This window comes from Thermoactinomyces vulgaris (assembly GCF_003688725.1).
In the GTDB taxonomy this organism is placed as follows: Bacteria; Bacillota; Bacilli; order Thermoactinomycetales; family Thermoactinomycetaceae; genus Thermoactinomyces; species Thermoactinomyces vulgaris.
Map to the genome: position 1 here is coordinate 1 of NZ_REFP01000008.1, position 228064 is coordinate 228064.

Sequence of the window (228064 nt, forward strand, 5' to 3'; positions counted from 1 at the left end):
TGTCTGGTGACCATAGCGGAGGGGATCCACCCGTTCCCATCCCGAACACGGAAGTTAAGCCCTCCAGCGCCGATGGTACTTGGGGATGACCCCTGGGAGAGTAGGTCGTTGCCAGGCAAACAATCCCCCCTGATTTCAGACAGGGGGAATTGTTTTCAAAAATTATTGCCCTGATCTTACAGTTTTGTTCCTCGTGGCATGTCCTGTTCCTTGGTGGAATGGGTTCAATCTTCTCGCCGGTTTTAAGGTGAGAGGGCAGAGTGGGGAGTTTTCAGAAAAAAACTAAAGTAAATTTTGTCTTGACATGAAGACAGGGGCTGTGTATCATATTATTTGTCAGCACGATAAACAATACGAAATAAGTAAGTAACTTATTTTCGAATGACTTGACACGGAGAGATGTCCGAGTGGTCGAAGGAGCACGATTGGAAATCGTGTAGGCGGGCAAACCCCGCCTCGAGGGTTCGAATCCCTCTCTCTCCGCCATTTTATGAGGCTCGGTAGCTCAGTCGGTAGAGCAGAGGACTGAAAATCCTCGTGTCGGCGGTTCGATTCCGTCCCGAGCCACCACTGGCTGGTGTGGCTCAATTGGTAGAGCAACTGACTTGTAATCAGTAGGTTGGGGGTTCAAGTCCCTCCACCAGCACCATCGTAGGGGCGTAGTTTAATGGTAGAACAGAGGTCTCCAAAACCTCCAGTGTGGGTTCGATTCCTACCGCCCCTGCCATCTTCAACTTACGGTTGCAAGTTTGGCTTCAATGGTTTGAATCACTTTTTCAGCCCGCTGAATCCATTTGTCATCAATGGGTTCATCTGCTGAAGGGACGGGTTTGGAAAATTGATTCACCAAAGAACTGACAAGTCCGATATCTCCGGATGGGTCATTTTTTGTCAGAAATTCATGTTTGATGATGAAAGGTTTACCGATTTTGACGATGGCGTTGCGTGATTCCAATTCTCCTTTAACCGTGTAAAGGGGAATACGCAAATAGTAACGGTAACCTTGATCAGATTCCCAATCCAAAGGCTTGTCGAGATAGCCGTGGTCGTAATCATAGCCACCACCCAGATGGAAGTCTTCAGGTTCCAGTTGTTCTTGAAGAATTCCGTAGGGAATCTGTAAACCTTCGATTTTTGACGAAATGGTAATCACCATTGTTTCCTCCTTTCAAAGTTATTGTTTGATGATCTGATTTATTTCATTCAACATGGCGGCATAGCCAAGTGGTAAGGCAGAGGTCTGCAAAACCTTTATCCCCGGTTCGAATCCGGGTGCCGCCTCCATGACGTGCGGACGTGGCGGAATTGGCAGACGCGCAAGATTCAGGTTCTTGTGGTCACTTCAGACCGTGGGGGTTCAAGTCCCTTCGTCCGCACCAATTAAATATGTGCCCTTAGCTCAGCTGGATAGAGCGTCTGACTACGGATCAGAAGGTCGGGAGTTCGAATCTTCCAGGGCACGCCATCAAAAAAGCAGCTAATTCAATTTGAATTAGCTGCTTTTTTGATGATTCCATTTTGTTTTTGTTTTTAAAAAGAACGGCTCTTTCTTCACAGGTTGGGTCTTTATTTTGCTGTGTAGATGCATGTCTTTCATTTCGAAAAGCAAGGCCTGCTTTTGAAACCGTTTGAAGTCTTGTTTGGGTTTTTCTTTGGTTGAAACGGTCTGCTTGTTTTGGCTCCGTCGATGGCTTTCTTGTTTTTTCACATCAGATGAATCAGATTGGTTGAGCCGCTTGGATTGTTTGTCATCTTCATCCTTGTGATGGGGGTTTAAATGAATCCATTTGAGATCGTTGTTTGTTTCTGGTTTTTTAATGATTGATTTTGTGCAGTCTTTGGACGGTTCAGGCTTGCAAGGAATCAAGTGGTCAAGGAAACCCGGTTGATTCCATTCAAACTTGGGTGGCGGAAACTTCGGTTTTTGATCGTTGGATGGTACCGGATCATCCTTTTCATAAACCGGCGTTTCTCCAACCGGATCGGCAATGGCCACAATATCCGACAAGTCATGATTTTTTGGTTCCTGTGTCGCCGGATCGTTTTTCGGAGAAGGGTTGGAAGCGGACGGTGCCGGGTCGTTTGGATTGGTGTCAGGCTGAATGGATGTGTTCGCAGTTTCCCCGTTGTTCTCCGTGGTGGCCGGTTGGTCGACATCCGCTAATGCCAGTTGCCTGGATTCGTTGACTGCATGTTCAGAGATATTTGACTTTTTCTTCGAAATCAATGGTTGTTCAAGCTTGGATGCTGTTGGATAAGTTTCTTCCATTCCGATCACATATGCGGAAAAAGTCATGATCAGGCAAGCAATGCCGGCACTGGTAAACACCAGGGCTTTTCGCTTGACTTGTAAGCCGAACTCATCGATGGAAAAATTCTCTTTGCGTTCCGGTTCACCGCGATATGTATTTTTCACGGAAATGAGTCCTCCTTTATGAAAACTCGTTTATATGCTACTCTATTTTCCAGTTTTTGAACAGCCGACCAAAGTTCTATTTTTATATAATATATAAAATGGTTTTTTTGGGTTAAATATAATTATTCAAGCAATTAAAAGGAAAACGGAGGCGGGGAGATCCCCGTCCCCGAGCTTTTTATGGGAGAAAGGTTAAAAAGTGTGATCGATAATGCCGCCGCCCAGACATTTTTCATCGCGATACATCACGATTGATTGTCCGGGGGTTACCGCGCGTTGCGGCTTTTCAAATTCGACGTGCAGGCATCCGTCAGCTTGAGGATGGACAAGCACTTTTTGGTCTTGTTGGCGGTAACGGAATTTGGCTGTGCATTCAAACGGACGGTCCGGCAATTTTCCTTCTCCCAGCCAGTTGACGTCTGTTGCCGACAAACCGTTGGAGTAGAGCGCTTCATGGTCATGCCCTTGGACCACATACAAAATATTGTTTTCCAAATCTTTTTTGGCAACAAACCAAGGCTCGCCGGTTCCGGAACCACCAATGCCCAATCCTTGGCGTTGACCCAATGTGTAATACATCAGGCCGTGATGCTCGCCGATTTCCCGGCCGTCCAGCGTGCAAATTTTGCCTGGTTGTGCCGGCAAATACTGACTGAGGAATTCACGGAAATTGCGTTCGCCGATAAAACAGATACCGGTGCTGTCTTTCTTTTTGGCGGTGGCCAGTCCCGCTTTTTCAGCCAGTGCACGCACTTCTTTCTTTTGCATGTGGCCAATCGGGAAGATGGCTTGCATCAATTGTTGTTTCGGAACTGCATATAAAAAGTAAGTCTGGTCTTTATTGGAATCAGCACCGCGAACCAAATATTTGGTGCCATTTTCATCTTTGATTTGTGCATAGTGTCCGGTGGCGATCAAGTCTGCTCCCAGTTGTTTGGCTTTTTTGTGGAAATCGCCAAACTTGATTTCCCGGTTACACATGACATCCGGATTGGGGGTGCGGCCTTTTCGGTATTCGTCCAGGAAATATTGGAACACTTTTTGGTAATATTCTTTCTCGAAGTTTACCGAATAATAAGGGATGCCAATTTGTGCGCACACTCTCCGCACATCTTCATAATCCTCTGTGGCGGTACAATGACCGAATTCATCGGTGTCATCCCAGTTTTTCATAAACAGGCCGATCACTTCATATCCTTGTTCTTTCAGTAACCAGGCTGTAACAGAAGAGTCCACGCCGCCGGACATGCCAACGACAACTCGAGGTTTTCTGGTCATAATGAATCCGTCCCATGCTAAAAATTGATGTATAATGCTATTTTACCCGATGATCTCATTATAACCAATCCAAAGACATTCAACAAATTTTACAAAAGGAAATGATGTCGTGTGTTGTACAAGAAAAACAAATCATTTCAAAAGAAAAGATTAAATCCGGCTCAAGTGCTTGCCATCGGTTTTGTGGTGGCGATTTTGGCCGGGAGCTTTCTCCTTTCCTTGCCTGTTGCCACCGAAAGCGGACAGCCGCTTCCATGGATTGATGCTTTATTTACGGCAACCTCTGCCGTTTGTGTGACCGGACTGGTGGTGGTGGATACGGCTCAAACGTTCAGCACATTTGGCGAAATGGTGATCCTCCTGCTCATTCAGACCGGCGGACTGGGGATCATGACTCTCACCACTTTGTTTGCCATGATTCTGGGGAGAAAAATCGGCGTGCAGGAGCGGCTGGTCTTGCGGGAAGCATTCAATCAATTGGAATTGCAAGGGGTGGTCAGCCTTGTTTTGAAAGTGTTTCTCATCACCCTGATTGTCGAGGGAACCGGGTTTGTCGCTTTGTGTTTTTGTTTCGTCCCGGATTGGGGGATCAAAAAAGGGTTGTATTATGCGCTTTTTCATGCGGTCTCCGCTTTTAACCAGGGAGGCTTTGACTTGTTTGGAGAGACCCGGGCATTTGCCGGGTTGACAGCTTATGTGCACGATCCGTGGGTCAATCTGATTGTCGGCTTCCTGGTGATTTTGGGTGGCATCGGTTTTATCGTGATCCTGGAGCTGATCCATTATCCAAAAACCAAGCGGCTCAGTTTACATACCAAATTGGTGTTGACCATGACCGGCCTGCTCCTTGGCATCGGAATGCTGGTCATTTTATTTACGGAATGGAACAATCCCCAAACCATGCAATCTTTTTCTTTGAAGGAAAAGCTGTTGGCTTCTTTTTTTCATGCGGTCACTCCCAGGTCCGGAGGATTTCAAACTCTGGACTTAAGCCACATGTATCCGGCGACATTGTTTTTCACCATCCTGCTGATGTTTGTGGGAGCGTCTCCCAGCTCCATCGGGGGAGGAATCAAAACCACCACGCTGGCTGTAATTTTGTTGGCCGTGTGGACCATGATGAGGGGACGTCAGGATGTGGTGGCTTACCGGCGCCGGATTCCCACGAAACATGTGTATAAAGCATTGACGATTACAGTGGCTTCCTTAACACTGGTGATCATCGTCACCATGCTCTTGGCGATCACGGAACAAACCGACATCCTGTCTGCCTTGTTTGAAGCGGTTTCCGCCGTGGGAACCGTGGGGTTGTCCACCGGACTGACCCCCCATTTGAGCGAGATGGGAAAAATTATTCTCATTTTCAGCATGTATGCCGGGCGTCTTGGTCCGATCACTCTGGCGTTGGCCATTGCCCGCGACATTGATCCGCCTCCTTTCCGGTATCCGGAAGAACGCCCTTTGATCGGATGAAATCTTTCCCGAGATTGTCGAATGAAGGCAGGCTGCACCTATTGCGAAATCAAAGTGCATCAAGTAAGCTAAAATCAAATTGGGATGTTTTTCTCTCAGGTTGGATATATATAGATCAATGAAGAGGATAGGATAAGGAGGGCTTATGCGTATCAGCAAAAGTCGAGTCCTGCTGACAGGCTTCCTGTTGTTGACGGTCGGGATGTCAAGTGGTTGCGCGTCAGTGATCCAAAAAATCCAGCAAACCACAGGCAATGAAATCGAGAAAGTGGACAAATTAACGCTTCAACAACAGGAACAAGCCAAAGAAGAGAATCCGGACGAAGAGGAAAAGGATCGAAGCATTCCCAAAAGCCCGGCTCCCCACACCGAGTTGCAGGCGATATTGAATGATGACGGGCAAGGAAGATACGCCGGGAAAAATTATGAGCGGAATGAAGTCATCAACGCTTTGCGGCAAATGCCGAAAGGCTTGTCGGATGACAAAGCTTATGCTTATTTGCTGGGGTTGGTTGGCGAAAATTATAAAGAGGATATCGAAGCGTTTGATGCACTCTCCCATCAAACCTATAAAGCCAAAAGCGAAGCATGGCGCAATGTGAAAGACCGCTGGCTGCAAGCGGAAGAGGCAGCGAAGAAATCGAAGACGGATCCGGAAAACAAAAAAATGAACTATGTGGTTTTACTGGATACGAGCGGGAGCATGGGAGGAAAATTGAAAGAACAACCGAAGATGGATGCGGTGAAAAAATCACTTCAACAATTGGCCAAACGCTTTCCTCAAAATACGGTGGATTTCCAGTTGCGCATTTACGGACATGAAGGGAGTCCGGAGTTGAAGGACCGGGCCCGGTCATGCAACAGCACCCAAAAAATTTATGCAGGTTCCCGGTATGACCAAAAGCAGTTGGAACAAGCTTTGAGCCGGGTTCAACCGACGGGCTACAATCCCCTGGCCCTGGCATTGTTTAAATCCCAACCGGATATGAAAAAAGGGGCACCCGGTCAGGTGGAAAACCATGTCATTCTGATCACGGACGGTTATGACAACTGTGACGGCAATCCGGAAAAAATGGCACAAGCCCTGCATTTGTCCGACACCGCAGCCAATGTTCATGTGATCGGTTTGGATGTGGAAGCGAAAACCGAACAGCAATTGCGAAACATAGCCGATCAAACCGGTGGGGATTATGCCACCGTCAAAAATGAACAGGAATTGGAAAAGGTATTGTCATCCGAAACGGAACGCTTGAAAGAATCCCGGCAACCGTGGGCGATCCGTGCAATCAATTCGGTGCAAAAAGCCCATCACTATGATGAAGAACGCCTGCAACAATATTATGCCGATATGCAAACCAAAGTGGACCAAGAATCGGATCGTCTGAAAAAAGCCAACCACTTTATCAAAGATGATCAAAAAATCGACCAGCGAACCTTTCAACAAATCCGTTCTTGGATTGAACAAAGAAATGAACAGCTGCAAAACTATGTGAGACAGCGTTTTGATGAGGTGGGCAACAAACTGGATGAAGATTACCGCAAAGAAGTGTCCGGTTTGCTCAAAGATTGGAAAGAAGCCGGAGGGGATCCGGATCAGATCGAGCTGAAAACGGAGCAATTGATCAAAGAGGATTTGCAAGATCAAGTGAAACGCAATATGCAGTTAAATACGGAAGAAAAGCCGCAACCCTAAAAAGGTGAAGGTGAAGATGATGACAAAACCCGCTTTTGAGCTTCGCTATGACCAAGAGTTGGAATTGATGCGGCCGGTTTTGCACGTTGATTATGAAAGTTTGTCCCCGGAGAAGAAGCAGGAATTTGAATGGGCTTGCCAACAAGTGTGTGCCAAAATTCCGGACCGGCTCCAACAACTTGAACAAGCTTATATGGAGCTTTATGAAAAATTGAAGGATACAGAAGATGAAGAGCTCTTTTTTAAAACCAACGAGGAAATGAACGAGCTGTCCAAGAAAATCAGTGAGATCAATTTGCTTTATTTACAAATTGAAGGAACCTATTTGCACAGCAATGTTCATATGTGACGCCTCGCCGGATTGGCTTTGAAGACACCTGCAAAGGGTGTCTTTTTTTATGCATTTATATAATCTTTTCATTTGGGAAATAGATAAAACAGAGTGCATTTCCGTCGTCGGGACAATTTTGCAAGATGAAAAGAAGATTCTTCCTTTAAGTCAGCTGTTTACTTCTGTGTTAAAATAAATGATTGGATCCGGTCCGTCCCTGAAAAAGCCCGTGGTGCCTGTTGTTCCTTTTCTTCCAATACCGCCAAACCGCATTGGATATCAAGATATGTCGTGTGTTTTTTATTTCCAATGTAAAGTTTTTGTTAAGTTTTTTTAAATCAGAGATAAATAATTGGTTAAGTCTCAGGCTGAGGTATTTCAAAACTTCTTTTTTAAGAATAAGATAATTTTTAGTTAAAAAATGGTTGATTGGGAGGAAACGATTGTGCTCTTTAACCGGTCAAAGGACAAGATTTTTTACCAAACCATGGTGGATGCAACCACCAACATCATCGAGGCCGTACAGCTGTTCCGCGAAAACGTGGAAACCCTGGAAGAAAAGGAACAATATGCGGAAAGATTGAAAGAACTGGAGCATAAGGGGGACGATTACACTCATCTTGTGATCCAGGAACTCAACAAGGCGTTTGTCACTCCTCTTGATCATGAAGACATCTTGAAATTGGTTTATTATCTGGATGATGTTTTGGACGGGATTGAAGCATGCGCCGCGCGGTTTGTTTATATGCATGTCAACAAAACGACGCCTTACCTGATCCAGTATGGAGAAATCCTGGAAAAATCGGCGCGACAGTTACAGGAAGCATTTGTCGCATTGGAAAAGCGGGATTATGATACCATTCGCCGGATTTCCGTCGAAATCAATTCGTTGGAAAACGAAGGCGACAAATTAATGCGGGAAAGCATCAGTGCGTTGTTTGAAGAGGCGATTGACCCGATTGAATTAATCAAAATGAAAGAGATTTATCAAAAACTGGAAGGCGTCACGGATTCCTTTGAAGATGTGATGGACGTGATGGAAAGTGTGGTAATGAAGTATGCTTGATCCGTTTTGGTTACTGGTTGCGGTTGTGGTATTGGCATTGATATTTGATTTTACAAACGGATGGCATGACACCGCCAACGCGATTGCAACGGTGGTGGGGACACGCACGCTATCCCCGTGGGCAGCCATTCTCATGGCCGCGGGATTAAACTTGGCCGGGGCCTTTTTTTCCACGGCGGTTGCAAAAGCGATCGGAAAGGATATTGTGGATCCGGAAAATGTGACATTGGTTTTGTTGATATCGGCTTTATTGGCAGTGATCATGTGGAATATCATCACCGTGTTGTTGGGACTTCCCACCAGTTCATCCCATGCCTTGATCGGCAGTTTGATCGGGGCGGTGATTGCATATAAAGGTTTTGGCGTTCTTAAAGTTCATGGAATTATTATGATTCTTGTAGCCATGTTGATTTCTCCCGTATTGGGAGCACTTTTCTCGGGAAGTCTGATCAAATTGATTCGGAAACTTTTCCAAACCATGCCCCGCTCCCGGGTGAAACGGATTTTTAAACCGTTGCAGATCGTTTCGTCAGCGTTTATGGCATTCAGCCACGGGGCGTCCGATGCGCAAAAAGCGATGGGGATTGTTGCCATGGCTTTGGTGGCGTACGGTTCATACAGTGAATTGACGGTGCCAAGCTGGGTCAAAGTGGCTGCAGGTTTGTCCATGGGATTGGGAACCGCAATGGGCGGACGAAAAATCATCCATACGATCGGTTCCCGGTTGAGCCGTTTGGAAACGCCGCAAGGTTTTGCCGCTGAGACCGGGTCGGCCATCTTGTTGACGACGGTGGCAAAAATTGGGATTCCGGTCAGTACGACACATACCATCACGGGTTCAATCATTGGCGTCGGTGCGGCTGAACGGGTCCGCAGCGTGCGTTGGAGTGTGGCCGGAAAAATCATTTATGCCTGGGTGCTGACCCTTCCGGGTACGGCTGTGATGGGCTTTCTCTTTTACCACGTCTTAAAATTTTTGGAAGGTTGATGGGACTTGTGGCAACACAAGTCTTTTCTTTTTTATTAAAATATATGAACAGTCTGGAAACGGGGGTGAAGCTTGCTTCATTTACTCTTTTTACCCAAACGTGGTATATTAATTAGAAATAAGTCATGCATCTAATAAATCCCATAAAAAGAGACTTATTCCATTTTAAGGAGAATATTCACGTTTGGCTCATCATCTCTGACTATACATAACGGAAAGGAGAAAAGGCATGAACGTGAAACAGGAGGAGTCGGTTATGAACCAAGTGGCATGGCAGGAAGAAGTGTTGAAACGGAAAGATGAATTGTTAGCGGAATTAAAAAGCTTATTGTCCATTGAAAGTGTTTTGGATGAATCCACGGCTTCCGCCCGGGCTCCGTTTGGGGAAAAAGTGGCGGAAGCACTTCATTATATGTTGGAATTGGGCAAAAAGGACGGCTTTCAAACCAAAAATGTGGACGGTTATGCCGGGCATATTGAATACGGCGATGGGGAGGAGATTATCGGAATTTTGTCCCATGTGGATGTGGTTCCGGCGGGAGATGGATGGACGAGTCCTCCGTTTCAACCCGAAATCCGCGATGGAAAATTGTATGCCCGTGGTGCCTTGGACGACAAGGGCCCGACCATGGCGGCTTATTTTGCTTTGAAGATCATCAGGGATCTGGGGCTCAATTTGTCCAAAAGGATCCGGCTGATTGTGGGAGGGGACGAAGAGTCCCGTTGGCGCTGCATGGCTCATTATTTCGAGAAAGAAGAGATGCCGGTGATGGGATTCAGCCCGGATGCCGATTTTCCGATCATTGCGGCCGAGAAAGGCTTTTTGGATATCCAGGCGGTAAAATCCGGCCAAAAACCGGCGAACAGGGATGGCGCATGGACATTGGAACGATTTGAATCCGGGGAACGCGTAAACATGGTTCCGGACGTGGCCACCGTCCGGCTGAGTGGAGACGGGGATGTCTTCGCATTGAAAGAAAAGGTTCAAGACTATCTGCTTACCCGCAGGATTCAGGGATACGCCGAAGAAAGCAACGAGGGTGTCACCATTGTGATGGAGGGGAAAGCCCATCATGGCATGGAACCGGACAAAGGAAAAAATGCGGCGTTGTTTATGGCCCGTTTCCTCGCGGAAGTTCCTTTGGATCCGGAAGGGGAAAATTATGTCCGCATGATCAATGATCTTTTTGTGGACAGTTTCTTCGGGGAGAAACTGGGCATTCAGGTGTCCGATGAATGGATGGGACCCCTTACCGTCAATGCCGGGGTTTTCCGCTTTGAAGCCGGGGAAAAACAAATGATCCGCATCAATATCCGCTATCCCAAAAACGGCGATGCCGGTCAGATTTTGCAAACGGCAGAGAAAAAATTGGCCGAATACGGTTTCCAAATTCCGGAGGCCGACCATAAGCCGGTTCATTTTGTGGAACCGGATCACCCCTTGATCCGGACGCTGACGAAAGTCTATGAAGAACAAACCGGAGAAAAAGCGTGGATTCTCGCCATTGGAGGAGGAACGTATGCTAGGGTCCTGGACACCGGCGTTGCCTTTGGGCCGTTGTTCCCGGGCAGTGCCGAAACCGCACACCAGCGTGATGAATATATCGATGTGGATGAATTGCTGAAGGCCACTGCGATTTATGCCCAAGCCATTTATGAATTGGCCAAATGATTGAAAACATCCCCTCACCCGGGTTGTCAGCCTGGGGAGGGGATGTTTTATTGCGAGTGAAAATGGAACATCTGATAAATGAATGAATCGGGGGAAACATCCGCAGGCAAGGGACGTTCAATCATCACCGGAACTTGTTTCCGAAGCAACGTGCGATGAATCGCCTTGAATTGGCTGGCATCATAAAGCGGTGAATTGTAACTGTTCAGGTTGTAGGCTGTTCCATCCTTAAAATGGATGTGATATTGAAGACGGAGTTTTTCTTTCATAAACGGAAGTTGTTCCGGCTTGTAGTCCAAAACCACGTGATTGATGTCTTGCCAGCGGTAAAAATGCATGTCTTCGATGCTGAAAAAGCGGCTGTAACCGAGACCTTGGGGAGTCACGAGCAAATAATTGTCAAAGCTTAAAATCACAAGCGGGCTGCTGACCAAATAGAAAAAAGCAAAAACAAAGAAACGCCTTTTTAATTTGGCGGGTTGGAACCGGTTTTTGAAAAAGGAAAAGATAAAACCGACAGAGATACATAAAAAGAAAAAGACAAACCCGTAGGCGACAGGGGTTCCCATTAAGTAAATCTGTTCCGGATCCCGATAATTCACTTGTTGCAAAAAGACAAACAAAATCCAAAACAAAACGGCAATCAGCAAACCGGACAATAACTTCAAGCATCCTTTGATATATTTTTGCAATGGAAACAGCCTCCAAGTATTAAGGTTTGTTTCGCAAGAAGGATCGCAAGTCTTCAAGAATTTCTTTTAAATGATCCACCAGTTGATGGATATCCGACTCGGTGGTTTCCCTGCCAAAGGTGATGCGAAGGCTTTGATAGGCTTGTTCTTCACTTTTGCCCATGGCCATCAGGACATGGGAAGGGGCATGTTTCCCTGCACTGCAAGCGGAACCGCTGGAAACAAAAATTTGTTTGCGGTTGAGTTCCAACAAAACGGCTTGTCCCTCGACCCCGTGAAAACTGAGATTCAGATTGTTGGGTAACCGGTTGCTTGGATGGCCGTTTAAATCCACTTGGCCGATTTCCTTTTGGATCCGCTTCAGGCACAGATCGCGCAACCGGGTCAACCGTTGCCGTTCTTGTTCCAATTCTTGGCTCATCAGATAAGCGGCTGCTCCGAGACCGATGATTCCGGGCGTGTTTTGGGTCGCGGGACGCAGGCCTCTTTCTTGGCCCCCGCCAAAGAGAACCGGTTCAATCCGGATTCCTTTTTTGATATACAAAGCGCCGATTCCTTTGGGACCGTAAATTTTGTGCCCGCTGACGGAAAGAAGGTCCACGCCCAGTTCCTGAACGGAAAAGGGGATTTTGCCGTAAAATTGCACCGCGTCGGTATGAAACAAAACCGGTGTGTCGCGAAGGAGCCGGCCAATTTCTTTGATCGGTTGCAGCGTTCCCACTTCATTGTTGGCGGCCATGACACTGACCAGAATGGTTTGCTCCGTCAGGGCATCTTTGACTTGTTCCACAGAAATTCGGCCGTATGGATCGACCGGCAGGTAAGTGACCTCAAACCCTTCTTTCTCCAATTGTTTGCATGCTTCCAGGACCGAAGGGTGCTCGATGGATGTCGTAATCACATGATTTCCCCGGTTCCGGTGTTTTCTGGCCGCTCCCAGGATGGCCAGGTTATTGGCTTCGGTGCCGCTTCCGGTAAAGATGATTTCCCGCGGGGATGAAGCGCCCAGCGAGTCAGCCACCTGTTTTCTTGCCAACTCGATCGCATCCCGGCTTCGTTGTCCGAAATCATGGATGCTGCCGGCATTGGCATATTCTTTTTGGAAGAAAGGAAGAAGGATTTCCATGACCTCCGGCCGTACGGGACTGGTGGCCCCATAATCCAAATAAATGGGTTTCATCGATTAAACCTCCGCATTTGTAAAGCTTTCTCCACCTATTATAGCGAAAAAAAAGAACGACAGACCTTTTTTCGTGAAGTGTTCAAAACATAAAAAGAAAAAATTTGCTATTGACATTCCTTTCGTTATTGAGAAAATGAATATGAACAAATTGTTAACGTTTTTTGAAAGGACCTTATCATGATGAGACAAGTCACTACCGATTATATTGTCGTAGGGAGCGGGATTTCCGGTTTAATGACAGCGCTTTTCTTATCCGAAACCGGAGAAGTGAAGGTTTTGACCAAAGCATGTGAAGATGAGAGCAATTCTTACCGGGCCCAAGGCGGGATTGCCGCGGCCGTCGGCGTTGCAGACTCTCCCAACCTGCATTGGCAGGACACATTGCGGGCGGGAGTGGATTTGTGTGATGAGGATACCGTGCGTTTGATGGTGAAGATGGCTCCCGACACGATCCGGTTGCTGGCAGATTGGGGAACGCCTTTTGATAAAAAGGGGAATACCTATTTGCTGGCCAAAGAAGGTGCCCACTCGGCTTCCCGGATTTTGCGGGTGCACGGGGATTCAACCGGAGCCGGGATCACTTCCACCTTACTGCGGCAAGCCAAGCGGCGAAAATCCATTCATATGCAAACGCATACAATGGTGGCCGATTTGTTGGTGGAAAACGAAACTTGCCGCGGAGTGATTGCACTGGATACCGGTCGGGAGCCGACGTGTTATCTGGCACGGAAAGGGGTGGTCTTGGCGACGGGAGGATGCGGTCAGGTCTTTAAGTATACGACCAATGACCTGGTGACCACCGGTGACGGTTTTGCAATGGCACATCGTGCCAACGTGCAATTGACGGACATGGAGTTTATTCAGTTTCATCCGACTGCACTGGCCGTCGATCAAAACCCGATGTTTCTCATTTCGGAAGCCGTGCGGGGCGAAGGCGCCGTTTTGGTGACGGAATCGGGAGACCGGTTCATGGAACGGTATCACGAATTAAAAGATCTGGCTCCCCGGGATGTGGTGTCCAGGGCCATCTACACCGAAATGCAGCAAGGGAACCAAGTGTATTTGGATGCAAGACATTTGAAAGGGAAATTTGCCCACCGGTTTCCTGCCATTTACAAGAAATGCCGCAAAGCCGGGATTGATCCGGAACGTGAATGGATTCCCGTCCGGCCGGCCGCGCACTTTATCATGGGAGGAATCAAAACCGATTCTTATGGACGGACTTCCCTCCCGCGGCTGTTTGCATGTGGGGAAGTGGCTTGCACGGGTGTCCACGGTGCCAACCGTCTGGCGAGCAATTCTTTGCTGGAAGGAACGGTTTTTGCGCAACGGGTGGCGGAAAAGCTGTCGTCTTATGAAGAGCAGTCCACAACGATGCAACTTCCTTCGCAATTTCCTCGTTTGTGCCAAGATAAACAAACGGAAGAAAAAATCAAAAAGGAAATCCGGCAGATCATGTGGGATCACGCAGGCATTGTCCGCACATCGGAAGGATTGGCTGAAGGGCTTTCCAAGCTGAAACGGTTGCAGGATTCGGGACGCGTTCTGCCGGGGATGTTTGAGTTGAGAAATATGTTAACGACTGCACAATTGGTGATGAAAGCTGCACGATGGCGCGAGGAGAGCAGAGGGGGGCATTACCGTCGTGATTTCCCGCAAACCATTCCTGAATGGGCGGAAAAACACAAAGTGATCCAAGGGGGGATTTCATCGTGAATTGGATAGCATTAAAGCAATGGATTCGTGAAGTATTGAACGAAGACATCGGTGCCGGCGATCTCACGACGGAAGCGCTGGTGCCGGCGGATCATCAAAGTTCTTGTTTGTTTATTGCCAAGCAAGACGGGGTGATTGCCGGTTTGCCGGTGGCGGAAGCCGTGTACCGGGAGTTGGATCCCGAAATAAGGTGGGAATGGCTGGTCCGGGAAGGGGACCGGGTGAAAAAAGGAACGGCGATTGCCCGGATCACCGGACCGACCCGAGCCATCTTGACGGGGGAAAGGGTAGCGCTGAACCTTTTGCAACGGATGTCAGGCATTGCCACGATGACCCGGCAGTTGGTGGACCGGTTGGAAGGGCTTTCGTGCCAGGTGTTGGACACAAGGAAAACGACACCGGGGTTGCGGCAGTTGGAGAAGTATGCCGTCCGTGTCGGCGGCGGCACCAATCACCGGTTTGGATTAAGCCACGGCGTGATGATTAAAGACAATCACATTGCGATGGCGGGGAGTCTGGCGGCGGCGATTGAACGGGCCCGCAAACATGTCGGGCACATGGTGAAAATTGAAGTGGAAGCGGATACCTTGGAACAAGTGAAAGAAATTTTAAAGCATGATGTGGATGCGATTTTGCTGGACAATATGGATCTTGACACACTGCGGGAAGCCGTTCGTTTGATCGACGGCCGGGTATGGACCGAGGCATCCGGAGGGATCACACCGGAAACGATCCGCCCGATTGCGGAGACCGGGGTGGATGCGGTATCGCTCGGTTGGCTGACGCATTCGGTTTCCGCTCTTGATATCAGTTTGGATTTTGGGGAGGAGGCATCTCGATGATGGATACCATGTTGAATTACTTGGATCAAGATTTGCCGGAGGTTTACCGTTCCATGTCCGGGCAGGAGCTGGACGAACGGATTCAAAAGGCAAAAAAAGCACTGGGGGACGATTTGGTGATCCTCGGCCATCACTACCAGCGGGATGATGTGATTCAATATGCCGATTTCCGCGGGGATTCCTTGCAATTGGCCAAGACGGGAGCGAAGCAGAAGAACGCCAAATATATCGTGTTTTGCGGGGTGCATTTTATGGCTGAGACGGCCGATACGTTGGCGTCCCCGGGGCAAACCGTGATTTTGCCGGACCTGCGCGCCGGTTGTTCCATGGCGGATATGGCGGACATTGAAGAAGTGGAAGAAGCTTGGGAAGTTTTGCAGGAAACATTTCAAGACACGGTGATTCCGGTCACTTATGTCAATTCCACGGCTGCGATCAAGGCTTTTGTCGGAAAGCACGGCGGAACCACCTGTACGTCTTCCAATGCGAAGCAGGTGTTAGACTGGGCATTCCGCCAAAAGAAGCGCGTGTTTTTCCTCCCCGATCAACACCTGGGGCGCAACACCGCTTATGATCAATTGGGCATTCCCTTGGAAGAAATGGTGGTTTGGAATCCTGCAGACGGAAAGTTTGAGGAGCAAAAAGGGCCGTTGGATCGGGTGCGCATGATCTTATGGAAAGGATATTGTTCCGTGCATCAAAAGTTCACTCCTGAACAAGTGCACCGCATTCGCAAGCGGGATCCGGAAATGAAAGTGATCGTCCATCCGGAATGTTCTTTTGATGTGGTGCAATTGGCCGATGATTCCGGTTCGACCAGCTATATCATCAAAGTGATCGAAGAAGCGCCGGCCGGAAGCCGCTGGGCCATCGGCACCGAAGTCAATTTGGTGCAACGGCTGGCCCAGGAACATCCCGACAAGCATATTGAACTGCTAAGCACGACGATGTGTCCCTGTCTGACCATGAACCGGATTGACCGCCCCCATTTATTATGGGCGCTGGAAAGTATCCTGGAGGGAAACCCGATTCATGTCATCAAAGTGGATGAGGAAACCAAACATTGGTCCAAGGTCGCGTTGGACCGGATGTTGACTGTTTGATAAAAAAAGGAAGGAGAAACCAATGTTTCTCCTTCCTTTTTATTGGGCAACACTGTGATGTATAAATCCGGTGCGCCCGTCTTTTAATTGGATGATGTGCCAATCACCGTTGTTTCCGATTTTTTTCAGTTCCGTTCCTTGAGCCACTCGCATGATAATGGTTGCATTTTCTGAAGGGGAATTACGAATGTTGGCAAGAAAGACCGTTACTTTGATCGTTTGGGCATCGGGTGTTTTGGCTTCTGTTTTTTCGGCGACACTTTTATGGACGTATGCGGTGTAACCGCTGGATAACCGGACCCGGTACCATTCCGCATTTTCTCCGGTCAGCACAAGTTGGGTGCCTTTGTTTACTTTTTGCACAATCGGAGCGGACAAAGACGGATTGGACCGGATGTTGGTCACGGAACCGGTGACTTTGATGGAACCGGTGGCATCGGTAAAGTTATTCTGATTGGAAGAACCGGTGTTTTTCGTCACGGTAGATGAATGGATAAACCCGGTTTTGCCGCCCGGTGTTTTGATTTGATACCAATCCTTGACAAAGCCGGTCATTTCCAGAACCGTCCCTGTTTCAGCCTGTTCCGTGACAAAGGCTCCCAGTGAAGGGCCTGTCCGGATATTGGCCAGGTTGACCGTCACTTTCAATTGGCCGCTTGTCGGTTGAACGGCAAAGGAAGGATCTCCGGCCCATTTCCCCGTCGATTTTCCGCTGTGAATCCACACGGGGGTGCCTTCAGGGACGATTTTGTACAATTCATTCACATCTTCATTTTTCATCCGTACACATCCGCTCGAAGCGTGGCTTCCGATGCTTTCCGGTTGATTGGTCCCGTGAATGCCGTAAGTACGTCCATTGTCTTCATTGACACTGATTCCCATCCATTTATCTCCCAACGGGTTCTTCGGGTCTCCTCCCGGGATGTTTTTCCAGCCGGGTTTGTTGATCTTGACCACCATGGTGAATGTTCCTTCGGGAGTCAATTCTTTCGTGCGGCCGGTCGCCACCCGGTATGTTTTTTCCAAGGTACCGTCTTTATATAAATAGAGTGTGTTCGTGGATTTATTGACCTCGATTTGGTAATTGGCCGCAGCGCCTGCGGTTCCAAAGTAAAAACCGAAGACCAGAACGATGGCCAAAATGGATGAGAAAATCCATTTTATATGTTTCAACGCTTCTTTTCCCTCCTACATGTTATTGTGAAAGCAGCAGGAGTTTAACCGGAATGAAGCCCGATCGGATCATGCAATCGTTTCCCCCTCCTTGCTTGCGAATCATCAACTGAAATTAACTATACCGGAAAAATTGGGGGAGAGAGCAGGAGGAATTTTACCATTATTTGAATTTCGCGCAGAAAAAATGCCTCGTCAGAGGCATGACACATCCGTTTACCGGCGGATGCAAATTTCGTGAATGTATGCGATCGATCCATCTTTCAGGCGCAGTTTGTAAAAATGCCCTTCTTTCCCGATGGCGGTCAAGACCATTCCTTTGGGAACGCGTTGAAGAATGGTTGCCGACAAAGAAGGCTGAGACCGGATATTGGCCAAAAAGACACCGACACGGATTGAATGTTGATTTCCGCCAGTGTTCCCTTGCACCCGGATATAGTTTTGATGGACATAAGCAGTGCGTCCGTCCGCCAGTTTCACTTGCACCCAATCCTTCGTTTTTCCCGTGGCCGAAAGACGGGCGCCTTTGTTTAATTTTCCGATGATCGCGGCGCTGAGGGAAGGGGCGGTCCGGATATGAACGTGGTTGCCCGTAATGGTGGCGGTTTGTAAAACGGGTTGTCCGTTCTGTTTCCCTTGTGGTTTTTGATTGCTTTTGCCGCTGTGAATCCAAACCGGTGTACCTGTCGGAACCAGCTTCGATAATTCGATGACGTCCTGGTTCCGCATGCGGATGCAGCCGTTGGAAACATATTTCCCGATCGACCCGGGTTGATTGGTGCCGTGGATGCCGTAAGTTCTGCCCTGGTCCCCGTTCACGCGGAGACCCAGCCAGCGTTCGCCCAGCGGGTTTTTCGGATCTCCTCCCGGGATGCCTTTCCAGCCGGGTTTGTTGATTTTGATGACCACGGGAAACGTGCCTTCCGGGGTCAACCCCGGCTGACGCCCGGTAGCCACCGGATATACTTTTTTCAATTGATTGCCTTGATACAGATAGAGACGGTTGGTGGCTTTGTTGACTTCTATTTTGTAACCGAAGGAAGCTGCATCAGAAACCGTCGGCCAAAATGAAAAAATGAGTGTGAAGGCAATGGTCGTGATCAAAAGAGAGGACCATTTGAAAAAACGCAATCGGCATGCCTCCTCGCCAGTAAATTTGTTTTTTCTGTCTATTTAGATAATAATGGATGTTAAATGATTTGTGAAGAAGAGAGTCTCATTTCAGGATGTTGCGCAAGAGATTTCATTCAAAGTCGCAAAAAGAAGAAGATTCCTTTCTTGCGAGACAAGGAGTGCTTTATTACAATGAAGCGAAAGGCAGAATGTGATGTTTTTCTCAAAAGGGGTGTTCCGATTGTATAAAACGGTTTTATTTGATGTGGATGGTGTGTTTTTAAGTGAAGAAAGATGTTTTGACGCTTCGGCGCTGTCCGTGTGGGAATTGCTCCATTCGCCGCAATATCTGGGGCTGGATGACCAAAAACATGTGGTCCGGCCTTCCGAAGAGCAGATCCGCCGGATCCGGAAAGAGGTTTTTGTAAACGATCAAGTTTTGGACTGGATGAAACAAAAGGGGCTCAATTCCAACTGGGATATGGTTTATCTCGTCTTTTCGGGACAGCTGATGCTCTTTTTGAAGGCATTGTATGAAGAAAAACCGGAGAGGGTAAAACAATTATTGAGTGAACCGGTGACGGTGGAGGTGCTCCAAGCGATCCAAAACGAGGCAAACGGCTTTCAACTGCGGTTTTCCGGCTTTATCTCTCTGTTTGACGGGAAAGAAAACCTGGACAAACATCAATTGTTGATTTATTTCAATGAACTGGCTTATGAATGGTTTGGTTTCGCGGTGGATGCGTTTTCCCGGAATTCTTCCTTGTGGAAATTGGCTTACTCGGTTTATCAGGAATGGTATTTGGGTGATCAAAGATTTGAGGAAACAGAGGGCAAACCGGCGAGACAAAAAGGGAAAAAAGGATTTCTTGAAAATGAAATTCCCCTTGCCGAACCGGAAAAGGTCAGGCAATTGCTGACAACGTTAAAAGAAAAGGGAATCAAAGCCGGAATCGGAACCGGGCGCTCCTTTTTGGAAACGGAAGTCCCTTTCCGCTCGTTCGGCTGGTTCACCTTGCTGGATGAGAACCATATTGCCACGGCAAGTGATGTGATGGAAGCGGAAAAAGCATATCCCCATCGCGCCCCGCTCGGAAAGCCCGAGCCATTTACCTATGTCCGGGCTTACTTGGGGAGGGAGGCAGACATCAGCGATTGTCTGGACCATCCGTTGCCGTTTGAAAACGGAAAAGAGATTTTGATTGTGGGCGATTCGGTGGCCGATTTGCTTGCGGCCCGGAAAATGGGCTGTGATTTTGCCGCAACTTTGACCGGTCTCACCGGGAAAGCAGCCCGGGCGAAGTTTGAAGAGCTGGGGGCGGATTATGTTTTGGAGGACATTACGCATTTCATTCCTCTCCTTCAACGTATCGGTTGACTAAATACTTAAATTTCAAGCATAATAAATATAGATGTTGGTTTTGTTTCCAATGTCCCAAAAAGCCATTCATTTTCATTACATAGGAGGTTAAAAACCATGGCCAAATACGAATTGCCGCCACTGCCATATGCAAAAGACGCTTTGGAACCGCATATTGATGCAACCACCATGGAAATTCACCATGACCGCCATCATGCGACCTATGTCAACAATTTGAACGCTGCGCTGGAAGGGCACGATGTTGGTGCCAAAAGCGTGGAAGAATTGATTTCGGACTTGAATGCTTTGCCGGAAAGCATCCGCACCGCTGTCCGCAACAACGGAGGCGGACATGCAAACCACAGCTTGTTCTGGCAAATTTTGAGCCCGAACGGAGGAGGCGCCCCGACGGGTGAAGTGGCAGAAGCCATTAATGCCGAATTTGGAAGCTTCGATGCCTTTAAAGAAGAATTCTCCAATGCAGCCAAAGGTCGTTTTGGAAGCGGCTGGGCATGGCTGGTTGTGAAAGACGGCAAGTTGGCCGTCACCAGCACGCCGAACCAAGACAGCCCGTTGATGGAAGGGGCGACCCCGATCCTGGGCTTGGATGTTTGGGAGCACGCTTACTATCTCAAATACCAAAACAAACGTCCGGAATACATTGAAGCGTTCTGGAACGTTGTTAATTGGGAAGAAGTAAACAAACGTTACCTCGCCGCTCGCGGTTAATCCCGGTAAAAAGACACAGCAAAAACGCTGTGTCTTTTTTTGTGTCTTTTGATTCCCAATAAATCACTATTGAGTCGTAAAATCCCTTCTCCTACAATAGCGATTGTGTAGCTCTGCCCGGTCAAAAAGGGGAGGGGATTGAATGAAGACAGCGAAAAATCTGGCGGCGGCCATTGCAATTCTTGCCATGGCTGTGATTGTTTTGTATAAAACCGCCCATCAAGGACATGCAAAAATGGCAGACCGGAAAATATTGAAGAAAACATCCGCAGCAGTGGATGACAGAGAATATATCCGCTTATGGAAAGAGAGGAATCAAGAAGCGTTGAGCGAGGGGATCGCTGTTTCCCATGTGAAACAAGATGCCCGGAAAACCAAGCCGGTTCGCTTGGCCGGGAAATCCATGCAAAAGAAAGAAACGGGCAACACCGCGCAACCCGGTAAAAATGAAATAAAAGGAAAAATGGCCGGCGATGGGCCGGGGAAAAAAAGATTTGATGTCACGCCTTCGGAAAAAAGGCTGTTGGCCAAAGCGGTTTACGGAGAAGCCCGCGGAGAATCGTTCAAGGGGCAGGTGGCCGTGGCCGCGGTGATTTTAAACCGGACGGAACATGCGGCTTTCCCGGACAGCATCCGTAGAGTGATTTATCAGAAAAATGCTTTTACGGCGGTCAGTGACGGACAAATTCAACTGGAGCCGGACGCCAAGGCGGTAAGAGCGGTGGAAATGGCGATCCAAGGGGAGGATCCGACACAAGGAGCCGTTTATTATTACAATCCGGAAATCGCCACCTCCGAATGGATGGAGAAAAAAGCGTCGAACAGCAAGAAAATGCGCATTGGTGAACACGTCTTTTTTAAATAGCATCCGTGTTTTTGCTCCCTGTTTCAAAAAAGTGTAGAATATAGAGATACAGCGGCCCTGTGTCATTTTTTCCGCTTCCCTGAAGTGAGGGAGAAGCGGGAGGATGAAGACTGGTTCAACGGGACATCCTTCATCGGGCGGGAAAGCATATTCGCCATCCGGATGACGTAAAGATGGAAGTAGCCAAGCCGTTTTTGTTCAATGGGAAGAGCCGGAGGTGTCGGACGGATCGTGCCGAAGGCGAAAGGAAACGGGGGAAACGGCCCGCAGCACGGCATCCAAAGAGTTGTCCGAGTGGTTGCTGCACTTTGCGTGTTTGGTTTCATTGCGAGATTACGGATTTAAATCCGGGCAGTTTTGGGAACAGTATATAGGGGTTAACGGGTTTGCAAAGGAGGGAAGCGCCATCGAACGCATATTACTGCTGACCATGGGCTTCGGTACCGGACATAATGCTGCCGCCAAGGCACTGAAGTGTCAATTTGAAAAAATGCCTGCAGTAACAGCGGAGGTGGTTGATTTACTGGATTTGATCCCTGGCACCTTCCATCCCCTGTTGCAATCTGGATATCACGGAATGTTGAACAAGTTTCCAACCCTTTATCATTATTTATATGACTGGACTCATCACAATAAAATGTTTCGTTATGTCTCAAGCGAACTCATTGAAAAGATGGGATGGTCCATTCGGAAGAAAATGGCGCAACTCTTTGAACAAGTGCAACCGACACGAATAGTTTCCACCCATCCTTTTGCGTTGCTTTTGTGTCCGACCCAATGGGAGGAAGTTCCGGCCGTCGGAGTGATTACCGATTATGAATTGCATCCCATCTGGCTGATGCGGTTGCCGCATGCGCTTTTTGTGCCCAAGCGTTTGCTGAATCAATGCCAGTTGGAACAAATTCAGTGGACAACAGGGCTTGAAATCCATGAAACAGGCATACCGGTCAATGAAGCTTTTTATGAAGAAATACCGAAGGAAGAAGCGCGCCGACAATTGAATTTAAAAAGCGACGAACCGGTGGTGTTGATCATGGGCGGAGGCACCGGTCTCGGACCGCTGGAGCAGTTGGTGGATGAAATCCGGCTTCTCCGTTCCATGCAATTTGTTGTGTTGACCGGGAAAAACAACCAGTTGTATCACCGGCTTCAAAAGAAAGTGAATCAACCACACATCCGGATTGAACCCTTTCGTTGCGACATCCCGCTGAGGATGGCGGCTGCCGACTTGTTGGTCACCAAACCCGGCGGATTGACCATCAGCGAGGCCATTGCCAAAAAATTGCCGATGTTTTTGTTTGAAGCTTTACCGGGACAGGAAAAAGCCAATCAACAATATTTGTTGCACCATCGTGTGGCCATGATCACCAGACCGCAGACGATCCGGTTGCAATTGGAAAAGTTTTTTTCGCCGGATTATAAAAGAGATCGCATGGTCGAACGGTTTACCGGGCTGATGTCGCCGAATGCGGGAGAGCGGATTGTTCACGAGACGCTTCGAATCCAGGCAAAGATGATGCAGACTTTATAGCTAACATGGAGCAGCTACAAAGTCTGTTTCTTTTATATAAAGGGGGATCTGCTTTTGAAACTGGTCACGTATTGCGTCAAAGCCGATGAATTGAACATCCAGACGGAAGAGATTGCCGGTGCCCGCCTGGGACTGGTGTCAGGGGCATGGATCATCGATGTGGGACTTGCCCAAAGATGGCTGGAAATTGAAAAACGTTTGGTTTTTTCTCATGAAATCGCAACGGAGATGGGGCAATGTCTGGCCAGAGGGGATGCGGAATTCAACGCCCTCAGAGAGATGGAAAGGCAGCTTGCGCAGGAGGACATCGGGACTTTGCAGATCGAAGGGGAGCCCGTTGCGATCCGCCTGAAGGAAGCCAGGCTGTTTGCGCCGGTTCCTGTGCCGAACAGTTTTCGCGATTTTTATGCGTTTGAGCAGCATGTCAAGACCTGCCGCCATAAGCGGGGACTTCCCATGGTGCCGGAGTGGTATGAAATTCCTGTTTTTTATTTTTCGAATCATCGGTCAATTGTCGGGCACGAGTCACGGGTCAAGAAGCCGGAATACACCAACGAGCTTGACTTTGAACTGGAAGTGGCCTGTGTCATCAAAAAGAAAGGAAAAAACATTCCGCACGAACGGGCGTTGGAATATATTGCCGGCTTTACGATTTTAAATGACTGGAGTGCAAGGGATGAGCAACGAAAAGAAATGGCGGTCGGGTTGGGGCCGGCCAAAGGGAAAGATTTCGCCACCTCGATGGGTCCTTATCTGGTGACGCCGGATGAATTGGAAGACCGCCGGTCCGGTGAGCACTGGGATTTAAAGATGCGGGCCAGAATCAACGGCAAAGAGGTTTCATCGGGAAATGTAAAATCGCTTTACTGGAGTTTTGCCCGGATGATCGAGCGGGCTTCGCGGGATTGTGAGCTTTTCCCGGGCGACGTGATCGGCTCCGGGACGGTCGGAACCGGCTGCATCCTGGAATTGGGCACTGATGTGCACCGCTATTTGGAACCGGGGGACGTGGTGGAACTGGAAGTCGAGCGGCTCGGCATCTTGAAAAACCTTATTATTTAAAAGAGCGGCCCTTGACAAAGAAGGAGTTGAACTTCATAATATACAGAAATATTTTTTGAATTGAATACAAAGCAGATTCATTCTTATCCAGAGTGGCGGAGGGACTGGCCCGATGAAGCCCGGCAACCTCGGTGATCAGCCAATCACCGGATGGTGCCAATTCCTGCAGCGGTTGAAACCGCTGAAAGATAAGAAGAACGTTCTTCGGATCTCAACCCTCTTCTTATCTTTATGGAAGGGGGTTTTTATTTTGGGAGGCAGAGGTGGAACAATGGAAAAAGTGAATGTTGCGTTGCTCGGTTTGGGAACCGTGGGAAGCGGAGTGTGGAAAATGCTCAAGGAAAACCAGGATGTGATTGCCCGCAAAACCGGGAAGTGGTATCAAGTCCATGCCATTTTAGTGAAAGATCCCGGGAAAAAGCGGGATCTGGAAATCACGGATGCACGGATCACCACGGATTTTTCCCAGGTTCTGACCGAAGAGACGGATGTGTTGGTGGAAGTGATGGGGGGAGTGGAACCGGCTTATTCGTATATCAAACAGGCGATAAAAAAAGGATGCCATGTGGTGACCGCCAACAAAGAGCTGATCGCCAAACACGGCATGGAATTGGAACAGCTGGCCAAACAATGCAAAGTCCAATTGCGGTATGAAGCCAGTGTCGGGGGAGGCATTCCGGTCATCAGCACCCTCCGCCATTTTCTGAAGGCCAACCGCATCGACCGGATCCAAGGCATTTTAAACGGAACGACCAATTATATTCTGACCCAAATGCAAGAAAAAGGTTGTTCGTTTGCGGAGGTTTTAAAAAAAGCCCAGGAAAAAGGGTATGCGGAAAGCGATCCTTCCTCCGATGTGGAAGGATTGGATGCGGTCTATAAATTGACGATTTTGATGCGGCTTGCTTTTCAGGCGCAGGTATCCGTTTCGGACATTTTTTATCAAGGAATTACCGATATGCTTCCGGGAGAGCTTCAATTGGCAGAGAGATTGGGGTATTCGGTCAAATTGTTGGCACAGGCCGAAAAATTTGGCGAGAACGGCCCGGTTTCCGGTTTGGTTTTTCCGACGCTGGTGCCCAAGGAACATCCGTTGGCCTCGGTCCGGGATGTTTATAATGCCGTGACGGTCGAAGGCGATTATGTTCAGGATTTGACATTGGTCGGACAAGGTGCGGGACAGAAACCGACAGCCAGTGCAGTGGTGGAAGACTTGCTGAACACAAACGGCTTTGCGGAACAAAACCCCCTTCCGGCAAACGAGCCATGGATGCTCTCCGGGGATGATTTGTTTCCCACCCGGTTTTTGTTGCTCAAAGTACGCGGGCAGATTTCCGAATCCATGCTTCCGCCGTCTTTCCCTGAAGAAGCTTCGTCCCTGGCTTTGCTTCCGGCGGAAGAACACACGTTTATCGGGTTGATTCTCCGGGGATGGACACAAGAGAAAACAGATACCCTGGTTTCCACATGGGATGGAAAAGTGGATGGCATTCGGATCCGTCCGGTGTTAAGCGGCGAAGCAACGGGCAGCAAACGTTCCCTTCCGCTTGCCCGGACGATGTGAAAGAAAGGCCGCCGGGCAAGGAGCAGGACTCCTTGTGCGGCGGCCGCTTGATTGCCGAAGGATTCAGGGCGGGATTAATATTTGCCGGAATACATCATCAAACCATGCTTGACACAATGGACATACAATTTCGCGCCTTTGACGGCCGGGAACCGGAAAGAAGGGTCTTGCTCGGGGTATAACCGGTTCAGGTAAACTTTGTCGCTTTTGACCAAGGCGGCAAAAGAAAGATAGTGTTCTTTGGTCATCGGGTGGTCCAACGTAAAGAAGTAATCCGTGTCCGTTTCTTCTGCCTTGATTTCTGTTTCGTGAAGGGCTTTCGCAGGCCGGAGCCGTTCCAGCTTTCTGCCGCAGCAGAAGACAGAGGCATTTCCGGTGCTGACCAACATATTTCCGCAGCTTGGACAAACATAAAAGCGTACTTTGTCCATATTCCCGGCGTCCGGTCGGTTGGGAATGATTTCCCCTTCCATCATTTGTGCGATATCCGCACCCAAAACGGCGGACAATTTCGGCCACAGGGACAAATCCGGACATCCGGCTCCGCATTCCCATTTTGAAACGGTTTTGCTTTGCACCCCTAACGCATCGGCAATATTTTTTTGGGTCAGGTTTTTTTCTTTGCGCAGTCTGGCAATCAACTTGCCGATTTTATCAGCATCCATATTCTTGCCTCCATCTTTTTATATTTATCTTATATTCATCGCCCGATTTTGGGTTGGTTGCAAAATTCCTGCAGTCGGCGTCCGGGATGCAGGTTGGTTGCCAATCAAAAATGGGCGCCTGTTTTGGAAAAATTGCCGGAGTGTTTTTTCTTGCTTGATCCATTGCCTCACCCCGGGTTTTATTATATCTCCCGGGGCTGCTGAAACGTCATCCACGCTCCGTGGAGTTTCGGACTCAGTCATTTTGTTTCGATCCTCCGGTTGTCTTTATTGAAGGTTTTGGGAGAATTATTTTATGATGTGGTAGAAAAGCAGATTATCAGAGCGTGTTTTTATTATGGGGTTGATCGGTTGGATTCCCGGACAGCGGAAAGCTTGGGGACGGATCCGGTTGTTTCACCGGCACCAGACGGAATGAAAAGAAGCGGGCCGGGAGAAAAAATGGCAACGGCGGCAGAAGGGACAGCCGTGAAATCCGGGGGATTTTTTAAATGGCGGAGATCCTCCGTTTACACAGGAGACAGATTTGTATAGCGGAAGAGCAAAAAGAGAAAGAAGGGGACGTTTGTGCAGAAGATTTATTGGAAACAGGGACTTCAGTCCGGTTGGAAAACTTCTTTGGAGCTGGCGAAAGTGGTTTTTCCGATTGCTTTTTTTGTGCATATCGCCAAACATACTTCACTTTTGGCGTGGTTTGCCAACCTCCTTGCTCCGTTTATGTCCTTGTTCGGATTGAACGGGGAAGCGGCCATTCCGTTGGTGCTTGGAAATGTGCTGAATCTGTATGCCGCTCTGGGAGCGATCGGAGCGTTGGATCTGACGGTGAAACAAGTGTTTATATTGGCGGTGATGTTGAGTTTTTCCCACAATATGTTCATTGAATCGGCCCTGTGCCGGAAAGTGGGGGTGGCGGTTTGGGTGCCTCTGGCGGTGCGCGGGGGGCTTGCCGCTTTATCGGGGATTTTGATCCATCTGTTCTGGCCGGGCGGAAACAGCAAAGCCTCTGTGAATTTGGCTTCTGGCGGGGAAACGGTTTATTCCGGATGGGATGAAATCATCGGATCGGCGTTTTGGACCGCCGCGACGGGGGTTCTTCAATTTGCCGCCATTTTGATTCCGTTGACGTTGTTTTTGCAGGCGCTGAAAGATTTAAAAGTGTTGGACAAGATTGCGGTTTGGATTTCTCCCTTCTTAAAGCCGTTCGGCATTGCCAAAGAAGGTTCCATCACCATGGCAAGCGGTTTGCTGGCTGGTTTGTTTCTCGGGGCCGGATTGATTATCCAGCAAGCACAGGAACACAATTTGTCAAAACGGGACATTACGCTCATCATCATTTTCCTGGTCGCTTGTCATGCCGTGATTGAAGATACCGTCATTTTTATTCCTTTGGGAATCCCGGTCCAATATTTGCTGTTGATCCGCTTTGGCGCCGCGGTCCTGTTGACTTTGGCGGTGGCCAGATTTTGGCGGCGGCCCGCTGCCCGTTATGCAACGAGCCATCACGGGTGACCGGATACTTTTTGGACGCTGTAAATGGCGGAAAAAGGGATGATCTCCTCATAGCGGCCATTGGCTATTTTCATCCGGCGCTCCTGCGGATTCAGTTTTTCGACAAATCCGCACAGTTGACAGGGGCGCCGGTTTTTCACATAGCGGACCAAGACAGGGAAATCGCCGTGCAATGCCTCCAGAAGAATTTGGTTGATTTCTTCGAGCGCGTCTTCCGCCAGTTCAGGCGGGCTCCATTCTTCTTGCTTTTTTCGCCGGGCCAACAAGGCTTCGCGATGCTCAGGCAGAAACATGCGGCTTCCTTCCCAAAGGAGATTTTTGCGGTTTAATACAGAGCTCATCGATCATGACCTCCAATCTTTTGTGCCCGGCTGAGCGCTTGCCCGGCATGCGTCAGGGAGACGGCGCGCAAGATGGCTGTCGGGCCGAAGCGTTCCTTGATTTCGTCCATCACATAGCCGAGCTCCGTTTTTTTGTTCCGGTCTTCGAAAAGGCTGAGTTGCAGGGCTTGATCGGTTTGGAACCGGCTTAAGCTGACCCCCAGCGAACGGATCGGCTGTCCTTCCCAAAAACGCAAAAACAGTTGCCAGGCCGATTGAAAAACTTCCATGGTCTGATTGGTTGCTTCCGGGAGTTTGCATTGGCGGTGAAATCCCGACGGATTTTGAAAATCTCCCCCCCGGCATCCGACGCTGACCGTTTGGCCGAGAAGATGGTGACACCGGGTTCGGCGGCAGACCTCTTCACACAGTTCCAACAGGACGACCCGGATTTCTTCGGCGGTCCGGTAATCGCGGGGCAAGGTCATCTGATGGCCGATCGCTTTTTGGTGTTCGAAGGTGTCGGGAGAAACCGGGGACAAATCATGTCCGTTGGCGGTCATCCACAATACTTGCCCGGGGATCCCCCACCGTTTTTGCAGGCGTTTCAGCGGAAAGCGGGCGAGATCCCCGATGGTGCGAATCCCCATCTTGTTCAGGTGATGCCCCATCCGTTTGCCCACCCCGAACATGTTTTGCACCGGCAGGGGCCATAAATCGGTTTTCAATTTTTTTCGATCCAGCCAATAAATGCCTTCCTTGTTTTTCTTGGCAAAATTGTCGCAGGCCATTTTGCTGAGCACCTTGTTCGGCCCGATCCCGATCTGGGCATACAGGTGAAGTTCATCCTGGATGGTCTTTTGGATCTTGCGGGCAATGGTTTCGGGAGGGCCGAACAGCTTTTCACTTCCGTGGATTGAGATAAACTGTTCATCCACGGAGTAAGGTTCGACCAAATCGCTGAAACGCTCCAGAATTTCTGTGATGCGCAGGGAAAATTCCAGATACAAACCCATGCGGGGACGGGCGACAACCAGATCCGGGCAACGTTTTTGCGCTTCTTGCAACGTGTCGGCATTTTGAATGCCATATTTTTTGGCAAGGGGACAAGCGGCCAAGATCACGCCGTGGCGCCGTTTGGGATCGCCGGAGACAACCACCGGGCGGTTGCGCCATTCGGGATGAAGTGATTTTTCGATATTTGCATAAAAGGATTGCATGTCAACGAGAAAGATCACTTTTTCCATGCTTTTACCTCCCCTCAAAACGCGAACAAACGATCGGGTTTGTTCTCATTATATGCGAACATGCATTCTTTTTATACCTCAAAATATTTCCAGCGCGTGTCCCGGTTCTTTACGACCGAATATTCAGACGCTATGATGGGAGTAAGCATGTTCCATTCATGAAACGGGGGAGAAGAAAGATGAAAGGGACGGTGATTTTTCACCATGGACACATTCGTCCGGCTACCGGCGCTTCCTCTGTGGAAGCCGTGGTGGTGCGGGACGGGCGGATTGCGGCCATCGGCGAAAATGATTCCATTCTTCTGGAGTACGGGCGTCCGGATGTGAAGAAGGTGGATCTGGAAGGCGGCTACATTTATCCGGGACTGGCCGACAGCCATGTGCATTTGTCGGGGGTCGGGCAAAAAAGGCGGTGGATGGATGTGAGTTTCTGCCGTTCCAAAGAAGAACTGTTGCAAGCCATCCGTACCCGGGCCGGGTCGTTAAAACCGCGGCAATGGATCTTGGGAATGGGATGGGATGAAAATCAAATGCAAGGCGAAATCCCGACATTGGAAGAGCTGGATGAAGCAAGCGGGGATCATCCCCTTTTTCTGATCCGCATCTGCCATCATGCCGGTCTGGTCAACCGCCTGGCTTACCAAATGGCCGGAATCCGGGAAGGGGAAAAAGATCCGGAGCAGGGAAAATGGGGACGGGATGAAAAGGGACGGTTGAACGGACGGGTTTATGAAAATGCCACCCGGTTTTTTTATGATGTCCAACCGAAACCGGATTACACGGAAAAAAAGGAAACCATCCGCCTGGCGATGCAAGAGGCGTTGGCTTGCGGGTTGACCGCCGTCCATACCGAAGATCTGCGTTATGTCGAAAGTTTGTCCGAGTTGATCCGGATATACCGGGAGCTTAGGGAAGAAGGCGTGTGGTTGCGGACTCATCAATTAATTTATCATCCTTATTTGGAAGAGCTGAAAGAAAGTTCGTGGAATGCCGGGGATGGGGACGAGTGGTTCCGGATCGGGGCGATGAAAATTTTTGCGGACGGATCGTTGGGAGGAAAGACGGCACTTCTTTCCAGACCGTACCGGGATGAACCGGATCATTACGGGCTTTTGATTCACGAACCGGGAGAATTGATCCGGTTGACGCAAACGGCAGCGGAACAACGGATGCCGGTGGCAGCTCACGCCATTGGCGATCAAGCCGCCGAATATGTGTTGAAGGCCATGCAGTCCTGTCCGGTGGTTCCCGGCAAAACAGGCCACACGCTTCGCCATCGGCTCATTCACGGACAATTTTTGCGGCCGGATCTCATTTCGAAACTGAAAACCATGCCGGTGGCTGTGGACATCCAGCCCCGGTTTGTGGCCAGCGATTTTCCCTGGGTGTTGGACCGCGTCGAAGAAGATTTGATGGCGTGTGCTTATGCCTGGAAAACATTGCTTCAATCCGGTGTTCACCTGGCAGGCGGAAGCGATGCGCCGATCGAGCCGCTTCATCCCGTGTGGGGACTTCATGCGGCGGTCACCCGGCGGTCACCGGAAGAAGATCATCCGGGCTATTTCCCCCGGCAGAAACTGAGCTTGACCGAAGCTTTAGCCTTATTTTCTAAAGGTAGTGCTTATGCAGCCGGGGAGGAAAAAGAGCGGGGACGCCTGCAGGTTGGTTATTATGCAGATATGACGGTTTATGACCGGGATTTGTTTGCCACAGATCCCGGGGAGTGGGGAAAGACGAAGACGCGAATGACCATTGTCAACGGGCAAGTGGCATACCGGCAAACCTGAACGGATGGCAAAGAAGAAGGCGGTGTCACCCATCTGCTGGTGACGCCGCCTTTTCGGCTCAGGAGGATTTCCGGTTGAAAACGTCTTTGAAGATCAGATTCAGATTTTGCGGGCGTTCGGCCAACCGGCGCATGTAATAGCCGAACCAGTCATGGCCAAAGGGCATGTAAGTGGTCATCCGGTATCCCTCTTTGGCCAAATCATATTGCATCTCTTGCCGGAATCCATAGAGCATTTGAAACTCAAACCGGTCCGTCGGGATCCCGTTTTCGGCGACGAACTTTTTCAGTTCGCCGATGATCCGGTGATCATGCGTGGCAATGGAAGTGAAAGCCGGTCCGGTCAGTCTTTTCTTGGCCAGTTTCAAAAAGTTCCGGTCAATATCCTCTTTGGATTGAAAGGCGACATCCGGACTTTCTTTATACGCTCCTTTGACGATCCGGAGGCGGACATCCCGGAGTTCATCCGTCACTTCTTCCGCGCATCGCAAATAGCTTTGGATCACGGTTCCCACATTGTTATAGTCTTTCAGCAATGTTTTTAAAACGTCGATGGTCGGTTGGAAGTGAATGTAGTCTTCCATGTCAATGTTGATGAAAATGTCGTATCGGGCGGCGATGTCCAGGATCTCTTTCATGTTTCCAATGCAAAAGTCCTGATCGATGTCCAGCCCCAACTGGGTCAATTTGACCGAGACATGGCAATCCAGATTTTCTTCATTGATTTTATTGAGCATCGCGATGATTTGGTTTTTGGCTTGGATGGATTCTTCTTTGTGAAAGACAAATTCCCCCAGGTTATCTACCGTACAGCTGATGCCTTGTTGATTCATCTTTTTGATGGTGCGTGTGACGCTTTCAATGTCCGTGCCGGCCACAAACCGTTCGGCCCCCAAGCGAAATCCCCATTTCCGGGCGCTTTGGTTTAAAAATTTATTGGTAGATAAACGGATGAAAAAATTACGCAACAATTTCTGCACAGCCCCCATCCCTTTCATCTGTTTCCGATCTGCGATCAATACGTTTCGGAAACCGTTTTTGCTTCCATGAATAATTTCAGGTGGTCAGGGCCTCCTGCTTTGGAATCGGTACCGGACATTTTGAATCCGCCGAAAGGCTGATAACCGACAATGGCCGCGGTGCATCCTCTGTTAAAGTAAAGGTTTCCGACATGGAATTCATATCTTGCCCGTTCCAGATGTTCCCGGTTATTCGAAATCACGGCTCCGGTCAAACCGTATTCCGTGTTGTTTGCGATTTCCAGCATTTCATCAAAATCACGGGCTTTGGTGAACGCAACCACCGGGCCGAAAATTTCTTCCTGCATGATGCGGGCTTTGGGATCCACATCTTTGAAGATTGTCGGGTGGACGAAATATCCTTTGGAATCATCCGTTTGTCCGCCGTAGACAAGGGTTCCTTCGGTTTTGCCGATTTCAATGTAGCTTTTGATTTTGTCAAATTGTTTTTGATTGATCACGGCACCCATGTACACATCTTCTTCCGCCGGATTTCCCACTGTCAACGCTTTGGTGCGCTGAACCGTTTTTTCGATCACTTCGTCGTAAACATCCTCATGAACCACGACCCGGGAGCAGGCGGAACATTTTTGTCCGGAGAATCCGAAGGCAGAATAGACGATGGCATCGGCAGCCAATTCCAAGTCTGCATCTTTGTCCACGATGATCGTGTCCTTGCCTCCCATTTCCGCAATCACCCGTTTCAGGTGGGTCTGACCTTCCTGCACCTTGGCAGCGCGTTCATAGATGCGGACACCGGTGGCTCTGGAACCGGTAAAGTTGATGAAGTGTGTGTCTTTATGGTCAACCAGATAGTCCCCGATTTCCGCGGGATCTCCCGGGACAAAGTTGAGCACGCCTTTGGGGAGACCGGCTTCTTCCAAAATTTCCACGACTTTGTAAGCGACGACGGGGGTGTTTTCCGACGGTTTCATCAGAACCGGGTTTCCGGCAACGATGGGGGCGACGGTCGTTCCGCATACAATGGCAAAGGCGAAGTTCCACGGCGGAATCGTGACGCCCGGTCCCATCGGCTGGTAAAACAAGGTGTTTTGTTCAATGGGACGGCTGTTTACTTTTTCCCCTTTGGCAATTTCCAGCATTTGTCTTCCGTAGTATTCCAAAAAGTCAATGCCTTCGGCCGTATCCGCATCGGCTTGATCCCAGGGTTTTCCGGCATCGTAGACGAGCCATGCGGAAATTTCATGCTTTTTGCGACGGGTGATGGCAGCGGCCTTAAAGAGCACGTTGGCGCGGGCTTCCGGGGACATTTTCCGCCAAATTTTAAAGGCTTCGTTCGCTGCTTCAAATGCCTGGTCAATGTGTTTTTTGGTTGCTTTTGAAACCTTTCCGATCACTTGATCTTTGTTGGCGGGGTTGACGGAAACCAATTTATCTTCGGTGTAAATCCGTTCGCCGTTGATGACCAGCGGATATTCTTTTCCAAGTTCACTGCGGACTTTTTGCAAAGCTTTTTCAAATGCCTCGCGATTAGCCGGATCCTTGAAATCGGTAAAAGGTTCATGTTTGTAAGGGACAACCATGAGAAAACCTCCTTTAAAAGATCAATGATTTTAAAAATGAATCAATGACTCAAGAAAAAATGCTTTGCCCTTTTTCTATGCAAGGAATGTGCCAACAAAATGAAACCGGTTTAATCATGTTGTTTTCATTTGTCTGGAAGCGATTTCATTTGCTGATAATCTTGTTAATGTGTAAAATATTATTAACAATATTGTAAACAGGGTTAACACCTGCTTACAGTCGGATTCATCCACATTGAGCCGAAAGGGGCGGGGAAAGTGACAAATCCTCATCACTTTTATTTGCAGGCGGTGTTGTCGACGGAAGATGATGCGATTACGATTGTGGATAAAAAGATGAATGTGATTTTTTGGAATGAAGCGGCGGAAGAGACTTACAACATTAAAAAAGAGGAGATCCTGGGCAAAAAAATCACGGATTTCTTTTTCCATGACGATTTAATGGTTTTGAAGGTCCTGAAAACAAAGAAAAAAGTGAAAAATAAATATCATCGCCCTCGCCATGACAAACATGTTGTCATCAATACCAGCCCCATTTTTGACGGGAACAGGGAATTGATTGGAGCGGTGTCGGTCGAACGGGACATCACCCAGTTGGTGAAATTGAATGAAAACCTGATCACGACATCCCGGGAGCTGCAGGAATTGAGGCAACGCGTTCACACGGATCAGGAGATCCTTCCCTTTTCCAAATTGATCGGAAAAAGCAAAGCCCTCCGAAAAACGATCGCAATTGCCAATAAAAGTGCCAAAGCGGACGCAACCACATTGATTCTGGGGGAAAGCGGAACCGGGAAAGAAATTTGCGCCCGGGCCATCCACGAAGCCAGCGCACGGAGAAAAGGGCCGTTTATCCCCGTGAATTGCGGGGCGATTCCACACGCTTTGTTTGAAAGTGAATTGTTCGGGTATGAAGGCGGTTCCTTCACCGGGGCACAGAAAAAAGGAAAACCCGGAAAAATTGAAATGGCCCACGGCGGCACCCTGTTTTTGGATGAAGTGGGAGAGCTTCCGTTGGAGATGCAGGTGAAGTTGCTCCGGGTGTTGCAAGAGCAAGTCCTTTACCGCATCGGGGATTCCAAGGGGAGAAAAGTGGATGTCCGGTTTATCGCCGCGACCAATCAGGATCTTAACAAGCTGATGGAAGAAAAAAAATTCCGTTCCGATTTGTATTACCGGTTAAACGTCATTCAGCTGACCATGCCTCCCTTAAGAGAGCGGGTGGAGGATATCCCCCTGTTGGCGCAATATTTTTTGGAGCAATTTGCCAGCCGGTATCAAGTGCCGGTTCCCGAAATCCAGCCGGATGCCATGCCGGTTTTGCTTCAGCATCCATGGCCGGGAAATGTGCGGGAACTGCGCAATCTGATGGAACGGGTCGTGATCCTGTCGGAAAAACCGGTGATCCAAAAAGAAGATTTGGTCAGCTTTTTTCAACATCCGGATGCCCCGTCTTTTTCGGAGCGTGGTGCGGAAAACCCCCGCAGCTTGTCCGGTGAAAAAGATCACATGGAGAAACAGTTGATTGAACAGGCATTAAAAGAGACGGCCGGCAACAAATCCCAAGCTGCCAGAAAATTAAGGATATCCCGGGTGACACTCTACAAAAAGCTGAAAAAATACCAGATCCGTCTGTAGAGCCGGCCGTCCCGGTCCCCGGTTCAAAAGATGACTTTGGTGGCCAAGGCGGTGATGATCGTAGCCATTGCCGTGCCGATGGCCCAAAGGATTGTAAAGCGCTGAAATTCCCCAAAGTCGACTTTTGACATCCCCACCAAAAGGTAAGTGGCGGGCACGAGCGGGCTTAACAAGTGAACCGGTTGCCCCAGCAATGATGCCCGGGCGATCTCGACGGCAGAATAACCGTAGGAAGCGGCGGCTTCAGCCAAAATGGGAACCACGCCGAAATAGTAAGCATCGTTGGACATGAAAAAGGTGAACGGAATGCTGGTCACCGCAATGATGAGATGAAAAGCCGGTCCCCAAGAGTCCGGAATGATGGAGATCAGGCTGGAAGCCATGGCGTCCACCATTTTGGTGCCCGAGAGGATCCCCGTGAAAATGCCGGCGGCAAAGACCAGGGAGACAACGGCAAGGGCGTTTCCGGCATGGGATGCGAGCCGTTCTTTTTGCTGTTCGGGATCGGGATAGTTGATCATGACGGCAAGGGAAAAGGCGAGCATAAACAACACCGGCAGCGGCATAATGCCTTTGATCAGGCCGATGAGCAAAAGAACGGTCAAGATGGCATTGGCCCACAGCAGTTTCGGGCGTTTCAAGGAAGTGTCCCCTTCAGGGGAGGATTCTTTTTGCAGGTTTTTGATGCCCTTTTCATCCAGGGGGATCACTCCCAGCCGCTTTCTTTCCCGGCGCCCCAACCAAAATGCGGTGAAGAGGATCCAAACGGCCCCGCCGATCATGGAAGGAATCAAAGGGACGAACACATCGCCGGCATCCACGCCCAATGCGGCGGCCGCACGGGCGGTGGGTCCTCCCCATGGCACCATATTGGTCAAACTGACCGACATTACGGTGATCCCCGGCAGGATCAGCGGATTCATGTTTAAACGCCGGTACAGCGGAAGAAAGGCGGAAACGGTGATCATGTAACTGGTGGTGCCGTCCCCGTCCAGGGAAACGACCAGTGCAAGGACGGCCGTCCCCATGACGATCTTTGCCGGATCTCCTTTCACCGCCTTTAAGATTCTGGTTACGATGGGGTCAAACAAGCCGGCATCAATCATGATGCCAAAATAAAGAATCGCAAACAAAAGCATGATCCCGGTCGGTGCCAAATCTTTGATTCCCTCCAAAGCCATATGGCCCATTTCGGAAGCATGTCCGGTGAATACGGCAAAAAGGACCGGGATGATCATCAGTGCAATGAGTGTGGGCATCTTTTTCGACATGATCAGGTACATAAACAAAAAGACCATCAGGTAACCCGTGAGTGCAAGCATCATTTGCCCCTCCTGTCAAGTGGTGACCGGAAAAAGGATTCCGGCGAGATAAACCACCAGCGTGACCGTCATTGTGCTGAGCAAGGTGGTGATCAAGACGGCCTGTGCAGCCAGATCGGGATGGTTGTTGTATTCCAAAGCCAAAATGGAGCTGTTTCGTGAAGTGGGGAAGGAACTGGCGATAAACAAGGATTGTGCGACCGTGCCGTCCAACCCCAGCAGGAAGATGATGCCGAGTGCGGCACCGGGCCCGATCACCAACCGGGAAAAAGTGCTCAGGTACAAAATCGGATGGAGTTTGCCGGGCCGGATGGTGGCGATTTGTGCGCCGAGCGTGATCAAAGCGACTGCCAGAAACGCGTTGGCCATGTTCCCGACCGGCCCCCACAGGATGGAGGGAATTTCGATCTGAAAACCGGAACAGATAAGACCGAGCAGGAGCGCATACAACATGGGGAGTTTTAACAGCTCTTTGATCACGGATTGCACTCCGCTTTTGGCGCTCACCAAGTTGAAAATCCCGTAGGTGAAGGTGAGCAGGTTTTGAAAAATCATCACAAACAATTGAATGGAAACTCCCAGCGGATTGGCATGGAAAACCATCTGGCTGACTGGAATCCCATAGTTGGCCGAATTCATCAAAACCACACTGTTCTTATAGGTGGCCGCCGTTTTCCGGTCCATCTTCGTGACCCGGCTGATGATTTCGGTAAAGGAGATGGAGAAAGTGGAAAACAACAGCAAAAACAAGATGATTTGCCCGAAAATCGCCAGCGGCATGCGGCTTTGGTAGACATTGACGAACGTGTTGGCCGGCAAGAGGCAATACGTTAACAGCTTGGAAAAGGATTTTAAATGCAAGGCGAAGATTTTTTGCAAAATCACACCAACAGCCAGCAGAATCAACAGCGGCAGAATGATCTGCAAAAATATCAGTGACAAAACGGCCATCTGTTCTCCTCCTGTTCCTTCCGTTGGAGCCTCCGATCATTGCATCCGATGAACGCCCCGGGCAGCTGCGGGAATGCGCAGAATCTTGTCCGGATCTGTAGAAGACACAGAAGGCGGGCTGGATGTTTTCCGGTTTCTTTTAACACGGCTAAAAATAAAAATTAATAATTAAGTTAATTATAACAATAAAAAATGGATTGAAAAATATTTAAAATTGATAAAAAATCAATTCGATGCGCAGGGTGAATGCAGAATTTGCAAGAGTGGCACCGCTGGTTACCATCGAGACCTGCATGGATGTGCCACGCCGCCATGGCAAGACGGTGATGGTTGATTTGTTGAACACCCCGGAAGATCAAGTAAGAGAGTTATTAAAATACGATGAGGCCGTTTTTTGCCTGCATGTGAGCAAGGATGAGCAGGAAGAAGGGGTGCGGCCTGAAAGGGAAAAGTGTGCGGCGATTCCGGTTCCGTCGGTGAGATGGGCGACAGCAGGCGGGATTACGCTAAGTTTCTTGGGGAAGTTGAGAAAGTCCTTCCATCCTTCGGTGGTGATTGTCGGCACCGCCATCACCAAAGCGGAGAATCCAAAAGAGGCGGCCAGACAGTTGAAACAGGCCATTGTAAAGGGGTAATAAGCCATGTCGACAGCTCAAGCCATTTTAAAAGAAGTGGACGCGGTGATCCGGCAGGTGAAAGAAGAAGAAATCAAAGAAATCGCCGTGGCATTGCAAAAGGCCGGGCGGATCTTTGTCGTGGGGGAAGGCCGCTCCGGATTCATGGCCAAATCGTTTGCCATGCGGCTGATGCACTTGGGTGCCAAGGTGTATGTGGCAGGCGAAACGATTATGCCGTCCATTGAAGCGGGGGACTGGCTGGTTGCCGTTTCGGGATCGGGCACCACCCGTCATGTGGTTTGGACAGCGGAGAAAGCCCAATCCATCGGGTGCAGGGTGATTGCCGTGACGACCGATGATGCGTCCCCCCCTTGCACAAACGGACGTGAAGATCCTCCGTGTTCCGGCGGCAACCAAGCACCGGCGCGCCAAGGAATTGAAAACCATTCAACCTCTGGGATCGCTGTTTGACCAAAGTGTCCATATTTTGCTGGATGCCGTATGCCTGGAATATGGAAGGATGAAAGAAGTGGCTCATGATAAAGCCGTCCGACGCCACAGCAATTTGGAATAAATCAAACGAATGATGAAAAACGTAAAAAAGAAGACATCATGCCAAAAGCCGATTGATTGTTCATGTCAACCGGCTTTTTTTCGGGCCTTTTACATTTTTACAGATTTCCGATGGATAAATACTTCGTCTCCAAATACGGTTCCATTCCTTCCAAGCCGCCTTCCCGGCCGATGCCGCTTTCTTTCATTCCGCCAAACGGGGCATGAGCAGCAGACGGTGCTCCATCGTTCCAGCCGATAATGCCGAAATCCAGATGTTCGTTCAAGTAAATGCCGGTGCGATAATCATTGGTGAAGAAATAAGCCGCCAGGCCGTAAGGGGTGCTGTTGGCAATCTCCACGGCTTCTTCCAGGCTTTTGAAGGACAGGATGGGAAGAACCGGTCCGAATGTTTCTTCCTGCATGATTTTCATGTCGGGCTTGGCATGGCCGAGGATGGTCGGATCGACAAAGAAATACCCTAGTTCGCGGTCGGCTCTGTAAGTGTTTCCGCACAGCACGCGCGCACCTTTTTGGACGGCATCTTCGATCTGTTCCTTGATTTTGTCAAAGCTTTTTTCGTTGATGACCGGACCGACGTCGGTCTCTTCATCCAGGCCGTTGCCGACTTTTAATTTCCGCACGCTGTCCGCTAATTTTTGGGAGAAGGCTTCGGCGATGCTTTCGTGAACCAGCAGGCGGTTGGCGCAAATGCAGGTTTGCCCGGCGTTTCGGAATTTGGAAAGGATGGTTTGCCGGACGGCAAGCTCGAGGTCGGCATCTTCGGCCACAATGACGGGAGCATGGCCGCCCAGCTCCATGGAAATGCGCTTGACGGTGGCGGCACTGTTTTTCATCAGCAACTTTCCGACCTCGGTGGAGCCGGTAAAGGAGATTTTTTGAATCCGGGGGCTGTCGGTAAAGAGTTTGCCGATGAAAGGCCCCAACCCGTTGACGTATTGGATGACCCCTTCCGGGATGCCGGCTTCATGCGCCAATTTGACCAGTTCCATGGTGGTCAACGGCGTTTCTTCTGCCGGTTTTACAATAAACGTACAGCCGGCTGCCAGAGCGGGTGCGGCTTTTCTGGTCATCATGGCCGCGGGAAAATTCCAAGGCGTGATGGCCGCCACCAGACCGACGGGTTGACGGGTGACGACAATCCGTTTCGATCCAGTGTGGGCGGGAATGGTCCGGCCATACAGCCGTTTGGCTTCTTCGGCGTACCAATCAATATAACTGACGGCATAGTCGACCTCCGCAAGAGATTCGGTCAGCGGTTTTCCGCTTTCCAGCGTCATGATTCGTGCGATGTTTTCCTTGTTTTTTTGAATGCGATCTGACCATGCCCGGAGCAAGCGGGAGCGTTCATGGGCATTGGTTTTGGACCAGGCGGAAAAACTTTCGTGTCCTTTCCGGATGGCCCCGGTAATTTCCTCTTCGGTATGGGCTTTCACTTTTTGGATCAATTCTCCGGTGGCTGGATTTTTTACTTCAATTATCTCGGGCATCTTTTTATTTTCCTCCTTTTTTGGGGCAGGTTCGGGAGTTCTTCTTCTATGATATCAGCCGGTGCAAGCTTGTCGATTTTTAAGAGGGTTCCGCCGTTTCAGCGGGAGGTTTATTTTTTTGCGCGAAGTTTTTCCCATTCGCTCCAATACATTTTCGGAAGACCCGGGGAAATGTCATCGGGGATGGTGCAGATCAGTTCCAGATTATGGCCGTCCAGATCTTCAAAATACAGAGAAGCGTTTCTTTGAAACGGGCGCACCACGGGCTCGACCGGTTCAAAACGCCCGTCTTTTACCGGTTCGATCCCTTTTTCCTTGAGCCAGCGGATGGCTTCGGGCATATCCTGAAAGTTGATGCGAAAGGCGATGTGTTTGGCGAATACATGGTTCCCGCCGGGCTTTTGCCAGAGGCCCAGCCAGCTTTTTTCGGGTTCAATCCACATAAAAGCGACAACATCATTTCTCCAGGCCGGAGTCAGCCCCAGTTTTTGATAAAATTCGACGGAACGGTCCAGATCTTCCACTTGAAAATGAACTTCATACAAGCCTTGAATCATGGAAGGTTCCCTCCTTGTGAAAAGCCGACCGGGCCCCTTTTTCCGCCCCCCGCGACCGGATGCGACCGCTTGTCATGTGAATTGCCCCGGGGATTTTCTTTTTTTCATGATATTTGTATATTCTGTAATTTCCCGGATGACTTGGTCCATTTCCCCGGACAGGCGGCGACGCGAAAAGCGCATCACTTTCCAGCCTTGCTTTCCCAAATCATGTTTTTTCGTTTGAAATCGGAGTTGTTTTTTGGGACGGATCACCGTGTCCCCGTCGCATTCCAAAGCCAGTTTGTATTTGGGAATGGCGATTGCCACCCGATGACGGTGAATGGGATAGCGGATTTTGACGTCACGCCCGAATTTGGAATAAAGCGCGTAATACAGTTTCCGTTCCCAAGGGTTGCAAGTGTGGAGAAGTTGGAAATGAATAAACGGGAAGAAACCCAGCCGGACTTGTTCGTAAATCCAGACGGGGATGAAAAAGGGGATCCACAGCCAGTGATGACGCCATTTGCGGCGTAACTTCCGAAACTTCCAGGAAAGTTGGCAACAGCGGTCGGTTCGGTTGTTGAACAGGGGAAGCAAGCCGGTCACCTCCTATATTCAGAATACACCAAAAGAAGTGTTCTTTCCAAAAGTTATTTCTATTTTCCGAAAGAATTGACCGGTTCTTTTTTGGGGCAGGGGGGCATATGTTGGTCTCAGGGGGGATGGTATGGCGGTTATTCAGGCCCCGGAATCACATGTCAAGCTGTTGGCCAGATTGATGCGGGCGGAAGCGGAAGGGGACGGGCAAATGGGGATGTTGCTGGTTGGCAATGTGGGTGTCAACCGGGTGATTGCCAACTGTCTCGATTTTGAGGGGATCCGTAACCTGCAACAGATGGTTTTCCAATCCCCAGGCGGTTTTGAAGCCGTGCAAATGCCGTATTTTTATCAACCGGCCCGCCAGCAGGATATTCGGTTGGCCCGAAAGGCCATTCAGGGACAGCGTTTTGATCCCGCCAAACGGGCCTTGTGGTTTTTCCGGCCAACGGGGGAATGTCCGGCAACCTGGTTTAATCAGACACATTCCGGGAGATACAAAAGCCATTGTTTTTATATTCCTGAAGCTTCGGATTGTCCGGCTGTTTATCAATTTTAAGAACTGGAGGGAAACAAATGGTGTATTGGTCTTATCCATATCATGCTCCGTATCCGTTTTATTCCGATGCGCAAGTCAGTCAAAGGCAACCGGAACAAGGACAGCCCCAAAGACAGGACCGCAGATTCTCGGAAGACTTGTTGCAAAGCAATATCGGAAAACGAGTGACGGCTTATATGACTTATGAAGGGAGCGAGGAATGGAGGAACCGGGTGTTCAGCGGGGTGTTGCGCCAAGTGGGCAGGGATTATTTTATTTTGCGGGATCAGGAGACCGGAAAAGATGTCATGCTGTTAAATATCAATCTGAATTTTATTGTGTTTGATGATACACCGGCCCGGCTGACCCGATCGTAACCCCCGGCGGAAAAAATGTGAAAAACCGTGAAAAGGGAGGCGGAAAACCGCCTCCCTTTCCTGTCTCATTCTTCAAAGATATAAGCCAGGGCATCCAGGGCCTGATCGACGGTTTCGACCGTCACTTGTGCCCGCTGGCTGATTTCTTTCAACGGATGGTGCAAGCTTTCCGGACGCACCAAAATCAGGGGCTTGTTTAAGGCAATTGCCAACGATGCATCCATTGCGGTGTTCCATTGCCGGTATTTTTCGCCAAACAAGGCGATGACGATGTCGGCTTTTTCCATCCAAACCCGGGTGCGCAAATTGTTCAGTTCCGAAGCGGCTTGATCCCGGTAAACCGCATTGGGCTGTTTTCCTTTGATCTGTTCGCCGATGTCATCCGAACGGCTGTGATTTTCCTGCGGCCCTTTAAAAATGACGGGCAGGCCCCGTTCTTCAGCTTTTTGGCGCAGTTTTGCCCTCCAGTCGTCATGAATTTGACCTGCAAGATAGACGACGATTTCCATGATCCGGTTTCCCCCTTTTTTTGAATCATCTCTTCTATTGTAATCAAAGTGCGTTTTTTGAAAAAGACGAACCGGGATGCATGCCTTAAACAGGCGGTTTCGCAGGCAGTCCAAAGCCTTGATTTTTCAAGACAAAAGGATTCTTCTGAAATGGTTGACAATAACGGGAGTAATTTGTTAATCTAATTTCAAGCAATTAAAACATAGTTATTTGATAGGTATTTATGGTTTAGGAATATCCTCATAAAGAGAGGCGGAGGGACTGGCCCGATGAACCCTCGGCAACCGGCCGCGCGGCTTGGTGCCAAATCCAGAGAACAGTCACTGTTCGAATATGAGGAGAAAAAGGCAAGTGGTATGGATCCCTTTTTCCCTCATGGAAAAGGGATTTTTTTATTTTCAAGGAGAACGAAGGAGTGGAAGCGGGGATGAAAAACCATTGGCCTTGGGCGAACAATCCGGAACAGTTGAATCCGTTCGAATTGCAAAAGTTGGAGCAGGATGGTTTAGACATTATCGACGAGATTATTCATATTTATTCTAAGAAGGGATTTGAATCGATTCCCGAGGAAAAATTTGCTTTGTTCAAGTGGGCGGGAGTCTATCAACAGCGCCCGAAAAAAGACGGCTATTTTATGATCCGCATCCGTGTTCCTTCCGGGATTTTAAACAGCCGGCAGGTGCGGGTGGTGGCCGGCTTGTCGAGGGAGTACGGTCGCGGGCTGATCGATGTGACGACACGCCAAGCGATTCAATATCATTGGATTCGAGTGGAAAATCTTCCGGATATCTTCCGTCGTTTGGAAGAAGTCGGTCTTTACACCTTTGAAGCTTGTGGCGATTGCCCCCGTAACATCACCGGCAACCCGCTGGCCGGAATCGATCCGCATGAGTTGGTGGACACCCGTCCCATCGTTGCCAAACTGAATGAAAAGTTGCTGTTAAATCGGGAATTTTCCAACTTGCCCAGAAAATACAAAATTTCTGTCTCATCCAGTGTCTACAATCCGGCTCATGCCCAGATCAACGATCTTTCGTTTACACCGGCATTGAAAATGTTGGATGGCAAAGAGACGGTCGGTTTCCATGTCTGGGTGGGGGGAGGGCTTTCCAACCGGCCGCATTTGGCTCAGCAGCTGGATCTTTTCGTCCGTCCCGAACAGGTTGTCGATGTGGCGGTCGGCGTGACAAAAGTGTTCCGCGATTACGGATACCGGAAAAAGCGGCATAAAGCGCGCCTGAAGTTTTTGGTTGCGGATTGGGGGCCGGAGCATTTTTTGGAAATCTTGAAAGAGTATATCGGTGAGTATCCGTCCCGGGGTGAAGATAAAATCGCCGGTTGGAACGCCGGTTACTTCACCGGGGTTCACCCGCAAAAACAGCCGGGGCTGAACTATGTCGGGTTAAACATTCCGTTGGGGCGCACGTCAGCAGATGAGTTTGACGGTTTGGCCGATCTGGCGGACCGTTACGGATCCGGCTCGTTGCGTACCGCCAACACGCAAAATGTGATTCTGACCGATGTGCCGGATGACAAAGTGGAGGACCTGTTGAAAGAGCCTCTCTTGAAAAGGCTGAGCCCGTTTCCAAAAACGTTTGAGGGGTATGCCGTTTCCTGCACGGGCATTGAGTTTTGCAATCTGGCGCTGACCGAAACCAAAGGGTTTTTGAAAGAAGTGGTCAACTTTCTGGACCAGGAGATCCGGTTGGACGAACCGATCCGGATTCATATCAACGGTTGTCCCAATTCCTGCGGGCAACAACAAATTGCCGACATCGGTCTCATGGGCGGGAAGGCGAAAACGGCCCAAGGAATGGTGGAAGCTTACACCATCTCGGTCGGCGGGCATTTATACGGACAAGGAAAGTTTAACACGCAGTTAAAGGGACGGGTCACCAAAGAATATGTGGCGCCTGTGTTAAAAGAAATCATTCTTTTCTACAAACGCGAACGGAAAGAAGGGGAGAAATTCGGCGACTTTGTGAAACGTGCCGGAATCGAAGCGATTCAGAAACAGTTTGATGAGATCCGCCAGCGGGTGGTGCCTGCTGTATGAGCCGGGAATTGTATCTGTACCGCTTGGTGGCGGAGAAAGAACCGGACGGTTCTTACAACGTCATCGTTCTGGCGCCGACGGAGGAAAAAGCTTTCGAATATGCGGAAAAAGAGTTGGAACGCTACACGATCAAAACGCCTGCGGTCAAAGAGTGGGTGATTGAAGAGAAAAAAAGGGTTCGCCAAGGAACCGGATATGTATTAAACGGATCCGAAAGAAAGGAGAACGACAAATGACCCGGGAACGGTATTGGCCGACATTGAGTGGAGAAGAAAGATGGAATCCGGAACAAATCAAAATCGTGGCAGAAGAGTTGAAAGACTTCCATCCTCAGGAAATCATCCGTTGGGGAGTGGAACAACTGGGGGTTTCCCGGTTGGTGTTGGCTTGCAGTTTCGGATATGAAGACGTGGCTTTGGTGGATATGGCATTCAAAGTCGATCCGGAATTGGACATTTTTTATCTCGACACCGGCCTGCACTTTCAGGAAACCTATGAAGTCCGGGACCGGCTGTCCGAGAAATACCAAAAAGAATTCATCCGCATTTCGCCCGAACTCACGTTGGAGGAACAAGCGGAGAAATACGGCGGCGAACTGTGGAAAAGAAATCCTGATTTATGTTGTAAGCTCCGCAAAGTTGAGCCTTTGAAAAAAGTGTTGAAAAACTACCAGGGATGGATCACCGGAATCCGGCGTGAACAAGCCCCCACCCGTGCCCATACGCAGGTGGTGGAGTGGGATCAAGGGTTTGGGTTGCTCAAGCTGAATCCCCTGGCTTTCTGGAACACCAAACAAGTCTGGACTTATATTCATGATCATCAAATTCCGTACAATTCGTTGCATGACAGGCAGTATCCGAGCATCGGTTGCCAGCCGTGCACACGCCCGGTCCGTCCCGGGGAAGATCCGCGAGCCGGACGCTGGTCGGGGACCAACAAAATTGAATGCGGGCTTCATAACAGTCCGGTCAATTGATTCACCATTTTTCCAAAAAGCACGCTCATCTCATTCCATTCCGCTTTGGCGCCGGGGGCGCTTGAATCGCGGGATCTTTTCAATCCGCATTGACCGGGAATCCCCCCGGGGAGAGGGCTCGATGAAAATGCTTGGAGAGGAGTATACATCATGGGAGATTTGATCGCACCACACGGAGGCGTGTTGGTAAACCGCGTTTTGACAGGAGAGGAAAAACAAGTTTGGTTGAGTCGGGCGGGGCATTTTCCGAAGCTCCCCGTTTCCAACCGCACCGTGTCGGATTTGCTTTGCATTGCCACCGGGGTTTTCTCACCTTTGACCGGTTTTTTAAAAGAAAAAGACTACCGGTCAGTCTGTGAAACCATGCGATTGTCGGACGGAACGGTCTGGAGCATTCCGGTGACCTTGCCTGTTCCAATAGAGCGGGAAAAAGAGATTGCCGGGGCGGAGTATGTTTCCTTGCTCGATAAAGAACAAAAAATCATTGCAGTTGTCCAGGTGGAAGAGCTTTACCGTGTCGATTTGCGCAAAGAAGCCCGGTTGGTTTACAAGACGGAAGAGGAAGCCCATCCGGGGGTGAAAAATCTGTTCCGTCAATCGCCGTTAAACCTGGGCGGGGACATCTGGTTGCTGGAACGCCCGAAATATCCGTTTGAAGACCGGCTGTTCGATCCGGCCGAAACGCGGGAGATTTTCCAAAAGCGCGGGTGGAAAAAGGTGGTCGGGTTTCAAACGAGAAATCCGGTGCACCGTGCCCATGAGTACATCCAAAAATCGGCTTTGGAGACGGTGGACGGACTGTTTCTGCATCCGTTGGTCGGACAAACGAAAGCCGATGATATTCCGGTGGATGTCCGCATGAAAAGCTATGAAGTGATTTTAAAACATTACTATCCGGAAAACCGGGTCTTCTTGGGAGGTTATCCGGCGGCCATGCGCTATGCCGGTCCCCGTGAAGCCGTCCTTCATGCTTTGGTGCGCAAAAACTACGGCTGTACTCATTTTATCGTGGGAAGGGACCATGCCGGGGTCGGCGATTATTACGGCACCTATGATGCGCAGAAAATTTTCTCCAATTTTACTGCAGAGGAACTGGGGATCAACCCGCTCTTTTTTGAACACAGCTTTTATTGTAAAAAGTGTGCCGGCATGGCTTCGTACAAAACTTGTCCGCATGATGGAGAACATCATGTCATTCTTTCCGGAACGAAAGTGAGAAAGATGTTGTCGGAAGGAATTGCGCCGCCTCCGGAATTTTCCCGTCCCGAAGTGGTGGAAGTATTAATTGAGGGGCTCCGGAATAAAGTGGGGGTGTAAAACATGTGGGCGGGAGCTTGCCTGATGCGGCGCTCCCCTTTCATCCGTTTCAAAAATGAATGCTTGTTTAAGGGGGGCATTTATGAAAAAACTCCTGGTTCTTGGCATTGTCGGTTTTTTCGCGCAGTTGATCGACGGGTCGCTGGGAATGGCTTACGGGGCAACTTCTGCCTCTTTGCTGTTGTTTTTCGGGGTGGCTCCTGCAGTGGCTTCGGCATCGATTCATCTGGCGGAAGTGGCGACGACCGCTGTCTCCGGCGCATCCCATTTATGGTTTGGAAATGTGGACAGAAAAATCCTCTTCAAACTGGCTGTTCCGGGAGGTGTCAGTGCTTTTGCGGGAGCCGCTTTTTTAAGCGGCATACCGGGAGACCGGATCAAACCTTTTATTTCTTTGTTTTTAATGCTGATGGGGATTTATATTGTTTGTCGGTATATCACGGTTTCCTCGTGGAAAGCCAAAAAAACGAATTTATCCAATACTTATTTGATTCCGCTCGGATTGGCGGGAGGATTTTTTGATGCGGTCGGAGGCGGGGGATGGGGACCGATTACAACCCCCATGTTGTTGGCAAGAGATGCTGTCACGCCCAGAAAAGTGATTGGCACGGTGGATACAAGTGAATTTATTGTGGCTGTTTCCGCCTCCTTGGGGTTTTTGCTCTTTCTCGGTTGGGAAACTTTTCACGTTTACTGGGTGGCAGCCATCGTGATTGGCGGAGTCGTGGCAGCGCCGATCGCGGCATGGCTGGTGCGGGTGATCCCGTCCCATTTGTTGGGCGTGTTGGTCGGCGGTTTCATTGTTCTGGTCAATGTGGGACCGGTGTTGAAATTTTTGAAGGTTCCCTCCACCGGACAATGGGGGGTTTACGCAATCATTTTGGTTTTGTGGACCGGTTCTGTGCTTTGGAATATGAAAAACAAAGGGAAAAAGGAGCAAACCCTCAGTGTTTGACTCTGGCATCATTGGGGCAAATAGCGCTTGATATGCGGGCGGATCTCTTCCATGGGAATGGCGAATCCGAGACATTGGGAGGGATAAATGATCAGTGTGTTCATCCCGATCACTTTTCCCTGGATGTTGATCAAAGGTCCGCCGCTGTTTCCCGGATTGATGGCAGCATCGGTTTGAATCACGTTTTTATAATAACGCCGCCCGACTTTAAGCGGCCGGTTTTTGCCGCTGATGATCCCCAATGTGACCGTGTGTTCCAAGCCAAAAGGGTTGCCGACCGCCAACACCCATTCCCCGATGTCGGCATCCCGGGATGTTCCCAGGGACAATGCGGGTAACGGACGCGGGGATTTGATTTTGAGGACGGCCAAATCGCGTTTGTCATCGGTCCAAACCGGCATCCCGGTAAACCGTTTTTGGAAATGATCCAACTTTACGTCAATGCGTGAAGCATTTTTGATGACATGGGCATTGGTCAAAATGTAGCCTTGCGGGTGAATGATAAACCCGGAGCCAAAATGGTTTTTGGGAGGGACCGGGGAATCGTTCAGTCCGGGGACAAACAGGTGAAGCAAATTTTTGGGAAGCGGAAGATAAGTCCCCGGGCTTTTTTCTTGGGTGATGATGGAAACCACCCCTCTCCGGACTCGGCGACAGACCGGCACAAAGATGTTTGCCGGATGTTGTGCAGGTGAAGCGGACGATACACGTTGTTTTTTTAACTTTCCATCAGGCATCCATTTCACTCCCCATCCGCGAAGCCAGGTTGTATATCATATGGCTGCAGCCGGGAGAGAGGAAGGGCGGATGACTCAAGTGCCGGTCAAAAGCCAAATGTAAACCATATCGATAATTGGAGTTGACAATAAAAGCAGGGATCGCTATTGTAAAGAGGAGAAATCATTTATCGAAATGGGGTTAGCTGATGCGTCGATCTGCTTTGAAGGTGCGGGATATGACATGGATGGCCATGTTTGTTGCCATGCTTGCGGTCAGCGGGGCATTTGCGGTTCATATCGGCCCGGCTCCGATTACCTTGCAAACCCTTGTGGTGATGCTGGCGGGATCCGTGCTGGGAGCCCGGCGGGGAATGATTTCCATGGTCGTCTTTATTGCCTTGGTCGTCGCCGGAGCGCCGGTTTTAAGCGGGGGAAAAAGCGGTATCGCCGCTCTGGCCGGTCCGACGGGAGGTTACATCATCAGCTGGGTGTTTGCCGCCGGATTGACCGGTTGGATGGTGGAAAGATGGATCCGAAAGGACACACTCAATGCTTGGAAACTCGGATTGGCCCATGTCGTCGGCGGAGTGATTTTGATTCATTTGATTGGTTTTCCGTGGCTGGTTACGGTGCTTGACCTTCCGCTGAACCAAACCACATGGATTTCCTCTCTGTTGGTTTTTCTGCCGGGAGATTTGATGAAAGCGATCCTGGCCGTGCCGGTGGTGATGGCGGTGAGAAAAGCGCTTCCCCAATTAAGCAGTGTGCAACAACAAAAAAGAGCCTGACAAAGGCTCTTTTTTTATGAAGGTAACATCGTCAAATTTGTATGTTTTTCCACATGTTTTAAGAAACGGTGGTTTAACGGTACGATCAAATCCGTTGCCCCGTTGGTGAACACACCGTTCCGGTTGATGACAAACAATTTGTGGACTGAGATTTTATAGTAACGGGATGGATTTTTCAAAGTTATCAATAAATCGTGATCCGGCTGTGGATGCAGTCCTTTCATCTCACAGGGAATGATGCCGATGACATCATTTAAAAGGATGTGATAGGATAAATGTGGTTTTTGGAAAATCAGTTCTTTGGTGGTCAGTGTGCTGGCCCAATGATTCCGTTTTTGGGATATGATCAAATGCCCGATCATTCGTTTGACGGGAATAAAGTTTGTATAAGGCAAAAAGAACACCTCTTTCAGTGAGGTCATATTCAGTATAACACAAGAGAAGAAAGGATACATCCGATGCGTGGCATGACCGAGGTACGTCAGTTGTTAAAACAATTTGGAACCATCATCTATACAGGGGATCAGCTGGGGGATGTGGAGTTGATGATGGAAGAGGTCCGGGAATTAAAGTCGATGGGCCTGATCGATCCACAAACGTTTCAGAAAGCGATGGCGGTGCTTCTTCAACAATCCGCCCGAATCCCGTGCCGGCAATCCGAAAAGTAAGGCATAGCGCCACCTGTAAAAGCGGCCTATGCCTTTTGCATGGATTATGATTTCACGCTGTAAAAAGAGGGAAGCTCATTTTCATATTGAGCGATTTGGTTTTCATATTGCAGCGTGATGCCGATGTCATCCAACCCGTTCATTAAACAGAAGCGGCGATAGGGATCGATTTCAAAGCGGAAGCAAAGCCCCGCATCGTCCCGCACTTCTTGTTTTTCCAAGTCGATGGTCAAGGTGTAACCGTCTTTTTTGAAGGTGTTTTGAAAGAGCCGGTCCACCTGTTCTTCCGAAAGCGAAACGGGAAGAATTCCGTTTTTAAAACAATTGTTGTAAAAAATATCCGCAAAACCGGGTGCGATAATCACACGAAATCCGTAATCCTGAAGAGCCCAGGGGGCATGCTCGCGGGAAGAGCCGCAGCCGAAGTTTTTCCGTGCCAATAACACACTGGCTTCCTTGTATTCCGGCTGGTTGAGGACAAAATCCGGATCCGGGTTTCCGTCACCGGTGAACCGCCAATCGTGAAACAGGAATTGGCCAAATCCGGTCCGTTCGATCCGTTTTAAAAACTGTTTGGGAATGATGGCATCTGTATCCACATTGGCCCGGTCCAACGGGCAAACGATTCCCTTATGTTGTTTAAGTGGTTGCATGGACTTTTCCCTCCTCATCCCGGTATTGCCAGTTGCGCACATCGACAAAATGACCGGCGACGGCTGCTGCTGCCGCCATGGCCGGGGAGACCAGGTGGGTTCTGCCACCGCGGCCTTGCCGGCCCTCGAAGTTCCGGTTGGAAGTGGAGGCGCATCGCTCACCGGGTTTCAAAATATCCGGATTCATTCCCAAACACATGCTGCAACCCGACTCGCGCCATTCGAACCCGGCTTCCAAAAATATTTTGTCCAATCCTTCCTTTTCCGCCTGCAGTTTCACTTGTTGGGAACCGGGAACCACCATGGCCTTCACTTGCGGGGCCACTTTGTATCCTCTGACCACTTTGGCCGCCGCCCGCAAATCTTCAATGCGTGAATTGGTACAGGAGCCGATGAATACTTGATCAATCTCGATTTCCGATATCGGCGTGCCCGGTTTCAATCCCATGTACTCCAACGCCCGCCGGGCCGCTTTGGCTTCGGTTTCTGTCGGGAAAGAGGAAGGGTCCGGCACGGTTTCGGTGATATCCGTCCCCATTCCAGGGCTGGTTCCCCAGGTTACCTGCGGTGCAATGGATGAGGCGTCGATTTCGATGTATGCATCATACATCGCGCCCGGATCGCTGGCCAGCTGCCGCCATTCCCGGACCGCTTTTTCAAAATCTTCCCCTTTGGGGGCGTAAGGGCGGTCTTTCAAATATTCAAAAGTGGTTTCATCCGGCGCGATCATGCCGGCGCGGGCACCCGCTTCAATGGACATGTTGCATACCGTCATCCGTTCTTCCATGGACATCTTTTCAATGGCTTTGCCGGTATATTCAATCACATAGCCGGTGGCTCCGTCCGTGCCGATTTGGCGGATCACGGCAAGAATGGCATCTTTGGCCGTGACTCCGGGGCGAAGGTCCCCGTTAAAGTGGATGCGCATCGTTTTGGGCTTGAGTTGTTGCAAGCATTGCGTGGCCAAGACGTGTTCCACTTCACTGGTTCCAATTCCGAATGCCAAGGCGCCGAATGCCCCGTGTGTGGAAGTGTGGCTGTCCCCGCATACGATGGTTTTCCCGGGCAGGGTGAGCCCGAGCTCGGGGCCGATGACGTGGACAATTCCTTGGTTTTGGTGATGCAGATCGAAAAGGGAAATGCCAAATTCTTTGCAGTTTTTCTCCAAGGTTTCCATTTGTTTTTTGGAAATCGGGTCTTTGACCGGCAGATGGCGGTCGGTGGTGGGAACATTATGATCCATGGTGGCGACGGTCAAGTCCGGCCGCCGGACTTTGCGTCCCTGAAGCCGTAGTCCTTCAAACGCTTGCGGGGAGGTGACTTCATGCACCAAATGCAAATCGATGTACAAGATGGCGGGTTTTCCTTTTTCCTGCTCAATAACATGGCAATCCCAAACCTTCTCAAACAATGTTCGTGGTCTCAATTTGCTCACCTCAACTTTAATCTCAGCTCGTCAAAGAAACGGGGAAATAAAGAAAGGGTAATTGAAGAATATTTTAACAAAAGAAATTTATCTTTCAACAATCAATTTTTTAACAACCGGTTCGTGCGGCTGTTTCATCTATAATATCCTTGAATGAAGTTACCTGTAGAAAGCGGGGGGAGACATTGATCAACGAGATTGAAAAGATTGAAATTCCGCCGTTGGACAAAGAAATGGCCGGCAAAATGAAACAACATGTCGACCAATTGACCAAACCGGTGGGCAGCTTGGGACAATTGGAAGAAATCATGATCCGCCTGGCCGCCATTACGGGGGAAATGTTCCCGGATTTGAGCCAAAAAGCAGTAGCCGTGTTTTGCGGGGATCACGGGGTGACCGAAGAAGGGGTCAGCCCGTATCCGAAAGAAGTGACCGGCCTGATGATGGAAACCTTCGACCGTGGAAAAGCGGCGGTGAACCTTTTGGCGGAAGCGGCCGGCGCCGGGCTGGTTGTGGTAGATGTCGGGAGTGAACGGGAAAAAATACCGAAATCCGTGATATCCGCCCGGGTGCGCAATGGCACTCGCAACTTTTTAAAAGAAAAGGCGATGACCCACCAAGAGGTGTTGGAAGCGATCCAAGTGGGGAGAGAGACCGTCCGGCGGTTGAGCGAAAGGAATGTCCGCTTGTTGGCTGTGGGGGAATTGGGAATCGGCAATACCACGGCAGGATCCGCGGTGGCGGCCGGGCTCACGGGAAAACCGGTTCCGTCGTTGACGGGAAAAGGCTCCGGGGTTTCTCCGGAGGCGTATGCGCGAAAATGCGAAGTGATCCAAAGGGCGATCGATTTTCACCGGCCCGATCCGGAGAAGCCGCTGGAGGTGTTGGAAAAAGTCGGCGGGCTGGAGATTGCAGCCATGGTGGGAGCTTATGTGGGGGCGGCCGAACACCGGATTCCCGTCATCATGGATGGATTGATTTCCACGGCGGCCGCTTTGGCGGCGGTGAAATGGAAACCGGAAGTCCGCCCCTGTTTGTTTGCTTCCCATCTGTCAGTGGAACCGGGACATGCCGTTTTGTTGGACGAGCTGGGTTTCAAACCGTTGATGCATGCAGAGATGCGTTTGGGGGAAGCCAGCGGGGCGGCACTTGTGATGCCATTGTTTGAGACGGCGGTGAAGTTGGCCCGGGGTATGGCCATATTTGCCGATTTGGGACTTGCTGCCCCGCAAAATGATGAGGTCTGACCAGAAAGGGAGAGGAAACATGGCAAATTTGGAGCGGTTCGGACACGGAGGGGATTTGCTGACGGCCAGCGAGCTTTTTGCGATAGACCAAGATGAATGGATTGATTTCAGTTCCAATATTTATCCTTACGGTCCGCCGGAAATCGTCAAAGAAGTGATCCAAGAGGTGATTGAAGAAAGAGAAATGCCGGTGTTATCCAGATATCCGGATCCGGCCTGCCGCAGGTTGAAACAGGCGATCGCCCGTTTTCACCAGATTTCCGCGGACATGGTGTTGCCGGGAAACGGAGCTGCCGAGTTAATTGATCTGTTGATCCAGTCCTTCCGGCCGTCCCGTGTGGGGGTGGTGGATCCTTCTTTTGTCGAATACAGGCAATGTGCCGCGAAGCGAAACATTCCCGTGGACCATCTGGTGACCAACTGGGAGCAGCAATTTTTGCCGTCTATGGAAGAGATGGACCGGATGTTGAGACGGGTGGACTTATTATTCATCGGTTATCCCAACAACCCCACCGGGCATTTGTATGACGCCGGCCGGATGTTGGAATGGCTCCGTCGGGCCGGACGGTATCAAACCATTTTGGTTGTGGATGAAGCTTTTATGGATTTTGTGGAACCCGAGGAAGACCGGTCGCTGATTTCGTGGGTGAAGGCGCATCCCCAACTGATTGTGGTTCGTTCCATGACGAAGTTTTTTTCGCTGCCCGGTTTGCGTTTGGGTTATCTTGTGGCGGATGAAGCGGTGATTTCCCGGATTCAGGCGTTGCAGGTTCCCTGGAGCGTGAACGGACTGGCGCAGGCGATCGGCTGTGCCGTCTTGCGGGATGAAGTTTACCGGCCGCACGCCCGAAAGGTGAGCGAGTGGCTTGAAACAGAGCGGGAAACGATGATCCGGGAATTGAACCGTCTGGATGGTTTTCAGGTCTTTCCGGGGGTGGCCAATTACTTGCTGGTCCGCATGTCGGTAAACGGAAAAGCCGTTTCGGACCTGCAATTTGATTTGGCCCGAAAAGGGTTGCTGATCCGGAGTTGTTCCAATTATGAAGGGCTGGAGGATGATTGTTTCCGGATCGCGGTAAGAAAACCGGAGCAGAATCTGCTGTTCAGGCAGGCGCTTGAAGAATGGAGCCGGAAGGAAGGCGGGATATCATGGGCATCAAGTTGATCACCGGCGGCGTCCGTTCCGGCAAAAGCCGCTTTGCCGAGTCATTGTGCATGGATGCCGAATATGTCACTTATGTGGCAACCGGAGTTGCTTCGGATGAAGAGATGAAAAAGAGGATCGAACGACACCGGAAAAGGCGTCCGGACCACTGGTGCTTGGTGGAAGAGCCGCACCGGTTGGCCCGGGCCTTTCAACAAATTCCGCATCACCATCTCGTGTTGGTGGACAGCCTGACCGCGTGGGTGAGCAATCAATTGATGTTGTACAAAGAAGAAGCGTGGGAAGAACATTTGAAACAAGACACCCGGGTTTGGCTGGAACGGTTAAAACCGTATGAGGCCATCCTGGTCACCGATGAAGTCGGTTTGGGCGGTGTGGCCATGCATCCGGTGAGCCGGGCGTTTCAAGACGGTTTGGGCTGGCTCAATCAGGAGGTTGCGCAAGTGGCGGATGAAGTGTGGATGGTGATTGCGGGTATTCCGTGGAGAGTGAAACCATGAATGCTTTTTTTCATGCCCTGGCTTTTTTGACCCGCTTCCCGGTACCGATCCGGCTGGGCAAGGAGGGGTTCCGGGAAAGTCCGGTGTGGTATCCGTTGGTCGGTTTTCTGTTGGGAGGCGTTCTTTTTTTATTTGATCAATTGATTGCCGGGTGGTTTCCGGCGCCGGTCCGGGTGTTGTTGGACCTTTCGGCATGGGTGTTTTTCACCGGCGGATTGCACTTGGACGGTTGGATGGATATGGCCGATGGATTCGGATCCCACCGCGATCCGGACAAAATCCGGGAAATCATGAAGGATTCCCGGGTCGGAGCCATGGGAGCGATTGCCGCCATTTTGCTGTTGATGTTAAAAGCGGGGTCCCTGTTTGTGCTTGCCGGCCATCCGGATGCTTCCTTTGCCCGGGTGTGGATCACGGCCTGCATCTGGGGGAGGATGGCCGCGGTGATCGGCATCCGTTTCTTCCCTTATGCCGGAAAAGACGGGTTGGGACAAGGCATGCGGGAGCGGTTCACCTGGCCGCGATTTTGTTTGGCTTTGGTTTGCACGGTGTTGCCGGTGGGGGTCGGTTTGGGAAGCATGGGTTTGGTGGTGGGGCTCTTTGCGGTTTGGGTTCCGCTGTGGATCGGTTGGAAGGGAACCCGGACCCTTGGCGGTTGCACCGGGGATTTGTACGGAGCCATGATTGAAGCGTCTGAATTAACCTGGCTTCTCTTTTTTACCATTCCGGGGGTGCTTTCATGATGCGGTTGATATGGATTCGCCATGGCGAAACCAAGGGAAATCAGATGAAACGGTACATCGGGCATTTGGACGAGCCGCTGGCTGAAACGGGAAAAGAACAGGCATTCCGGTTGGCGGAAGCACTTTCGCGCGAAAAGATTGACTTTGTGGTGACCAGCGATTTGAAAAGGGCCGTCCAGACCGCCCGTCCCTTTCTTCAAAAACATCCCGGGATTCCGGTGGCCGTCATGCCGGCTTTGAGAGAGTGTTCATTTGGGATTTGGGAAGGAAAAACGTATCAGGAAGCGGAGAAGTTGGCCAAAGAGGCTTGGTGGAACTGGATCCGTGATCCGGTCCGTTTTGCTCCCCCAAAGGGGGAAAGCCTCATGGATCTGCACCACCGCATGCAATGTTTCCTTCGCGAATTGGAACAAAACCGGCCCGGGGACACCGTGGCCGTTTTTACACATGGCGGCCCCATCCGCTGGTTTGTTGCTTATCATGTGTATCAGTGCCGGGACGACTTTTGGAAGCCGTCCATCGGGCACGGAGAGGGATGGGTTGCCGAAAAAAAGGAGGCTGAGTGGATCATCAGCCGTTCTTTGTTTCAGAAAGGAGACTTTTGATGGATTGGTTTCATCGAGCCAGTTGCCCGATTTCATGGACGGTTCACCCGGAAATGCTGATGATTGAGTCAAAACGGCCGTTGAAAGTTTTGACCAGTGCGGTTTACGGAAGTGACCGGTTCTCTTGCAAACGGATGATCAACCGGCATGTCGGACGCGATTATGCGGCGAAAGAGCCGGAAGAAGAGATCCGGGATTGGTTAACCCGGAAAAAGATTCCCCTTGACGAAACGGTCGTGCTGATGACAGCTGCCCGGGTGGACCGGGTTTGCCGCCGTTTTGTTGAGGAGAAAACCTTCAAGATGGCGGTGTTTGTCACAGCCGGTGTGGGAAATGCAGCCCGTGCCGGGGAATCATACCCGGTGTTTTGGAACGATCAGGAATACATGCCGCACACGATCAACACGGTGATTGTGATCGACGGACGGATGACACAGGCGGCAATGGTGAATGCCGTCATCACGGCAACCGAAGCCAAAGCGGCGGCACTGCAAGACTTGAAAGTAAAAGATGCCCGCGGAAACCCGGCCACCGGCACCACAACGGATGCGATTCTCATTGCTTCGACCCAGGATCCGGCAAGAAAGGATCTGCATGCCTATGCGGGATTGTCCAGCCCGTTGGGAAGCGCTTTGGGAAAAGCCGTCTATCAGGCGGTGAAAGAAGCCGTGCTGGCAGAAAGATACGGGGAGGAGCGCATATGACCACGGCCGCTGTTTTGATCCTGGCATTTCTTTTGGATTGTCTTTTTGCGGATCCCGCAAACCGTTATCATCCGGTGGTGGGGATGGGGAAAGCCATTGGGTGGCTGGACCGCCGCATCCGCTTTTTTGGCCGGAAAAGAGGGTGGAATGAAAAAGAAGAGGCGTGGAAGTGGCGCTGTGCCGGGATGATTTTGCCGCTGGTTGTGGTGGGTGGCGTTTGGCTTTTGACCTTTTTCGGGGTTCAAGGCATGAAGCAGCTGCATCCGGTGGCCGGCCTTTTGTTTGAAGCGGTGCTGGTTTGGCTGACGATGGCTCCGCGCAGTTTGGCTGAGTCGGGAAAAGACATTTATTCCGCTTTGGTGGAAAAAAAGATCGGTGAGGCGCGCCGTCGTTTGTCCATGGTGGTCGGAAGAGACACGGATTCGTTGGATGAAGCGGAAATTGTGAGAGGTGGTGTGGAAACCATTGCGGAAAATATTGTGGACGCGGTCATATCCCCTCTTTTTTATGCGGCATTGGGAGGAGCGCCGCTGGCCATGGCTTACCGTGCAGTCAATACCCTGGATTCCATGGTCGGATACAAAAACGAGACCTATTTGCACCTGGGCTGGGCTTCGGCGAGGATGGATGATCTGGCCAACTGGATTCCGGCCCGCGTTTTGATCCCGTTTATGTTGGCAGCCTTCGGTTTGTTGCGGCTGAGCCCGGGCCCGGCTTTTCAAGCGTGGAGGCGGGATGCCCGGCAACATCCCAGTCCCAACAGCGGCATTCCTGAGTCCCTGATGGCGGGCGGGCTTCAAATCCGGTTGGGGGGAGTCAATACTTATTTCGGCAAAAAATCGTTCCGTGCTTACATGGGAAAACCGGTTCAGGACAAAAAACCGGAACACCTGCTTAAGGCGATCCGGGTGATGTGGCTTGCTTCCGGATTGTATCTTTTGGCCCTTTCAGGGGTTTGCTGCGCGATTTTTTAAATAAAAATCAAGGGCATGTTCTTCTTGAAATCGGGTAAATACTGTAAGTGGGATATTATCGACAAGGGGCCAAGCCCATGAATCAGATCCGAAAGATTGAAGAAGCCATCGGGGAAATCATTTTCCACGCCCATCCGGAAAATGAACCGGTCACAATTGAGTATATTCCCCCCGCATTCAACCTGGTCGGTTACGGCACGGATGCAGTGGTCGTCAGCCATCCGGAATGCAAAGGCCGGGTTTTGAAGGTGTTTGCGGAGGGCCGTCTTCACAAAGTGGATCAAGAGTTTCAAGTTTACCAAAAGTTGAAGGGGTCCCCTTATTTTGCCCGTTGCTACGACAAAGGGGACAATTATTTGATTTTGAGTCATGAACAAGGGATGAACTTGTATCAGTGTTTGTGCGAAGGAGTTGAAATCCCGGAGCAGGTGATCATCGATGTGGAACACGCACGTCGTGAAGCGCGGTTCAAAGGGTTGAACCCGCGTGACATTCATTTGAAAAATGTCCTTCTGCAAAAAGGGCGCGGAAAACTGTTGGATGTTTCCGAATATATGAAACCCGGGAATGACCGGCGTTGGGATGCCCTGGTAGAGGCATATTACGAATTTTATCCGTTGATTAGGGGACGCAAAGTCCCTGTTTGGCTGCTGGAAAGCGTCAAAATGATGTATAACCGCAAAACTTCCTCCGCTTTTTCCGTCCGGGAGTTTGGCCGGAAGTTTGTCAAATGGTTGGGGGATACACAATCAGAGGGGAGTGCCGACGAAAATGTTTAAAAATCCTTCGGACGAAATCCGGAAAAAACTGCTCAAAGAGGCGAAAAATATTGCAGTGGTGGGTTGTTCCGACAATCCGGCCCGGACCAGTCACATGATTGCGGAAGCTTTGCAAAAGGCAAGCTATCGGATCTTTCCGGTGAATCCCAATTTAACCGGACCGGTGTTGGGGGAAAAACCATATGCCTCCTTGACCGAAATCAAAGAACCGATCGATATTGTCAATGTTTTCCGCCGCAGCGAACATGTTTTTCCGGTGGCCAAAGAAGCCGTGGAAGCCGGAGCGAAAGCGCTATGGCTGCAAGAAGGAGTGATCCATGAAGAAGCGGCGCGCTATGCCGGAGAAAATGGTCTGATTGTGGTGATGGACCGTTGCATCAAAGTGGATCATGCCATTTTAGTGGGAACAAACCGGTAATCAGGTGCAGGATTTAAGGAGTCCCGACCCGTCCGGGGCTCTTTTGATTTTGTCAATTCTCAAAAAAATTTGTCGAAAGATATCGTATTTTGATTCTATTTGTGTCATAATATAAAAAACAAGTTGTAAAAAACGGACGGGGTGATGCTCTCATGCAAACCATGAAGCTTTCGCAGTTAGTTCTTGTTGTGTCCCCTGAACTTTACGACTTATTGACGGAAACGGAGCGGAATGCGAGTATCATGGTTCACGGGAAGCTTTCAGACATTAACAAAGACGATATGAACCGGATTATCGCCCAAACCATTCAGTATCACCATGAATCTTCGGTTTACCATTGAGATAGATGTTTCGGATCAAAAAGGGATTCATCCCGTTGTGGATGAATCCCTTTTTGACTGCGGTTTTTATTCGATCGGCTCCATCTTTTGTTCATAAGCACGGATGCGATCTTTGACTTCCTCCGGAATCGGCTGGCTTTTACCGGTTTTGGGATCAATATAAACCACCGCGCCCCTTCCTGCGGCCGACAGCGTTTTGTTTTCGCCTGTCACCAATGCATATTCGAAGTCGGCACTGCTTTTTCCCAGACGGGAAATGCGGACACCGAGCGAAACTTTCTCCCCAAAATGAACTTGTTTTAAGTATTGGCATTCCAAGCTGGCGGTGACAATCACGCCTTGTGCGGAGCGTTGGGAAGCATCCAGCAGGCTCTTGGTCAAATCCAGCGCTTCCAGATAAGCGATCCTCCCGTATTCGAAATAACTGAAATAACTGACATTATTGATGTGTCCGAGTTGGTCCGTATCTGAAAAACGAACTTGGATCGGAGTAAAAAAGCGAAACTTTTCCAGCCATTGTTCCGGCGCTTGGTCCATCCAAGCAATTTTCATCTTCGGTTCCTCCTTGTCCGGAATCCAAAATAAGGAAATGAAAATAATGATGTAAAAAGGGATGAGGATAATAAAATGAGTATTTCTTCATTATAATAAAAATTTAGGCATAAATATATGAAATATTGATAGGATTATGTGAAAAATATTTAAATTAATTGCAGAAATAAAATAGTACTTATGATATACTAAACATGGAATTAATCGGATTATTTTGTTTGTTAGTGAACAAAGTGAACAGATTGCATGATGATTGTCATCTTTTCCATGAAATATTCTGCACCGGAAACGGCCAAGACTTTACCATCATAAAATGGCAGGATGGATATTTTTTTGGCATGCGTCAGGGAAGAATTCAGCATTCTTCATGAAAACCCTGGTTTTTCAGCCAATTTGGCCGGGGTTTGTTTTCTGTCATGAAGTGAATAACGATTCAGTGAGGGTTGATCATAGAACAGACTTCTTGGACTAAGGGGGAAACGAAAGTGGTTGGGCCGATGATTGATGTTGATTTTGTCTGTGAAAATGGAAAAAAGGGACGCTGGCTGGTCACGGGCAGTTACAGGAGAAACCGTTCACGGATCGAAAAAATGATTCAAGACAATCCGCGTGTGGAGGAATATTTGTTGTTGGCGGTTTTGGAAGCAAGAAAAGGTTATTGGAACCGTGCCCAAACCGCCGTGCAAAAGGCGTTGGAACTGGACGGGAATCACGCCGGGGCCAAACTTCTTTTGGCGCAAATTTTGGAAGCCAAAGGGGAACTGCGGGAAGCCGGTGTCATGTATCAGGAATGTTTTCACAGACACCGCCAATTCAGTAAAGGGGCCCGGGAGTATGCCCGTTATTTGATAACCCATACCGATTCGCTGACGCTTGCACAAAATGTTTTGTTCCACAGTCTGGAATGGAATCCGAAAGACGCGATTGCCCACACGTTGCTGGCTGAAATTTATTTGTTGCGCGGCAAAACGGGACAAGCGTTATTGCACCTCCGATTGGCGGCTCAGTATTATCAGGCGAATCCACTTTATCATCAGCGCAAAGCCAAAGTGTTCATGGAGATGAACCGTTATGAGGAAGCGGCCGAGCAATTGAAGCAGGCGCTTCGGATGGACCCCAAAAACAAAATCATCCGCTCCCAGTTTGATATGGTGAAAAAAGCGACGAAAACGCCCAAGATTTTCTTTTTTTGGAAAAAATGGGTGATCTGAAAAGCGGTTTAAAATTGAAACAGTTTGAAAACATCTCTCGACATGATATCGACAAAATTCGGGGAGCGTGTTAAAATGTTCGTGTAAGTAAGGTTGACCTTCTTGCTTACGCTACCACGCTTCTTTTAACTCCTTAATCTTGACCCTCTTTCATGTGACCAGGAATTGCCTGGTCTTTTTTCTTTTGCCATTCGTTATGATGATATTGACATAAAGAATATACCCTGAAACGAAGAGAGATGAACACCAAACCGAACGGAAGGATTGAAAAATTTATGACATATCCCCCGCTTTATCTTCAGTTTTTCCGCCATTACCACAACGAAGAGTATTGGGAAGCCCATGAAGTGTTGGAGGAGTTATGGCAAACCCAACGGCACAATGATTTTTATCACGGGTTGATTCAAATTGCGGCCATCATGCATCAGTTGAAGAGGGGAAAAGTACGCGGAGCCAGGAAACTTGCCATCAGTGCCCTCGGTTACCTGAAGCCGTTTGTCCCGCAAAAAGACGGCGTGGATGTGGCCGAAGTCGTCCGTTGGTTAAACGAATGTTTGCAAATTTTACCGGAAGGTGTGGAAAAAATCAGCCGGGAAGAGGTGAACCGGCTGGGCATTTTGCCGTGCAAGTTGCCGGGCGAACACGATTTTAACAACAACCGCTAAAAAAGATGTCGAAAAAAGGCTTGGGGAGTTGTCCGCTGAAACGGACAACTTCTTTGTTTATATAATTATCTTTTATAAATTAAACATAAAATTACTTGTTATTGACTAAATAATTACTAGGTGGCGTCTTCATCAACGAAACCGTCAGGAAAGGAGGATGGAGGAGTGAAGGGGAGACGATGGACTGAAGAAGAGGACCGGCTCTTAAAAGAGACGGTGTTGGAGGCCATCCGTCTTGGAGGAACGCAAATCGAAGCCTTTGAAAAAGTGGGGGAAAAGCTGAACCGGACTCCCGGATCCTGCGGGTTTCGCTGGAATGCAGTCGTCAAGCAACAAGATCCCCATTCATTTCTTGAGGCAAAGAGAGCGCGGGTTGCCAAGCAATTGAGGAAAAACAAAGAAGAACGATGTTCGTCGGTTGATGCGTTGATCCCGATGCTGAAAAAGCTGGAACAAGAAGAAAAGAGTCTGAAAGAACATTTGAATCATTTGAAGGATAAACGGAAAAAGCTCGACAAGCGTTACCGGATATTAAAAGAGGAAAATCGCGGACTGCGTGAAGACCGGGAATCTTATCAATGGTATCAGAAAGAAGTAAAAAACAAGTACCGGTATTTGTTGAATCTGTTGTCGGACATGGGGGCCAATCCCTTTTTTTCCGCAACTCTTCCTGCCGAAGATCACGCAGCGGTTCAAACGGAAGCCGAACACAAAAAAGAGACGACTTCATAAAATAATATGGCCAGATTTCAATGAAAAGAGGTGCAGCGTTTGTCCAGCCGTTCAAAGGAATCGCTTGATCAACAGTTGTCCAGTTTGGAAAACCGGTTGGAACAAATTCAGGCACAAGTGAAAGATTTGCTTCGGGAAAACCATAAACTGAAGACGGACTTGAAATTTTTCGAGCTCATGTTGCTGGAAGAGTATCATTTGTTGATTCAACTGTTGAACCGGGATCAAAATAAAATTTATATTCAATCCGCCCACGGACAAACGAAAAGGGACAAAAATTCAGAATAAACAAAAAGCGCCTTGGAAGAGGCGCTTTTTGTACTTTCATGCTGTCTGGAGAGGGCGGGATTATTTCTTTGGAAGGCATTCGGGTGATCAGTATTTTCCGCCACCAAAGCATCCGCCGACAAAGACGAAGATGGTGGCAATCACCAAGAGGTAGATCAAAAGTTGTCTCCAGCCGAAACCGCCGCAGTATCCTCCGCTCATTTGAATACCTCCTTTCAAGAAAAGGATTGCGACATCAGTGAATTAGCAATATCCGCCTTTTCCAAATCCTGATCCGACAAAGACGAAGATGGTGGCAATGACCAGGAGGAAGATCAAAAGTTGTCTCCAGCCGAAACCGCCGTAGTATCCGCTCATTTGAACACCTCCTTTCAAGGAAGATTCAAAGAATCAGCGGATCAGCAATATCCGCCTTTTCCAAATCCTGATCCGACAAAGACGAAGATCGTGGCGATGACCAAGAGGAAGATCAAAAGTTGTCTCCAGCCGAAACCACCGTAATATTCGCTCATCTAAAATCCTCCTTTGTGGATGGGGTTTACTGGTGAAATGGATGTTTTTTCACCAGTGCTGATTTACTTTATGCTCGGTGTTTTTCTTTTGTAAAGGCGAATATCTTTGCCGGGGAAATTGCCGGGGTCAAAGATTCAGATTCATGACAAACACAAAGATGACCGGAATGATCAGCAAGAAAAGAAGCAGATTGAGATATGGCGAATTTTGTCTGGATTTTGACGGGGAAAAGGACATGGCGGTTCTCCTTTCGAAAAGCGGCGTATCACTGATGTTTTTTACTATGAATTTATACAAAATTCGTCCAAAAGGTGTTGGGTGAACATCACGATTTTTGAAGATTGGACGTTTGGAGTGGGTCGCTTTGATAAGCAATTTGAATCAGGGGGGCATATAGTATATGGAGTTGCCTGTAAGGAGGAATGGAAATGACCGGAAAAGGACCATCCATGAAAGATCTTGCCCACATGATCAATGCCATTATGGGAAGATCGGTGTTGTCCGAAAGAAAAATGGAGCAGATCATGGAAGGGGCCAAACGCGCCCATGAGCGGGGTGGAATGGATGCGGTTTTGCAATACCTGATGAAAGTGACCCAGGCCGATGTCGATTTCGGGGAATTGAAAAGATTCGCCAACCAGGTGCAAAAAAATCCGCAAAAAGGACTGGACATTTTACAGGGAAAGAGAAGTTTGCCCCGCACAAAAAGGTAAATCTTTGCAAACACACCCGGTGAAAACCGGGTGTGTTTGCGTCTGGTTCAAAATCCTTGCAGGGTTGTCCATACTTCCAGTTTGGTTTGGACCTTGCTGATCACTTCATTGGTGAATTCCGTTGTGGTGGCGCTTCCACCCAAATCGGCGGTTCGGACTCCCTCCCGGACCGTTTCGATCACTGATTCATAGATGGCGCGGGAAGCGGCGCTGGCTTTGGGGTCATCCATATAGGTGAGCAAAGAGGCAGCGGCCAGGATCATGGCCATGGGATTGGCTACGTTTTTGCCGAACAGAGAAGGCGCCGTGCCATGTGGTGCTTCGGCCATGACCGTTTGGGTGTTGAAGGATTCGTCAAAGCTCATCAAGATCGATTCCGAACCGGCGATGGATCCAAACAATTGGAGAACCATATCGCTCAAACAATCTCCATCACGGTTTAATGCAGGAATGACAAGGGGATCGCCGGAGTTGTTGATGAGAAGGGCATAGGTCGCGTCAATCAGTTGGGGTTCGTAACGGACTTCCGGATAGCGCTTGCTCGCTTCGTCCATTTCTTCTTTTAACATGCCTTCATAGACAGGGCTCACGGTGTATTTCGGCCCGCCAAACACTTTGGCGTTCATTTTTTTTGCGTGGCGGAAGGCAAATTCGGCAACGGCGCGGCAGGTTTTGCGGTCAATTTGTTCCGTCCGGAAAGCGATTTCATCCAAGCCCTCACCTTCCCGCCATTCTTTGGCGCCGTAAGCGTCACCCACCGCCATGCGGATGACGGAAATCGGGGCAAAGGTTCCCGCAACGGGGCGAACTCCCGGGATTCTGCGACCGGTGCGGATGATCACTTTCCCGTCAATCTCTTTCCGCAAGATGGCATTGGGGCTTCCCACATCCCCTTTTTCTTCCGGAGTGATGGTGGCCGCTTTCAGGCCGAATCCCGTCCGTTTCATTGCTCGTGCCGCTTCATAAACGACCTCGTTGTTCGTATTTCTCCGGTTTTCAAGGCTCAAGTCAAACGTTTGAAATTCGAGACCCATTCCGATTACATTCGGATCCAAAACCCGCAATGCTTCATCCAACAGTTCTTGTCCGGTTTGGTCCCCTTTCATGACTACGATGGTTTTATGGCTCATGGATTAATCACCTCATTTAAATATTCCGTGTCTATTATACTCTTTCGAACTTTCAATAACTAGCAATAAATATTCTGACAAATTGAAAGGCAGGTGACATTCCTTTAAGTTCCGCCCGGGATTCAGTACAATGGAAGGGAGACAGGAAGAGGGAGAGATGGATTTGCGTCCGAAATATCTGAAATACATAAGTTTTTGTCTGGCGTTTTGTGTGGGAGCCGTTACGGCTTGTTCGCCCTCCTCTTCACCCGGATCCGGGGAAAAGCCGATGCCTGAGGCTTCCTCAAACTGGGTCGAGGAACAATTGAAAAACATGACCCTGGAGGAAAAGATCGGGCAAATGTTTATTGTCGGTTTCAAAGGAAAAGGCGACAGCGAACAAGCGCTCACCGTGAATGAACAAGCCAAAACATTGATTGAGGATTACCATGTGGGAGGCGTTATTTATTTTGACCGGAATGTAAAAAGTCCAAACCAGGTCGCAACGCTGAGCAATGATTTGCAAAAACTGGCACTTTCATCAGAAAGGAAAATTCCGTTGTTCATCACGGTGGATCAGGAAGGAGGAAAAGTGGCCCGGTTTAAGGAAGGGTTTACCGCTTTTCCGGGGAACATGGTTCTCGGAGCCACGCAAAATAAAGATTTGGCTTACCAAACCGGAAAACAAATGGGCAAAGAGTTGAGAGCCGTCGGTGTCAACTTGAATATGGCTCCGGTGTTGGATGTGAATAACAATCCGGAGAATCCGGTGATCGGTGTGCGTTCGTTTTCCGAAGATCCCGGGTTGACGGCTGAATTGGGAGCGGAATTGATCCGGGGATTTCATGACAGCGGCATCTACACGATTGCCAAGCATTTTCCCGGACACGGGGACACAGCGGTCGATTCCCATGTGGGACTGCCTGAAATTTCCCACTCCATGGAACGCTTGAACCAAGTGGAACTGGTTCCTTTTAAAGAAGCCATTTCGCAAGGGACGGATATGGTGATGAGCACGCATATCATCTTCCCTGCGATTGAAACGGAGCCGGGGATTCCCGCCACGCTGTCCGAAAAAGTGTTGACAGGGCTTTTGCGGAAACAATTGAATTACGACGGTGTCATCATCACCGATGACATGGAGATGGGAGCCATTGCGGAGAATTTCGGCACCCGCGAAGCCGTGGTGCGTGCCATCAAGGCCGGAGCGGACATTGTTTTGGTCTGCCATTCGCTTGAGCGGCAAACCCAATCCATCGATGCAGTGAAACAAGCCGTCGAAAAAGGGGAAATTGACGAGGCGCGGATTGATGAGTCGGTTCGTCGGATTCTCCGTTTAAAAGCAAAAGACTCTTTCTTGAAACAACCGTATGCTGATGTTGAGAAAGCCACGGAGCTTGCCAACCAGCCCGAAGCAGAAAAAGTGGCCCGGCAAACCGCCGAGCAAGGGGTGACGTTGGTGAAAGATCCGGCGCAACACATCCCGTTGAAGCCGGAAAATGCGAAAAAGCTGGCTGTGTTCACCGTGAATAAACCCCAGGCCATATCGGAGGTTTTAAAACAAAACGGATATGAAGCCGATGTGAACTATGTTGATTCCCTGAAACAACCGCAAGTTCAGTCCTTGGCGGCGAAAGCCGGGGACGCGGATGCGGCATTGGTCGTGATCAACCAAGTGAAGGAAAATCCGGCATGGATCGAATTGATTCAAACATTAAATGCCAAACGGATCCCGGTCATTGTCTGGGGAATGGATGTCCCGTACGGATTGGATCAATTGCCGGATGGCGTCACATCCATCGCTTTATATGGATCGTCCCGTCCGCTGTTGGAAGCCGGAGCCAAAATCATGACCGGCGGGGTCCAAAGCCAGGGGCGTTTGCCGGTCACCCTGTCGAAACAATATCCGTTCGGCTGGCCAGAACAAGAAAACGGCAACCAGGGAGGATAAAGGAGGTGCTGACGGAGTGATTCTTGAAATCAGTGTGGCAGTGATGGCAGTGGCAGTCGTCGTCTTGGTCGTTTTTGCCGTTCGTTTTTTGATAAAAATCACCCAAACCATTGAAACCGTGCAAACCACCTTGAATGAAGTCAAAGGTCAAGTGACGGCCACCATTGACGAAACGCATTTAACGGTCAGAGAAACCAGGGGCTTGGTGGAAGAGGTCCGCAAGAAGACGGAGAAAACCGAATCGTTATTTCATGCGCTGGATGAATGGGGAAAAACCATGGAGCAGATCTCTGTCCGGGTGGATCAGCAAATCAAAGCCCATCAATCCCGGTACGGAAATTTGATCAGTGTCATCGGAACGGGAATTGAACTGGCCAAGCGCTGGAAACAGGATCGAAAAACCGATCAAAGCAAAGGAGTGAAAATCCGTGGCGAAGTGTAAATACTTTGTTGCAGGAGCTTTTATTGGTGCCGTGGTCGGAGCGGCGGTTGCCGTGTTGACCACCCCGCGCAACGGAAAGGAAATGCGTGAGGAATTGGAAAAAAATCTGGAATTGACCAAGGAAAAAGGAAAGGAATTTTATTATTCCCTCGTAAATGAACCCGTCGATTCCGTTTACAAGGACACGGAAAAAGAAGATTCGTATGAAGGATGGATGGAACTGCCTGCCCCGAAAAAACAGGAAGAGACCAAAGAAGAGCAAAAGACCGGGGAAGTTTCTCCGTCATAAAACGATATGCATGAGCCAACAGAATCCGTTGTTGGCTCTCTTTTTTAAAAAGAAAAGAATCAAAGGAGGCCTTCACATTGGAACCTTATGTTTTGATTGAAAACCGGGGGCAATTGGAAGAGGTACTGGCCGGATATGACCGTTTATTGTTGTTTAAACACAGCACCCGGTGTCCTGTCAGTGCGCAAGCTTTTGATGAATTTCAACGGTTTTTGAAGAATACGGATGCGGACCGGCGGGTCCCGGCTGCAGTTGTACATGTGATTGAACAACGGGAGGTTTCCGATGCCGTTTCAGAAAGGTTTGGCATCCGGCATGAATCCCCGCAAGTGATGTGGATCAAAGACGGAAAAGTGTGTTGGCACACATCCCATTCAAATATTACAGCGGAAAAGATCGGCCAAGCGGTCAGTGAACCCCGGTAAATAGCGGGTTCCGCCGGGGAAACCATGTGGCAAGCCCGTCAAAAGCAGAAAAAATCATCGCTTTCGGGATCAAAAAAGCAAGAAAAGGCTTGAAACGGGCAATCGGCCGGTGGGCGGAAATTTGCCGGGGGCCTTTATCCCCCGCCATTTTTACGGAATGAGCGGTCAGGAAATGGACCGGGAACCGAATATTCCGGAAGAAACGGTGAAAACCCATTGGTTCCGGGCGCGGAAGGAAGTTGATCCGGTTTCAAATTAACGGGTGACAATTCAGGCATTTTTCGTTATAATATCAAAAATTATTTTTAGGATGAGAAGAGAGGAGACAGACGAGTGAGTGATCAACTGCAAGTGTTAAGGAAACAACTGGATGAAATCAATCTGAAATTATTGGACTTGTTAAGCGAGCGTGCCCAAATCGCCAAGCAAATTGGCGAGGTGAAGAAAAAACAAGGGATCAACAAGTTTGACCCCGAACGCGAAAAAAACATGCTGAACACCTTGGTGAAACAAAACCCCGGGCCTTTTTCGGATGACACCATCCGCTATCTGTTCAAGCAAATCTTTAAGGCATGTCTGGATTTGCAACAAGACAACCAGAAGAAAGAATTGTTGGTGAGCCGGAAAAGAAAAGGAACGGATACGGTGTTGGATTTTGGCGGGGTGACTGTCGGCGGCTCCAGACGGCAAGTGATCGCCGGACCTTGTTCCGTGGAGTCGGAGGAACAGGTTTTTGCCGTGGCCAAAGCTTTGAAAGAACAGGGCGTCAAATTGATGCGGGGAGGCGCTTTCAAACCCCGGACATCGCCTTACGACTTCCAGGGATTGGGCGAAGAAGGCTTGAAAATCTTAAGGCGCGCAGCGGATGAATACGGGTTGAAGGTGATCAGCGAAATCGTAAGTCCCGTGGACATTGAAATGGCAGAGCAATATGTGGACGTGATCCAAATCGGTGCACGCAATATGCAAAACTTTGAGCTTTTGAAAGCGGCTGGTTCGGTCAAAACCCCGGTGTTGTTGAAAAGGGGACTGTCCGCAACGATGGAGGAGTTTTTGTTTGCGGCAGAGTATATCGTTTCCCGTGGAAATGACCAGGTGATGCTGTGTGAACGGGGAATCCGGACCTATGAAAAATGGACACGAAACACATTGGATATTTCAGCTGTTCCGATTCTGAAAAATGAATCGCATTTGCCGGTGATTGTGGATGTCACTCACTCAACAGGAAGAAGGGACATTTTGGTTCCCTGTGCCAAAGCGGCTCTTGCTGCGGGGGCAGACGGTGTCATGCTGGAAGTGCACCCCAATCCGGATGTGGCGTTGTCGGATGCCAAACAGCAGATCAACATCCCTCAATTTGAATCGTTTATGGGCGAGCTTAAAAGTTCCGGATTGTTGGAAGGCCAGTTGGTTTCGGCAACATAAGCGGGACGGCGTAAAAAAAGCGGACCGGCTTCACAGTCTGTCCGCTTTTTTTCGTGCAAATTTTTGATATGATGATCATGGTGGTGAAAATGAACCTTTAAAAGACGAGGATGCTGATCAAATATGTTGGACCGGATCACATCCCTTATAATAAAGAAGAACTGTGTTACAGGGGGAGGAACGTTTGTTGGATGTGAGGGAATATTTGGTGAGAGTGGACAGGAATCAGATTGGTCTGGATGAACTGTTCCATTTGCTGGTGAAAAACTTGTCTGACTGGACGATTGTTTACCAGACGGTGGGATCGGAGAGAAATCCTTTATTGTCCAAGGGGAATCAAAACAGTGACTATATTGTAGCTTTTACGGATCCTGAATCGGCGGGAGTGATCCGGGTGGATCAGCCTCAGCATTTGCAGATTGTGAGAGAACCGGCGCTTACGTTTTTGTTGAAAGCCTACCGGTCGCAAGCGGACGGGGTGATTCTCAATCCGGGGCAGGATTCGCCTCTGTTTTTGATCAAGCCGCATGTGCAGAAGTTGATTTATGCATATGCGGTTGAACAGTTTAAAGAGATGCCGGGCCCCTGGGTGCCGACCATGGATGATCAACTGTTATTGGTGGAGTACCAAAAGGGGCAATATTCCGTGGCGGTTTATTTAAGTGAACAAGATGCGCAATATGTCACGCAAAGGTCGGGAGGACAGGCTGTACAGCATTCGTGGGAAAAAATTGAAGAGCGTTGCCGTGAATTGGGGGCGGCGGCTCCTTACTTCCATTTTGGTTTGCCGGAGCAGGGACTGTTATCGCCGGAACATGCCGCAGTGATTTTTTCCGGGCTCCGTCAGAAGTTGCTTGAACGAGACGAAACCGTTGAATCGCCCGAACGTTTGCCGGCGTCCAACCAACTGCCCGAACCACTGCCGCAGCCTCCCGAACCCGTCGGCAATCCGCCCCAAGAAACCGCTCCTTCCAATCAGGAGCCGGAGCGTGGGCAACCCCAACCCGTGAGTCCGGAGCCGGTTCCCCGGAAGCCGGTCGATCCGGATGTGGCGTTGGGCTTGAAAAAGTTGGAGAGAGCCACGATTGAAGGACAGGGAATGGGAAATGGCTGGGAAGTGTGCCGGGCGATGGCGGAGTTGCGCAGAATTTGGGTTGTGGTGGATCCGGACGGAAATATGGTGATTTTGGCCGGACAGGATCAAAGCCCGATTGTGGACTTTTTCACTTCGGCTGAACACGCCGAGCGCTTGATCAAAGAAGCCCGTGAAAAAAACCCGAATTTGCCGCCCATGGTTCCGAGATTGATTTCGACGAAAAAGCTGTACCGGGCTTTGGCGCCACGCCAGCCGATTGTCTGGATCAACCGGGGATCCCCGGAAGCATGGACAAGTATTATGGGAGACACCTTGCCATATGTGCTACAATTAATGTCACAGCTTCAGGATGGAAAGAAGCAACTTGGTAAAAACTAAAAAATGCTCGAGAAGAGATGGTTTGTGAACAAAAATTAAAAAATGGATGTGGAGTCGTATGGGTAAGAAAAAAGAGACGATCACGATTTATGACGTTGCTCATGAAGCGGGCGTTTCCATGGCGACCGTATCCCGTGTTGTCAATGGAAACCCCAATGTCAAACCGGCAACCAGAAAAAAAGTGTTGGATGTCATCCGCCGGCTCGGGTATCGGCCCAATGCGGTGGCGCGCGGGCTGGCAAGCAAAAGAACGACCACAGTCGGTGTGGTGATCCCGGATATTTCCAACGCTTTTTATGCCGAACTGACCCGGGGCATCGAAGATATTGCCACGATGTATCATTACAACATTATTTTGAGCAACTCGGATTTGCAAAAGGACAGGGAATTGCAGTTAATTGAAACATTGCTGGAAAAACAAGTCGACGGCCTGCTGTTCTTGGGCGGGGAAATCACCGAAGCACACCGGGAAATTTTTTCGGCCACACCGGTGCCCGTTGTCCTTGCGGCGAGCCGCGATGAGAAAAAAGAACTTCCCTATGTCACGATTGATCAGATTCAGGCATCCAAAGAGGCCACCCTGATCCTGGGGCATGAGGGACATAAACATGTCGGGTTTATCGGTGGCCCGCTGACGGATTCGGTCAACGGCTATCCGCGTTATCTCGGTTACAAAGAAGCCTTGAAAGAGATGGATATTGCCTTTGAGGAAGACCTGATCCGTTTGGGGGATTATCGCTACCGTTCCGGTTACAAAGCGATGAGAGAACTATTGGAAAGCCGTCCTGAAATCACCGCTGTCTTTGCGGCCAGCGATGAAATGGCTGTGGGTGCCCTTCATGCGGCATTGGACATGGGGCGTGACGTTCCGAATGATTTATCGGTCATCGGTTTTGAAAACATTCCGCTGGCTTCCCAAGTCCGCCCGCTTTTAAGCACCGTCGGGGTTCCGATGTATGACATCGGTGCGGTGGCCATGCGGTTGCTTACGAAATACATGAATGAAGAGCAAGTGGAGACAGGGCAGGTTTATTTGCCGTATCATATCCAATTGCGGGAGTCCACCCGGTTAAAAGAGTGGGAAGAAGAAAAAGAATAAGCGAGGAGAAACCGATGGAAAAAAAGATTGGAATTATCGGGGCAATGGACGAAGAAATCGCTTCTCTGCTCCGTTTGATGGAGGATGTACGGTCTCATACCCATTATCAAATCACTTATTATGAAGGCCGGCTCGAAGGCACCCCCGTGGTGCTTTGCAAATCAGGCGTCGGCAAAGTGAATGCCGCATTGTGCACGCAGGTTTTAATTGATCGTTTCCAAGTGCAGGCGATCGTGTTCACCGGCGTGGCCGGGGCTTTGGACCCCAAGTTGGAGATCGGGGATATTGTTGTTTCCACCGAATGCCAGGAGCATGATGTGGATGTTAGTGCTTTGGGATTTGCCAAAGGAATCATTCCCTATCAGGAAGTGTCGGTTTACCCGGCCGATTCCAAGTGGATCGGTTGGGCGGTCAAAGCCGGGGAAACGCTGGAAGGGGTTCAAGTCATACAAGGTAAAGTTTTGTCCGGTGACCAATTTATTTCTGATCTTGGAAAAGTCAAGGAATTGCGGGGACAGATGGAAGGAGCTTGTGTGGAAATGGAAGGGGCGGCGGTGGCCCATGTCTCCCATCTGGCCGGCATTCCATATGTGGTGATCCGTTCCATGTCCGACCGGGCGGACCATTCGGCCAATGTGAATTTCACGGAGTTTACGCAGTTGGCGGCCAAGCGCTCCAGTGAAATGGTTTGCCGCATGCTTTCCTTGCGCAACCGGAACCGCTTATGAAAAACGCCAGCCTGAAAAGGCGGGGCGTTTTTTCATGAATCTGACAGTGTAAAAAAGGGGAGCGTGAGAGAGAATAACGATAGAGCAAAGGAGGGAAGTGAAGATGGCACGAGATGTATTGTGTGAAGTGAAAAACTGTACCTTTTGGCAACAAGGAAACTTGTGCAGTGCCGAGGAAATTTATGTTGTGAGCCACAAAGGGGAAGAAGCGGAAGACACCAAAGAAACCGACTGCAAAACATTTAAGCCGGTACACTGATGAAAGGGGAAGAAGAGTTTTTACTCTTCTTCTTTTGTGTCTAAAATTTGAATTTGATTCGAATTATGTTATAATACTGAAAAGTGAAACCTTTATTTTAAAGGGGGCATCTCTTCTTATGAGACATGATGAGACCATTGCAGTGAAAACAACAGGGAATAATCTGCAAGATTATGAAAACACTTACAAGAGCTTCCGCTGGGAAGAAGTGGAACAACAGTTCACGTGGGCCAAAACGGGAAAAGTCAACGCAGGTTATGAAGCAATTGACCGCCATGTCGATGAGGGGAAAAAAGACAAAATCGCCTTGTATTATAGTGATGCCAAGCGGGACGAGAAATATACCTTTTACGAGTTGAAGCAAAAGTCAAACCAATTTGGCAATGTCCTGAAAAAGCTGGGCATTTCCAAGGGTGATCGTGTTTTTATTTTTATGCCCCGGACCCCCGAACTTTATGTCAGTTTCTTGGGAATTATCAAAATAGGCGCAATTGCCGGCCCTTTGTTTGAAGCGTTCATGGAAGATGCGGTGAAGGACCGCTTGGAAGACAGCGAAGCGGTGGCTCTGGTGACGACGAAAAGTCTTTTGGAACGTGTGCCGAGAGAAGAGTTGCCAAATTTAAAATATGTGATTTTGGTCGATGGGGAAGAAAACACCGCTGAAGGTGTGTATTCCTTTGAAAAAGAGATGTCGCAGGCATCGACGGAATTGGAAATTGAATGGGTTGATCGGGAAGATCCCATGCTGATGCATTATACTTCCGGGTCCACAGGAAAGCCCAAAGGGGTTCTCCATGTGCATAATGCCATGATTCAGCATTATCAAACCGGGAAGTGGGTTCTCGATCTTCAGGAAAATGACATATATTGGTGCACAGCGGATCCGGGTTGGGTGACCGGAACTTGTTACGGGATTTTTGCTCCCTGGTTGAACGGAGTGACAAATGTGATTCGCGGAGGACGGTTTTCGCCGGATGACTGGTACCAAACCCTTGAAAAATACAAAGTAACGGTTTGGTACAGCGCGCCGACCGCCTTCCGGATGTTGATGGGAGCAGGGGAAGAAGTGGCCAAACGGTATGATCTTTCTTCTGTCCGTCATATCCTGAGCGTGGGGGAACCGCTCAATCCGGAAGTGGTTCGCTGGGGCTTAAAAGTATATAACAAACGCATCCATGACAATTGGTGGATGACGGAAACCGGCGGGATCCTGATTGCAAACTTCCCGCAAATGGAGATTAAACCCGGATCGATGGGTAAACCGATCCCGGGAGTGAAAGCGGCCATTTTGGATGACGACGGAAATGAGTTGCCGCCTTATCAAATGGGGAATCTTTCCATTAAAACACCGTGGCCGTCCATGATGAGGCAGATCTGGAAAAACCCCGAAAAATACAAAGAATATTTCAAAATTCCCGGCTGGTATACATCGGGAGACACGGCATACAAGGACGAGGAAGGTTATTTCTGGTTTCAAGGCCGTTTGGATGATGTGATCAATACCTCCGGGGAACGCGTGGGGCCGTTTGAAGTGGAAAGCAAATTGGTCGAGCATCCGGCGGTGGCGGAAGCGGGGGTCATCGGGAAACCGGATCCGGTGCGGGGACAAATCATCAAAGCTTTTATCTCGCTTCGGGATGGATATGAACCTTCCGATGAGTTAAAAGAAGAGATCCGTTTGTTAGTGAAAAAGGGTTTGGCGGCTCATGCCGCACCGCGGGAAATTGAGTTTAAAGACAAGTTGCCCAAGACCCGCAGCGGGAAAATCATGCGCCGCGTTTTAAAAGCTTGGGAACTCGGATTGCCGACCGGCGATTTGTCCACCATGGAAGATTGATATAACACTAAAAAAGACGCCACTTTCAGGTGGCGTCTTTTTCTGGTGAAAAGTAACGCAGGAACGTACTGGCTTCTTGAGGCTGCTCCGCTCCCGGTTGGGGCTGTTCCGGCTGCTGCGGTTGTTGCGGAGGTGCCGGTTGCTGTCCCGGATTTCCCGGTTGCTGACCGGGTTGTGCCGGGTTCCCCGGTTGCTCCGGCTGTTGCGGTTGTTGCGGGACCTTATGGCATTCAAAGCATTGGTCCTTGACTTGTCCGCCCGGATTTTCAAACTGGCTTCCTTGTTTGATCAGATCCGGACTTGCTTGCTGAGCCGCTTTAAAGATTTTGACCCAAGCTGTTTTGGAAAGATCTTTGTCAGCCGGGCGATTTGCGTCCGAATAACCGGACCAGACCCCGAGGGAAATTTCCGGAGTATAGCCAATGAACCACAGGTCGTAATAATTGGATGTCGTTCCGGTCTTACCGGCAATCGTGAACCCTGGGAGACTGGAGCCGATATAGCGACCGGTTCCGTCCGTCACCACTTTCTGCAGCATTTTGGTTAATTCAAAGGAAACAGACGGTTTTAAAATGGTTTTTGGCTGATGATGTTTTTCAAACTCGTAAATCACATCCCCATTGGAATCGACGATTTTTTGAATCAAATGGGGTTTGTTATGTTTTCCGTTATTGGCAATCATGGCAAAGCCGGCTGTCATCTCGGCAACGGTGTACCCTGCACGCATGCCTCCCAACGCGGAAGCTTCGCCATCGTATTTGGTGGGCGGCATGTCCATCTTGCGTAAGTATTTAAAGCCTTTTTTGATTCCCAGTTCCCGGAAGATTTTCACGGCCGGGATGTTGAGCGAGTTTTGCAAGGCGACCGTGGCCGTCACCGGTCCGGAATATTTTCCGTTCGCATTGACATAGTTGTCAGAGCTTCCGGCTTTTTTGATCGGTTCGTCAATAATGATGGAGTTGGGCGAAATGATTCCTTCATTCATGGCCGGACCGTAAACCAGCAAAGGTTTGATGGTGGATCCCGGCTGGTTGGTAGCGCTCAGTGCATAGTTAATGTTGGATTTCTCAAAACTGGTGCCACCGACAAAGGCCAGAATGGCTCCGGTTTTGTTATCAATAATGGTTGCACCGATTTGTTCGCTGTGGCCGTTTTTTGAAGGAATGTGCATTTTGGAAACGGCGTCGTTCACAGCATCGTACATGTTTTTGTCAATCGTTGTGTAAATTTTGTATCCGCCTTGACGAACTTGATCGATGTAGTTTTTATCCGACTGAACTTTATTGCCTTTTTTCTGATCCAGTTCTTTTAAAACTTGCGCGGCTTCCCGTTCAATGGAAGTAATGATGTACGGGTATTCTGCGTACGCATTTGGAAAATCCGATGCATTGGCAAGATGGGCTTTAATGTCGTATTTGACGGCTTGATTGTATTCCGCTTGCGAGATTTTGCCGGTTTCAAGCATTTTCCCCAGTACATATTTCATCCGTTTTAACCCTTTTTGGAAATGCTTGTTTTGTTCTTGTTCGGTGTTTCCATAAAAGGGGTTGTAGTCGTAGGGACGTTGCACCATTCCTGCCAGATAAGCCGCTTCCGCAATGGACAATTCTTTGATGTCTTTATTAAAAAGCCCGCGTGCGGCGGAGGCAAAACCAACCATCCGGGTGCCGTGAGCACCGGGGCCGAATTCAACACTATTTAAATATTTTACAAAAATCTCATCTTTGCTGTAAAAACGTTCCAAACGCACGGCATTGATCATTTCCAAGGCTTTGCGCTCATAAGTTTTTTTGGTGTTGTCCAAAATCTCATTTTTCACCAATTGCTGGGTAAGCGTACTTCCCCCGGTTTCCACGCCGCTGTTACTGATTTGCTGCCAAATGGCGCGTAAGATCGAGCGGGGGACGATCCCGTTATGATTGTAGAAATCCCTGTCTTCGGTGGCGACCAAGGCATCCACAACATACGGGCTCACTTCATCCATGTTCTTGATCAGTTTCCGGTCCGTTTGTGCGATCATGCGACCGATCTGCTCTTCTGAACGGAAATAAGCGTAACTGGTTTGCGACCAGCCGGTCAATTCCTTTTCGTAAGCCTCTTTGGTCCGGATCGTTTCATTTTTGGCAAAAGCAGAAACAACGCCTGCTCCGGCCCCGAAGATTCCTACAGAGAGAATCAGGATGACTGATAAACAGCCGAGTAAAATACGCTTGATCTTGTTGTTCATATTTCTTCTTTCCCCACTTTTTGTTCGCTCTCGTCGGGATGGTTAGATGGTTTCATGATGATGCATCAATCCCCTCCCTCCATGTTGACGAGACCTATTATAACATAGGGCATTATCTTGCTAGTCATATATAATTTTTGACAATATTTTCATGGATTTTTGACCGCGAAAAATCCCCTGATCTTTTTGCCAGATCAGGGGATTTTTCAAACAGATGTTCAGTTTTCATCCCGTTGTCCCGGAGGGCGCCCGGGATGATCGGGCTGATTTCCGTGCTGATGATCCGGTTCCTCCCCGGGATCATCGGGAGGATTGGGGTCGTCTCCGCCACCGCCATCCGAAGGTTTGTCATCCGGCGGACGGACAATATCGGGCGGCTTCGTGCCATCATCCGGATTTCCTTGTGAAGGATCATCCGCAGGATTGCCATTGGGGTCTTTTTGTTTGTTTTCTTTCTCTTTGTCTTCCTGATGTTTGTTTATCCGGTCGCATTCCAGGCACGGAACGCCGTGGAAAAGACCGCCGGGGTTTTCAAAGCGCGCATTTTTGTCAAAGTATTGAGGCGCTGCTTGCTGAGCGGCTTTAAAAATATTGACCCAGGCTTGTTTGGAGAATTTGTCATTGTGGCTCATCGGGAAGTTGTAATCGTATCCGCTCCAAACCCCAAGGGTGATTTGCGGTGTGTAACCGATAAACCAAAGGTCCCGGTCTTCGGAAGTGGTTCCGGTTTTTCCGGCAATGTCAAAACCGTTAATGCGGCTTCCGATATATACACCGGTTCCTCCTTTGACGACCTCGCGAAGCATGTCCGTCACCTGATAGGCGGTTTGCGGAGAGAAGACCGTTTCCGGTTTGTTTTCGTGTTCATAGATGACTTCCCCGTCGGCATTGGTGATTTTTTCCACTATGTAGGGGTCATTGTATTTCCCTTGGTTTCCAAACGTTGCAAAAGCCGCCGTCATTCTGGCAACGGAGTAACCTTTGGTTTGCCCCCCGATGGCTGCTGATTCCCCGTCATTTGGATGCGGCGGGATTTTCAGCTTGCGCAGATACTCGAAGCCGGTGTCATGGCCCAAGTGGTTGAACACTTTGATGGCCGGAATGTTGTAGGACCATTTTAAAGCTTCCCGGATGGTAACCGGTCCGTGATATTTCTGGTTCGCATTTTGGTAATAGCCGGAACCGTCTCCCCGGGCCAGTTTTTCATCCAATACTTTGGTGTCGGGGGAAACCACTTTTTGTTCAATGGCCGGTCCGTAAACGATCAACGGCTTGATGGAGGAGCCGGGTTGGTTTAAAGCGTCAAAAGCATGGTCTTTTTGATTGCCCTCGCGGTTAGACGAGGAGACAAAGGAAAGAACGGCTCCCGTGCGGTTGTCCATGAGCACTGCACCCAATTGTTCATGGTCTTCAAACTCACCGTATTTGCGCGTGTGGAAGGTGAGATGTTTGGTGGCTTCCTTGTTGACGGCATCATACATGTTTTTGTCGATCGTGCTGTACACATGGTATCCCTGTGTCTGGATCCGCTCAATGTATTTTTGCAAGGTGGCGCGGTATTTGCCTTCCTGGCTCAGTTTTTCGATATCCAGACCGTCTTTTTTCATCAGGATTTCGGCCGCTTCTTTTTCAAGCGCATACATGATAAACGGATAATTGGCATACCCGTTGGCGTCCGGACTGGGCTTGGCCAGGGAACCCTTGATGTCAAACTTCAACGCTTCCTGATATTGTTCTTCCGTGATCTTTTTGTTCTCCAACATTTCCGACAGTACCAGTCGCATCCGGTCCAAACCGCGACGGAGATTATCCGGATCACCAAATGGATTGTATGCATTCGGGCGTTGAACCATCCCGGCAAGATAGGCGGCCTGGGCGAGATTCAGGTCTTTGACATCCACGCCGAAAATGCCGTTGGCTGCGGCCTGTACACCGTACAAGTTTTGATTGTTGGCGCCTTTGCCGAAATAGACGCTGTTCATGTAATAAACGAGAATCTGGTCTTTCTCCAACAAGGAGTCAAGCCGGATGGACAAAACGATTTCTTTGGATTTGCGCGCCAGGTCTTTTTCGAAATTCTCCAGGATGACCCGTCGCACCAATTGCTGGGTGATCGTGCTTCCGCCGGTTGTCACGTCCGCATGGGTGATCTGTTGGTAAGCCGCCCGCAAGATCGAGCGGGGGACAATCCCGTGATGTTTGTAAAAATCGCGGTCTTCGACGGAAATAAAAGCATCGATCAAGTAAGGGCTGACATCGTTTACTGACTTGATGAGTTTCCGGACATCCCCTTCATTCCGGAAGGCCCCGATGCGAATGGGATTTCCGCTGTCATCTTTGTTGGCAAAATAGGCATAACTGTTTTCAAACAAGCTGTTTAATGCTTTTTCAAAATCTTCTTTATCTCTCACCGGTTCATCTTTCACCATGGCGGATACAATGCCCGCACCAGTGCCGACCGCAAAAAAAGCGGCGATCAGCACGAAAGCAACAAGTCCGTAAAGGCCAGGTTTCACCGCATTGATCACCGGTTGATGCTTTCGTTTTTTTGTAAATCGGGCTGATCTACTTTTCATTCACTTGATACCCTCCTCATTCTAGGGTAATATTATAGCATAATCTGGTTATTATAACGTGTAAAAAGCTGTGAACAAGCGAGTAGTCGCCAGACCATTCCTTCCAGAGAGCCGGTGGTTGCTGCGAACCGGCAGGAACCTGGCGGTGAATTACACTTGGGAGCTTGCGTGTCATGCGCACGGACGACAGGGTCCGTTATCGAAATGAGTGGGAAACGTCCGGTTTCCAATGAGGGTGGTACCGCGGAATCAATCTCCGTCCCTTTTGATGAGGGATGGAGTTTTTTTATGACCTACTTTTATTTTACTTAAGGAGGGAACAGGTATGTCAGTAAAAAAAGAATGGTCCGCCGAAACCATGGAAAAAACTGAACAACAACTGAGAGTGATCCGGCGTGGAGCAGCCGAAATTTTGCCATTGGAAGATTTGCGGGAGAAATTGGCCCGCTCAATCGAAGAAAACCGCCCGCTGAAAATCAAACTGGGTTTGGACCCGACCGCCCCGGATCTGCATATCGGCCATACGGTCGTCTTTCATAAACTGCGCGAATTTCAGGAGTTGGGACATCAGGTTCAGCTGGTGATCGGGGATTTTACCGCACAAATCGGGGACCCGACCGGAAAATCGCAAACCCGGAAACAGTTGTCCGAAGAAGAAGTGAAAGAAAATGCGAAAACTTATACGGACCAATTGTTTAAAGTGTTGGACCGGGAAAAAACCGAAGTTTATTTCAACAGTCACTGGTTAAGCCCGCTGACTTTTGCCGATGTGACCCATCTCGCTTCGAAATGCACCGTGGCCCGCATGTTGGAACGGGATGATTTTTCCAAACGTTACGAAAGGGGTCAGGCCATCAGCATTCATGAGTTTTTCTATCCCCTGATGCAAGGGTACGATTCGGTGGTGCTCAAAAGTGACATTGAGATCGGGGGGACGGACCAGACATTTAACTTATTGATGGGGCGCCAGTTGCAAAAAGAATACGGTCTGGAAGAACAAGTGATTTTGACGATGCCGATCCTTGAAGGGATGGACGGCGTGAAGAAAATGAGCAAAAGCTTGGGCAACTACATCGGCGTCGATGAAGAGCCGAATAACATGTATGGAAAAACCATGTCCATTCCGGACGAGTTGATGCTCAAGTATTTTGAGTTGGTGACCGATCTGACGGTAGATGAGCTGGATGGGTTAAAACAAGCACTGGAGCAAGAAAAATTGCATCCCCGGGACGCGAAAATGCGGCTGGCGCATACCCTGGTGCGGATGTATCACGGAAAAGAAGCGGCGGATGAAGCCCAAAGGCATTTTCAGACCGTCTTCCAAAAGGGATCGTTGCCGGACGAGATTCCGGAAGTGATATTGGCCGAAGAAGATTTGGAACAAGGAAAGATTTGGGTGGTTGCCCTCTTGTCCAAGCTGGGTCTGGTGGCTAGCAACGGGGAAGGTCGCCGGATGATTCAACAGGGCGGTGTCCGGATCAACCAGGAAAAAGTCACTGACATCCAAGCGCAAATTCAAGTGGAAGACGGCATGGTCGTCCAAGTCGGAAAGCGGAAATTTGCAAAGGTGAAACGAAATTGAACCGACAGAGCAGGGGATGGCCTGCTCTGCCGGTTTTTTTAATATTCCACGATGAATGGATGTCTTTTTTCATGGAGGCAGTACATGATCTGTTGTTTGACAATGCGTTGGCTGATCATTCTCATGGCCGTGTCGACAGGGAAATAAGCGGCATCATCGACTTCTTCTCCGACCGCAATCCGTCCGCTGATGGGTTTGCCGATAAATAACAGTTCGCATTTATGTGAACGTAAGTCCTGGAAAACTCCGCAGTATTTGATCAATTTGATGTTCATCCCCGCTTTTTGCTTCACTTCGCGAATGGCGGCCAAGCGAATGGATTCTTTTTCTCTCACCCGTCCGCCGGGAATCTCCCAACCGCGTTTCGGGTGTTTGACAAGCAAAAGCTGTGAGTGGTAGTTAAAAACCAAAACACGGGAATACAATGAAAATTTCGGAGGTGCCATCATAACTCACCTCACCTTTTTGAAAATGAGGTCCAGGTGGTGAAAAGATTAGCAAAAAACAGAGGGGAAATAATCAGAGGATGATTGGTTCCTTTATATATATTTTAACAAAAATTAGCAAAGATTAACATATATATTGGTATAAAGTAATACGAAAATATGATTAAAATCGGTATATTTTATGCTTGAATTTTGCAACGGTTCAGGGCTTCCGCGGGGATGGTTGCGAGGAAGTCTGTGGGCACCCGGAAAAAATGAAAAGCCCGGAATGCTTGAAAAGAAAAGGGGCCGGGAAGTCGTGCAGAAGCAAACGGGAGCGGGGAATGCCGCTTGCGGGAGCGGGAAGGCAGATCAAAAATTTTGGATGATTCTTAATATTTGTCCATAATTTCAGAGAATTCAAACCGGGGAACCGGGGGAACACCCGGTTAAAAGATAAAGGAATGGATTCACGATTTCAAACCGCCGGCGAAATGATGTTCCAAAAACGTCAAGGGATCCATCTGCCCTGAAACCGGCATCTTCCTCCCACTTTTATTATACAACGGCGGAAAAAAGAATATCAGACTGTTTTTTCGGGGGGAAATGGTGCATCATGTTCCAGTGAGATCGTGTCCGGGAGGTTGGATGGTGCCCGCGGGCCATCCGCCTCCAGTGACGCCGTCAGGAGGAGGAATGAGATGAATCCGTATGTCCTTGAGTTTCAGGAAATCCAACCAACGCATCTCAGGCTTGTCGGGGGAAAAGGATATCATTTGGGAGAGCTCTCAAAGATTCAAGGCATCCACGTGCCGGAAGGATTTTGTGTGACCACAGCCGCTTTTGAAAAGGCCTTGGCATCAAATGAAACCTTTCATATGCTGTTGGACCGGCTCACCCGGCTGAAAGATGAGGATCTTGAACAAACGGGTGAAATCAGTGGGAAGATCCGGAAAGTGATCATGCAGTCCACCCTTCCCCAAGAGATGGTGAACGAGGTGGACCGCCTGCTTGAAAAGTTTGGAAGGGAAGAAGCATATGCTGTTCGTTCCAGCGCAACGGCCGAGGATTCGCCTGACCATTCTTTTGCGGGACAGCTGGTTTCCTGGCTCCATGTCAAGGGGACCCGGGAAATTTTCCGGTCGGTGAAACAATGCTGGGCTTCTCTGTTTACGGATCGGGCTGTGATTTACCGCATGAAAAACGGGAGGGATCATCGGGAGGTTTTGCCGGCTGTTGTGATTCAAAGGATGGTTTTTCCTGATGCTTCCGGTGTCATGTTCACCGCCGATCCCGTCACTTCCAACCGCAAGGTGCTGGCGGTGGATGCGTGCTTCGGATTGGGGGAGGCCTTGGTCTCCGGCGAAATTTCCGGCGACAGCTACAAAGTGCGGGAAGGAAAAATCACGGAGAAACGGATTGCCTGCAAAAAGTCGGCGGTTTATGCACGGAAAGAGGGCGGGACGGAGAAAAAGGGGATCCCGCCGGAGAAGCAAAACCGTCCCGTCCTTTCAGAAAAGCAAGTGTTGAAGTTGGAGCAAACCGGCAGGATGCTGGAAGCGCATTTCGGATGTCCCCAAGACATCGAATGGTGTCTGGCCGACGGCACCGTTTATATTGTTCAGAGCCGCCCCGTCACCACTTTGTTTCCTGTTCCAAAGCAGGGGGAAGCCCGGGGAAAACGCGTTTACGTGTCGGTCGGGCATCAACAAATGATGACGGATGCCATGAAACCGTTGGGATTGTCTTTTTTCCTGTTAACGACGCCCGCGCCCATGCGGACCGCAGGGGGAAGGTTGTTTGTCGATGTCACGCCGATGCTGGCTTCGCCTGAAAGCCGAAACCATTTGATCCAATCCCTCGGACAAAACGATCCGCTGATCAAAGACGCGCTGATGACCATTGTCAAACGGGAGAATTTTTTTGAGGATTTTACCCGATCTTGTCCGGATAGCAAAGGACGCAATCCCGGACCGGGACGCCAAGCGCTGCCGTCTCCGCCTGATCCGGCCTCCATTCCAAGCGATCCGTCTGTCGTTTTGGAACGAATGAGAAAAGCTCAGGCATCCGTCGAACAGTGTAAACAAGAGATCCGACAGAAAGCCGGACCGGCGTTGTTTGATTACATCCGGCATGATCTGAAACGACTGAGGAAGGAGTTATCTTCCCATATCGATTTGATTCAGGCGGCGATGGACGCTGCGATGTGGATCAATGAAAAGATGGAACAGTGGCTGGGGGAAAAACACGCAGCCGACCAATTGACGCAATCAGTGCCGAACAACATCACGTCGGAAATGGGAATGGAGCTTTTGGAGGTGGCCGATGCGATCCGCCCTTATCCGCAAGTTGTGGATTATTTGCAACAAGTGAAAAAGGATTCTTTTTTGGATGACATGATCCGGTTGGAGGGCGGCAAAGAAGCCCGTGCCAAAATCGATGCTTTTCTTGAAAAGCATGGAATGCGTTGTCCCGGGGAAATTGATATCACCCGGACCCGTTGGAGCGAAAAGCCCGTCACATTGGTTCCCGTCATTTTGCACCACGTCAAAAACTTTGGGCCGGGTGCCGGCAGACGCAAGTTCGAGCAAGGAAAGCAAAAAGCATTGAAAAAAGAAAAGGAATTATTGGAACGGTTGAAAGAACTGCCGGATGGCGGGCAAAAAGCAAGGGAAACCAAGCGGATGATCCAGCGGCTGAGAAACCTCGCCGGCTTCAGGGAATATCCCAAGTACTGTATCATTCAACGTTACTTTATCTATAAGCAGTCCTTGCTGAAAGAAGCGGAAAAGCTTGTGCAAAAGGGGATTTTGCGGGATAAAGAAGAGGTTTTTTACCTCACTTTTGATGAATTTTGCGAAGCGGTGCGCACCGGCAGGCTGGATAAACGCATCATCCGCCGGCGAAAGAGAGAATACCAATTCTATGAAAAACTGTTCCCTCCGCGTGTGATCACATCCGATGGCGAAATCATCCAAGGCCGGTACCGACGGGAAAACCTCCCGGACAACGCAATTTTGGGGCTGCCGGTTTCTTCCGGCATTGTCGAGGGACGGGCCCGTGTTCTTTTAAACATGGAGGACGCGGTTCCGGAAGACGGGGGTATTTTGGTGACAAGATTTACCGACCCCGGTTGGACTCCCTTTTTTGTCTCGGTGAAAGGATTGGTTACCGAAGTGGGAGGGTTGATGACCCATGGCGCTGTCATTGCCCGGGAATACGGCTTGCCGGCTGTGGTCGGGGTGGAGAATGCGACCAAGCGGATCAAGGACGGACAAAGGATCCGGGTGAATGGCACGGAGGGTTATATCGAAATTTTGGAGTGAGCCGAAAAAACCAAAAAACCCTGAAAGCCTGGATCCAGGCTTTCAGGGTTTTTTCGTCGCATATGCCGTTTTGCCGGATTAACGGGAGTAGAACTCGACGATCATGGTCTCGTTAATCTCAGACGGCAATTCCGAGCGCTCCGGAAGACGGGTGTAGGTACCTTCCATTTTGTTTTCATCAAAGGTGAGATATTCCGGAAGGTATTGGCGTTCTTCCAAAGCTTCTTTGATGATTTGCAGGTTGCGGCTTTTTTCGCGTACGCCGATGACATCGCCCGGTTTTACTTGGTAAGACGGACGGTCCACTTTTTTCCCGTTGACCAGGATGTGGCCGTGTACCACCAATTGGCGTGCTTGTGCACGGGTACGGGCAAGTCCGAGACGATACACGAGGTTGTCCAAACGGGATTCCAACAGCTTCATGAAGTTTTCCCCGTGGACCCCTTTCATTTTCCCTGCGCGTTTGAACAGATTACGGAATTGCTTTTCATTAACGCCGTACATCAGACGGAGTTTTTGTTTTTCCTGCAATTGCATTCCGTATTCGGAAAGCTTTCTGCGTTGGTTCGGGCCGTGTTGTCCGGGAGCGTACGGGCGTTTTGCCAACTCTTTTCCGGTTCCGGAAAGAGAAATTCCCAGACGACGGCTTAATTTCCAAGTAGGTCCTGTGTAACGTGCCATACTTTTTGGCTCCTTTCATCATTTGCTGGTTTTTCGCAAATGACAGGGTGCTGATTCGCGAATTACCCGCACTTTCCGGATAGCGGCGAAAAGCCGGATACCCACCGGTTCCCGGTGAGGCGAATCAGTGAGGGTGATCCCTTCACCTATCGTTTGCTTGCTATCCTCAAAACCCTTTTTCAGGAACTTTGAGCCATACAAGGAATTATTATAGCCGGTTCCATACAAAAGTCAATAACAGAAGGGAAAATGGAGGAATGGGACGATCAGACGGGTTTGACACGAATGTAGTGGATCGGCAGGCCGCGGGCGACAAATTTTTCTTCGTATTCAGTGGTGATATTGTCCGCCTGAAAGGGGCTGTTGTGCAGATCCCGCGTCATTTCGACCGTTTCCCAGCCGTATTCGGCAAATTCCTCCAATGAAAAGTCAAACAGGCTGACACTGTCGGTTTTTAAAATCAAGTCACCGCCGGGAGCCAATACTTTCCGGTAACGTTCCAAAAAGCGATGATGAGTCAAGCGCCTTTTGGTATGCCGCTTTTTAGGCCATGGATCGCTGAAGTGAAGGTACAGGCGGTTGATTTCCCCGTTGCCGAAGACCTCATTTAACCATTCCACATCCATCCAGATGTAATGAAGGTTTTGGTTTTCGGTTTCTTCTCCTTTTCGGACGGCTTTTAACAAAGGCTCCTGAATTTTTTCGACGCCGATCCAGTTTATATCGGGATATTGGGTGGAAGCTTTGGCTAAAAATTGGCCCTTTCCGGTCCCGAGTTCCACGTAAAGGGGGTTGTCGGGATGGGGAAAGCGCGTACGCCACTTGCCTTGCCACTCATTTTTGTTTTCTTCCGTGACCCGGAAAACCATCGGGTGATTGGAAAGAATTTTCGGTGCTTCTGGGTTTCTTCTCAGTCGCATGGTTCTCTCTGATCCTCCATTTAAAATTCCTTTCTATTATAACGATTGACAAGCGGGAAAACAAAGGGTTTCCCTTTTGATGCCCGGTTTTTTGCCGGGTGGGTGTATACATAAACGAAGCGGTTTGGATTGGAATAGATAGAAAATAGATCTTCAATGAAGGGAGAAGGATGGATGTATCATTATCCGTATGGATGGATGGGAAATGAAGGATATATTGAGCAGAGAAGGCCTGAACCCCCGGGAAGGCCGGGGAGCCCCGGTCAGCAGCAACCCCCGCAACAACGTCCCTTCGTCGCTCCTCAAACGTTGCGCCAATATGTCGGTCAGGTGATCCGTGTGGTGGTTCGTGATGTATTCCGTTATCCCACCTACGTTTATGTCGCCGATGTGAACCGTTGGGGAGATGCCACCTTGGTTGCTTGTGTTCAAGGGGTCCCCCGGCCGATTGTTGTTTCCTCCAGACAAGTCAGCATCGTGTAACAGGAAAGATCCGTTTTTCCGGGCTTGTGAAGGTGTCGTCCTTCCGGCCCGGATTTTGTTGATATAAATAAAAACATTTAATATGCTAAGATTAAAGCCGGTACCGTGCAAGTTGGGGCGACACTTGGTTGGCATGGATCCGGAGGTCTGTCCGTTTGATTTTGCTATACAATGGGAACAAGGATGGATGATTTTTCGGACTGGTTCGGGGTGTTGATGTGTCAAAAAGATATTTTCTGCTCTTGATGGTTTTCATGGCTTTTGCCTGTGTGGCTTGCCAGGGGTTTCTCTTCGGCATTCAACAAGACCCCACGGATCACTGGGGTTTTTATGAAAAATTGTATCAAGAGGTTCCAAAAATCAAAGATTTGCTTTTGGATGCGGGTGTGCAAACTTACTTGCAAAATCAACCCTATATTTACGGCGGAAGTGATGATGGCCGGTATTTGTCCGTTTTAACTTACATAAAGGAAAAACAAGTGTTTCGGATGGATTTTTACCAATTGGACAGCGGCCGGTGTGTCCAAACCCTTTATTTGCCGGAAAAAAGCAAGCTGGAAACCAAAATGCATTCCAAAGACGGCGATGAGATGGTGGAATATCTGGAAATTGTACAAGAAACGATCGACAAAGGATACCGGATCAACAAGCCGGTGAAACCAGTTTTGTTAGTGACCGGCAACCGGTATATCCTGCAGAAAGAAGCCGGATGGTATGCACGGGCGTATAAGCAGGAAGGCGATTTGTATTTGACGGTTGAAAATGAAAAGGACCAGCGTTGGACGGTTTTCCGGAAAGATTTAAAAGGAATCAAAGAAAATGAAATTTATCCTTATTTGGTGCCTTTGGATGAGAATCATTCCGACTGGGCTTTTGCGGTTGTGCTGAAAGGGGACCGGGCGGAAGAAAACATGATCCGCCGTTTTGATGCCGGCACTTTCCGGCCCTGAACCCCGCACAACCCGCGGATTTGGCACCGACTGGACGGGAGGAAGAGGGATGGAGACCAAAATTCTTTTGATTCGTCATGGGGAAACCTTGTGGAACCGGGAATTTCGCAAGCAAGGGCAACGGGATGTCCCGTTGAGTGATTTGGGCAGGGAGCAGGCTGCCAAGCTGGCCGGCTATCTGAAGGATGAAACGTTCAGTGCCATTTATGCCAGCGACCTGTCCCGCGCCAAAGAGACGGCACAACTGGTGGCCAAACCGCACCGGTTGCCGGTCACGGTCTTTCCGGAATTCAGGGAAAGAAATTTTGGTGAGTGGGAAGGGTTGATGGATGAGGAAGTGAAACGGAAATATCCCGACTGGAAAGAAGTGACTTTAAACGGGGGAAAATACGGTGTGGAAACCGTGAAAGCCATGCAAAAACGATTTTCTGAAAAATGCGAGGAATTGGCCAGGGAACATTTTGGAGGGCAAATTGCGATTGTGGCCCATGGTTTGTGCATCCATATGTTTTTGCATGCGGTGACTGGCGGGGAGTACGGCCCGCAAAGAGAAAAATTGAAAAATACCAGCATGACCCGGCTGATTTATCACCAAAACGGCCGGTGGACGGTGGAAAGTTATAATGAAGTGCCGCATCTTCAATGAGATTATCCGCTAATGGAGGTTGTCCGGCTGTGGAAGCAGAATGCAACGATTTTCAAGAGCTCAGAAAGGAGCTTTTCCGGTTGCGGGAAAGGCAGCAGCTGATTGAAGCGGCTTTTGAGAGCGCCTATGAGGGGATTGTTCTTGTGGATCCCGACGGGAAAATTGTCATGCTGAACGACACGTATGCCAGATTTTTGCAGGTGGATGCCCGGGAAGTTATCGGGCGGCATGTGACCGAAGTGATTGAAAACATACGGATGCACATTGTCGTCCGCACCGGCCGGCCGGAGCTGGCGCAAGTCCAACGGATCCGCGGCGGAGACATGTTGGTTCATCGCATTCCCATCCGTAAAAACAACCGGGTGGTTTCCGCAGTTGGCAAAGTTTTGTTTCAAGATGTGAACAAACTGCACGCCTTGTCCCGCCGGGTCATGCAGTTGAGCAAAGAATTGGACTATTACAGGGGAGAATATTTTAAAAAATTGGGAATCCGATACCGTTTTGATGATATTGCGGGAAAAAGCGAAGCCATGCTCCGGGTAAGGAAATGGCGCGGAAAGTGGCTTGGAGTGATTCCACGGTTTTCATCGGGGGCGAAAGCGGAACCGGAAAAGAAATGTTTGCCCATGCCATCCATTTTGAAAGCCCGAGACGGGGAAAGCCGTTTATTAAAGTCAATTGTGCCGCCATTCCGGAAAGCCTGGTGGAATCGATTTTGTTCGGGTATGAAGAGGGGGCGTTACCGGAGCTTCCCCGGGAGGCAGAAAGGGAAAGTTTCTCCTCGCGGAGGGTGGCATGATTTTTTTGGATGAGATCGGGGAACTTCCTCTCACCATGCAGGCAAAACTGTTGCGCGTGTTGCAGGAAAAAGAAGTGGAGCCGGTGGGATCGGCTCATCCGGTTCCGGTCAATGTCCGGGTGTTGGCAGCCAGCAACCGGGATTTGGAAGAGATGGTCAGGGAAAAGCGGTTCCGGTTGGATTTATTTTACAGGCTTCATGTGATTTCCTTACAGATTCCCCCGTTGCGCAAGCGGAAAGAAGACATCCCGGACCTGGCACAGATCCTGCTCAGGGAATTATCGGCGGATCTGGGGATTTACGCAAGCCGGATCACGCCGGGAGCCATGGGATGCCTGTTGAATTATGACTGGCCCGGAAACGTCCGGGAATTGCGAAATGTCTTGGAGCGGTCGATGCATCTGATGGATGGGGACACATTGGATGTGAAACACTTGCCGTATCACCTGCAGAAAAAACAAGGATGCCATGACGGGAAATTTTCCTTGAAGTCCGCCGTGGCCCGGGCGGAAAAAGAAGCGATCCGGCAAGCATTGAAAGCTGCGAACGGAAACCGGAATTTGGCCATTGGCGATCATGAATACAGCCTCGGAAGTGGGGTTTGGAAATGTGATTGCCGGCTTGCCGGAGTTTCAGTCGATTACCCGTGCCCTGTTGTCGATGGACGTGAATCCCCTTTTTTCCGAGGCATTGTCCATCAACATTCTGGCCGGCATCACCGGGTCCGCATCCGGCGGGATGAGCATTGCCCTTGACATCATGGGGCAAAAGTATCTGGAGCTGGCCGCAAGCATCGGGACGGATCCCGAAGTGTTGCACCGGATCGCTTCCATGTCGGCCGGCGGCATGGACACATTGCCCCATAACGGGGCGGTCATCACCCTTCTGGCGATCTGCGGATTGACGCATCGGGAAGCGTATCCGGACATTTTTGCGATCACGGTGATCAAGACGTTGGTTGTTCCGCTTATGATCTTGTTGACCATCGCGACGGGAATTTATTAAAAATTTTTTCAAGAGGAGGATACCGGATGGCGGAAAGAACGGTGATTGTGACAGGCGCTGCCGGAACGATCGGGCGGGCCATTGCCCGGGCGTTTGCCGGAGAAGGAGACTTTGTGGCGGTCTGGGATGTAAAGAAAGAAGCGGCTGAATCGGTGGCGGAAGACATCCAAAATGAAACGGCCGGATCGGCCAAAGGCTATGCGGTGGATGTGACCAGCGAAGAGCAAATCAAGCAAAACACCAAGTTGCTTGTGGATGAACGGGGCAGCATCGATGTGATTGTCAATAATGCCGGATTGCAACATATTGATCCGGTGGAGCATTTCCCACTCGAAAAGTGGAATCATTTGTTGGATGTGATGTTGACCGGTCCGTTTTTGTTGATCAAACATGTGTTGCCGGTGATGAAAAAACAGAAGTACGAGCGGATCATCAATATTTCGTCCGTGCACGGAAAGACCGCTTCCCCCTTTAAAGCGGCCTATATTTCAGCCAAACACGGATTGGTGGGGCTGACCAAAACGGTTGCTTTGGAAACCGCCGATTACGGCATTACCGCCAATGCGATCATGCCCGGCGCCGTGGATACCCCGCTGGTGCAAAATCAACTGGAGAAATTGGCCTCGGAAGAAGGGATCACAAAACAGGAGGCTTTGATGAAACATTTGTTGAACAAACAAGCCGTCAAACGGTTTATCCGCCCGGAAGAAGTGGCTGCTTGTGCGGTTTATCTTGCTTCGGATCCGGCCGGGGCGGTGACCGGAGAGACCATTTCCGTATCGGGCGGATGGTGACAAAATTTCCCCGTCTTAAAAAGGCGGGGATTCTTGCGTCCTGCGGGTGGTTTCGTTAAGATAATAGAAGAAAAATCAAGATATGAACCGAGGAGCAACGATGACGTTAGAAACTTTATACCAAGAACTGCAGGATTTAAATCCCGGTGAAATTGAAACCATACATAAACTGGTTCAAGCTTTGAAACGCACAAGGGTCAGCCCGCTGGCATATATTGAGGAAGTCATGAACTTTCAAGCGACGGGCTACGATGAACAGAAAAATGCGTACATTCACCGCATGTGCATCACAGATGAATTGAAAAACCGCTACAAAATCTTGCATGGCGGCATCACCGCCACTTTTATCGACACGGCCATGGGATCCACCATTTTTCAAATGGAAGGGAAAGATGCCCGGGTCGTGACCCTGGACTTGAATGTTCATTTTTTGGCACCAGGCCAGGAAGGCTGGCTGACTTCCGAAACGCAAGTGATCAAAAAGGGAAAAACGACCATTATTTTGGAAACCAAAGTGTTCGATGAGCGGGAAAAGATGATTGCCACAGCTTCCTCAACCTTTTTCCGTTTGAAGTAGGCGGGGATTTTTATGACAAAACCTTACAAAATCGTGGCAAAAGCGATTATTTTTCATGAAGGCCATGTGCTAATTTTGCGCAAGTCGCTGGAAGAACGCCTGGCCAAAGACACTCACGGTTGGGACTTTCCGGGAGGCGGTTTGGAACCGTGCGAACCGATCATGGATGCGTTGGCCCGGGAAGTGAAGGAAGAAACCGGTTTGGAAGTGAAAGTGGTGGCACCGGCATATATATACGATGAGATCCAGGAAGAAAAGCATTTGATCATTGTTAAATTTGCCTGTGACCAACCCACGGGAGATCTGACTTTAAGTGCAGAGCATGACCTTTACCGTTGGGTTTATCTGGACGAACTGGACGAGGGAGAATATCCGGAATGGATGAAAGAAGAGATCCGCCGGGCTTATCGGATTTACACCGATTTTCGCGGTCTTTGAATCTTGGAACAAGAACAGAGAAGTCCTCTGGTTGTGAAACCGGGGGATTTTTTTGGGATGGGAGGAAACGGACATGCTTCGTGTCAATCTTCGTTTGGCCATGTTTTTTGTGTTCTGTGGCGTTTGTGGCGTGTTGTTGGCAGGATGCGCGGATCAGCCGGAAATGGGAACGGGCACGGTGGTTGGAAACGAAAAGAAAGTGATGATGCTGGAAGAAACCCATCTGCTCGAACTCCGGGAAGATGAACAAAAGATTTATGATCAGTATAAGAGCAAACCGGTGGAAGATTTGAAACAGATCGATCCCATTGTTGCGGCCAAGCTGTATCTCCACGCCGTTTTGAACCATGATGAAGAGATGGAGGAATTGTTGTCTGTCAATAAAAAGCCCGGGGACCACCAGAAACTGATCCAAAAGGTGAACAGTATGAAACGGGTGTTGACCGGAGTGACAAAAGTGAAGTTTGTCCAACTTGATGACCATACGGGTTACGTCGAGTATCCGCTGATGGGCGAAGATGCCAGCCGGTTTCAAATGGTGAAAAATGAACAGGGAATATGGAAAGTGGATACAAGCAGTTTGATTGAATCCTCTTGATTTGTTCCCGGAATCTTGCAGCCACCCTGCGTTACGGGTGGTTTTTTTATTGATCTTTATGAAATCTAACATTATAAATATAAAGTTTTATGGTTTAAAAATGCAATAGAACGGGAAATACATAACGCATATCGGGAATAAGGTTTGGATTTTTTATCTGTTGTATTGAAAAAAGGAGGTTTTTGTGATCCGTTTCCGTTGGTTTTCTTTTTTGGGCATGGTTTTTTGTTTTCTGTTTTTCACTGCTTGTGTGCCGGACCGCCCCGAAGGCCGGTTTACTTTGGAAGAAGGAACGTTTACCTTTGCGATGAGCGGTCTGTATAAACCGTTCAACTATCATGACACCCGACAGGGAGGAGAATTGACCGGATTTGATGTGGAGATCGGGAAGGCATTGGCCAAAGAAATGGGATTGAAACCCAATCCGGTTGCCACGCCTTGGGAAACCATCATTGCCGGTTTGCAAATGAGAAAATATGATGCCATCATCGGCAGCATGGGGATTACCGAGAAGCGAAAACAAGCTGTTGATTTTACGATCCCTTATTACCGTTCGGGTGCGCAAATATTTGTGTCCGCTGAGAACACGTCCATTCGTTCGGCGGATGATTTGAAAGGAAAAATCATCGGGGTGATGAAGGCGTCCACTTTTAAAGAGGTGGCATCCGGCTACAGTTCCGATCTCGTGGAATACACCAGCGACATCACCGCTTTGCAGGATTTGCCGACCGGGCGTCTGGATGCCGTCATTACCGATCAGGCCGTCGGGTTGTATGCGATGAACCGGATGAATTTCCCGATCAAAGATGTCGGTGAGCCGCTGACACAAGACGAGATGGCCATTGCCGTGCATAAAGGGGATAAAGAATTGCAGCAAAAGTTAAATCAGGCTCTTGAAAAGATCATCCGGGACGGGACGTATGACCGGATCAGTCACAAGTATTTTAATCGGAATCTTCTGGAAAATGAATGAAATAGATGTGAAGGGGTGACTTTCAACAGAAACATGGAGATCATGGAAATTTTCCAAGTGACGTTTGCTGGCTTTACCAAAGCCGCTTGGCAAACCGTTCAGTTAACGTTTTGGTCCTTGCTTTTGGGAACGGCGATTGGCTTGGTGTTTGCATTTTTCAAAATTTCCCGCAATGCCGTTTTAAATGGAATTGCAACGGTTTATATCACGGTGATTCGCGGGACGCCGCTGATTGTGCAGATTTTTGCCATTTACTTCGGCTTGGCGCAACTCGTGGTGTTGGATTCGTTCACGGCCGGGGTGTATGCGCTGGCCATCCATGCCGGAGCCTATATTGCGGAAATTTTCCGCGGCGCGATTCAATCCATCGACAAAGGACAGATGGAAGCGTCCCGTTCCCTTGGCATGACTTATCCGATGGCCATGCGCCGGATTATTTTGCCGCAGGCTTTTCGCCGTTCCATTCCTTCCTTGGGGAACCAGTTTATCATCGGGTTGAAAGATTCTTCCCTGGTGGCTTATATCGGCGGAACCGAGTTGTGGGCCACGGCTTTGGGAGCGGCGGCGGATAATTTTAAGCAGTTTGAGACTTATTTGATTAACGGGTTTTATTATTTGGCATTGGTTTTGATTTTTACATTTCTGCTGCAGTGGGTGGAGAAGCATTTGGATGTGGAACAAAGGAGTGTCCGTGCTTGATTCAGGTGAAAAAGTTGAACAAGTCGTTCGGAGGAGTGCAGGTGTTGAAGGATGTCAATTTTAAAGTGGAAGAAAGCGAGGTGGTTGTTTTCATCGGGGCCAGTGGTTCGGGAAAGAGCACATTGCTCCGTTGCCTGAATTTTTTGGAGAAACCGGACGGAGGCGAAATTTGGTTCAAGGGAAAAAAAGTGGAGCCGAAAAAAAAGAATCTGAACCGGATTCGCCAGGAAGTCGGCATGGTTTTTCAGCATTTTCACCTTTTCCCGCATCGGACAGTTCTTCAAAATCTGATGGAGGCCCCGGTTCATGTGAAAAAAGTTCCCAAAGAAGAGGCCGAGCGTTTGGGACTGAAAATGTTGGACAAAGTCGGGTTGCGCGAAAAAGCCCATGTCTATCCTTACGCTTTATCCGGCGGACAAAAACAGCGGGTGGCGATTGCGCGGGCCTTGGCGATGCAGCCGAAAGTCATGCTGTTTGACGAACCGACTTCCGCCCTGGATCCCGAATTGGTGGGGGAAGTGTTGACCGTGATGAAAGAACTGGCTCAAGACGGGATGACGATGGTGATTGTCACCCATGAAATGGGATTTGCGCGTGAAGTGGCCGATCAGGTGATGTTCTTGGATCAAGGGGTGATTGTGGAATCGGGACCGCCGGAACAAATTTTTGAATCCCCGAAAGAAGAAAGGACCCGGCAGTTTTTAAGCCAGGTTTACAATTGAACGGGAAAGGTTTGAAAACCCCGGGTTGGAGACAACACCGGGGTTTTTCAGTTTGCAAGGAGCGGACTCCAGTCCGTTTTTTGGATTATGATTTCGGCGTACTTTTCCAGCTGGGCCAGATCTTCCTCATCAAAACGGGCTTCCTTCGGGCTGTCAATATCCAAGACGCCGATGATTTTTCCGTTTACCGACAAAGGGATGACGATTTCGGAACGGCTGTCGGCGTCACAAGCGATATGTCCGGCAAACTCCAGGACGTTTTTCACCAGTTGCGGCCGCTCCTCTTTGACAGCGGTTCCGCATACGCCTTTTCCGACGGGGATCCGGACACAAGCCGGTTTGCCCATGAAAGGACCCAAGACCAATTCGCCGTCTTTCATCAGGTAAAAGCCGGCCCAGTTAATGTCAGACAAGGAATGAAATAAATGTGAGGCGGCATTGGATAAATTCGGAAGCCAGAAGGTTTCTCCTTCCAACAGGGCGGACAGTTGTTGTTGCATGGATTCATAACGCGTGGTTTTGTCTCCTTTCACTTCTTCAAAAGCAAACATTGAATGCCCTCCATTTCTCCGGTCGTGATCGGTGAGACCGGGTGATTTCATGTTTTCGCAGGTATGGTTCCCATTGTACACCGGACCGGCGGGGATGAAAAGATTGTACGCTTTGGGCAAAGAAGTGTTAGAATATAAAAATGACAAGAAACAGATGCAACACAATCGACATTGAACCATAAAGGGGATGAAGAAATGCGTGATTCACGTGTTTTGAAATTGGCCGAAATTTTGGTGAACCATTCTTGCAAAGTCCAACCGGGGGAAAAAGTCCTGATTGATGTATTCGGCAATGAACGGGAACTGGCCCGTGCATTGATTGAGGAGGTTTATAAAGCGGGCGGGCATCCGTACGTGCAGCTCAACGACCAGATGATCACCCGTGCGCTTTTAATGGGAACTTCTGAAGAACATATGGAAACGTTAACATACCATGCGCTCGAACAGATGAAATCCATGGATTGTTACATTGGGATCCGGGGCAATGACAATGTGAGTGAGCTGAGTGATGTTCCCGAAGAAAAAATGAGATTGTACATGAGCCTGTTTAATCACCGGGTACATAGCGAGCAACGGGTGAAACACACGAAATGGGTGGTTCTCCGTTATCCCAACGCGTCCATGGCACAGCTGGCCAACATGAGTACGGAGGCTTTTGAGGATTACTATTTCCGTGTATGCAATGTGGATTATGAACAAATGTCCAAAGCCATGGATCCGCTGGTGAAACGAATGGAGCAAACGGACGAAGTGCGGATTGTGGGCCCGGGAACGGACCTCACCTTCTCCATCAAAGGAATTCCGGTGGTCAAATGTGCAGGGGAAATGAATATTCCCGACGGGGAAGTGTTCACCGCTCCGGTCCGCGATTCGATCAATGGCGTGATTACGTTCAACACCCCGTCGGTATATCAGGGAGTCACCTTTGAAAACATTTCCTTTGAGCTCAAAGACGGTAAAATTGTGAAAGCGACCGCCAATGACACCGAGCGGTTAAACCAAATTTTGGACACCGATGAAGGAGCCCGCTATGCCGGGGAATGGAGTTTGGGTTTGAATCCGCATATCCATCATCCGATGAAGGACACCTTGTTTGACGAAAAAATCAACGGAAGTTTCCATTTTACTCCGGGACGGGCTTACGATGAAGCGGATAACGGCAACCGCTCGGCCATTCACTGGGATCTTGTTTTGATTCAACGGCCGGAATACGGCGGCGGAGAAATTTATTTTGACGGCGAACTGATTCGCAAAGACGGGCTCTTTGTAGTGGACGATTTGATTCCGCTCAATCCGGAAAATCTAAAATAAACAAAATGGATCAAAGAGAGGGGCAAAAAAATGTTCTTTTGGAAGAAAAAAAAGAAAAGCATTGAAGTTTATTCCCCGATGAACGGACGGTTTGTATCATTGGATGAAGTGCCGGACCAAGTTTTTTCCCAAGGAATGATGGGAGAAGGATTTGCGGTGGATCCGGTTGGCGGGGAAGTGGTTTCCCCGGTCGATGGCAAAGTAATTCATGTTTTCCCGACAAAGCATGCCATCGGTTTAAAAACAGCGGATGGCCTGGAAATTCTGGTCCACATCGGCATTGACACAGTGGAGTTGAACGGTGAAGGATTTGAAACCTTTGTCAGCGAAGGCGATTCGGTCAAAGTTGGGCAAAAATTGTTAAAGGTGGATGTGGATTTCTTGAAGGGGAAAGGAAAATCGCCGGTTTCGCCGGTGGTTTTTCCTCAGTCAGCCGAATGGAAGATTGAATTTAAAGAGCAAGAAGATTTAAAAGCAGGAGAAACCCATGTTGCAAGCGTAGAAAAAAAATAAAGAGAATCAGCGGCCAAGAGGAAGAGGCTTCCTTCTCATTTAGTCAGATGGAAGGGGAAGCCTCTTTTTTCTAAAAGCTCAAGGGGGAATGAATCATGAATTTTCCGGAAGAACAAGTTTTAACCACCCTGGTGGAATTGATGCAAATTCAAAGTCCTTCCGGCCATACCGACCATGCGATTGAATATGTCACCCGCCGGTTGACCAAGGCGGGAATGCAGCCGGTGTTCACCAACAAAGGAGGGGTGTTTGTCACCATCAAGGGAGAAAACGACACCCAACACCGGTTTGTGACAGCCCATGTGGACACGTTGGGTGCCATGGTGAAAGAGATCAAGGAAGACGGGCGCTTAAAATTGAGCAAAATCGGCGGGTTTGGTTGGTTTTCCGTGGACGGGGCCTATTGCTTTGTGGAGACGAGAAAAGGAAAGGTGTTTACCGGAACCATCCTCGCTTCCCATACGTCGGTTCATGTTTATCATGATGCCGAAAAACAAGAACGCTCCGATGAGAACATGGAAGTCCGGCTGGATGTGCGGGCCGGCTCCCGGGAAGAGATTGAGGCGCTTGGCATCCGGGTGGGGGACTTTGTTTCATTTGACCCGTCCGTTGTCCAAACGGATACCGGTTTTGTCAAAGCCCGCCATCTGGATGACAAAGCCAGTGTGGCCGTCATGCTGGAGCTTTTAAAACATTTGAAAGAATCCGGGGCGAAACTGCCTTATACCACCCATTTTTATTTCAGCAACTTCGAAGAAGTGGGCTTTGGGGCGAATGCCGGGATCCCGGTCCCTGTTTGCGAATACGTGTCGGTTGACATGGGGGCGACCGGGGAAGGGCAGGCATCGGATGAATTTAGCGTGTCCATTTGTGCCAAAGACGGTTCGGGCCCTTATCATTACGGGTTGACCAATCATTTGATCCGGCTGGCCGAGGAGCATCACATTGCTTATCAAGTGGACATTTATCCGCATTATGCTTCTGATGCCAGTGCCGCCGTCCGGGCAGGGTATGATGTGAAGCATGCCTTGATCGGCCCGGGGGTGGATGCTTCTCATGCTTATGAACGGACGCATCGGGATGCTTTGGAAAACACATATCTGCTTTTGTATCATTATTTGCTTTCAAACATGGCGTGAACCGGGTTTGTGAGCCGTGGGCCGTGCGGTTTTCTCAGGACAGCTTGTTTTTGAAACGGGATCATATTTGCAAGTAAAGGAGAGAGAAAAGGTGGATCTCAGGAAGGAACTGGACAGGATTCTCCGGGACGGCAACGATGAGGAAAGGGAAATTTTATCTTTGGCTGTACAGGCCATCCGGCAAAAAAGGGATCGTGACAGTGCCTATTTGTCCGGTTTTATGGGGTTGAAGGGTGAATTCATCGGTGAGGATGAGTATCAGTTTTCCGTTCCGATCACTCCGTTCATGTTGAATAAAGCCGGCATTGTCCATGGAGGCATCACGGCTACACTGGCCGATTCAACGATGGGATCATTGATCAACCGGCGGCTGTCGGACAAATACCAGGGAGCCGTGACGGCCGAAATGAAAATCAATTATTTGTCGCCGGGAACGGGCGAACGGATCATTTCCAGAGCCAAATTGCTGAAGATGGGAAGCCATTTGGCAACCGCCACTTGTGAGATCAAGAATGAGAAAAATCAATTGATCGCGCATGCATCGGGAACCTTTTTCATGATTCGAAAATAAGAAGAAACTTTTTGGCGGTACGGAAGAGGGATGGACGACGGCGGATGTTTAAAAGAGCCATACCGCCATTTCCGGTGATGTGATAAAACAGAAGAACGAGGGGGCCGAAAAAAGGCCTCCTCGTTCGTTTTCCTGAGGGAATTGAGCGGGCGGGTCATTCCACCACTTCGAGATGCGTCAGATAATCGACCGGCTGATCCTTGTTGCTGCCGTCTGCCAAATACAGAAGCGCCGGACCTCCTTCCCGGATTGGTTTGTTGTCTTTGGCAAAGCACAAATAAGCTTTTTTCGCTTCTTCCATGGAAATGACAACATCTTCGCCCTGACGGCGGCGACAAATCAACTTGGTGGCTTTTTCGGAAGGCTCGGCATTGGCCAGAAACGGGGCCAATTCGACAGCCAGCCCGCTCACTCCGTCCAGACGCTCCTCAAGAGGGAAACGGCGCTCATCAAAAATCCAAATGGTTGGATCCAGATGAATGGTATATTTTACATCTCCGGTTACTTGAATGACGGAATTCATCATGATCACCCAAACGAATTGAATTTTATAACGTTTTCATTATATCGAAGATGAAGCGGAGAATAAAATAACAAATGCTGAATCGGACATGATAATTCATAAAAGAACTTCGGAAAGAAGGAAGCCGATATGCAAAAATTACTGGAGCGTTTGATTGAAAAACATCTGCCCACAACCCGGTATGGCAAGTGTGCCGAATATATTCCCGTATTGGCCGGGCAGGATCCGTCCCAGCTGGGGATCACCGTTGTCACAAAGGACCAAAAAGTGTATCAGGCCGGACGGTTTCCGAAACGCTTCACGCTGCAAAGCATCTCCAAGGTGATTGCATTGATGCTCGCGGTAATGGATAACGGGGACCGCAAAGTTTTTTCCAAAGTGGGAATGGAGCCCACCGGCGATCCTTTTAATTCCATATATAACATGGAAATGATGAAGTTGAAAAAGCCGTTAAATCCGATGATCAATGCCGGGGCGTTGGTGGTGACCTCCCTGATCAAAGGGAGAACGGCACGGGAAAAGACGGGGCGGATCATCCGGCTGATCGAGGAAATGACAGGAAGCAAAGGAATTGAAGTGGATGAAGAAGTTTTTCGTTCCGAATATGAATCGGCGCACAGGAACCGGGCACTGGCCCACTTGTTGAAAGAACTCAACCTGATCGACCGGGTGGAGGAAACATTGGAAGCCTATTTGCTTCAATGCTCGATTCAGGTTACCTGTGAAGACCTGGCCAAAATCGGATTATGCCTGGCCCGGTACGGACAAACCTTTGACAACCGGATGGTGGTTCCGGTCTATGTTTCCCGAATGGCGAAAACCTTTATGGTGACATGCGGCATGTACAATGAGTCCGGGGAATTTGCCATCAAAGTGGGAATACCGGCAAAAAGCGGGGTCTCGGGAGGCATTATGGCTTCCGTGCCGATGGAAATGGGAATCGGAGTGTTCGGTCCGGCCCTGAACGAAAAGGGAAACAGCATCGGGGGGGTTGCGTTATTGGAAGATCTTTCGAGGGAATTGGATTTAAGTATTTTCTAATAACGGGATTCGGTATTTTACAAACGGAGGGGGTCATGATACACTAACTTTAACGCAGGGAATACGGGCCGTTTTAAGCAAACCAATTGCAATGACGGCGGTCGATGGAGGGGTTTGCTTTGACCATACCAACACAGACCGATTTGAGTTACAAGGCTCTGCAATTACTCAGAGAAGATGCAGATAAAATCGCTCAACTTATTTCCGTACAGCTTGACAATCTCACCTTGCCAAAATGTCCTTTATATGAGGAAGTTCTAGATACACAAATGTTTGGTTTATCAAGGGAAATTGATTTTGCCGTCCGGGCAGGATTAATCGAAAAAGAGCAAGGGCAACAAATCATTCATGATCTGGAACGGAAATTAGCTGATTTTTATTCGAAAGTTTTGCCTAAGTCTAATGATAATAAGTCATAGATGAATAGACTCCTTTGAAAAAGAGGAGTCTTTTTTCTTTTTGGATTCAGGCGACAAAAAAGACCGCGCCCAAGATGAAATAGACAATCAGCAGCAAAACCCCTTCATACCAGTTGGTCGCCCCGTCCCGGGAAATGGATGCGGTGATCAATGCAGAGACGGCAATGGCCGCAATTTCATGATGGGTGAAGAGGATGTCCATGGGATTTTGAAACAACCGGCTCACAAAGATTAAGACGGGGGCCACAAAGAGACTGATTTGCAGGCTGCTTCCGATGGCAATTTCCACGGCCGCCCCCATCCGGTTTTTCATGGCCAGAAAGATGGCTGCGCTGTGTTCGGCTGCATTTCCGATGATCGCAATCAGAAAAGCGCCGACAAATAATTGGGACCATCCGAGGGTGTGAGCGACGGCTTCGACGCTGTGCACAAGCCATTCACTTTGAATTGCCACAAAAACCGTGGAAATGAAAAGAAGGAGGAGGGAAATTTTCCCGGACCAAACCGGTTCCTCTTTTTCTTCTTCCCGGTCCGGCAGACCATCCACGGCGTCCCCCAATTCATCTTTGTGCGTGACAAGAGAGAAATAAAGCCACAAAAAATAGCCGGCAATCAGGAGAAAAGCAATGACCATGCTGATAATCCCGACCTCCCGCTCCCCGAGAGATTGGATAAAGGCGGCCGGGATAAACAGGGCGATCACGGAAAGCATCATCAGGGATGCATTATGGCCGGCAAGTTCGGAATTAAAGCGCTGGGTTTTATGTTTCATCCCTCCGAAAAGGACACTCAGTCCCAGCACCAACAGCAAGTTTCCGATCACCGAACCGGTGATGCTTGCTTTGACCATGTCGAAGTATCCTTCTTTCACCAGAAAAATAGCGATGATCAATTCAGCCGCATTGCCGAAGGTGGCATTTAACAGTCCCCCCAACCGTTCCCCGGCATAATGGGCCACATTTTCCGTTGCTTTTCCCAACAACGCAGCCCACAGCAAAAGAGAGAAGGAAGCTGCAACAAATTGGATGAATTGGTTGCCCCAAAAGTAATGAGCCCCTGCGCTGAGCAAGGTGGAAAGAATCAATAAAGGATAAAACCATTTGTTATTCAATCCTGCGCACCCCTCATTCCATAAGATGTGAGTTTATGTTGAACAAAAAACGATTTTGTCATACGGAAACGCAAAAAAATGTCAAATCCTATCAAAGTATCTGTAAGACGATTTCGAAAGTTTATGGCAGGAAATCTCTGTAAAAAATCGAAATAATTGAACATACTCCATTTTATGAAGGGAGGGACGTTCGATGACTCCCGTGTCCAAGGACATAGCGATATTTATTGATCTGGAAAATGTGTATTACGGACTCAAAAAGTATCATATGGACCCGGATCACCCGGATGAGACTCATAATTTATTTTTGCGTCTGCAAGAACATTACGGACGGGATGCCATCCGCCTCATGGAAGCATATGCGGATTTTGAGCAATTGGATTTGTCCATGATGAGCCTGCAAAAAAAACGGGTTCACATCCATCAGGTGTACGGGAACGGGCGAAACGGCCGGGAACGGAAAAATGCGGCGGACATTCAGTTGTGTTTGGATGCCATGGAAGTGTTATATGAAATTCCCGAAATCAACACGTTTGTAATCGTCAGTGCGGATCAGGACATGATCCCGCTTTTGGACCGCTTGTGGTCGAGAGGAAAGCAGGTTGAACTTTTTTGCCTTTGTGATGAAAGTTTATCCCGAACCGCTCAGTTGCATGAGTTTTGTGACCAAACCCACAATCTCTTTGAATTTTTGAATATTAACGAATTTCAGAATCTGACGCGGCTGGATCGCCTGATTCATAATGCGGTGGTGCAAATTTATGAATGGTATCATGATCCCAACAATATTGGAAAGAGTTATGGAAGCACGTGGATCAAAAATGATTTTATGCGTAAATTCCACTTGGACGAAATGGAAGCGAACCAATTGTTTACGAAGCTTTTAAAAGGGAAATTTATTGTTCCTGTAGAAATTGAGATGGAAGATAAAACATATTATGGTTATAAGGTGAATCTCAACCATTCTCAGGTGCAAACCATGGTGAAAATCGCCGGGTATAAGGTAAGTTGACCGGATTTCCGCCGGACGGTTGTGCTAAACTATAACCGGGGGCCATTCTGACGACAAGGGGGGATGATGCGTGGCTGAAGAAACCAATCAAGGGTCGATCCGGATTGCCGACGACGTGGTTGCCGTGATTGCTGGACTGGCGGCAGGCAAAACCCATGGAATTGCCAGCATGTCAGGCGGGATGGCTGAAGGGTTCGCCAAACGGGTGAGCGGGAAGAACATCACCAAAGGCGTGCAAGTCGAAGTGGGCAATTTGGAAGCGGCCATTGATTTAAGAGTCATCGTGGACTATGGCCAACCCATTCACAAAGTATGCCGGGAACTCCAACAAAATGTGAAAGAAGCCGTGGAAACGATGACGGGCTTACATGTGGTTGAAGTCAATGTCAAAGTGGACGGCGTCCATATAAAGGAAACGGCTGTCCAAGCCGGTAACGGGGAGTTGCGTTGAAAAAGAGGGTGAAGCCAAAGCACCCTCTTCTTTTGTCCAAATCTTTATTTTTTCTCTTCCAGCAAAGCTTTTTCCAAATCATTCAGCAGTTGTTGGACTTCTTCTTTTAATTCTTCCGGGACTTCGGCAGTGTCATCCAGGCCGTGCGGGAAGAAGTGACGGGAAAATACGGGAGTGCCCAGCTCCAGCAATGCTTTCGGGTGTTCCAAACGTTTATCGTTCACGACATCTCCGCTCAGACGCAGGTAGTAACTCACGCCATTGGCTGACAATTTGTAATCGTACGTGACCCGTTCATAATCCCAGGACCAGCGGACAAATCCCAATTTTTTCATTAATTTTTCCATTTCGCCGAATTCTTTTTTGATCCCTTTGGTTTTACTGTCATAAAAAATCATTCATGTGCGCCTCCTTTGTATTGGCACCGTATTCAATCCTTTTTTATCATAGTACGAACGCTTTGACAAAGCAACCGGACAAAGGGGCATAAAGGAGGAGCGAAAAAGGGAAGAGAGGAGTGCCGAGAGGACAGATGAAAGAACGATTGGACCGTCTTTTTCCCCTCATGAAAAAGTGGCGCCGGCATTTTCATCAATATCCTGAACGTTCTTTTCAAGAGCGGGAAACATCCGAAAAGGTGGCTGGCTATCTGAAAAGTTTAAATCTGGAGGTCAAAACGGGAGTCGGCGGGTACGGCGTGACCGGTTTCCTCAAAGGAAAAGGAGAAGGGCCCACGGTCGCATTGCGCGCGGATATGGATGCTTTGCCGATTCAGGATGAGAAAACGTGCGAATACCGCTCGACCGTTCCGGGAGTGATGCATGCTTGCGGGCATGACGGGCACATGGCCATGTTGATGGGAGCAGCCGCTTTGTTGTCAGAGTTGCGTGAAGAGTTGCGCGGAAATGTTTTGTTTCTTTTTCAACCGGCTGAAGAGTTGGTTCCCGGAGGAGCCAAAGCCATGATTGAAGCCGGGGTGTTGGAAGGAGTGGATGTGATTTACGGGGCCCATTTGTGGACGCCTCTTCCCCTCGGCACGGTCGGGTCCCGCCCGGGAGTGTTGATGGCGGCGGCGGATGCGTTCCGGATTGAGATCAAAGGGCGGGGCGGCCATGCCGGATTGCCGCATGAATCCGTTGATGCGGTGCAAATTGCCGCTCACTTGGTGGTTCATTTGCAATCCATTATCAGCAGGGAAGTCAATCCCTTGGAACCGGCAGTGATTTCAGTGGGAATGATCCAGGCGGGGCAAACTTTCAATGTGATTGCGGAACATTGCCGGTTGGAGGGCACCGTGCGCACATTCAATGAAGAAGTCCGCCGGTTGATTGTGCGCCGGATGAAAGAAGTCACTGAGTCCACTTGCCGCATGTATGGGGCCGATTGCGAATTTTACTATGAGTGGGGGTATCCCGCCGTTTCCAACGAGTCCCGGCCCGCACGGGAATTAATGGACGAAGCGCGAAAGATTGACGGAGTTTCCTGCGTGAAGGAAATGGAACCTTTAATGGCTGGTGAAGATTTCAGTTATTACCTGAAGGAACGTCCCGGCGCCTTTTGCTTTATCGGGGCGGGAAATGATCAGGATTTTCGGTATCCGCACCATCATCCGATGTTTGATTTTGATGAAAGGGCCATGAAAATCGGGGCCGAATTATTGACCCGGACGGCCTTGAGGGAAATGGGGCTGGAATTGGAGGAAATAGGGAAAATTCCCGGGCAGTGTCAGGAATGAGTTGTCCCTCCCTGGCAAAGGATATAACCCAAGGGGGGATTCTGATGCATACTTTACGCGAAGTCATGTCGACCAACGTTGAAGCTGTGTCGCCGCAGGACAATGTGTATGAAGTGGCAAACAAAATGCGCGGTTCCAATGTCGGGATGATACCGGTTGTGGAAAACGGAGAGTTAAAAGGCGTGATTACAGACCGGGACCTTGTAACACGGGGAATTGCAGACAAGAAGCCGAATTCCAGTTCCGTCAGCGACATTATGTCCACCAATCTTGTTTATGGTACACCGGATATGACGGTGGATGAAGCCGCTGAATTGATGGCAAGAGCGCAAGTGAGACGTTTGCCTGTGGTGGAAAACAATCGTGTGGTCGGAGTTGTTTCGATCGGGGATCTGGCGGTTCAGCCGGAGTTCCAGGATGAGGCCAGCCAGGCTTTGAACGAAATCTCCGAAACGCACAATCCAAATGCATCCAATGACCTCCAGTGAGTTTGTGCCATGTTGCCGGTGAAACGCCGGCGGCATGGTTTTTTGCATGCTTTTTACATGGGAATCCGGGTGCATAAAGTGGGCGAAAAGGCCGCAATCTAAAAGAAGATACTGGTTGAAAAAGGAGCGAAGAAAACGTGAGCGAAAAGATTTCGTCAGCCAATGTGGATAAAAAATCCCAAAAAGCGTATCAAAAACTGGCAAAAAAACATCAACCGCGGCCCAATGTGCTGAAAAACTGTGTGAAAGCATTTGTGGTCGGAGGAGCCATTTGCATGCTGGGCCAAGGGCTGTCGCAAATGTATGTCAAGTGGTTTGGGTTTCCGCCGGAGAAAGCCGGAAATCCAACAGTGGCCACATTGGTTTTTATTTCCTGTTTGTTGACGGGGTTGGGAGTATATGACCGGATCGGTCAATGGGCAGGAGCGGGAACGGCCGTACCGGTGACCGGCTTTGCCAATTCCATTGCTTCAGCCGCCTTGGAGCACCGTTCCGAAGGGTTTGTGCTGGGAGTCGGCGGAAACATGTTCAAACTGGCCGGTTCGGTGATTGTCTTTGGAACCGTTGCGGCGTTTTTCATCGGCATCATTCACTACTTTTTCTTTCATTGGATCAAATGATCGGGGGAGATGGAATTGAAACAAAGTAAATTAATCGGACAGAGTACATGGAGCTTTTCCGAAGACCTGTGTGTGCTTTCCAGTGCAGCTACGGCAGGCCCCATGGAAGGCGAAGGGCTGTTGAAGGATCGTTATGACAAGGTGTATTCCGATTTATACATGGGAGAAGAGACATGGGAAAAAGCCGAGCGCAAAATGTTGGAAGACGCAGTGCAAATCGCCATTGAAAAAGCAAACCTGACCCCGGAGCAAATCAATTTCTATGTGGCAGGCGATTTGTTAAACCAAAACATTTCTGCTTCCTTTTCCGCCAAAACAAACCAAATTCCCCTGCTGGGAGTGTACGGCGCCTGTTCCACTTCCATGCTTTCGTTGTCATTGGCTGCTGCTTTGGTGGACGGGGGATATGCCGATTATGCCGTGGCCGGTGTCAGCAGCCATAACTGCACGGCCGAAAGGCAATACCGTTATCCGACGGAATACGGAGGCCAAAAACCGGATACGGCTCAATGGACGGTCACCGGCGCCGGAGCTTGTGTTGTCGGGAAAGGAAAGGGAACAATCGGGATTCGCTATGCGACCATTGGCAAGGTGACGGATTTGGGTGTGAAAAATCCGTTTGACATGGGATCAGCCATGGCCCCGGCCGCGGCCAAAACGATTCAAACCCATTTTAAAGACACAGGCCGGACGGCGGATGATTATGATTTGATCGTCACCGGGGATCTGGCCAGTGTGGGATTACCCATAGCCAGGGAACTGTTGGAGAATGACGGTTACAACATGGGAGCCAAATTCAAAGACTGCGGTTTGATGATTTATACCCAGGATCAGCAAACCTTTGCCGGGGGAAGCGGGTGTGCCAGCAGTGCGGTGGTGACTTACGGTCATTTATTGAAGGCGATGGAAGAAGGAGTGTATGACCGGATCCTGGTGGTGGCGACCGGAGCCTTGCTCAGTCCGGTTTCTTATCAGCAAGGCGAAGCGATTCCTTGCATTGCCCATGCCGTTTCATTTGAAAGGCGAAATGAGAAGGGAGGGTCTTGATGCATAATGAACCACCAGCCGCCGTTTCTTATTTGGCCATCGGGGATTCGTTGACGGAAGGAATCGGGGCAAACAGTCCCCAACAACATTTCGTGGCCCAGCTTTTCCGTTATTTAAGGCATTCCGATCACTGCCACTTCCGTAATTGGGGGATTTCGGGAATGACTTCCACCGAGTTGTTGCAGCTGGTGCAACATTCGGCTTTCCAACGACTCCTCCCGCGTTTGACCCACTTGACTGTGACCACGGGGGGATGCGATTTTATCGAGCTGTTTGAAAAAGGAAAGCTGACCGTCGGGGAAATCCTGAAATCTTCCCGCATGGTGCAAAGAAATGTCCGGCAAATCCTTTCATTGATCCGGCGGCAAAATCCTCGGTTGACCGTTTATCTGTTGGGATTTTACATTCCGTTGCCGGCATATGAGATGGGGATCGAGCAGGCGCAGCTCTTTGTCCAGATGTTGAACCGGGCGTATTCGGGTTTGTGCAAGCGGTTCCGAGTGAATATGGTGGATCCGTATCCATCGTTTTTAAACCGCAAAGAGTATTTTGCCGATGAAGTGCATCCCAACCAAACGGGTTATGATGAGTTGGCCCGGTTATTCATCCAGTCGGCCAAGCAAAGTCCTCTTCAGAATCCTGGGGAAATGAGCAAAACCATCTCTTAAAAAGGGGGGGTTTTTTATTTATCATAATGATATCATTTAGATAACAAATCAATTTCGAGGTGAAGGTATGAATCAATCACGGGAAGTTGTTACCTGGAAAGTGAATGGATTTTTGATGCTTTTGGTTCACTTGGTATTACTGGTTGCCGGAGCAGTGTTGGTTTTGGCAGGCCATTTGCTTGGTGTCATTTTGTTGATTCTGTTTTTCGTCACTTTGCCGGGGTACACCCTCATTCAGCCGAACGAAGCGCGTGTCTTGCTGTTTTTTGGGAAATATGTGGGCAGTGTCCGGGAAGACGGGTTTTTCTGGCTCAATCCGTTTGCTGCCAAAAAAAAGATCTCTTTACGCGTCCGGAATTTCCAAAGCGATAAGTTAAAAGTGAATGATGCCGACGGAAATCCGATTTTGATCGGAGCGGTGATTGTCTGGCGGGTCGTCGATTCAGCCAAAGCATTGTTGGATGTGGAAGATTTCGATTCTTTTGTTGCGGTGCAAAGTGAAACGGCCATCCGGGCCATTGCCAGCCGTTATCCGTATGACCGCCAAGACGATGCGGAAATCTCTCTGCGTACGGCCACCGACGATGTGACAGAGAATTTGCGGGAGGAATTGGGGAAACGTTTGGCGATTGCCGGGGTGGAAGTATTGGAAGCGCGGATCAGCCATTTGGCATATGCCCCGGAAATCGCCCAGTCCATGTTGCGCCGCCAGCAAGCGCAGGCAGTCATTGCTGCACGCAAGCAAATTGTTGAAGGGGCCATGAGTATGGTTGAAATGACGCTGTCCCATTTGGAAAAACAGGGTGTGGTTCAACTGGATGAAGAAAGAAAAGCGGCCATGGCCAATAATCTGATGGTGGCGCTGGTTTCGGAGAGTGAATCCCAGCCTGTGATCAATACAGGCACCCTGTACTCATGAGCAAAGAAAAAAAGCGTTTCCTTCTCCGGCTCGACCATGCACTTTATTCGGCTTTGGAAAAATGGGCAGCGGATGAGTTTCGCAGTGTGAATGCACAGATCGAGTTTATTTTAAAACAAGCCGCGAAAAAAGCAGGCCGGTTTCCTCCGGAACCAAAGACCGGGAAGAAGGAAAATAAACTATAACGCTATGAATCTCGTCTATACCAAATCACCCCTCGATTCATAACTAGAATCAAAGGGGTGATTTTTTATGAGTGCCAACTATCACTTGTTGCTACGCTCTCCTGCCCATTTGAAAAAAATCAAAGCCGCGGGAGGAAACATCCTGTTTGTTGGAAAATACACGCCGGCGGTGATTGTGTCATTCAAACATCCCGACCAGGCCCGGAAAATTGCCAATAGTCCGGAATTGATCGGCATTGCCAAAGATCAGTTGTTAACCCTCCCGTATTATAAGGTCAACAAGGTGATCAAAGCATCGGCCGTGCCTTATCCCGAACACAAGATGATGAATCAACAGGTGTTGACGTGGAATATCGCCCGCGTGATCGGAAAACGCCGTTTAAACAGCGGATCGGGCGTCCGGGTCGGTGTCATTGACACGGGGATTGATTTTCATCATCCCGATCTGGCTTCCAATGTGAAAGGAGGAGTCAACATTCTGTCTCCTTCTCTGCCGCCGATGGATGAAAACGGTCACGGAACACACATTGCCGGCATCATCGGTGCATTGAACAATCATTACGGTGTGGTGGGAGTGGCTCCGAAGGTTTCGCTTTATGCCATCAAAGTACTCAATGCATCGGGAAAAGGGACGATTTCCAATTTGATTCGCGGTGTGGAATGGGCGATTGCCAACCGCATGCATATTTTAAACATCAGTATCAGCGGGGGAAAGTTGACCACGCCTCTGTTGGATTATGTTCTTCAAGCGGCGGTCAAACGCGGGATTCTGGTGGTGGCTGCAGCCGGAAACACCGGAACGCCGGCGGGGACGGGCGACACCGTTTCGGTTCCGGCGCGGTTGGCCCCGGTGATTTCGGTGGCGGCATTGAACCGGAATAACGGGCGCGAACCTTACTCCGCGACGGGAAAGGTGGATTTGGCCGCACCGGGATCGCAAATATTGAGTACCTACTCGTTACGCCGGTTTGCGATCTTAAGCGGGACATCCATGGCCGCCGCCCATGTCAGCGGGGTTTTGGCCATTTACCGGGCGGCTTATCCGCGGATGGATGCGAACGAGCTCAAAAAAATGGTTTTTCAGCGAGCCATTGATTTGCCGCCGGCAGGTCCGGATCCCTGGACCGGAAGAGGATTGGTCCGCGCATTGTGAGATCACATGAGGTATTGCAGAAAAAGGGTGGCGAACCCGAAGTAAATCATCAGGGAAAAGACATCGTTTAAGGTGGTGATCAAAGGGCCGGAAGCGGTTGTCGGGTCTATGCCGAATTTCTCCAAAATCAGGGGGACGAAGGTGCCGACCATGGTTCCCAAGATCAGGGTGAAGAAAAGGGAAAGCCCGACGACCAACCCCAGCTGAAAACTTTTCCAAATTCCGATCGCCAAGGTGATAAAAACACTGCATATCAAGCCGATGATCACACCGGCAATCCCTTCCTGACGGATGAATTTCCGGAAGTGATCCGGGGCGGGTTGATCCTTGGACAGGGCCCGGATGGTCAAAGCCAGCGATTGCGTCGCTGCATTTCCGGTCATCCCGGCGACCATCGGCATAAAGAGCGTCAAAACGGGAAGGACTTCAATGGTGCTTTCAAACAAGCCGATTAGATTGGCGGTGAGGATGCCGATTCCGAGTAAGATGATCAGCCAGGGAATCCGCTTGCGGGCGGAATCAAAGGGATCTACAAAGTCCGTCGGTTGGACGGCTGACAGTTGTTCCAAATCTTCCCGGGCTTCTTCGATCAGGACGTCGATAATATCATCCACGGTGACAATGCCCACCAGTTTTTTGTTTTGATCCACCACGGGCAGGGCCAGAAAATCATATCGGCTCAGGATCCGCGCCACTTCTTCCTGATCCATGTCAACTGGAACTGAAATGACCCGTTCATTCATGATCCGGTCGATTTTTTCGTGGGGTTCACGGATCAAAAGGTCCCGCAAGGAAAGAACGCCGATCAGCCGGTGGCGGACATCGGTCACATACAAATAATAAATCGTTTCGGCAGCAGGGGCGATTTCCCGCAAAAAACGCAATGTTTCTTCCACTGTATAGTGGGAGAAGATTTGGACGTATGCATTGGTCATCAATCCTCCGGCCGTGTCTTCCGGATAATGCAGCAATGCCCGAACCTGATCGGCTTCCACTGTTTTCATCTCTTTTAAAAGCAAAGTGGATTGGGACAATTCCAGTTCGCTGAGCAGATCGGCGGCATCGTCGTTGGGCATGTGGTCGAGTACTTGCGCAGCTTTTTTTTGACCCAATGCGGCAAGGACTTCCTTTTGTTCCTGAAGGTCCAATTCTTCCATGAGAAGGGCGATTTCTTCCGGCTGCAACAGGGTGAGCAGGCGCCTTTGATAAATATTGCTCAATTGGAAAAACAGGCGGGCCAGATCATACGAATGCAATTTTTGGATCATGGCCCGAAAACCCGTTTGATCCAGGTTTTGCAAGTAAGTCAACAGTTGCTTTAAATCTTTTTGTCCGATTGGTTGATGATCCATGATGGATTTCCCCTTGTCATAAGCCAAGCTTGTGTTTACATAAATTGAAACTGACGTGACAAAAAAGGAGGAAGTTCAATATGTACCCTATGTTTTACCCTCCGTTCAGACATGGTTATGGCAGTCCCTATTACCCGTTCCCGGTTTATCCCCCGGGCACCGGTTGCGGCTGCGGAGGAGGCCGTTACGGCGGATATATGCCGGGTTACTCATACCCCTCCAACCCTCCGTATGGAGGAGCTTATGGTCCGCCTCCTCAATCCGGGATGTCATATCCTATGTTTCCACCAGATGACCAAGGATATCAGTGGCAATGGCAAAGGCCGCGCCGGAACAACCCCCGGGCCTGGGAATCGCCCGAATCCCCGGAATCCCCTTGGTTCCGGGCTTATCAGAATCAGGAAAAAAACGAGAAGGAAGAAAAGTGACCCGACCGGGTTTTCCCTTTGTTTTATGCAAAGGGAATTTTTTTTGGAAAAAACAAGATCATTGAAAACCAAACGATACGGACACACTACGGACAGAAGGAGGGAATGGAAATCATGAGAATGCCGGATGTGATTCGCGAACCGGAAATTGCTCAGCCCCGACAACCGGAAATCATGACGCCCCGGGATCCGGAACCCGAAAGAAGAGAAGAACCGCACGCTCCCGACCGGAGTCCGGAACGGGTCAAAGAACCGAAACAATAAGAAAAAACGGAGCTTGTCAAAATGATTTGACAGGCTCCGTTTGATTTAAAGCCAATGAACTTCGGCGTGTTCCACATGATTTTTGGGTTCTGTGACAATAATAACGGCAGGATAAGTGATCACCTGCGCTTGGAAAGAATCCTTGGACGGTTCGTGTTTTTGCGCATGAACCACCAGTTTGTTGCCCTTTTGCTCCACTTTTTTCACGTCAATTTTATAGCCCGCCGTCGGCTTTTCTCCCAAACCTAAAATGACATATTTTTTGGAGTCGGCTGAAAGCAGACGGATGGATTCCCCGGGGGATTGCAGCGATTCTTGAGCTTGGTTTTGAAGTTGAGACGGCACCTGTTCCAAAGAGACGACTTGAAAAGGGATTTCTTCCATGACCGTTCCTCCCGTGTCAGATTCTTGACCGAAGGTTGAGCAACCGGCCAGCAAACAAAAAATAAAAACGGAGACAATGGATTTGAAAGTGTGCATTGGTTTTTCACCCCACAATTGCTTTTATGGGATAGACGTTTTTTTATGACCGGGAGTTTCAACATTCTTTCAACCGGTCACCAATTCGGGGACAGGAGGTGAAAAGGGTTGGCTTTCAAACCATTGATCGTCAGGGACAATGGGATCATTCTCGCAGAAAAACGGGCTCCGGGAATTCAGGATGTGATTCAAAAACTGGATCAGTTTGCCCGGTGTGTCAAAGAAACGGATGTTTTGTACACGTACCGTTGGGATGAATGCTCCCTGTGGCAAGCCGCCGCCGACGGATCCGATCCGGACAGCCTCGTGATGTGGCTTCGACAACATGCCAAATTTCCGCTTTCTTCCGGACTGGTGCAAAAAATAAAAACGGAAATGAAACGTTTTGGTTTGATCCGGTTTGAGAAAGACAGCAAAGAGACGTTTCTTTTGATGTGCCCGGAAGAAAAGATCATTCGACGCATCAAACAATTGTCGGAGATTATGAAATGTATTCTTCAAAAGAACAAAAATACCCTTGTGATTCCGATGGAATATCGGGGATTGCTGAAAAAGAAATGTGTTGATTGGGGTTATCCGCCTTTGGATGCCATCGGCTCTTCCGAAGGAGCACAGCTTTCCCTGCGCTTGAAAACCCACCCTTCTTTTCCCGGATTGCGTCAATACCAACAACAAGCGGTGGATGCTTTTTGCCATCCGGAGCAAAGCTGGCGGACAAGCGGGGTGATCCTGTTGCCGTGCGGCTCGGGAAAAACCGTGGTGGGCCTTGGCATTATGGAAAAGATTCAAAAAGAGACGCTGATTCTGACCCCGAATGTCACCTCCTGCCGACAATGGATCCGCGAATTGAAAGAGAAAACCGACTTGCCGGAAGAATGGATCGGAGAGTATACATCTTTAACGAAAAACATCGCCCCGGTCACGGTCACCACGTACCAAATGTTGACCAAAAGAGACGGAAAAACGGGTGCATTTTTGCATATGCACCTTTTTTCGAAAAGAGATTGGGGACTGATCATTTATGATGAAGTGCATTTGTTGCCGGCACCGGTTTTTCGGGTCACCGCCGGCTTGCAAGCCAAAAGGAGGCTCGGGTTGACAGCGGCATTGATCCGGGAAGACGGTCGGGAAAAGGATGTATTTTCGCTCATCGGGCCGGTGATTTATGCTTCCCGGTGGAAAGAGATGGAGGAAGGGGGATGGATCTCGGAAGCGGTTTGCCATGAGGTGCGTGTTCCGCTTTCCGACTCACTGAAAGAGGTTTACCAAACCGCCGAAAAACGCCACCGGTACCGCCTGGCCGCGGAAAATCCGCTGAAACAGGAGGTCTTGCAAGAGATCTTAAAAAAACATCAGGGCGAGCAAATTTTGGTGATCGGCCAGTATGTGGATCAACTGAAAGCTTTGGCGGAGCGTTTTGACGCCCCGCTCATCACCGGTTCCACCCCGCAACCGGAACGGGAAGAGTGGTACAGGAAGTTTCGGAAAAAGGAAATCTCTGTTTTATTTGTTTCCAAGGTGGCGAATATGGCGATCGACCTGCCGGATGCGAAAGTGGCCGTTCAAGTGTCCGGAACGTTTGGTTCCCGCCAGGAAGAGGCCCAACGTTTGGGGCGGATTTTACGGCCGAAAGCAAACGGACAAAAAGCTTATTTTTATCAGCTGGTCACCCAGGACACCGTGGATCAGGAATATGCATGGCAACGCCAAACCTTTTTGCGGGAAAAAGGGTACAACTATTTCGTCGTAAAGTGGGGGGGAACATAATGATGCGGGTGAGAGAGCTCCGGTATTGTTTGACTTCCTTATCCGACGCGGAACGAAAACAGATTGCAAACGCGCTGGATCTTCAAGAAGAGTCATTGGCTGCGATGGAACAGAAACTGACCGATCCCGCTTATTATCAGGATTGCCTGCAAAAGATGGACCGAAAAACGTACCGGTGGTTTTGGTCGGTCTTTTTGAAGAAGGGAAAAATAAAAAAACAAGCCCTGCATCAGGAAAAAAACCTGCCACTTTCCAAAGTGGAATATCAGCATCTGCTGGATGCGGCTTGCGGGCGGGGATGGATTTATTGCCTGCGGAACCGGCATATGGAGCGGATGTATTATGTGCCTTGGGAGATCCGGGTGGCCTGGGCCCGGTCCATTTCTGTCGCTCAGTCTCTTCGCCCATTGGATGAAGAACGCGTCATTCCTGTCCAATCCAATCCTTTGAAAGCAAGCCAGGCCTTTTTTCACTTTTTGACATCGTTAAGCCATGAACCTTGGCTGTTGAATCGGACCGGCCATCTCTCCAAAAAAGATCTGAAAAAAATGGATGTCGAGTTGGATTTGGACGACGTTCATGCATCCTGGCCCGGCTGGTCCGGTTTTCTGCTGGAAACCGCCCGTTTGCTCGGATTGGTCACAGAGACCAAAAAACATGTTGCCGTTCATCAAACAAGGTGGAAAAGCTGGCTTTCCACCCCTTGGCCAAAAAGTGTCGGCCAATTGTATGATGCCGTTCGCCATGTCCTTTTGAAAGATCACCCGGAGCTGGACGGATTCTGCTTGATTTTGGAACAATTGCCGGCCGGAACGTGGTGGGGATTGGAACAATTCTGGCGCCGTCTTAAAACGGAGGTGCCGCTGAAGATGCCGTTTCAATTCATCAAACGGTTGCAAGAGGGGTTTATCACCCCGATGGCTTGCATGGGCTGGTTGGAGTCGGGCAGGACGGAAAAAGGAGAAACTTGTTTCCGATGGATGTCTTATCCCCCCAGGGAGTGGGTGGATCCAGGCGAAATGCCGGTCTATGTCGATCCAGCACCGGAAGTTTATGTCCCGTTTCATTTTCCGTGGGAAAAGCGTCATGAACTTTCCTTGTGGGCGGATTTTATGGGCGGGGATTACATGCTTGTGTACGAGATCAACGAAAGGTCATTGGTCAGAGGGCTCCAATACGGACGGACGGTGGACAAGATTCTGGAAAAACTGGAAGCATGGGCGGGGGAAGTTCCGTCTTCTGTTACGGAAAGGCTCCTTGATCTCAAAAAAAGAATCGGTGCCGTCACCCTGTCAACATGGACGTGCCTGAAAATCGAAAACGATGACGTGGCAAAAGATTGGCCGGAGCGGTTGGAAGAGGCCGGCTGGGAAGTCAAAAAACTGAACGGGTCCGAGTATTTTATCAAAGAAACACCAGGGAAAGTCAGGGCCTGGCTGAAACAGCAGAACCGGGAAGCCATCATGGAAAAAAAGGAATGGTCTGGTAAAGCCGAAAACCTGGAAACCGATTTTGAGGGCATCCGGGATTGCCGGGTCGAAGTTCCGAAACCGGAGCCTGTTCCTTTGCCCAAGGCTTGGTTTTCCGGGCTCAGACCATATGGAATCAACATGGCCAGGGAAATGGTCCGGCAAAGCATTTCTCACGGATTGCCGCTTTTCATGGAGCATCAGGGGCGAAAAATGGAAGTGTACCCGGAACATTTGCGTTATGAAAATGGCAAATGGATGATGGAGGCGCTGGTTGGAACCGAGCGAAAAAACATTCATTTGGGTGAAGTGGAAGCTTTCCAGATGTTGCCCTCTCCTTCTGTATCGCGGGAAAATCCATTACAATAAAAAGGAGGAGGGGTGTTCATGGAAACACTGGACATGGCGACCATACTGCTTGAAGCATATCAATTGGCGGATAAAATCAACGAATCGCCGGAAGTCGAAGAGTACCTGCGGACCAAACGACGGCTGAGTGAAGATCAGGAAGCGCAAAAATTGATCCGGGAATTCCACAAAGTGAAGGATCAGTTTGAAGAAGCCCAGCGGTTTGGCATCTTTCATCCCAATTATCACGAGGCCAAGGAAAAGGCGGTGAAGTGGCAGGAGAAATTACGGAAACACCCGGCCATCCATTCGTATTTGTTGGCCGAGGAACAACTGGACCGGCTGTTGCATGAAGTCTCCAGGACCATCGCACATGCCGTGTCCGAATCCGTGAAGGTGCCGGGCAATGATCCGGTTTTCCCAATCGGGGCCAAAGGTTGCGGCGGATGTGCAAGCCACTCTTCCTCTTGATTTTATCCCTTGTTGAAATAGAACGAGCCGGCAGAGAAAGCGCCTTTGGGTTTTTCTCTGCCTTGTTTATATTTGGTGTATTTCGCGCATTGAATAATTGTTAACAGAGTGTTAACATGATATTAGGCTGTTTTTTTATCCAAACAATGGCGCCCTCCGGACACGTTCCGAAGAAAAGGAGTTACCAAGCATGAATATTGCGGAAAGATTAGGTTTGGCTGTTTGGGTCAATGATCTGAAGTCAGCCCGTTCGTTGGGTCGCATGGGAAACATTCATTACATTTCCAAACGATTAAAGTACGTTTACCTTTACATTGATGAAAAATCTGCGGATCAGGTCATCCACCGCATTGAGCAATTACCGTTTGTAAAACGCGTTGAAAGATCGCAAAGAAGGAACATTTGCCTTGACTTTCATAAATCATGATGTCCATACTTTCATTTCTGTCACATCCAGTGACAGTTTTTTTGTTGTCTGTTATTTCGTATTTCGAAATTTACCATGTCGGAAGGAGTAAGAGAAGATGCCGGTCTGGAAGCGAAACATGTATATTTTGATGGTGTCGCAGTTTTTGGTTTTAGGATCGATGACCATGATCATGCCATTTCTTCCGCTTTATTTGAAAGAACTGGGCATGACGGATCCCAAGCAAGTCCAATTATGGGCTGGCTTGATTTTTGGGATCAACTTTTTGTCCCAGATTATTGTCCAGCCGATCTGGGGGAATCTGGCTGACCGGTACGGCAGAAAAATGATGATCTTGCGTTCCGGGTTTGGCATGTCGGTTGCCATCTTTCTCATGAGTCTGGCCACATCCCATTGGCAGCTTTTTTTCCTTCGCCTCTTAAACGGGATGGTTTCCGGGTTTATTCCGGCCTCGATTTCATTGATGGCGACCAACTCCCCGAAAGAAAAAAGCGGTTATGTGTTGGGGATGTTGCAAGCCGGGGCAACCGCAGGATCCATCATCGGTCCCTTTATGGGCGGGGTTTTGGCCGAGTTGGTCGGATACCGGAATAACTTCATTCTCACGTCTGCCATGTTGCTGACTGCGTCGTTGGTGGTTTTGTTTGCGGTCAAGGAAGAGAAAAAACCGGATCCTTCCGTCCAGCCGAAACAATCGGTTTTGAAGGACGGTCTTTTTGTGCTGAATCAGCGCACGTTGCTGCTTCTTTTCGGAGTCGGTTTGTTGTTGCAATTTGCCAATGTCGGCCCGACACCGCTGATGTCTTTGTTTGTGGATGAATTGGGAGCGCACGGGCACGTCGCCTTTTTTGCCGGATTGGTGACGGCGATGACAGGCGTTTCCAACATGCTGTCTTCCCCGATATTGGGCAGAACCGCCGACCGTTACGGGTCAGACCGTGTTCTTTTTATGGCTTTGATTGCTTCCGGACTGCTGTTTATCCCGCATATGGCGGTCACCAACATTTGGCAGCTGTTGATTCTCCGTTTCTTGTTGGGGCTTTGCGTCGGAGGATTGTTGCCTTCGCTGAACACATTGATCCGCCGTTTTTCGCCCCCGGGAAAAGAAAGCACCGCATACGGTTTTTACACCAGTGCCAACAGCATCGGCAATTTGCTCGGTCCCATCTGCTACGGCGCCATGTCAGGATGGTTTGGTATCCGTGGCGTTTTTCCGGTGACCGGCCTCATTTTGATCCTGAATGCTTTTTGGTTTAATGCGGTGATGCGCAAGAAAGTCCGGGATCCCCATTCCCGCAAGGCGGCCAAATCGGCCTGACAAAAAAACGAATTTGGAGGTTTTGGCTTGTTTCTTTCCGCCTCTCTTCCATACAATAGATAAAGCAATGATGATTTTTTGTGAGGAGAGATTCTGTTGAACTTTTTTCAGGATTTGAAGGAAAAACTGGAGAAAAGTGTGGAGACGGCCGGCCAAAAATCTCAAAAAATGTTGGAGATGAGTCGCTTAACACTTCGGATAAAAGGGAAAAAAGAAGATATCGAACACGAGGTCAGCAAACTGGGATGGCAAGTCTATCGCCACTGGGAGGAACATGGGAATCTCGAATTGACGGACAGCATTGTCCTTTCTTTGGAATCGATCCGGGATCAGCAAAAACGGCTCGAAGCGTTGACCAAAGAGCTGGAAGAGTTAAAGAAAAAGGAGATTGTTTCCCGCAAGGAAGCCGAACGGGTTCCTTTGGATTTGGCATCGGACGAGGCGGAGGGGGGGAAACCGGAAGCATTGGTGTCTTCCGTAATTTACATCTGCCCTTTTTGTGCCCGCCAAATCGCTCCCGATGACCAAAGCTGCCCCCATTGCCAAAAACGCTTCTATTGAGGAGAGGAGCATCCATGAAGCAAAAAAATAAAATCATCGCCATGCTTCAGGTGTTAAAAAAAGAAGCAATGACAAAAGAGGGAGAAAAAAAGATCATTGACCAGTTCAACCGCAAAGTGGAAAGTGTCGGCGGAATTCAGGCATTGATTCACAAGTTGAAGGTCATGTACCATTATTTCCGCGATCCCGGCGTCAGTATGAAGAAAAAAGGGTTGGTGGGAGCGGCCCTTCTTTATTTCATCCTGCCGACCGATGTGATCTTTGACTGGTTGCCGATGGTGGGATATATCGATGACATGGCGGCCGTCTTGTTTGTTTGGCGTTTTTTATCAAAGGAACTCGAACGGTTTGAACAGGGAAAAGAACTGAATTAGCCAACTGATTCCAAAAGTAGGAAATCGGCAGAGACATTTTTTGCCAAGAAGCTGATTTCTTACTTTTTTTATTCTTACAGTTTTGCTACAATAAATGGAGAATATTGTAGATCCGGTGGCATTGACAGACTTTCTTCGACAAAAAAAGGATCGGATTGGTTCGATAATTTTAATGGATAGAAAAGGATAAGTGGGGAGAAAAGTTGAAGCGGAGTACATATGAGGGCGAGAAAGGGGAATCGATGATGAACCACAGGTCTGTGGCGATTACAGTGACAAGCGGCAAAGGAGGCGTCGGCAAGTCGACGACCGTTGCTTCACTGGGATTGGGTTTGGCTCAGTTGGGTTATAAAGTTTGCCTGGTGGATACCGATATCGGATTGCGCAAGCTGGACTTGATGCTGGGTTTGGAAAACCGGATCGTCTATGATCTGGTCGATGTGATCGAAGGGGTAAGCAAATTGCGCCAGTCCCTGGTTCGCCATAAAGAGTACAATCAGCTCGCGTTGTTGCCCGCGGCGCAAACCAGGTACAAGGAAGAGGTTTCACCTGAACAGGTTCAAGCGCTTGTGAATGAGTTGCGGAACGAATTTGACTATATTTTGATCGACTCACCGGCAGGGATCGAAGGAGGATTCCGCAACGCGATCGCTTCCGCGGACCGGGCCATTCTTGTTGTCAATCCGGAGATTCCATCTGTCAGGGATTCGGACCGGGTCATTGGTTTGTTGGAGTCGGCGAACATCCGGCAAATCGACTTGATCGTGAACCGGGTGCAACCCGGAATGGTCAGAGACGGGGACATGTTGAGCGTGGAACGGGTACAAAGCCATCTCGCCATCAATCTTTTGGGCATTGTTCCGGAGGACAAACGCATCATCCGTTCTTCCAACACCGGGGAGCCGGTTATTTTGGATCACAAATCGTTGGCCGGGAAAGCGTTTGCCAACATTGCCCGCCGGTTGATCGGAGAAGAAGTGCCGTTTTTGGAATTGGAGTCTTCCACGATTATCACCAGGATCAAGAGGTTGTTTCATATCGCTTAATGAAATTTGAGGTGACAAGGATGGCTTTTTTGAACATGTTTAATCGGGATAAGGATGAACCAACGGCCATGACGGCAGATGATCGGTTGTCATTGGTGCTCAGCTATCAACGATCGGACATCAACGAACAAAAGCTCAAAGAGTTTCGCGCACGGCTGATCGAGTTATGCGATGATTTTGGTTACGATGTGGTCGGACAAGTGGTGGTGGTTCCGCAATCCAAAGAACGAACGACCATCATCAATGCAAGCATTCCGGTGAAATTGAAAGGCCAGGTATAAGTAAAAGCACGGACCGGTGCGGGTTCGTGCTTTTTCTTTTTACAAGAACTTGTGATTGATCAGGTGTTTTTCCAAAAACTCGATAATATGGCTGGGAAAAGCTTTGTCTTCCGTCAAGGTGAACATGGCCACCGAAACCCGGGTGGTCCCGTATGTACGCATGAGAGAGAGTAATTTGGATTTCGCTTCATTGTTGGGGCGCCCGTATTTTTTTTCAAAAGCTTTTAAGACCAGCTCTTCTTCTGGTGTCAGAGATGATGCATGATCCGTCCTGTCATCGGAAGGAGTGATTAAAGATTGTTGATATGTATGCATTTGATGAAAAGCAGATGTCAATTGTTGATTGGTTCCGGAAAGATCCTTGGATGGGACGGGAAAGGACTGGTTCACCTGTTGCAGTGACGGATGAAACGGCCAATCATGCAATTGCCGGCGGCGCCGGGGTCTTTGCACGGGAAGGTGTTTGAATTTTTCGGGATGTTTTCGCCTTAAGGTATAAATCCGTTGGTAGATGGCTCCCTGGGTACGGGAAAGTTTCTTTTCCAGTTCGCTGATCGCGGCAGAGAGGGACTTTCCTTCTTCCAAATATTCATTGACGGTTTCAATGACCAATTCTTCTTCTTCTTTTTCCCAGCTGTTCAGGCGGTTCCCGCCGTCCGGCGAATTTTCTAAAGAGTGAAAACGATCTGGATATTCCGACCTCAGCTTTCTTACGTGTGACATCACTCCGGAATATCCGCGTTTTAATTGTTCAGACAGTTCTTTTAGAATTTCCCGTTCTTTTTTACCTTCTTTTAAACCTTTATTCATTGTTTTTATAATCAACTCGTTTTCTTCTTCGGTATATTTCCCTTTTTTTGTTTCAAAAAACATTCGGTGCAAACTCCTTCCGAAGATAATTTTCCTTAAAATCTTTACTTATAAATATAACAGAAAAGCCGTAATCTTTTCCACTGCCCATTTTATAAGCAAGGGTAATTATTAATGTTTAACAAGGAACCGGGCTTGTTTTTTCGTTCACAGACCAGAAAATTTAAGGAAATCCATCTGAAATTATATAATAAAATCATTTTCTTGGCGACGGAGGTATGAAAACTGGGAATTTTGCCCATAACCCTTATTAAGAGAGAAAAAGAATAGGTTGATATGAACGATGAAAGGGGCGGAGTAATGACACTGTTGTCGATTCAAGAAATCAGTTCTCTTTTATTTTCACGTCATAGAATCAAAACCCAACGAGATTTAAGCGACCAGGAACTCCCCCATCGCCATTGGAATGAAACCGAACGTGCCGCATTGGTGATTTTTTGGGGGTTATTGATTTACCCGAAGCTGGATCCGGATTTAAGAGAAGAAAATGAGTCAGACGCGGTACATATCAAACGGTTTATCAATATATTTGAAAACTATTTGGGAAGTGCCGGACGGTGCCGTGAAGTGTTGGAAAAACTGAAGGAACATGATTATATCCGCTTTCGCGATGAAGAATGGGTGGTTCCCGGAACCGGATTGTTTTCCGCTGTCGATGCGGCCAAAATGTACCGGTATTTTCGTTCATCGGTTTTGTCCCGCAAGATCTTCCAACTTCTTTATCCGGATCAACATGTTTGAACAGACAATTCCAAAAAATGACCCCAGTAATTACTTTTCAAAGTAATAGCTGGGGTCATTCTTGTTTTAAAGATTCAAGAAACAAACGCAAGGTTTTTCGCTGATCGGGTGATAATTCCAAAGCAACACGAATAAGATGTTGAATGTCGTCGGGCAGATGGTGGATAAACGGTTGTTCTTGCCCGAGTTGATTAATGAGTTGCTCGATTAAATTGCGCGATTCGTTAATGTGCTTGTAGGTTTCGATCAACAGCTTCTCTGTTGGCTGGCTCATTGCAATCCATCCTACTCTTTGACGGAATGAAGGATCTCATCAATTTCTTTTTTGATATAGATCAATTCTTCATGGCTCAATTTATGCAGGTCACGAATCATCATCTCGAGCTTCATGGAGCGGAATTCTTCCAGAAAAGACGGCATATATTGTGGTTGCATGGACATACCCGTTTACTCCCTTCGGTTTATCAATCTGTGATGGGTCAGGTTTTCATTCTATCAAAAATTCGACGCAGGTCAACATCGGTTTTTGACCTTGTCCTCTGTTTTTTGTCAGCTTTTTGCCGGGATGTTTCCTTTTTTTCTTTCAATCAGACAAACCCTTTGGTAATTTAGACAAAATTTTGGGTTTAATATATTGAATAACGGGTAATAATTTGTTGACTCTCGTCAAACCAAATGAAAAGAATTGAGGTGCTTCGCATGATCGAACAGTTAAAAGCACTGGAAGAGCGTCTCTATTCCGTTCAACAAGAATACTTGCTGGCAAAAGAAAGACATGAATTTTTGGCACAATATGATCTTTACGAAGAGTGGAAACAATTGAAAAAACAACAGAGCGAACTGAAGTCACAGTTAGGGCTCAATTAAATGATAAATGGCAGAAAACAGCCGGCGAATCCAGCCGGCTGTTTTCCATATTTTTTAAGCATCCAATCAATTGACAAACAAAGGATTGCGTATTATGATGTCAAAAGATCATTCATGACATCGAAATCCAACACCCGATCTTCTTATCCAGAGAGGTGGAGGGACTGGCCCGATGAAACCTCGGCAACGGGCTCTTCGGAGTACTGTGCCAATTCCAGCAAGCGTTTTGAAGCTTGGAAGATAAGAAGAGGTTTTCAATAACATGGAGACAGAAGACCTCTTCGTATGCATCGAAGAGGTCTTTTCTTTTAATAAAGGGGAGAGACGATTGGAAAACAGAGAAAATCCATGGGCTTTATTGCCTTTTGCCGTGTTTTTGATCTTGTTTATTGGTGTGGGGGCTTATACCGGTGATTTCACCAAAATGCCGGCCATCATTGCCGTGATGATTGCATCGGTGTTGGCCTTGTGCATGCACCGCAAAGAGTCGTTGGCATCGAAATTGCAACACTATTTTCGTGGAGCCGGCCATCCGGATATCATCATGATGATCTTGATCTTTTTGTTGTCCGGTGCCTTTTCGGCAGTGGCCAAAGGCATGGGCGCCGTGGATTCCACGGTCAACATGGCCCTGAACCTTTTGCCGGCCAATTGGTTGATGGTCGGACTGTTCGTGATCGCCTGCTTCATTTCGTTGGCGATGGGAACATCGATGGGAACGATCGTGGCACTCGCGCCGATCGGGGTCGGAATCAGCCAACAGGCGGACATTGCACCGGCCTTGTCCATGGCGGTGGTGATCGGGGGAGCCATGTTCGGGGATAACTTGTCCTTTATCTCCGACACCACGATTGCAGCGGTCAGTACCCAAAAGATCCGGATGAAAGACAAATTTAAAGCCAACTTTTTGATTGTGTTGCCCGCCGCCATCTTGACCGCAGCGATTCTCTTCTTTTTCACGGGGGGCGGACAAGGCAGTGTGGCCGGCGGTCAAGACTTCTCCATTCTCCAGACACTGCCTTATATCGCCGTGTTGATTACGGCCTTGCTCGGGGTTCATGTATTGATCGTTTTGATCTTGGGCATTGTTTTTGCTGGAGCCATCGGACTGTTTGAGGGAAGCTACACATGGCTTTCCTTGGTGAAACATGCCGAAGAAGGGATCACCGGCATGCAATCCTTGTCGATCCTGGTGCTGTTGATCGGCGGGATGGTGGAATTGATCCGGCATTACGGGGGCATTCAGTTTTTGTTAAATTTGTTGACGAGCAAAGTGCGGACGAAAACAGGGGCGCAGTTCGGCATTGCCGGTCTGGTGAGTTTGACCAACCTGTGCGTGGCCAACAACACCATCTCCATCATCATGACCGGACCGCTCGCCAAAGAGATTTCGGACCAATACGGAATTGACGGACGGAAATCGGCCAGCTTGTTGGACATCTTTTCCTGCAGTGTACAGGGACTGATCCCGTACGGGCCGCAAATGTTGCTTGCTGCAGGGATTGCTTCCATCTCGCCGGTCAGCATCTTGGCTTATTCCTATTATCCGGCTTTGATCGCCGTTTGCGCCGTATTGTCCATCCTGTTCCGCTTTCCGCGCTTAAAAGCCGTGCCGGTCAGCCATCAGGAAGCAAAAGCAAGTTGAAATCAGAGAATGAAACCAGGGGAAAACGCCCCTGGTTTTTTATTTTTTGCTCCATATTATATATGAAACTGACCAGCCGGCTGGCTGTCGGTTTGGGCAACCCGCATCCGACAGAAAATGGATTCACCTTTTATCACATATATCATCAATGTCCTTTAGGGTGATTACTACCGAAAGGGTGTTGATCCGATCGATTCTTATTCCTAATGAAAACCGGCGCATACAGGGTTTGCGGCTCGGGCTCGGGCCAAAACTTCCAATGGTTATGGCCGGTTTGTTGAAAATCCCGTTTACGATCAGGACAGGGGTTCCAACATGCCAAAGCCTTGATTGGTATAACTCCCGATTCCCGCTTCCATTGCCACTTCCTGAATACGGGGGGATGCATGGATTTGCAGAGGCATTTGGTATCCTTTGGTCTTTTTTCCTTTGATGTCGATCAAAGTGGCAGCTTGTTCAAGGCGAAAGTGTCCGGGATTCAGCAAACGGATGCGAATGGGAGCCGGGTTGGAGTCATCCACTCCCCATTTCAATTTGGCCCAACGATGGAGGGATGTTCGAATTTGGTCATAAAAATCGCTTTCCAGCGGATGGCAAAACACCAACTTCCCTTCTTTGCGGACAGGAAACACCACTGGCCCCAAACAACGATAATTCATGACAGATTCGAAACGGGGCCGTTCCTCAAAATGAATCGAGTGCAAAGGAAAACGGTGTGAAAACAGTTGTAAATGGTTGAGTGCTTGGATGCCTTGGCAGAGTGCTTGCAACAAGGGAGGATGAATCGAATCCACTTTCCATGTCGCTTTTCCCTGTACCCGCATTTGTCCGGGGGATTTCCGGCAATGGTCAAAAGCGAGGGGGGAAAAAACGAACGGCTTGTATTTTCGTCCTTCATAGGGGATGCCTTCCTGATGCAACCACTCAGCCAGATCCGGATCCGCCATCCTGACGGCGTGGTAAAAGTAACTCATCAGGGCATATGGATAATGGTAAGGAAGTGATGTTTCCGCCGGGATCTCAAACACAAATCGAATTCGCATCAAATCGCTCCTTTAATAGTCTTCTTTCACTCTAGCAAAGGAGGAACAGGGCGAACAAGACAAGATGAAGTTGGGTCATAACCATCCGAAACCGGAGCCGGATGAAACGCTGCAAAAAGTGGTTAATCGGCTGAAAGAAAAGGATGATTGAAGTGAATATTCTAAAATGAAAGAAAAAACTAATTGACTGAAAAGAGACTGAAAGTTTATACTTAATTTTAGAGCAACGTTTTTATAACGTTATATTAAATTATGTTATATGGAGAATAACCCAAAACATTAAGGGGAGTGAAAATTCAAAATGGTAAAATTAATTGCGATTTACCGTCAGCCGGAAGACAAGGAGAAATTTGACGAGCATTATTACAATGTCCATGCTCCGTTGGCTGAAAAGATGCCGGGGCTTATCAAACTGGAAGTGAATAAAATTTACGGTTCTCCGGCCGGGAAGAGTGACCTGTATTTGATGGCCGAAATGTATTTTGAAACCAAAGAGGCGTTGAATGCGGCACTGGCATCCCCGGAAGGAAAAGCGGCTGGCAAAGATTTGATGACGTTTGCCGGCAAACTGGTGCAAATGCATTTTGCCGAGGTGGTGTAACAGGCGGCATGATGTCAACCGTGTGTGCATGCGGTTGGCGTCCCTCCAACATGAATTCATAGTATTCAGATCGGTTCGTGTATCGTTGTTTGAAAGCGCTACCGAAATGATGCGGACAGGTGGTTTGAGATGAAAAATGTAAGTGAGCATTCCACAAACGAAACGGTGATCAATCGTTTTAACCATGCCCTTGGCATTGAGATCGAGCAGTTGGATGAAGAAGGATGCACGGCATCTTTAAAAATCCGCCCGGAATTTTACAACAGCATGGAGGGCGTGGTGCATGGCGGCGTGACGGCCACGTTGGCTGATGTCGCTATGGGGCACGGGGCGGCTCCGCCTGTCAACGGTTTGCAACAATGCGTCACGGTGGAAAGCAAAATCAATTACCTTGCACCGGCAAGAGGCGACCGTTTGATTGCCGAGGCCAAGGTGATCAAAAGGGGATTGAAGATCATCGTGATGGAAGCCCGGGTCAGGACCGGTGACAGAAAGCTGGTGGCGGTCGCGGTTGGCACGTATGCCCGCATCCAGCCCAAACATGAATGAAAATTTTCACTCAAGGAGCCATGCATGATGGGAAAAGAAACGGTATTGCTGGAGAAAGAAGGCTATTTGGGGATCATCCGGCTGAACCGCCCGGACCGGATGAATGCCTTGGATTACTCCACCTTGGTTCGGCTCGGGGAAGTGATTGGCGAACTGGAACAGGATCTCAAAGAAACCCGGGCCGTCATCGTGACCGGAGAAGGAAAAGCGTTTTGCGCCGGAGCGGATTTGAAAGAGCGGAGAACCCTGAATGAACAGCAAGTCCGCCGCAATGTGAAAAAAATCCGGGAGGTGTTTTCGGCACTGGAGAGGCTTCCGCAACCCACCATTGCCGCCATCAACGGACATGCTTTTGGCGGAGGGTTTGAGTTGGCACTGGCATGTGATTTCCGGTTTGCCGTACAGGAAGCCAGGATGGGACTGACCGAGGTCAGTCTGGGGATCATTCCGGGAGCCGGCGGAACACAGCGGCTGACGCGGTTGACCGGCCTGGCCAGGGCCAAGGAACTGATCTTGACCGCCCGGAAAATCACGGCAAACGATGCGGAGGAATATGGCATATTAAACGGGGTTGCCGAAAACCGCGATCATCTGTTTAAGCTGTGCCGTTCCTTGGCCGGTGAGATGCTTTCCAACGCCCCGCTGGCGGTGTATCAGGCGAAATATGCCATCGACCGGGGAGTCGGGTTGGATCTGCAAAGCGGATTGGATCTGGAGTCCAAAGCGTATGAGGTGTTGATCCCCACCAAAGACCGGGTGGAAGCGTTGGAAGCATTTCGTGAAAAAAGGAAGCCGGTGTTTCGGGGAGAGTAACCGTCGGCCTGGCCGAAAGGGAGGGACATTCTGGTGATATTCAATCAAGCGATGGAAACCGCATCACGGGAGGACATGCAAAAACTTCAGCTGGCTCGTCTGAAAGAAACGGTAAAGCGTTGCTATGATAACGTTCCTTTCCACCGGGAAAATTTCGACCGTGCCGGGGTGAAACCGGAAGACATCCGGTGCTTGGAAGACATCCGGCGTTTGCCGTTCATGAAAAAGACAGACTTGCGCGAAAACTATCCGTTTAAACTTTTTGCGGTGGATCTCAGCAAAGTGATTCGCATTCACGGCTCTTCCGGAACCAAAGGAAAGCCGACGGTGGTCGGTTATACGAGAAAGGATATCGAAAATTGGGCAGAGATTGTCGCCAGGGCGATTTGCTGTGCCGGCGGCCGTCCGGGTGATATTTTTCATAATGCATATGGATATGGTTTATTCACCGGTGGCCTCGGATTGCACTATGGAATGGAATACCTCGGTATGACGGCCGTTCCGGTTTCGGGAGGGAACACGCCCCGTCAGGTTACGCTGATTGAAGATTTCAAACCCCGCGGCATTTCCGGAACGCCTTCTTATATCCTGAACCTCGTGGAAGAAATGGAAAGGCGGGGAATGGATCCCCGGGAAACCAGCCTGGAATACGGCATTTTTGGGGCGGAGCCATGGTCAGAGGAAATGCGCCGGCAGTTGGAAGAAAAGCTCTGCATCAAAGCAGTGGACATTTACGGATTGAGCGAAGTGATGGGGCCGGGTGTGGCGATTGAATGCCACGAAGCGCAGGACGGACTCCACATTGCGGAAGACCATTTTCTGGCGGAGGTGATTGACCCTGAAACCGGGGAAGTGCTTCCCGATGGTGCTGAAGGAGAGTTGGTCTTCACTTCGTTGACCAAAGAAGCGTTTCCGGTGATCCGCTACCGGACGGGCGACATTGCATCCCTTCATCCGGAAAAATGCAAATGCGGACGCACAACCCTCCGGATGTCGCGGATCAAAGGGCGCGTGGATGACATGCTGATCATCCGCGGTGTCAATGTTTTTCCGACCGAGATCGAATCGGTGCTTTTGAGTTTTCCGCAACTGGCACCCCATTATCAGGCGGTGGTGGAACGGGAAGGGGCGTTGGACCGGATTGAAGTGCACTGCGAAGTCACCCCGGAATTTATGGAGCAGGGCGGGGATATAGAAAACAGTCCGGAAATGGAAAAGCTGTCCAAAGAGATCGGGCATGCCATGAAAAGCACGCTGGGGGTTTCCATCTTGTTGAAGGTTTGCAAACCGCACACCATCCCGCGCAGTGAGGGGAAAGCGATCCGGGTGGTGGACAACCGGAACAATGCAACTGCAGGCTGAAGCATCGGCGGAAGAGGAATGGAAGGGAAACCAAAACCGGACAAGGAGGGGAGTTTGTGACCGGATATCAGATTGGCGTCGTCGGGGCAGGCACGATGGGATCGGGGATTGCCCTGGTTTGCGCCAAAAAAGGGCACCGGGTCTTATTGCTGGATGTGGATCCGACGATGCTGGAAAAAGCCAAAGCTTATTTTCAATCGGTTTTATCGAGAGACGTCAAGAAAGGACGAATCAGCGAAGAGGGAAAAGCGTCGGTTTTCCGGTCCGTCCAATTTGTACAAGACCTGAAGAAGTTGGCGGACTCGGACATTGTGATCGAAGCGGTCTCGGAACGGATGGACCTGAAAAAATCAATTTTCCGGTCGTTAAGTGAAATTTGCCGGCCCGATGCCTTGCTTTTGACAAATACTTCTTCGCTTTCCATTACCGAAATTGCCGGCGGCCTGAGGAACCCGGAGCGGATTCTGGGGATGCACTTTTTCAATCCGGCTCCTGTCATGCCGCTGGTGGAAGTGGTCCGGGGGAAGAAATCGGGCGAAAAGCAGGCAAAGTTTGTTTATGAATTTGCGCAAAATCTGGGAAAAGTGCCGGTGTATGCCAATGATACGCCGGGATTCATCGTCAATCGCGTGGCCCGGCCTTACTACAATGAAGCGCTCCGCATCTTGGAAGACCGGGTGGCCGGCGTCGAGCAAATCGACCGCATTCTCACCGAAGCCGGCGGATTTAAAATGGGGCCGTTTGAACTCCAGGATCTGATCGGCATCGATGTGAATTTTGCGGTGACCGAGTCGGTTTACTCCGGTTTTTTCCATGAACGCCGGTTTCAGCCGAGCCGCATTCAACAAAAGATGGTTCAGGCGGGAACCATCGGCCGGAAGTCAGGTGAGGGATATTATGACTACGACAAGTAACACCGTTTTGCTGACGGGCGAGAGTGTGCTGCTTCCTGAATTGAAGGAACTTTTTACGGACAAGAATTATGAAGTGGTGACAGAAAAAACCGTTGAAAACGATGCACAGAAGATTGGGCTCGCCGTTGAAGTTTCCAATCTCGACTTGGAATTGAAAAAAGCCGTGATCCAAAAGCTGGACCGGGAGCTTCCGCCGGATGTTCCCATTCTCACGACTTCATTGGGAGTGTCGGCCACCGAAGTGGCGTCGTGGACCCGGAATCCGGAAAGAGTTTGCGGTTTTGGCACCTTCCGTCCGTTGTCGGAACGGAAATTGCTGGAGCTGGCTCCCGGTCTCAGGACATCTATGGAAACGTTGAAACGGGCGGAGGCGTTTTTTCAGTCGCTGGGCAAAAATACCGCTGTGGTGCAAGATGAGACCGGACTGGTCTTTCCGAGGGTTTTGTCACTCATCATCAATGAAGCCGTTTTTGCCGTGATGGAGGGGACCGCAACCCCCAAAGACATCGATATTGCCATGAAAAAAGGGACGAATTATCCATACGGACCGCTGGAATGGGCTGACCAAATCGGCTTGGACGAGGTTTACGCGGTGATTCGCGGACTGCATCGGGATTTGGCGGAAGAACGGTACCGGCCGGCTCCCTTGCTCCGGAAAATGGTGCTGGCCGGGATGCTTGGCGTCCGAAGCGGCGAGGGATTTTATACTTATTCCGGGGAAGCGGCCCGGCCATCGACAAGGGGGGACGAACGATGAGAATTCCGGTGATCGTGGATGCCGTACGGACAGCCATCGGAAGATACGGCGGCGCATTGAAAGAGGTCCGTCCCGATGACTTGGGAGCCGTGGTGATCCGCTATCTGATGGAACGAAACGACATCCCTTTGGAACGGATTGACGACGTGATCTTGGGGTGTGCCAATCAAGCCGGTGAAGACAACCGGAATGTGGCGAGAATGTCTTTGTTGCTGGCGGGCCTTCCGGTGACGGTGCCGGGAGTGACGGTAAACCGTTTGTGCGGCTCGGGACTGGAAGCGGTGAATCAGTGTGCCAATGCCATTGAAGCGGGGCGCGGAGAAGTTTATGTTGCCGGCGGAACGGAAAGCATGACAAGGGCTCCGTATGTGATGCCAAAACCCGAAAAGGGTTTTGCGCGCGGAGAGCAAAAACTGTATGACACCACGCTCGGTTGGCGGTTTGTGAATGAAAAGCTTGCCGAAATGTATTATCCGTACAGCATGGGGGAAACCGCGGAAAATGTGGCGGAACAATACGGCATCAGCCGGGAAGAACAGGACCGCTTTGCGTTGGAAAGCCAGCGAAAATACGCCAAAGCCCGGGAGGAAGGCAAGTTCAAAAGCGAGATTGTCCCGGTGGAAATCCCCGGGCATAAAGGGCAGGTCACCCTTTTTGCCGAGGATGAGCATCCCCGTCCGGATACGACCCTTGAACAGTTGTCCCGGTTGAAACCGGTTTTCCGCCAAGGCGGGACGGTCACGGCCGGCAATTCTTCCGGCATCAATGACGGGGCCGCCGCCTTGTTGCTGATGGAAATGGAAACGGCCGTGAAGCTCGGCTTGAAGCCAAGGGCCCGTGTGGTGGCTTCGGCTGTGGCCGGTGTGGATCCGTCCGTCATGGGAACCGGGCCGGTCCCGGCCACGAAAAAAGCGTTGAAACAGGCCGGTCTCACCATCGATGAGATCGATTTGATCGAATTGAATGAAGCGTTTGCCGCCCAATCCCTGGCCTGCATCCGCGAGTTGGGGATGAATCCCGCCCGGGTGAATGTCAACGGGGGAGCCATTGCCATCGGCCATCCCTTGGGATGCAGCGGGGCACGCATTCTGACCACCTTGCTGTATGAAATGGAGCGGAGGGGTGTGCGCTACGGGTTGGCGACGATGTGCATCGGGGTCGGACAGGGCATTGCCACGATAATAGAAAGGTTATAACCAAGAGCCCGATAACAGTCACAGAAGAAAGTTGACAAACTCCGTTCAACATTTGAAATATTTTTTTGTTATAATAGGCGAATAGGTTTGAGATGGAGAAAAACAGGCAACGGTTGAATGGAGTTGAAAGAGATTGAAGCCTCAATCGATGATTTTTACGATATATGGCGAATATGTCCGCCATTTTGGCGGGGAAATCTGGGTGGGCAGTTTGACCCGGTTATTGGGGCAATTCGGCATGTCCGAACAAGCCGTGCGCGTCGCCATATCCCGCATTGCCAGCCAGGGATGGCTGAAAGCGCGCAAAGTCGGCAACCGCTCCTACTACTCTTTGACGCCCCGCGGAAAAAAGCGGATGAATGAAGCCAGTGCCCGGATTTATAAGCAATCCCCGGGCCGGTGGGACGGAAAATGGTGCATCATTCATTACAACATTCCGGAAAAGCAGAGGGCCAAACGGGATCAATTGCGAAAAGAATTGTCTTGGATGGGCTTTGGCATGCTGGCCAACAGCGTGTGGATCAGCCCGAATGACTTGGCCGACCGGGTCAAAGAAATTGCCGAATCTTATGATGCCAGCGAATATATTGAAGTCTTCCGGTCCGAACATCTCGGCGTCAGCACGGATAAGCAGTTGGTGGAAAAATGCTGGAATCTGGATGAAATCAACAAGGCCTACGAAGAATTCATCAGCCACTATCAACCGCAATATGAAAGATTGAAAGAACAAGTGAAAAACCAGGAAGACATATCGGATGCAAAATGCTTTGTGGAGAAAACCAAACTGGTGCACGAATATCGCAAATTTTTGTTTATTGATCCGAGCCTGCCGGAAGAGTTGTTGCCCGATTTTTGGACGGGACGGGAGGCGGACCGGATATTCCGCCATTATTATGAGCTGTTGCATCCCGGTGCGGTCCGGTTTTTCCTGAGTGTTTTCAAAAGTGCTCCGGAGTAGAATCCAAGAGTGGACGCTAAACAAAGAGGGGGAGATTCTCCCTTCTTTTTTTGTGTTAATTTATTCTGACAATAAATATATTAATGAATTTTGTGCATTGAAAAACATGTTACAATATGTTAATATATCGTTAAACAAACGTTATATAAAAAGGTTGTGATGTGGATGCATATCTATGACCGGAGACTGTTGGAAGATCAGGAACATGGCAACGGGCATCCCGATGACGAAAAACGGCAAGAATTTCTTGCCCGGATTGAGCGCGGCGAAAAAATTGAAGCGGATGACTGGATGCCGGATGATTACCGCCGGCAGTTGATTAAATTGATCGCGATGCACGGGATCAGCGAAGTCATGGGGGCGTTGCCGGAGAAAGAATGGGTTCCCAAAGCACCAACGTTACGGCGCAAGCTGGCGATCATGGCCAAAGTTCAGGATGAGATGGGGCACGGACAATTGTTGCTGAGGGTGGCGGAAGATTTGCTGGCCCCGATTGGAAAAACCCGGGAAGACCTGATGAACGACTTATTTGTCGGAAAATTAAAATTTCATAATGTATTCCACATGGAGGCACCGACCTGGGCTGATGCCGGCGTGATCGGATGGTTGGTGGACGGGGCGGCGATCATCACGCAAACGATGTCGCTTAGCACCTCGTATGCGCCTTATGCCCGGGCGCTGCAACGGATTTGTGCCGAAGAAAAATTTCACATGCAACACGGCGAAAGCATCGTGTTGAGCCTGGCGGAAGGAACCCCCCGACAGCGCCGGATGTTGCAGGAAGCGGTCAACCGCTGGTGGCCGGCACTGCTCATGTTCTTCGGGCCGCCGGAAGACGGGGGGATTTCCAGCAACCAACGCCTGAACCTCCGGTATAAAATCCGTTCCAAAACCAATGAAGAGTTGAGGCAGGAGTTTTTCCACAAGTATGTTCCGCGGATTTTCCATCTCGGGTTGACCTTGCCGGATGAAACCATTCATTACGACGAAAAAGAAGGACGTTGGCATTACCGGCAACCGGACTGGAATGAATTCAAACAGATCATCAAAGGAAACGGGCCCCGATCCAAAGAGCGGCTGAGATTGAGAAAAGTTTCTTATGAAGAAGGAAAATGGGTGCGTGATGCCCTGCTCGCCAAGCAACGAAACGCGGTTCGGGGGGGAAGCGTATGACAATCGGGGACAAGGAAAAGAAAGACTTTTTCGTGTTTGAAGTTTTCAGCCAAAAAAGCCCGAATGCCCATTTTGTCCACCAGTTCAGCTTGCTGGCCCCGAATCACGAGGTGGCCATGTCCATGGCGCGTGAAAACTTCCTCCGGCGTGAACCGTGCGTCAATTTGTGGGTGGTCAAACGGGACGATATCTGGGTTTTGCCTCCGGAACAGCGCCGGTACTTGGAAAAGCTGGACAACAAGAGTTACCGGGAAACGAAAGGGTACGGCGATTTGCAATCGAAATGGCGCCGGCACAAAGAGCGGTACGAGAAGAAAAATGCTTCGGGAAAGTAAAAGGAGGGTCAGCATGTGAGCAATTTCCGTGTCGAATCGGCAGAGCAAGCCAAGCAGAATCCGGAATATTTATCGGCTTTGAAGGACTTGCTGCTTCAAATCGCCGATGATGATTTCATTATGGCTTTCCGGGGATCGGAATGGCTGGGACTTGCCCCCCATATTGAAGAAGATGTCGCTTTTTCCTCCATTTCACAAGACATGATGGGACATGCCGTGCTCTTTTATGAAATGTTGGAAGCATTGGGGGCCGGAAGAGCCGATGATCTGGCACAACTCCGCAAGCCGGAAGACTTCCGTAATGCCGTCCTGGTGGAGCGGGTGAACGGCCCCGGCCTTTATCTGGAAGAACCCCGCTATGATTGGGCTTATGCCATTGTGCGTTCGTATTTTTACAGTGTGTTCAAGCAAATCCGGTTTGAATCTTTGTCCCATGCTTCCTACCTTCCGCTGAAGCAGTCGGCGCGTAAAATCCTGACGGAACACCATTACCATCTGTTTCACTGGCGGGTGTGGATGAAACAATTGGCCGACAGTACGGAGGAAGCCCGGTCCCGTCTGAAGGAGGCGACGGAAAGGGCGTGGGAGGATGCAGGCGGATTGTTTCAGTTGGGGCCTGAAGCTTCCGCCATGGTCCGATACGGATTGATTGAAGGAGAAGAGCCGTTGACGAAGCGGTGGTTGGAGCAAGTGAACAAAGATTTTGAGGACTATGGCTTGCCTCCGGCCGGCGGGCTGAAAGCGCCCGGATGGAACGGACGGGCCGGGGAGCACACACCGGATCTCGCCGCGGCACTAAATACTTTGTCAGAAGTTTACCGGCTGGATCCCACAGCCCGTTGGTAAAGGAGAGGATCTGGGTGGCAGGGAAGGAAGAGATTTTTTTGGAACTGCTGCAAGAAGTGAAGGATCCGGAAATCCCGACGGTCAGCATGGTGGAAATGGGCATGATCCATCAGGTTCGTGTCGAGGATGATGTGGTGTCCGTGGATGTTTTGCCCACTTTTGCCGGTTGCCCCGCTTTGGACATCATGAAAAAAGCGATTGAAAAGAAACTGGGCGCGGTGGAAGGGGTCCGGGAGGTCCGGGTGAAATTTTTGCTCGAACCGGCGTGGTCCTCCGACCGCATCAGTGATGAGGGAAGGGAAAAGCTGAAAAAAATGGGCATCATGCCGCCGCCACGCAAGGATGAGCAAAAGGAAACCTGGGAAGTGAAATGTCCGTATTGCGGTTCTTCATACACCGCTCTGGAGAACTTGTTCGGGCCGGCCGCATGCCGGAGCATTTTATATTGCAAAAACTGCAAAAATCCGTTTGAAGCGTTGAAAATGATTTAAATCCAAATGGAGAAAGGGTGGCCAATCCATGAGTGAGATCAAAAAAATGTATATCCGGGGAGAATGGGTGGAAGCAGAAAGCGGAGAAACACTGGAAGTATTCAATCCGGCCACGGGAGAATGTGTGGGAGTGGTCAGTTACGGGGATGAACGGGATGCGAAAAAAGCCATTGATGCGGCGCATGAAGCGTTCAGAGACTGGTCCCGGTTGCCCGGACGCCAAAGATCCAAATATCTCACCAAATTGTACGAGCTGGTGATGAAACACCGCAATGAGCTCGCCGAACTGATGTCGGCGGAGATGGGAAAGCCTTTCGGGGAAGCCAAATTTGAAGCCGTGGGCAGTGCGGACAATTTCTTGTGGTATGCCGAGGAAGCCAAGCGGATTTACGGGGAAACCATCCCGTCCTATGACGGCAGTAAACGGTTGATGGCCATCAAACAGCCGGTGGGTGTCGTGGCCGCCATCACTCCCTGGAACTTCCCGGTCAACATGGTGGCGAGAAAAATTGCCCCGGCACTTGCCGCCGGGTGTACCGTCGTTTTAAAACCCGCGATGGAAAGCCCGTTGAGCGCGGTCCGGCTGTTTGAGCTGATGGAAGAAGCCGGGTTCCCCAAAGGCGTGGTCAATCTGGTGCTGGCCAAGGCGGAAAAGTTTGGCGACGAAGTGTTGCAAAACCGGAAAGTGGCGAAGATCACCTTCACCGGTTCGACCGCCGTCGGCAAGCATTTGATGGAAGGTGCGGCCAAGCAGGTGAAACGGATCAGCATGGAGCTTGGCGGACACGCTCCCTTCATTGTGTTTGAAGACGCCGATCTCGATGCGGCGGTTGCCGGTTTCTTTGAAAGCAAATTCCGCAACTCCGGGCAAATGTGCATTAGCACCAACCGTTTGTATGTCCATGAGTCCGTGGTTGATGCGTTTACGGAAAAACTGGTCGCACGGTTGAAAAAAACCAAGGTGGGTGACGGGCGCCAAAAAGGCGTGGAGATCGGGCCGCTGGTGGATGAAGAAGCATTAAACGGGGTGATGGAACACATCCGTGATGCCAAAGAAAAAGGAGGCCGCGTGATCTTTGGCGGAAACAGGCTGACAGAAGGGGAATACAGCAAAGGATTTTTCCTGGAACCGACTGTCATCACCCATGTCACCCCGGATATGAAAATTACTTATGAAGAAACATTTGGTCCCGTCGTGCCGATTATTCCCTTTAAAGAGGAAGAGGCCGTGTTGGAGATGGCAAACGACACCCGCTACGGATTGGCCGCCTACTGCTATACAAAGGACAACAGCCGCTGCTTCCGGGTGGCGGAGGCCTTGGAATATGGCATCATCGGCGTCAATGACGGCACCCCGACCCAGACCCAGGCACCTTTCGGCGGGTTGAAGGAAAGCGGCTTGGGCCGTGAAGGAGGTCGCTATGCGATGGAAAGCTTCCTGGAAACCAAGTTTATTTCCATGTCCATTTAGCCATTACTTCGAATTCTTTCCTTGCTTTTATTTTTAAACACTGAATTTGGATGGTGTCTGCAGAAGAGCTGAACCCTTGCGGATTCAGCTCTTTTCATTAGTTGTCCCGGTTATGGGCTTAATGCTCGCCGGCCAGTTGCGACAAACATTGATCAACTTGGGTCATGATTCTTTGCATCAGTTCTTCGACCTGTTCAAAACGGCTGAGGGCAGCGGCTTGGCCGGCCCACAAAGCCATGTAGTCCTTGTTTCCTTTTTTGGAGGCTGCTTGGCGCAGGTGCTTGGTCAAGGCGTTTTGGACCGGGTATGGGGGAAGGGGATGGGGATAGTTCTCCATTTCCCGGATAAATTCGTTTTGGATGGCTCGTGCCGGCTTTCCGGAAAAGACGGTTGTCATGACGGTGCTTTCATCGGTGCTTTGCAGGACGGCTTCTTTGTGTTTGTCATGGGCGCTGCTTTCCAAGGTGGGTAAAAAGGCCGAGCCCATTTGAACCCCGTCCGCCCCCAGAGCCAGGCTGGCCAGAACCCCGCGACCGTCCATGACCCCGCCGGCGGCAACGACCGGAATCCGGACATGATCCACCACTTGAGGGATCAGGGCCATCGTTCCGACATATGGAAATTCGGCGGAGAGAAAGGTTCCCCGGTGGCCTCCCGCTTCACTTCCTTGGGCTACGACGGCATCCATCCCGCTCTTTTCCACTTCGACAGCTTCCCGCACCGAAGTGGCTGTCCCGATGACCACCGTGTGACGGGCATGCAGTTCCTGGATGACGGCGGGGGACGGAATTCCAAAAGTGAAGCATGCGACAGGGACCTTTTCTTCCAGAATGACGTGAATTTGTTCTTCAAAGGAAATGGCGGCATGGCTTGTGGTTTCTTGGCCGGAGGCACCGGCGGCTTCTTCAAACCGCTTGAGATGATTTTTCATCAGGCGTTCTTGTTCCGCATTGGTTTCATAAGGCGCGGGAACCATCAAGTTGACGGCAAACGGACGGTCGGTTTGCTTCCGGATTTCCCGGATGGCTTGGCGGATGTCTTCGGGAGACATATAGCCCGCTCCCAGTGATCCCAGACCGCCGGCATTGGATACCGCCGCAACGAGCCGGGGACTTGTGATCCCGCCGGCCATTCCTGCCTGGATAATGGGGCGGGAGATTTGCAATAATTCGGTTAACCGGGTTTGATACCAAGGCATGTGAATCCCTCCCTGATCATGTTGTAAAATCCATCCGGGATCGTTTCTTTTGCACGGAATGCGATTTGAAGGTGGATTTTCAACAACCTAAATAAAACCTTAACTTTATTCTATGAAATTTACGGAATGATTTGAATTATCGTGTCAGACGATCTCTTGATAAATGCATTCGATTTATACAGTTCCTGTCCAAAATTCTCACAGGAACGCCTCTTTATAAGGAAGAATGATCATGCAAAAAAGAAGATAAATTTTTAAGCTGGTGAAGATGATTTGATTCATTTTAGAGAGGGAATCGGATGAACATTGAAAAAGAAAGCAGTAAACCTCTTGACAAAAAAATTAATTTGTGCTATAATTTAAAATTAATTCTATATTATATATAATGGGATTCCCGGACGTGGGGGATCCCATTTTTTTTAAAGGGGTGTATGGACGTGAAAAAAGGGGAATCCAGTTTAACCGCGCTGATTTCCGCATTTGGCAGGGCTTATCACAGCCAATTTGATACACCAAAGATTTTCGACGATTTTCTCGCCAAACAATTGATGACACAAGAAGAATATGATGCCATTAAAACCCATATGGTTCAAGGAATTTCGTTTTTCAACCCGGAAATGGCCGAGCAACATCGGGACAATCCGGATGAAATATTGAAATGGATCACCCAAGTTCAGTTATCGCCAACGCCTTTGGCACGGGCGGACTATTGCGAAGCGGTATTGCAAAAGGAAATCGAATCAGGGGTCAGGCAATATGTCATTCTCGGTGCAGGCATGGACACGTTTGCCCAGCGGTATCCGGAACTGAAAAACAGATTGGAAATCTTCGAATTGGATCACCCTTTCACCCAAACGTTTAAATTGCAAAGATTGCAGGAGGCGGGTTTGGAAATACCGGATCATCTTCATTTCATTGCTTGTGATTTTACAAAGCCGTTTTCTTACGAAAAACTGTATGAAAAAGGCTTTGGCGATCAAAAAACCTTTTTCAGTTTGCTGGGCGTTTCTTATTATTTAAGCAAAGAGGAGTTGGCCGATTTGCTCCGGCATTTGTTTGCGAACGTTCCGGCGGGAAGTTCCATTGTTTTCGATTTTGCCGATGAACGACTTTTTGAAGAAAAAGGGTTCTGCAACCGGGTGGAGAACATGGTGAAAATGGCCGCGGCTGCCGGAGAGCCGATGAAATCTTGCTTTTCATTGCCGGAAATGGAGAACATGTTGGAGAAACCGGGCTTGCGGATCGTTGAACATTTATCGCCGGTCGATATTCAGGAGCGGTATTTTCGCAATCGGAATGATCATTTGTCTGCCTGCGAAACGATCCATTTTCTTCATGCCGTAAAAAGGGAAGAACTTTGATAAGATTCTTTCTTTCAAAGAGAGGATGAAGGATGATTCTGGAAACAGAAAGATTGTACTTGAGGGAATTGAAACAGGAGGATCTGGACCGTCTTCATGCCATCTTCTCCGATGAAGAGACCATGCGGTTTTACCCGGCGCCTTTCACCCGGGAACAAACCGGGCAATGGATCCAAAAAAATCAAGAACGATACCGGAAAGACGGGTTCGGACTGTGGGGGGTGTGCCTGAAAGAAACAGATGAACTCATTGGTGATTGCGGACTGGTTCGCCAGACCGTGGACGGCCGCACGGAAATTGAAATCGGGTATCATATCCATAAAAAGTATTGGTCCAGGGGATTTGCCACGGAAGCGGCCAAAGCATGCAAAGCATATGGCTTTCATCAATTGCATTTCAATAAATTGATCTGTCTCATCGATCCGAAAAATATTCCTTCCATCCGGGTGGCGGAAAAAATCGGTTTTACCAAAGAAAAAGAGGTTTTTATATTTGGCAAAAACCATGCGGTTTATTCGGGGGATAAGGAATAAGCTTACCGGGGATCCATCGGGTCTTGTATAAATCATCATCAGAAGCACTTGCCCTGTGTATTTGCAGGCAAGTGCTTCATTGGCAATTAAAGATTGTTTTTTAATTTTTCCGGATCATGCTGAGGGTTTTTTATCATTCATCCAACTCTCCTCCGGGAAGAGCCGTAATCACGTGATCTTATGATTGATTAAACCACGTGGTTCATGAGCCATTCTTTGGCTTTATCGCCTTCAAGCATTATTGGATTTTCAGGTGTACCGATATTAATGCTTTTTATATATGCATTATCAATACCTCTGATGTCTGTTAATTTTGCCCCTTTAATCAAAACATCTTCAAAAACGGAGACACTTACATCCACATGTTTCAAAGTAGCCTCACGAAAGTCAGCCTCCACAAAAAGACTGTTCACTAACTTGGCATGTGTCAGGTCTGTTTTGTAAAAGATGGTTTCAAAGCACTCACATTTAACAAACCTTGCATTTTTGGCATTAGCATGAGAGAAATTCACATAAGATAAATTTGCTTTCGTAAAATCAGCATGGGCCAAATTGGTATATTGAAATGTGGAGGAACACAGATGTGATGCAAACCAATCTTTACTTTTTAAGTTCATTCCATCAAATACACAATCTGTTAAAAAAGATTGATCCAAGGGATATTCCATTAAATTCATTTCACGAAAATCGATTGCGTCCAATTTTAATTTTTCGCCTTTTTTGCCAATCGTTTTAATCCATATTTTATGGGCTTCCAGACAATTCAATATTTTTTCTTGCATTTTGAAAACCTCTTTCTATGGATACCATATGATTCGGTCCTCAACCCCATTCTTTTTAATTGCATCTTCTAACTCTTTGACATGTTGAGGAATTAAATCTCTTTTATCAATAATTACATTATGACCTCTGCGAAACTCCGCATTAATCTTTTTCATTGCTTTTTCAACAGTAAAAGCGCCCTTTCTTGGAGAAGTGTGACCATTTGGATAGGAAACAAAACTTTTTATGTCCCATTTTATACCTGTGGTGGTATCAATAAATTCTGCGCCCCCGTCAGACTGTGGATCACGAATGATTTTTCCCAGCTTTCCTTGACTTTCAAGCGCTAAACCTATTTCTCTTTCTTTAATCCCCTGTTCTGTAATTTGTCCGCCATGAGAAGGGTCTCTTGCTAAATCGTCATATTCCTCTTGGGTTCTTTTGACAGGATGATTTTTCTGATTTTTTCCACCCCCGTTTGTGCCTTCAATCCGATTCACCTCAGGTCTCCGGGGAATGTCCGGGGGTCCGCCGGCAGGCTGCAGTTTGGGACCGAATCCGAATCGTTCAGCCAGATCATCAATATAGACACCAAATTTCTTTAATAATTTCTTTCCGCCATTAAATATTCCTTTCAGGATCACCCCTGCTTTTTTGCCGGGGCCGGAAGCAATGCCGATGGCTGAGATCACTTTATCGACCGGGCTCAGTTTGTCCCCGGAGATGGAATCTTTTCCGGTAAAGAGGTCCTTCAAATTTTTGATGTTGGAGATGACCGGAATACAGTCGACAACGCTGCTTAACGCCCGGTCTGCCTCTTTTTTCCTTTCGCCTTGCAATGGATCGCCTGTGTATAGATCATATCCCAACAAACTTTCGACTGATTTTTTGAAGAAGCCGTCCAAAAATTCGTCATTTGCCTGCTTGCTTAATTTCTCCAAGTCTTTTTTATCCTTGGCGGCACCGATCCAGATAAGAAAATCGCCCAGCCAGGTGTTTTCGTCTTTTTTCTGTTGCGCACCTTGATTCGGTTTGACTTTGGTAAAGTCCTCATTCACTTCGGGAACCTCAAAACCTCCCGATGGATCGGCATAGCATGTTCCCGCCGACATGAAAAGAACAGCGAAACAAACAACAAGCCTGAACAAGGTCATGCAGAATCTTTTGATCATGATGATCACCCTGTTTAAAAAATCATAAGAATTATGGCAATCAAAAGGTTAACCAATACAACCAACAGCAGGGAAATGAGCATGGCGAAAAATCCCCTGAGTTTGGAAAAAGAGTGGATTTCTCCCAATGCAACGGCCATAAAGACGGCCCACCAAATTAAGATGGCCAGATCAAGCAGATGGAGGAAAATAAATAAGATTGATAAAAATGTACTGTTTTCCACGGTGGGTTGAACGGTTTGAAAAATTTCGTTTCCCAGGATCAGGATTTCCAAAAATCGGATGATCAGCGAAGCGGCAAAAAAGATCCCTGACCATGCGACGACGGGTTTGATTTCTTTGGTTGATCCTGTGCCTCCCAACCATTGTCCGGTAATGGAAAACAAATAGGTGGAAATCCAGACAAACAGGTAACCGGTCACCGGACTAAAGATGATTGCAATCAGCAAGATGGCGGACAAGCTCAAGGTATCCCCTGTGGAGTTGAAATAAGAATTGTCCAGATTCATGGAAAGGCCGGTCAGCAATATCAGCATAACGGGTATTTTCTTGTTGTTTAAAATCCGCTGGACCGTGTCCCCGGGGTTTAACCATATGGACAACCATGGAATGTTGAATTTGTTTTTCAATGGAGACAACCTCCCGTAAAAATGTAATGTTCCGTACGGATCTCATGGATCAATCACCAAACCGGCGCAAGGTGACAGTCCTATTGGCCGGATTTAACGATGTGAAACAAGAAGTTGTTTTTATTATAGAATATATAAAATATTTTAAAAACAATGAACTCAAAAGATTTGTAGATTATTTCCATCGGGGCTGAGGCTGTCCCTTGCGCCAAAACACAAAAACCGCCCCTTGAAATGGTGGCGGCTTTTTTATCTGAGACGGGATGACGTCGCTCGTTTAAAAATACTTCTTCTGCCCCTGATACTCTTTCAGGATTTCCACCGCTTCACGGAAACGCTGTGCATGCACCACTTCCCGTTCACGCAAGAATTTCAACGCATCATTGATGTCCGGGTCATCGGACATGTCAATCAGCCATTGGTATGTGGCCCGTGCCTTTTCTTCGGCGGCGATGTCTTCATACAGATCGGCAATGGGATCTCCTTTGGCCTGGATATAGGTGGCCGTAAATGGAACACCGGCGGCATTATGGTAAAACAGGGCTTTGTCATGATCTGCAAAATGGGCGCCCAGTCCCGCTTCTTTCAGCTGTTCCGGCGTTGCATCTTTGGTCAATTTGTACACCATGGTGGCGATCATTTCCAAGTGGGCAAATTCTTCCGTGCCGATATCCGTCAAAAGGGCTTTGACCTTGTCCGGCAACGTGTAGCGCTGGTTTAAGTAGCGCAGGGCTGCGGCCAGTTCCCCGTCAGCGCCCCCGTATTGTTCAATCAGAAATTTGGCCAGTCTCGGGTTGCATTGGCTGACCCGGACCGGGTATTGCAATTTTTTTTCATAAATCCACACCGAATCTTTCCCCCTTTATATTTCCCAAGGCCAGGGACCTTCATTCCATCCGTCGGGATACTGGTTAAAACTGTGTCCGAAATGCATCAGGGGACCGAACTGTTTTTCATATCGGCGGCGGAGTTTGTCGCGTTCTTTGGCGTACCAGTTGTATTGGTCAATGGCGGACAGATCATCCGGATGGGTATCCAAATAAAGGTTCAATTCAGTCAACACAAAATCCACTTCCTGTAACTGCTTGAGCATTTGGAAGCGTTTGGCGTGATCCGGATACGTATCCATTATCTTTCCTCCCTTGGCGTTTTTTTCGGAGGATAAGGGCTGTATAAAATAGGCCACAGTGTTCCGCGGCGCAGGGCTTTGTGCGGCGGATATTGGGGGAGGCCGGGCGGTTGAAAACCAAGGAATTGGTTGGGTGCAACGACGTAAGTTTTGACTCTTTGCGGAGGGCAGGGATCCAAAGGGCTGATGTACGGATACCAAACCCGCTGTTGATAACGGTACGGGTCGGGCGTATTGCGGTCGCGGCAGTCTTTCACTCCAATCACCCTTCCTGTGAAAAATAAAATGGGAGGCATAATAACGATATGTATAAAAAAAGCATTTTAGAATGAAAAACATATTTTCCGTTTACAAAAAAACGGTGATGATGCAAGAAAACTACTGATGACGGAAAACGGCTCGAATACCAAATTTTCCTATGCATTGGCTGATTTGATCCGACACAAGCTATAGACAACAAAGCCAAGGAGGTGAAAAACACATGGCACAACAAGATCGCACTCGCAGTTCTAATCAATTGCTGGTGGCTGGTGCTGCTCAAGCAATCGATCAAATGAAATATGAGATTGCTCAAGAGTTTGGCGTTCAATTGGGAGCTGACACCACTTCCCGCGCAAACGGTTCTGTCGGGGGAGAAATCACGAAACGTCTGGTTTCCATGGCTCAACAACAGCTTGGAGGAAGCAACTTCTAATTCAGGACAATGAAATAGCATGGTCATTGGGTGGCGGCTGTGGAAGCCGCCACTTTCAATGGAAAGAAATACATCCATCCGGGATGTTCCATTATTCATAATTTGTTTTATTCAAATTCTCTACTTTTTGGCGAAAAGGGTTTATTTTATAAACAATAGTTGCAATTATGAGAGATTGGGAGGGGATTTGGATGGCGAAACTTTACAATTTGACACAAGATATTGACCGCCATGCCCAAAGCGGCAAGGAAGCGATCCGCTGGGTCAACGCAGAGGGGAAAAGACGTTCGTTTTCTTATTCTGAATTAAAAGAGAGATCAGATCGTTTGGCCAAAGGGATGGTGGAGCTCGGACTGGACAAGGGAGACCGGGTCATGATTTTATTGCCGCGAATCCCTGAGGCTTACCTATCATACATAGCGTGCTTAAAAGCCGGATTGGTGGTGATTCCGGGATCGGAAATGTTAAGGGCCAGCGACATTGCCTACCGGCTTCGCCATTCCGGTGCGAAAGCGGTGATTGCCCATGCTTCACTTGCGGAACGGGTGGAAGAGGCGGAAAAACAATCTCAATCATTGCACAGCCGGCTGATTCACGGAGAGGAACGGGATGGCTGGAAACCTCTTTTATCCTTAAATGGAAGCGCTTTAACGGAACTCCCGGAAACCACCGAAGAGGATATGGCCTTTTTGTCTTACACATCGGGAACCACCGGCAATCCCAAAGGTGTGATCCATCACCACAGTTGGGCGATTGCCCATCAAAAGACGGCGACCGAAGCCTGGCTGGACATACAGACGGATGATGTGGTCTGGGCCACTGCCAGCCCGGGATGGGCCAAATGGATTTGGAGCCCGTTTGTATCCACTTTGGGAGCCGGGGCGACGGCGTTTGTATATCACGGGACGTTTGATGCCAAAACGTATCTGGAGCTCCTGCAGGATGAAAAAATCAATGTGCTTTGCTGTACCCCCACCGAGTATCGCATGATGGCGAAACTGGACAACTTAAAGGATTATCAGTTGTACTTGAGAAGCGCAGTCAGCGCCGGGGAACCCTTAAACCGGGAAGTGATTCAGGTCTTCCAAACCCATTTCGGGATCCGGGTGCGGGACGGTTACGGTCAGACCGAAAACACACTGTTGGTGGCCACCATGAAAGATATGGAAACCAAACAAGGTTCCATGGGCAAACCGACTCCCGGCAACAAGGTGGCCATTATCAACGACGAAGGAAAAGAAGTCCCGGCAGGGGAAGTGGGGCATATTGCGGTTCATCGTTCCTCACCGGCTTTGTTTAAAGGGTATTATCAGGATCCGGAAAGAACCCGGCAAGCATTTATTGGTGATTGGTACCTGACCGGAGACCGGGCAAGAAAAGATGAAGACGGATATTTCTGGTTTGAAGGCCGGGCGGATGATATTATTATCAGCTCTGGATACACCATCGGCCCCTTTGAGGTGGAGGACGCCTTGGTCAAGCACCCTGCCGTGAAAGAGTGTGCGGTGGTGGCCAGTCCGCATGAAGTGAGGGGGTCGATTGTCAAAGCGTTTGTGGTTTTGAAAGAAGGATTTTCCCCATCCGAAGAGCTGATCCAAAAGTTGCAAGATCATGTCAAAAAGATAACGGCTCCTTACAAATATCCGCGGGAAATCGAGTTTGTCGGCCACTTGCCCAAAACAGCCAGCGGAAAAATCCGCCGGGTCGAACTTCGGAATTTGGAAAAGCAAAGAAAACAGGCATCGTCTTGAAAGGATCAAAGCGCTTTCGGTATAATGAATGGGACTTGAATGGAAAAGGAGTCCATGAAATGAAGGTATTTGCGCATGGTTGCAATATCAACTTCCAGGAATCCGTCCGGGAAATGGTGATTTCCGATTGGAAGCGGCTTTTGGATAAAATGCTCGATCAGCAGGAAAAAACGCTTTTTGGGAAAATCGATCTTGAAGCAAAAGAAGTCAGGGTTTACGGCCGCTTGGAAAGCTTTGATTATGATGAGGAAGGGAACCGGTGCACGTTTTCTTTCCAATGCATGGATGAACCGAAGCAAGAGGAAGAGAACCGGAAGCTGGAAGATGTGTATTTGAGCCACGAAGCCAGCTTTGATATTGTGGATGAACAAGCTGGTCCCGTTCATTACCGGGTTTTATATATCACGTTTATGGATGAAGAGACGGGAGATGAAACCACTTATTTCTTTGCGGATGAAGATGGCGTCTTGGAACCGTTGGCTTGTGTGGCGGAATTTTGGCAGCAGGTATGGGAGTTGGGACGGGACATCGATTTTGAAATGTTTGGATGTTCGGTTTATGACATCAATCGCAAACCATGCGGTTGTGAATGAAATCACGGGATAAAGGGCAGAAGTCTTTGGACTTCTGCCCTTTTTTCGTTTTTTAGGTATATAACGTGTGACTTTGAACGGCTGTTTCATACAACTAAATCAACCGGAAAAAGCCATCGTTCACCATTTTCGCTTGTTTTTGAAGACCTCTTTAAACACGTTGCTGATGGCCGGAGTGTTCATGAGCTGAACCAGAAATTCATCAGAGCCGCTGCTTTCAGCGGATTGTTTGGAAACGGTTTTTTCTTTTTGGGGTTTGGTTTGGACTTGGTTCAACTTTGCGAGGGCAGAGATGAGTTCTTTTAAAACTTCTTTATCTGTCACCGCCAAGTTGACCGATTGCATAGCTTTCACGATGTCATCGAATTGTTTGATCCGTTTGGACAACAAGCCGGACCAGTTTTGGATTTCTTTCCAATAATCAAGAGAATCTTCCGGCTTTTTTTCCATCGTCGTACGCACCGCCTTTCAGGAGAAGGATTCGATGGAAATATATTCACAAAATTGTGAATCAGTGAAACCGGGGAGTGAAAATCATGGAATACACCAATGGTCTGCTCCCTTCTTCGGCAGAGAAGTGGAATGCGCGGCCGCCGCAAGGCATCCGGAAAATTTTTTACCTCCGCAGCGGCCATTCTTTGGACCGTTGTTTGAAGGGAATGAGATATTCAGGGGTCCGGCCGATTCGTTACTTGTCCCATTTGGGGATGATCATCGGGGAATACACCCGGCCTTCCCGCTCGCATAAACTGGAAGGAATCGAGTACTGGGAAAGCGACATCCGGATAACGATCACCGAACCTTATGTCGGAACATTGAGCACTCCTGTCAAGCAGGAAAATTTGCCTTGGGGAATTGAAAGAATCAAGGCACACAAGGCTTGGAAATGGAGTAAAGGAAGAGGGATACGGGTCGCTGTGATCGACACGGGCATTGCGGATGATCATCCGGCGATCCGTGACAATTACCGGGGTGGGATCAATATTCTCTCTCCTTACCATACCCCGAGGGATTATAACGGCCACGGCACGCATGTCGCAGGGATTATTGCCGGACGGACGGCAGAGGCCGGGATTGTGGGGGTTGCCCCGGAGACGCATATTTACGGGGTGAAGGCGTTTAACCGCAAAGGAAGTGCCAACCTTTCCGACTTATTGAGTGCGATCAACTGGTGCATCGAAAATAAAATGCATGTCATCAACATGAGCTTTGGCATGGACAAAGTCAGCGAATCCCTTCGCCATGCCATCCAGATTGCTCACCGGAAAGGGATTTTGATGGTTGCGGCGGCAGGGAATCAAGGAATGTCTTCCCGGATTGATTTTCCGGCCCGCTATCCGGAAACCATCGCGGTGACATCGATTTCGAAAAACGGGGAATTGTCGGTGTTTAGCAATATCAGCAAAGGAGTGGACATTGCCGCCCCGGGGGACCGGATCCTGTCTGCCTGGCTGAATCATTCCAAACGGGAGATGAGCGGGACTTCCATGGCGGTTCCCCATGTGACCGGAACCATTTCGCTCTTGTTGCATCTCAATCCGTATCTCAATCCGGAGCAAGTCCGTTACATTCTCACACAATCGGCGGAAAAGCACGATCACCTCAAGGAGATCGGCGCGTTGAATGCCTACGAGGTACTGCGGTTTTATCACAAGATCTACCGATATTAGGCCGGGTTTCCATTCAAAGAAAGGTTGGAAAAGAAAGATCGATTCCGGTGATTTTATGTTAAACTTATTATCGTGGTCAAAAGCGACAGCACCATATTGAAAAAGGATTGATCAAGGCGATGAAGAAGTCAAAGCAAAAAACAGGGGGCGCAGGGCTGGTTACCCAGCGTTTGCACATCCTGTGGTTCATTGTTGTTCTGCTCTTTGTCGCTGTGATATTGCGATTGGGTTGGATCCAGCTGGGCTCGGGAGAAAAATATCAACTGTTGGCCGAACAAAACAACTTCAAAAAAATCCCGATCGTTGCCTCAAGGGGGCAAATTTTTGACCGGAACGGTACGGAGCTTGTCGGGAATCAATCGCTGTTTGCCGCAATGTATATTGAACCGGATATCAGCAAAGAACAAAAATTGCAGACGGCAAAGAATCTGGCAAACACATTGGGGATGACCGTGAGCGAAGTCCTTGAAGCCATGGATGTCGGATTGGATGAAAAAGGAAACACCGTGATGCGCAAACAGCCCCCCTATTACCCGAAGAGCATCAAAGACCAATTGAGTGAGAAGGAAATTGTCAAAATCTCTGAAAACCCTGATCTTTTTCCCGGCGTGAATATTTTTTCCCAGCCGCTTCGCAAATACCGGACGGATACATTTGCCGTTCAAACCATCGGCTATGTCCGTCCGTTTGCCGGAGCAAAATCCTCGCTTTCCAGGTATAAAGATGCGGCGGAAAAAAAGGACCAAGGCGGTTACCTGGACTGGGAGCAAGTCGGAATTGACGGATTGGAATACACCTATCAGGATGAGCTCCGGGGAAAAAACGGTTATCGGCTGGTCCGGGTGAACTCCAGGGGAAAACTGGTTGAGGTGTTGAAAGAAGTTTATCCGAAATCGGGAAATCACTTGTATTTGACCCTGGATGAAAAAATGCAGCTGGATGCCGAAACATTTATCGAGCAACATTTGCGCCACTTGCGCACCACTTCCGGAAAAGACCGGGCACCGTATGCCAAAAATGCCTATGCCGTCGCCATGGAAGTCAAAACCGGAAAAATCCGGGCGATGGTCAGTTATCCGGACTATGATCCGGGGATTTGGAATCAAAAAGTGTCCCAAAAAGATTATCAAAATCTGAGTTATGTGATGAGAAACGGAACCATCACCGAAGCTCCTTATGATGCAAGGGGTGCGGCGAACCCGGAAAAAGAGATGCAAAAACATCCGCTGTCCGTTTTGCCGCCCGGATCCACTTTTAAGCCGCTCATGGTTTGGATGGGGTTGGAGAAAGGATTGATTTCGCCGAACACACACTGGGCCGATCCGGGAAAATATTATTATGCGAAAGCCACTCCCCCGGTGCGGAATTCCGGCGGGCACAATTACGGGATGTTAACTCCGGAAAAAGCGTTGCAAAAGTCTTCCAACACGTTTATGGCCTGGCTCGGTACCCGTTGGTATTGGAAAGAGAAGACGGAGGCGGTCCGCGAATTCCGTGAACTCACGCACCGCTTTGGTTTGGGGGTGAAAACGGGGGTTCCTTTAAAAGGAGAACAGGATGGATCGGAAGATTATCTTGTCACCGCCGAGAAATTCTCAGGTTTGGGCGCAATGGCTCTTTCTTCTTTTGGCCAAGCCCAACGGTACACCACGATGCAGTTGACCCAATATGCGGCGACGCTGGCGAACAAGGGGAAACGAATGAAGCCGCAACTGGTGGAAAAAGTGGTCAATCCCCATACGCGTGAAACCAAAGAGACCAAACCGGAAGTGTTAAACCAAACGGACATCAAGCCGGAACATTGGCAAACCGTTGTCAACGGCATGGTGAAAGTGACCAAGTCCGGCGGAACCGCCAGCGGACTGTTTGGCCATTTGCCCTTTGACGTTGCGGCAAAAACGGGTACGTCCGAACAAGACATTCCCGGCAGAGGCCGTGTGGAAAATTCCGTGTTTATTGCCTTTGCCCCGGCCGACGATCCGGAAATTGCGGTGGCTGTCGTTGTACCGGAAGGCGGATATGGTGCAGTGGCTGCCGGCCCGATTGCGGAGCGGTTGATCACTTCCTATTATGAGCAGTTTATGGCAAAGTGATCTGAAGCCGGCGGCGAGCCTGGCGGATAATTCCGTTTTCCGGTTCGTTTTGGGTAAAAGGATGGGTCGACCCTGAAACGGGTGATGTCAAGAAGAAAGAAAATCCCATCTACATCGCCGGTAGATGGGATTTCATCTTCTGATGAGGCCAATTATTGTTGTTGTTGGCCTTTTTTGGCTTGAGATTGCTGATTTTGTTGACGAACTTGTTGTGCATTGGTTTCGGAAGCAAACTCAGTTCCGAATTTACCAGCTTGTTGCCCTTGGCGTTGAGCTTGGCGAGCTTGTTGTTGCTGTTGTTGTTGTTGAGCTGCACCAGCTTGAGAAGCAAACTCGGTACCATATTTACCGGTTTGACGTTGAGCGGATTGCTGATTTTGCTGACGAACTTGTTGTGCATTGGTTTTGGATTCTTGCGGTCCAAAGTTTTTGTTGTTCATCATTCGTTCACCTCCCGTTAACTATGGTGTCCCCTTATGGAGCAATTATGTTTACCGTTTTTTTCCTGTTCGTTTGAAATTGAATGAACCCATAGGAGGCGCACATGAAACAGAGATATTTACAATGGGTTTTGAAATATCTTCCGAAAAGAACCATATCCCGGTGGATGGGGAAGCTTGCCCGGCAGCCGTGGAGCCGCAGGTTGATTCCCATCTACATCCGGTATTTTCGAGTCGATCTCACACCTGTAAAAAAGCCTGTTCACGAATTTGAAAATCTGCTTGCCTTTTTTATCCGGGAATTGCGGCCGGATATGCGGCCGGTTGCCCGAGAAGATGATTTGATCATCAGTCCCGTGGATGGTACGATTTCGCAGGTTGGTGAGATAACAGAAGGAAAGTTGTTTCAGGCCAAAGGAATCACTTATTCTTTGGAAGAGTTGCTGGGACATCAGAAAAAATATGTCAAGTCTTTTTTTGGCGGTCGTTTTATGACCATTTATCTGAGTCCGAGCGATTACCATCGCTTTCATATGCCGTTGGACGGCAAAATTCACGCTTGTACTCATTTGCCCGGCGAATTGTATCCGGTGAATCCGATGGTGGTAAATTGTATGAAAGGCATTTTTGTTATAAATGAGCGTTTGATTTCTTACATTGATTCCATGGATTGCGGAAAAGTGGCGATGGTCAAAGTTGGCGCAACCAACGTGGGGAGCATCAAAGTTTCCTACGACCGGAATATTGCCACCAACCAGAAGGCGAAAAAGGAATCTTTCCAAACGTACGATCCGGCTTTTTCCTTTAAAAAAGGCGAGGAATTGGGTTGGTTTGAATTCGGATCCACCGTCATCCTGTTGTTTGAACCCAATCAGATCGACTGGATGAATCATTGTGTCCCGGGTGCAAAAGTCCAAATGGGACAAGCCGTGGCACGGATTATAAAAAACGGAGGGGAGGCCATTGAACCATAGACGCGTCATCATCCCCTTGCATCAGTTTCCGCGTATGTTTCCAGTGGTGACCAGCATTTTAATCATTCAAGCCATCGTGTTTTTCTTTTTTTTGATATCGGGCCATCAGCATCACCCGATGCAATGGGTTCAGTTTGGAGCCATTGTGCAATGGCGTGTGGAAGAAGGGGAATTTTGGCGATTGCTTTTTTCTTTGTTTTTGCATGTGAACCTTTTCCAATGGCTGATGGTGTCTTTTACCATTTATTTGTTGGCTCCGCAGTTGGAATGGCTGTTTGGAAGAAGTGTTTTTTTGCTTCTCTTTTTGGTGACCGGCATGATCGGCAACTGGGGAATTTGCTGGATGGATTTCCAAGGGATTTATACAGGTGCGACGGAAGCTGTTTTTGGCTTGATGGGGGTTTACTTATATCTGCTTTTGCGTGGCATCATTCATCCCTTATTCGGAAGAGCCATGATCTTGTTGATTGTTTTGAGCCTGGCTTTGGGCCATGCATTTTTGTTTGCGCATATTTTGGCTTTGCTTGCGGGATTTGTCATGGCCATGGTGATTATTCAAATCAAACAATTCACAGCACGAAACAAGAGTGGTTTTTAAGGATTTCGGGACAGGCGGAAAAAGTCTGTCCTTTTTTGTTTTGTGGTAAAAAATCCGGGCTTGGATAAGCTAATACCGGTGATGGGTGATGCAAATCTTAAACATGGACCGGATGGACCGGGAAGCATGGCTTCTTTTGTTGACCAGCACCCTTTTTTTTATGGCCACTTCTCTGTCCAGCACTTTTGTGAATGTATACCTCTTTAAAATGGAAGAAGATTGGGTTTTCATCAGCATGTTTAATCTCATCCAGTACTTGACGACTGCGGTCACTTTTGCGCTGGGAGGCTGGCTGATCAAAAAACGGGACCGGGTGATGGCGATCCGGTTGGGGGTTGCGGTTCTGTCCTTTTTTTATCTCAGTGTATGGTGGTTGGGCGCCCGGTCGGTTGACTGGTTCGCCGCGCTCGGTGTCATCTTGGGGATGGGTTCCGGTTTTTATTGGCTGGCTTTCCATGTAATGTATTTCGAGATCACGGAAAAGGAGAACCGGGATATTTTTAACGGCCTTCACGGTTTCTGCACATCCGTGGGAGGAATCGTGGCCCCTTTTGTATCCGGGTTCCTGATCAGTCAGATGGGGGAGCTGAAGGGATACCGGCTGATTTTTGGCATTTCGTTGATCATCTTTTTATGCGCCGTTTTGGCCAGCTTTTTTTTCCGTTCCCGAAAAGCCCGGGGAAACTATCAATTGCACTCGGTTTTAGCTTTGGCACGGGATCGGGATACGGATTGGTTTTGGGTGAATTTGGCCATGATCGGCCAGGGGTTTCGCGAAGGGGTTTTTGCTTTTTTGCTTGGTTTGCTCTTTTTTGTCATTGTGAAGAGTGAATTGGCGCTGGGAAGTTTCTACACGGTTTCCTCCGCGATGTCCTGTCTTTCCTTCTTTATTGTCAGTCGCTATCTGAGGCCGGATTTGCGAAACCGTTACATGCTGGTCGGCGCCTGGATGATGGGATTGGCTGCGGTGCCGTTTGTTTTTCAAACCAATGAATGGACGATCTGGATCCTGGGGGTGATCGTTTCCCTGTTTTATCCTTTATACCTGTCCCCGATGACTTCCGTTGTCTTTGATGTGATCGGTCAATCCAGGGAAACCGCCAAGTACCGGGTGGAATATGTGGTTTCCAGGGAAATGGCATTAAATTTGGGACGCATGGCCGGTGTTTTGTTGTTTGTGGGATGGGTTCAATATTCGACGTCCCTTTCGTCGATCCGGTGGTTTGTTTTGGCCATCAGCTTTGTCCCGATTTTTGCATGGTGGGCGATGCGAAAGATTCCGGTACCAAAGCGCGTGGAAAACCACGCCCGGAGGATGTGAAAGACAGGACATCCTCAATGGATTTAACATTTCTGAATATATCAATTATTTTTGATTTGATACAATAAAAGAAAGCAAGGGAGGGGGGGCCGGATTGATCCTTTACTTTGCTTACGGTTCGTGCATGGATGAATTGAGTTTTAAGCGGACAGTGGGCGAAAACGGGTATAAACTCATGGGCAGAGCCGTTTTGCCGGATTTTCGGTTGGCTTTTACCTTGTACAGCCCGAACCGGAAAGGAGGGGTTGCGGATATTCTTTGGTCTCCGGGTGAAACAGTGGAAGGGATCCTGTATCAGTTGAACCCGAAGGCACTGCCGGATCTGGATGAACGGGAAGGGGTGAGCCGCGGGCGATACAAGCGGATCCAAGTGAATGTCTGCCATCAGGGGAAAAAGAAGATGGCGATGACTTACACGGTGGTGAAGAAAGAAAGCAAAGAGGTTTGCCCGCATCCGTCATACTTGAAAGAAATCATGCGGGGAGCCGGAAGGTTGAGTCGGGAATATCAGGAGCAATTGCGAAAGGCATGCAAGGAACGGTTTGGCATTTTCGTGTAACCGGAAAAAAGGGAGGGGAAACGGATGGATTTGTCCGGATTGGTCCGGAGGCAAAAAGCTTTTTTTTACAGTGGGAAAACCAGGGAGCTTTCGTTTCGGTTGAACAACTTGCAAAAACTGCTGGATGCGGTGAAAAGGTATGAGCCGGATATCCTGACGGCATTGAAAAGAGATTTAAACAAGTCGGAGTATGAAGCCTATGTGATGGAAATTATGGTGATCAAAGAAGAAATCAAATGGATGAAAAAGAATTTGCGCAAGTGGGCAAAGCGGCGCAGGGTCAAAACTCCGCTGGTTTTATTCGGCGCCCGGAGTTATGTTTATCCGGAACCTTATGGCGTCAATTTGATTATTGGTCCGTGGAATTATCCGGTTCAATTGATTTTGTGCCCGTTGACGGGTGCCGTTGCGGCCGGGAATTGTGCCGTGATCAAACCGTCGGAATATACCCCGCATACCTCCAAAGTATTAAAGCAAATGATTGAAGGAATATTTGATCCGGAATATGTGGCTGTGGTCGAAGGGGAGGCGGAAACAGCCCAAGCATTGATCCGGGAGCCTTTTGACCATATTTTCTTCACGGGGAGTGTGGCCGTCGGCCGATCTGTCATGGAGAGTGCAGCCAAATCATTGACCCCGGTGACCTTGGAGCTGGGCGGCAAAAGCCCGGTGATTGTCAGTCCAGACTGTAATCTGGAGTTGACTGCCCGCCGGATTGTCTGGGGCAAGTTTACCAATGCCGGGCAAACTTGTGTGGCGCCGGACTATGTGTATGTTCCGGAAGAGATCAAAGAGGCCCTTTTGAATCGGATGAAAGAGGAGATCAAGCGTTTTTACGGGGAGAATCCGCTGGAAAATCCGGATTATACACGGATTGTGTCCGAAAAGCATTTCCATCGGTTGCAGTCCTTTCTGGCACCGGACCGTATTGTCGTTGGCGGCAAAAGCGATCCAAAGTCGCTTAAGATTGAACCGACCATCCTGGATCCCGTTTCTTGGGAAGATCCCGTCATGCAGGAAGAAATTTTCGGCCCGGTCTTGCCGGTGTTGACCTATTGCAAGCTGGATGAAGTGATCCAAACCATCCGGCAGAAACCGAAACCGCTTGCACTCTATGTGTTTGCAGAAAACAAAAACGTGCAGGAAAAAGTGATTGCTTCCTTGCCTTTCGGCGGGGGATGCGTCAATGACACGCTGATGCATGTCGGAACCCCGCATCTGCCCTTCGGGGGAGTGGGCCCCAGCGGGATCGGAAGGTATCACGGTAAATACAGTTTTGATTGTTTCTCCCACCAGAAGGGAATGATAAAACAAACCACGCGGTTTGATATGGCTTTGCGTTATCCTTATGTGAGAAGCGGTTTGAAATGGATCCGGAGATTGACAAGATAAAAACCGCGGAGCGGGGAAGAGGGTTCCCTGCTTCTGCGGTTTTTTTGTCGGTCGCCTACGTTTACAAATCAATCCGCCGGCCTTCCCGGTGGCTTTGGATGACGGCTTCAATGATGCGGATGGTTTCACGGGCTTCTTCGGCGGTCACGGGCGGCCGGGAGCCGGTGCGGATGGCTTCGGCCAGCTTTTGATAATACATTTCATAGCAGCCGGCAAGAGAAGGAATGGTCGCCGAAATTTCCAATCCGTCCTTTTCGTAAACCGCTTTTAAATAGTGTTCCGGACGTTCTTTGCCCCATTCGGGGGCATGGGGGGTCAGGCCGTTTTTCAATTGCTCTTCTTGCGGATCCATCCCGTATTTAATCAAAGTTCCCTGCCTTCCGTGTATTTCGTAACGGGGACCCGGCGATTTCACCAGACAGCCGGCTTCCAGCCGGACCCTCAAACCGGATTCATAGCCGAGAACCAGGTGAAAGGCGTCCGTGGTTTGCGCCTGCGGGCGTTGTTTGAACAACTCCGCGGACACGAATTGAGGCAACCCGAATAAGACCAATGCCTGATCGACCAAATGGGAACCCAAGTCATAGAGCAATCCGGAGCCGGGAAGATCCCATTCGCGCCACCGGTCTTTGACTTGCGGGCGGAACCGGTGAAAATGGGCATGATAAGTGTGAACCGTTCCGATCAATTCTTGACTCAGGCATTTTTGGACGGTCAAAAAATCGCTGTCAAAACGACGGTTTTGGTAGACGCTTAAGATGCGGTTTTGCTTTCGGGCGAGTTGAATCAGTTCATCGGCTTCTTCGGTGCGAATGACAAAAGGTTTTTCCACCACCACATGTTTGCCGGCCGCCAGCGCTTCTTTGGCATAGGGATAATGGGTTTCATTGGGGGATGTGATGATGACCAGTTCCAATTCGGGATCGTTGAGCATCTCCTCCAATGTTCCGGTAATTTCTGCTTCCGGGAGCGATTGTTTGACCACTTCGGGTTTGGAAGAAAGGACTTTGGTCAATTTCAGGGCCGGTACGGCCTGAATGACCGGCGCATGAAAAGTGGACCCGGAAAAACCAAAGCCGATCAGTCCCGTCTGAATGGGTTTCATATGAAAACACTTCCTTTGCTGCTTAAGAATCATAGTGTGTGGCCCGACGATAGCCTCGAAAACGGGTTTCCAGCTCCGTACCCAGCCGGAACAAAGCATCTTCCTGTCCAGGGATGGTCACCAGCTGATAAGCAACTGGCAGGTGTTCTTCACTTTCCCCGATGGGAATGGTGAGGGAACACAGTCCGTATGTGTTGGCATACGTGATAAACTGCAGGTATTTAAAAATCGTTTTCCGGATGGAAAAGAGTTCGCGGTAAAGTTCACCATGCTTCAGGGCCGGGCTGTGATAAACAGGCAAAACCAAGATGCGTTGTTTTAGAAAATCATACACTTCCATTTTCGTTTTTTTCCACCGGATGAGCAAGTCTTTCCATTCCCGGGGGGAGGGTTTGAGAAATTCAGCGGCCAAAAGAGCCCAGGTCAAATAGTGGTGATAACGGGGCTTGAGGCCGGTTTTGGATTTGAGCCAATCCCAAAACACTTGTCCGATATGGTCAAACTCGGTCTGCTGGAGAAAGGATCGGGCGCCGTCAAAAGTCATGATCCAAAACCACGTTTGTGTCGAGTCCGAAAAGTGAGGCGGGAGGGTCCGGTCGATGGGGAAATCTTGTTTTAAAAAGGAATGGATTTGGTCATACAGTTGCCTGGTTGTAGTGTTGACAGGAGTGAAAAAACAAAGATCAGGCACCGACAGGGTGTACTCGGAGAGATTTTGGCTTGGAGACGGTTTTCCGGCGATAATTTCATGGATCAATTGGGCATCGGCGACGGATTTGGAAAGGGCGCCGATTCCCAGCATATTTTGCTGCAAGGGATGAGCCAGCTTTGGAAACAATCCTTCATCCGGCACTTGATTCATACCGGACTTGAAACCGATCACTCCATTGAAATGGGCCGGAAACCGGATGGATCCCCCGATGTCGGCTCCGATGCCGACCGCAGCTCCGCCCGCGGCAATCAGTGCACCTTCCCCTCCGCTGGATCCCCCGCATGACCTGGACAAATTCCACGGGTTATTGGTGCGGCCATAAAGAAGATTATCGGTTTCTTGGCAGAAGCAGAGTGAAGGTGTGTTGGTTTTGGTAAGGATAATGGCTCCCTCTTTTTTCAAACGCCGGACAACTTCGGCATCGCACGGCCGGGGAGCGGAAGCATGGTGGGGAAGGCCTCCTGAGGTGACCGTTCCTTTGACGAAAAAAGATTCTTTCATGCTGACCGGGACACCGGCCAACCGCCCTTTCAAACCTTGACTCTTGATTTCCCGGGCTTCTTTCAACGCGTCATCCCACCGGGTTTCAACAACGGCATTCAAATGCGGATTGATTTTTTGAATGTGGTGATAATAAGTTCGCAAAACCTCTTCCACATCCCAGGTTCCCTTTTTTAATTCCCTGGACAAGATCGTTGCATCCATGTTCAGGATTTCTTTCATTGAATTCCCCCTGTATGGAGTCAGAGTATTCTGTTATTATTATATCATTGTTGCTCACAGGGAGGGTGTGGGCGCATGGAAGAAAACGGAAAATATTTCGGGGATTCTTGGAAAGATTAGCAGGGAAAAAAGGTTTATTGGTCGAATATTATAGAGATTGAAAATGCAGTTATGGTACCTTTGCATGATGAACAGGAGGAAGATCATTGGGTCACCGTGTTTTTGTTACAAGTTTGATCAACCAACATTATTTATCCAAATTAAAAGAGCATATGGAAGTGGAACTGAATCCGATGAACCGGCAATTGACACAGTCGGAAATCATGCAATTCGCCAAGGATAAAGATGCCCTTTTATGTACGGTGTCCGATGAAATTAATTCAGAGGTGATGGATGCTTGCCCCCGGTTAAAAATCATCAGCAACTATGGGGTTGGATACAACAATATTGATTTGGAAGCTGCGACATCGTCCGGGGTCATCGTGACGAACACGCCGGGTGTGTTGACCGATGCAACCGCGGATTTGACGTGGGCACTGTTGCTTGATGTGGCCCGCCGTGTGTCGGAAGGAGACCGGTTGGTCCGGTTCGGGGAATGGAAGGGATGGGAACCCGGGTTTTTGCTGGGGACGGAGGTGACCGGAAAAACCCTGGGAATCATCGGTATGGGGCGAATCGGCCAAGCCGTGGCATATCGGGCGCGGGCTTTTCATATGAATGTGATCTATCACTCGCGCACACGCTTGTCTTCTGAAGAAGAGCAGAAGCTGGGGGTCCGGTGGAGTTCATTTTTTGATCTGCTGGAAGAAGCCGATTTCGTTTCGCTGCACGCCCCTTACACTCCGGAGACGCACCGCTTGATCGGGCGACAGGCGCTGAAAAAAATGAAAAAAAGTGCGTATCTCATTAATACCGCACGAGGTTCTCTGGTGGATGAACGGGCATTGGCCGAAGCGTTGCGGAATCAAGAAATTGCCGGAGCGGCGCTGGATGTTTACGAAAGGGAACCGGAAGTTCCGGCAGAGCTCAAAGAAATGGAAAACGTTGTGCTGGCTCCCCATATGGGAAGTGCCACCGTCGAAACGAGAGAAGCGATGGCCCGCTTGGCCGTGGAAAACTTGATCTGCTTCTTTAAAGGGAAGCGTCCGCCGCATGTTGTCAACACCCGGGTCTGGGAAGAGCTTTACGGGTAATTTTGACAAGGTGGTGGCTAAAAGAAAAAAGTTTGGTTCTTTACTTGGAGGAAGAAATAAAATGTGTTAATATATTCCTCAGTTTAATTTCGTGGTTTGATTCTTGGCTTCGGCCAATCAAGTTCAGCGTTGAATCGCAAGGTGAAATCGCTTACAACCACCGTTTGACGGGATTGAAACTTCATAAAATGCTTGTGAATAAGAGAATGGGATCAGAAGACTGGCGGTGGATCGCCGGGGAACACAAGCGATGAGAAGAGCTTGTGTTGTATTAAAGGAGGATGAGTTAGCATGTCGCAAAATAAAGAAGTTTATTTGACAGAAGAAGGGCTCGAAAAGGTAAAAGAAGAGCTGGAATATTTAAGAACGGAAAAGCGCCAACAAGTCGCCCAACGGTTAAAAGAAGCCATTGCCCAAGGGGACCTGAGCGAAAACTCCGAATATGACGCAGCCAAAGAAGAACAAGCTTTTGTGGAGTCCCGTATCATTACGCTTGAAAACATGATCCGCAACGCAAAAATCATTGATGCGGCCAATCAGGATAAAAACGTGGTGAACGTGGGAAGCAAAGTGACGATTGAAGAACAGCCGGACGGGGATCGCGAGACCTATACGATTGTGGGAAGCGCCGAATCCGACCCTGCTTCTTTCAAAATTTCCAATGAATCCCCGATCGGGAAAGAGTTGATCGGCAAAAAAGTGGGCGAAATCGTCAATGTTTCCACTCCGTCCGGAACCATTCAGTTTAAAATCATTGAAATTGAATAAGAGGATTCTTAACATAAATAACAGGGAAGCGGCCGGTGCCGCTTCCCTGTTATTTATTAATGATATGTGGCTTTACACTGCGCAGAAATGCCTCGATTTTGGCGATATCACCCAGACCCACATTGTATTTCCTCAGCGAACTGTTTAAATGTTTGATGGCGATTTCATATTCTTCCGAGGTGATGTTCAAACCGGTATGGGCTTCTCTCAGGGTTGCTTTGTCGTAGAGCGGGGTCCCGCTTATGGCATAGCTCATGAAGTTGGTGATTTGTTTCTGCCGCAATTGTTCGATGTTGACACCGATAAAATGATGGTTGACCCGGTCATCCTGCATCATCCGGTTGAAAAATTCCGCAATCACTGCTGCAATGGCCTGTTCTCCGCCCAGGCGTTCATAGAGAGTGCTTTTGGTACTTCTTAACATAAAACATCCTCCGTTCGTAGGGGAGAAAAGTAAAAATTAACAAAAAATTTCATCGAATATATTTCCAGTGAAGCAATCCGTGCGATTAAACAAGATACATATAGGAAAAAATGGAATATATTTGCCGATTGGTTTCATAAGAAAAGTTTATTCGATTTTGAATGGGAGTGCAAATAAAAATAAAAATCTAAAAAAGCCCCATGAAAATGCATGGGGCTTTCTGAGCGGACCCGGTTACTTGGTGCGTTCGACATCCTCTGGTCCGGATTGGCTGTACATTTCCTGGATGGCACTCATGACTTTCCGGGTGGATTCATCCTCAAAAAACTCGGATGCAAATTCGGTTTGTTCCTGATCGCGCCGGGCTTTTGGTTTTTTCATTTTGTCTTGTTTCATTGGTTCTTCTTTCATTTGCTCACCTCCATATGGTAACAGATAATCTTAACCTGTCATTTTCAACGGATTTTATTCGGGAACCTGATTTCAACTGATGGAATTGCAGGAAACAGGAGATTGCATTATTATTGTTAAAAGATTATGTTTGAATTTTTTTATTAAGGAGAGAGGACGCGCGTGGAATCATTTCAGGAAGGATTCACATCATTTATCACGGGATTTTCGATCATATTGTTGATCGCAGTAGTGATTTGGATGATTGGGCTCGTTGTTTTGTTGTTTCGTGAGTTATTTTCACCGACCCGGTTGGATCTGCGTGATTATCTGTATAAAGTGTTGCGTATGCTGATTGTGAGCGTGGAGTGCACCATCTATGGCACTGTGGTCATCGCGCCCATCATGATGTATGTGACAGAAGAATATTTGCGGTACGGGATGATTACGGTCGCCGCTGTCATTTTGACCGTCATCAGTTTATATATCCGCAGCCAGACCGGAGGATGGGGCCGGTCCGGGATGTTCCGGATCCGCCGGCATAAATAAACCGATTGGGATCACCGATCGGTTTATTTCCTATATCTGCATTTCCCTTTACTTTCAAAGACCATTGAGTGATAATAGAAGGAAAACTTATTTTTTGTACGGATGTGAGAGGAATGCCGATCGATGCATTAGTCGACATTGCAGAATCGTATTTATCGAAAGAAGATGTGATGTGCCTGAAGGCGGCTTATGAATTTGCCGCCAAAGCGCATGAGAGACAAACCCGGAAATCCGGAGAGCCTTATATTCATCATCCGGTGGAAGTGGCCATCATTTTGGCGGAACTGAAGATGGATTTAACGACACTGATCGCCGCCCTGCTGCATGATGTGGTGGAAGACACCAGTGTCACCTTGGAAGAAGTGGAAGAAAAATTCGGGCCTGCTGTCGGGAAACTGGTGGATGGTCTGACCAAGTTGCGCAAACGCATGAAATTCAAGTCGAATCAGGAGCATCAAGCTGAAAACCACCGGAAAATGTTTGTGGCCATGGCCAAAGACATTCGCGTGATTTTGATCAAGTTGGCAGACCGTCTCCATAACATGAGAACGTTAAAATACATGCCCGAAAAGAAACAAAGGGAAAAGTCCAGGGAAACGCTGGAAATTTACGCCCCGCTTGCTCACCGGCTCGGGATTTCCAAGATCAAATGGGAATTGGAGGACACCGCTCTCCGTTATTTGAACCCGCAACAATATTACCGGATCGTGCATCTGATGAAGAAAAAAAGGGCGGAACGCGAACAATATCTGGATGAAATCATTTCGACGTTGTCCGAACGCCTGGAAGGTTCGGATGTCCCGGTGCTGGATATTTCCGGGCGCCCGAAGCATATATACAGCATTTATCGCAAGATGGTGACGCAAAACAAAGAATTCAATGAGATATATGATTTGATGGCGGTGCGGGTCATCGTCAACACGGTTCGGGATTGTTACACGGTGTTGGGAATCATTCATACGATTTGGAAGCCGATGCCCGGCCGTTTCAAAGATTACATTGCCATGCCGAAAGCCAATATGTATCAATCGTTGCACACGACGGTGATTGGTCCCAAAGGAGAGCCGATCGAGGTGCAAATCCGCACCATGAAAATGCATCGGACGGCTGAATACGGGATTGCGGCCCATTGGGCTTATAAAGAGGGAAGCACCATTGAGAACAGCAAGTTTGAAGAAAAGCTCAAATGGTTCCGTGAAATGATGGAGCTTCAGCAAGAAACGAAAGATGCGCTGGAGTTTGTGGAAAGCCTGAAGGTGGATTGGTTTTCGGATTCGGTCTTTGTGTTTACCCCCAAAGGGGATGTGATTGAGTTGCCGCAAGGCTCGGTTCCGCTCGATTTTGCCTACCGGATTCATACGGATATCGGCAATATGTGCATCGGGGCAAAGGTGAACGGAAAGATTGTCCCCTTGGATTATCAGCTTCACACGGGAGACATTGTCGAGATCCTTACTTCCAAGCACAGTTACGGCCCCAGCCAGGATTGGCTCAAAATCGTCAAATCCTCCAATGCACGCAATAAAATCCGCAGCTGGTTCAAAAAGCAAAGACGGGAAGAGAGCATTGCCAAAGGCCGCGAGATGGTGGAAGCGCTGCTGAAAAAACATGATTTTAAAGTGAGCGAAGTATTAACCAATGAACGCATTCAAGAAGTGACCCGGAAATTTAATTTTCAGGATCCGGATGACTTGTTTGCGGCCGTCGGATACGGGGGGATCACCACCGCACAGGTTGTGAACCGGTTAACAGACGGTCTCAAAGAGGAAGAACAACCGGTTATTCTGCCGGACGTGAAAACGATGCGTCACCGAAACCATAAGGCGGATCAGGGAGTCCGGGTCAAGGGTGTCGACAATCTGCTTATTCGCTTGTCCCGATGTTGCAATCCCGTTCCCGGGGACGATATTGCCGGATATGTGACACAAGGGCGCGGGGTCACGGTCCACCGGGCCGATTGCCCCAACCTGAATAATGTCCCGAAAGAGCGTAGAATCGAAGTGGAATGGGACAGCCAAACTTCCCAACATTATCAGGTCGACATCGAGGTCTCCGGATTTGACCGGCAAGGATTGTTGAATGAAGTGCTCCAGGTCATCAGCGACACCCAGACCAGTTTGTCGGCCGTCAGTGCCAAGGGGGACCGGCGCGGCATCGCTTCCATCCACATCCGGGTGGGAATCCAAAACATCAATCACTTGAAATCCGTGGTGGAACGGGTCAAAGGAGTTCGCGACATTTACAGCGTTCGTCGGATTATTCAATGAAAGCAAAGGACGGTGTCAGGCATGAAGGTGGTTTTGCAGCGGGTGAAAAATGCCAGTGTGACCGTGGATGGAGAGGTGACGGGAGCCATTGATCACGGGCTCCTGCTCCTTGTCGGCTTTAAAGAAGGGGATACGGAAGAGGATTTGCGCTATTTGGCCGACAAGGCGGTCCATCTCCGGATTTTTGAGGACGAGAGCGGGAAAATGAATCACTCATTGCTGGATGTGAAGGGTGCTATCCTTTCGGTATCCCAGTTTACATTGTACGGGGACTGCCGGAAGGGCCGGCGCCCCAATTTCATGCGCTCGGCCAAACCGGAAGTGGCAGAACCGTTGTACCGGCGCTTTAATGAAATTTTGAGAAGTTACGGGGTGCCGGTCGAAACCGGCGTTTTTGGCGCGATGATGGAAGTTTCTTTCACCAACGACGGGCCGGTCACTTTTATTTTGGAGAGCAAAGAAGCATCCTAAAAGAGACAGATATGTTATAATACCCGCTGAGTAATCAGTCAGATGAAAAAGGAGGATACATAGTGTCCAACGTGGATCAATTAGCTGTTAACACCATTCGTATGTTGTCGATTGATCAAATTGAAGAAGCAAATTCAGGACATCCGGGATTGCCGATGGGAGCAGCCCCGATGGCCTACGAACTTTGGGCAAAATATATGAAACACAATCCGAAAAATCCGAAATGGTTCAACCGCGACCGGTTTGTGTTGTCTGCCGGTCATGGCAGTGCCTTGCTGTACAGTCTCCTGCATTTGTTCGGATATCCGCTTTCCATCGATGATCTGAAAAATTTCCGCCAGTGGGGAAGTTTAACGCCGGGACATCCGGAAGCCAATTACACCCCCGGGGTGGAAGCGACCACAGGTCCGCTCGGACAAGGGATTTCCACGGCGGTCGGGATGGCGATGGCGGAAGCGCATTTGGCCGCACGTTTCAACCGTGACGGTTTGAATGTCGTGGACCATTACACCTATGTATTATGCAGCGACGGCGATCTGATGGAAGGGGTTTCGGCGGAAGCTGCATCGCTGGCGGGACATTTGCGTTTGGGCAAATTGATCGCCCTGTATGACTCCAACGATATTTCCCTGGATGGAGAATTGGCCCACGCCTTTACCGAAAGTGTGAAAAAACGCTATGAATCTTACGGCTGGCATTATCTCCTGGTGGAAGACGGAAATGATCTGGATGCCATCGGCAAAGCGATTGAAGAAGCGCAAAAAGTGACCGACCGCCCGACTTTGATTGAAGTGCGCACGATCATCGGGTATGGAAGCCCCAACCGGGCCGGCACTTCCGAAGTCCATGGAAAACCACTCGGCAAAGACGAAGTGGAGGCGGTGAAAAAAGAATACGGCTGGCCTTATGAAGAACCTTTTACGGTTCCGGCGGAAGTGCGGAAATACTTTGATGATCTCGCTTCCAAACTTGGTGAATCGGAAGCGGCATGGCAAGACTTGTTGAAACAGTATGAAGCCAAACACCCGGAACTGGCACGGGAGTTCCACCGGGTGATGAGAGGGGAACTGCCGGCAGATTGGGAACAACAATTGCCGAAGTTTACCACAGAGGACAAGCCGCTCGCCACCCGGGCCGCCTCCGGTCAAACGTTGCAGGCCCTGGCCAAAGCGGTTCCGGAATTGATCGGCGGATCAGCGGATCTGGCTTCGTCCAACAATACCATGATGAAAGAAGAGGGCGTGTTCCATGCCGAAGATTACTCGGGAAGAAACATTTGGTTCGGTGTGCGCGAACATGCCATGGGTGCGGCTTTAAACGGAATGCTGCTCCACGGCGGGGTTCGGGCGTATGGCGGAACCTTCCTGGTCTTCTCCGATTATTTGCGGCCGTCCATCCGTCTTGCCGCTTTGTCCAAACTGCCTGTTGTTTATGTCTTTACGCATGACAGCATTGCAGTCGGGGAAGACGGACCGACACATGAACCGGTGGAACATGTTCCGTCTTTGCGTCTGATTCCGGGACTCAAGGTGATCCGTCCGGCGGATGCGAATGAAACGGTTGCCGCTTGGGCATATGCATTGAGCCAAAAAGAACATCCTGTTGCGCTTGTTTTGACGCGGCAAGGATTGCCGGTTCTGGAAGGAACAGTGGACAAAGACCGCACGGTGATTGAACGAGGGGCTTATGTCCTGTCCGAAGCCCAAGGCGGGAAACCGGAAGGCATCATCCTGGCCACCGGTTCTGAAGTGAGCCTGGCGGTTGAGGCACAACAAAAACTGGCTGAAAAAGGAATCCATGTCCGTGTTGTCAGCATGCCTTGCCGTGAATTGTTTGACGCACAGCCCGAGGATTACCGCGAATCGGTGTTGCCTTCCAACATCAAGGCACGCCTTGCGGTGGAAGCCGCTCATCCGATGGGATGGGATCATTATGTCGGCGACAACGGCGCAGTGATCGGCATCGATCGCTTCGGTGCATCGGCGCCTGGATCCCGGGTGATGAAAGAGTATGGTTTCCATGTGGATAATGTGGTCTCGCATATGGAAAATCTGTTGCGGGGCTGAACAAAAAATCCCTGTCACTGTCCTCAGTGGCAGGGATTTTTTTGGAACGTGTCCTTATTCGATGGCCATTTTGGCGGTGGCAACGGCAACCAAGATCCATCCGACAATGAAACAGACACCGCCAATCGGTGTAATCATGCCGAATTTGCTTACATTGGTCAAGACCAGCGTATACAAACTTCCGGAAAAGATGACGATGCCGGCAAACAAGAGCCAGCCGCCGATGTTCATTAATGACGAAGCTTGGCCTGCTTTGCTCATCAACAGGCCGACGGCAATCAATGCAAGGGCATGAATGATGTGATAATGAGCGCCTGTTTCCCAAGTTTGAAGCATTTTATCCGTTACCCTTGGAGCCAGTCCGTGAGCGCCAAAAGCCCCGATGGCCACCGCAAGAGCCATGTTGATGCTTCCCAGGATGACGAACACTTTCATGATGATCCCTCCTGTCCATCATTACCATACCATGATTCACGATTTCATCACACAGTGCAAAAGAAAAAAGATGGATCTTTTTCTTGACAAATGCAATCTCCCTCATTAAAATCTTAAGATAAATCAACTTGAAATGGATATTTGCACGATGATGGGAAAAGTAACTGTCTGGCGAGCAACCAGAGAGGGGAATCCTGAGGCTGGAAGATTCCCTTTGTGACGGGGCAGTGAAAGACACCCGGAGTATCTAACCGAACGCCAATGTTGGCCAGTAGACTTAGACGTATCTCGGCGATAACGAGTATGAAAGCGGGAAACTCAAAGTTTCCAACTAGGGTGGCACCACGGGAATCGTTAAACCAATCTCTCGTCCCTGACAATAAGTCAGTGGCGGGAGATTTTTTAATTTGTAAATACGGAAAACGGGTGTTTAGGAGGGAATGCGTTCATGAAATATCAAGCATCGCCGAAATATTTTGTTCCGCGCGGAACGGACGATCTTCTGCCGGGTGAAGTGGAGAAATGGCAATGGATGGAAGAAACGGCGCGCAAGATTTGCCGCCTTTACGGTTTTCGGGAAATCCGCACTCCTTTGTTTGAACACACGGAGATTTATCAACGCGGGGTGGGGGAAGCGACCGATATCGTTGAAAAAGAAATGTACAGTTTTTATGACCGCGGCGAACGGGCGTTAACGCTTCGTCCGGAAGGAACGGCCGGAGTGGTCCGGTCTTTTGTGGAGAAGAAAGTGTTTGCCGATCCGCAACCGACGAAATGGTATTATATCGGGCCGATGTTCCGGTATGAAAATCCCCAGGCCGGAAGGAGACGCCAGTTTCACCAGTTCGGGGTGGAAGTGTTTGGAAGCGCGGATCCGGCGTTGGACGCGGAAGTGATTGCGCTCGGGATGCATTTTTATCAAGCGTTGGGACTGAAAGATGTCCGGGTTGAAATCAACAGCGTGGGTGATCAGGAAACGCGGGAACGGTACCGGAGGCGCCTGATCGATTATTTTGAGCCGGTAAAGGAATCGTTATCAAAAGAAGCCAGGGAACGCTTGTATAAAAACCCTCTGCGTATTTTGGACAGCAAAGATCCGAAAACCAAAGAGATTGCGATGGAGGCGCCGTCGATTTTGGACGATCTGAGTGAGCCGGCCCGGCAGCATTTTGAGCAAGTCAAGTCGTATTTGGATGTTTTAAAAATCCCGTATGTGATCAATGACCGTCTGGTGCGTGGCCTGGACTATTACACACACACCGCATTTGAGTTTATGGTGGATGTGCCGGGGGCGCAAGCGGGAACCATCGGCGGAGGCGGCCGGTATAACGGGCTGGTTGAAGAATTCGGCGGGCCGGAAATGCCCGGTTTTGGTTTTGGCATCGGGCTGGAGCGGGTGCTTCTTGCTTTGGAGGAGCAAAAGGTGGAAATACCCGTCGAAGACGGCATCGATTGTTATTTGATCACCATTGGGGAAAAAGCAAAAACAGCCGGTGCGAAATGGCTGAAAGCATTGAGGGAAGCCGGAATCGCCGCTGATCAGGACTATTTGGGCCGGAAAATGAAGGCGCAATTCAAAGCAGCGGACCGGAGCAATGCCCGCTTTGCCGTCATCTTGGGCGAAGACGAAATGGAGCAAGGCAGAATCAACGTCAAACACCTGGACTCCGGAGAACAGGAAACGATTGAGCTTGAACAATTGATTCCATATATCAAAGCAAACATCAGGAGGAGATAAGCGTGGAACAGGTTTACCGTACTCATTATGTTTCCGAATGCACCAAAGAACTGACCGGAAAAATGATTGTGTTAAATGGATGGGTTCAAAAGCGCCGGGACTTGGGCGGTCTCATTTTTATCGACTTGCGCGATCGCACCGGGCTGGTGCAGGTTGTGTTTAATCCGGAGATTTCGGCGGAAGCGGCGGCGGTTGCCGACCAAATCCGAAGCGAGTATGTTTTGGCGGTGCGCGGGGAAGTGGTCAAACGCGACCCGGAAAATGTCAATCCCAACATGGAAACCGGTGAAATCGAGGTACTCGCAAAAGAGGTGCACGTGTTTAATGCTGCCAAAACCCCGCCTTTCATGATTGCCGATGATGAAGAAGTGGATGAATCCATCCGCTTAAAATACCGTTATCTGGATCTCCGCCGCCCGGGCATGCAAACCACCATGCAAATTCGCCATAAAGCGATGCAAGTGGTTCGCCGCTTTTTGGACCGGCACCACTTTATGGAATTGGAGACCCCGATGCTCACACGTAGCACACCGGAGGGGGCACGCGATTATTTGGTGCCGAGCCGTTTGCACGAAGGGGAATTTTATGCCCTTCCCCAATCGCCTCAATTGTTTAAACAGTTGTTCATGGTGGCGGGCATGGACCGGTATTTCCAATTTGCCCGTTGTTTCCGGGATGAGGATCTGCGTGCAGACCGGCAACCGGAATTTACCCAAATCGACATTGAAGCTTCCTTCTTGCCGGCCGAAGAACTGCAGTCGATGATGGAGCAAATGATGGCCGAATTGTTCCAAGAGACCATCGGGGTCAAGGTGGAAACCCCTTTCCCGCGCCTCACTTATCTGGAAGCCATGGAACGCTACGGATCGGATAAACCGGATTTGCGTTTTGGCATGGAGCTGAACGATCTGTCGGAAGCCTTGAAAAAAACTTCTTTCCAAGTCTTTGCCAAAACCATCCAAAACGGCGGGCAAGTCAAAGCGATTTGTGCCAAAGGGTGTGCCGGCTGGAGCCGGAAAATAATCGACGGTTGGAGCACCAAGGCCCAGGAACTGGGGGCAAAAGGATTGGCATGGTTGGCATTTAAAGAGTCCGGCGTGAAAGGATCGGTGGTCAAGTTTTTAACGGAGGAAGAGATTGCCCGGATTCAGGAAATCACCGGTGCCGGGACGGGAGATTTGTTGTTCTTTGTCGCAGACCGGCCCTCCGTGGTGGCTCATGTGCTGGGGCAATTGCGGTTGCTGCTGGGACAGGAGCTGGGCTTGATCGACCCGGATGTATACCGGTTCGCCTGGATTGTCGATTTCCCTCTGCTTGAGTATTCGGAAGAAGACGGACGCTATTATGCGATGCATCATCCGTTTACGATGCCAGTGGAAGAAGACATCGATCTGTTGGAAACCGAACCGGGCAAAGTGCGGGCCAAAGCCTATGACATGGTTTTAAACGGTTATGAAATCGGCGGGGGAAGCCAACGGATTTATCAACGTGAAATTCAGGAAAAAATGTTTAAAGCGTTGGGCATCACCGAAGAAGAAAGCAAAGAAAAATTCGGCTTTTTGCTGAGAGCTTTCGAGTACGGGGCTCCGCCGCACGGAGGAATTGCTTTCGGGTTTGACCGGATTGTCATGTTGCTGGCCAAACGGAGCAATCTCAGGGAATGCATCGCCTTCCCGAAAACCGCGCAAGCCAGTTGCTTGTTGACCGAAGCGCCATCTCCGGTTGAAGAAAGCCAGTTGGATGAACTGCACATCCAAATCAAACCAAAGAAGAAGGCAGAAGACGTTCTGGCTTGATGCATCTATAAATTTTTGGTAATATAGAAGCAACCAAACGAGTCCTGCGATGTACGTGTCCGCCGGGATGTTTTGAGCCAACACCCACGAAAAGGGAGTCTGCGTCATCCATGCTAGGGGAAGCCACGCAATGTGAGTGGACCTTCGAACATGGATGCAGGACACCCACCTGCGAGAGAGCAGGTTCAAAACAAACGGAGCACGGCATAACGGGACTCTTTTTTATTATGTGTGGATGGCAGAGGAAGGCGAAAAACATGATTATTGGTGTGGATATCGATAATACCATCAAAGATACTCACCGTGCCGCTGTGGAAATTTACAACCGGAAATTGAATCAACAAGTCAAAGTGGAAGATGTGCAAGACTTCTATTTGGATAAAGCGTATGGCTTGACACCGAAAGAAGGGCAAAAACTGTGGCGTTCTCTGGAAGAAGAAATTTACCAACTGGGTGTTCCGTTAAATCATGCTGTGGAAGTATTAAATGATTTGGCTGACCAAGGACACCAGATTTATTTTATCACCGCACGACCCGGTTTGAAAAATATTGAAAGCGTTACCAGGAAGTGGCTGAAAGAACATGGCTTTCCCTATAACGGAAAAAATCTGATCATGAATTCGCAAGATAAAGGAAAAGTTGCCAAGGAATTGGGAGTGGAGCTGTTTTTCGAAGATGCTCCCGATCATTTGGAAAAACTGGTGAAAAGCCAGGTGCCCACGGTGATCGTCGATGCCGTCTACAATCGCGACTTTCCGGTGCCTTTAAAACGGATCACCAACTGGCGGCAAGTGTATTCATTGGTTGAAGAAATGGAACGTTCCAAACAAAAAAAGGACACTGATGAACCGTAAAGCGCCCCACCGATGCTTTGCGGCTTTTGTTTTGCAAAAAATGCAAACCGCCCCTTTGAAAGGAGCGGTTTTCCCGTTTATTGCACCGGTGCCTGGGGGGAAGAGGACATCGTGGCATTGGACGGTTGGTAAGATTGGATCATTTGTTGCATGACATTGGCCGGGAGCTGAGGCACCTGATAGTACCCTTTTTTGTTTTGATACAGGAAGATTTCGTACGCCATTTCCAGGCAGTTGGCCACGCTGTCTTGAACGACGCGGCGTACCACGGGATTGGTGATTTCGCAGGCAGCTCTTGCTTTCTCGGTGGCAGAGGTTTTCATCAGCCCCATCATTTGTTGGGAAATGTTCTCGTTGTTCCATTCATTGGCGGATTGGATCGGCTTCTTGGGCGTACCGGCTTCCAAGCCGTAAATCACATTGTTTCCTTGCTTCATTTCATACTTTCCGGTGGGTTGTTGAGGCGGGGTACCGGTGGAGAAACATTCAAGCAATGTATTATATTCTTGTGTCATGAAGTCATGTTGCCGCCGGATGATATCGCGAAGCTCTTGGCAAGTGCATTGCTGTTCCATCATGGTATATTGGTTCAATGTGTTGATGCCAAAAGATAAAAGTTCATGCACATCCATTATTTCATGAGCACCATGGTTCAGTGAAGGGGGAACCGAGGGGTTCATGGTTTGATTTTCCTGTTGATGTTGAAATTGATTCATAATTTCTTCCTCCTTTCTGAGTCAACATTAGGTAATATGACCAAATAGATAAATGATACTCTTGTTTTTTTTAGTAAATAGTTGGTAAAGTAAAGGGTTCATTTAAACGATGTCGAAGATTCCATATTTATGATCTAAATTCTCTACATAAGGAGGATTTTTCATTGAAAATCAAAGTGGTTACACGGAAGGTGTCGGGATCGACCTTGCCGCCGCTTCCTTCCTCCAGAAAGAAACAACGCATCCCCAACAAGCTGGTGTGGACGTGTGTGATTTTGCTGGCTGTGGGACTGGGTGCCGGACGTTTGATGGATAATGAAGATCAAAGAGAGGCTGTCCACGGGTTGTCTGCGGAAAGGGTCGTGGTGCGGCATGTTCCTGAGATTCCCGAGATCACCCGGACGTTCCATGCACCGGAGCCCGCGGCTCAAGCGTCGGAAGAAGACACCGATACCCAAACATTCGAAGCCGACATTCATGAGGAAAGAACCAGAGAAGTGGAAAAAACCCCCGAACCGGTTCAGGTGCCAAAGGTGAACCCGGTCGACAAAGATGAACCGGAAACCACGAGTCCGGACCCCAAAGAAGAGGAAAGACCCGTTGAACCTTGGCAAGCCGACCGGGTTTATCAACCGGGAGATTATGTCCGGTATGAAGACAGGGTTTATGTGGCGGAAAGAGAGAATCAGGGGATTCAACCGGGGACCGGGTTAAACGGCGATGAGGAAAACCCTTGGAAACAGGTGGAACGGTAGATATCCCTTCCATGAAGGGATCACTTTTGTAAGAATTTGAAATCATCTTGACAGAAATTCAATCTTTTTGTATGAATTAGATGACTTGGAATCTTTACATAACAATCGATAATATCTGGAAAAAAAGGAGCCGGGGAATGAAGATCAAACATTTTGGGATCATGATGCTCGTGATCGCGGTGATTTATGCTTTGGTTGAGATTTTGACCTATGACGGGGGATTTAACTTTTTTGTGCCCTTTGCTTTGGTACTGGCCGGGATCGCTGCTCTGAAACGAAAAGACCGGGAAGAAAAAATATTTAAAAAGAAAGAAAGCTGACGGGGAAAGATTGAATCAGGTACGAGCCGTACCTGATTTTATTTTTGGGATTCCCCGGGCGTTTCCTTCATCCAGTTCATAAACAGTTGCAATTTTTTCTCATAACCGTGTGTTGTCGGATGGTAAAAGGTTTTCCCGCGATGTTCCGCCGGTAAATAATCTTGCCGCACATAACCGCGGGGATAGTCGTGCGGATACAAATATCCTTTTCCTCTGCCTTGTTCTTTGGCGCCGTGGAAGTGCGCATCGCGCAAATGCGGGGGAACGGATCCGTCTTTTTCGTTCTCGACAGCTTGCATGGCTTCTTGAATTCCCCTCACCACGGCATTGCTTTTCGGGGCGGTGGCGATGTAAATCACCGCTTGTGCCATGGGGATTTGTGCTTCAGGCAGGCCCACCAGGTCCACCGAGTGTGCAGCGGCTGAGGCGATCAACAGTGCGCGCGGATCGGCCATTCCGACATCTTCGGCCGCATGGATCAAAATCCGGCGGGCGATGAAACGGGGATCTTCCCCGGCCTTTAACATTTTCGCCAGGTAATAAAGCGCGGCATCCGGATCCGAACCGCGCATGCTTTTGATAAAGGCGGAAATGGTATCATAATGGTTGTCGCCGCTTTTATCGTAACGCACCACTTTTTTCTGAATGGATTCTTCGGCAATGTCCAACGTGATGTGGCGGACCCCGTCTTGGTCAGGGGGAGTGGTCATGACAGCGAGTTCCAACGCGTTTAAAGCGTTGCGGCTGTCTCCGCCGGCCACGCGGACGAAATGCTGAAGCGCTTCTTCATCCAAGCGGATGTTTTCCTTGCCGTATCCCCGATCCGGGTCCTGTAAAGCTTGGAGCAGAATTTGCCGGATTTCGGAATCCTTCAGCGGTTCCAACATAAACATGCGGGAACGGGAAAGCAGCGCGGCATTCACTTCAAAAGACGGGTTTTCGGTCGTTGCGCCGATCAGGATGATGGTTCCGTTCTCCACGTGCGGGAGCAGGGCATCCTGCTGTGAGCGGTTGAAGCGGTGGATTTCGTCAATGAAGAGGACGGAACGCCGGCCGTGCATGGTTAACCGTTCTTTGGCTTCCGAGATGACTTGGCGTAAATCTTTGACGCCGGCGGTCACTGCATTCAGTTGTTCAAAGTAAGCTTGCGTGTGGTTGGCGATCACATGCGCCAGGGTCGTTTTTCCCGTGCCGGGCGGTCCGTATAGAATAATGGAAGACAGGCGATCGGCTTCGATCATCCTCCGGAGCAGTTTTCCCGGTCCGATGATATGTTGTTGTCCGATCACTTCATCGATGTGGCGGGGACGCATCCGGGCTGCCAGTGGTTCGCTTTCCTTTTTGGTTTGTTGGTATCCATATTCAAACAAGTCCATATGGTTCCGCCTTTCCTGATCAATCATCTACGTTTTATTTTTATGATAAATTCAGGAAAAGTAAAGGGAAACAGAACGTTTTCCAAGCGGAATGTAACAAAAAGTACAGGAAAAAAGATTGCTAAAAGAGAATGAAGCTATGATACACTGACAATGAACTGTCGATCCATTCTTGCGATTGGCACACGGGCATCGGAAATTTTTGTATCCGGTTAAAAGAAAAAACGTCGGGAAGCCGGAAACGGCATATGAAAACCATAAAATGTTTGATTAAGTAAGTTAAAGGAGTGGCAATCTTGAAAATTTCAACCAAGGGTCGATATGGTTTAACCATTATGATGGATCTGGCCAAACGGTTTGGACAAGGGCCGGTTCCTTTAAAAAGCGTGGCTGAACGCCACGGGTTATCGGAGCATTATTTGGAACAGCTGATCGCCCCGCTGCGCAATGCCGGTCTGGTGCGGAGTGTACGCGGAGCTTACGGCGGATATAAACTGGCAAAAGATCCCGAAGAGATCACCGCCGGAGACATCATCCGGGTTTTGGAAGGCCCCATTAACCTGGTGGAATACACCGAAGAAGATGATCCTGCCAGGCGGAACTTGTGGAAACGCGTCCGGGATGCCATTGTCAAAGAATTGGACAGCACCACGCTGGCCTCATTGATCAATGATTCCGATGACGGAAATCATGACGGTTATATGTTTTATATCTGAAGAAACTTTTAAAAAGAAGCGAAAAGGCGTATCTTTTTATTATAGATTTTTAAAGAGTTCAGCAGGTAAGGTGAAAATCAATGCCAATTTATTTAGACCATGCAGCGACAACACCGATCCATCCAAAAGTGAAAGAAGCCATGTTGCCTTTTTTGGATCATGCGTTTGGGAACCCCTCCAGTATCCACCAATACGGCAGGGAAGTGAGAAGCGCGCTGGATCGGGCACGTGATCAAATCGCACAAAGCTTGAATGCCGACAGCAGCCGGATTGTCTTTACCAGCGGCGGAACTGAAGCAGATAACCTGGCCTTGTTCGGGGTCATGGAGGCAGAACGCAAAAAAGGCAGAAATCATTTGATCACATCTCAAATTGAACACCATGCGGTTTTGGATACATGCCATTATTTGGAACGAAACGGGTTTGAAGTCACTTATCTTCCGGTGGATTCCAAAGGGCTTGTGGATTTGGAAGCTTTGAAAGAGGCGACCCGGCCGGATACGGCTCTTGTTTCCATCATGTATGGAAACAATGAAGTGGGCACCCTTCAGCCTGTCCGGGAAATCGGCGAATGGGCCCGGGAACGGGGGATTTTTTTTCATACCGATGCGGTGCAGGCATTCGGGGTGGAAGAAATCGATGTAAAAACATTACCCGTGGATTTGGTTACCATCTCCAGCCATAAGATCAACGGTCCCAAAGGGGCGGGTGCCCTTTATTTCGCACCGGAGGTTCCGCTGATTCCCCGCTTTTTTGGCGGTGCCCAGGAAAGAAGGCGCCGTGCCGGAACGGAAAACGTTTTGGGAATCGTCGGATTTGGAAAAGCAGCTGAAATCGCCGGCCAAAAACGCCGGGAGCACAGGGCAAAAATGGAAGGGTTGCGGAAACTCTTTTTGAAAGAGCTGCAAAAACGCGGGACCCGTCACGTGATTAACGGCGATCCCGACCGGAGCCTTCCCCACATTGTCAATGTTAGTTTTCCCGGTACGGATTCCGAAACGTTACTGATGAATTTCGATTTGGAAGGAATTGCGTGTGCGAGCGGTTCGGCATGTACATCCGGAACGCTGGAAGTGTCGCATGTCTTGAAAGCGATGAATTTGCCGGATGAAGTGACAAAATCGGCCATTCGCTTCAGTTTCGGCTGGGAAAATACCGAAGAAGAAGTGAGACAGGCGGCGCAAATCACAGCGTCGGTTGTGGAGAGATTGACTTCGGTGTAAAAACCGGCAAAAGCAGGAATGGACAAGGGTGGAGATCGAAACAAATGGAAAAAGAAAGGGAGGGAGACCATTGAATTTGCATGCCCTTGATCAAATGGAAGATTGGGAAAAGGAATTGGACAACATTGACTGGAAAACCATGCTTGCCGACATTGACCGTGCATTGATGGATAATTTGGCCGCCGAGTTGGGTTTTCCTTCCTACCAACGTTTGGAACAAGCTTCGGAGCGGGTGGTGGAAGACTTTTACGTCGCCCACCTTTCCGACGGCCGGTGGGTGTGGTGGAATCCGACCACGTATGCCAAAGAAGATCCGTTGTATTTTGAGAATAAACAACAAATTATGGAGTTTATTGCCAAAGTATTAAAGTTGGAAAAAAAACATTTAAGACGCTTGGAACAGGGGCTGGATCAAGTAGTGCAAACCAAGCGCTGCCGTTGTTGCGAACACGAATACAATCCGTTTGACCCGTCCCGCATCGATTGGGATGCGGAGCAGGAGCAAGCGGAATTTTGCTCCCCCGAATGTGCGATGGAATATGTGATGGATGAAATGAAAGAAGATTTTACGGGATAATTCTTAAAAGCGACCTCAGATGTTTGTTTGAGGTCCTTTTCTTTAAGGCATGAATCAGGGTGAGTGTCATGAATACACAGTTGGATCTGTTTCAAGAAAGCTATGTCAAAGGCGTTTTCAAACAGGAAATTTTTTATAACGAGGAAACCGGATATGGCGTGTTTATATTGAAGGTGACGGATGCTTCCGAGGAAGTGGAGGAAGAGGAGATCACCGTGGTCGGCAATATGTTGCGCCCGTATCAGGAAGAAGTTTATTGTTGCTACGGAGAGTGGAGAAACCATCCCAAGTTTGGCCGGCAATGGTATGCCCATCGCGTGCAAAAAGAGATTCCGCGCTCCAGAGACGCCATCATCCGTTATCTTTCCAGCGGGCTGTTCTCCGGCGTGGGGCAAAAGACGGCAGAAAAAATCGTTGATTTTTTGGGGACGGAGGCGCTCGACAAAATTGCAAACGATCCCCGTTGTTTGGAGGAAATCAAAGGGATTTCGGCCGCAAAAGCCCGGAAAATCGCTGAGCAACTTCATGACCATCAGGGACTGGAGCAAGCGTTGGTTTATTTGTATCAATTCGGAATCGGCCCGGCCTTGGCCTTGCGGATCGTTCAAACATATAAACATGAGACCATCTCCATTCTGAAAGAAAACCCCTACCGGATGATTGAAGAAATTGACGGAATCGGGTTTCGGCGGGCCGATGAAATTGCCAAAGCACAAGGGCTCAGCGAAGATGCTCCGGAGCGTTTTCAAGCCGCGTTGCTGTATGTGATCAAGGAAGCCTCTCTGTCCCGGGGACATGTTTACGTCACTTGGGAACAGTTGAACGAAGCGGTCAATGATCTGTTGGGGGAAGAGGCGGTCCGATGGTTTCCGGAAGAGAAACGGACGCTTTATATTGAGCATCTGTTGGATGATGACCGGTTGATATTAGAAGACGGCCGCTATTATCTGCCTTCGTTGTATTACGCGGAATACGGGCTTGCCATGCGGGTCAAGCAATTGCTGGAGGAGCCGTTTGAGCCGGATTACTCGGTGGCGGACATTTACGGAAAAATCGGGGAGATTGAAGAAGAGTTGTCAGTCAGTTATGCCGAAAAGCAGAGAGATGCCTTGATCACGGCGATGTCGTCTTCCTTGATGATCTTGACCGGTGGGCCGGGAACGGGGAAGACCACCGTGATCCAAGGGATTTGTCAGCTGTTTTCCCGCCTGAATGAAATTTCCATCAATCCCGAGGATTACAAAGGAACGGAGAAGCCGTTTCCCATCCGGCTGGTTGCGCCCACCGGGCGGGCCGCCAAGCGGATGTCTGAAACCACGGGGCTTCCGGCAATGACGATTCACCGGTTGTTGGGATGGAAAGGAGAATTTTTTGAGCATCATGCTGATCATCCGATTGAAGGAAGTTTGTTAATTGTGGACGAGGTTTCGATGCTCGACATCTGGCTGGCCAATTCACTTTTCCGGGCGATTCCAAAGGGGATGCAGGTGATTTTGGTCGGGGATCAAGAACAGCTTCCTTCCGTGGGACCCGGCCAGGTTTTGCATCATCTCTTGCAGGTGAAAGAAATTCCTCGTGCCGAGTTGACGGAAATTTTCCGGCAACAGGAAGGCTCTTCGATCATTGAGCTGGCGCATGCCGTGAAAAACGGTGAGGTTCCGGATGATTTGTTGTTGCCCCGGCCCGACCGCCGTTTTTTTTCGTGCAAAAAAGAACAAGCGCTGTCCGTCATAGTGCAAACCGTCGTCAATGCCGTCAAAAAAGGGTACACGTTGTTTGACATCCAGGTTCTGGCCCCGATTTACAAAGGCCCCGTCGGGGTGAACCGCATCAACGAAGAGATTCAAGCCGTTTTAAATCCCCCGGGCCCGCAAAAAAAAGAAATTGCTTGGGGAGACACGGTGTTTCGGTTGGGAGACAAAGTGTTGCAGCTTGTCAATCACACGGAACATCCGGTTTATAACGGGGATATGGGCATCATCACCTCCATTGACGAAACGGCTTCCGGGGATCAGCCGGTGTTGTGGGTGCGGTACGACCGGTTGGAAGTTCCTTATAAAAAGACGCAATTGGGCCAAATTTCCCTGGCATATGCCTGTTCCGTCCATAAGGCGCAAGGATCCGAATTTCCGATTGTGGTGTTTCCGGTATTATTTGCTTTTCGCCGGATGCTGGAGCGGAATCTGATTTATACGGGGATTACCCGGAGCAAATCGTATCTGATCATGTGCGGGGAAAAGGAAGCCTTGGTCGAGGGATTGAAAAACCAACGGGGTGAGGAACGAAACAGCCGGCTTCAAGATTTGATTGAGGAAGACTGGTAACAAGTCCCCCGCATTTCCGACGGTGATCCGCCAATACTAAGGGTAGCGGGGGAGGCTGATATCCTTGCGCAAATCCCAGGAAGTGATCGGGCTTTCCATCATCCATCTTGAAACAGGCAAGAAGTTGGGAACCGTCTGTGATCTTCTGTTTGATGAAGAGCAACAGTTCAGGGGTATTTTGATGGAAGACGGCGGTTTGTTTAAAAGGCGAAAGTTTATTTCGACGGACCATATCGTTTCCATCGGAAATGATGCCGTCGTAGTGGACAACGAGCATCCATTTTCCGCCAACCCGAAAAACAAGAATTGGATGAGCATTTGTTCGGGAGACAAGAAATTAAAAGGACGCACCATTTTAACCAGCAGCGGATATGAAATGGGTTTGGTGGAAAATGTCTATTTTCTGGAAGAAATGGGGACGCTGATAGGGTACGAACTCTCTGACGGCATCTTAAATGACATTCGGGACGGCAGAAAGTGGTTGAAAACGAAAAAACCGCTGATTTGGGGAGAAGATGTGTTGATTGCCCCCGCCGACCAAATTGAAGTCAAAGATGCCAATTCTTGAAGGAAGGAAATCAGTATGCTTCGTTGTCCGAATTGCAATTCTCACGACCTGGGAAAAGTGGGAACCAATCAGCTGTATTGCTGGCACTGCTTTGTGGAAATCACCACAGAAGAAGATCAAATTACCTCGGTGTATCAAGTGGAAGAAGACGGAACCCTGACTTCCCTCAATGACCTGTTTTTGGAGGAAAGCTCTCACCTTTCGTATTTGGACTGACCTCACCCACAAGGAGGGAGCTTCGTCATGCGCCGGACACTTTACACCCTTATCGCAGGCGGATTGATTTTATTCGGCTTCAGACGGATGATGCACATGCGGCAAAAAAGCAAGATGCAGTACTATTTGCAGTCCATGATGCGTGCCATGCAAAAAAACAAATGGTTGCGCAAAATCATGATGGAAGGGCTCATGAAAGGGCTTCGTCGCTTCCAAATCGCAAGATAACCAAACCCCGCGAAAATCCCCGGGCCCAAAATAAGCCCGGGGATTTTTTGCTTCTCATAAAATGAGACAGGTTTTCGTATCTTATAAGTAAGATTGGTTTTTCGGGAGGTGCCGTCCGTGGAGCAATGGAAAATGCCGCAATATTTGCATCGGGCTCTTTTTGTCCTTGTTCTGCTCGGCATCTTGTATTTTCTTATGCAACTCGGACCGTGGATATCGGGCATTTTTCGTTTTTTAAAGGCGGTTTTCGGCCCTTTTTTAATTGCCATGATCATTTCCTATTTATTAAATCCGGTGGTCAATTTGTTGAGCCAGAAGTTTCTGCCGCGCAGTCTGGCGGTGTTGCTCATATACAGTTTGTTTATCCTGTCTCTGGTGATTTTGGCGATGAACACCATTCCGCTTTTGCAACATCAATTCAAAGAGTTGGCTGAGCATCTTCCGGAATGGAATGAGCGGATCCAGCTCATGATCAAAGAATACAATGATCACAGCAAAGAGTTGTTGCCTTTTGGGGTCAAAGAAGGCATCGAGCAAGCATTGTCAAAATTGGAGCATAAGATGACCGGTTATGTGGGAAACATGATGAGCGGGATCGGCAGCACCATCAACCAGTTGTTTCTCGTTTTGATCATTCCTTTTTTGGCTTTTTACATGTTAAAGGACATTCAATCCATTGAACGGACATTGCTTACTTTGTTGCCCAAAAAACAGCGCAAGCCGATTCTCCGTTTGTTGAGGGATGTGGACGATGCACTGGGCAATTACATTCGCGGGCAGTTTCTGGTTTGCGTGGTTGTCGGGGTGCTGGCATATATCGGTTATCTCATTGTGGGGTTGCCCTATGCACTCTTGATGGCGGCTTTGGTTGCCGTCTTTAATGTCATTCCGTATCTGGGCCCCATATTTGGCCTCATTCCGTCATTGTTTGTGGCACTGACCGTTTCTCCCAAAACGGCCGTCGGCGTTGTGATCGTCAATCTCTTTGTCCAGATGCTGGAAGGGAATGTGATTTCGCCACAGATTGTCGGGCGAAGCCTGCATATGCATCCGTTGTTTATTATCTTGGCCTTATTGGTCGGTGGGGAAATCGGGGGGGTTTTGGGATTGCTTTTGGCTGTTCCCGTTTTTGCGATGGGAAAAGTGACGGTGGAGCATATTTTGCAACATTTTATTGAACGAAGGGTTTGAAACCCGGCAAAACAGATTGTATAATAAAAAAACCAAAGAGCATCTGGAATATGTGAAACATGATGAAGGAACCGAGTGGATTGAATCCCCGCCAGAGAGAAAAGCCCGTGGGCTGAGAGGCTTTTCCGGAACCGATCGATCCACGGCCAGTTCCGGAATGCAGCTAATCCCTGCCGGCAGAATCTGCCGTTATCCTTTAATGAGGTGACCGTGTTACATACCCGGCTTCCAAAGGACCGGGATTTGACGGTAATAAGGGTGGTACCGCGAGAACAGCCTTCTCGTCCCTGATCGAGGACGGGGAGGTTTTTTATTGGAAAAAGGAGGTAAGAGTTGATGAAAGCAAGTGAAATTCGCCGGAAATATCTTGAATTCTTTGCGGAAAAAGGGCACAAAATCGAACCCAGTGCATCGCTTGTCCCTGTGGATGATCCTTCTCTGTTGTGGATCAACAGCGGGGTGGCCACATTGAAAAAGTATTTTGACGGCCGGGTGAAACCGGAAAATCCACGGATCGTCAATTCGCAAAAAGCGATCCGTACCAATGATATTGAAAATGTCGGATACACGGCCCGCCATCATACGTTTTTTGAGATGTTGGGAAACTTTTCGGTCGGGGATTACTTTAAAGAAGAAGCGATCGAGTGGGCTTGGGAATTCCTGACCGATCCCAAATGGATGGGGCTGGATCCGGAAAAATTGTCCGTAACCATTCACCCGGAAGATGAGGAAGCTTACCGGCTGTGGAAAGAGAAAATCGGCTTGCCCGATGAGCGGATCATCCGCCTGGAAGAAAATTTCTGGGATATCGGCGAGGGACCGAGCGGCCCCAATACCGAAATTTTCTATGACCGCGGGGCCCATCTTTGTGATCCCTCGGATCCGGAGTGTTACCCCGGCGGTGAAAACGAACGGTATCTGGAAATCTGGAACCTCGTGTTTTCCCAATACAACCACAATCCGGACGGGACTTACACGCCCCTGCCGAAAAAGAACATTGATACCGGCATGGGGTTGGAACGGATGGCTTCGGTGATGCAGGATGTTCCGACCAACTATGACACGGATTTGTTCCAGCCGATCATCCAGGCAACCTGTGAGAAAGCGGGAGTGGCCTACGGGGAAAAAGAGGAAACCGATGTCGCGTTGAAAGTGATTGCTGATCATGTGCGGACCATTGTTTTTGCCGTGGGGGATGGAGCGCTTCCTTCCAATGAGGGCCGCGGCTATGTTTTGCGCCGCTTGTTGCGCCGGGCCGTTCGGTACGGACGGAAGCTGGGGATCAAACGGCCGTTCCTTTATGAATTGACCCCGATCGTGGCGGAGATCATGAAAGATTACTATCCGGAGCCGGTGCAAAAACAAGATTTCATCCAACGGGTCATCCGGGGTGAAGAAGAAAAATTCCTGGAAACATTGACCGAAGGCTTGCATATTCTTGAAAAGGTCTTGGATAAAGCAAAAACCGAAGGAAAACAAGAAATCTCCGGAAAAGAAGCATTCAAATTGTATGACACCTATGGTTTTCCTTTTGATTTAACCGAAGAAATTGCCCGCGAGCAAGGGGTTTCCGTCGACCGTCAGGGATTCGAAGAAGAAATGAAAAAACAACGGGAACGGGCCCGTTCCGCGAGGGAAGATGCGGACAGCATGCAGGTGCAAGGCGGTGTTCTCTCTGAATTGCAAGTGGACACGGAGTTTGTCGGTTATGAAAAAACCGAATGCCAGACCACCGTTTCCGTGTTGATTCATGAAGAGGAACGGGTTCGGGAATTGACGGAAGGACAAAAAGGGTTTTTGATCCTGAAAGAAACCCCGTTTTATGCGGAAAGCGGCGGGCAGGTCGCCGACCGGGGCGTCATTTTGTCCGGCCAGGCGGAACTGACCGTGCTGGATGTGCAAAAAGGACCGCGTGGTGAGCATGTCCACAACATTCAGGTTGAAAAAGGGACGATCCGCGAAGGAGAAACGGTCAAAGCCGCCATCCATCGCGATTTGCGCCAGGACACGGTGAAAAACCATACGGCCACTCACTTGTTGCACCAAGCCTTAAAAGATGTCTTGGGCGAACATGTGAACCAAGCCGGTTCTTTGGTTGCGCCGGATCGCCTCCGCTTTGATTTCACACACATCGGCGCGATGTCCGAAGAGGAAATCAAAGAAGTGGAACGGCGTGTAAACGAACAGATTTGGGCTAATAATAAGGTGGAAGTCATGATCAAGCCGCTGGACGAGGCCAAAGCGATGGGAGCCATGGCTTTGTTTGGCGAAAAATATGGCAGCATCGTGCGGGTCGTGAAAATTGACGACTACAGCTTGGAGCTTTGCGGCGGAACCCATGTGAAATTCACCGGTGAGATTGGTCTTTTCAAAATTACCGGGGAAAGCGGAATCGGTTCCGGAACCCGCCGGATCGAAGCAGTGACCGGGCGCCATGCTTATGCGTTCGTTGAAGAGCAGATCGGATGGCTCAACCAGGCTGCCCGGCAGTTGAAAAGCAAAGCGCAAGATGTTCCGGAACGGATTGAACAATTGCAAAACCGCCAGAAAGAGTTGGAAAGGGAAAACGAATCCCTCACGGCCAAGTTAAACCAGGCTCAGGTTGCCAAATTGCTGAATCAGGTGCAGGAAGTGTCCGGAGTCCCGGTGCTCGCCACACAAGTGCAAGCCGGCGGCATGGAACCGTTGCGCTCGTTAATGGACGATTTGCGTAAGCACCTCGAAGAAGGAGTCATCGTGCTGGGCGCGGCTTCAAACGGAAAAGTGTCCATTGTGGCTTCGGTCTCCCCCAAATACGTAAAGGAAGGGTTGCACGCCGGAAAATTGGTGAAAGAAGTGGCTGTCCAATGCGGTGGCGGCGGTGGCGGCCGTCCGGATATGGCGCAAGCCGGAGGCAAGAAACCGGAACAATTGCCGGCTGCTTTGGCCGGAGTCAGTGAGTGGATCCGCCGGCAAATGTCCTGTTAAAAACAAAGGATAATCCATTGCAAAAGGCGAAGGATTAAAGTGCGGATCTTCATAAGAGAGGGGTGTGAGATCATCCATGGATGAAACGATGAAGTTTAATTTCCGAGGTGGAAATGAGATCGACCCTAAAGATTTGTTGTTCCACGTTTATGAGGCCTTGAAGGAAAAAGGTTACAATCCGATCAGCCAAATTGTGGGCTACCTTATTTCAGGAGATCCGGCTTATATTCCGCGCCATAAAAATGCCCGTGCCATGATCCGGAAAATGGAACGGGATGAAATTATCGAAGAACTCGTCAAGCACTACTTGGGTGTGGAAAGGCAGAATCAATAAGAAAGGTATTGGAAAATGGATTTGGATGAACTCTCTTCAAAGCATATAGATGATTTCCCCCGGATTCTGGGACTGGATGCAGGAGACCGGAGAATTGGCGTGGCGGTCAGCGATGCATTAGGGCTGACCGCTCAGGGCGTCAAAGTCATTGACCGCAAAAACAGTAACTGGTTGAAAGAATTGGACCAACTTGTGGAACAATATCAAATAAAAGAGCTGGTTGTCGGCTTCCCCCGCAACATGAACGGGACCATCGGTCCCCGCGGGGAGTTGAGCCGGCAACTGGCCGAAGAATTAAAAAAGCGATATGGATATCCTGTGCACTTGTGGGATGAACGCTTGTCAACAGCAGCGGCAGAGCGCACCTTGATTGATGCCGATCTTTCCCGCCGCAAACGGAAAAAGGTGGTTGACCAACTGGCTGCGACATGGATTTTGCAAGGATATCTGGATGCAAAGAGGAGGCAATTTTAATGGCACATAATCATGAACCGGAATACTTGATCATTCCGACGGAAAACGGGAAAGAGGAAAAGTTTGAGATCTTATATACGTTTGATCATGATGAAACAGGCAAAAGCTATATGTTTGTCACGCCGGTCGACGGGGAACAAGGCGGGGAACCGGACGAACAGGAGCCTTACCAAGAAGTGATGGCTTTTCGCTATACCGAAGAGGATGGCAATTTGAATCTGGAAATGATTGAAGAAGAGAATGAAGAAGAATGGGATATGGTGGAAGAAGTGTTTAACACACTGGTGAGTGAATTGGAAGAGGAAAGTGAGGAAAATGAACAATAACAACCTGTCGGTTCACGGAGCAAGAGAAGTGAATATCTTGCGTCAGCAATATCCGGATCACATGGTTTCCAATGTCGAACCGGCCGGCACTCCTTACCGGATTGTCCATGAAGTTGAAGTGAACGGACAACACTATGCTTTGTTGCAAAAAGACGGCGATCATCCGGATGATCTGCACTTGTTTCATGTCAATCAAGGGCGCATCGAAGAAATTGAGGATGAGCAAGAGTGGGAAAATATTGCCGATGCCGTTGACGAAATGTTATATTTTCATGACTTTCAGTAAAAACGGGGGGAACCCCGTTTTCTTTTTGATAAACTGTGCTAACATAGAGAAGGGTTTCTTGTAATAAAGAAGAGATTTAATCAGAAAAAGGAGTCCACGTCTCATGAAATGGTTTTGGCGCATCTTCTTTACCATTGCGCTACTGGCCGGTTGGGGGATTCTGGGTTACTTCTTTATGGATTTCACTTTGGGCTCATCGGAACGAACCGAACCAGTGGCGGTGGAAATCCCTAAAAATACATCATTGAAGCAAGTCGGCAAGATTTTGGAGGAAAAGCAAATCATTCGCCGGTCCTATTGTTTCGGTCTTTATGTTTTTCTCAAGCAAAAGACCAACCTGCAAGCCGGGAATTACCTGATTGAGCCTGATGAAGACATCGATCGAATATTAGAAAAATTTTCTAAAGGCGAAGAAAACGTTGTTACGGTGACCATTCCCGAAGGATGGGATGCCATGAAAATCGCCAATCGCCTTGAAAAGGAAAAAGAGGATTTTGACAAAGAAAAGTTTCTAGATTTATTGAATAGTAAAAAACCAAAATATAATTTTGAGGTGAACATTCCCCAAAATCCCGACCGACCGTTTAAATTGGAAGGATATTTGTTCCCCAGCACCTATGACTTTCCAAAAACGGCTTCGGAAGAGGAAATCATCAACATCATGCTGGGCCAGTTTGCACAGCGTGTCGAAAAACTGAAAATTCGTGACCGGCTCAATCAAAATGAACCGGAAAAAGGCATGACGTTGGATAAGCTGGTGACAATTGCGTCGCTGGTGGAAAGGGAAGGAAAGGCAAAGCAGGAATATCCGCGCATTTCCGGTGTGATTTATAACCGGCTGCACAGCACCGATAATCAGAAACTGGGAATCGACGCCACTTTTTTGTATGTGACGCAGTTGAAGGAGGAATGGAAGGATATTCCTTTTCATCAGTTGAAATACAAACAGCACCCGTATAATACATATCAAGTCAAAGGTTTGCCGCCGGGGCCGATCGCCAATCCGGGGGAAGAAGCGTTGCGCGCCGCTTTGGAACCGGAACAGCATTCTTACCAGTATTATGTCACCAAGGGAGATGGCAGCGGCGAACATTACTTTGCCGAGACGTATGAGCAGCATAATCAGTACATCAAAATGAGTAATGCCAATCAAGCACAAAGAGAACAGAAAAATTAACAGGAGAAAGCTCTTGCAAAAATGCAAGAGCTTTTTTGGGCAAAAAAAAAGGGATTTTCTGAAAAAATGCTGAACAGAAAGAACATCGCGCTGAATAAATAATGGTTTATTTTCTTTTTTGGTATGAAAGACTGCTTTGATATAAGAAGTATACCCCGCTTTCATCCTGTCGAAGCTGATGAAAGAAGTGGGGTGTCATCATGAAACGAAATTGGCGAAGCATCACAGTCAGCTTGTTGATTTTGTCCATGTTTGCAGTGATTTTGGTTCGGTTGTACATGATTCAGATCGCCTCGGCGCGGTCTTTTGAAATTGTGAATAAACAAGTTGATTTGGTCACCATGGCACAAACGCGGCAAAACAAAGAAATTGTGATTCAAAGCGGTCGCGGGGACATTTTGGATCGCCATCAAGAAACGCTGGTTGGAGGGAACGATTGGCATTTGCTGATCTTTCCGCAAAGTGAAGAGCAGCTCAAGCTGCGCGAGGAGCAATTCAAACAGATTGCCGAATGGATCCATTATCCGTATGAGGCATTCCGACGCCAGTTGTTGCATCTGAAGTCTCCCGCGATCTTGTCAGGCATTCGCGGGGAAGAAATCACCCTGTCCCCCTTGGAGCGGGAGAGGATCGAAGCGATGAACATCCCGGGGGTGATGGTGGTTCAATCGGACCAGCGCATGACATTAAACCAAGTGGCGGAACAAGTGATCGGACAGATTGCCCGCAGTCCGCTCCTTTTGAAAAACCGGTATCAGGAGCAAGCCCAAAACGGAAATTGGCATCCCGAATCATTCATTGGAATCTCCGGGCTTGAACAAGCTTTTGAACCATTTTTGCACGGAGAAGAAGAGCATCTTTTAATTTATACCAAGGCACGGACGGGAAAACCGTTAAACGGGGTGCAGATGAAACGAAAAGATATTCAACGCGGATCCGGAGACCGGCCCAAGACCCTTGTCACCACATTGGACAAAGAGATTCAGCAAATGGCGGAAAACCTGTTGCAAGAAGAAAGTGTGGATGACGGTGCAGTGGTGATTCAGGAGATCTCTTCCGGGGATATCCTGGCGATGGCCAGCCGGCCGAAAGGAAATTCGGAAAAGGAAGGGGAAAATCATTGGGAAAACCGGGCGGTGATGGAGGCAACACCCGGCTCGATCTTTAAGACTGTGGTTGCGGTGGCGGCTTTGGATCAGGGATTGGTCCGCCCGGACACCACTTTCCATTGCAAAGGAAAATTGGATCAATATCATTTGCGGGACAATGATCCCGAAGGGCACGGAAAAATTACGTTTGCCGAAGCTTATGCCAAGTCCTGCAATATTGTTTTTGGCACCGTGGCCAAAACACTCGGCCCTGAAAAACTGGAAGAGTATGCGAAGCGGTTGGGGCTCGGGCAAAAAGTGATCTGGAACGGCAAAGTGTTTCACGACCCGTCGTTTGCGCAGTTGGCTGAAGAGCAAACGGGACTGATTTTTGCAGATTCCACGAATAAAAAAGATGAAGGGGTTTTGGTGCAAACCGGGATCGGACAGCGCGATGTCCGGATGACCCCGGTTCAGGCAACCAATATGATCACTTCGGTCTTCCATCAGGGAAAAACCATGGAACCGCGTCTGGTGAAGGAAATCAAAGATGCTGAAGGGCGCATGTTATTTCGCTTTCGGGAGCAGACAATCGAAGGGGCCAAACCGCTCAAGCCGGAAACCGCCGCATCCGTCAAAGCGCTGATGCGTCAAGTCGTCACAGATGGCACGGCTTCATCGCTTAAAAATGCAACCTGGTCCCTGGCGGGGAAGACGGGAACGGCTCAGATCGGGGTGGACAAAGACCGGTACAACAAATGGATGATCGGTTTCGGCCCCGTGGAAACGCCGCGTTATTCGGTGGCCGTGTTGTTGCGTTCGGTGGATGATGCCGGTGATCAAAGAGCGATAAAAATCTTTGAAAAAGTGATGAACAATTTGGCTGATTTGGAAAAAAAGCGGGCAAAAGAGTGAAGGAATCCATAAAAATGCGGAAAAAAGAATAATTATTTCCGCGGGCGATGTGAAAGTTATTGGTTTCACAAGATGTTCTTCTGGTTGTTTTGTGATTCCTATCCGATTATGATATTAGTAGTATTGTAGGTTTTAAATAAAGGAGTAGAAATCATGAAAATCACCGTTAATTTATCAAAGGCCGAACTTGATTTAATTGAAGAAGCTCTTTTGCAATATCAAAATCTTTTGCTCAAATCAAAAGATCAAGATGAAATGGTCAATGACGAGTTAAAATTGGTGCGCCGCGTTTTGGAAGAGTTTGGGATGGAAGATTTGGAGGAGAATTCTCAGGATCAACCACAGTCCCAGCAAAAGGCATTGCCGATGCCTCCGGGCGGAAACCAATATCAGCCGCCGCAGGGCCAGTACGCTTCTCCCAATCAATACCATGGTCCCAATACCTTTGTAGCTCCCAATCAATATCCATTTTCTCGTTAAATGGATTCAGTAAATCAGCGCCTCTGATTTTCATACTCTTCAGATGGCGCTTTTATATTGGATGCCGGATCATGTTATGATGTACATGAACAAAGATGATTGGTGCATATGCCAAAGGGAGAAAGATGATGAAGGAACAAGAAGTGAAAAATATTTTAAAAAACTTGAAAGTCGGGGAATCGACTTATTTTTCGACGTCGAAGGATGAACATAAGATTGAAGTGGAAAGAGTGTTCAAAGGTTTGGACGAAGGTTGGATGGTGATTTATCAGGGAGAGCGCAAGGTTTTTAGTGATTTGGATGAAGCGGCCCGCTTTTTGTCCCAACATTGGGAAGTGAATATCAAAAAGCGTATGCAAAACCAATATCAGGAAATGAATGATTTGATTGATTTGGGAGAATACTGATCTTGAGAGGATTGGGGAAACAGATTCCTCAATCCTTTTTTTTATTCTCTTTGAAAAAACACGGTTTAAAAATCGAAAAACCGGGGAATATATCTTAATTATGAAACCGGAGCATTTTTACCAGTCTGTAAATAGGAAGGATTGAAGCATGAAAAAATTTACCAACGTCTTCATTATTTCAGTGATTATTTCCTTTGTCTTTATTTTGTGGGGGGGTGTCGCCCCAAAACATATTCTGACGGTCATGAACGATATCCAGACTTTTTTGCAGGATAAGTTTGGTTGGTTCTATTTGTTTTCCACCACGGCCTTTTTGATCTTTTCTTTATTCCTCATTTTCAGCCGCTATGGAAATATTCGACTCGGAAAGGATACCGATCGTCCCGAATTTGGCACCATTTCATGGTTTGCCATGTTATTCAGTGCCGGAATGGGGATCGGACTGGTCTTTTGGGGAACAGCTGAGCCGTTGTCCCATCTTTATCAGCCGATCTTTGCCCAACCAGGTTCCGGTACCGCCGCCAATGATGCGATGCGTTATTCCTTCTTCCACTGGGGATTGCATCCATGGGGAATTTATGCCCTTTTGGGATTGGCGCTTGCTTATGCAAACTTTCGAAAAGATGCTCCGGGATTGATCAGCCACACCTTTTATCCACTGTTGAAAGAGAAAGTGAAGGGACCGGTCGGGAAAACAATTGATATTATTTCCGTTTATGCCACGGTGTTCGGCGTGGCCACTTCCTTGGGATTGGGGGCCATTCAGATCGGCGGAGGGCTTTCTTTTGTGACGCCGCTGGAAAATAACATCCTCACCCAATTCATCGCCATTGTGATTGTGACCGGCTTGTTTATTCTTTCGACCACCACCGGGCTGAATAAAGGGATCAAGTACTTGAGCAATATCAATATTCTGATTGCGGTATTGTTGATGTTTTTTGTTTTGTTCACGGGACCGACCAAGTTTATCATGAATTTGTTCACATCCACGTTGGGGGCGTATATTCAGGAGTTGCCCCGGATGAGTTTCTATTTGGGGCCGTTTAATCCGCAGGCTAATGAATGGATTCAAAGTTGGACGATCTTTTACTGGGCATGGTGGATTGCTTGGGCTCCGTTTGTCGGAACGTTTATTGCCCGCATTTCAAAAGGGCGCACGGTGCGGGAATTTGTGATCGGCGTCCTCTTGGTGCCCACCTTTTTCGGGGCATTTTGGTTCAGCGTTTTCGGAGGAACCGGACTTCACATGGAGATGTCGGATGGTATTCCGCTTTTTGAACAGATGAGCGAGCAGGGAACCGAAGTGGCTCTGTTCTCGATGCTTTCCCATTTGCCGTTGAGCGGGATTATGATTGTGCTTGCCGTGATTTTGATCAGCACGTTTTTCATTACTTCCGCCGACTCGGCAACGTTTGTGCTGGGAATGCAGACGACGGACGGGAGTTTAAACCCTTCCAATACCGTCAAATGGATTTGGGGACTCATTATTTCCGCTTCGGCTTTGATCTTGCTTTACTCCGGCGGATTGGAAGGATTGCAGATGGCATCGATTATTGCTGCTTTTCCATTTGCCTTTATCCTGATCGGTGTGGCGGTTTCCTTGTTGAAGGCGTTCCGCCAGGAAGTGCCCAAAAGAAGAAGAGCGGGAACCCCGAAAGAGCCGGGATCGGCCAAAGCGAAGTAAGCATCTCGACTTGACTTGAAAACCACTTCTGAATGTCATTTCAGAAGTGGTTTTTTTAAACGGGGAAGGTGTTGGTGGCAAGCGGAAATATGTTAGTATGGAAAAGAAATAAAACCATTTAAAAGTATATTATTAAAAAACGGAATCTTTTTTTAATTCAATCCAATTAAAGGCGGTTGGTACGGTGCAGAAAAAAGTTTGGTTATCTTTGATGGGGGCCGCATTTTTAATGGCCACTTCTGCCGTCGGACCCGGGTTTTTGACACAAACTTCCGTATTCACGGCCCAATTTGGAGCCAGTTTCGGGTTTGTGATCTTGGCTTCCGTTTTGCTCGACATTGGAGCCCAATTAAATATTTGGCGGGTTATTGTTGTATCGAAGATGCGGGCGCAGGATATTGCCCATGCGGTCCGGCCGGGGCTCGGCCACGTTTTGTCGTTTTTGGTGGTGTCAGGAGGATTGGCTTTTAACATTGGCAATGTGGCCGGTGCCGGATTGGGGTTTGAAGTGTTGTTTGGTGTGGATGCGGTATGGGGAGCGGTCATCAGCGGGTTGATTGCCGTGATGGTTTTTTTGTCCAAAGAAGCCGGGAAAGTGATGGACCGGTTTGCCGTGTTGTTGGGATTTGTGATGATTGGGCTGACGCTCTGGGTGGCAGTGGGATCGCATCCTCCCCTGGGTGAAGCTGCGGTGCGCTCGCTGGTTCCCGATGTGCCCGTTGACGGGTGGAATGCATTTTTTATGGCCATTGTGACCGTGGTCGGCGGATCAGTTGGCGGATACATTACCTTTGCAGGAGGGCACCGCCTTTTAGATGCCGGATTGAAAGGAACGGAAGCGTTGCCGGAAACCAACCGAAGTTCGGTTTCCGGAATCATCATCACATCGGTCATGCGTTTGGTCTTGTTTTTGGCGACATTGGGCGTGGTTTCTGCGGGGGGAACATTAAGCGAAAGCAATCCGGCGGCTTCGGTGTTTCAGCTGGCCACGGGAGAGACAGGCTATCAATTGTTCGGTTTGGTCATGTGGGCGGCCGCCATTACGTCGGTGGTGGGAGCGGCATATACTTCCGTCTCCTTTATTCGTACTTGGCATGAAAAGATCGACCGTCATCACCGGTGGTGGACCGTTTGCTTCATCTTGTTGTCCACAGCGGTTTTTGTGGTGGTGGGAAAACCGGTGAAAATGTTGATTTTGGTGGGGACGTTAAATGGTTTTATTCTGCCACTTTCACTGGCCATCATCCTGTTTGCCGCCCGCCGGAAGGAGATTGTCGGTGAATACAGGCATCCGCTTTGGCTGACGGTCTTTGGCATCCTGGTCGCTGTGATCATGGCAACCATGGGATTGGTGGTCAGTGTGGAAGAGTTGCCGAAGTTGTGGTCATAAAGCAAAAAATCCCCTGTAAAGGGGATTTTTTATTCAAACACGATGGTTTTGTGATTGTGAACGATAATCTGGTCATTGATGTGCCATTGGACGGCTCTGGCCAAAACGATCCGCTCCAGATCGCGTCCGATTCGTTTTAAATCGGCGACTTGATGCCGGTGATTGACACGGCTCACATCTTGTTCGATAATGGGACCTTCATCCAAATCTTCCGTGACATAGTGTGCTGTGGCCCCGATGAGCTTCACCCCGCGGTTGAACGCTTGGTGATACGGTTTCCCCCCGATAAAGGCCGGCAAAAACGAGTGGTGGATGTTAATGATTTGATTCGGATAACGGTCGATGATTTTACCAGGGATAATTTGCATATAACGAGCAAGGATAAGAGTATCCACTTGGTGTTTTTGAAGCAGTTCCAGATGGATGTCTGCGGCTTCTTCACGGTTTTCTTTGGTCACCGGGACATGATAATAAGGAATGTTGTGGGGTGTAACCAGATATTTCATGTCCGGGTGATTGGAAACCACCATGACAATATCGGCATTCAATTCTTTGATACTCCAACGCCACAACAGTTCCCGCAGACAATGGTCTTCCTTTGAAACGAAGACCGCCAGCTTTTTTCTTTCGGACGGATGCGTGATTTTCCAATCCATCTGAAACGGCTCTGCAATCAATGAAAATTGTTGCCGAAGTTCATCAATCCGTCCGGTCAGGTTGTCCATCAGAAACTGGACCCGCATAAAAAAGTGTCCGCTTTCCGGATTGGTTGAAAATTGATCGGAGTGCAAGATGTTGGCTCCGTTTTCATAAAGAAATTGTGTGATTGCAGCAATGATTCCTTGCTTTTCAGGGCAGGAAACGATCAGAGCCCCTTGGTTCATATTGACAGCAGTTTTGTTCGACGTTTGATTCATCCTTTTTCTCTCCTTTGGTGCTCCGTACTCACTCTTTACCTACTATAGTACGTTTGTGAAAGCAATTTCAATCTCCATGCAAGGGTTGATGCCGGTTCACCGTCGCTGGCCGGTGTACCAAGCGGGGAGAAGGCGTGTTGGTAAAAAAAGGAGGCCTTGTCGGGCGGAAACAAAATAAAATTATATCGCCCGGCACTTGTCACGGATCTCAAAGACCATTATGATGAGCAAGAAAGTGCTTTGCAACTTCTCATGTTCCGGCAGGGTCTACAGGTAGAAAATTGAAACCCGTAATGGATGGGGGGACAAGATATGGAAGTGGATCATTCATTGATTTCAGTCATGATTGTGGTCATCGTGGCATTTTTGGTTCCGATCTTATTGCACCGTTTAAAATGGAATGCGATTCCGGCCGTTGTCGCAGAAATCATGGTTGGCTTGATCCTGGGAAAAAGCGGCTTGGGATGGGTGGTTGAGGACACCTGGCTGGAAATGTTGTCCACGCTTGGAATTATTTTTTTGATGTTTTTAAGCGGACTGGAAATCGACTTTAATATGATTTTAAACACGGGTAAGACAAGCGGAAAGAAAGAGAATCGGGAAAATCCGCTCATGATCGGTCTGATCAGTTTTATAAGCATTCTTCTCTTGTCTTTTGTGATCAGTTGGATCTTATATGTTGCGGGGTTTATCAAAGATCCTTACTTTATCACTTTGATCATTTCCACGATCTCATTGAGTGTCACTTTGCCGGTGGTGAAAGATAAAGGGATCAATAAAAAACCGCTGGGACAATCAATCTTGGTGACGGCAGTTTTTGCGGACTTTATCACCATGATTTTGTTGGCGGTTTATGCGGCGCTGAAGTCGGAAAAAGGATTTTTCAGCGTGCTGCTGTTATTGTTATTTTTTGTGATTTTCTTTGCGGTGTACCGCATTATCCAAGCATTAAAGCCCATTCGGCTGACCGAATCCATTTCCAAAGAGACAATTTCCATCGGAACACGCGGCGTCTTTGCTTTGATCCTGTTTTTTGTCGCGTTATCGGAAACAGTCGGGGCGGAAAATATTTTGGGAGCCTTTTTGGCAGGCGTCATTGTGTCGTTGTTGGGGCCGCGTGAAGAGTTTGTCAGTCAATTGAATGCATTTGGTTTTGGCTTTTTAATCCCGATATTCTTTGTGATGGTGGGTGCCAAGCTGGACCTGGTCTCGTTGATGCAGGATGCCCGTGCTTTGATCATGTTTCCGCTCATTTTGCTTGCCTTTATCTTATCCAAAGGACTTTTGGTTTTGATTTTCCGCAAGTGGTTTTCTTGGCGCGAGTCAATCAGTTCGGGGATTTTGTTGACATCCACCATCAGTTTGGTCATTGCCGCCGCGGCGGTCGGGATGGATCTCGGAATCATCAATAACACGATGAACACGGCGTTGATTTTGGCCGCGTCCATCACCGTGATCATTCCGCCGATTATATTCCAGCAATTGTTGCCGGATGCCGTCGATGAGGTGGAACGCCCGTCCGTTTCGCTGGTGGGGATCAATGCCGCGACATTGACCCTGGCGCAGGATTTGCACCGGGACGGGTATGAAGTCAAAGTTTACGGAGCGGATAAATCGAATCTGGAAGAAAAACAGCGTCCGTTTCCGATCATTCAATTGCCGGTGGTCGAAGAGGAATACCTGCAAAAGGAAAACGGATTTTCATGCGATATCATGGTTTTGTTCACGCCGCATGATGAAAGGAACGTGGAGTTGGCCAAAGCGGCGAAGAAACAAGGCGTTGAACGGATCATTGCCCGGGTGGAAAGCAAAGAGTTGCAACAGTCGTTAAACAATCTGGGAATCCAGCTCATCTCCACCTTCTTTGCCAATCAAACGTTGACCAAGATTTTGATTGAACATCCGACCCTGTTTAAACTGGTGAACCATGATAACGGAAATTTGATGGAAGTGAAATTGTTGAACCACCGTTACCATTTGGCACGGGTCCGGGACCTGACTTTTTGGGGGGATACGTTGATCATCCGCATCCTGCGGGGAAATGAAGCCATCCTTCCTCACGGGGACACCGTGCTGGAAGTCGGGGATCGCCTCATTATCAGCGGTAGCCCCGATCACATTCACCGGTTGCGGGAAATGCTCCAATAAAAAAAGAGCGGGTATGTTCCCGCTCTTTTTTTTTTATTGATGATCCCGGAGATAGGTGTCTTCAGGGACTTCTTTTATAAACGGACTCATTTTGCCGAGGCAGTAAAGGTGCAAAGCATGCATGGCGCGGGTGCAGGCGGTGTACAATAATTTCCGCTCGTTTTCCCGGTGATATTGATCCCCGGAAGCGTCATAAAGAATCACGGCATCAAATTCAATGCCTTTGGCGAGATAAACCGGAATGACCAGGATGCCCGGGTGAAATTCGACGGATTCTTTCGTGATCAGTTGAACCGGTTCGGCAGTTGCTTTGTTCAATGCATCAAAAACCTTTTGGCTTTCCGCGGCTGTTTTGCATATGACGGCAATCGTTTCATGCCCGTCTTTTAGCAATGTTTCGATGCGGTGGAGAATCCGGTTGTGAAGTTCCTTTCGGTTTTGCACTTCGGTCACGGTCGGCTTGCTCCCCGGACGTTCAAAGGGCTCGATGGCTTCTTTGTTTTCCGCCAGGTGACGGGTGAATTCGATGATCGGAAAGGTGGACCGGTAACTTCGTTTCAATTCAACCAATTCGGTTTGCTCTTTTCCATACAGAGAGGATAACTCAGCCATATTGTGATGAACCGGGGTATGAGAAAAGACGGCCTGGTTGAAATCGCCGAGGATTGTCATCTTGCTGCGCGGAAACAAACGCTTTAAAAAGAAAAACTGAAAAGGCGAGTAATCCTGCGCTTCATCGATAAAAATATGGCGGATGGACCGGTTGGTTTCCAATCCTTCAAGCCGGGTTTTCAAATAGAGCAAAGGAGTGGCGTCTTCGTAAAAAAGCTCCTTTTGCTCCAGTTTGGCAACCGTTTGCCGGCAGATGTCCGGCCAGGTTTCCGGCAGATCCGTGAGCCCGAGGGCATCTTTGGCCAGGGTTGGATCGGCAAACAGTTGCCGGTAGATGGCCGGAATGTCCAGAAATCCGAGTTTTTTGACCATGCGGACAGCCGGTTTGATGTGTTTTTGGACCACTTTTTTGGCCAGCCAGTGCCGTTCCCTTTGTAGATCGTCAAAGGTATCGGAAGTGAAATGTTTGTCTTTTTGCAGCGCTTGGTCAGCGCGGATGTAATTGGCCGGATTCAACCACTGGATTTCTTCATCCACCCAGTCTTTTTTGACTTCTTCCCGGGCCCGCTTTTTCAGTTCTGCCATCAGCCGGTCTTTGACCAGGGAGATCCGGTGGGTGAGCGGAAGGGACGAATCCAGGGAAGCAAAATGGGCTTTGATTTCCCCGGCCGGAATGATCGTGCCGCCACGGAACGGAATGTCCCGGAAGACTAACGCGCCATGTTGCCCGAGATAAGACAGGTAAAGGTCCAGCAACCGGATGTATGCCCGGGAGGCTTTGTAGCGGATGCCGTCAATCCTTGCCTCATACCCGTCTTCCTGATGGTTTGTCAAGGTATATTCAATTTGTGAAAACGGATCTTCCACTTTCAATAGATTTTTCAATTGATGTTCCAACAGCTCCTGAAAAGTGGTTTGTTGCATGTTTTCCTCCCCCAGTTCGGGAAGAACCGTGGAGACATACCGGTTAAACATCGGATTGGGGGAAAACAAAAGGATATTTTCGGCTTTCAATGAATTCCGGTACCGGTAAAGGAGATAGGCGACCCGTTGCAACGCGGCCGAAGTTTTTCCGCTCCCGGCCGCCCCTTGAACGATGACCAGCCGGCTTTTTTCATTACGGATGATGCGGTTTTGTTCTTGTTGAATGGTGGCCACGATGCTTTTCATTTGGGAGTCGGATCTTTTTCCGAGCACTTCCTGCAACAGTTGATCGCCAATGGTGATCCCGGTGTCAAACAAGCTTTCAATGATTCCGTTTTTTATCAGGAATTGGCGCTTCAGACCGATGAATCCTTCGACCGTTCCGCCCGGCGTTTCATACCGTGCAGGCCCCGGCGGGTAATCATAATACAGGCTGCAGACGGGGGCGCGCCAGTCATAAATGAGAAACTCATTCGTTTGCTCATCGACCAGCGAGGCGATTCCCAGATAAATCGATTCTTTTTCTTCCCCGTGTTCGGTAAAATCAATCCGTCCGAAGTAGGGGGAGGATTTCATTTTCTTTAAGAGTTGCACTTGTTTTTGCGAGGTTCGGTGGCGGCGCTCTCTTTCCGCCAAAACTTCGGCTTGTTGCTTGATGCTGACCACGGTTTCGGTTGTTTCGATCTCGTCGGCAAAATTGATCCGCACATCTTCCCAAAAGTTTTTGCGTATATCCACAATGTCTGATTTGACTTGGTTTGCTTGCTGTTCGAGCGAAGAAAGGCGTCCGTCGATTTCATCGATCACCCGGTCGACACGTTCTTGCTCTTCCTGCCAGATCCGTTTGGAATTTTCCATGCTTCCGCTCCTTTCAAAAAAAGATTGACAAGGGGGTGAATTATGTTTTATAATTATTATGGAGTAATTATGTTCTTTCGAATATAATGTGCATGAAGGTAACATTCATTTTACCGGGTTCTTTTTTGGATTGCAAATGGAAAATATTGGTGATAAAGGCCGGCTGATGGCAAAAAGCCGGCCTTTTGGCATGTTTTTTTAATTTGAACAGAGAAAAAAGATTTATCTTGTGAATTAAACATTTTTGTGACATAATGATGTAAACGGTTACACATCAAAAAAGAAAAATGGTGGGAGTAATGGCGACGATCAAAGATGTGGCGAAAGAAGCGGGGGTGTCGGTGGCGACCGTTTCCCGGGTGATCAACCGGAACGGGTATGTTCAGGAGGAGACCAGAAAATTGGTGGAAGCCGCCATTTCGAAATTGAATTATTTGCCGAATGAAGTGGCCCGTTCTTTATATTTCCAAAAGTCGAAGCTGATCGGGTTGATCATTCCGGATATCACCAACCCCTTTTTTCCGGAAATTGCCCGGGGAGTCGAAGATGTTCTGCAACAAAACGGATACCGCTTGATTATCGGAAACAGTGATGAGGATGCAGAAAAGGAAGTCCGTTACATTGAAACGTTCACCCAACATAATGTGCTTGGCGTGATCAGCACCAGCAGTGAAGAAGTATCGCAATGGGAAAAATTAAATATTCCCGTTGTCTTGCTGGACCGGATTCATCATGACTTTCCGTTTGTATGTTCCGATCAAAAGGAAGGAGGGCGGCTGGCTGCGCAAATCCTGCTGGACCGGGGCAGCCGCAATATCACGTTGCTTCGGGGCCCGAAACATGTGCGGACCGCGTATGAAAGATTTTTTGCGGCGCTGGAAGTTCTCGGGAAATCCCAAGTGCAGTTTCAGGTGTTAAACACTTCTTTTTCTTTTGACGGGGCTTTGGAAACCGCCGGGAAACTGTTTGAATTGTATCCGGACACGGACGGGGTGATCGCCGTCAATGACATTGTGGCCTCGGCCGTGTTGCGGGAGGCGTTGCGACGGGGCAGGAAGATCCCGGAGGAGATGCAAATCATCGGTTTTGACGACATTCCGATGAGCAAATTTCTGTTTCCCGCTTTATCCACCATTCAACAGCCCGCCTATGAAATGGGAAAGGAAGCGGCCAAACTGTTGTTGGAGAGAATCCGTCAAGCGGATATCAAGAAAAAGCAAATCATATTGCCTGTATCTTTTGTGGAAAGAGAGACAACCAGAAAGGCAGGGGATGGAACGTGGCAAAAATAGCAGTGATCGGCAGTTCGTCCATTGACTTGGTGGTGAGTGCGGACAAGCGTCCGCAAGCCGGCGAAACGGTATTGGGAAATTCGTTTGAAACCGTTCCCGGCGGAAAGGGAGCCAACCAGGCGGTGGCCGCGGCACGGCTCGGAGCCGATGTGACCATGATCGGGCGGGTCGGGGACGACGACTTCGGCGAGATCATCTTGGAGAATTTGAAAACCAACGGGGTCAATACGAAATATATGGAACCGGTTACACATACCCGGTCGGGAACCGCACATATCACCTTGGCGGAAGGGGATAACAGCATTGTTGTCGTCAAAGGCGCGAATGACCATACCACACCGGAATATGTGAAAAAAGCCGAATCTGTGATTCGTGAAGCGGATGTCGTGCTGGTTCAGTTGGAAATTCCGATGGAGACGGTGGAATTTGCGGCTGAGCTTTGCGACAAGCTGGGGGTTCCGCTTTTGCTCAATCCCGCACCGGCACGGCCCGTCAGCCGGGAATTGATCGCGAAGGCTTCATTCATCACTCCCAATGAACATGAATTCAAGCTTTTGTTTGACGGGGAAGACCGTTCCGAAGTGCTAAAAAGATATCCGAACAAATTGATCATCACGGAAGGGAAAGAAGGGGCACGCTTTTTTGACGGGGAGAAAGAATGGCTGGTTCCGGGAATCAGCGTGCCGGTGGTGGATACAACCGGTGCCGGGGATACCTTTAATGCCGCATTTGCGGTTCAAATTGCCGGGGGAAAATCCGTTTATGAAGCCCTTGAATTCGCCAACCATGCCGCCGCATTGTCTGTGACGAAATTTGGTGCACAGGGTGGGATGCCAACGGCAGAAGAAGTGAAAAGGAGTCGGGAAGGATGAAGAAAACCGGAATCATCAACAGCGCCATTTCCAAGGTTCTGTCCGATTTGGGGCATACGGACCGGATTGTGATTGCCGATGCGGGACTGCCGGTGCCCGCCGGCGTTCCCAAAATCGATCTGGCCGTCACGGTGGGAAATCCGTCGTTTGAAGCCGTCGTGAAAGCGGTTCACGGGGACATGGTGGTGGAGAAAGTGTTCGCCGCAGAAGAAATCGTGGCCGAAAATGCCAAGCAACATGCGTTTTTGACCAGCGAATTTCCGGATCAAATCAGTTATGTCCCGCATGAAGAATTCAAGCAGATGACAAGGCAGGCCAAAGCCGTCATCCGGACAGGGGAAGCCACGCCTTATTCCAATTGCATTTTGCAGGCAGGGGTCTTTTTCTGACAAGGGGGGATGCATGATGCAAATTGAAATGCTAGATATTTATAAATCCTTTGGCGCGAACAAAGTCCTGGAAGGAGTCCGTTTCACTCTCCTTCCGGGAGAAGTGCATGCCTTGATGGGGGAAAACGGTGCCGGCAAATCGACCCTGATGAATATTTTAACGGGACTTCACAAGCAAGATAGGGGCCGCATTCTGATCAACGGCGAGGAAAAACAGTTCCAAAATCCCAAAGAAGCCGAAGATGACGGGATTGCTTTTATTCATCAGGAATTAAATATCTGGCCGGACATGACCGTTTTGGAAAATTTGTTCATCGGCAGGGAAATCACCAACAAGCTGGGGATTTTGAAAACGGAAGAAATGAAAGCGCTGGCAAAAAAGGTGTTTGACCGTTTGGGAATCTCGCTTCCTTTTCACCAAGAGGCCGGAAAGTGTTCGGTCGGGGAGCAACAAATGATTGAAATCGCCAAAGCTTTGCTGACGGATGCCGAGGTCATCATCATGGATGAGCCGACATCGGCATTGACGGAACGGGAAATCGAGTCCTTGTTTCAGGTGATGCGGTCGTTGAAAGATGACGGAGTTTCCATTGTTTATATCTCTCACCGGATGGAAGAGATTTTCACCATCTGCGACCGGATCACGGTGATGAGGGACGGGAAAACGGTCGATACCAAGCCGGTTCAAGAGACTGACTCGCAGGAAGTCGTGAGAAAAATGGTGGGCCGGGAATTGGATGAATGGTTTCCGGAAAGAAAGGCCCAACCGGGGAAAGTCGTTCTGGAAGTGCGCCATCTCACGCGATCGGACGTGTTCGGGGACATCAGCTTTTCGGTGCGTTCCGGCGAAATCCTGGGGATTGCCGGTTTGATGGGATCGGGAAGGACGGAGATCATGAGAGCGATTTTCGGGATTGACGCGTATGATGAAGGCGAAATTTTGATCGACGGCCAAAAGGTCCGCATCAAGCATCCCGGTGACGCCGTTTCCCATGGCATCGGTTTTATTACGGAAAACCGCAAGGATGAGGGGTTGCTGTTGGACTTTTCGATCAAGGAAAACATGAGCTTGGCCAATCTGAAAAGCTTTGCGCCCCACGGATGGATGAAAACCAAAGATGAAGAGACGTTTGTCCAAATGATGGTGGAGCGATTGAAAGTGAAAACCACGTCGTTGGATGAACTTGCCGGAAGCCTGTCCGGGGGAAATCAGCAGAAAGTGGTTCTTGCCAAATGGATCGGGACGGCTCCGAAAGTTCTCATCTTGGATGAACCGACACGCGGAATCGATGTCGGGGCGAAAAAAGAGATTTACCATCTCATGAATGAACTGACGGAAAGAGGAATGGCCATCGTGATGATCTCTTCCGAGTTGCCGGAGGTTTTGGGAATGAGCGACCGGATTCTGGTCATCCACGAGGGCAGACTGGCCGGGGAATTGAAACGGGAAGAAGCCACACAGGAAAAAATCATGGTTTTGGCAACAGGGGGGGATCAACATGGAACAGATCAGTAAAAAAAGTGCCGGCCTCATACAAAAATTGGGACCTTTTTTGGCGTTTGTTTTGTTGTTTGCGGTGGTGGCCGTTTTAAACCCGTCATTTATCGAACCGCTGAACTTATTGAATTTGCTCAGACAAATTTCGATTAATGCACTCATTGCTTTTGGTATGACGTTTGTCATTTTAACCGGCGGCATTGATTTATCGGTCGGTTCCATCCTGGCTTTGTCCAGTGCGTTGATGGCGGGCATGATCGTATCCGGCGTGGATCCGATCCTGTCCATATGCATCACTGCGCTTCTCGGGGCCTTGATGGGGGCGGTCAACGGGCTTTTGATCACCAAAGGAAAAGTGGCGCCTTTTATTGCCACGCTGGCCACCATGACCATTTACCGGGGATTGACGCTGGTTTATACCGACGGAAATCCGATCACCGGTCTGGGGGATCATTACAGTTTTCAATTGTTCGGCCGCGGATATTTCTTCGGTATTCCGGTTCCGGCCGTCACCATGCTGATCACGTTTTTCATTCTGTGGTTTATCCTTCACAAAACGTCATTCGGAAGAAAAACATATGCCATCGGCGGGAATGAAACGGCGGCGTTTGTTTCCGGCATTAAAGTAGACCAGGTGAAATGCTTGATTTACAGCTTGGCCGGAATGATGGCGGCGATATCCGGAGCCATCCTGACTTCCCGCTTGAATTCCGCCCAACCGACGGCCGGTACGGCTTACGAGATGGATGCCATTGCCGCGGTGGTTTTGGGCGGAACCAGTCTGGCCGGCGGGAAAGGAAGAATTTTCGGGACGTTGGTGGGTGCCCTCATTATCGGGACTTTGAACAACGGCCTCAATTTGCTCGGGGTTTCTTCCTTCTACCAACAGGTGGTCAAAGGAATTGTCATCCTGATCGCCGTTTTGATTGACCGGAAAAAATCATGAGGAGGGTGTCGGTGATGAAGAAGCTGGTTCATCTTCTGTTGATGTGTTCTCTCATTTTCATTTTATCGGCTTGTTCCTTGGAACCGCCGGAATGGGCCAAACCTGCCAAAAAGAAAGATCTGGCCGACGTGAAAATCGGCTTGAGCGTTTCCACGTTGGACAACCCGTTTTTTGTTTCGCTGAAAGAGGGGGTCTTAAAGGAAGCGAAAAGCAAAAACATGGAAGTGATCACCGTTGATGCGCAAGATGACACTGCCAAACAAATCAATGACATTGAGGATTTAATCCAACAAGGCGTGGATATTCTCTTGATCAACCCGACGGATTCTTCCGCTGTATCGACGGCGGTGCAAAATGCCAACCACATTGGCATTCCGGTCATCACGCTGGACCGGACGGCTGATCAGGGAGAGGTGGCTTCCTTTATCGCTTCTGACAATATCGAAGGAGGAAAAATGGCGGCGGAATTTATCATTGGTCAATTGGGCAAAGATGCCAAAGTTGTCGAATTGCAAGGAACACCGGGGGCTTCGGCAGCGCGTGAACGGGGACAAGGATTCCGTTCCGTCGCAGACCGGGATTTGAATGTAATCGCCCGGCAAACGGCCAATTTCGACCGGACCCAGGGGTTGAATGTCATGGAAAACCTGCTGCAGGGCCATAAAGAGATTGATGCCGTGTTCGCCCAAAACGACGAAATGGCGCTGGGAGCCATTGAAGCCATCAACAGTTCGGGAAGAGACATTTTGGTGGTTGGTTTTGACGGAAATGATGATGCCATCAAAGCCGTCCAAGATGGAAGGCTCGGCGCCACCATTGCCCAACAGCCTGAATTGATCGGAAAAGAAGCGGTGGTGGCGGCTTCAAAAATATTGAAAGGGGAAAAGGTGGACAAGAAAATTTCCGTTCCTTTGAAATTGGTCCAATAGAAACGTTGGAAAAGCCGCCTCGCCGGATGCGTCCGGAAAGCGGTGAACCGATTGAACCGCCTCGTGGGAGGCGGTTCTTTTTTGTCCGGGACAAAGCGGAAATGTTCTTCATTTTCTCTTTACTTCCGGCGGAGGGTATGCTATATTAAACTTGATTAATCAAATCGGAATTGTGAGTGTATATCAGGGTTTCCATTGCCGATCAGTCAACTGAAGGCACCTTTGCTTGCGAGGGTACACGCAGGCGGGGTGCCCTTTTTTATTCCATGCCACAGAGAGGAGATGCTTTATGCCCAATGTGTTGATTCTCTCCGGAAGTCCGTCGCGCACGTCAAGGCTGAACGGGATGGTTGATTATGCCCAAACCCATTTGCAGGAAAAAGGACTGAAAGTCGGGGTGATCCGCGTTTCGGATCTGCCGGCGGAGGCACTCATTACGGCTGATTTCGAACATCCCGCCATTCAAGAGGCCAACCGCCGGGTGGAAAACGCGGATGCCGTCATCATTGCGAGTCCGGTTTATAAAGCTTCCTATACCGGTATTCTCAAGACCTATCTTGATTTGTTGCCGCAAAAAGGGCTTGCTGAAAAAGTCATTCTTCCCGTTTTTATCGGCGGAACCATCAATCATTTATTGGCCATCGATTATGCTCTGAAACCGGTGTTGTCCGTATTGGGAGCGCGGCACATTTTGGCCGGCGTTTACGTCATTGATTCCCAAGTGCAACGGGACAGCCAGGGGCAATTGGTGTTGGACGGGGAAGTGAAACGGCGGTTTAATGATGCTCTCCGGGAATTGATCGAAGAGGTTTTGTGGCATTCAGGCAAAAACAAGAAAAACCGCCTTTTGTCCGGAGTGAACAGGGGGGTCGCGGGAAATTGAAAATACAATCTGCCAAAATCCCCCCGGCGCCGGCCAGGACGCATCTCGTGCATCAACCGGATTACCGGTTTGCCGCCTGGTGCCGCCGGCAATACGGCATCAACCGGGGGATTTACAACACGATTGATGATGCGCTGTACCGGTTTGGTTTGAAAGACATCGTGACCCGCCGCAACACCATCGTCTCGTTTTTGGACGAGATTTATCAGTCCGGAAAATGCCGGGAGAAGGACCGGGTCAAATTCGGAAAAGGCATGCTGATGGCCACACTCCATCAATATCTTCGCGATTCGTTTCCAATTTGTTGAAATGAGGTGAAGAAGCGATGGCATTAAAGTTTGCTTATTGGGTTCCCAATGTAAGCGGCGGATTGGTGATTTCAGACATCCCGCAAAAAACGGATTGGTCTTTTGAAGCCAATTTGCGGTATGCCCGGATTGCCGAACAGGCCGGATTTGATTACGCCTTGTTGCAAACCCGTTTTGTGGGCAGTTATGGTGCGGAGAATCAATTGGAAGCGATCACGTTGGCGGCGGCATTGGCGGCCGTCACCCAAAAGATTCGTCTCATTCCGGCCATTCTGCCGGGCTTGTGGCACCCGGGCGTGGTGGCGAAAATGATCGCCACCTTGGATCAGATCAGCAACGGGCGGGCCGCGGTGAACATTGTAAGCGGTTGGTTTAAAGATGAATTCCACAAATACGGGCAACCCTGGCTGGACCATGATGAGCGGTATCGCCGGTCCGAAGAGTTCATCAGGGTGCTCCGAAGCATGTGGACGCAGGAAGAAACCACCTTCACGGGAGCTTTTTACCGCATCTGGCAAGCGCCGCTCAAACCCAAGCCCGCCACTTTGCCGCCCGTTTTTCAAGGGGGGAATTCCAAAGCGGCCAAGCAAATGGCGGCGCGGGTTTCCGATTGGTATTTCATGAACGGGAACACCTTGGAGGGGATCCGGAAACAGATTGATGAAGTGAAGGAATTAGCCGCCTTGGAAGGGAGGAAGGTTCAATTTGGCGTGAACGGGTTTGTCATCGTCCGGGACACCGAAGAAGAAGCAAAGCAAGTGCTGCGTGAGATCGTGACCCATGCCGATCCGAAGGTGGTGGAAGGGTTCCGGGATCAGGTCCGTTTCGCCGGCAAAGCGTCTCCCGAAAGAGAGGGGATGTGGGCAAACTCCGGTTTTGAGGATCTGGTTCAGTATAATGACGGGTTTAAGACGGGATTGATCGGAACGCCTGAGCAGGTGGCCGACCGGATCATTGCGTTGAAAAAAGCCGGGGTGGACCTGATCTTGACCGGGTTTCTGCATTATGAAGAAGATTTGGCGTTATTCGGCGAAAAAGTGATTCCGCTGGTGCGCGAAAGAGAACAGCTTTTGGAACAACCGGTGACAGACTGACCACCAAAAGGGGGAGAATGAAACATGAGCAAGGCGGCCGATGAAAAAAGATACCGGGACGAAGTGCGGGAGATCGTGGAAACCGTGGTGAGACCGCGGGCGGAACAAATTGACCGGGAAGGTGTGTTTCCAAGGGAGAATTTGCAAGCGTTGGCCAAACACGGGTGGAACGGAGTGCTCATCCCTGAAAAATGGGGTGGATTGGGCCTGAACCATGTGGCCTTTTCCGTCGCCGCCGCGGAAATTGCCAAAGGGTGTGCTTCCACCGCCTTGGTTTACGTGATGCATGTGGGCGCTGCACAAACGATTCATCTGTATGGAAATGACGATCAAAAGCGCCGCTGGCTCGAACCGGTTCGAAATGGATTGATCGGAACTTATTCCACGAGCGAAAAAGCCACCGGCGGTCATTGGTGGTTTAACTTGAGCGAGGTCGGACGGGACGGCGACGAATATATTTTGAATGCGGAAAAATCGTTTACGACCAGTGCCGGACAAGCCGATTTTTATGTTTTTCAAACCAGGTCCCCCGGCGCCCGCAAACCGACGGACATCAGTTTTTTCATCATCGACGGGAAAAAGCCGGGGATCCGACCGGGGCATTGGGACGCATTGGGAGTCAGGGGAAACCACAGCGGTCCCATTCGGTATGAAAACGTAAGAGTGCATGCCCGGGACCGCTTGGGGGAAGAAGGCCAAGGAAAAGAAATCGTTGAAAACGGTGTGTCGCCTGTCTACCTGATCGGTTTGGGATCGGCCTGGGTCGGGTGGCGGAAGCAGCACTCGAAGAAGCCGTTCAGTATGCCAAAGGGACCATCCATCGGGATTTTAATAAGCGGTTGGCCGATTATCAGGTGATCCGGCAGGAATTGGCGAAAGTGAAAATCTTGCTTGAAAGCCTCAAACATTGGCAAAATTATTTGGCCTGTGAGCTGGATGCCCTTCAGGCGGAAGGACGGCCGCAAGCAGAGCTTTTGATCCCGCTGGTGGAGTTTAAAGTCCATGCGGCGGAAGTTGCAAGCAGAGCCACACAAGCGGCGATGAATGTGAGCGGAGGTTACGGGTATAAAAAAGGGGTAATTGAGCGGTTGTTCCGGGACGCCCGCGCTGGCATTGTCATGGGCCCGTCTAATCATATTGCCCGCGAATGGATCGGAAAATCCCTGCTTGGTTTGCCCTTGGAGTTGTGGTATGAAGGAGGAGAATAAAGCCGTGAAACGGTCAGACCATGAAGGTACTTTTTTCGCGACAGCCATTGGGGGAAGCAAATATTATCACGGGGCGAAAAATTGATGCCGACAGCCGGATCTGGCTGTTCAAATTGGCTTGGGACTTGATCGGAAGTCCGTTGGGTTCCAGACAAGAGCTTTATGAACGTTTCCACCGGGGATCCCGTGCGGATGTATGACCGGCGATACTTGGAATAAAATAAAAACGCTTGATCGATCCGGTGTGGCAATTGGCAGCAATCAAAAGGAGTGGCGGGCCGTAAGTCCGGTCAAATCATGCGGTTTGAAAAAAACAGGAGATTTTTGTCTCCTGTTTTTTTCGGTTTTTTCCTCTTCCTGCTTAACCAAGCCCATGCTGCATATATATAAAAGGGATGGATTGAAAAATAAAATTCACCCCCGGCCCCGGTCGGGCATATGGTGAAGATGAATGGGCTTTTGACCAGTGGGATGGAGGTGTCGCAGATTGCCCGGTATGTTGACGGCGATGGCTTTTATGGTGAAAGAGCTCATTGCGTTTGTCTCGTACATTAAAAACAATGCCTTTCCCCATCCGCTTTCATCGGAAGAAGAGGAAAAAGCATTAAAAGCGATGGCCCGGGGAGACACCAAAGCGCGCAATAAGCTGATTGAGCATAACCTGCGTCTGGTTGCACATATTGTGAAAAAGTTTGAAAATACGGGAGAAGACAATGAAGATTTGATCTCGATCGGCACGATCGGTTTGATTAAAGCGATTGAATCGTACCAGATGGGAAAAGGGACAAAATTGGCGACGTATGCGGCACGGTGTGTGGAAAATGAAATCCTGATGTATTTGCGTTCATTAAAAAAATCCCGGAAAGATGTTTCCCTGCATGACCCCATAGGCACAGACAAAGAAGGAAATGAAATCACCTTGATCGACATTCTCGGAACGAGAGCGGATGACGTGGTCAAACAAGTGGAGATGCAGATTGAGCGGCGCAATATTTATCAGCACATCCATATATTGGATGACCGGGAACAAGAGGTGATCCGGGCGCGATTCGGGCTCGGGGGAGAAAGAGAGAAGACGCAGCGGGAAATTGCAAAGGAGCTGGGGATTTCCCGTTCTTATGTTTCCCGGATTGAAAAAAGGGCGTTGATCAAGCTGTTTCATGAGTTTTACCGCAATGACCGGAAGGTGGAATCAAGATAAAAAGATGGAAGAAAAAGCAGATCTTGCCCGTTGTGGTTTCGGGAAAGATCTGCCGGCAGTTCAAGCCCTTAATTTTTCGGTGGATTGGAGAGTCCGTGAATCAAATAGTTTCCCCATTCACGCATCGCGATGACTTCTCCGGATTCGGCCGCTTTTTGCAGCCAGATTTCTCCTTCTTCGATATTTTGCTCCAGTCCTTGTCCATTCAACAAACGGTAACCCAAAACCCTCATAGCCACGGATTCCCCGGCTTCTGCGGCTCTTCTCAGCCACATTTCCCCTTCCTCGGGGTTTTTCTCCAATCCGTCTCCTTCAAGCAAACGGTAACCCAAGATTCTCATGGCCACCGGATAATTGGCTTCCGCTGACTTTCTGAGCCACATTTCTCCTTCTTCGGCATCTTTGGCCAGCCCTTCACCGACCAACAAACGGTAACCCAATTCCATCATGGCCCACCGGTCGCCGGCATCCGCTGCTTTTCTCAGCCATCTTTCGCCTTCTTCCAAATCTTGTGCCACTTTTGTGCCGGTCAACATAAGATAAGCCAACTCGGTCATCGACCAAATGTCTCCGGAGTGAGCCGCCCGGCGCAACCATTTGATGCCTTCGTCGACGCCGAACTGCTCTCTTTTTTTGCTCAGGTCAATCACTTGCGCGTTTTTTTCGTTGGGTTGTTGATTGTTTTCATGTTCACTCATCGTTTCTCACTCCCCCTGTGATGGATCAAGGATCCGTTTTGAAAAAAGATTTTGCTTTGCCTATGTATTTACAGTGAGTCCCTTGGCTGTTGTGTTTTTGTCCGGGAAAGCAAAATCATAAGAAAAGTATAAACTGAAAAAATGAAATTGAGGAGAGGGCGATTAAAACAGGGGATATTAAAAAGAGTTTTGTGTTTCTTCTATGGACGGCCGGGCCGAAAGAATAAAACCAAAAGAGTGAGGGTTCTGCTATTACATTATCTTTGCATTCACTTGGTAAAAGATTACCAAAAGATTACCAAGTTATATGAGACACCTGTGATGGGATTTGACTGGAGTCTTGCAAGTTGGATTCATGGAGGAATTTTTGAAAGAAGAATGAAAAAAGATTGAGGAAGATTCTCAATCTTTAAAACAATTTAATTCATGTTTTAAAAAAATATTAGTGACAAAACAATCAAAAACAAAATCAAAATGACAGGTATCACAATGATCGAAGCAAATCCTTTCCATGAACCAATGCCGTGAATTTCTCCAATGATTTTTGAGTAAACCATGAAATAATAAATGGTCATTATTAATCCGATCAATATAGCAATAAAAAACAACAGTATCAAGAAAAATGAGGAATCAATATCCGGTGTCTCTGTTGTAAAGTTTTCTTCTCTGAAAATGAGGAGCATGGGAATGAACAAAGCAAGTTTTGTTGAATACGGAACAGTTGCCCAAGCGGTTGCTTTATATGTTTCTTTAAAAGTTGCCGTTCCTTTAAACAAGCGAGTGCCTGCATAAGTCAAAAGACTGTATAAAAACCAGGAGATAATACCGATGATTGGTCCCAAAATTACTGATAAGACCAAAATGGTCGGGACGGCCATCGTATCGCCTGCATTCCGGTTCATTGCTTGTTCCAAAAACAAGGTGATTCCATATAATATAGCCAAAATAAAAAATATTCCACTTGAGCAATTGGCGATGGCTTGGCGAATGACTGACTTAGGCTGCTTGATCATTGGAATCCAAAATTCCTTTAATGTAACCAACATTTTTATCACCTTTCTATTGGATTACGACACCGATGATGTCGTCTTTTTTGATTGCTCCGTAATATCGGCTGTCTTGGCTTGCGGAACGGACATCGCCGAGAACAAAATACTGGCCGGTCGGGACATGTACCGGTTTGAAATGGTCACTTTTGTTTTTATGTAAGAGATAAGGTTCTTCGAATTTTTCGCCGTTGATATAAAGTTGGCCTTCCTTGATTTCCACCATTTCGTTTCCAAAAGCAACCACTCGTTTCGTATGTATCTGATTCAGACCAGGGGCTTTGAAGACGATGATATCTCCTCTTTGTATGTAGTCAGGGTTTTTTTTAACAATATAAACTTCTCCTTCGGCCATGGCGGGCTCCATACTCTTTCCTGTCCCTTGATAAAATCCAAAAAAGGTGTTCCAAATGATAAAAATAATGAGAAGAAGTACGGCGAGAATGACTATAATCCCTTTACGGGTTTTTAACCAAGCCACATAATTTCCTCCTTTCAGACTGTGGCTTCAACAATAATTATATTTTCTATTCAGATTATAACGAATACTTTGCCTTTAATCCATAAAAAAGACCAGTGAAACACTGGTCTTTACATACTGTCAATATTTTCAGCCGGGTGATATAAAGCGTTAATAAACTCTGTAAAGGAAGAGCCGAATATCTGAACACGATTGTTTAATTTATTTTTATCAAAAATAGCTTCCAATGCATCGTTTTTATCTTTCCAAAGAATCAAGGGATTCAGGTTTCCGGGACGGTAGTAAAAACAGTAATGGTTTAATGACCCGTCAAAGGCGAATGGCACGAGAAGCCCGAATTCTTTAAACTCTTCTTCCCCAAAATAGAGGGCTTCAAATTCTTCAATAATGGAATCTGGTGGGTAAAACGCATCAAAATGATAATGTTTCCCATCGACGAGGAGATACGTATTACCATCTTCCGGGGCAGCATATTGTTGCACCCAATGAATATAGTCTTTGGGAAGTTTCACACCAATTTCTTCCTCAATTTCGGCAAATTGCTCGTCGGGGATTTTTTCTTCTTGCTCAGCCCAAGAAATCAATATTTAAATCTCCTTTCTTTAATAAGCAGGCCGATAAAAAATCGATAAATTATTTTTTTCATACTAAATACAACGATGCTACCTCCTTTTTGATATTGAATAATAATGAAATGCTTCATCTATTAAATAAACTCAACTTTCAAATAATAAATAGGATGAAAATTATTTTGAAATGATTGGAGAGAGTTGAATGAAATATAAGGATTTGTTCATTTTGAGAGGTGAGGAGTTATATTGATTAAAAAAATTCTTGAGAAGAACAAAGTCTGTGGCATATCAGATGAGGTTTTAGATAGGCTGACTTGCAAGCCGCAAAAGCCCCGCACTGAAAATCTCTTTTTTATCCAGGTTTGGGGCTTATCGCAGATTGCCTTGCGTCTTGCAAATTTATGGATCCGGATGGTTTCCCGCCATTCGGATCCAATGAACGATTGGCTAGGATGGCACCATGGGATTGGTTTTTGAAAAAATGTTGATCTCTTCCTCAACGGATGCCAGATTCAATTCGTTACTGATCAATTGTGTCAAATGAAAACTGAGTTGATTCAGCCGTTTGAAATATTCCAGATCTGACTGCAGTTTGTATCCGTCCGATTCGGTTAAATGTCCGATGAAATGCAGGATGGAAAGAGCGATCCGGTTTTGTTTCCGGCCAAGGTCCGATTTGAATCGTTTTTGGATCCATTTCTCCGGCAGCTCCTTGATGAGATGGCCAAATGTCAATGGATCCTGCCCGATGTTCTTGATATAATCCGGAGACCAGGATGGATGCGCTTTATGTATTTTTTTGACCGTACGGGGATGGGCCGTAAACTGAACAGCCTGATGATAAACCGCATGGGCTGAATACAAGTGATGGTCATCCTCCGGGGCAAGATTGGCTGCGATGAGATAGTAATAAATCAGGTCACTCATGTCTTTACTGAGAAACAATTTGTTTTGGTCATGGAATTGCTTTAACCATTTGTGCAGTTCATCATATTTTTGGAAACTTTTCTTTTCGTTAAATTTTTCTTCGCTGTAATTGGGAGTGGAGAGAAGATCAAAATAGTATTTTTGGTACTTTTTTATTTTCATGATGAGTTCCTGATACAATCTCATCCGCTTTTCCAAGATTTGATCTTGGACTGAGGACCGTTGCGGCCCGGCGGAAACCGAATCGGCCTTTTGGTTTCCGTGATGCATCCGGACAAGCATGGCCACCAAAGCAAACAGGGTGATGCAAATGTTTAAAAGAGAAACAACAATGGCGGCCTCAGCTTTTGGAATGTGATCTTTGATTAACCATAAGTTGGTTCCCAAAAGAAATCCTGCAACGATGCTGAACAGAAACAACAAAATCGATGTGAATACATACTTTTTCAACGAAAACCTCTCCTTTTATCGCAAAGGGGACCCCCTTCCACCATGATTTCGTGTCACACGGTCATCAAAGGCATGAAACTTGGCATTATACCACTCGCATTTAATTTTTAATCAACAAACCGCCCTTGCGGATTGCTGAGATAGACCTTTTTCTCGAAGGAATTTTTGGATGATAAAAAATTAGTCCCCTCTGTATGAAAAATTCTGTTTCTATAGAATTATATAAAGCATGAATAAAATCTGTAAAGATTAAATAGGGAAAATACCAATAAAAAAGGCCTGAGCTTTTCCTCAGGCCTGAATGATACGAGTCTCTTATTTACGCAGCCTTAAGCGGGTAAGGAGAGAAGGGATATCATTGGCTAAAAACGCAAATGATTTTCGCTCGAAGTCTTCCAACCGGACGGTTCCGTGTTGGTTGTCCACCTCCACGATCCGGCCGTTTCCTTCCATTCCCAACGGGATGTGTTGCAATCGGGGGTGATTTTCTTTGTAACCTTTTACCATATACGCAAAACTGTCCAATTCGATCCGGGGCAACACCGGCTCCAGTGGATGCAGTCATTTTCAATAAATCCGTCGAGTTCGGCAAACCAGTAGCTGTTAAAATATGCTTTGATGGAAGGATGAAAAACAGCCCCGAGTTGATTTTCCAGTTCCGTGGTTGAGATATCATCCTTCATACAACACTTCGACCTCCAACCACGATTGGTTTTGCAGAGTGAAAAAATTATTTGTTCGTATTAATTTTTGAATTTATAATGATAATAATAACTTTAATGAGGGGGGATTATTATGAGTGAGCAAAACAACTCACAATTTCACTTTGACCGTATTACTGGACAAATTAATATTGGACAAGGAAAATCGAAAAATATTAACATGTATAATGCTGTTAGTACGGAACAAATCAATAATGTAAAACAGTTGGTTGAACGACTATTAAGCGAGATTAATGATATAAAGGAATTAAATGATGCGGACAAAGAACAAATTAAATCTTTAGTTAAAATAGTGGAATCCCAAATGGAAACGGGGAAAGTAGATCAGGGGATTGTTGCAATTCTTAATGAGAAGTTGCAAAATATTTCTAATTTATTTGAGGCAGGTTCATTTCTAAACAGTACAATTGATACCTTCATGAACTTATTAAAGTAGTAAGAGAAAGGAGAATTTATGAGTGAATAACGATAGTAAAAGTATTTTTAATATATCAAGTTTTGAGGGACAGCTAAATATTACTCAAGATGATGCGCAAACTTACGGGATTATGGGATATGAAGAAAGAAAAGGAATAAAATGTAAAGGGGTTACAAATCAAATTTTCCAAGGCAGAAGATTATTTTCGATCATCGGGATTTGTTTTTACAGAAAATACAAGAAAGTATGGTTATAGGGGAATTAAAATTCGATTTGGATAAAAAAATTGATAAACTCTTACTGATTTGTGATCGGTTGGTGGCCGGTTATGGTGAGGATCCTTATTTTCATAAAATAAAACATATTCCAATGTTGTTAGAGCAAAAGGGATCTGATTTGATGTCCTGTTATCAGTGGAGCGATATCATCTTGGAATGGTTGAGGTTAATTTTCTTTGTTATCAATTCCAAAACATCAATTAATAAATCGAAAGTGAAAAAAATGTCTTTTAGTGAATTGTTGGTTAATTTGAAGTTAGAAAGACAATATTGCTTTCAATCATTTCTTCGATCAAAACATATGCATAACATTTCAAATCTAGTTCCTAATGATTGGGAACGAATAGGACTTGTTTCATTATTAACACCTGTATACATCTATAAGAAGAAGCTTACCCAGTACTTACGAGGCTGTATCTTGAATTCTATTGAAAATTCAAATTTAACCCCATTACTTGGATCGATTAGAGATGAGCGAAACCGGCATATAAAACAATTTGCAGCTCGTGAAGAAATTATTGGTAAATTATTTGAGATTATGACAAGCGATTAGACAGGATTTAGTCGTTATTTTATGTTAGTTGGCGATGAGGGGACAGGTAAGACAGCATTGTGTAGCAAATTATCAGAACAATTTGCTTCTATGTATACTAGTTTTGGGCCCAGGGAAATTGAGGTGAAGAAATATGCTCCATGGATACCTGGAGTTATCATGCATTACGGAAAACAATCCAATCAGCCTTATGAAATTGTTCTCTCTCTAATCGAACAAGCTAATACATTATTGCTACATCCTATACAGACTAAAGAAATCAAGGAAGTTGGAGAAATGAAAGAAATCGAGCACAAGCTGATTGAAGAGAAGATTGGACTACAAGATAAAGGATTTGATTTTGAAAAATTAATGACTATCCGACGAAATAATTTGGTTCAAAGCAATGAGAAGTTAAGTCGTTATTTATACCAAGCTTTAGATCAATTGTCTAAAGAACTTGGTCATGTTGTAGTTTTGATAGATGCATTAGATGAAATTAGTCAGGATGGTGAGACGCTTTCGTTTTTACCTAAGTCATTGCCTGATGGGGTAGTTTTATTAATGACTACACGTCCGGGGCAAGTAGAGAAATGGGTATGTTTAAATCGTCCTGTAGAAACATTCACGCTTAATCACTTGACTCGGGAAGAGATACCTTTATTAACTGGTATACCTGATGAGGGAAGTGAAGAACGGTCATTTAATGATAAAGTAATGGAAGCGAGTGATGGATGGCCTTTATTGGTGTCTGCGATTTCTAAAGAAGTGAGAAGATGTAACTTTCAAATAGATAAGGTTGAAATTTATGAAAGTAGAAGTGTTTTTTTAGATCGGATGGCAGAAAATTGGCAATCCTATTCGATTTCAGCTAAAGATAATGAGATCTTAGAAGAACTTTTACCTTTATTGGCTTTGTTTGAACCAGTTGCACCACTTCATTTTAGTGATATCCAGAGCTACTTGCACTATCATGGTTTTTATTTAAATAAACCGCGCTTGATTAGAGTATTAAAATTAGTGGAAGAGCAGATTGAGGGTTTAAAGTCAAAAACTTGGGTTAAATTGAGGTTCAAAGTTTTTGCAGAGTATGTACGAGAGGAATACTATAGCCCAATTGATATGGAAGAAGTATTTATTAATATATTAGATTGGATAGCTTCACTAAAAAATGTTACAGAAAAGAAAATGGAATTAATAGAAAAATTTTTCATCTTTTATACTGACAAAAAAAATTGCGAACAGTTGGGTGTCGAAATAGATTTATTACAACAGTTAAAGGAAAGAGGTTGCTCACAATTATTATTTAATTTATCTGATTGTCTTATTGGAGAAAGCAAAACAGTAGGCAAAAAATGTTTACTATTTGCGATTGATTTAGAAAATGTGGATGCAATGAGGAAGTTAGCGTGGCATGTAATTAATGATGAAGATTTTGGTATTGATAAAACATATGGTGAAAATCTATTGCGTCAGGCGATTGATTTGGGTTGCATTAAATCTATGTATCTATTAGGAGTGTGCTTGATTGATGGAAATCTTGGAAGAATTGATGTCTTGGAAGGGGAACAATGGTTAAGAAAAGCAGCTGAAAATGGTGAGGTTCAAGCGATGTTATCATTAGGGATAAGATTTTTAACAGGGAATGGATTTAAACAAAACTCTAAAGAAGGTGAGATGTGGTTAATTAAAGCGACACAAACAGGAGATTTACAGGCGAAACGAATCTATGGAGGAATTTTGTTTGAAGGGGAGTATTTGAATGATAGAGAAAGAGGAAAAAAATTGTTAAGAGAGGCGGCAAAAGAAGGTGATCAAAGAGCGATGTTAAGATTGGGAGTTAATCTCGTCGATAATTATATTGATAAGGATGAATTGGAAGAGGGAGAAATGTGGTTGAGAAGAGCCGCTCAGCAAGGAATAGGAAATGCAATTTTGGCTTTAGCTGGTAAGTTATACGAAGGAGTAAATTTAAAAACTCAATGGAAAGAACTCGAAGTTTGGTTGAATAAAATAAAAAGAATACCAAATATAAAAGAAATTTTAATGGGGGTTGGGGCCGTTTACTATAAAGCTAATAATTATCTATTGGCATCAAAATATTTTTTGGAATGTGCTGAAAGCCAAAATTATGGTTTAGCATATAACCTTCTGGCATATATGAAACGTAGAGAAGAAATTCCTCAGGAAAATGATAAATACTCATTTGATGAATTGATTAGGTTTTCTTTAGAAAGTGAAGAAGAAAAAGAAGAAGCGTTATTATATGCCACCATAAATAATATTCTTAATCAAGTTGCATCTAACACTGATAAAGAATCTTGGTATCAATGTGATCAAACTATTGCGGAGAAAGGAAATAAACTTTCAATAGTAACTGAATGGTGGTATAACTTGGTTGACGAAGCTGATCCAGAACGTGATCTGGTTATTGGATGGTTGGTTCGTCATAAAATTATCGATGACCCCGATGGAATGTCCATTAAAGAGCGGATGAAGAGAGCACGGGAGGGCGGTTGGAAAGTTCCAGAGTGGATGGATGATATGAGAAAATAATGGAGTAATTAAAGGGGTATCTTGATGAAGCTATGTATTGAAGAGGGAAGCAAAATATGTTTAATGTAGATTTTATTAATTGTAGATGAACTCTCCCTCAGCTAAAATATTTTCAATTTCACATGAGGTTACATACTCTTATTGTATAACTAAAGTTCAATTTGCTAATTATAATGAAATTTGTTGATTCTGAGTCTCTTGATTTGTCAAAAAGGTGACCCCAAATTGCCCGAGGGAATGTTTCATAGAGAAAAAAAGCCAGGCAGTAAGCCCGGCTATTTTGGGTTATACGGGGGTGGTGGCCATTTCGCCCTCAAGGTTTTCGGTTTGGCTGTCAATCCATGCTTTCAATTGATTGAACAGTTTTCCATATGGTTTGAGAAGATCCGGTTCGAGATGGATTGCTTGTTTTGCGAAGGGTTGCGTCAACCGTTTTTCGGTTCCTTCGGTTTCGTAAGGCTGAAGGAAGGCTTGAACATGAACGGAACGGGCATTATCCTGGTCCCGCGAGATGTTCAGGCAAAAATGAAAGCCACGGGTATGGGATGAAAAGAGATATGAGTGCTCAGCATGATTTGCGACCTTTTGCCAAGAGCGGGCGAGTTCATCATGTTGACGCAACGAACCCAGCGAGCTTTTCACAGATTCCATTTCCGATTGGATTTTTTTCATCTCCGCCTTCAGCGTTTCCATCTCCCGATGGATCTTTTTTTGTTCATCGGCCAGCTTTTGGATTTTGGATCGGGTTTCGTAAATTTGGCGCGTCAAGTATTGGAGTTCTGTTTGGACGGCGATGAGTTCCTGTTGCTTTTGTTTCAGCTTGCCGGAGGAAAACAGGCGTTTGAAAAATCCGCTGAGTTTCCGGATTTCTTTTTTCAGCTGGTTTTCAACCGCTTCTTTGGCGCTTTTTTCTTGTGTATATTTCTCTTTCTGTTCCTCATATTCAGATTGTTGTTGCAATAAATCAGTATGTTGATGATGTAAATCTTTGGTTTGCCACTCAAGTCGGGCATATTCTTCTTCCAGTTGCGCCCGTTGTTCTTCGTGTTGCTGAATCAGTCCGGTTTGAAAACGGAAAGGAAATTCTTTTGGTGCCAGCGGTTGGGCTTGGTAACGGGCCAAAACCTGATGGATGGTGTCGTGCAAGCGTTGATCTTTGACCTTTGGTGGATCAAACGCGGGAAAAGGTTTTTCATCCAGATCCAAAAAAGCCAGTTGTTTCTCTATGGAGATCAGTTCCATCCCGGGAGGCTGATCTTCTGTTTGTGTCACCTTGCCGTAGATCGCGATTTTTCTTCCCAAAAGCGGGGAGAGGAAATCCCGGTCATAAAGGTGTCCCGGGGAAACCGTGATTTTCAATTTCTCATCAGGTCCCAAGGTCAGTTCCACGCCGTGGTACCGGTTCAAAGAGAGATTTTGCACCACACCGGTGATGATGGCATAGGAGCCGGCTGCTTGGTGTGCTGATTCATGAGAGTACAACATTTGCCCCAAATCGGTGGTTTTTCCGTCCACCTGCACCCGTTGGTGAACCCAATCTTCCTGCATTCCGTCAAACAGCTCTTGAAACAGAAAAGATTGTTCCGGGCGTTTCTTGCCGGAAGCCGGTTTGGATTCTTGGGAACGGGTTGGTGCGGCCAAACGCAGGCTTTTTTCCAAGGCCGGCAGACAGAGGACTTGATCATGGAGAACGGTTAATCCGTGCCTTTGGGCCACTTCGCGAATATAGCCGGCGTCCCGGAAAACGCATCCGGGGATGTGTTTTTGATTGGGGCGAAGCCGGAAATGATGTTCTTTGCTTTTTTTAAAGTGATAATGGCTCACTTTGGGAAGCTCAGAACGCGAAGGCGGCGTTTCATGCTCTTGGACGTAGCGCTTCCAGCAACCGAAACAGTAAAATTCGCCCTTGATTTTGGCAAAGCGGGAAGGGTCCCGTTCCCGGAGCGCGGCGATTTCCTTTGTGTGCTTCCGTTGCCATGTCTCATTCTCCCATAACATCGCATTTCTCATACTGGTTACAGAGGGCATATCAAAGATCACCTCATATGTATAAATATTCTTCCCTCTATTACCATATCAAAGAATTACCGTTCCTTTAACCAAGGAGACCCGTTCCAGTTCTCATGATTGGTCCATCCGGTCAAATTTTCGCCCTTTTTGGCATTTATCCATCCCCGCGGGTTTAAATCCGACCGGGTGAAATAATTCTGTTTGGGCAGTGGTTTTGCTTTGACATTCCAACCAAAATTCTTTTTCATCAGCGTCATCTCCTTTTATATTTAAAAGAGAATGTTGTTTTATTGGAAATAATATTCGTTCCGTCATGTTCTTTTCCTGCTTGCAGCAGAGGGGAACCGGTTGTTGTGAACTTCCCGGGGGAGCATTAGACAAAAAATAAGAGACCATCCTTGAGATCGTCTCGCGATAATTTCATTTGTTAAATTGGCTTGAGAGAAAAAGAACAGGCTTTCTTGCCGTTTATGACAAAAAGGTATGGATTAATTCAATGCAATCATTAACCACGTTTTCGGGTGCCCGGCCTTTGATCGTAAATTGCCGTGCCTGCCAATCTAGGCTTTTGACTTGGTCCGCCAGAATGACGCCTTGAATGGGCAGACCGTCGGGCAATTTCACTTCAAATGGGTAGCCTTTTTCTTTGCGGGTGATGGGGCAGACCACAGCGAATTTGGTCACTGCGTTGAATGATTGGGGGGATAAGACAATGGCGGGGCGTCTTCCGGCCTGTTCATGCCCGGCTTGCGGATGGAAGCTGACATAAACAAGATCCCCGCGATCCGGTACGGCCATTAAATGAGCTCATTCCCTTCGGTTCCAAGCTGAATTTCTTCATGGCGGTTTTCCGGCGTGACTTTGGCCAGAAGTTCATCCAATGTGGGTTTTTTCTTCTTTGGAACCAATTTAATCTCTTGGTTTTCCACTTTCATTTCCAATTCGGAGCCTTGCTTGATGGACAACATCTCGGCAATATGGCTGGGGATCCGAATGGCCAGGCTGTTTCCCCATTTACGGACTTGTGTCGTCATCTTCATGATTCCTCCTTGATTTTCCTCCTCTTTCATTTTATCACCTCCGGGATGCCTTGTATACACATTGTATCTACAATGCGGTTGGATTATGCATTTATCTTTCAGAATGGCAAACGGGAAAACCGGCTTTAAAATCCATCCAAAATATCCGGGGCAAAAAGGAGGAAATGGGAGGGACGAAATCAAAAAGGGAGGAAGAATTCAGCTGAGGTTTGAACAGCGGGGGAGAGAAAAATGACGGTGTTTATTATTCTTGTCCTGATGTTGTTTGCCACTTGGTTTGTTTTCTACCTGCGGGGAAAACGTTTTGCGTTGAGAGACCGTTTGCAAAAAGCAGATGCCATTGTCGTGCTTGCCGGCACCCGGGGAAACATCCGGTTTTTGGACGGCAAAATTGCGACGGCCGTGCGGTTATATCGTGAAGGATGGGCTCCCCGGATCATTTGCAGCGGAAAGTTCAGTGCCAAGGTGAATGGAACGGGGGAACCCCGGTTGATCTCTCTGGAAACATTGCGGGAGGCTGCACGGTGCGGACGGATTGAAGAAAAAGACATTAAAAGAGCCGCCGCCACTTGGGATACCCGTCTCGGAGCCGGATATATGCGACGAAAAGCTTTGTCCATGGGGGTTCCTTCCCGTGCGGTTCTCGTCGAAGATGAGTCCCTCCATACGCGTGAAAATGCGGAGTATGTGCTGGATCTGCTTAAAGAGCATGGTTTATCCCATATCATTCTGGTGACGTCGCCCTTTCATCAATTGCGCGCTTATTTGACGTTTGCCAAAGTCTTTCAACCGCACGGGATAAAAATCACCAATTATTATGCGGATACAGGGGAATGGCGGCCTTTCACCTGGTTCCTGTCAAAAGAACATCGAAAACTGGTGAGGGGAGAAGTGCAAAGAATCAAATTGTATAAAGAAAAAGGAGATCTAATGTAAAGACGGCTTTGTTCGCACACCAAAGAAAATGAGAATCAAGCCGATTAATCCTGTAGCATAAGGATAAAGGATTGGAAAAATGAAAGATGGCCATGCAAATAACAAATCGGTATACCGGCCGACCGGATGCCCTGCATATTGAACCAGAAAAGTTTGAAGATCGGTCCTCCCACCTTTATATCCGAACTCTTCTTTTGTACAGGTACCGTCTTCACGAACCTTCCATAAACGAAACGTTAACATTTCCTTCATCCCGTCACGGTAATATTTGTAATGCAATTCATTTTCATTCCTTACTTTATAGTCAGAGATCTCTGCCAAAATGAAGACATGACTTTCCTTTGTTTTGGAATCGGTGACGGCGAAGACAGAAACGTCGTCAGCTGAGGGGGGGGAGGAATTCGGGAGGTTCATTTTCATGATTGGTGACGCTCTCCAGCATTCGATTTTTAAATGTATCTAACCGTTTTCCATTCAAGTAAACCTCGACATCGCCTGTGAACACGGATTTTTTGATCTCTTTTTGCGGCTTGATTTTCAATTCCACTTGGTTTCTGCCATATTTAAAATGAGGCGTGCCGGGGTGCCAGGGATCGTCAAAAGGATTAAGGGTCAGTTGTAAATGATAATCAGCGACGATTTTGTAGCGTTGGTTCATTTTTGAATTCCAAGTTTTTTCCATCGTCATTAAGGTGATTAAGGGGAAGGAAAAAAGAGAAAGGACCAAACAACCGGTTCAGGCGGATTTTCCCTGTTCGCATTTGGTTCACTCCGATCATGGGGAAGTATGGACACGCATATCCCGGTTCAGCTCTATTATTATATTTTAAATATAAATCATTTTTCGAATTAATAGAATGAAAATAACACCAGCGGTTGTTTCGCTTTCCCGATATTTCATTTTGTTAATGAATGATCATTCTTGTGCGTTTTCTTCCGGAAAAGGATTATGGGGGATGTATGATTTCAAATCAGGATATTCACTTGAATTCCGGGGTGGAAAAAGGGATTTATTCTTTGGGTGATTATGTGATTTTTTTCACAAAAAAGCCATACTCGCCCGCAAAAATTGGCAGCGCTTCATGCCATAATAAAGGTGAGAAGGATTAAAGCCAACGTGATTGGCAAATTGGCGGGAAAGGTGGAGAGAAGCAAATGGATTTGCTCACTTTGTCACGAATTCAATTTGCCGTGACGACGATTTATCACTTTATCTTTGTGCCTTTGTCCATTGGCTTGGTGTTTTTGATTGCTGTGATGGAGACGATGTACGTTGTCAAAGGCAAAGAAGAGTACAAAAACATGGCAAAGTTTTGGGGAAAGCTGTTTTTGATCAACTTTGCCGTCGGTGTGGTGACCGGGATCATCCAAGAGTTTCAGTTTGGGATGAACTGGTCGGATTACTCCCGGTTTGTCGGGGATGTGTTTGGTGCGCCACTTGCCATTGAAGCGTTGTTGGCTTTCTTTATGGAGTCGACGTTTATCGGGCTTTGGATTTTTGGTTGGGACCGGTTGTCCAAAAAATTGCATTTGGCTTGCATCTGGCTGGTGTTTATCGGGACGACACTGTCGGCGTTTTGGATTTTGGCGGCCAATTCGTTCATGCAACATCCGGTCGGATTTACCATCAATCAAGGCCGCGCGGAAATGAACGATTTTCTCGCCCTCATTACAAACGGGCAATTGTGGGTGGAGTTCCCGCACACGGTGCTCGGGGCGTTGGCGACCGGGGCGTTTTTGGTGACCGGGGTCAGTGCTTACAAGCTGCTTAAAAAACAAGATGTCCCATTCTTTAAAAAATCTTTCCACATCGGAATTGTCGTTGCACTCATCTCATCTTTCCTGGTGGCAATATTCGGACATCAGCAAGCGCAGTACCTGATGCATACCCAGCCCATGAAAATGGCGGCCAGTGAAGGGTTATGGGAGACCAGTGAGGATCCTGCGCCGTGGACGGTTTTTGCCGTCATCAATCCGGAAACGATGGAGAATAAATATGAAATTAAAATTCCGTACATGCTCAGCTATTTGACCTACAGCAAGTTTTCCGGATCGGTGGAGGGCATGAAGGAACTGCAACAAAAATATGAGCAGACATATGGAGCGGGAGATTATATTCCGCCGGTAAGAACCACGTTCTGGAGCTTCCGGATCATGGTTGGGGCCGGCGTGGCGATGATCCTGTTGGGAATGTACGGAACTTACCAGGCCTTGCGCAAAAAACTGCCGGATGTGAAACCGTGGTTTTACCGCATCATGGTCTTCGCCATTTCTCTTCCGCATATCGCCAATGCTTCGGGATGGATCATGACCGAGATCGGCCGCCAGCCGTGGACGGTTTTCGGGCACATGACTACCGCAGACAGTGTTTCGCCGGGTGTGACGGCAGGGGAAGTACTGTTTTCGCTCATCGCTTTCACGGCGATTTACACGATCCTGGCGATTGTGATGGCTTACTTGTTTGTCCGGGTCATTAAAAAAGGGCCGCATGCAGCCGTTGAAGAGGAAGCCCAGTCGGAAGACCCGTTTGAAATGGGGGGACAACGCCATGCTGTATCTCAATGAATTGTGGTTTGTGTTGGTGGCCGTGCTCTTTGTCGGGTTCTTCTTTTTGGAGGGATTTGACTTTGGGATCGGGATGTCGACGAAGTTTCTGGCCAGAACGGACGGGGAGCGGAGGGTTTTGATCAATGCCATCGGCCCGTTCTGGGATGCGAATGAGGTGTGGCTCCTGACTGCCGGCGGTGCGATGTTTGCCGCATTTCCGCACTGGTATGCCACGCTGTTCAGCGGATATTATTTGCCGCTGGTGATCGTCCTGCTGGCTTTGATCGGCCGGGGCGTTTCCTTTGAATTCCGCGGGAAAGTGAACAGCGAAAAGTGGAAAAAAACCTGGGATGAAGTGATTTTTTGGGGAAGTTTGTTGCCTCCGTTTTTGTTCGGGGTTTTGTTTGCTGGTTTGATCCAAGGGTTGCCCGTGGATCATCAGATGGAACTGAATGCCGGGCTGTTTGACATGGTTAACTTGTACACCGTGACCGGCGGCGTGACGGTTACCGTTTTATGCCTTGTGCACGGTCTCCTGTTCGCCACGCTGAAGACGACGGGGGATTTGCGGGACCGGGCGCGGAAACTGGCCAAACGCCTGTTGGTTCCGCTGGCCATGTTGCTGGTGGCGTTTGGGGGCATGACCTGCTTAAAAACCGATTTGTTTAACGTGCGCGGGGACATTTTGACCGTGACGTTCCTGTTGGGGACGGCGGCTTTCCTGGTGGCCGGAGCGATGATTTCAAAGAAAAAAGACGGCTGGGCTTTCGGCATGATGGGCACGGTGATCACCCTCGCGATTGCCTCGGTCTTTACGGGCATGTTCCCCCGCGTGATGATCAGTTCCATTGACAGTGCCTATAACCTGACGGTTTATAATGCGGCTTCCGGACCGTATTCGCTGAAAGTGATGACGATCGTGGCTTTGACGCTGTTGCCTTTTGTGTTGGGATACCAAATTTGGAACTACTACATTTTCCGCAAAAGATTGTCTGAAAAGGAGCACTTGGAATATTGATGAACCGCAATTGGTTGAAGCTTCAAGGGGTGAAGGGCTTCCTCTTGAAGCTTTTCATCATGACAGTCATTCAAAGTGTCGCGATCATCATGGCGGCGAAGTGGCTCTCCGGTGTGGTTTCGGCTTTGTTTGCCGGGGAGCCGCCGGCTGAGCAAGCTGTTTTAATGGGACTGTTTTTGGTGTTTTTCCTTCTGCGCCACGGGATGCAGTTTCTGATGGATCAATCGGCCTCCCGTTTTGCGGAGCGGACGGGAGCCGGGGTGAGAAAACAACTCCTGAAAAAGCTGGTGCAAAACGGGCCGCGCTTTGCCAAACGGGAAGGGACGGGTAACTTGGTGACGCTGGTGTTGGAAGGTGTCACGCAATTTCGCACGTATTTGGAACTGTTTTTCCCCCGCATGATTTCCGTCGCCGTGACACCGGCCCTCCTGTTGGTTTATGTGTATACGCTGGATGTGACCTCCGGTCTGATTTTAACGGTGACCCTGCCCGTTTTAATCGTGTTTTTGATTCTTGTCGGTATGGCGGCGCAAAAGCATACGGAAAAACAGATGGCCTCGTTTCGGGTTTTATCCAATCATTTTGTCGATTCGCTGCGCGGACTGGAAACGTTGAAATTCCTCGGGCGGAGCCGGGCACACGGCCACACGATGGAAAGGGTGAGCAACCGGTACCGGGAAGCGACCATGCGCACCTTGCGCGTTGCTTTTTTGTCCTCGTTT

At 48.6% G+C, this 228064-nt stretch carries 239 protein-coding genes, 7 tRNA genes, 1 rRNA gene, 1 other RNA gene, 6 pseudogenes, 3 riboswitches and 2 other annotated features (1 of these 259 cut by a window edge); of the genes and pseudogenes, 185 read left to right on the forward strand and 69 right to left on the reverse strand.

Going from position 1 to position 228064, the window contains the following annotated elements; translation table 11 throughout:
- Window positions 1-2: 2 nt before the first annotated feature.
- The 5 genes from rrf (at window position 3) to ATH33_RS04225 (ending at window position 727) form a co-directional block, all read left to right on the forward strand.
- Window positions 3-117 (forward strand): 5S ribosomal RNA (rrf, locus tag ATH33_RS04205).
- A 276-nt stretch (window positions 118-393) separates the two neighbouring features.
- A tRNA-Ser gene (locus ATH33_RS04210) sits at window positions 394-486 on the forward strand.
- An 8-nt stretch (window positions 487-494) separates the two neighbouring features.
- Window positions 495-570, forward strand: a tRNA-Phe gene (locus tag ATH33_RS04215).
- Between the two features lie 3 nt (window positions 571-573).
- Window positions 574-649 (forward strand) — tRNA-Thr (locus tag ATH33_RS04220).
- A gap of 4 nt (window positions 650-653) precedes the next feature.
- Window positions 654-727, forward strand: a tRNA-Trp gene (locus ATH33_RS04225).
- Window positions 728-730: 3 nt separating this feature from the next.
- On the opposite strand, the gene ATH33_RS04230 is transcribed toward ATH33_RS04225, so the two are convergent.
- On the reverse strand, window positions 731-1153 hold the full coding sequence (locus tag ATH33_RS04230; protein WP_170151231.1) for a YugN family protein: 423 nt from the start codon (window positions 1151-1153) through the stop codon (window positions 731-733).
- Window positions 1154-1210: 57 nt separating this feature from the next.
- Here ATH33_RS04230 and ATH33_RS04235 point away from each other — a divergent pair.
- The 3 genes from ATH33_RS04235 to ATH33_RS04245 all read left to right on the forward strand — a co-directional run bounded on the left by ATH33_RS04235 (window position 1211) and on the right by ATH33_RS04245 (window position 1465).
- A tRNA-Cys gene (locus ATH33_RS04235) sits at window positions 1211-1284 on the forward strand.
- 6 nt (window positions 1285-1290) lie between these two features.
- Window positions 1291-1379: transfer RNA gene (locus ATH33_RS04240), tRNA-Leu, on the forward strand.
- 9 nt (window positions 1380-1388) lie between these two features.
- Window positions 1389-1465, forward strand: a tRNA-Arg gene (locus ATH33_RS04245).
- A 27-nt stretch (window positions 1466-1492) separates the two neighbouring features.
- Here ATH33_RS04245 and ATH33_RS04250 read toward each other — a convergent pair.
- Together ATH33_RS04250 and mnmA are read right to left on the reverse strand one after the other, a co-directional pair.
- Window positions 1493-2416 carry a hypothetical protein gene (locus ATH33_RS04250; protein ID WP_121874134.1) on the reverse strand — a complete coding sequence of 308 codons (924 nt, stop codon included), beginning with the start codon at window positions 2414-2416 and terminating at the stop codon, window positions 1493-1495.
- Window positions 2417-2608: 192 nt separating this feature from the next.
- Window positions 2609-3694, reverse strand: coding sequence for a tRNA 2-thiouridine(34) synthase MnmA (mnmA, locus tag ATH33_RS04255; RefSeq protein ID WP_121874135.1), 1086 nt, complete (start codon window positions 3692-3694; stop codon window positions 2609-2611).
- A gap of 114 nt (window positions 3695-3808) precedes the next feature.
- Between mnmA and ATH33_RS04260 the strand changes: the two genes are divergently transcribed.
- From ATH33_RS04260 to pepV, 6 genes are all read left to right on the forward strand, one after another.
- Window positions 3809-5167 carry a TrkH family potassium uptake protein gene (locus ATH33_RS04260; RefSeq protein ID WP_037995927.1) on the forward strand — a complete coding sequence of 453 codons (1359 nt, stop codon included), beginning with the start codon at window positions 3809-3811 and terminating at the stop codon, window positions 5165-5167.
- Between the two features lie 145 nt (window positions 5168-5312).
- On the forward strand, window positions 5313-6860 hold the full coding sequence (locus ATH33_RS04265) for a vWA domain-containing protein (protein WP_121874136.1): 1548 nt from the start codon (window positions 5313-5315) through the stop codon (window positions 6858-6860).
- Between the two features lie 16 nt (window positions 6861-6876).
- A complete protein-coding gene (locus ATH33_RS04270) occupies window positions 6877-7209 on the forward strand; it encodes a hypothetical protein (RefSeq protein ID WP_037995898.1) in 333 nt (110 codons plus the stop codon).
- Window positions 7210-7636: 427 nt separating this feature from the next.
- Window positions 7637-8257, forward strand: a complete 621-nt coding sequence (locus tag ATH33_RS04275) for a DUF47 domain-containing protein (RefSeq protein WP_037995896.1) — start codon at window positions 7637-7639, stop codon at window positions 8255-8257.
- Window positions 8250-9245, forward strand: coding sequence for an inorganic phosphate transporter (locus ATH33_RS04280; protein WP_049720516.1), 996 nt, complete (start codon window positions 8250-8252; stop codon window positions 9243-9245). The genes ATH33_RS04275 and ATH33_RS04280 overlap by 8 nt, the downstream gene beginning before the upstream one ends.
- A gap of 256 nt (window positions 9246-9501) precedes the next feature.
- Entirely contained in the window at window positions 9502-10917 is a 1416-nt protein-coding gene (gene pepV / locus ATH33_RS04285) for a dipeptidase PepV (RefSeq protein ID WP_037995893.1), read from the forward strand.
- Window positions 10918-10964: 47 nt separating this feature from the next.
- Here the strand turns inward: pepV and ATH33_RS04290 are convergent, their stop codons facing one another.
- Both ATH33_RS04290 and ATH33_RS04295 read right to left on the reverse strand, forming a co-directional pair.
- Entirely contained in the window at window positions 10965-11609 is a 645-nt protein-coding gene (locus ATH33_RS04290; RefSeq protein WP_037995890.1) for a hypothetical protein, read from the reverse strand.
- Between the two features lie 19 nt (window positions 11610-11628).
- A complete protein-coding gene (locus tag ATH33_RS04295; protein WP_037995888.1) occupies window positions 11629-12789 on the reverse strand; it encodes a cysteine desulfurase family protein in 1161 nt (386 codons plus the stop codon).
- A gap of 183 nt (window positions 12790-12972) precedes the next feature.
- Here ATH33_RS04295 and ATH33_RS04300 point away from each other — a divergent pair, with 183 nt between their 5' ends.
- The 3 genes from ATH33_RS04300 to nadA are packed head-to-tail and all read left to right on the forward strand — an operon-like array spanning window position 12973 to window position 16453.
- Window positions 12973-14508, forward strand: coding sequence for an L-aspartate oxidase (locus tag ATH33_RS04300; RefSeq protein ID WP_052186728.1), 1536 nt, complete (start codon window positions 12973-12975; stop codon window positions 14506-14508).
- A complete protein-coding gene (nadC, locus tag ATH33_RS04305) occupies window positions 14505-15350 on the forward strand; it encodes a carboxylating nicotinate-nucleotide diphosphorylase (RefSeq protein WP_037995883.1) in 846 nt (281 codons plus the stop codon). The genes ATH33_RS04300 and nadC overlap by 4 nt, the downstream gene beginning before the upstream one ends.
- Window positions 15341-16453: a quinolinate synthase NadA gene (gene nadA / locus ATH33_RS04310; RefSeq protein WP_037995881.1), complete on the forward strand. Its 1113-nt coding sequence runs from the start codon at window positions 15341-15343 to the stop codon at window positions 16451-16453. Before nadC ends, nadA begins: the two co-directional genes overlap by 10 nt.
- A 39-nt stretch (window positions 16454-16492) precedes the next feature.
- On the opposite strand, the gene ATH33_RS04315 is transcribed toward nadA, so the two are convergent.
- Both ATH33_RS04315 and ATH33_RS04320 read right to left on the reverse strand, forming a co-directional pair.
- Window positions 16493-17626 carry an SH3 domain-containing protein gene (locus ATH33_RS04315; protein ID WP_052186724.1) on the reverse strand — a complete coding sequence of 378 codons (1134 nt, stop codon included), beginning with the start codon at window positions 17624-17626 and terminating at the stop codon, window positions 16493-16495.
- Between the two features lie 216 nt (window positions 17627-17842).
- Window positions 17843-18757, reverse strand: a complete 915-nt coding sequence (locus ATH33_RS04320) for a L,D-transpeptidase family protein (protein WP_052186723.1) — start codon at window positions 18755-18757, stop codon at window positions 17843-17845.
- Window positions 18758-18980: 223 nt separating this feature from the next.
- Here ATH33_RS04320 and ATH33_RS04325 point away from each other — a divergent pair, with 223 nt between their 5' ends.
- From ATH33_RS04325 to ATH33_RS04350, 6 genes and pseudogenes are all read left to right on the forward strand, one after another.
- Window positions 18981-20117 carry an HAD family hydrolase gene (locus ATH33_RS04325; protein WP_037995920.1) on the forward strand — a complete coding sequence of 379 codons (1137 nt, stop codon included), beginning with the start codon at window positions 18981-18983 and terminating at the stop codon, window positions 20115-20117.
- A gap of 99 nt (window positions 20118-20216) precedes the next feature.
- Window positions 20217-20828 carry a superoxide dismutase gene (locus ATH33_RS04330; RefSeq protein ID WP_037995878.1) on the forward strand — a complete coding sequence of 204 codons (612 nt, stop codon included), beginning with the start codon at window positions 20217-20219 and terminating at the stop codon, window positions 20826-20828.
- A gap of 142 nt (window positions 20829-20970) precedes the next feature.
- Window positions 20971-21693: a cell wall hydrolase gene (locus tag ATH33_RS04335; RefSeq protein ID WP_049720509.1), complete on the forward strand. Its 723-nt coding sequence runs from the start codon at window positions 20971-20973 to the stop codon at window positions 21691-21693.
- 217 nt (window positions 21694-21910) lie between these two features.
- Complete coding sequence (locus ATH33_RS04340) at window positions 21911-23224, forward strand: MGDG synthase family glycosyltransferase (protein ID WP_049720508.1); 1314 nt, start codon at window positions 21911-21913, stop codon at window positions 23222-23224.
- Window positions 23225-23572: 348 nt separating this feature from the next.
- Window positions 23573-24286: pseudogene (locus ATH33_RS04345) on the forward strand (fumarylacetoacetate hydrolase family protein); the annotation flags it as partial.
- Between the two features lie 80 nt (window positions 24287-24366).
- A riboswitch (SAM riboswitch) is annotated at window positions 24367-24481 on the forward strand.
- Window positions 24482-24557: 76 nt separating this feature from the next.
- Entirely contained in the window at window positions 24558-25850 is a 1293-nt protein-coding gene (locus tag ATH33_RS04350) for a homoserine dehydrogenase (protein ID WP_121874137.1), read from the forward strand.
- Between the two features lie 74 nt (window positions 25851-25924).
- On the opposite strand, the gene ATH33_RS04355 is transcribed toward ATH33_RS04350, so the two are convergent.
- The gene (locus tag ATH33_RS04355) at window positions 25925-26515 is read right to left on the reverse strand and encodes a helix-turn-helix domain-containing protein (protein ID WP_037995870.1); all 591 of its coding nucleotides are present in this window, start codon (window positions 26513-26515) and stop codon (window positions 25925-25927) included.
- Between the two features lie 567 nt (window positions 26516-27082).
- Here ATH33_RS04355 and ATH33_RS04370 point away from each other — a divergent pair.
- Window positions 27083-28024 carry a nucleoside recognition domain-containing protein gene (locus tag ATH33_RS04370; protein WP_121874139.1) on the forward strand — a complete coding sequence of 314 codons (942 nt, stop codon included), beginning with the start codon at window positions 27083-27085 and terminating at the stop codon, window positions 28022-28024.
- On the opposite strand, the gene ATH33_RS04375 is transcribed toward ATH33_RS04370, so the two are convergent.
- The gene (locus ATH33_RS04375; protein ID WP_037995863.1) at window positions 28015-28365 is read right to left on the reverse strand and encodes a YolD-like family protein; all 351 of its coding nucleotides are present in this window, start codon (window positions 28363-28365) and stop codon (window positions 28015-28017) included. The two genes, ATH33_RS04370 and ATH33_RS04375, sit on opposite strands and share 10 nt — an antisense overlap.
- Window positions 28362-29591, reverse strand: a complete 1230-nt coding sequence (locus ATH33_RS04380; protein WP_121874140.1) for a DNA polymerase IV — start codon at window positions 29589-29591, stop codon at window positions 28362-28364. The genes ATH33_RS04375 and ATH33_RS04380 overlap by 4 nt, the downstream gene beginning before the upstream one ends.
- 179 nt (window positions 29592-29770) lie before the next feature.
- On the opposite strand from ATH33_RS04380, the gene ATH33_RS04385 reads away from it, so the two are divergent.
- Complete coding sequence (locus tag ATH33_RS04385) at window positions 29771-31378, forward strand: amidohydrolase (protein WP_037995858.1); 1608 nt, start codon at window positions 29771-29773, stop codon at window positions 31376-31378.
- Window positions 31379-31436: 58 nt separating this feature from the next.
- Here the strand turns inward: ATH33_RS04385 and ATH33_RS04390 are convergent, their stop codons facing one another.
- Both ATH33_RS04390 and pruA read right to left on the reverse strand, forming a co-directional pair.
- Entirely contained in the window at window positions 31437-32357 is a 921-nt protein-coding gene (locus tag ATH33_RS04390) for a proline dehydrogenase family protein (protein WP_121874244.1), read from the reverse strand.
- 35 nt (window positions 32358-32392) lie between these two features.
- Window positions 32393-33940, reverse strand: a complete 1548-nt coding sequence (pruA, locus tag ATH33_RS04395; protein ID WP_062843083.1) for an L-glutamate gamma-semialdehyde dehydrogenase — start codon at window positions 33938-33940, stop codon at window positions 32393-32395.
- Window positions 33941-34198: 258 nt separating this feature from the next.
- Here pruA and ATH33_RS04400 point away from each other — a divergent pair, with 258 nt between their 5' ends.
- Window positions 34199-35578: a sigma-54 interaction domain-containing protein gene (locus ATH33_RS04400; RefSeq protein WP_049720503.1), complete on the forward strand. Its 1380-nt coding sequence runs from the start codon at window positions 34199-34201 to the stop codon at window positions 35576-35578.
- A gap of 23 nt (window positions 35579-35601) precedes the next feature.
- On the opposite strand, the gene ATH33_RS04405 is transcribed toward ATH33_RS04400, so the two are convergent.
- Window positions 35602-36900, reverse strand: a complete 1299-nt coding sequence (locus ATH33_RS04405) for a CitMHS family transporter (RefSeq protein ID WP_037995854.1) — start codon at window positions 36898-36900, stop codon at window positions 35602-35604.
- Between the two features lie 15 nt (window positions 36901-36915).
- Window positions 36916-37851, reverse strand: coding sequence for an AEC family transporter (locus ATH33_RS04410; protein WP_037995851.1), 936 nt, complete (start codon window positions 37849-37851; stop codon window positions 36916-36918).
- 242 nt (window positions 37852-38093) lie between these two features.
- Here ATH33_RS04410 and ATH33_RS04415 point away from each other — a divergent pair, with 242 nt between their 5' ends.
- Together ATH33_RS04415 and ATH33_RS04420 are read left to right on the forward strand one after the other, a co-directional pair.
- Window positions 38094-38486, forward strand: a complete 393-nt coding sequence (locus ATH33_RS04415; RefSeq protein ID WP_138614880.1) for an orotidine 5'-phosphate decarboxylase / HUMPS family protein — start codon at window positions 38094-38096, stop codon at window positions 38484-38486.
- Between the two features lie 6 nt (window positions 38487-38492).
- Complete coding sequence (locus ATH33_RS04420) at window positions 38493-38939, forward strand: SIS domain-containing protein (protein WP_309485133.1); 447 nt, start codon at window positions 38493-38495, stop codon at window positions 38937-38939.
- 200 nt (window positions 38940-39139) lie between these two features.
- On the opposite strand, the gene ATH33_RS04425 is transcribed toward ATH33_RS04420, so the two are convergent.
- The 3 genes from ATH33_RS04425 to ATH33_RS04435 form a co-directional block, all read right to left on the reverse strand.
- Window positions 39140-40531, reverse strand: coding sequence for an NAD-dependent succinate-semialdehyde dehydrogenase (locus ATH33_RS04425; RefSeq protein WP_121874141.1), 1392 nt, complete (start codon window positions 40529-40531; stop codon window positions 39140-39142).
- A gap of 110 nt (window positions 40532-40641) precedes the next feature.
- Window positions 40642-41088, reverse strand: a complete 447-nt coding sequence (locus ATH33_RS04430) for a VOC family protein (RefSeq protein ID WP_062843087.1) — start codon at window positions 41086-41088, stop codon at window positions 40642-40644.
- A 72-nt stretch (window positions 41089-41160) separates the two neighbouring features.
- Window positions 41161-41667 carry a DUF559 domain-containing protein gene (locus tag ATH33_RS04435; RefSeq protein WP_052186712.1) on the reverse strand — a complete coding sequence of 169 codons (507 nt, stop codon included), beginning with the start codon at window positions 41665-41667 and terminating at the stop codon, window positions 41161-41163.
- 130 nt (window positions 41668-41797) lie between these two features.
- Here ATH33_RS04435 and ATH33_RS04440 point away from each other — a divergent pair, with 130 nt between their 5' ends.
- Together ATH33_RS04440 and ATH33_RS04445 are read left to right on the forward strand one after the other, a co-directional pair.
- Entirely contained in the window at window positions 41798-42226 is a 429-nt protein-coding gene (locus tag ATH33_RS04440; protein ID WP_037994070.1) for a cell wall hydrolase, read from the forward strand.
- A 17-nt stretch (window positions 42227-42243) separates the two neighbouring features.
- Entirely contained in the window at window positions 42244-42582 is a 339-nt protein-coding gene (locus tag ATH33_RS04445) for a spore coat protein GerQ (protein WP_052186650.1), read from the forward strand.
- 65 nt (window positions 42583-42647) lie between these two features.
- Here ATH33_RS04445 and ATH33_RS04450 read toward each other — a convergent pair whose 3' ends face one another.
- Window positions 42648-43091: a YtoQ family protein gene (locus ATH33_RS04450; protein ID WP_037994068.1), complete on the reverse strand. Its 444-nt coding sequence runs from the start codon at window positions 43089-43091 to the stop codon at window positions 42648-42650.
- Window positions 43092-43329: 238 nt separating this feature from the next.
- A riboswitch (SAM riboswitch) is annotated at window positions 43330-43432 on the forward strand.
- Between the two features lie 87 nt (window positions 43433-43519).
- Here ATH33_RS04450 and ATH33_RS04455 point away from each other — a divergent pair.
- The 5 genes from ATH33_RS04455 to ATH33_RS04475 all read left to right on the forward strand — a co-directional run bounded on the left by ATH33_RS04455 (window position 43520) and on the right by ATH33_RS04475 (window position 48396).
- Window positions 43520-45148, forward strand: a complete 1629-nt coding sequence (locus tag ATH33_RS04455) for a nitrite/sulfite reductase (RefSeq protein ID WP_121874245.1) — start codon at window positions 43520-43522, stop codon at window positions 45146-45148.
- Window positions 45145-45384, forward strand: a complete 240-nt coding sequence (locus ATH33_RS04460) for a DUF3906 family protein (RefSeq protein WP_037994066.1) — start codon at window positions 45145-45147, stop codon at window positions 45382-45384. Before ATH33_RS04455 ends, ATH33_RS04460 begins: the two co-directional genes overlap by 4 nt.
- The gene (locus tag ATH33_RS04465; RefSeq protein WP_121874142.1) at window positions 45381-46124 is read left to right on the forward strand and encodes a phosphoadenylyl-sulfate reductase; all 744 of its coding nucleotides are present in this window, start codon (window positions 45381-45383) and stop codon (window positions 46122-46124) included. Before ATH33_RS04460 ends, ATH33_RS04465 begins: the two co-directional genes overlap by 4 nt.
- Window positions 46125-46274: 150 nt before the next feature.
- A complete protein-coding gene (gene sat, locus ATH33_RS04470) occupies window positions 46275-47441 on the forward strand; it encodes a sulfate adenylyltransferase (RefSeq protein WP_121874143.1) in 1167 nt (388 codons plus the stop codon).
- Window positions 47442-47523: 82 nt separating this feature from the next.
- The gene (locus ATH33_RS04475; protein ID WP_121874144.1) at window positions 47524-48396 is read left to right on the forward strand and encodes a sulfite exporter TauE/SafE family protein; all 873 of its coding nucleotides are present in this window, start codon (window positions 47524-47526) and stop codon (window positions 48394-48396) included.
- Window positions 48397-48404: 8 nt separating this feature from the next.
- Here the strand turns inward: ATH33_RS04475 and ATH33_RS04480 are convergent, their stop codons facing one another.
- Window positions 48405-49133 carry a S1C family serine protease gene (locus tag ATH33_RS04480; RefSeq protein WP_121874145.1) on the reverse strand — a complete coding sequence of 243 codons (729 nt, stop codon included), beginning with the start codon at window positions 49131-49133 and terminating at the stop codon, window positions 48405-48407.
- 188 nt (window positions 49134-49321) lie between these two features.
- Between ATH33_RS04480 and ATH33_RS04485 the strand changes: the two genes are divergently transcribed.
- Window positions 49322-49903, forward strand: a complete 582-nt coding sequence (locus tag ATH33_RS04485; protein ID WP_198051192.1) for a biotin transporter BioY — start codon at window positions 49322-49324, stop codon at window positions 49901-49903.
- 14 nt (window positions 49904-49917) lie between these two features.
- Here the strand turns inward: ATH33_RS04485 and ATH33_RS04490 are convergent, their stop codons facing one another.
- Window positions 49918-50298 (reverse strand): hypothetical protein, encoded by a 381-nt coding sequence (locus tag ATH33_RS04490; protein ID WP_121874146.1) that lies wholly within the window; start codon window positions 50296-50298, stop codon window positions 49918-49920.
- Between the two features lie 63 nt (window positions 50299-50361).
- Here ATH33_RS04490 and ATH33_RS04495 point away from each other — a divergent pair, with 63 nt between their 5' ends.
- Window positions 50362-50571, forward strand: coding sequence for a YqgQ family protein (locus ATH33_RS04495; protein WP_121874147.1), 210 nt, complete (start codon window positions 50362-50364; stop codon window positions 50569-50571).
- Window positions 50572-50615: 44 nt separating this feature from the next.
- Here ATH33_RS04495 and leuD read toward each other — a convergent pair whose 3' ends face one another.
- Both leuD and leuC read right to left on the reverse strand, forming a co-directional pair.
- A complete protein-coding gene (gene leuD, locus ATH33_RS04500) occupies window positions 50616-51224 on the reverse strand; it encodes a 3-isopropylmalate dehydratase small subunit (RefSeq protein ID WP_121874148.1) in 609 nt (202 codons plus the stop codon).
- Window positions 51211-52650 carry a 3-isopropylmalate dehydratase large subunit gene (gene leuC / locus ATH33_RS04505; RefSeq protein ID WP_121874149.1) on the reverse strand — a complete coding sequence of 480 codons (1440 nt, stop codon included), beginning with the start codon at window positions 52648-52650 and terminating at the stop codon, window positions 51211-51213. The genes leuD and leuC overlap by 14 nt, the downstream gene beginning before the upstream one ends.
- Window positions 52651-52835: 185 nt before the next feature.
- On the opposite strand from leuC, the gene cobT reads away from it, so the two are divergent.
- The 10 genes from cobT (at window position 52836) to ATH33_RS04555 (ending at window position 60126) form a co-directional block, all read left to right on the forward strand.
- Window positions 52836-53897, forward strand: a complete 1062-nt coding sequence (gene cobT / locus ATH33_RS04510; RefSeq protein ID WP_121874150.1) for a nicotinate-nucleotide--dimethylbenzimidazole phosphoribosyltransferase — start codon at window positions 52836-52838, stop codon at window positions 53895-53897.
- A gap of 19 nt (window positions 53898-53916) precedes the next feature.
- Complete coding sequence (gene cobD / locus ATH33_RS04515) at window positions 53917-55062, forward strand: threonine-phosphate decarboxylase CobD (RefSeq protein ID WP_170151232.1); 1146 nt, start codon at window positions 53917-53919, stop codon at window positions 55060-55062.
- Window positions 55047-55562 (forward strand): bifunctional adenosylcobinamide kinase/adenosylcobinamide-phosphate guanylyltransferase, encoded by a 516-nt coding sequence (gene cobU / locus ATH33_RS04520; protein ID WP_037995682.1) that lies wholly within the window; start codon window positions 55047-55049, stop codon window positions 55560-55562. Before cobD ends, cobU begins: the two co-directional genes overlap by 16 nt.
- Window positions 55559-56305: an adenosylcobinamide-GDP ribazoletransferase gene (gene cobS, locus ATH33_RS04525; protein ID WP_037995680.1), complete on the forward strand. Its 747-nt coding sequence runs from the start codon at window positions 55559-55561 to the stop codon at window positions 56303-56305. Before cobU ends, cobS begins: the two co-directional genes overlap by 4 nt.
- Window positions 56302-56910 (forward strand): histidine phosphatase family protein, encoded by a 609-nt coding sequence (locus ATH33_RS04530; protein WP_049720479.1) that lies wholly within the window; start codon window positions 56302-56304, stop codon window positions 56908-56910. The genes cobS and ATH33_RS04530 overlap by 4 nt, the downstream gene beginning before the upstream one ends.
- On the forward strand, window positions 56910-57614 hold the full coding sequence (locus ATH33_RS04535) for an adenosylcobinamide amidohydrolase (protein ID WP_052186702.1): 705 nt from the start codon (window positions 56910-56912) through the stop codon (window positions 57612-57614). The genes ATH33_RS04530 and ATH33_RS04535 overlap by 1 nt, the downstream gene beginning before the upstream one ends.
- A complete protein-coding gene (cbiB, locus tag ATH33_RS04540) occupies window positions 57611-58588 on the forward strand; it encodes an adenosylcobinamide-phosphate synthase CbiB (RefSeq protein ID WP_037995678.1) in 978 nt (325 codons plus the stop codon). Before ATH33_RS04535 ends, cbiB begins: the two co-directional genes overlap by 4 nt.
- A gap of 77 nt (window positions 58589-58665) precedes the next feature.
- Entirely contained in the window at window positions 58666-59367 is a 702-nt protein-coding gene (locus ATH33_RS04545; protein ID WP_049720476.1) for a protein kinase family protein, read from the forward strand.
- Window positions 59360-59785, forward strand: a complete 426-nt coding sequence (locus ATH33_RS04550) for a CoA-binding protein (RefSeq protein ID WP_062843091.1) — start codon at window positions 59360-59362, stop codon at window positions 59783-59785. Before ATH33_RS04545 ends, ATH33_RS04550 begins: the two co-directional genes overlap by 8 nt.
- 152 nt (window positions 59786-59937) lie before the next feature.
- The gene (locus ATH33_RS04555) at window positions 59938-60126 is read left to right on the forward strand and encodes a hypothetical protein (protein ID WP_037995676.1); all 189 of its coding nucleotides are present in this window, start codon (window positions 59938-59940) and stop codon (window positions 60124-60126) included.
- Between the two features lie 66 nt (window positions 60127-60192).
- Here ATH33_RS04555 and ATH33_RS04560 read toward each other — a convergent pair whose 3' ends face one another.
- Window positions 60193-60678 carry an acyl-CoA thioesterase gene (locus tag ATH33_RS04560; RefSeq protein WP_049720474.1) on the reverse strand — a complete coding sequence of 162 codons (486 nt, stop codon included), beginning with the start codon at window positions 60676-60678 and terminating at the stop codon, window positions 60193-60195.
- Window positions 60679-61163: 485 nt separating this feature from the next.
- On the opposite strand from ATH33_RS04560, the gene ATH33_RS04565 reads away from it, so the two are divergent.
- From ATH33_RS04565 to ATH33_RS04585, 5 genes are all read left to right on the forward strand, one after another.
- Window positions 61164-61889, forward strand: a complete 726-nt coding sequence (locus tag ATH33_RS04565; protein WP_037995671.1) for a tetratricopeptide repeat protein — start codon at window positions 61164-61166, stop codon at window positions 61887-61889.
- A 275-nt stretch (window positions 61890-62164) separates the two neighbouring features.
- Window positions 62165-62554 (forward strand): DUF309 domain-containing protein, encoded by a 390-nt coding sequence (locus ATH33_RS04570; protein WP_069201546.1) that lies wholly within the window; start codon window positions 62165-62167, stop codon window positions 62552-62554.
- 165 nt (window positions 62555-62719) lie between these two features.
- Window positions 62720-63286, forward strand: a complete 567-nt coding sequence (locus ATH33_RS04575) for a Myb-like DNA-binding domain-containing protein (RefSeq protein ID WP_121874152.1) — start codon at window positions 62720-62722, stop codon at window positions 63284-63286.
- A 39-nt stretch (window positions 63287-63325) separates the two neighbouring features.
- The gene (locus tag ATH33_RS04580) at window positions 63326-63574 is read left to right on the forward strand and encodes a hypothetical protein (RefSeq protein ID WP_037995669.1); all 249 of its coding nucleotides are present in this window, start codon (window positions 63326-63328) and stop codon (window positions 63572-63574) included.
- Window positions 63575-64515: 941 nt separating this feature from the next.
- Window positions 64516-64800 (forward strand): hypothetical protein, encoded by a 285-nt coding sequence (locus tag ATH33_RS04585; protein WP_037995667.1) that lies wholly within the window; start codon window positions 64516-64518, stop codon window positions 64798-64800.
- Between the two features lie 47 nt (window positions 64801-64847).
- Here ATH33_RS04585 and ATH33_RS04590 read toward each other — a convergent pair whose 3' ends face one another.
- Window positions 64848-65930, reverse strand: coding sequence for an isocitrate/isopropylmalate family dehydrogenase (locus ATH33_RS04590; protein ID WP_121874153.1), 1083 nt, complete (start codon window positions 65928-65930; stop codon window positions 64848-64850).
- 130 nt (window positions 65931-66060) lie between these two features.
- Between ATH33_RS04590 and nagZ the strand changes: the two genes are divergently transcribed.
- The 11 genes from nagZ to acsA all read left to right on the forward strand — a co-directional run bounded on the left by nagZ (window position 66061) and on the right by acsA (window position 75838).
- Window positions 66061-67860 (forward strand): beta-N-acetylhexosaminidase, encoded by a 1800-nt coding sequence (gene nagZ, locus ATH33_RS04595; RefSeq protein WP_121874154.1) that lies wholly within the window; start codon window positions 66061-66063, stop codon window positions 67858-67860.
- Window positions 67861-67876: 16 nt separating this feature from the next.
- Window positions 67877-68302 carry a DUF948 domain-containing protein gene (locus ATH33_RS04600; protein WP_037995663.1) on the forward strand — a complete coding sequence of 142 codons (426 nt, stop codon included), beginning with the start codon at window positions 67877-67879 and terminating at the stop codon, window positions 68300-68302.
- A complete protein-coding gene (locus ATH33_RS04605; protein ID WP_037995662.1) occupies window positions 68289-68591 on the forward strand; it encodes a YtxH domain-containing protein in 303 nt (100 codons plus the stop codon). The genes ATH33_RS04600 and ATH33_RS04605 overlap by 14 nt, the downstream gene beginning before the upstream one ends.
- 77 nt (window positions 68592-68668) lie before the next feature.
- The gene (ytxJ, locus tag ATH33_RS04610) at window positions 68669-69016 is read left to right on the forward strand and encodes a bacillithiol system redox-active protein YtxJ (protein ID WP_037995660.1); all 348 of its coding nucleotides are present in this window, start codon (window positions 68669-68671) and stop codon (window positions 69014-69016) included.
- 121 nt (window positions 69017-69137) lie between these two features.
- Complete coding sequence (locus tag ATH33_RS13675) at window positions 69138-69275, forward strand: hypothetical protein (protein ID WP_211330148.1); 138 nt, start codon at window positions 69138-69140, stop codon at window positions 69273-69275.
- 74 nt (window positions 69276-69349) lie between these two features.
- Complete coding sequence (locus tag ATH33_RS04615; RefSeq protein ID WP_037995658.1) at window positions 69350-70441, forward strand: bifunctional 3-deoxy-7-phosphoheptulonate synthase/chorismate mutase; 1092 nt, start codon at window positions 69350-69352, stop codon at window positions 70439-70441.
- Between the two features lie 187 nt (window positions 70442-70628).
- Window positions 70629-71915, forward strand: coding sequence for a hypothetical protein (locus ATH33_RS04620; protein ID WP_147437064.1), 1287 nt, complete (start codon window positions 70629-70631; stop codon window positions 71913-71915).
- Window positions 71916-71973: 58 nt separating this feature from the next.
- Window positions 71974-73014: a catabolite control protein A gene (gene ccpA, locus ATH33_RS04625; RefSeq protein ID WP_037995652.1), complete on the forward strand. Its 1041-nt coding sequence runs from the start codon at window positions 71974-71976 to the stop codon at window positions 73012-73014.
- 14 nt (window positions 73015-73028) lie between these two features.
- Complete coding sequence (locus ATH33_RS04630) at window positions 73029-73742, forward strand: 5'-methylthioadenosine/adenosylhomocysteine nucleosidase (RefSeq protein WP_121874156.1); 714 nt, start codon at window positions 73029-73031, stop codon at window positions 73740-73742.
- Window positions 73743-73845: 103 nt separating this feature from the next.
- A complete protein-coding gene (locus ATH33_RS04635) occupies window positions 73846-74001 on the forward strand; it encodes a DUF1540 domain-containing protein (RefSeq protein WP_069201544.1) in 156 nt (51 codons plus the stop codon).
- Between the two features lie 118 nt (window positions 74002-74119).
- Window positions 74120-75838, forward strand: a complete 1719-nt coding sequence (acsA, locus tag ATH33_RS04640; protein ID WP_121874157.1) for an acetate--CoA ligase — start codon at window positions 74120-74122, stop codon at window positions 75836-75838.
- 25 nt (window positions 75839-75863) lie between these two features.
- On the opposite strand, the gene ATH33_RS04645 is transcribed toward acsA, so the two are convergent.
- Both ATH33_RS04645 and ATH33_RS04650 read right to left on the reverse strand, forming a co-directional pair.
- Window positions 75864-78065 carry a transglycosylase domain-containing protein gene (locus ATH33_RS04645; protein WP_121874158.1) on the reverse strand — a complete coding sequence of 734 codons (2202 nt, stop codon included), beginning with the start codon at window positions 78063-78065 and terminating at the stop codon, window positions 75864-75866.
- A gap of 218 nt (window positions 78066-78283) precedes the next feature.
- Complete coding sequence (locus ATH33_RS04650) at window positions 78284-80641, reverse strand: transglycosylase domain-containing protein (RefSeq protein ID WP_049720467.1); 2358 nt, start codon at window positions 80639-80641, stop codon at window positions 78284-78286.
- A 61-nt stretch (window positions 80642-80702) separates the two neighbouring features.
- Window positions 80703-80908, forward strand: a binding site (T-box leader).
- Between the two features lie 58 nt (window positions 80909-80966).
- Here ATH33_RS04650 and tyrS point away from each other — a divergent pair.
- Window positions 80967-82223, forward strand: coding sequence for a tyrosine--tRNA ligase (gene tyrS / locus ATH33_RS04655; RefSeq protein ID WP_037995647.1), 1257 nt, complete (start codon window positions 80967-80969; stop codon window positions 82221-82223).
- A 38-nt stretch (window positions 82224-82261) separates the two neighbouring features.
- Here tyrS and ATH33_RS04660 read toward each other — a convergent pair whose 3' ends face one another.
- Window positions 82262-82669 carry an NUDIX hydrolase gene (locus ATH33_RS04660; protein WP_037995722.1) on the reverse strand — a complete coding sequence of 136 codons (408 nt, stop codon included), beginning with the start codon at window positions 82667-82669 and terminating at the stop codon, window positions 82262-82264.
- A gap of 680 nt (window positions 82670-83349) precedes the next feature.
- Here ATH33_RS04660 and ppsA point away from each other — a divergent pair.
- Window positions 83350-85974: a phosphoenolpyruvate synthase gene (ppsA, locus tag ATH33_RS04670; protein ID WP_121874159.1), complete on the forward strand. Its 2625-nt coding sequence runs from the start codon at window positions 83350-83352 to the stop codon at window positions 85972-85974.
- Between the two features lie 78 nt (window positions 85975-86052).
- On the opposite strand, the gene rpsD is transcribed toward ppsA, so the two are convergent.
- Window positions 86053-86655 (reverse strand): 30S ribosomal protein S4, encoded by a 603-nt coding sequence (gene rpsD, locus ATH33_RS04675; RefSeq protein ID WP_037995641.1) that lies wholly within the window; start codon window positions 86653-86655, stop codon window positions 86053-86055.
- Window positions 86656-86921: 266 nt separating this feature from the next.
- Complete coding sequence (gene trmB, locus ATH33_RS04680; RefSeq protein ID WP_037995639.1) at window positions 86922-87575, reverse strand: tRNA (guanosine(46)-N7)-methyltransferase TrmB; 654 nt, start codon at window positions 87573-87575, stop codon at window positions 86922-86924.
- A gap of 174 nt (window positions 87576-87749) precedes the next feature.
- Between trmB and ATH33_RS04685 the strand changes: the two genes are divergently transcribed.
- From ATH33_RS04685 to ATH33_RS04745, 13 genes and pseudogenes are all read left to right on the forward strand, one after another.
- Window positions 87750-88058, forward strand: coding sequence for a hypothetical protein (locus ATH33_RS04685; RefSeq protein WP_037995637.1), 309 nt, complete (start codon window positions 87750-87752; stop codon window positions 88056-88058).
- A gap of 218 nt (window positions 88059-88276) precedes the next feature.
- On the forward strand, window positions 88277-89008 hold the full coding sequence (locus ATH33_RS04690; protein ID WP_037995635.1) for a hypothetical protein: 732 nt from the start codon (window positions 88277-88279) through the stop codon (window positions 89006-89008).
- Between the two features lie 49 nt (window positions 89009-89057).
- Window positions 89058-89654, forward strand: a complete 597-nt coding sequence (locus ATH33_RS04695; RefSeq protein ID WP_049720463.1) for a histidine phosphatase family protein — start codon at window positions 89058-89060, stop codon at window positions 89652-89654.
- Window positions 89651-89995: pseudogene (locus ATH33_RS13715) on the forward strand (PAS domain-containing protein); the annotation flags it as partial. The gene ATH33_RS04695 and the pseudogene ATH33_RS13715, both read left to right, overlap by 4 nt.
- Window positions 89996-90201: 206 nt before the next feature.
- A pseudogene (locus ATH33_RS13990) lies at window positions 90202-90857 on the forward strand (sigma-54 interaction domain-containing protein); the annotation flags it as partial.
- A 163-nt stretch (window positions 90858-91020) separates the two neighbouring features.
- Window positions 91021-91458 (forward strand): annotated as a pseudogene (locus ATH33_RS04710) (GntP family permease); the annotation flags it as partial.
- 26 nt (window positions 91459-91484) lie between these two features.
- On the forward strand, window positions 91485-92252 hold the full coding sequence (locus tag ATH33_RS04715) for a 3-hydroxybutyrate dehydrogenase (RefSeq protein WP_121874162.1): 768 nt from the start codon (window positions 91485-91487) through the stop codon (window positions 92250-92252).
- A 100-nt stretch (window positions 92253-92352) separates the two neighbouring features.
- Complete coding sequence (locus ATH33_RS04720) at window positions 92353-92829, forward strand: PaaI family thioesterase (protein WP_049720458.1); 477 nt, start codon at window positions 92353-92355, stop codon at window positions 92827-92829.
- Between the two features lie 12 nt (window positions 92830-92841).
- Entirely contained in the window at window positions 92842-93267 is a 426-nt protein-coding gene (locus tag ATH33_RS04725) for an NUDIX hydrolase (RefSeq protein WP_049720457.1), read from the forward strand.
- Window positions 93268-93340: 73 nt separating this feature from the next.
- Window positions 93341-93865: a hypothetical protein gene (locus tag ATH33_RS04730; RefSeq protein ID WP_049720456.1), complete on the forward strand. Its 525-nt coding sequence runs from the start codon at window positions 93341-93343 to the stop codon at window positions 93863-93865.
- 187 nt (window positions 93866-94052) lie between these two features.
- Complete coding sequence (locus ATH33_RS04735) at window positions 94053-94838, forward strand: ABC transporter substrate-binding protein (RefSeq protein ID WP_369792452.1); 786 nt, start codon at window positions 94053-94055, stop codon at window positions 94836-94838.
- Window positions 94839-94877: 39 nt separating this feature from the next.
- Window positions 94878-95537, forward strand: a complete 660-nt coding sequence (locus tag ATH33_RS04740) for an amino acid ABC transporter permease (RefSeq protein ID WP_052186703.1) — start codon at window positions 94878-94880, stop codon at window positions 95535-95537.
- Entirely contained in the window at window positions 95534-96259 is a 726-nt protein-coding gene (locus ATH33_RS04745) for an amino acid ABC transporter ATP-binding protein (protein WP_037995623.1), read from the forward strand. Before ATH33_RS04740 ends, ATH33_RS04745 begins: the two co-directional genes overlap by 4 nt.
- 47 nt (window positions 96260-96306) lie before the next feature.
- Here ATH33_RS04745 and ATH33_RS04750 read toward each other — a convergent pair whose 3' ends face one another.
- A complete protein-coding gene (locus ATH33_RS04750) occupies window positions 96307-96810 on the reverse strand; it encodes a GAF domain-containing protein (protein ID WP_037995621.1) in 504 nt (167 codons plus the stop codon).
- Between the two features lie 195 nt (window positions 96811-97005).
- Here ATH33_RS04750 and ATH33_RS04755 point away from each other — a divergent pair, with 195 nt between their 5' ends.
- The 4 genes from ATH33_RS04755 (at window position 97006) to ATH33_RS04770 (ending at window position 100344) form a co-directional block, all read left to right on the forward strand.
- Entirely contained in the window at window positions 97006-98121 is a 1116-nt protein-coding gene (locus ATH33_RS04755; RefSeq protein WP_037995618.1) for an aminopeptidase, read from the forward strand.
- 30 nt (window positions 98122-98151) lie between these two features.
- On the forward strand, window positions 98152-98634 hold the full coding sequence (locus tag ATH33_RS04760; protein ID WP_037995616.1) for a PTS sugar transporter subunit IIA: 483 nt from the start codon (window positions 98152-98154) through the stop codon (window positions 98632-98634).
- Between the two features lie 95 nt (window positions 98635-98729).
- Window positions 98730-99773: a M42 family metallopeptidase gene (locus tag ATH33_RS04765; RefSeq protein WP_121874163.1), complete on the forward strand. Its 1044-nt coding sequence runs from the start codon at window positions 98730-98732 to the stop codon at window positions 99771-99773.
- Window positions 99774-99864: 91 nt separating this feature from the next.
- Window positions 99865-100344: a PaaI family thioesterase gene (locus ATH33_RS04770; protein ID WP_037995611.1), complete on the forward strand. Its 480-nt coding sequence runs from the start codon at window positions 99865-99867 to the stop codon at window positions 100342-100344.
- Window positions 100345-100498: 154 nt separating this feature from the next.
- Here ATH33_RS04770 and ATH33_RS04775 read toward each other — a convergent pair whose 3' ends face one another.
- A complete protein-coding gene (locus ATH33_RS04775; RefSeq protein WP_037995608.1) occupies window positions 100499-100867 on the reverse strand; it encodes a hypothetical protein in 369 nt (122 codons plus the stop codon).
- A 129-nt stretch (window positions 100868-100996) separates the two neighbouring features.
- Between ATH33_RS04775 and glsA the strand changes: the two genes are divergently transcribed.
- Entirely contained in the window at window positions 100997-101908 is a 912-nt protein-coding gene (gene glsA, locus ATH33_RS04780; RefSeq protein ID WP_037995606.1) for a glutaminase A, read from the forward strand.
- Between the two features lie 119 nt (window positions 101909-102027).
- Window positions 102028-102327 (forward strand): Fpa/YlaN family protein, encoded by a 300-nt coding sequence (locus ATH33_RS04785; RefSeq protein WP_232357323.1) that lies wholly within the window; start codon window positions 102028-102030, stop codon window positions 102325-102327.
- A 46-nt stretch (window positions 102328-102373) separates the two neighbouring features.
- Here ATH33_RS04785 and cax read toward each other — a convergent pair whose 3' ends face one another.
- On the reverse strand, window positions 102374-103438 hold the full coding sequence (gene cax / locus ATH33_RS04790; RefSeq protein ID WP_049720452.1) for a calcium/proton exchanger: 1065 nt from the start codon (window positions 103436-103438) through the stop codon (window positions 102374-102376).
- A gap of 193 nt (window positions 103439-103631) precedes the next feature.
- On the opposite strand from cax, the gene ATH33_RS04795 reads away from it, so the two are divergent.
- The gene (locus tag ATH33_RS04795) at window positions 103632-104450 is read left to right on the forward strand and encodes an NYN domain-containing protein (RefSeq protein WP_049720451.1); all 819 of its coding nucleotides are present in this window, start codon (window positions 103632-103634) and stop codon (window positions 104448-104450) included.
- Window positions 104451-104520: 70 nt separating this feature from the next.
- Window positions 104521-104901, forward strand: coding sequence for an Asp23/Gls24 family envelope stress response protein (locus tag ATH33_RS04800; RefSeq protein WP_037995602.1), 381 nt, complete (start codon window positions 104521-104523; stop codon window positions 104899-104901).
- Between the two features lie 44 nt (window positions 104902-104945).
- Here ATH33_RS04800 and ATH33_RS04805 read toward each other — a convergent pair whose 3' ends face one another.
- Window positions 104946-105299, reverse strand: coding sequence for a YugN family protein (locus ATH33_RS04805; protein ID WP_037995599.1), 354 nt, complete (start codon window positions 105297-105299; stop codon window positions 104946-104948).
- Window positions 105300-105433: 134 nt separating this feature from the next.
- On the opposite strand from ATH33_RS04805, the gene ATH33_RS04810 reads away from it, so the two are divergent.
- From ATH33_RS04810 to ATH33_RS04845, 8 genes are all read left to right on the forward strand, one after another.
- Window positions 105434-106636, forward strand: a complete 1203-nt coding sequence (locus tag ATH33_RS04810) for a M20 metallopeptidase family protein (protein ID WP_049720450.1) — start codon at window positions 105434-105436, stop codon at window positions 106634-106636.
- A gap of 44 nt (window positions 106637-106680) precedes the next feature.
- Window positions 106681-107124: a CBS domain-containing protein gene (locus tag ATH33_RS04815; protein WP_037995596.1), complete on the forward strand. Its 444-nt coding sequence runs from the start codon at window positions 106681-106683 to the stop codon at window positions 107122-107124.
- 137 nt (window positions 107125-107261) lie between these two features.
- Window positions 107262-107744: a stage V sporulation protein AC gene (gene spoVAC / locus ATH33_RS04820; protein ID WP_231564600.1), complete on the forward strand. Its 483-nt coding sequence runs from the start codon at window positions 107262-107264 to the stop codon at window positions 107742-107744.
- Between the two features lie 9 nt (window positions 107745-107753).
- On the forward strand, window positions 107754-108791 hold the full coding sequence (gene spoVAD, locus ATH33_RS04825) for a stage V sporulation protein AD (RefSeq protein ID WP_037995595.1): 1038 nt from the start codon (window positions 107754-107756) through the stop codon (window positions 108789-108791).
- On the forward strand, window positions 108791-109459 hold the full coding sequence (locus tag ATH33_RS04830) for an SGNH/GDSL hydrolase family protein (protein ID WP_037995593.1): 669 nt from the start codon (window positions 108791-108793) through the stop codon (window positions 109457-109459). The genes spoVAD and ATH33_RS04830 overlap by 1 nt, the downstream gene beginning before the upstream one ends.
- 67 nt (window positions 109460-109526) lie before the next feature.
- A complete protein-coding gene (locus ATH33_RS04835; RefSeq protein WP_037995592.1) occupies window positions 109527-110378 on the forward strand; it encodes an SPFH domain-containing protein in 852 nt (283 codons plus the stop codon).
- Window positions 110375-110563 (forward strand): type II toxin-antitoxin system antitoxin, encoded by a 189-nt coding sequence (locus ATH33_RS04840; protein WP_037995590.1) that lies wholly within the window; start codon window positions 110375-110377, stop codon window positions 110561-110563. Before ATH33_RS04835 ends, ATH33_RS04840 begins: the two co-directional genes overlap by 4 nt.
- Before the next feature lie 67 nt (window positions 110564-110630).
- Entirely contained in the window at window positions 110631-111716 is a 1086-nt protein-coding gene (locus ATH33_RS04845) for a S8 family peptidase (protein ID WP_049720448.1), read from the forward strand.
- Window positions 111717-111718: 2 nt separating this feature from the next.
- Here ATH33_RS04845 and mgtE read toward each other — a convergent pair whose 3' ends face one another.
- A complete protein-coding gene (gene mgtE, locus ATH33_RS04850) occupies window positions 111719-113068 on the reverse strand; it encodes a magnesium transporter (RefSeq protein ID WP_037995589.1) in 1350 nt (449 codons plus the stop codon).
- 278 nt (window positions 113069-113346) lie between these two features.
- Between mgtE and ATH33_RS13550 the strand changes: the two genes are divergently transcribed.
- Together ATH33_RS13550 and ATH33_RS13555 are read left to right on the forward strand one after the other, a co-directional pair.
- Window positions 113347-113496: a hypothetical protein gene (locus ATH33_RS13550; RefSeq protein ID WP_156473329.1), complete on the forward strand. Its 150-nt coding sequence runs from the start codon at window positions 113347-113349 to the stop codon at window positions 113494-113496.
- A gap of 114 nt (window positions 113497-113610) precedes the next feature.
- The gene (locus tag ATH33_RS13555) at window positions 113611-113760 is read left to right on the forward strand and encodes a hypothetical protein (protein WP_156097737.1); all 150 of its coding nucleotides are present in this window, start codon (window positions 113611-113613) and stop codon (window positions 113758-113760) included.
- Window positions 113761-113805: 45 nt separating this feature from the next.
- On the opposite strand, the gene ATH33_RS04865 is transcribed toward ATH33_RS13555, so the two are convergent.
- On the reverse strand, window positions 113806-114144 hold the full coding sequence (locus tag ATH33_RS04865) for a protease complex subunit PrcB family protein (protein ID WP_170151235.1): 339 nt from the start codon (window positions 114142-114144) through the stop codon (window positions 113806-113808).
- A gap of 204 nt (window positions 114145-114348) precedes the next feature.
- Between ATH33_RS04865 and ATH33_RS04870 the strand changes: the two genes are divergently transcribed.
- The 9 genes from ATH33_RS04870 to ATH33_RS04910 all read left to right on the forward strand — a co-directional run bounded on the left by ATH33_RS04870 (window position 114349) and on the right by ATH33_RS04910 (window position 122302).
- Window positions 114349-116007, forward strand: coding sequence for a DNA repair helicase XPB (locus ATH33_RS04870; RefSeq protein ID WP_121874164.1), 1659 nt, complete (start codon window positions 114349-114351; stop codon window positions 116005-116007).
- Complete coding sequence (locus ATH33_RS04875; RefSeq protein WP_170151236.1) at window positions 116007-117845, forward strand: helicase-associated domain-containing protein; 1839 nt, start codon at window positions 116007-116009, stop codon at window positions 117843-117845. Before ATH33_RS04870 ends, ATH33_RS04875 begins: the two co-directional genes overlap by 1 nt.
- Window positions 117846-117863: 18 nt before the next feature.
- Window positions 117864-118295, forward strand: coding sequence for a YlbF/YmcA family competence regulator (locus ATH33_RS04880; protein WP_049720444.1), 432 nt, complete (start codon window positions 117864-117866; stop codon window positions 118293-118295).
- Between the two features lie 190 nt (window positions 118296-118485).
- Entirely contained in the window at window positions 118486-118722 is a 237-nt protein-coding gene (locus tag ATH33_RS04885) for a YlbG family protein (protein ID WP_037995578.1), read from the forward strand.
- A 97-nt stretch (window positions 118723-118819) separates the two neighbouring features.
- The gene (locus ATH33_RS04890; protein WP_037995576.1) at window positions 118820-120040 is read left to right on the forward strand and encodes an MFS transporter; all 1221 of its coding nucleotides are present in this window, start codon (window positions 118820-118822) and stop codon (window positions 120038-120040) included.
- Between the two features lie 96 nt (window positions 120041-120136).
- Window positions 120137-120601 (forward strand): zinc ribbon domain-containing protein, encoded by a 465-nt coding sequence (locus ATH33_RS04895; RefSeq protein WP_037995575.1) that lies wholly within the window; start codon window positions 120137-120139, stop codon window positions 120599-120601.
- A gap of 14 nt (window positions 120602-120615) precedes the next feature.
- A complete protein-coding gene (locus tag ATH33_RS04900) occupies window positions 120616-120975 on the forward strand; it encodes a YkvA family protein (RefSeq protein ID WP_049720443.1) in 360 nt (119 codons plus the stop codon).
- 245 nt (window positions 120976-121220) lie between these two features.
- On the forward strand, window positions 121221-122021 hold the full coding sequence (gene minD / locus ATH33_RS04905; RefSeq protein WP_037995574.1) for a septum site-determining protein MinD: 801 nt from the start codon (window positions 121221-121223) through the stop codon (window positions 122019-122021).
- A gap of 29 nt (window positions 122022-122050) precedes the next feature.
- Window positions 122051-122302 (forward strand): cell division topological specificity factor MinE, encoded by a 252-nt coding sequence (locus ATH33_RS04910; RefSeq protein ID WP_131470915.1) that lies wholly within the window; start codon window positions 122051-122053, stop codon window positions 122300-122302.
- 39 nt (window positions 122303-122341) lie between these two features.
- On the opposite strand, the gene ATH33_RS04915 is transcribed toward ATH33_RS04910, so the two are convergent.
- Window positions 122342-123175: a hypothetical protein gene (locus ATH33_RS04915; protein WP_037995570.1), complete on the reverse strand. Its 834-nt coding sequence runs from the start codon at window positions 123173-123175 to the stop codon at window positions 122342-122344.
- A gap of 297 nt (window positions 123176-123472) precedes the next feature.
- Between ATH33_RS04915 and ATH33_RS04920 the strand changes: the two genes are divergently transcribed.
- Window positions 123473-123913 (forward strand): hypothetical protein, encoded by a 441-nt coding sequence (locus tag ATH33_RS04920; RefSeq protein ID WP_037995568.1) that lies wholly within the window; start codon window positions 123473-123475, stop codon window positions 123911-123913.
- A gap of 55 nt (window positions 123914-123968) precedes the next feature.
- Here the strand turns inward: ATH33_RS04920 and ATH33_RS04925 are convergent, their stop codons facing one another.
- Together ATH33_RS04925 and ATH33_RS13560 are read right to left on the reverse strand one after the other, a co-directional pair.
- Entirely contained in the window at window positions 123969-124187 is a 219-nt protein-coding gene (locus tag ATH33_RS04925) for a hypothetical protein (protein ID WP_037995567.1), read from the reverse strand.
- 11 nt (window positions 124188-124198) lie between these two features.
- Window positions 124199-124354 (reverse strand): hypothetical protein, encoded by a 156-nt coding sequence (locus ATH33_RS13560; protein WP_156097736.1) that lies wholly within the window; start codon window positions 124352-124354, stop codon window positions 124199-124201.
- Between the two features lie 258 nt (window positions 124355-124612).
- Between ATH33_RS13560 and ATH33_RS13565 the strand changes: the two genes are divergently transcribed.
- Window positions 124613-124780 carry a hypothetical protein gene (locus ATH33_RS13565; RefSeq protein WP_156097735.1) on the forward strand — a complete coding sequence of 56 codons (168 nt, stop codon included), beginning with the start codon at window positions 124613-124615 and terminating at the stop codon, window positions 124778-124780.
- A gap of 140 nt (window positions 124781-124920) precedes the next feature.
- Window positions 124921-125027: riboswitch (SAM riboswitch) on the forward strand.
- 81 nt (window positions 125028-125108) lie between these two features.
- On the forward strand, window positions 125109-126425 hold the full coding sequence (locus tag ATH33_RS04930; RefSeq protein ID WP_242062473.1) for a Na+/H+ antiporter NhaC family protein: 1317 nt from the start codon (window positions 125109-125111) through the stop codon (window positions 126423-126425).
- 296 nt (window positions 126426-126721) lie between these two features.
- Here ATH33_RS04930 and cas6 read toward each other — a convergent pair whose 3' ends face one another.
- On the reverse strand, window positions 126722-127468 hold the full coding sequence (gene cas6 / locus ATH33_RS04935; protein ID WP_062843104.1) for a CRISPR-associated endoribonuclease Cas6: 747 nt from the start codon (window positions 127466-127468) through the stop codon (window positions 126722-126724).
- A 301-nt stretch (window positions 127469-127769) separates the two neighbouring features.
- On the opposite strand from cas6, the gene ATH33_RS04940 reads away from it, so the two are divergent.
- From ATH33_RS04940 to ATH33_RS05000, 13 genes are all read left to right on the forward strand, one after another.
- Window positions 127770-128069 (forward strand): EthD family reductase, encoded by a 300-nt coding sequence (locus ATH33_RS04940; RefSeq protein ID WP_037995564.1) that lies wholly within the window; start codon window positions 127770-127772, stop codon window positions 128067-128069.
- A 129-nt stretch (window positions 128070-128198) separates the two neighbouring features.
- Entirely contained in the window at window positions 128199-128618 is a 420-nt protein-coding gene (locus ATH33_RS04945; protein ID WP_049720439.1) for a PaaI family thioesterase, read from the forward strand.
- 27 nt (window positions 128619-128645) lie between these two features.
- Window positions 128646-129431: an enoyl-CoA hydratase-related protein gene (locus tag ATH33_RS04950; protein ID WP_037995562.1), complete on the forward strand. Its 786-nt coding sequence runs from the start codon at window positions 128646-128648 to the stop codon at window positions 129429-129431.
- Window positions 129432-129464: 33 nt separating this feature from the next.
- Window positions 129465-130793: a phenylacetate--CoA ligase PaaK gene (paaK, locus tag ATH33_RS04955; protein WP_037995560.1), complete on the forward strand. Its 1329-nt coding sequence runs from the start codon at window positions 129465-129467 to the stop codon at window positions 130791-130793.
- A 56-nt stretch (window positions 130794-130849) separates the two neighbouring features.
- Entirely contained in the window at window positions 130850-131707 is an 858-nt protein-coding gene (locus ATH33_RS04960; RefSeq protein WP_049720438.1) for a 3-hydroxyacyl-CoA dehydrogenase NAD-binding domain-containing protein, read from the forward strand.
- Complete coding sequence (locus tag ATH33_RS04965) at window positions 131691-132464, forward strand: 3-hydroxyacyl-CoA dehydrogenase family protein (RefSeq protein WP_037995555.1); 774 nt, start codon at window positions 131691-131693, stop codon at window positions 132462-132464. Before ATH33_RS04960 ends, ATH33_RS04965 begins: the two co-directional genes overlap by 17 nt.
- A complete protein-coding gene (pcaF, locus tag ATH33_RS04970; RefSeq protein ID WP_037995553.1) occupies window positions 132461-133660 on the forward strand; it encodes a 3-oxoadipyl-CoA thiolase in 1200 nt (399 codons plus the stop codon). The genes ATH33_RS04965 and pcaF overlap by 4 nt, the downstream gene beginning before the upstream one ends.
- Window positions 133661-133793: 133 nt before the next feature.
- The gene (gene paaX / locus ATH33_RS04975) at window positions 133794-134618 is read left to right on the forward strand and encodes a phenylacetic acid degradation operon negative regulatory protein PaaX (RefSeq protein WP_037995551.1); all 825 of its coding nucleotides are present in this window, start codon (window positions 133794-133796) and stop codon (window positions 134616-134618) included.
- 165 nt (window positions 134619-134783) lie between these two features.
- Window positions 134784-135791 (forward strand): 1,2-phenylacetyl-CoA epoxidase subunit PaaA, encoded by a 1008-nt coding sequence (gene paaA / locus ATH33_RS04980; RefSeq protein ID WP_052186692.1) that lies wholly within the window; start codon window positions 134784-134786, stop codon window positions 135789-135791.
- Window positions 135788-136126 (forward strand): 1,2-phenylacetyl-CoA epoxidase subunit PaaB, encoded by a 339-nt coding sequence (paaB, locus tag ATH33_RS04985; protein ID WP_037995548.1) that lies wholly within the window; start codon window positions 135788-135790, stop codon window positions 136124-136126. The genes paaA and paaB overlap by 4 nt, the downstream gene beginning before the upstream one ends.
- A gap of 15 nt (window positions 136127-136141) precedes the next feature.
- Complete coding sequence (paaC, locus tag ATH33_RS04990; protein ID WP_037995547.1) at window positions 136142-136972, forward strand: 1,2-phenylacetyl-CoA epoxidase subunit PaaC; 831 nt, start codon at window positions 136142-136144, stop codon at window positions 136970-136972.
- A 14-nt stretch (window positions 136973-136986) separates the two neighbouring features.
- Window positions 136987-137463 (forward strand): 1,2-phenylacetyl-CoA epoxidase subunit PaaD, encoded by a 477-nt coding sequence (gene paaD, locus ATH33_RS04995; RefSeq protein ID WP_231564599.1) that lies wholly within the window; start codon window positions 136987-136989, stop codon window positions 137461-137463.
- Window positions 137464-137491: 28 nt separating this feature from the next.
- Window positions 137492-138934 carry an NAD-dependent succinate-semialdehyde dehydrogenase gene (locus tag ATH33_RS05000; protein ID WP_037995544.1) on the forward strand — a complete coding sequence of 481 codons (1443 nt, stop codon included), beginning with the start codon at window positions 137492-137494 and terminating at the stop codon, window positions 138932-138934.
- Window positions 138935-139052: 118 nt separating this feature from the next.
- Here ATH33_RS05000 and ATH33_RS05005 read toward each other — a convergent pair whose 3' ends face one another.
- A complete protein-coding gene (locus tag ATH33_RS05005) occupies window positions 139053-140132 on the reverse strand; it encodes an NAD(P)H-dependent flavin oxidoreductase (protein WP_049720431.1) in 1080 nt (359 codons plus the stop codon).
- Window positions 140133-140563: 431 nt separating this feature from the next.
- Here ATH33_RS05005 and ATH33_RS05010 point away from each other — a divergent pair, with 431 nt between their 5' ends.
- Entirely contained in the window at window positions 140564-141493 is a 930-nt protein-coding gene (locus ATH33_RS05010; protein ID WP_181729123.1) for a class I SAM-dependent methyltransferase, read from the forward strand.
- Window positions 141494-141525: 32 nt separating this feature from the next.
- Window positions 141526-142026 (forward strand): GNAT family N-acetyltransferase, encoded by a 501-nt coding sequence (locus ATH33_RS05015; protein ID WP_121874169.1) that lies wholly within the window; start codon window positions 141526-141528, stop codon window positions 142024-142026.
- 188 nt (window positions 142027-142214) lie between these two features.
- Here ATH33_RS05015 and ATH33_RS05020 read toward each other — a convergent pair whose 3' ends face one another.
- The 6 genes from ATH33_RS05020 to ATH33_RS05045 all read right to left on the reverse strand — a co-directional run bounded on the left by ATH33_RS05020 (window position 142215) and on the right by ATH33_RS05045 (window position 145975).
- Window positions 142215-142808 carry a pentapeptide repeat-containing protein gene (locus ATH33_RS05020; RefSeq protein ID WP_121874170.1) on the reverse strand — a complete coding sequence of 198 codons (594 nt, stop codon included), beginning with the start codon at window positions 142806-142808 and terminating at the stop codon, window positions 142215-142217.
- Between the two features lie 15 nt (window positions 142809-142823).
- A complete protein-coding gene (locus ATH33_RS05025) occupies window positions 142824-143960 on the reverse strand; it encodes a pre-toxin TG domain-containing protein (RefSeq protein ID WP_121874171.1) in 1137 nt (378 codons plus the stop codon).
- Between the two features lie 14 nt (window positions 143961-143974).
- Window positions 143975-144589 carry a YIP1 family protein gene (locus ATH33_RS05030; protein ID WP_037995533.1) on the reverse strand — a complete coding sequence of 205 codons (615 nt, stop codon included), beginning with the start codon at window positions 144587-144589 and terminating at the stop codon, window positions 143975-143977.
- A gap of 277 nt (window positions 144590-144866) precedes the next feature.
- Window positions 144867-145436, reverse strand: coding sequence for a manganese catalase family protein (locus tag ATH33_RS05035; protein WP_037995530.1), 570 nt, complete (start codon window positions 145434-145436; stop codon window positions 144867-144869).
- A 15-nt stretch (window positions 145437-145451) separates the two neighbouring features.
- Window positions 145452-145718, reverse strand: a complete 267-nt coding sequence (locus ATH33_RS05040) for a spore coat protein CotJB (RefSeq protein ID WP_037995529.1) — start codon at window positions 145716-145718, stop codon at window positions 145452-145454.
- The gene (locus ATH33_RS05045) at window positions 145718-145975 is read right to left on the reverse strand and encodes a spore coat associated protein CotJA (RefSeq protein WP_049720427.1); all 258 of its coding nucleotides are present in this window, start codon (window positions 145973-145975) and stop codon (window positions 145718-145720) included. Before ATH33_RS05045 ends, ATH33_RS05040 begins: the two co-directional genes overlap by 1 nt.
- A gap of 224 nt (window positions 145976-146199) precedes the next feature.
- Between ATH33_RS05045 and ATH33_RS05050 the strand changes: the two genes are divergently transcribed.
- The 3 genes from ATH33_RS05050 (at window position 146200) to ATH33_RS05060 (ending at window position 148756) form a co-directional block, all read left to right on the forward strand.
- Window positions 146200-146412, forward strand: coding sequence for an alpha/beta-type small acid-soluble spore protein (locus ATH33_RS05050; protein WP_037995524.1), 213 nt, complete (start codon window positions 146200-146202; stop codon window positions 146410-146412).
- A gap of 191 nt (window positions 146413-146603) precedes the next feature.
- Window positions 146604-148163, forward strand: a complete 1560-nt coding sequence (locus ATH33_RS05055; protein WP_232335454.1) for an acetate--CoA ligase — start codon at window positions 146604-146606, stop codon at window positions 148161-148163.
- A 59-nt stretch (window positions 148164-148222) separates the two neighbouring features.
- On the forward strand, window positions 148223-148756 hold the full coding sequence (locus ATH33_RS05060) for a hypothetical protein (protein WP_121874173.1): 534 nt from the start codon (window positions 148223-148225) through the stop codon (window positions 148754-148756).
- A 120-nt stretch (window positions 148757-148876) separates the two neighbouring features.
- Here ATH33_RS05060 and ATH33_RS05065 read toward each other — a convergent pair whose 3' ends face one another.
- The gene (locus ATH33_RS05065; RefSeq protein ID WP_037995515.1) at window positions 148877-149206 is read right to left on the reverse strand and encodes a hypothetical protein; all 330 of its coding nucleotides are present in this window, start codon (window positions 149204-149206) and stop codon (window positions 148877-148879) included.
- Window positions 149207-149292: 86 nt separating this feature from the next.
- Here ATH33_RS05065 and ATH33_RS05070 point away from each other — a divergent pair, with 86 nt between their 5' ends.
- Together ATH33_RS05070 and ATH33_RS05075 are read left to right on the forward strand one after the other, a co-directional pair.
- Window positions 149293-150426 carry a S8 family peptidase gene (locus ATH33_RS05070; RefSeq protein WP_121874174.1) on the forward strand — a complete coding sequence of 378 codons (1134 nt, stop codon included), beginning with the start codon at window positions 149293-149295 and terminating at the stop codon, window positions 150424-150426.
- A 119-nt stretch (window positions 150427-150545) separates the two neighbouring features.
- Window positions 150546-152519 carry a peptidoglycan D,D-transpeptidase FtsI family protein gene (locus ATH33_RS05075; RefSeq protein ID WP_037995514.1) on the forward strand — a complete coding sequence of 658 codons (1974 nt, stop codon included), beginning with the start codon at window positions 150546-150548 and terminating at the stop codon, window positions 152517-152519.
- Between the two features lie 152 nt (window positions 152520-152671).
- On the opposite strand, the gene ATH33_RS05080 is transcribed toward ATH33_RS05075, so the two are convergent.
- Window positions 152672-152962: a gamma-type small acid-soluble spore protein gene (locus ATH33_RS05080; RefSeq protein WP_082813516.1), complete on the reverse strand. Its 291-nt coding sequence runs from the start codon at window positions 152960-152962 to the stop codon at window positions 152672-152674.
- Window positions 152963-153063: 101 nt separating this feature from the next.
- Between ATH33_RS05080 and asd the strand changes: the two genes are divergently transcribed.
- The 5 genes from asd (at window position 153064) to ATH33_RS05105 (ending at window position 157803) form a co-directional block, all read left to right on the forward strand.
- Window positions 153064-153933 carry an archaetidylserine decarboxylase gene (gene asd / locus ATH33_RS05085; protein ID WP_062843108.1) on the forward strand — a complete coding sequence of 290 codons (870 nt, stop codon included), beginning with the start codon at window positions 153064-153066 and terminating at the stop codon, window positions 153931-153933.
- Entirely contained in the window at window positions 153923-154531 is a 609-nt protein-coding gene (locus tag ATH33_RS05090) for a rhomboid family intramembrane serine protease (RefSeq protein WP_037996792.1), read from the forward strand. The genes asd and ATH33_RS05090 overlap by 11 nt, the downstream gene beginning before the upstream one ends.
- Window positions 154532-154619: 88 nt before the next feature.
- Window positions 154620-155852, forward strand: coding sequence for an MFS transporter (locus tag ATH33_RS05095; RefSeq protein ID WP_121874175.1), 1233 nt, complete (start codon window positions 154620-154622; stop codon window positions 155850-155852).
- Window positions 155853-155946: 94 nt separating this feature from the next.
- Window positions 155947-156411 (forward strand): gamma-glutamylcyclotransferase family protein, encoded by a 465-nt coding sequence (locus ATH33_RS05100; RefSeq protein ID WP_049720420.1) that lies wholly within the window; start codon window positions 155947-155949, stop codon window positions 156409-156411.
- Between the two features lie 24 nt (window positions 156412-156435).
- A complete protein-coding gene (locus tag ATH33_RS05105) occupies window positions 156436-157803 on the forward strand; it encodes an aldehyde dehydrogenase (protein WP_037996789.1) in 1368 nt (455 codons plus the stop codon).
- 61 nt (window positions 157804-157864) lie between these two features.
- Here ATH33_RS05105 and ATH33_RS05110 read toward each other — a convergent pair whose 3' ends face one another.
- Window positions 157865-158908, reverse strand: a complete 1044-nt coding sequence (locus tag ATH33_RS05110) for an oxidoreductase (protein ID WP_037996786.1) — start codon at window positions 158906-158908, stop codon at window positions 157865-157867.
- Window positions 158909-158930: 22 nt separating this feature from the next.
- Window positions 158931-160343, reverse strand: a complete 1413-nt coding sequence (locus tag ATH33_RS05115) for an amidase (RefSeq protein ID WP_121874176.1) — start codon at window positions 160341-160343, stop codon at window positions 158931-158933.
- A 206-nt stretch (window positions 160344-160549) separates the two neighbouring features.
- Between ATH33_RS05115 and ATH33_RS05120 the strand changes: the two genes are divergently transcribed.
- Both ATH33_RS05120 and greA read left to right on the forward strand, forming a co-directional pair.
- On the forward strand, window positions 160550-161536 hold the full coding sequence (locus ATH33_RS05120) for a 2-hydroxyacid dehydrogenase (RefSeq protein ID WP_049720418.1): 987 nt from the start codon (window positions 160550-160552) through the stop codon (window positions 161534-161536).
- Between the two features lie 291 nt (window positions 161537-161827).
- A complete protein-coding gene (greA, locus tag ATH33_RS05130) occupies window positions 161828-162304 on the forward strand; it encodes a transcription elongation factor GreA (protein ID WP_037996774.1) in 477 nt (158 codons plus the stop codon).
- 49 nt (window positions 162305-162353) lie between these two features.
- On the opposite strand, the gene ATH33_RS05135 is transcribed toward greA, so the two are convergent.
- The gene (locus tag ATH33_RS05135; RefSeq protein ID WP_037996772.1) at window positions 162354-162728 is read right to left on the reverse strand and encodes a group I truncated hemoglobin; all 375 of its coding nucleotides are present in this window, start codon (window positions 162726-162728) and stop codon (window positions 162354-162356) included.
- 234 nt (window positions 162729-162962) lie between these two features.
- Complete coding sequence (locus ATH33_RS13570; RefSeq protein ID WP_156097751.1) at window positions 162963-163139, reverse strand: hypothetical protein; 177 nt, start codon at window positions 163137-163139, stop codon at window positions 162963-162965.
- 162 nt (window positions 163140-163301) lie between these two features.
- On the opposite strand from ATH33_RS13570, the gene ATH33_RS05140 reads away from it, so the two are divergent.
- From ATH33_RS05140 to tkt, 4 genes are all read left to right on the forward strand, one after another.
- Window positions 163302-163667, forward strand: a complete 366-nt coding sequence (locus tag ATH33_RS05140) for a hypothetical protein (protein WP_037996769.1) — start codon at window positions 163302-163304, stop codon at window positions 163665-163667.
- Window positions 163668-163780: 113 nt separating this feature from the next.
- Entirely contained in the window at window positions 163781-165934 is a 2154-nt protein-coding gene (locus tag ATH33_RS05145) for a RelA/SpoT family protein (protein WP_121874177.1), read from the forward strand.
- 21 nt (window positions 165935-165955) lie between these two features.
- Complete coding sequence (gene dtd / locus ATH33_RS05150) at window positions 165956-166405, forward strand: D-aminoacyl-tRNA deacylase (RefSeq protein WP_037996763.1); 450 nt, start codon at window positions 165956-165958, stop codon at window positions 166403-166405.
- A gap of 59 nt (window positions 166406-166464) precedes the next feature.
- The gene (gene tkt, locus ATH33_RS05155) at window positions 166465-168471 is read left to right on the forward strand and encodes a transketolase (RefSeq protein WP_121874178.1); all 2007 of its coding nucleotides are present in this window, start codon (window positions 166465-166467) and stop codon (window positions 168469-168471) included.
- 54 nt (window positions 168472-168525) lie between these two features.
- Here tkt and ATH33_RS05160 read toward each other — a convergent pair whose 3' ends face one another.
- The gene (locus ATH33_RS05160; RefSeq protein ID WP_037996759.1) at window positions 168526-168906 is read right to left on the reverse strand and encodes a DUF423 domain-containing protein; all 381 of its coding nucleotides are present in this window, start codon (window positions 168904-168906) and stop codon (window positions 168526-168528) included.
- A 139-nt stretch (window positions 168907-169045) separates the two neighbouring features.
- Window positions 169046-169284, forward strand: a binding site (T-box leader).
- Window positions 169285-169354: 70 nt separating this feature from the next.
- Here ATH33_RS05160 and hisS point away from each other — a divergent pair.
- From hisS to ATH33_RS05180, 4 genes are all read left to right on the forward strand, one after another.
- The gene (gene hisS, locus ATH33_RS05165; protein WP_037996757.1) at window positions 169355-170644 is read left to right on the forward strand and encodes a histidine--tRNA ligase; all 1290 of its coding nucleotides are present in this window, start codon (window positions 169355-169357) and stop codon (window positions 170642-170644) included.
- Between the two features lie 2 nt (window positions 170645-170646).
- Window positions 170647-172440 (forward strand): aspartate--tRNA ligase, encoded by a 1794-nt coding sequence (aspS, locus tag ATH33_RS05170; protein ID WP_121874179.1) that lies wholly within the window; start codon window positions 170647-170649, stop codon window positions 172438-172440.
- Window positions 172441-172478: 38 nt separating this feature from the next.
- Window positions 172479-172660: non-coding RNA, 6S RNA (gene ssrS / locus ATH33_RS05175), on the forward strand.
- 37 nt (window positions 172661-172697) lie between these two features.
- On the forward strand, window positions 172698-173294 hold the full coding sequence (locus tag ATH33_RS05180; protein WP_037993280.1) for a 5' nucleotidase, NT5C type: 597 nt from the start codon (window positions 172698-172700) through the stop codon (window positions 173292-173294).
- A gap of 77 nt (window positions 173295-173371) precedes the next feature.
- Here the strand turns inward: ATH33_RS05180 and ATH33_RS05185 are convergent, their stop codons facing one another.
- Entirely contained in the window at window positions 173372-174010 is a 639-nt protein-coding gene (locus ATH33_RS05185; RefSeq protein ID WP_037993279.1) for a spore coat protein, read from the reverse strand.
- A 164-nt stretch (window positions 174011-174174) separates the two neighbouring features.
- Between ATH33_RS05185 and ATH33_RS05190 the strand changes: the two genes are divergently transcribed.
- Window positions 174175-174765 (forward strand): hypothetical protein, encoded by a 591-nt coding sequence (locus ATH33_RS05190; protein WP_121874180.1) that lies wholly within the window; start codon window positions 174175-174177, stop codon window positions 174763-174765.
- 137 nt (window positions 174766-174902) lie between these two features.
- Window positions 174903-175085, forward strand: coding sequence for a hypothetical protein (locus ATH33_RS05195; protein ID WP_049720416.1), 183 nt, complete (start codon window positions 174903-174905; stop codon window positions 175083-175085).
- Window positions 175086-175123: 38 nt separating this feature from the next.
- Here the strand turns inward: ATH33_RS05195 and ATH33_RS05200 are convergent, their stop codons facing one another.
- Complete coding sequence (locus tag ATH33_RS05200) at window positions 175124-176461, reverse strand: AAA family ATPase (RefSeq protein WP_037993272.1); 1338 nt, start codon at window positions 176459-176461, stop codon at window positions 175124-175126.
- A gap of 296 nt (window positions 176462-176757) precedes the next feature.
- Between ATH33_RS05200 and cymR the strand changes: the two genes are divergently transcribed.
- The 19 genes from cymR to ATH33_RS05300 all read left to right on the forward strand — a co-directional run bounded on the left by cymR (window position 176758) and on the right by ATH33_RS05300 (window position 195032).
- Window positions 176758-177177: a cysteine metabolism transcriptional regulator CymR gene (gene cymR / locus ATH33_RS05205; protein WP_037993270.1), complete on the forward strand. Its 420-nt coding sequence runs from the start codon at window positions 176758-176760 to the stop codon at window positions 177175-177177.
- 80 nt (window positions 177178-177257) lie between these two features.
- Window positions 177258-178400, forward strand: coding sequence for a cysteine desulfurase family protein (locus ATH33_RS05210; RefSeq protein WP_037993267.1), 1143 nt, complete (start codon window positions 177258-177260; stop codon window positions 178398-178400).
- A gap of 70 nt (window positions 178401-178470) precedes the next feature.
- Window positions 178471-178977 carry a hypothetical protein gene (locus ATH33_RS05215; protein WP_037993265.1) on the forward strand — a complete coding sequence of 169 codons (507 nt, stop codon included), beginning with the start codon at window positions 178471-178473 and terminating at the stop codon, window positions 178975-178977.
- A gap of 68 nt (window positions 178978-179045) precedes the next feature.
- A complete protein-coding gene (gene recD2, locus ATH33_RS05220; protein ID WP_121874181.1) occupies window positions 179046-181301 on the forward strand; it encodes an SF1B family DNA helicase RecD2 in 2256 nt (751 codons plus the stop codon).
- A gap of 64 nt (window positions 181302-181365) precedes the next feature.
- The gene (locus tag ATH33_RS05225) at window positions 181366-181869 is read left to right on the forward strand and encodes a PRC-barrel domain-containing protein (protein WP_049720414.1); all 504 of its coding nucleotides are present in this window, start codon (window positions 181366-181368) and stop codon (window positions 181867-181869) included.
- 15 nt (window positions 181870-181884) lie between these two features.
- The gene (locus ATH33_RS05230) at window positions 181885-182085 is read left to right on the forward strand and encodes a hypothetical protein (protein WP_037993262.1); all 201 of its coding nucleotides are present in this window, start codon (window positions 181885-181887) and stop codon (window positions 182083-182085) included.
- Between the two features lie 27 nt (window positions 182086-182112).
- Window positions 182113-182313, forward strand: a complete 201-nt coding sequence (locus ATH33_RS05235) for a hypothetical protein (RefSeq protein WP_037993259.1) — start codon at window positions 182113-182115, stop codon at window positions 182311-182313.
- 117 nt (window positions 182314-182430) lie between these two features.
- On the forward strand, window positions 182431-183504 hold the full coding sequence (locus tag ATH33_RS05240) for an AI-2E family transporter (RefSeq protein ID WP_309485132.1): 1074 nt from the start codon (window positions 182431-182433) through the stop codon (window positions 183502-183504).
- A 336-nt stretch (window positions 183505-183840) separates the two neighbouring features.
- Window positions 183841-186471: an alanine--tRNA ligase gene (gene alaS, locus ATH33_RS05250; RefSeq protein WP_037993257.1), complete on the forward strand. Its 2631-nt coding sequence runs from the start codon at window positions 183841-183843 to the stop codon at window positions 186469-186471.
- Window positions 186472-186547: 76 nt separating this feature from the next.
- The gene (locus ATH33_RS05255) at window positions 186548-186805 is read left to right on the forward strand and encodes an IreB family regulatory phosphoprotein (protein ID WP_037993255.1); all 258 of its coding nucleotides are present in this window, start codon (window positions 186548-186550) and stop codon (window positions 186803-186805) included.
- Between the two features lie 15 nt (window positions 186806-186820).
- The gene (gene ruvX, locus ATH33_RS05260; protein WP_049720393.1) at window positions 186821-187279 is read left to right on the forward strand and encodes a Holliday junction resolvase RuvX; all 459 of its coding nucleotides are present in this window, start codon (window positions 186821-186823) and stop codon (window positions 187277-187279) included.
- On the forward strand, window positions 187279-187605 hold the full coding sequence (locus tag ATH33_RS05265; protein ID WP_037993253.1) for a DUF1292 domain-containing protein: 327 nt from the start codon (window positions 187279-187281) through the stop codon (window positions 187603-187605). Before ruvX ends, ATH33_RS05265 begins: the two co-directional genes overlap by 1 nt.
- Complete coding sequence (locus tag ATH33_RS05270; RefSeq protein ID WP_037993252.1) at window positions 187595-187891, forward strand: DUF1292 domain-containing protein; 297 nt, start codon at window positions 187595-187597, stop codon at window positions 187889-187891. Before ATH33_RS05265 ends, ATH33_RS05270 begins: the two co-directional genes overlap by 11 nt.
- A gap of 103 nt (window positions 187892-187994) precedes the next feature.
- Window positions 187995-189068 carry an endolytic transglycosylase MltG gene (mltG, locus tag ATH33_RS05275; RefSeq protein WP_049720392.1) on the forward strand — a complete coding sequence of 358 codons (1074 nt, stop codon included), beginning with the start codon at window positions 187995-187997 and terminating at the stop codon, window positions 189066-189068.
- 200 nt (window positions 189069-189268) lie between these two features.
- Complete coding sequence (locus ATH33_RS05280; RefSeq protein ID WP_049720391.1) at window positions 189269-191071, forward strand: peptidoglycan D,D-transpeptidase FtsI family protein; 1803 nt, start codon at window positions 189269-189271, stop codon at window positions 191069-191071.
- A gap of 153 nt (window positions 191072-191224) precedes the next feature.
- Window positions 191225-191551: a hypothetical protein gene (locus tag ATH33_RS05285; RefSeq protein ID WP_062843114.1), complete on the forward strand. Its 327-nt coding sequence runs from the start codon at window positions 191225-191227 to the stop codon at window positions 191549-191551.
- Window positions 191552-191679: 128 nt separating this feature from the next.
- Window positions 191680-191958, forward strand: a complete 279-nt coding sequence (locus ATH33_RS05290; RefSeq protein ID WP_037993247.1) for a hypothetical protein — start codon at window positions 191680-191682, stop codon at window positions 191956-191958.
- Between the two features lie 148 nt (window positions 191959-192106).
- Entirely contained in the window at window positions 192107-193642 is a 1536-nt protein-coding gene (locus tag ATH33_RS05295; protein ID WP_121874182.1) for a glycine betaine uptake BCCT transporter, read from the forward strand.
- A 211-nt stretch (window positions 193643-193853) separates the two neighbouring features.
- On the forward strand, window positions 193854-195032 hold the full coding sequence (locus ATH33_RS05300; RefSeq protein ID WP_082240550.1) for an NRAMP family divalent metal transporter: 1179 nt from the start codon (window positions 193854-193856) through the stop codon (window positions 195030-195032).
- A 29-nt stretch (window positions 195033-195061) separates the two neighbouring features.
- Here ATH33_RS05300 and purU read toward each other — a convergent pair whose 3' ends face one another.
- Window positions 195062-195949: a formyltetrahydrofolate deformylase gene (gene purU / locus ATH33_RS05305; RefSeq protein WP_037993241.1), complete on the reverse strand. Its 888-nt coding sequence runs from the start codon at window positions 195947-195949 to the stop codon at window positions 195062-195064.
- 312 nt (window positions 195950-196261) lie between these two features.
- On the opposite strand from purU, the gene ATH33_RS05310 reads away from it, so the two are divergent.
- On the forward strand, window positions 196262-198097 hold the full coding sequence (locus ATH33_RS05310; protein WP_037993240.1) for a monovalent cation:proton antiporter family protein: 1836 nt from the start codon (window positions 196262-196264) through the stop codon (window positions 198095-198097).
- 33 nt (window positions 198098-198130) lie between these two features.
- Here the strand turns inward: ATH33_RS05310 and helD are convergent, their stop codons facing one another.
- A complete protein-coding gene (gene helD / locus ATH33_RS05315) occupies window positions 198131-200491 on the reverse strand; it encodes an RNA polymerase recycling motor HelD (RefSeq protein ID WP_121874183.1) in 2361 nt (786 codons plus the stop codon).
- Between the two features lie 299 nt (window positions 200492-200790).
- Here helD and ATH33_RS05320 point away from each other — a divergent pair, with 299 nt between their 5' ends.
- The 12 genes and pseudogenes from ATH33_RS05320 to sigK all read left to right on the forward strand — a co-directional run bounded on the left by ATH33_RS05320 (window position 200791) and on the right by sigK (window position 211111).
- On the forward strand, window positions 200791-201783 hold the full coding sequence (locus ATH33_RS05320) for a LacI family DNA-binding transcriptional regulator (RefSeq protein WP_037994678.1): 993 nt from the start codon (window positions 200791-200793) through the stop codon (window positions 201781-201783).
- Window positions 201771-202655, forward strand: a complete 885-nt coding sequence (gene rbsK, locus ATH33_RS05325) for a ribokinase (RefSeq protein WP_037994676.1) — start codon at window positions 201771-201773, stop codon at window positions 202653-202655. The genes ATH33_RS05320 and rbsK overlap by 13 nt, the downstream gene beginning before the upstream one ends.
- Window positions 202652-203044, forward strand: coding sequence for a D-ribose pyranase (gene rbsD / locus ATH33_RS05330; protein WP_037994675.1), 393 nt, complete (start codon window positions 202652-202654; stop codon window positions 203042-203044). The genes rbsK and rbsD overlap by 4 nt, the downstream gene beginning before the upstream one ends.
- 16 nt (window positions 203045-203060) lie before the next feature.
- Complete coding sequence (locus ATH33_RS05335) at window positions 203061-204560, forward strand: sugar ABC transporter ATP-binding protein (protein ID WP_121874184.1); 1500 nt, start codon at window positions 203061-203063, stop codon at window positions 204558-204560.
- Window positions 204544-205488 (forward strand): ABC transporter permease subunit, encoded by a 945-nt coding sequence (locus ATH33_RS05340; RefSeq protein WP_037994670.1) that lies wholly within the window; start codon window positions 204544-204546, stop codon window positions 205486-205488. The genes ATH33_RS05335 and ATH33_RS05340 overlap by 17 nt, the downstream gene beginning before the upstream one ends.
- A gap of 14 nt (window positions 205489-205502) precedes the next feature.
- Complete coding sequence (gene rbsB / locus ATH33_RS05345; protein WP_037994667.1) at window positions 205503-206417, forward strand: ribose ABC transporter substrate-binding protein RbsB; 915 nt, start codon at window positions 205503-205505, stop codon at window positions 206415-206417.
- A gap of 289 nt (window positions 206418-206706) precedes the next feature.
- Window positions 206707-207300, forward strand: coding sequence for an NADPH-dependent FMN reductase (gene ssuE / locus ATH33_RS05350; RefSeq protein ID WP_052186671.1), 594 nt, complete (start codon window positions 206707-206709; stop codon window positions 207298-207300).
- The gene (locus ATH33_RS05355) at window positions 207297-207608 is read left to right on the forward strand and encodes a hypothetical protein (protein WP_121874185.1); all 312 of its coding nucleotides are present in this window, start codon (window positions 207297-207299) and stop codon (window positions 207606-207608) included. Before ssuE ends, ATH33_RS05355 begins: the two co-directional genes overlap by 4 nt.
- Window positions 207609-207625: 17 nt before the next feature.
- Entirely contained in the window at window positions 207626-208702 is a 1077-nt protein-coding gene (gene sfnG / locus ATH33_RS05360; protein WP_121874186.1) for a dimethylsulfone monooxygenase SfnG, read from the forward strand.
- A gap of 24 nt (window positions 208703-208726) precedes the next feature.
- Window positions 208727-209910 (forward strand): annotated as a pseudogene (locus ATH33_RS05365) (acyl-CoA dehydrogenase family protein).
- Window positions 209911-209981: 71 nt separating this feature from the next.
- Window positions 209982-210129: pseudogene (locus ATH33_RS05370) on the forward strand (4-hydroxyphenylacetate 3-hydroxylase C-terminal domain-containing protein); the annotation flags it as partial.
- A gap of 268 nt (window positions 210130-210397) precedes the next feature.
- Window positions 210398-211111, forward strand: a complete 714-nt coding sequence (gene sigK / locus ATH33_RS05380; RefSeq protein WP_049720382.1) for an RNA polymerase sporulation sigma factor SigK — start codon at window positions 210398-210400, stop codon at window positions 211109-211111.
- 68 nt (window positions 211112-211179) lie between these two features.
- Here the strand turns inward: sigK and ATH33_RS05385 are convergent, their stop codons facing one another.
- The 7 genes from ATH33_RS05385 to ATH33_RS05415 form a co-directional block, all read right to left on the reverse strand.
- Entirely contained in the window at window positions 211180-211809 is a 630-nt protein-coding gene (locus tag ATH33_RS05385) for a tetratricopeptide repeat protein (protein WP_049720381.1), read from the reverse strand.
- Window positions 211810-212240: 431 nt separating this feature from the next.
- Complete coding sequence (locus ATH33_RS05390; protein WP_170151237.1) at window positions 212241-212852, reverse strand: YIP1 family protein; 612 nt, start codon at window positions 212850-212852, stop codon at window positions 212241-212243.
- A 16-nt stretch (window positions 212853-212868) separates the two neighbouring features.
- A complete protein-coding gene (gene lepB / locus ATH33_RS05395; protein ID WP_049720379.1) occupies window positions 212869-213336 on the reverse strand; it encodes a signal peptidase I in 468 nt (155 codons plus the stop codon).
- A gap of 110 nt (window positions 213337-213446) precedes the next feature.
- A complete protein-coding gene (locus ATH33_RS05400) occupies window positions 213447-213920 on the reverse strand; it encodes an SMI1/KNR4 family protein (RefSeq protein WP_037994658.1) in 474 nt (157 codons plus the stop codon).
- Between the two features lie 435 nt (window positions 213921-214355).
- Window positions 214356-215285: a hypothetical protein gene (locus ATH33_RS05405; RefSeq protein ID WP_037994656.1), complete on the reverse strand. Its 930-nt coding sequence runs from the start codon at window positions 215283-215285 to the stop codon at window positions 214356-214358.
- A 315-nt stretch (window positions 215286-215600) separates the two neighbouring features.
- Window positions 215601-215825, reverse strand: a complete 225-nt coding sequence (locus ATH33_RS05410) for a hypothetical protein (RefSeq protein WP_049720376.1) — start codon at window positions 215823-215825, stop codon at window positions 215601-215603.
- Window positions 215786-215968, reverse strand: a complete 183-nt coding sequence (locus ATH33_RS05415) for a hypothetical protein (protein WP_121874189.1) — start codon at window positions 215966-215968, stop codon at window positions 215786-215788. Before ATH33_RS05415 ends, ATH33_RS05410 begins: the two co-directional genes overlap by 40 nt.
- Window positions 215969-216080: 112 nt before the next feature.
- On the opposite strand from ATH33_RS05415, the gene ATH33_RS05420 reads away from it, so the two are divergent.
- The 4 genes from ATH33_RS05420 to ATH33_RS05435 are packed head-to-tail and all read left to right on the forward strand — an operon-like array spanning window position 216081 to window position 219791.
- On the forward strand, window positions 216081-216443 hold the full coding sequence (locus ATH33_RS05420; protein WP_037994654.1) for a hypothetical protein: 363 nt from the start codon (window positions 216081-216083) through the stop codon (window positions 216441-216443).
- Between the two features lie 22 nt (window positions 216444-216465).
- Window positions 216466-216681, forward strand: a complete 216-nt coding sequence (locus tag ATH33_RS05425; protein WP_121874190.1) for a hypothetical protein — start codon at window positions 216466-216468, stop codon at window positions 216679-216681.
- A 17-nt stretch (window positions 216682-216698) separates the two neighbouring features.
- On the forward strand, window positions 216699-217256 hold the full coding sequence (locus ATH33_RS05430; protein ID WP_147437066.1) for a hypothetical protein: 558 nt from the start codon (window positions 216699-216701) through the stop codon (window positions 217254-217256).
- Window positions 217257-217277: 21 nt separating this feature from the next.
- A complete protein-coding gene (locus tag ATH33_RS05435) occupies window positions 217278-219791 on the forward strand; it encodes a tetratricopeptide repeat protein (protein ID WP_121874192.1) in 2514 nt (837 codons plus the stop codon).
- A gap of 285 nt (window positions 219792-220076) precedes the next feature.
- Here ATH33_RS05435 and ATH33_RS05440 read toward each other — a convergent pair whose 3' ends face one another.
- The 4 genes from ATH33_RS05440 to ATH33_RS05450 form a co-directional block, all read right to left on the reverse strand.
- The gene (locus ATH33_RS05440) at window positions 220077-221819 is read right to left on the reverse strand and encodes a hypothetical protein (protein ID WP_170151238.1); all 1743 of its coding nucleotides are present in this window, start codon (window positions 221817-221819) and stop codon (window positions 220077-220079) included.
- A 56-nt stretch (window positions 221820-221875) separates the two neighbouring features.
- Entirely contained in the window at window positions 221876-222049 is a 174-nt protein-coding gene (locus ATH33_RS13575; RefSeq protein WP_156473333.1) for a hypothetical protein, read from the reverse strand.
- 220 nt (window positions 222050-222269) lie between these two features.
- Window positions 222270-222599: a type II toxin-antitoxin system PemK/MazF family toxin gene (locus tag ATH33_RS05445; RefSeq protein ID WP_121874194.1), complete on the reverse strand. Its 330-nt coding sequence runs from the start codon at window positions 222597-222599 to the stop codon at window positions 222270-222272.
- On the reverse strand, window positions 222599-222871 hold the full coding sequence (locus ATH33_RS05450; protein WP_037994644.1) for an AbrB/MazE/SpoVT family DNA-binding domain-containing protein: 273 nt from the start codon (window positions 222869-222871) through the stop codon (window positions 222599-222601). The genes ATH33_RS05445 and ATH33_RS05450 overlap by 1 nt, the downstream gene beginning before the upstream one ends.
- A gap of 201 nt (window positions 222872-223072) precedes the next feature.
- Between ATH33_RS05450 and ATH33_RS05455 the strand changes: the two genes are divergently transcribed.
- On the forward strand, window positions 223073-223777 hold the full coding sequence (locus tag ATH33_RS05455; RefSeq protein ID WP_037994643.1) for a YdcF family protein: 705 nt from the start codon (window positions 223073-223075) through the stop codon (window positions 223775-223777).
- Between the two features lie 379 nt (window positions 223778-224156).
- On the opposite strand, the gene ATH33_RS05465 is transcribed toward ATH33_RS05455, so the two are convergent.
- Window positions 224157-224435, reverse strand: a complete 279-nt coding sequence (locus ATH33_RS05465; protein ID WP_121874195.1) for a hypothetical protein — start codon at window positions 224433-224435, stop codon at window positions 224157-224159.
- A gap of 497 nt (window positions 224436-224932) precedes the next feature.
- Here ATH33_RS05465 and ATH33_RS05475 point away from each other — a divergent pair, with 497 nt between their 5' ends.
- The 3 genes in view from ATH33_RS05475 to cydD are tightly spaced (each overlapping or abutting the next) and all read left to right on the forward strand, a layout consistent with a single transcriptional unit that may run on beyond the window.
- On the forward strand, window positions 224933-226342 hold the full coding sequence (locus ATH33_RS05475) for a cytochrome ubiquinol oxidase subunit I (protein ID WP_037994637.1): 1410 nt from the start codon (window positions 224933-224935) through the stop codon (window positions 226340-226342).
- Window positions 226326-227342: a cytochrome d ubiquinol oxidase subunit II gene (gene cydB / locus ATH33_RS05480; protein ID WP_037994635.1), complete on the forward strand. Its 1017-nt coding sequence runs from the start codon at window positions 226326-226328 to the stop codon at window positions 227340-227342. The genes ATH33_RS05475 and cydB overlap by 17 nt, the downstream gene beginning before the upstream one ends.
- Window positions 227342-228064, forward strand: the beginning of a protein-coding gene (gene cydD, locus ATH33_RS05485; RefSeq protein ID WP_037994730.1) for a thiol reductant ABC exporter subunit CydD. Its footprint extends 1002 nt past the window's final position; 723 of the gene's 1725 nt are visible here — the first part of the coding sequence; its start codon is at window positions 227342-227344; its stop codon lies off the right edge, out of view. Before cydB ends, cydD begins: the two co-directional genes overlap by 1 nt.

What these genes read in the sequence shown, in the direction of transcription:
- ATH33_RS05280 (WP_049720391.1), top strand. Translation starts at nt 189,269, where the DNA reads ATGAAACGAAATTGGCGAAGCATCACAGTCAGCTTGTTGATTTTGTCC.
- mgtE (WP_037995589.1), bottom strand. Translation starts at nt 113,068, where the DNA reads ATGGATCATCAACCAATCGGACAAAAAGATTTAAAGCAACTGTTGACT.
- ATH33_RS04900 (WP_049720443.1), top strand. Translation starts at nt 120,616, where the DNA reads ATGAAGCAAAAAAATAAAATCATCGCCATGCTTCAGGTGTTAAAAAAA.
- cas6 (WP_062843104.1), bottom strand. Translation starts at nt 127,468, where the DNA reads ATGCGAATTCGATTTGTGTTTGAGATCCCGGCGGAAACATCACTTCCT.
- ATH33_RS05450 (WP_037994644.1), bottom strand. Translation starts at nt 222,871, where the DNA reads ATGAAAGAGGAGGAAAATCAAGGAGGAATCATGAAGATGACGACACAA.
- ATH33_RS05080 (WP_082813516.1), bottom strand. Translation starts at nt 152,962, where the DNA reads ATGATGAACAACAAAAACTTTGGACCGCAAGAATCCAAAACCAATGCA.
- ATH33_RS05270 (WP_037993252.1), top strand. Translation starts at nt 187,595, where the DNA reads ATGAACAATAACAACCTGTCGGTTCACGGAGCAAGAGAAGTGAATATC.
- ATH33_RS04865 (WP_170151235.1), bottom strand. Translation starts at nt 114,144, where the DNA reads ATGGAAGAAATCCCTTTTCAAGTCGTCTCTTTGGAACAGGTGCCGTCT.
- ATH33_RS05420 (WP_037994654.1), top strand. Translation starts at nt 216,081, where the DNA reads ATGAGTGAGCAAAACAACTCACAATTTCACTTTGACCGTATTACTGGA.
- ATH33_RS05265 (WP_037993253.1), top strand. Translation starts at nt 187,279, where the DNA reads ATGGCACATAATCATGAACCGGAATACTTGATCATTCCGACGGAAAAC.
- cydB (WP_037994635.1), top strand. Translation starts at nt 226,326, where the DNA reads ATGCTGTATCTCAATGAATTGTGGTTTGTGTTGGTGGCCGTGCTCTTT.
- rpsD (WP_037995641.1), bottom strand. Translation starts at nt 86,655, where the DNA reads ATGGCACGTTACACAGGACCTACTTGGAAATTAAGCCGTCGTCTGGGA.
- ATH33_RS05465 (WP_121874195.1), bottom strand. Translation starts at nt 224,435, where the DNA reads ATGAACCAACGCTACAAAATCGTCGCTGATTATCATTTACAACTGACC.
- ATH33_RS04925 (WP_037995567.1), bottom strand. Translation starts at nt 124,187, where the DNA reads ATGAGCCAGCCAACAGAGAAGCTGTTGATCGAAACCTACAAGCACATT.
- ATH33_RS04940 (WP_037995564.1), top strand. Translation starts at nt 127,770, where the DNA reads ATGGTAAAATTAATTGCGATTTACCGTCAGCCGGAAGACAAGGAGAAA.
- ATH33_RS04725 (WP_049720457.1), top strand. Translation starts at nt 92,842, where the DNA reads ATGACAAAACCTTACAAAATCGTGGCAAAAGCGATTATTTTTCATGAA.
- ATH33_RS04535 (WP_052186702.1), top strand. Translation starts at nt 56,910, where the DNA reads ATGGATTGGTTTCATCGAGCCAGTTGCCCGATTTCATGGACGGTTCAC.
- ruvX (WP_049720393.1), top strand. Translation starts at nt 186,821, where the DNA reads ATGGATTTGGATGAACTCTCTTCAAAGCATATAGATGATTTCCCCCGG.
- ATH33_RS04815 (WP_037995596.1), top strand. Translation starts at nt 106,681, where the DNA reads ATGCATACTTTACGCGAAGTCATGTCGACCAACGTTGAAGCTGTGTCG.
- ATH33_RS05445 (WP_121874194.1), bottom strand. Translation starts at nt 222,599, where the DNA reads ATGGCCGTACCGGATCGCGGGGATCTTGTTTATGTCAGCTTCCATCCG.
- ATH33_RS05020 (WP_121874170.1), bottom strand. Translation starts at nt 142,808, where the DNA reads ATGCAAGAAAAAATATTGAATTGTCTGGAAGCCCATAAAATATGGATT.
- ATH33_RS13555 (WP_156097737.1), top strand. Translation starts at nt 113,611, where the DNA reads ATGAGAATGCCGGATGTGATTCGCGAACCGGAAATTGCTCAGCCCCGA.
- ATH33_RS05235 (WP_037993259.1), top strand. Translation starts at nt 182,113, where the DNA reads ATGCGCCGGACACTTTACACCCTTATCGCAGGCGGATTGATTTTATTC.
- ATH33_RS04530 (WP_049720479.1), top strand. Translation starts at nt 56,302, where the DNA reads ATGATGCGGTTGATATGGATTCGCCATGGCGAAACCAAGGGAAATCAG.
- ATH33_RS04720 (WP_049720458.1), top strand. Translation starts at nt 92,353, where the DNA reads ATGACGTTAGAAACTTTATACCAAGAACTGCAGGATTTAAATCCCGGT.
- ATH33_RS04410 (WP_037995851.1), bottom strand. Translation starts at nt 37,851, where the DNA reads ATGGCCGTTTTGTCACTGATATTTTTGCAGATCATTCTGCCGCTGTTG.
- sfnG (WP_121874186.1), top strand. Translation starts at nt 207,626, where the DNA reads ATGGCATTAAAGTTTGCTTATTGGGTTCCCAATGTAAGCGGCGGATTG.
- ATH33_RS13550 (WP_156473329.1), top strand. Translation starts at nt 113,347, where the DNA reads ATGTTTCCACCAGATGACCAAGGATATCAGTGGCAATGGCAAAGGCCG.
- ATH33_RS04660 (WP_037995722.1), bottom strand. Translation starts at nt 82,669, where the DNA reads ATGGCACCTCCGAAATTTTCATTGTATTCCCGTGTTTTGGTTTTTAAC.
- ATH33_RS04295 (WP_037995888.1), bottom strand. Translation starts at nt 12,789, where the DNA reads ATGAAACCCATTTATTTGGATTATGGGGCCACCAGTCCCGTACGGCCG.
- ATH33_RS04765 (WP_121874163.1), top strand. Translation starts at nt 98,730, where the DNA reads ATGAATTTTCCGGAAGAACAAGTTTTAACCACCCTGGTGGAATTGATG.
- ATH33_RS05160 (WP_037996759.1), bottom strand. Translation starts at nt 168,906, where the DNA reads ATGAAAGTGTTCGTCATCCTGGGAAGCATCAACATGGCTCTTGCGGTG.
- ATH33_RS04300 (WP_052186728.1), top strand. Translation starts at nt 12,973, where the DNA reads ATGAGACAAGTCACTACCGATTATATTGTCGTAGGGAGCGGGATTTCC.
- ATH33_RS04590 (WP_121874153.1), bottom strand. Translation starts at nt 65,930, where the DNA reads ATGAGCCATAAAACCATCGTAGTCATGAAAGGGGACCAAACCGGACAA.
- ATH33_RS04880 (WP_049720444.1), top strand. Translation starts at nt 117,864, where the DNA reads ATGGAAACACTGGACATGGCGACCATACTGCTTGAAGCATATCAATTG.
- ssuE (WP_052186671.1), top strand. Translation starts at nt 206,707, where the DNA reads ATGCCCAATGTGTTGATTCTCTCCGGAAGTCCGTCGCGCACGTCAAGG.
- acsA (WP_121874157.1), top strand. Translation starts at nt 74,120, where the DNA reads ATGAGACATGATGAGACCATTGCAGTGAAAACAACAGGGAATAATCTG.
- ATH33_RS05015 (WP_121874169.1), top strand. Translation starts at nt 141,526, where the DNA reads ATGATTCTGGAAACAGAAAGATTGTACTTGAGGGAATTGAAACAGGAG.
- ATH33_RS05135 (WP_037996772.1), bottom strand. Translation starts at nt 162,728, where the DNA reads ATGTTAAGAAGTACCAAAAGCACTCTCTATGAACGCCTGGGCGGAGAA.
- ATH33_RS04585 (WP_037995667.1), top strand. Translation starts at nt 64,516, where the DNA reads ATGACCGGAAAAGGACCATCCATGAAAGATCTTGCCCACATGATCAAT.
- paaB (WP_037995548.1), top strand. Translation starts at nt 135,788, where the DNA reads ATGACAATCGGGGACAAGGAAAAGAAAGACTTTTTCGTGTTTGAAGTT.
- ATH33_RS05145 (WP_121874177.1), top strand. Translation starts at nt 163,781, where the DNA reads ATGCCGATCGATGCATTAGTCGACATTGCAGAATCGTATTTATCGAAA.
- ATH33_RS13565 (WP_156097735.1), top strand. Translation starts at nt 124,613, where the DNA reads ATGATCGAACAGTTAAAAGCACTGGAAGAGCGTCTCTATTCCGTTCAA.
- spoVAD (WP_037995595.1), top strand. Translation starts at nt 107,754, where the DNA reads ATGGAATTGAAACAAAGTAAATTAATCGGACAGAGTACATGGAGCTTT.
- ATH33_RS04355 (WP_037995870.1), bottom strand. Translation starts at nt 26,515, where the DNA reads ATGGATGCTGATAAAATCGGCAAGTTGATTGCCAGACTGCGCAAAGAA.
- ATH33_RS05295 (WP_121874182.1), top strand. Translation starts at nt 192,107, where the DNA reads ATGAAAAAATTTACCAACGTCTTCATTATTTCAGTGATTATTTCCTTT.
- ATH33_RS05200 (WP_037993272.1), bottom strand. Translation starts at nt 176,461, where the DNA reads ATGGACTTGTTTGAATATGGATACCAACAAACCAAAAAGGAAAGCGAA.
- ATH33_RS05180 (WP_037993280.1), top strand. Translation starts at nt 172,698, where the DNA reads ATGATTATTGGTGTGGATATCGATAATACCATCAAAGATACTCACCGT.
- ATH33_RS05025 (WP_121874171.1), bottom strand. Translation starts at nt 143,960, where the DNA reads ATGATCAAAAGATTCTGCATGACCTTGTTCAGGCTTGTTGTTTGTTTC.
- ATH33_RS05230 (WP_037993262.1), top strand. Translation starts at nt 181,885, where the DNA reads ATGCTTCGTTGTCCGAATTGCAATTCTCACGACCTGGGAAAAGTGGGA.
- ATH33_RS13570 (WP_156097751.1), bottom strand. Translation starts at nt 163,139, where the DNA reads ATGAAAGAAGAACCAATGAAACAAGACAAAATGAAAAAACCAAAAGCC.
- ATH33_RS04730 (WP_049720456.1), top strand. Translation starts at nt 93,341, where the DNA reads ATGCTTCGTGTCAATCTTCGTTTGGCCATGTTTTTTGTGTTCTGTGGC.
- trmB (WP_037995639.1), bottom strand. Translation starts at nt 87,575, where the DNA reads ATGCGACTGAGAAGAAACCCAGAAGCACCGAAAATTCTTTCCAATCAC.
- nagZ (WP_121874154.1), top strand. Translation starts at nt 66,061, where the DNA reads ATGGAAGGGAGACAGGAAGAGGGAGAGATGGATTTGCGTCCGAAATAT.
- ATH33_RS04380 (WP_121874140.1), bottom strand. Translation starts at nt 29,591, where the DNA reads ATGGAAAAAGTGATCTTTCTCGTTGACATGCAATCCTTTTATGCAAAT.
- ATH33_RS05055 (WP_232335454.1), top strand. Translation starts at nt 146,604, where the DNA reads ATGGCGAAACTTTACAATTTGACACAAGATATTGACCGCCATGCCCAA.
- ATH33_RS05385 (WP_049720381.1), bottom strand. Translation starts at nt 211,809, where the DNA reads ATGAGTGAACATGAAAACAATCAACAACCCAACGAAAAAAACGCGCAA.
- ATH33_RS04455 (WP_121874245.1), top strand. Translation starts at nt 43,520, where the DNA reads ATGAAAAACCATTGGCCTTGGGCGAACAATCCGGAACAGTTGAATCCG.
- cobS (WP_037995680.1), top strand. Translation starts at nt 55,559, where the DNA reads ATGAATGCTTTTTTTCATGCCCTGGCTTTTTTGACCCGCTTCCCGGTA.
- ATH33_RS04965 (WP_037995555.1), top strand. Translation starts at nt 131,691, where the DNA reads ATGACTACGACAAGTAACACCGTTTTGCTGACGGGCGAGAGTGTGCTG.
- ATH33_RS05415 (WP_121874189.1), bottom strand. Translation starts at nt 215,968, where the DNA reads ATGAAGGATGATATCTCAACCACGGAACTGGAAAATCAACTCGGGGCT.
- leuD (WP_121874148.1), bottom strand. Translation starts at nt 51,224, where the DNA reads ATGCAACCACTTAAACAACATAAGGGAATCGTTTGCCCGTTGGACCGG.
- ATH33_RS05010 (WP_181729123.1), top strand. Translation starts at nt 140,564, where the DNA reads ATGGACGTGAAAAAAGGGGAATCCAGTTTAACCGCGCTGATTTCCGCA.
- dtd (WP_037996763.1), top strand. Translation starts at nt 165,956, where the DNA reads ATGAAGGTGGTTTTGCAGCGGGTGAAAAATGCCAGTGTGACCGTGGAT.
- ATH33_RS05110 (WP_037996786.1), bottom strand. Translation starts at nt 158,908, where the DNA reads ATGAAACCCATTCAGACGGGACTGATCGGCTTTGGTTTTTCCGGGTCC.
- ATH33_RS04430 (WP_062843087.1), bottom strand. Translation starts at nt 41,088, where the DNA reads ATGATTCAAGGCTTGTATGAAGTTCATTTTCAAGTGGAAGATCTGGAC.
- ATH33_RS04810 (WP_049720450.1), top strand. Translation starts at nt 105,434, where the DNA reads ATGAAAGAACGATTGGACCGTCTTTTTCCCCTCATGAAAAAGTGGCGC.
- ATH33_RS04450 (WP_037994068.1), bottom strand. Translation starts at nt 43,091, where the DNA reads ATGGAAATCGTCGTCTATCTTGCAGGTCAAATTCATGACGACTGGAGG.
- hisS (WP_037996757.1), top strand. Translation starts at nt 169,355, where the DNA reads ATGAAATATCAAGCATCGCCGAAATATTTTGTTCCGCGCGGAACGGAC.
- ppsA (WP_121874159.1), top strand. Translation starts at nt 83,350, where the DNA reads ATGAATCCGTATGTCCTTGAGTTTCAGGAAATCCAACCAACGCATCTC.
- paaA (WP_052186692.1), top strand. Translation starts at nt 134,784, where the DNA reads ATGCATATCTATGACCGGAGACTGTTGGAAGATCAGGAACATGGCAAC.
- ATH33_RS04695 (WP_049720463.1), top strand. Translation starts at nt 89,058, where the DNA reads ATGGAGACCAAAATTCTTTTGATTCGTCATGGGGAAACCTTGTGGAAC.
- ATH33_RS05335 (WP_121874184.1), top strand. Translation starts at nt 203,061, where the DNA reads ATGCAAATTGAAATGCTAGATATTTATAAATCCTTTGGCGCGAACAAA.
- ATH33_RS04920 (WP_037995568.1), top strand. Translation starts at nt 123,473, where the DNA reads ATGACACTGTTGTCGATTCAAGAAATCAGTTCTCTTTTATTTTCACGT.
- ATH33_RS04485 (WP_198051192.1), top strand. Translation starts at nt 49,322, where the DNA reads ATGCGTCGATCTGCTTTGAAGGTGCGGGATATGACATGGATGGCCATG.
- ATH33_RS04335 (WP_049720509.1), top strand. Translation starts at nt 20,971, where the DNA reads ATGAAGACAGCGAAAAATCTGGCGGCGGCCATTGCAATTCTTGCCATG.
- ATH33_RS05050 (WP_037995524.1), top strand. Translation starts at nt 146,200, where the DNA reads ATGGCACAACAAGATCGCACTCGCAGTTCTAATCAATTGCTGGTGGCT.
- mnmA (WP_121874135.1), bottom strand. Translation starts at nt 3,694, where the DNA reads ATGACCAGAAAACCTCGAGTTGTCGTTGGCATGTCCGGCGGCGTGGAC.
- ATH33_RS05340 (WP_037994670.1), top strand. Translation starts at nt 204,544, where the DNA reads ATGGAACAGATCAGTAAAAAAAGTGCCGGCCTCATACAAAAATTGGGA.
- ATH33_RS05060 (WP_121874173.1), top strand. Translation starts at nt 148,223, where the DNA reads ATGAAGGTATTTGCGCATGGTTGCAATATCAACTTCCAGGAATCCGTC.
- ATH33_RS04405 (WP_037995854.1), bottom strand. Translation starts at nt 36,900, where the DNA reads ATGCTTGCACTCACGGGTTACCTGATGGTCTTTTTGTTTATGTACCTG.
- ATH33_RS05290 (WP_037993247.1), top strand. Translation starts at nt 191,680, where the DNA reads ATGAAGGAACAAGAAGTGAAAAATATTTTAAAAAACTTGAAAGTCGGG.
- ATH33_RS04645 (WP_121874158.1), bottom strand. Translation starts at nt 78,065, where the DNA reads ATGAACAACAAGATCAAGCGTATTTTACTCGGCTGTTTATCAGTCATC.
- ATH33_RS13575 (WP_156473333.1), bottom strand. Translation starts at nt 222,049, where the DNA reads ATGAAAAAGAATTTTGGTTGGAATGTCAAAGCAAAACCACTGCCCAAA.
- ATH33_RS05115 (WP_121874176.1), bottom strand. Translation starts at nt 160,343, where the DNA reads ATGAAAGAAATCCTGAACATGGATGCAACGATCTTGTCCAGGGAATTA.
- cobU (WP_037995682.1), top strand. Translation starts at nt 55,047, where the DNA reads ATGGGCATCAAGTTGATCACCGGCGGCGTCCGTTCCGGCAAAAGCCGC.
- pruA (WP_062843083.1), bottom strand. Translation starts at nt 33,940, where the DNA reads ATGGTTGTCCCTTACAAACATGAACCTTTTACCGATTTCAAGGATCCG.
- ATH33_RS05105 (WP_037996789.1), top strand. Translation starts at nt 156,436, where the DNA reads ATGGATTTGTCCGGATTGGTCCGGAGGCAAAAAGCTTTTTTTTACAGT.
- ATH33_RS05310 (WP_037993240.1), top strand. Translation starts at nt 196,262, where the DNA reads ATGGAAGTGGATCATTCATTGATTTCAGTCATGATTGTGGTCATCGTG.
- ATH33_RS04635 (WP_069201544.1), top strand. Translation starts at nt 73,846, where the DNA reads ATGGCACGAGATGTATTGTGTGAAGTGAAAAACTGTACCTTTTGGCAA.
- rbsB (WP_037994667.1), top strand. Translation starts at nt 205,503, where the DNA reads ATGAAGAAGCTGGTTCATCTTCTGTTGATGTGTTCTCTCATTTTCATT.
- ATH33_RS05070 (WP_121874174.1), top strand. Translation starts at nt 149,293, where the DNA reads ATGGAATACACCAATGGTCTGCTCCCTTCTTCGGCAGAGAAGTGGAAT.
- ATH33_RS04465 (WP_121874142.1), top strand. Translation starts at nt 45,381, where the DNA reads ATGACCCGGGAACGGTATTGGCCGACATTGAGTGGAGAAGAAAGATGG.
- ATH33_RS04270 (WP_037995898.1), top strand. Translation starts at nt 6,877, where the DNA reads ATGATGACAAAACCCGCTTTTGAGCTTCGCTATGACCAAGAGTTGGAA.
- ATH33_RS05285 (WP_062843114.1), top strand. Translation starts at nt 191,225, where the DNA reads ATGAAAATCACCGTTAATTTATCAAAGGCCGAACTTGATTTAATTGAA.
- ATH33_RS04685 (WP_037995637.1), top strand. Translation starts at nt 87,750, where the DNA reads ATGTATCATTATCCGTATGGATGGATGGGAAATGAAGGATATATTGAG.
- ATH33_RS04440 (WP_037994070.1), top strand. Translation starts at nt 41,798, where the DNA reads ATGGCGGTTATTCAGGCCCCGGAATCACATGTCAAGCTGTTGGCCAGA.
- ATH33_RS04570 (WP_069201546.1), top strand. Translation starts at nt 62,165, where the DNA reads ATGACATATCCCCCGCTTTATCTTCAGTTTTTCCGCCATTACCACAAC.
- ATH33_RS04830 (WP_037995593.1), top strand. Translation starts at nt 108,791, where the DNA reads ATGCATAATGAACCACCAGCCGCCGTTTCTTATTTGGCCATCGGGGAT.
- ccpA (WP_037995652.1), top strand. Translation starts at nt 71,974, where the DNA reads ATGGGTAAGAAAAAAGAGACGATCACGATTTATGACGTTGCTCATGAA.
- ATH33_RS04560 (WP_049720474.1), bottom strand. Translation starts at nt 60,678, where the DNA reads ATGAAAATTGCTTGGATGGACCAAGCGCCGGAACAATGGCTGGAAAAG.
- pcaF (WP_037995553.1), top strand. Translation starts at nt 132,461, where the DNA reads ATGAGAATTCCGGTGATCGTGGATGCCGTACGGACAGCCATCGGAAGA.
- ATH33_RS05475 (WP_037994637.1), top strand. Translation starts at nt 224,933, where the DNA reads ATGGATTTGCTCACTTTGTCACGAATTCAATTTGCCGTGACGACGATT.
- ATH33_RS05065 (WP_037995515.1), bottom strand. Translation starts at nt 149,206, where the DNA reads ATGGAAAAAAAGCCGGAAGATTCTCTTGATTATTGGAAAGAAATCCAA.
- ATH33_RS05300 (WP_082240550.1), top strand. Translation starts at nt 193,854, where the DNA reads ATGGGGGCCGCATTTTTAATGGCCACTTCTGCCGTCGGACCCGGGTTT.
- ATH33_RS04795 (WP_049720451.1), top strand. Translation starts at nt 103,632, where the DNA reads ATGACTCCCGTGTCCAAGGACATAGCGATATTTATTGATCTGGAAAAT.
- ATH33_RS04650 (WP_049720467.1), bottom strand. Translation starts at nt 80,641, where the DNA reads ATGAAAAGTAGATCAGCCCGATTTACAAAAAAACGAAAGCATCAACCG.
- rbsD (WP_037994675.1), top strand. Translation starts at nt 202,652, where the DNA reads ATGAAGAAAACCGGAATCATCAACAGCGCCATTTCCAAGGTTCTGTCC.
- ATH33_RS04425 (WP_121874141.1), bottom strand. Translation starts at nt 40,531, where the DNA reads ATGCCCGAGATAATTGAAGTAAAAAATCCAGCCACCGGAGAATTGATC.
- ATH33_RS04950 (WP_037995562.1), top strand. Translation starts at nt 128,646, where the DNA reads ATGGGAAAAGAAACGGTATTGCTGGAGAAAGAAGGCTATTTGGGGATC.
- recD2 (WP_121874181.1), top strand. Translation starts at nt 179,046, where the DNA reads ATGAATACACAGTTGGATCTGTTTCAAGAAAGCTATGTCAAAGGCGTT.
- asd (WP_062843108.1), top strand. Translation starts at nt 153,064, where the DNA reads ATGAAACAGAGATATTTACAATGGGTTTTGAAATATCTTCCGAAAAGA.
- ATH33_RS05075 (WP_037995514.1), top strand. Translation starts at nt 150,546, where the DNA reads ATGAAGAAGTCAAAGCAAAAAACAGGGGGCGCAGGGCTGGTTACCCAG.
- ATH33_RS04375 (WP_037995863.1), bottom strand. Translation starts at nt 28,365, where the DNA reads ATGAGCTCTGTATTAAACCGCAAAAATCTCCTTTGGGAAGGAAGCCGC.
- ATH33_RS05000 (WP_037995544.1), top strand. Translation starts at nt 137,492, where the DNA reads ATGAGTGAGATCAAAAAAATGTATATCCGGGGAGAATGGGTGGAAGCA.
- ATH33_RS04775 (WP_037995608.1), bottom strand. Translation starts at nt 100,867, where the DNA reads ATGAATTCCGTCATTCAAGTAACCGGAGATGTAAAATATACCATTCAT.
- alaS (WP_037993257.1), top strand. Translation starts at nt 183,841, where the DNA reads ATGAAAGCAAGTGAAATTCGCCGGAAATATCTTGAATTCTTTGCGGAA.
- ATH33_RS04475 (WP_121874144.1), top strand. Translation starts at nt 47,524, where the DNA reads ATGAAAAAACTCCTGGTTCTTGGCATTGTCGGTTTTTTCGCGCAGTTG.
- minD (WP_037995574.1), top strand. Translation starts at nt 121,221, where the DNA reads ATGAACCACAGGTCTGTGGCGATTACAGTGACAAGCGGCAAAGGAGGC.
- ATH33_RS04845 (WP_049720448.1), top strand. Translation starts at nt 110,631, where the DNA reads ATGAGTGCCAACTATCACTTGTTGCTACGCTCTCCTGCCCATTTGAAA.
- cbiB (WP_037995678.1), top strand. Translation starts at nt 57,611, where the DNA reads ATGACCACGGCCGCTGTTTTGATCCTGGCATTTCTTTTGGATTGTCTT.
- ATH33_RS04750 (WP_037995621.1), bottom strand. Translation starts at nt 96,810, where the DNA reads ATGTTTGCTTTTGAAGAAGTGAAAGGAGACAAAACCACGCGTTATGAA.
- sat (WP_121874143.1), top strand. Translation starts at nt 46,275, where the DNA reads ATGGGAGATTTGATCGCACCACACGGAGGCGTGTTGGTAAACCGCGTT.
- ATH33_RS13560 (WP_156097736.1), bottom strand. Translation starts at nt 124,354, where the DNA reads ATGTCCATGCAACCACAATATATGCCGTCTTTTCTGGAAGAATTCCGC.
- ATH33_RS05195 (WP_049720416.1), top strand. Translation starts at nt 174,903, where the DNA reads ATGAAGATCAAACATTTTGGGATCATGATGCTCGTGATCGCGGTGATT.
- ATH33_RS04915 (WP_037995570.1), bottom strand. Translation starts at nt 123,175, where the DNA reads ATGTTTTTTGAAACAAAAAAAGGGAAATATACCGAAGAAGAAAACGAG.
- ATH33_RS04890 (WP_037995576.1), top strand. Translation starts at nt 118,820, where the DNA reads ATGCCGGTCTGGAAGCGAAACATGTATATTTTGATGGTGTCGCAGTTT.
- ATH33_RS04760 (WP_037995616.1), top strand. Translation starts at nt 98,152, where the DNA reads ATGTTCTTTTGGAAGAAAAAAAAGAAAAGCATTGAAGTTTATTCCCCG.
- helD (WP_121874183.1), bottom strand. Translation starts at nt 200,491, where the DNA reads ATGGAAAATTCCAAACGGATCTGGCAGGAAGAGCAAGAACGTGTCGAC.
- ATH33_RS04265 (WP_121874136.1), top strand. Translation starts at nt 5,313, where the DNA reads ATGCGTATCAGCAAAAGTCGAGTCCTGCTGACAGGCTTCCTGTTGTTG.
- ATH33_RS04460 (WP_037994066.1), top strand. Translation starts at nt 45,145, where the DNA reads ATGAGCCGGGAATTGTATCTGTACCGCTTGGTGGCGGAGAAAGAACCG.
- glsA (WP_037995606.1), top strand. Translation starts at nt 100,997, where the DNA reads ATGCAAAAATTACTGGAGCGTTTGATTGAAAAACATCTGCCCACAACC.
- ATH33_RS04330 (WP_037995878.1), top strand. Translation starts at nt 20,217, where the DNA reads ATGGCCAAATACGAATTGCCGCCACTGCCATATGCAAAAGACGCTTTG.
- ATH33_RS04480 (WP_121874145.1), bottom strand. Translation starts at nt 49,133, where the DNA reads ATGCCTGATGGAAAGTTAAAAAAACAACGTGTATCGTCCGCTTCACCT.
- ATH33_RS05440 (WP_170151238.1), bottom strand. Translation starts at nt 221,819, where the DNA reads ATGCCCTCTGTAACCAGTATGAGAAATGCGATGTTATGGGAGAATGAG.
- ATH33_RS05320 (WP_037994678.1), top strand. Translation starts at nt 200,791, where the DNA reads ATGGCGACGATCAAAGATGTGGCGAAAGAAGCGGGGGTGTCGGTGGCG.
- tyrS (WP_037995647.1), top strand. Translation starts at nt 80,967, where the DNA reads ATGTCAGTAAAAAAAGAATGGTCCGCCGAAACCATGGAAAAAACTGAA.
- ATH33_RS04445 (WP_052186650.1), top strand. Translation starts at nt 42,244, where the DNA reads ATGGTGTATTGGTCTTATCCATATCATGCTCCGTATCCGTTTTATTCC.
- ATH33_RS04885 (WP_037995578.1), top strand. Translation starts at nt 118,486, where the DNA reads ATGAATATTGCGGAAAGATTAGGTTTGGCTGTTTGGGTCAATGATCTG.
- ATH33_RS04805 (WP_037995599.1), bottom strand. Translation starts at nt 105,299, where the DNA reads ATGATTTTTTATGACAGTAAAACCAAAGGGATCAAAAAAGAATTCGGC.
- ATH33_RS05040 (WP_037995529.1), bottom strand. Translation starts at nt 145,718, where the DNA reads ATGGATACGTATCCGGATCACGCCAAACGCTTCCAAATGCTCAAGCAG.
- ATH33_RS04715 (WP_121874162.1), top strand. Translation starts at nt 91,485, where the DNA reads ATGGCGGAAAGAACGGTGATTGTGACAGGCGCTGCCGGAACGATCGGG.
- ATH33_RS04945 (WP_049720439.1), top strand. Translation starts at nt 128,199, where the DNA reads ATGAAAAATGTAAGTGAGCATTCCACAAACGAAACGGTGATCAATCGT.
- ATH33_RS04835 (WP_037995592.1), top strand. Translation starts at nt 109,527, where the DNA reads ATGAATCAATCACGGGAAGTTGTTACCTGGAAAGTGAATGGATTTTTG.
- ATH33_RS05185 (WP_037993279.1), bottom strand. Translation starts at nt 174,010, where the DNA reads ATGAATCAATTTCAACATCAACAGGAAAATCAAACCATGAACCCCTCG.
- greA (WP_037996774.1), top strand. Translation starts at nt 161,828, where the DNA reads ATGTCGCAAAATAAAGAAGTTTATTTGACAGAAGAAGGGCTCGAAAAG.
- ATH33_RS05095 (WP_121874175.1), top strand. Translation starts at nt 154,620, where the DNA reads ATGCAAATCTTAAACATGGACCGGATGGACCGGGAAGCATGGCTTCTT.
- ATH33_RS04545 (WP_049720476.1), top strand. Translation starts at nt 58,666, where the DNA reads ATGAATCAGATCCGAAAGATTGAAGAAGCCATCGGGGAAATCATTTTC.
- cobD (WP_170151232.1), top strand. Translation starts at nt 53,917, where the DNA reads ATGGCAAATTTGGAGCGGTTCGGACACGGAGGGGATTTGCTGACGGCC.
- mltG (WP_049720392.1), top strand. Translation starts at nt 187,995, where the DNA reads ATGAAATGGTTTTGGCGCATCTTCTTTACCATTGCGCTACTGGCCGGT.
- ATH33_RS05210 (WP_037993267.1), top strand. Translation starts at nt 177,258, where the DNA reads ATGCCAATTTATTTAGACCATGCAGCGACAACACCGATCCATCCAAAA.
- ATH33_RS04875 (WP_170151236.1), top strand. Translation starts at nt 116,007, where the DNA reads ATGATGCGGGTGAGAGAGCTCCGGTATTGTTTGACTTCCTTATCCGAC.
- pepV (WP_037995893.1), top strand. Translation starts at nt 9,502, where the DNA reads ATGAACCAAGTGGCATGGCAGGAAGAAGTGTTGAAACGGAAAGATGAA.
- ATH33_RS04840 (WP_037995590.1), top strand. Translation starts at nt 110,375, where the DNA reads ATGAGCAAAGAAAAAAAGCGTTTCCTTCTCCGGCTCGACCATGCACTT.
- ATH33_RS04280 (WP_049720516.1), top strand. Translation starts at nt 8,250, where the DNA reads ATGCTTGATCCGTTTTGGTTACTGGTTGCGGTTGTGGTATTGGCATTG.
- ATH33_RS04350 (WP_121874137.1), top strand. Translation starts at nt 24,558, where the DNA reads ATGGAAAAAGTGAATGTTGCGTTGCTCGGTTTGGGAACCGTGGGAAGC.
- purU (WP_037993241.1), bottom strand. Translation starts at nt 195,949, where the DNA reads ATGAATCAAACGTCGAACAAAACTGCTGTCAATATGAACCAAGGGGCT.
- ATH33_RS05435 (WP_121874192.1), top strand. Translation starts at nt 217,278, where the DNA reads ATGTTAGTTGGCGATGAGGGGACAGGTAAGACAGCATTGTGTAGCAAA.
- ATH33_RS05005 (WP_049720431.1), bottom strand. Translation starts at nt 140,132, where the DNA reads ATGCCTTGGTATCAAACCCGGTTAACCGAATTATTGCAAATCTCCCGC.
- ATH33_RS04555 (WP_037995676.1), top strand. Translation starts at nt 59,938, where the DNA reads ATGCAAACCATGAAGCTTTCGCAGTTAGTTCTTGTTGTGTCCCCTGAA.
- ATH33_RS04630 (WP_121874156.1), top strand. Translation starts at nt 73,029, where the DNA reads ATGGAAAAAAAGATTGGAATTATCGGGGCAATGGACGAAGAAATCGCT.
- ATH33_RS05455 (WP_037994643.1), top strand. Translation starts at nt 223,073, where the DNA reads ATGACGGTGTTTATTATTCTTGTCCTGATGTTGTTTGCCACTTGGTTT.
- ATH33_RS04550 (WP_062843091.1), top strand. Translation starts at nt 59,360, where the DNA reads ATGTTTAAAAATCCTTCGGACGAAATCCGGAAAAAACTGCTCAAAGAG.
- ATH33_RS04420 (WP_309485133.1), top strand. Translation starts at nt 38,493, where the DNA reads ATGTCGACAGCTCAAGCCATTTTAAAAGAAGTGGACGCGGTGATCCGG.
- ATH33_RS05255 (WP_037993255.1), top strand. Translation starts at nt 186,548, where the DNA reads ATGGATGAAACGATGAAGTTTAATTTCCGAGGTGGAAATGAGATCGAC.
- ATH33_RS04755 (WP_037995618.1), top strand. Translation starts at nt 97,006, where the DNA reads ATGCGTGATTCACGTGTTTTGAAATTGGCCGAAATTTTGGTGAACCAT.
- ATH33_RS04385 (WP_037995858.1), top strand. Translation starts at nt 29,771, where the DNA reads ATGAAAGGGACGGTGATTTTTCACCATGGACACATTCGTCCGGCTACC.
- ATH33_RS04495 (WP_121874147.1), top strand. Translation starts at nt 50,362, where the DNA reads ATGCGTGGCATGACCGAGGTACGTCAGTTGTTAAAACAATTTGGAACC.